This window comes from Burkholderia sp. 10_S31 (assembly GCF_056930375.1).
In genome coordinates, this window is sequence record NZ_JBXOWK010000001.1 from 2,563,990 (window position 1) to 2,793,322 (window position 229,333).

203 protein-coding genes and 9 pseudogenes (1 of these 212 cut by a window edge) are annotated in these 229,333 nt (G+C 63.2%); 58 read left to right on the forward strand and 154 right to left on the reverse strand.

Annotation, left to right across the window (positions count from 1 at the left end; translation table 11 throughout):
- Positions 1-663 carry the end of an efflux RND transporter permease subunit gene (locus tag AC1Z3W_RS11485; RefSeq protein ID WP_185734379.1) on the forward strand. 1,737 nt of this gene lie to the left of the window's left edge, so 663 of the gene's 2,400 nt are visible here — the last part of the coding sequence; its start codon lies beyond the left edge, outside the window; the stop codon is at positions 661-663.
- 13 nt (positions 664-676) lie between these two features.
- Complete coding sequence (locus AC1Z3W_RS11490) at positions 677-1,651, forward strand: WD40/YVTN/BNR-like repeat-containing protein (protein WP_483507611.1); 975 nt, start codon at positions 677-679, stop codon at positions 1,649-1,651.
- Positions 1,652-1,980: 329 nt separating this feature from the next.
- Here the strand turns inward: AC1Z3W_RS11490 and AC1Z3W_RS11495 are convergent, their stop codons facing one another.
- The 10 genes from AC1Z3W_RS11495 to AC1Z3W_RS11540 all read right to left on the reverse strand — a co-directional run bounded on the left by AC1Z3W_RS11495 (position 1,981) and on the right by AC1Z3W_RS11540 (position 15,123).
- Positions 1,981-2,670, reverse strand: coding sequence for a winged helix-turn-helix domain-containing protein (locus AC1Z3W_RS11495; protein ID WP_483507612.1), 690 nt, complete (start codon positions 2,668-2,670; stop codon positions 1,981-1,983).
- A gap of 8 nt (positions 2,671-2,678) precedes the next feature.
- Complete coding sequence (locus AC1Z3W_RS11500; protein WP_141661740.1) at positions 2,679-2,990, reverse strand: hypothetical protein; 312 nt, start codon at positions 2,988-2,990, stop codon at positions 2,679-2,681.
- Positions 2,991-3,250: 260 nt separating this feature from the next.
- On the reverse strand, positions 3,251-4,870 hold the full coding sequence (locus tag AC1Z3W_RS11505; protein ID WP_483507613.1) for a GMC family oxidoreductase: 1,620 nt from the start codon (positions 4,868-4,870) through the stop codon (positions 3,251-3,253).
- A 222-nt stretch (positions 4,871-5,092) separates the two neighbouring features.
- Positions 5,093-6,043: an alpha/beta hydrolase gene (locus tag AC1Z3W_RS11510; RefSeq protein WP_483507614.1), complete on the reverse strand. Its 951-nt coding sequence runs from the start codon at positions 6,041-6,043 to the stop codon at positions 5,093-5,095.
- Positions 6,044-6,076: 33 nt separating this feature from the next.
- The gene (locus AC1Z3W_RS11515; RefSeq protein WP_057923886.1) at positions 6,077-7,567 is read right to left on the reverse strand and encodes a flavin-containing monooxygenase; all 1,491 of its coding nucleotides are present in this window, start codon (positions 7,565-7,567) and stop codon (positions 6,077-6,079) included.
- Between the two features lie 578 nt (positions 7,568-8,145).
- Positions 8,146-9,768 carry a long-chain-fatty-acid--CoA ligase gene (locus tag AC1Z3W_RS11520; protein ID WP_483507615.1) on the reverse strand — a complete coding sequence of 541 codons (1,623 nt, stop codon included), beginning with the start codon at positions 9,766-9,768 and terminating at the stop codon, positions 8,146-8,148.
- Positions 9,769-9,934: 166 nt separating this feature from the next.
- Positions 9,935-10,918, reverse strand: a complete 984-nt coding sequence (locus AC1Z3W_RS11525) for an alpha/beta hydrolase (protein WP_483507616.1) — start codon at positions 10,916-10,918, stop codon at positions 9,935-9,937.
- 12 nt (positions 10,919-10,930) lie between these two features.
- Positions 10,931-12,394: a flavin-containing monooxygenase gene (locus AC1Z3W_RS11530; protein ID WP_483507617.1), complete on the reverse strand. Its 1,464-nt coding sequence runs from the start codon at positions 12,392-12,394 to the stop codon at positions 10,931-10,933.
- Between the two features lie 52 nt (positions 12,395-12,446).
- The gene (locus AC1Z3W_RS11535) at positions 12,447-13,613 is read right to left on the reverse strand and encodes an iron-containing alcohol dehydrogenase (RefSeq protein WP_082664535.1); all 1,167 of its coding nucleotides are present in this window, start codon (positions 13,611-13,613) and stop codon (positions 12,447-12,449) included.
- A gap of 28 nt (positions 13,614-13,641) precedes the next feature.
- Positions 13,642-15,123 (reverse strand): NAD-dependent succinate-semialdehyde dehydrogenase, encoded by a 1,482-nt coding sequence (locus AC1Z3W_RS11540; protein WP_483507618.1) that lies wholly within the window; start codon positions 15,121-15,123, stop codon positions 13,642-13,644.
- Positions 15,124-15,487: 364 nt separating this feature from the next.
- Between AC1Z3W_RS11540 and AC1Z3W_RS11545 the strand changes: the two genes are divergently transcribed.
- From AC1Z3W_RS11545 to AC1Z3W_RS11560, 4 genes and pseudogenes are all read left to right on the forward strand, one after another.
- Positions 15,488-16,645: an efflux RND transporter periplasmic adaptor subunit gene (locus AC1Z3W_RS11545; RefSeq protein WP_483507619.1), complete on the forward strand. Its 1,158-nt coding sequence runs from the start codon at positions 15,488-15,490 to the stop codon at positions 16,643-16,645.
- A 20-nt stretch (positions 16,646-16,665) separates the two neighbouring features.
- Positions 16,666-19,809, forward strand: coding sequence for a multidrug efflux RND transporter permease subunit (locus AC1Z3W_RS11550; protein WP_483507620.1), 3,144 nt, complete (start codon positions 16,666-16,668; stop codon positions 19,807-19,809).
- 4 nt (positions 19,810-19,813) lie between these two features.
- Positions 19,814-21,256: an efflux transporter outer membrane subunit gene (locus AC1Z3W_RS11555; RefSeq protein WP_483507621.1), complete on the forward strand. Its 1,443-nt coding sequence runs from the start codon at positions 19,814-19,816 to the stop codon at positions 21,254-21,256.
- Positions 21,257-21,369: 113 nt separating this feature from the next.
- Positions 21,370-21,667, forward strand: a pseudogene (locus AC1Z3W_RS11560) (response regulator); the annotation flags it as partial.
- On the opposite strand, the gene AC1Z3W_RS11565 reads toward AC1Z3W_RS11560, so the two are convergent.
- The 11 genes and pseudogenes from AC1Z3W_RS11565 to AC1Z3W_RS11615 all read right to left on the reverse strand — a co-directional run bounded on the left by AC1Z3W_RS11565 (position 21,666) and on the right by AC1Z3W_RS11615 (position 35,172).
- On the reverse strand, positions 21,666-22,847 hold the full coding sequence (locus AC1Z3W_RS11565; protein ID WP_057923891.1) for an adenylate/guanylate cyclase domain-containing protein: 1,182 nt from the start codon (positions 22,845-22,847) through the stop codon (positions 21,666-21,668). The pseudogene AC1Z3W_RS11560 and the gene AC1Z3W_RS11565 sit on opposite strands and share 2 nt — an antisense overlap.
- Before the next feature lie 27 nt (positions 22,848-22,874).
- Positions 22,875-24,467 (reverse strand): hybrid sensor histidine kinase/response regulator, encoded by a 1,593-nt coding sequence (locus AC1Z3W_RS11570; protein ID WP_483507622.1) that lies wholly within the window; start codon positions 24,465-24,467, stop codon positions 22,875-22,877.
- Between the two features lie 272 nt (positions 24,468-24,739).
- A pseudogene (locus AC1Z3W_RS11575) lies at positions 24,740-24,999 on the reverse strand (integrase core domain-containing protein); the annotation flags it as partial.
- Positions 25,000-25,060: 61 nt separating this feature from the next.
- On the reverse strand, positions 25,061-25,261 hold the full coding sequence (locus tag AC1Z3W_RS11580) for a copper chaperone (protein WP_124832807.1): 201 nt from the start codon (positions 25,259-25,261) through the stop codon (positions 25,061-25,063).
- 350 nt (positions 25,262-25,611) lie between these two features.
- Positions 25,612-26,907 (reverse strand): HlyD/EmrA/EmrK family protein, encoded by a 1,296-nt coding sequence (locus AC1Z3W_RS11585; protein ID WP_057923894.1) that lies wholly within the window; start codon positions 26,905-26,907, stop codon positions 25,612-25,614.
- Between the two features lie 34 nt (positions 26,908-26,941).
- A complete protein-coding gene (locus AC1Z3W_RS11590; protein ID WP_175825350.1) occupies positions 26,942-28,447 on the reverse strand; it encodes an efflux transporter outer membrane subunit in 1,506 nt (501 codons plus the stop codon).
- Between the two features lie 53 nt (positions 28,448-28,500).
- Complete coding sequence (locus AC1Z3W_RS11595) at positions 28,501-28,938, reverse strand: MarR family winged helix-turn-helix transcriptional regulator (RefSeq protein ID WP_057923896.1); 438 nt, start codon at positions 28,936-28,938, stop codon at positions 28,501-28,503.
- A gap of 109 nt (positions 28,939-29,047) precedes the next feature.
- The gene (locus AC1Z3W_RS11600; protein ID WP_057923897.1) at positions 29,048-30,610 is read right to left on the reverse strand and encodes a DHA2 family efflux MFS transporter permease subunit; all 1,563 of its coding nucleotides are present in this window, start codon (positions 30,608-30,610) and stop codon (positions 29,048-29,050) included.
- Between the two features lie 86 nt (positions 30,611-30,696).
- Positions 30,697-31,134, reverse strand: a complete 438-nt coding sequence (locus AC1Z3W_RS11605; RefSeq protein ID WP_063791525.1) for a MarR family winged helix-turn-helix transcriptional regulator — start codon at positions 31,132-31,134, stop codon at positions 30,697-30,699.
- Positions 31,135-31,285: 151 nt separating this feature from the next.
- Positions 31,286-32,227, reverse strand: coding sequence for a LysR family transcriptional regulator (locus tag AC1Z3W_RS11610; RefSeq protein ID WP_483507623.1), 942 nt, complete (start codon positions 32,225-32,227; stop codon positions 31,286-31,288).
- A gap of 119 nt (positions 32,228-32,346) precedes the next feature.
- Entirely contained in the window at positions 32,347-35,172 is a 2,826-nt protein-coding gene (locus AC1Z3W_RS11615) for a 2-oxoglutarate dehydrogenase E1 component (RefSeq protein WP_483507853.1), read from the reverse strand.
- A 516-nt stretch (positions 35,173-35,688) separates the two neighbouring features.
- Between AC1Z3W_RS11615 and AC1Z3W_RS11620 the strand changes: the two are divergent.
- Positions 35,689-36,003: pseudogene (locus tag AC1Z3W_RS11620) on the forward strand (xanthine dehydrogenase family protein molybdopterin-binding subunit); the annotation flags it as partial.
- 52 nt (positions 36,004-36,055) lie between these two features.
- On the forward strand, positions 36,056-36,973 hold the full coding sequence (locus AC1Z3W_RS11625; protein WP_057923901.1) for a LysR family transcriptional regulator: 918 nt from the start codon (positions 36,056-36,058) through the stop codon (positions 36,971-36,973).
- Positions 36,974-37,075: 102 nt separating this feature from the next.
- On the opposite strand, the pseudogene AC1Z3W_RS11630 reads toward AC1Z3W_RS11625, so the two are convergent.
- Together AC1Z3W_RS11630 and AC1Z3W_RS11635 are read right to left on the reverse strand one after the other, a co-directional pair.
- Positions 37,076-37,163 (reverse strand): annotated as a pseudogene (locus tag AC1Z3W_RS11630) (SDR family oxidoreductase); the annotation flags it as partial.
- A gap of 7 nt (positions 37,164-37,170) precedes the next feature.
- The gene (locus tag AC1Z3W_RS11635; RefSeq protein WP_057923902.1) at positions 37,171-38,715 is read right to left on the reverse strand and encodes an FGGY-family carbohydrate kinase; all 1,545 of its coding nucleotides are present in this window, start codon (positions 38,713-38,715) and stop codon (positions 37,171-37,173) included.
- Positions 38,716-38,952: 237 nt separating this feature from the next.
- Between AC1Z3W_RS11635 and AC1Z3W_RS11640 the strand changes: the two genes are divergently transcribed.
- Positions 38,953-39,684, forward strand: a complete 732-nt coding sequence (locus AC1Z3W_RS11640) for a DeoR family transcriptional regulator (RefSeq protein WP_057923903.1) — start codon at positions 38,953-38,955, stop codon at positions 39,682-39,684.
- Between the two features lie 31 nt (positions 39,685-39,715).
- Here AC1Z3W_RS11640 and AC1Z3W_RS11645 read toward each other — a convergent pair whose 3' ends face one another.
- The 8 genes from AC1Z3W_RS11645 to deoC form a co-directional block, all read right to left on the reverse strand.
- Entirely contained in the window at positions 39,716-40,771 is a 1,056-nt protein-coding gene (locus tag AC1Z3W_RS11645) for an ABC transporter permease (RefSeq protein WP_483507624.1), read from the reverse strand.
- Between the two features lie 20 nt (positions 40,772-40,791).
- Complete coding sequence (locus AC1Z3W_RS11650; RefSeq protein WP_483507625.1) at positions 40,792-42,318, reverse strand: sugar ABC transporter ATP-binding protein; 1,527 nt, start codon at positions 42,316-42,318, stop codon at positions 40,792-40,794.
- Between the two features lie 57 nt (positions 42,319-42,375).
- Complete coding sequence (locus tag AC1Z3W_RS11655) at positions 42,376-43,380, reverse strand: substrate-binding domain-containing protein (protein WP_057923904.1); 1,005 nt, start codon at positions 43,378-43,380, stop codon at positions 42,376-42,378.
- 52 nt (positions 43,381-43,432) lie between these two features.
- On the reverse strand, positions 43,433-44,485 hold the full coding sequence (locus AC1Z3W_RS11660) for an ABC transporter permease (RefSeq protein WP_173938471.1): 1,053 nt from the start codon (positions 44,483-44,485) through the stop codon (positions 43,433-43,435).
- Positions 44,482-45,420: a ribokinase gene (gene rbsK / locus AC1Z3W_RS11665; protein ID WP_057923906.1), complete on the reverse strand. Its 939-nt coding sequence runs from the start codon at positions 45,418-45,420 to the stop codon at positions 44,482-44,484. The genes AC1Z3W_RS11660 and rbsK overlap by 4 nt, the downstream gene beginning before the upstream one ends.
- Entirely contained in the window at positions 45,417-45,896 is a 480-nt protein-coding gene (locus AC1Z3W_RS11670) for an RbsD/FucU family protein (protein WP_483507626.1), read from the reverse strand. The genes rbsK and AC1Z3W_RS11670 overlap by 4 nt, the downstream gene beginning before the upstream one ends.
- Before the next feature lie 63 nt (positions 45,897-45,959).
- Positions 45,960-48,353: an aldehyde dehydrogenase family protein gene (locus AC1Z3W_RS11675; protein ID WP_483507627.1), complete on the reverse strand. Its 2,394-nt coding sequence runs from the start codon at positions 48,351-48,353 to the stop codon at positions 45,960-45,962.
- A gap of 22 nt (positions 48,354-48,375) precedes the next feature.
- Positions 48,376-49,386 carry a deoxyribose-phosphate aldolase gene (deoC, locus tag AC1Z3W_RS11680; protein WP_057923909.1) on the reverse strand — a complete coding sequence of 337 codons (1,011 nt, stop codon included), beginning with the start codon at positions 49,384-49,386 and terminating at the stop codon, positions 48,376-48,378.
- 149 nt (positions 49,387-49,535) lie between these two features.
- Between deoC and AC1Z3W_RS11685 the strand changes: the two are divergent.
- Positions 49,536-49,673 (forward strand): annotated as a pseudogene (locus AC1Z3W_RS11685) (IS6 family transposase); the annotation flags it as partial.
- A gap of 236 nt (positions 49,674-49,909) precedes the next feature.
- On the opposite strand, the gene AC1Z3W_RS11690 reads toward AC1Z3W_RS11685, so the two are convergent.
- The 4 genes from AC1Z3W_RS11690 to AC1Z3W_RS11705 all read right to left on the reverse strand — a co-directional run bounded on the left by AC1Z3W_RS11690 (position 49,910) and on the right by AC1Z3W_RS11705 (position 53,150).
- A complete protein-coding gene (locus AC1Z3W_RS11690) occupies positions 49,910-50,158 on the reverse strand; it encodes an Arm DNA-binding domain-containing protein (protein ID WP_242431724.1) in 249 nt (82 codons plus the stop codon).
- Between the two features lie 288 nt (positions 50,159-50,446).
- Positions 50,447-50,659, reverse strand: a complete 213-nt coding sequence (locus tag AC1Z3W_RS11695) for a hypothetical protein (protein ID WP_234745145.1) — start codon at positions 50,657-50,659, stop codon at positions 50,447-50,449.
- A gap of 58 nt (positions 50,660-50,717) precedes the next feature.
- Positions 50,718-51,956 (reverse strand): CaiB/BaiF CoA transferase family protein, encoded by a 1,239-nt coding sequence (locus AC1Z3W_RS11700; protein WP_483507628.1) that lies wholly within the window; start codon positions 51,954-51,956, stop codon positions 50,718-50,720.
- Between the two features lie 6 nt (positions 51,957-51,962).
- Positions 51,963-53,150 (reverse strand): acyl-CoA dehydrogenase, encoded by a 1,188-nt coding sequence (locus tag AC1Z3W_RS11705; protein WP_483507629.1) that lies wholly within the window; start codon positions 53,148-53,150, stop codon positions 51,963-51,965.
- Positions 53,151-53,280: 130 nt separating this feature from the next.
- On the opposite strand from AC1Z3W_RS11705, the gene AC1Z3W_RS11710 reads away from it, so the two are divergent.
- Positions 53,281-54,231, forward strand: a complete 951-nt coding sequence (locus tag AC1Z3W_RS11710) for a LysR substrate-binding domain-containing protein (protein WP_483507630.1) — start codon at positions 53,281-53,283, stop codon at positions 54,229-54,231.
- Positions 54,232-54,402: 171 nt separating this feature from the next.
- Here AC1Z3W_RS11710 and AC1Z3W_RS11715 read toward each other — a convergent pair whose 3' ends face one another.
- From AC1Z3W_RS11715 to AC1Z3W_RS11730, 4 genes are all read right to left on the reverse strand, one after another.
- The gene (locus AC1Z3W_RS11715) at positions 54,403-54,996 is read right to left on the reverse strand and encodes a malonic semialdehyde reductase (RefSeq protein WP_124494236.1); all 594 of its coding nucleotides are present in this window, start codon (positions 54,994-54,996) and stop codon (positions 54,403-54,405) included.
- A gap of 44 nt (positions 54,997-55,040) precedes the next feature.
- Entirely contained in the window at positions 55,041-55,430 is a 390-nt protein-coding gene (locus AC1Z3W_RS11720; protein ID WP_226148445.1) for a cupin domain-containing protein, read from the reverse strand.
- 227 nt (positions 55,431-55,657) lie between these two features.
- Positions 55,658-56,767: an alcohol dehydrogenase catalytic domain-containing protein gene (locus AC1Z3W_RS11725; RefSeq protein WP_483507631.1), complete on the reverse strand. Its 1,110-nt coding sequence runs from the start codon at positions 56,765-56,767 to the stop codon at positions 55,658-55,660.
- A 134-nt stretch (positions 56,768-56,901) separates the two neighbouring features.
- Positions 56,902-57,483: an amino acid synthesis family protein gene (locus AC1Z3W_RS11730; protein WP_483507632.1), complete on the reverse strand. Its 582-nt coding sequence runs from the start codon at positions 57,481-57,483 to the stop codon at positions 56,902-56,904.
- A gap of 120 nt (positions 57,484-57,603) precedes the next feature.
- Here AC1Z3W_RS11730 and AC1Z3W_RS11735 point away from each other — a divergent pair, with 120 nt between their 5' ends.
- The 5 genes from AC1Z3W_RS11735 to AC1Z3W_RS11755 all read left to right on the forward strand — a co-directional run bounded on the left by AC1Z3W_RS11735 (position 57,604) and on the right by AC1Z3W_RS11755 (position 63,108).
- Positions 57,604-58,458 carry a fumarylacetoacetate hydrolase family protein gene (locus tag AC1Z3W_RS11735; protein WP_483507633.1) on the forward strand — a complete coding sequence of 285 codons (855 nt, stop codon included), beginning with the start codon at positions 57,604-57,606 and terminating at the stop codon, positions 58,456-58,458.
- A gap of 28 nt (positions 58,459-58,486) precedes the next feature.
- A complete protein-coding gene (locus AC1Z3W_RS11740) occupies positions 58,487-59,050 on the forward strand; it encodes a VOC family protein (protein ID WP_483507634.1) in 564 nt (187 codons plus the stop codon).
- A gap of 77 nt (positions 59,051-59,127) precedes the next feature.
- Complete coding sequence (locus AC1Z3W_RS11745) at positions 59,128-60,561, forward strand: aldehyde dehydrogenase family protein (RefSeq protein ID WP_483507635.1); 1,434 nt, start codon at positions 59,128-59,130, stop codon at positions 60,559-60,561.
- A 90-nt stretch (positions 60,562-60,651) separates the two neighbouring features.
- A complete protein-coding gene (locus AC1Z3W_RS11750; RefSeq protein ID WP_483507636.1) occupies positions 60,652-62,265 on the forward strand; it encodes a bifunctional 3-(3-hydroxy-phenyl)propionate/3-hydroxycinnamic acid hydroxylase in 1,614 nt (537 codons plus the stop codon).
- Positions 62,266-62,412: 147 nt separating this feature from the next.
- Positions 62,413-63,108: a GntR family transcriptional regulator gene (locus tag AC1Z3W_RS11755; RefSeq protein WP_060067727.1), complete on the forward strand. Its 696-nt coding sequence runs from the start codon at positions 62,413-62,415 to the stop codon at positions 63,106-63,108.
- 80 nt (positions 63,109-63,188) lie between these two features.
- Here the strand turns inward: AC1Z3W_RS11755 and AC1Z3W_RS11760 are convergent, their stop codons facing one another.
- The 6 genes from AC1Z3W_RS11760 to AC1Z3W_RS11785 all read right to left on the reverse strand — a co-directional run bounded on the left by AC1Z3W_RS11760 (position 63,189) and on the right by AC1Z3W_RS11785 (position 70,819).
- The gene (locus AC1Z3W_RS11760; protein WP_483507637.1) at positions 63,189-64,319 is read right to left on the reverse strand and encodes a porin; all 1,131 of its coding nucleotides are present in this window, start codon (positions 64,317-64,319) and stop codon (positions 63,189-63,191) included.
- A 479-nt stretch (positions 64,320-64,798) separates the two neighbouring features.
- Positions 64,799-66,250: an MFS transporter gene (locus AC1Z3W_RS11765; RefSeq protein ID WP_483507638.1), complete on the reverse strand. Its 1,452-nt coding sequence runs from the start codon at positions 66,248-66,250 to the stop codon at positions 64,799-64,801.
- 25 nt (positions 66,251-66,275) lie between these two features.
- The gene (locus AC1Z3W_RS11770) at positions 66,276-67,472 is read right to left on the reverse strand and encodes a cytochrome P450 (protein WP_483507639.1); all 1,197 of its coding nucleotides are present in this window, start codon (positions 67,470-67,472) and stop codon (positions 66,276-66,278) included.
- A 10-nt stretch (positions 67,473-67,482) separates the two neighbouring features.
- Complete coding sequence (locus tag AC1Z3W_RS11775; protein WP_060067731.1) at positions 67,483-67,938, reverse strand: flavodoxin domain-containing protein; 456 nt, start codon at positions 67,936-67,938, stop codon at positions 67,483-67,485.
- Between the two features lie 23 nt (positions 67,939-67,961).
- Positions 67,962-69,215, reverse strand: coding sequence for a ferredoxin--NADP reductase domain-containing protein (locus AC1Z3W_RS11780; RefSeq protein WP_124832830.1), 1,254 nt, complete (start codon positions 69,213-69,215; stop codon positions 67,962-67,964).
- 104 nt (positions 69,216-69,319) lie between these two features.
- Positions 69,320-70,819, reverse strand: a complete 1,500-nt coding sequence (locus AC1Z3W_RS11785; protein ID WP_124832831.1) for an APC family permease — start codon at positions 70,817-70,819, stop codon at positions 69,320-69,322.
- 422 nt (positions 70,820-71,241) lie between these two features.
- Between AC1Z3W_RS11785 and AC1Z3W_RS11790 the strand changes: the two genes are divergently transcribed.
- Entirely contained in the window at positions 71,242-71,940 is a 699-nt protein-coding gene (locus AC1Z3W_RS11790; protein ID WP_483507640.1) for a response regulator transcription factor, read from the forward strand.
- 759 nt (positions 71,941-72,699) lie between these two features.
- On the opposite strand, the pseudogene AC1Z3W_RS11795 reads toward AC1Z3W_RS11790, so the two are convergent.
- The 25 genes and pseudogenes from AC1Z3W_RS11795 to AC1Z3W_RS11915 form a co-directional block, all read right to left on the reverse strand.
- A pseudogene (locus tag AC1Z3W_RS11795) lies at positions 72,700-72,918 on the reverse strand (transposase); the annotation flags it as partial.
- 84 nt (positions 72,919-73,002) lie between these two features.
- Positions 73,003-74,331: a purine-cytosine permease family protein gene (locus AC1Z3W_RS11800; RefSeq protein WP_483507641.1), complete on the reverse strand. Its 1,329-nt coding sequence runs from the start codon at positions 74,329-74,331 to the stop codon at positions 73,003-73,005.
- Between the two features lie 106 nt (positions 74,332-74,437).
- Positions 74,438-75,562 (reverse strand): porin, encoded by a 1,125-nt coding sequence (locus AC1Z3W_RS11805; RefSeq protein WP_175761017.1) that lies wholly within the window; start codon positions 75,560-75,562, stop codon positions 74,438-74,440.
- A gap of 248 nt (positions 75,563-75,810) precedes the next feature.
- The gene (locus tag AC1Z3W_RS11810; protein WP_124551276.1) at positions 75,811-76,695 is read right to left on the reverse strand and encodes an alpha/beta fold hydrolase; all 885 of its coding nucleotides are present in this window, start codon (positions 76,693-76,695) and stop codon (positions 75,811-75,813) included.
- 78 nt (positions 76,696-76,773) lie between these two features.
- Entirely contained in the window at positions 76,774-77,547 is a 774-nt protein-coding gene (locus tag AC1Z3W_RS11815; RefSeq protein ID WP_048985709.1) for an SDR family NAD(P)-dependent oxidoreductase, read from the reverse strand.
- A gap of 297 nt (positions 77,548-77,844) precedes the next feature.
- Positions 77,845-78,009 carry a hypothetical protein gene (locus AC1Z3W_RS11820; protein ID WP_154817319.1) on the reverse strand — a complete coding sequence of 55 codons (165 nt, stop codon included), beginning with the start codon at positions 78,007-78,009 and terminating at the stop codon, positions 77,845-77,847.
- Positions 78,010-78,057: 48 nt separating this feature from the next.
- Positions 78,058-78,762 (reverse strand): response regulator transcription factor, encoded by a 705-nt coding sequence (locus AC1Z3W_RS11825; RefSeq protein ID WP_060067741.1) that lies wholly within the window; start codon positions 78,760-78,762, stop codon positions 78,058-78,060.
- Positions 78,763-79,029: 267 nt separating this feature from the next.
- Complete coding sequence (locus AC1Z3W_RS11830; RefSeq protein WP_483507642.1) at positions 79,030-79,962, reverse strand: LysR family transcriptional regulator; 933 nt, start codon at positions 79,960-79,962, stop codon at positions 79,030-79,032.
- A 591-nt stretch (positions 79,963-80,553) separates the two neighbouring features.
- On the reverse strand, positions 80,554-81,627 hold the full coding sequence (locus AC1Z3W_RS11835; protein WP_124494173.1) for a Gfo/Idh/MocA family protein: 1,074 nt from the start codon (positions 81,625-81,627) through the stop codon (positions 80,554-80,556).
- Between the two features lie 19 nt (positions 81,628-81,646).
- Positions 81,647-82,612, reverse strand: a complete 966-nt coding sequence (locus AC1Z3W_RS11840; RefSeq protein WP_483507643.1) for a Gfo/Idh/MocA family protein — start codon at positions 82,610-82,612, stop codon at positions 81,647-81,649.
- A 60-nt stretch (positions 82,613-82,672) separates the two neighbouring features.
- On the reverse strand, positions 82,673-83,665 hold the full coding sequence (gene iolG, locus AC1Z3W_RS11845) for an inositol 2-dehydrogenase (RefSeq protein WP_483507644.1): 993 nt from the start codon (positions 83,663-83,665) through the stop codon (positions 82,673-82,675).
- Between the two features lie 49 nt (positions 83,666-83,714).
- Positions 83,715-84,695, reverse strand: a complete 981-nt coding sequence (locus AC1Z3W_RS11850; protein ID WP_124551283.1) for a Gfo/Idh/MocA family protein — start codon at positions 84,693-84,695, stop codon at positions 83,715-83,717.
- Between the two features lie 216 nt (positions 84,696-84,911).
- Positions 84,912-86,078: a Gfo/Idh/MocA family protein gene (locus AC1Z3W_RS11855; protein ID WP_048985716.1), complete on the reverse strand. Its 1,167-nt coding sequence runs from the start codon at positions 86,076-86,078 to the stop codon at positions 84,912-84,914.
- A gap of 165 nt (positions 86,079-86,243) precedes the next feature.
- A complete protein-coding gene (locus tag AC1Z3W_RS11860) occupies positions 86,244-87,956 on the reverse strand; it encodes an acetyl/propionyl/methylcrotonyl-CoA carboxylase subunit alpha (protein WP_124832841.1) in 1,713 nt (570 codons plus the stop codon).
- Positions 87,953-89,557 (reverse strand): 5-oxoprolinase subunit B/C family protein, encoded by a 1,605-nt coding sequence (locus tag AC1Z3W_RS11865; protein ID WP_124832894.1) that lies wholly within the window; start codon positions 89,555-89,557, stop codon positions 87,953-87,955. The genes AC1Z3W_RS11860 and AC1Z3W_RS11865 overlap by 4 nt, the downstream gene beginning before the upstream one ends.
- Positions 89,550-90,335, reverse strand: a complete 786-nt coding sequence (locus AC1Z3W_RS11870) for a LamB/YcsF family protein (protein ID WP_060067754.1) — start codon at positions 90,333-90,335, stop codon at positions 89,550-89,552. Before AC1Z3W_RS11870 ends, AC1Z3W_RS11865 begins: the two co-directional genes overlap by 8 nt.
- 65 nt (positions 90,336-90,400) lie before the next feature.
- The gene (locus tag AC1Z3W_RS11875; RefSeq protein ID WP_048985720.1) at positions 90,401-90,697 is read right to left on the reverse strand and encodes a putative quinol monooxygenase; all 297 of its coding nucleotides are present in this window, start codon (positions 90,695-90,697) and stop codon (positions 90,401-90,403) included.
- A 54-nt stretch (positions 90,698-90,751) separates the two neighbouring features.
- Positions 90,752-91,201, reverse strand: coding sequence for an OsmC family protein (locus tag AC1Z3W_RS11880; protein WP_109342654.1), 450 nt, complete (start codon positions 91,199-91,201; stop codon positions 90,752-90,754).
- 73 nt (positions 91,202-91,274) lie between these two features.
- Positions 91,275-91,592, reverse strand: coding sequence for a hypothetical protein (locus tag AC1Z3W_RS11885; protein WP_124494182.1), 318 nt, complete (start codon positions 91,590-91,592; stop codon positions 91,275-91,277).
- 16 nt (positions 91,593-91,608) lie between these two features.
- Entirely contained in the window at positions 91,609-92,403 is a 795-nt protein-coding gene (locus AC1Z3W_RS11890; RefSeq protein WP_483507645.1) for a putative hydro-lyase, read from the reverse strand.
- 25 nt (positions 92,404-92,428) lie between these two features.
- Positions 92,429-92,842: a GlcG/HbpS family heme-binding protein gene (locus tag AC1Z3W_RS11895; RefSeq protein WP_483507646.1), complete on the reverse strand. Its 414-nt coding sequence runs from the start codon at positions 92,840-92,842 to the stop codon at positions 92,429-92,431.
- A 27-nt stretch (positions 92,843-92,869) separates the two neighbouring features.
- Complete coding sequence (locus AC1Z3W_RS11900; protein WP_483507647.1) at positions 92,870-93,724, reverse strand: SDR family NAD(P)-dependent oxidoreductase; 855 nt, start codon at positions 93,722-93,724, stop codon at positions 92,870-92,872.
- Positions 93,725-93,748: 24 nt separating this feature from the next.
- On the reverse strand, positions 93,749-94,870 hold the full coding sequence (locus AC1Z3W_RS11905) for an acetoin dehydrogenase dihydrolipoyllysine-residue acetyltransferase subunit (protein ID WP_483507648.1): 1,122 nt from the start codon (positions 94,868-94,870) through the stop codon (positions 93,749-93,751).
- A 6-nt stretch (positions 94,871-94,876) separates the two neighbouring features.
- Entirely contained in the window at positions 94,877-95,884 is a 1,008-nt protein-coding gene (locus tag AC1Z3W_RS11910; protein ID WP_048985726.1) for an alpha-ketoacid dehydrogenase subunit beta, read from the reverse strand.
- Between the two features lie 12 nt (positions 95,885-95,896).
- Positions 95,897-96,874, reverse strand: a complete 978-nt coding sequence (locus AC1Z3W_RS11915) for a thiamine pyrophosphate-dependent dehydrogenase E1 component subunit alpha (protein ID WP_124494185.1) — start codon at positions 96,872-96,874, stop codon at positions 95,897-95,899.
- A 548-nt stretch (positions 96,875-97,422) separates the two neighbouring features.
- On the opposite strand from AC1Z3W_RS11915, the gene AC1Z3W_RS11920 reads away from it, so the two are divergent.
- Positions 97,423-98,316, forward strand: coding sequence for a LysR family transcriptional regulator (locus tag AC1Z3W_RS11920; protein WP_175761044.1), 894 nt, complete (start codon positions 97,423-97,425; stop codon positions 98,314-98,316).
- Positions 98,317-98,388: 72 nt separating this feature from the next.
- On the opposite strand, the gene AC1Z3W_RS11925 is transcribed toward AC1Z3W_RS11920, so the two are convergent.
- The 19 genes from AC1Z3W_RS11925 to AC1Z3W_RS12015 form a co-directional block, all read right to left on the reverse strand.
- Positions 98,389-99,846, reverse strand: coding sequence for an APC family permease (locus AC1Z3W_RS11925; RefSeq protein ID WP_483507649.1), 1,458 nt, complete (start codon positions 99,844-99,846; stop codon positions 98,389-98,391).
- Positions 99,847-100,083: 237 nt separating this feature from the next.
- On the reverse strand, positions 100,084-101,073 hold the full coding sequence (gene lipA / locus AC1Z3W_RS11930; RefSeq protein WP_226127291.1) for a lipoyl synthase: 990 nt from the start codon (positions 101,071-101,073) through the stop codon (positions 100,084-100,086).
- A gap of 299 nt (positions 101,074-101,372) precedes the next feature.
- Entirely contained in the window at positions 101,373-102,266 is an 894-nt protein-coding gene (locus AC1Z3W_RS11935) for a LysR family transcriptional regulator (protein ID WP_124551116.1), read from the reverse strand.
- Positions 102,267-102,329: 63 nt separating this feature from the next.
- On the reverse strand, positions 102,330-102,803 hold the full coding sequence (locus tag AC1Z3W_RS11940) for a RidA family protein (protein ID WP_124660020.1): 474 nt from the start codon (positions 102,801-102,803) through the stop codon (positions 102,330-102,332).
- On the reverse strand, positions 102,800-103,867 hold the full coding sequence (locus tag AC1Z3W_RS11945; RefSeq protein WP_124551118.1) for a DUF4392 domain-containing protein: 1,068 nt from the start codon (positions 103,865-103,867) through the stop codon (positions 102,800-102,802). The genes AC1Z3W_RS11940 and AC1Z3W_RS11945 overlap by 4 nt, the downstream gene beginning before the upstream one ends.
- 49 nt (positions 103,868-103,916) lie before the next feature.
- The gene (locus tag AC1Z3W_RS11950) at positions 103,917-104,903 is read right to left on the reverse strand and encodes a threonine ammonia-lyase (RefSeq protein WP_124551119.1); all 987 of its coding nucleotides are present in this window, start codon (positions 104,901-104,903) and stop codon (positions 103,917-103,919) included.
- A 160-nt stretch (positions 104,904-105,063) separates the two neighbouring features.
- On the reverse strand, positions 105,064-106,203 hold the full coding sequence (locus AC1Z3W_RS11955) for an MFS transporter (RefSeq protein ID WP_483507650.1): 1,140 nt from the start codon (positions 106,201-106,203) through the stop codon (positions 105,064-105,066).
- A 204-nt stretch (positions 106,204-106,407) separates the two neighbouring features.
- Positions 106,408-107,802, reverse strand: coding sequence for an APC family permease (locus tag AC1Z3W_RS11960; protein ID WP_176015409.1), 1,395 nt, complete (start codon positions 107,800-107,802; stop codon positions 106,408-106,410).
- A gap of 907 nt (positions 107,803-108,709) precedes the next feature.
- Positions 108,710-110,686 carry a phosphoenolpyruvate--protein phosphotransferase gene (gene ptsP / locus AC1Z3W_RS11965; protein ID WP_483507651.1) on the reverse strand — a complete coding sequence of 659 codons (1,977 nt, stop codon included), beginning with the start codon at positions 110,684-110,686 and terminating at the stop codon, positions 108,710-108,712.
- Between the two features lie 51 nt (positions 110,687-110,737).
- Positions 110,738-111,115 (reverse strand): PTS glucitol/sorbitol transporter subunit IIA, encoded by a 378-nt coding sequence (locus tag AC1Z3W_RS11970; protein ID WP_124832847.1) that lies wholly within the window; start codon positions 111,113-111,115, stop codon positions 110,738-110,740.
- Between the two features lie 19 nt (positions 111,116-111,134).
- On the reverse strand, positions 111,135-112,151 hold the full coding sequence (gene srlE / locus AC1Z3W_RS11975; RefSeq protein WP_124660015.1) for a PTS glucitol/sorbitol transporter subunit IIB: 1,017 nt from the start codon (positions 112,149-112,151) through the stop codon (positions 111,135-111,137).
- A gap of 44 nt (positions 112,152-112,195) precedes the next feature.
- The gene (gene srlA / locus AC1Z3W_RS11980; RefSeq protein WP_062885851.1) at positions 112,196-112,750 is read right to left on the reverse strand and encodes a PTS glucitol/sorbitol transporter subunit IIC; all 555 of its coding nucleotides are present in this window, start codon (positions 112,748-112,750) and stop codon (positions 112,196-112,198) included.
- A gap of 83 nt (positions 112,751-112,833) precedes the next feature.
- Entirely contained in the window at positions 112,834-113,250 is a 417-nt protein-coding gene (locus tag AC1Z3W_RS11985; RefSeq protein WP_124832848.1) for a transcriptional regulator GutM, read from the reverse strand.
- Positions 113,251-113,410: 160 nt separating this feature from the next.
- A complete protein-coding gene (locus AC1Z3W_RS11990; RefSeq protein WP_062885853.1) occupies positions 113,411-114,154 on the reverse strand; it encodes an SDR family NAD(P)-dependent oxidoreductase in 744 nt (247 codons plus the stop codon).
- Positions 114,155-114,166: 12 nt separating this feature from the next.
- Positions 114,167-115,477: an acetoin dehydrogenase dihydrolipoyllysine-residue acetyltransferase subunit gene (locus tag AC1Z3W_RS11995; protein WP_124474557.1), complete on the reverse strand. Its 1,311-nt coding sequence runs from the start codon at positions 115,475-115,477 to the stop codon at positions 114,167-114,169.
- Position 115,478: 1 nt separating this feature from the next.
- Positions 115,479-116,480 (reverse strand): alpha-ketoacid dehydrogenase subunit beta, encoded by a 1,002-nt coding sequence (locus AC1Z3W_RS12000; RefSeq protein ID WP_311771967.1) that lies wholly within the window; start codon positions 116,478-116,480, stop codon positions 115,479-115,481.
- Positions 116,467-117,495 carry a thiamine pyrophosphate-dependent dehydrogenase E1 component subunit alpha gene (locus AC1Z3W_RS12005; protein WP_226148438.1) on the reverse strand — a complete coding sequence of 343 codons (1,029 nt, stop codon included), beginning with the start codon at positions 117,493-117,495 and terminating at the stop codon, positions 116,467-116,469. Before AC1Z3W_RS12005 ends, AC1Z3W_RS12000 begins: the two co-directional genes overlap by 14 nt.
- A gap of 10 nt (positions 117,496-117,505) precedes the next feature.
- The gene (locus tag AC1Z3W_RS12010) at positions 117,506-118,834 is read right to left on the reverse strand and encodes an NAD(P)H-dependent oxidoreductase (RefSeq protein ID WP_050011230.1); all 1,329 of its coding nucleotides are present in this window, start codon (positions 118,832-118,834) and stop codon (positions 117,506-117,508) included.
- A gap of 388 nt (positions 118,835-119,222) precedes the next feature.
- Positions 119,223-120,104, reverse strand: coding sequence for a sugar-binding transcriptional regulator (locus AC1Z3W_RS12015; RefSeq protein WP_226238130.1), 882 nt, complete (start codon positions 120,102-120,104; stop codon positions 119,223-119,225).
- A 185-nt stretch (positions 120,105-120,289) separates the two neighbouring features.
- Between AC1Z3W_RS12015 and AC1Z3W_RS12020 the strand changes: the two genes are divergently transcribed.
- A complete protein-coding gene (locus AC1Z3W_RS12020; protein WP_124551124.1) occupies positions 120,290-121,135 on the forward strand; it encodes a hypothetical protein in 846 nt (281 codons plus the stop codon).
- A 23-nt stretch (positions 121,136-121,158) separates the two neighbouring features.
- Complete coding sequence (locus tag AC1Z3W_RS12025) at positions 121,159-121,746, forward strand: hypothetical protein (protein WP_124474559.1); 588 nt, start codon at positions 121,159-121,161, stop codon at positions 121,744-121,746.
- Positions 121,747-121,924: 178 nt separating this feature from the next.
- Here the strand turns inward: AC1Z3W_RS12025 and AC1Z3W_RS12030 are convergent, their stop codons facing one another.
- The 15 genes from AC1Z3W_RS12030 to AC1Z3W_RS12100 form a co-directional block, all read right to left on the reverse strand.
- On the reverse strand, positions 121,925-122,464 hold the full coding sequence (locus tag AC1Z3W_RS12030) for a gamma carbonic anhydrase family protein (protein WP_124474560.1): 540 nt from the start codon (positions 122,462-122,464) through the stop codon (positions 121,925-121,927).
- A gap of 34 nt (positions 122,465-122,498) precedes the next feature.
- A complete protein-coding gene (locus AC1Z3W_RS12035) occupies positions 122,499-124,154 on the reverse strand; it encodes an MFS transporter (protein WP_483507652.1) in 1,656 nt (551 codons plus the stop codon).
- Positions 124,155-124,294: 140 nt separating this feature from the next.
- A complete protein-coding gene (gene gabD / locus AC1Z3W_RS12040; protein WP_483507653.1) occupies positions 124,295-125,776 on the reverse strand; it encodes an NADP-dependent succinate-semialdehyde dehydrogenase in 1,482 nt (493 codons plus the stop codon).
- 35 nt (positions 125,777-125,811) lie between these two features.
- Entirely contained in the window at positions 125,812-127,377 is a 1,566-nt protein-coding gene (locus tag AC1Z3W_RS12045; protein WP_483507654.1) for a class I adenylate-forming enzyme family protein, read from the reverse strand.
- Between the two features lie 83 nt (positions 127,378-127,460).
- The gene (locus AC1Z3W_RS12050; RefSeq protein WP_124638255.1) at positions 127,461-128,213 is read right to left on the reverse strand and encodes an SDR family NAD(P)-dependent oxidoreductase; all 753 of its coding nucleotides are present in this window, start codon (positions 128,211-128,213) and stop codon (positions 127,461-127,463) included.
- Entirely contained in the window at positions 128,197-130,641 is a 2,445-nt protein-coding gene (locus AC1Z3W_RS12055; protein WP_483507655.1) for a xanthine dehydrogenase family protein molybdopterin-binding subunit, read from the reverse strand. Before AC1Z3W_RS12055 ends, AC1Z3W_RS12050 begins: the two co-directional genes overlap by 17 nt.
- Complete coding sequence (locus AC1Z3W_RS12060) at positions 130,634-131,395, reverse strand: N-acyl homoserine lactonase family protein (RefSeq protein WP_124551132.1); 762 nt, start codon at positions 131,393-131,395, stop codon at positions 130,634-130,636. Before AC1Z3W_RS12060 ends, AC1Z3W_RS12055 begins: the two co-directional genes overlap by 8 nt.
- Complete coding sequence (locus AC1Z3W_RS12065; protein WP_483507656.1) at positions 131,392-131,952, reverse strand: (2Fe-2S)-binding protein; 561 nt, start codon at positions 131,950-131,952, stop codon at positions 131,392-131,394. The genes AC1Z3W_RS12060 and AC1Z3W_RS12065 overlap by 4 nt, the downstream gene beginning before the upstream one ends.
- Positions 131,922-132,800, reverse strand: coding sequence for an FAD binding domain-containing protein (locus tag AC1Z3W_RS12070; protein WP_483507657.1), 879 nt, complete (start codon positions 132,798-132,800; stop codon positions 131,922-131,924). Before AC1Z3W_RS12070 ends, AC1Z3W_RS12065 begins: the two co-directional genes overlap by 31 nt.
- 11 nt (positions 132,801-132,811) lie before the next feature.
- A complete protein-coding gene (locus tag AC1Z3W_RS12075) occupies positions 132,812-134,392 on the reverse strand; it encodes an enoyl-CoA hydratase-related protein (protein ID WP_483507658.1) in 1,581 nt (526 codons plus the stop codon).
- A complete protein-coding gene (locus AC1Z3W_RS12080; protein WP_483507854.1) occupies positions 134,392-134,814 on the reverse strand; it encodes an acyl-CoA thioesterase in 423 nt (140 codons plus the stop codon). The genes AC1Z3W_RS12075 and AC1Z3W_RS12080 overlap by 1 nt, the downstream gene beginning before the upstream one ends.
- Before the next feature lie 11 nt (positions 134,815-134,825).
- Positions 134,826-135,977: an iron-containing alcohol dehydrogenase gene (locus AC1Z3W_RS12085; protein WP_124551135.1), complete on the reverse strand. Its 1,152-nt coding sequence runs from the start codon at positions 135,975-135,977 to the stop codon at positions 134,826-134,828.
- 586 nt (positions 135,978-136,563) lie between these two features.
- The gene (locus tag AC1Z3W_RS12090) at positions 136,564-137,571 is read right to left on the reverse strand and encodes a winged helix-turn-helix transcriptional regulator (protein WP_050011244.1); all 1,008 of its coding nucleotides are present in this window, start codon (positions 137,569-137,571) and stop codon (positions 136,564-136,566) included.
- Between the two features lie 58 nt (positions 137,572-137,629).
- On the reverse strand, positions 137,630-138,619 hold the full coding sequence (locus tag AC1Z3W_RS12095) for an XdhC family protein (RefSeq protein WP_483507659.1): 990 nt from the start codon (positions 138,617-138,619) through the stop codon (positions 137,630-137,632).
- Between the two features lie 701 nt (positions 138,620-139,320).
- Positions 139,321-139,740 carry a hypothetical protein gene (locus AC1Z3W_RS12100; RefSeq protein ID WP_483507660.1) on the reverse strand — a complete coding sequence of 140 codons (420 nt, stop codon included), beginning with the start codon at positions 139,738-139,740 and terminating at the stop codon, positions 139,321-139,323.
- Between the two features lie 13 nt (positions 139,741-139,753).
- Between AC1Z3W_RS12100 and AC1Z3W_RS12105 the strand changes: the two genes are divergently transcribed.
- Positions 139,754-140,773 carry an IS30 family transposase gene (locus AC1Z3W_RS12105; RefSeq protein ID WP_483507661.1) on the forward strand — a complete coding sequence of 340 codons (1,020 nt, stop codon included), beginning with the start codon at positions 139,754-139,756 and terminating at the stop codon, positions 140,771-140,773.
- 15 nt (positions 140,774-140,788) lie between these two features.
- Here AC1Z3W_RS12105 and AC1Z3W_RS12110 read toward each other — a convergent pair.
- Positions 140,789-141,220: pseudogene (locus AC1Z3W_RS12110) on the reverse strand (tyrosine-type recombinase/integrase); the annotation flags it as partial.
- Positions 141,221-141,442: 222 nt separating this feature from the next.
- A complete protein-coding gene (ribA, locus tag AC1Z3W_RS12115; protein ID WP_057929382.1) occupies positions 141,443-142,093 on the reverse strand; it encodes a GTP cyclohydrolase II in 651 nt (216 codons plus the stop codon).
- A 177-nt stretch (positions 142,094-142,270) separates the two neighbouring features.
- On the opposite strand from ribA, the gene AC1Z3W_RS12120 reads away from it, so the two are divergent.
- Positions 142,271-142,732 (forward strand): CBS domain-containing protein, encoded by a 462-nt coding sequence (locus tag AC1Z3W_RS12120; protein ID WP_057929383.1) that lies wholly within the window; start codon positions 142,271-142,273, stop codon positions 142,730-142,732.
- 153 nt (positions 142,733-142,885) lie between these two features.
- Here the strand turns inward: AC1Z3W_RS12120 and AC1Z3W_RS12125 are convergent, their stop codons facing one another.
- A complete protein-coding gene (locus AC1Z3W_RS12125; protein WP_057929384.1) occupies positions 142,886-143,215 on the reverse strand; it encodes a DUF4148 domain-containing protein in 330 nt (109 codons plus the stop codon).
- 511 nt (positions 143,216-143,726) lie between these two features.
- Here AC1Z3W_RS12125 and AC1Z3W_RS12130 point away from each other — a divergent pair.
- A complete protein-coding gene (locus tag AC1Z3W_RS12130) occupies positions 143,727-144,125 on the forward strand; it encodes a GreA/GreB family elongation factor (protein WP_057929385.1) in 399 nt (132 codons plus the stop codon).
- Between the two features lie 188 nt (positions 144,126-144,313).
- Here the strand turns inward: AC1Z3W_RS12130 and AC1Z3W_RS12135 are convergent, their stop codons facing one another.
- Positions 144,314-145,420: a porin gene (locus AC1Z3W_RS12135; protein WP_044846708.1), complete on the reverse strand. Its 1,107-nt coding sequence runs from the start codon at positions 145,418-145,420 to the stop codon at positions 144,314-144,316.
- A gap of 616 nt (positions 145,421-146,036) precedes the next feature.
- Between AC1Z3W_RS12135 and AC1Z3W_RS12140 the strand changes: the two genes are divergently transcribed.
- Positions 146,037-146,411 carry a YXWGXW repeat-containing protein gene (locus AC1Z3W_RS12140; protein WP_124832879.1) on the forward strand — a complete coding sequence of 125 codons (375 nt, stop codon included), beginning with the start codon at positions 146,037-146,039 and terminating at the stop codon, positions 146,409-146,411.
- Between the two features lie 325 nt (positions 146,412-146,736).
- Here AC1Z3W_RS12140 and AC1Z3W_RS12145 read toward each other — a convergent pair whose 3' ends face one another.
- Positions 146,737-147,123, reverse strand: coding sequence for a winged helix-turn-helix transcriptional regulator (locus AC1Z3W_RS12145; protein WP_057929386.1), 387 nt, complete (start codon positions 147,121-147,123; stop codon positions 146,737-146,739).
- A 244-nt stretch (positions 147,124-147,367) separates the two neighbouring features.
- Between AC1Z3W_RS12145 and AC1Z3W_RS12150 the strand changes: the two genes are divergently transcribed.
- Together AC1Z3W_RS12150 and AC1Z3W_RS12155 are read left to right on the forward strand one after the other, a co-directional pair.
- Positions 147,368-147,844 carry a nuclear transport factor 2 family protein gene (locus tag AC1Z3W_RS12150; RefSeq protein ID WP_124832880.1) on the forward strand — a complete coding sequence of 159 codons (477 nt, stop codon included), beginning with the start codon at positions 147,368-147,370 and terminating at the stop codon, positions 147,842-147,844.
- Positions 147,845-147,974: 130 nt separating this feature from the next.
- Positions 147,975-148,133: a hypothetical protein gene (locus AC1Z3W_RS12155; RefSeq protein WP_483507662.1), complete on the forward strand. Its 159-nt coding sequence runs from the start codon at positions 147,975-147,977 to the stop codon at positions 148,131-148,133.
- Positions 148,134-148,178: 45 nt separating this feature from the next.
- On the opposite strand, the gene AC1Z3W_RS12160 is transcribed toward AC1Z3W_RS12155, so the two are convergent.
- Genes AC1Z3W_RS12160 through AC1Z3W_RS12170 form a run of 3 tightly spaced genes read right to left on the reverse strand, consistent with a single transcriptional unit; the run spans position 148,179 to position 149,582 of the window.
- Entirely contained in the window at positions 148,179-148,790 is a 612-nt protein-coding gene (locus AC1Z3W_RS12160; protein ID WP_483507663.1) for a cysteine hydrolase family protein, read from the reverse strand.
- A gap of 10 nt (positions 148,791-148,800) precedes the next feature.
- On the reverse strand, positions 148,801-149,385 hold the full coding sequence (locus AC1Z3W_RS12165) for a hypothetical protein (protein ID WP_260428202.1): 585 nt from the start codon (positions 149,383-149,385) through the stop codon (positions 148,801-148,803).
- Complete coding sequence (locus tag AC1Z3W_RS12170; RefSeq protein WP_242431917.1) at positions 149,364-149,582, reverse strand: hypothetical protein; 219 nt, start codon at positions 149,580-149,582, stop codon at positions 149,364-149,366. Before AC1Z3W_RS12170 ends, AC1Z3W_RS12165 begins: the two co-directional genes overlap by 22 nt.
- A 205-nt stretch (positions 149,583-149,787) precedes the next feature.
- Here AC1Z3W_RS12170 and AC1Z3W_RS12175 point away from each other — a divergent pair, with 205 nt between their 5' ends.
- A complete protein-coding gene (locus AC1Z3W_RS12175; protein ID WP_483507664.1) occupies positions 149,788-150,321 on the forward strand; it encodes a VOC family protein in 534 nt (177 codons plus the stop codon).
- Positions 150,322-150,364: 43 nt separating this feature from the next.
- On the forward strand, positions 150,365-151,120 hold the full coding sequence (locus tag AC1Z3W_RS12180; RefSeq protein WP_057929389.1) for a glucose 1-dehydrogenase: 756 nt from the start codon (positions 150,365-150,367) through the stop codon (positions 151,118-151,120).
- A gap of 189 nt (positions 151,121-151,309) precedes the next feature.
- Here the strand turns inward: AC1Z3W_RS12180 and AC1Z3W_RS12185 are convergent, their stop codons facing one another.
- Both AC1Z3W_RS12185 and AC1Z3W_RS12190 read right to left on the reverse strand, forming a co-directional pair.
- Positions 151,310-152,827 (reverse strand): purine-cytosine permease family protein, encoded by a 1,518-nt coding sequence (locus AC1Z3W_RS12185; RefSeq protein ID WP_057929390.1) that lies wholly within the window; start codon positions 152,825-152,827, stop codon positions 151,310-151,312.
- Between the two features lie 320 nt (positions 152,828-153,147).
- Complete coding sequence (locus tag AC1Z3W_RS12190; protein WP_057929391.1) at positions 153,148-153,801, reverse strand: TetR/AcrR family transcriptional regulator; 654 nt, start codon at positions 153,799-153,801, stop codon at positions 153,148-153,150.
- Between the two features lie 148 nt (positions 153,802-153,949).
- Here AC1Z3W_RS12190 and AC1Z3W_RS12195 point away from each other — a divergent pair, with 148 nt between their 5' ends.
- Complete coding sequence (locus AC1Z3W_RS12195) at positions 153,950-155,242, forward strand: NAD(P)/FAD-dependent oxidoreductase (RefSeq protein ID WP_483507665.1); 1,293 nt, start codon at positions 153,950-153,952, stop codon at positions 155,240-155,242.
- A 44-nt stretch (positions 155,243-155,286) separates the two neighbouring features.
- On the forward strand, positions 155,287-155,676 hold the full coding sequence (locus tag AC1Z3W_RS12200) for a DUF3331 domain-containing protein (protein ID WP_057929393.1): 390 nt from the start codon (positions 155,287-155,289) through the stop codon (positions 155,674-155,676).
- Here the strand turns inward: AC1Z3W_RS12200 and AC1Z3W_RS12205 are convergent.
- On the reverse strand, positions 155,673-157,001 hold the full coding sequence (locus AC1Z3W_RS12205; protein WP_483507666.1) for a dicarboxylate/amino acid:cation symporter: 1,329 nt from the start codon (positions 156,999-157,001) through the stop codon (positions 155,673-155,675). The genes AC1Z3W_RS12200 and AC1Z3W_RS12205 overlap by 4 nt on opposite strands.
- A 226-nt stretch (positions 157,002-157,227) precedes the next feature.
- Positions 157,228-158,979 (reverse strand): gamma-glutamyltransferase, encoded by a 1,752-nt coding sequence (ggt, locus tag AC1Z3W_RS12210; protein WP_057930210.1) that lies wholly within the window; start codon positions 158,977-158,979, stop codon positions 157,228-157,230.
- 366 nt (positions 158,980-159,345) lie between these two features.
- On the opposite strand from ggt, the gene AC1Z3W_RS12215 reads away from it, so the two are divergent.
- On the forward strand, positions 159,346-160,224 hold the full coding sequence (locus tag AC1Z3W_RS12215) for a MurR/RpiR family transcriptional regulator (RefSeq protein ID WP_057930211.1): 879 nt from the start codon (positions 159,346-159,348) through the stop codon (positions 160,222-160,224).
- A 109-nt stretch (positions 160,225-160,333) separates the two neighbouring features.
- Here the strand turns inward: AC1Z3W_RS12215 and tssJ are convergent, their stop codons facing one another.
- The 11 genes from tssJ to AC1Z3W_RS12270 all read right to left on the reverse strand — a co-directional run bounded on the left by tssJ (position 160,334) and on the right by AC1Z3W_RS12270 (position 177,812).
- Positions 160,334-160,891: a type VI secretion system lipoprotein TssJ gene (gene tssJ / locus AC1Z3W_RS12220; protein ID WP_483507667.1), complete on the reverse strand. Its 558-nt coding sequence runs from the start codon at positions 160,889-160,891 to the stop codon at positions 160,334-160,336.
- Positions 160,861-162,711, reverse strand: coding sequence for a type VI secretion system baseplate subunit TssF (gene tssF / locus AC1Z3W_RS12225; RefSeq protein ID WP_483507668.1), 1,851 nt, complete (start codon positions 162,709-162,711; stop codon positions 160,861-160,863). Before tssF ends, tssJ begins: the two co-directional genes overlap by 31 nt.
- Positions 162,708-166,241 (reverse strand): ImcF-related family protein, encoded by a 3,534-nt coding sequence (locus AC1Z3W_RS12230; protein WP_483507669.1) that lies wholly within the window; start codon positions 166,239-166,241, stop codon positions 162,708-162,710. Before AC1Z3W_RS12230 ends, tssF begins: the two co-directional genes overlap by 4 nt.
- Entirely contained in the window at positions 166,207-167,529 is a 1,323-nt protein-coding gene (locus AC1Z3W_RS12235; RefSeq protein ID WP_124835815.1) for a hypothetical protein, read from the reverse strand. The genes AC1Z3W_RS12230 and AC1Z3W_RS12235 overlap by 35 nt, the downstream gene beginning before the upstream one ends.
- Positions 167,529-167,807, reverse strand: coding sequence for a PAAR domain-containing protein (locus AC1Z3W_RS12240; protein ID WP_409364332.1), 279 nt, complete (start codon positions 167,805-167,807; stop codon positions 167,529-167,531). Before AC1Z3W_RS12240 ends, AC1Z3W_RS12235 begins: the two co-directional genes overlap by 1 nt.
- Positions 167,808-168,079: 272 nt before the next feature.
- Positions 168,080-168,721 (reverse strand): hypothetical protein, encoded by a 642-nt coding sequence (locus AC1Z3W_RS12245; RefSeq protein WP_124835814.1) that lies wholly within the window; start codon positions 168,719-168,721, stop codon positions 168,080-168,082.
- A gap of 36 nt (positions 168,722-168,757) precedes the next feature.
- Positions 168,758-169,123, reverse strand: a complete 366-nt coding sequence (locus AC1Z3W_RS12250; RefSeq protein WP_124835813.1) for a hypothetical protein — start codon at positions 169,121-169,123, stop codon at positions 168,758-168,760.
- Positions 169,124-169,360: 237 nt separating this feature from the next.
- Complete coding sequence (locus AC1Z3W_RS12255; protein ID WP_483507670.1) at positions 169,361-171,595, reverse strand: peptidase M23; 2,235 nt, start codon at positions 171,593-171,595, stop codon at positions 169,361-169,363.
- A gap of 5 nt (positions 171,596-171,600) precedes the next feature.
- Positions 171,601-173,952: a type VI secretion system Vgr family protein gene (locus tag AC1Z3W_RS12260; RefSeq protein WP_483507671.1), complete on the reverse strand. Its 2,352-nt coding sequence runs from the start codon at positions 173,950-173,952 to the stop codon at positions 171,601-171,603.
- Positions 173,953-174,699: 747 nt separating this feature from the next.
- Positions 174,700-176,046 (reverse strand): ABC transporter ATP-binding protein, encoded by a 1,347-nt coding sequence (locus AC1Z3W_RS12265; RefSeq protein ID WP_483507672.1) that lies wholly within the window; start codon positions 176,044-176,046, stop codon positions 174,700-174,702.
- Between the two features lie 11 nt (positions 176,047-176,057).
- Positions 176,058-177,812 (reverse strand): ABC transporter permease, encoded by a 1,755-nt coding sequence (locus tag AC1Z3W_RS12270; RefSeq protein ID WP_483507673.1) that lies wholly within the window; start codon positions 177,810-177,812, stop codon positions 176,058-176,060.
- Positions 177,813-178,254: 442 nt separating this feature from the next.
- On the opposite strand from AC1Z3W_RS12270, the gene AC1Z3W_RS12275 reads away from it, so the two are divergent.
- The 3 genes from AC1Z3W_RS12275 to AC1Z3W_RS12285 all read left to right on the forward strand — a co-directional run bounded on the left by AC1Z3W_RS12275 (position 178,255) and on the right by AC1Z3W_RS12285 (position 180,836).
- Positions 178,255-179,199: a metallophosphoesterase family protein gene (locus AC1Z3W_RS12275; protein ID WP_057930110.1), complete on the forward strand. Its 945-nt coding sequence runs from the start codon at positions 178,255-178,257 to the stop codon at positions 179,197-179,199.
- A gap of 39 nt (positions 179,200-179,238) precedes the next feature.
- A complete protein-coding gene (locus AC1Z3W_RS12280) occupies positions 179,239-179,580 on the forward strand; it encodes a cupredoxin domain-containing protein (RefSeq protein WP_057930109.1) in 342 nt (113 codons plus the stop codon).
- Between the two features lie 116 nt (positions 179,581-179,696).
- Positions 179,697-180,836 (forward strand): patatin-like phospholipase family protein, encoded by a 1,140-nt coding sequence (locus AC1Z3W_RS12285; protein ID WP_057930108.1) that lies wholly within the window; start codon positions 179,697-179,699, stop codon positions 180,834-180,836.
- Positions 180,837-180,885: 49 nt separating this feature from the next.
- Here AC1Z3W_RS12285 and AC1Z3W_RS12290 read toward each other — a convergent pair whose 3' ends face one another.
- The gene (locus AC1Z3W_RS12290) at positions 180,886-181,590 is read right to left on the reverse strand and encodes an SDR family oxidoreductase (protein ID WP_057930107.1); all 705 of its coding nucleotides are present in this window, start codon (positions 181,588-181,590) and stop codon (positions 180,886-180,888) included.
- Between the two features lie 121 nt (positions 181,591-181,711).
- Here AC1Z3W_RS12290 and gcvA point away from each other — a divergent pair, with 121 nt between their 5' ends.
- Both gcvA and AC1Z3W_RS12300 read left to right on the forward strand, forming a co-directional pair.
- Positions 181,712-182,611 (forward strand): transcriptional regulator GcvA, encoded by a 900-nt coding sequence (gene gcvA, locus AC1Z3W_RS12295; protein ID WP_057930106.1) that lies wholly within the window; start codon positions 181,712-181,714, stop codon positions 182,609-182,611.
- A 220-nt stretch (positions 182,612-182,831) separates the two neighbouring features.
- Positions 182,832-184,034, forward strand: a complete 1,203-nt coding sequence (locus tag AC1Z3W_RS12300) for an ISL3 family transposase (protein ID WP_483507674.1) — start codon at positions 182,832-182,834, stop codon at positions 184,032-184,034.
- Positions 184,035-184,072: 38 nt separating this feature from the next.
- Here the strand turns inward: AC1Z3W_RS12300 and AC1Z3W_RS12305 are convergent.
- The 4 genes and pseudogenes from AC1Z3W_RS12305 to AC1Z3W_RS12320 all read right to left on the reverse strand — a co-directional run bounded on the left by AC1Z3W_RS12305 (position 184,073) and on the right by AC1Z3W_RS12320 (position 188,106).
- Positions 184,073-185,247, reverse strand: a pseudogene (locus AC1Z3W_RS12305) (IS3 family transposase).
- Positions 185,248-185,450: 203 nt separating this feature from the next.
- On the reverse strand, positions 185,451-187,094 hold the full coding sequence (locus AC1Z3W_RS12310) for a DUF2334 domain-containing protein (protein WP_057930105.1): 1,644 nt from the start codon (positions 187,092-187,094) through the stop codon (positions 185,451-185,453).
- Positions 187,095-187,111: 17 nt separating this feature from the next.
- Positions 187,112-187,378, reverse strand: coding sequence for a hypothetical protein (locus AC1Z3W_RS12315; protein WP_124834403.1), 267 nt, complete (start codon positions 187,376-187,378; stop codon positions 187,112-187,114).
- 599 nt (positions 187,379-187,977) lie between these two features.
- Positions 187,978-188,106: a hypothetical protein gene (locus tag AC1Z3W_RS12320; protein ID WP_282434927.1), complete on the reverse strand. Its 129-nt coding sequence runs from the start codon at positions 188,104-188,106 to the stop codon at positions 187,978-187,980.
- Between the two features lie 573 nt (positions 188,107-188,679).
- Here AC1Z3W_RS12320 and AC1Z3W_RS12325 point away from each other — a divergent pair.
- Both AC1Z3W_RS12325 and AC1Z3W_RS12330 read left to right on the forward strand, forming a co-directional pair.
- Positions 188,680-188,988 (forward strand): ArsR/SmtB family transcription factor, encoded by a 309-nt coding sequence (locus tag AC1Z3W_RS12325; protein WP_012366423.1) that lies wholly within the window; start codon positions 188,680-188,682, stop codon positions 188,986-188,988.
- Positions 188,989-189,060: 72 nt separating this feature from the next.
- On the forward strand, positions 189,061-190,122 hold the full coding sequence (locus AC1Z3W_RS12330) for an alkene reductase (RefSeq protein ID WP_483507675.1): 1,062 nt from the start codon (positions 189,061-189,063) through the stop codon (positions 190,120-190,122).
- 15 nt (positions 190,123-190,137) lie between these two features.
- On the opposite strand, the gene AC1Z3W_RS12335 is transcribed toward AC1Z3W_RS12330, so the two are convergent.
- A complete protein-coding gene (locus AC1Z3W_RS12335) occupies positions 190,138-190,665 on the reverse strand; it encodes a GNAT family N-acetyltransferase (RefSeq protein ID WP_124834401.1) in 528 nt (175 codons plus the stop codon).
- A gap of 84 nt (positions 190,666-190,749) precedes the next feature.
- Here AC1Z3W_RS12335 and AC1Z3W_RS12340 point away from each other — a divergent pair, with 84 nt between their 5' ends.
- Positions 190,750-191,361: a LysE family translocator gene (locus tag AC1Z3W_RS12340; RefSeq protein WP_483507676.1), complete on the forward strand. Its 612-nt coding sequence runs from the start codon at positions 190,750-190,752 to the stop codon at positions 191,359-191,361.
- 85 nt (positions 191,362-191,446) lie between these two features.
- Here the strand turns inward: AC1Z3W_RS12340 and AC1Z3W_RS12345 are convergent, their stop codons facing one another.
- Both AC1Z3W_RS12345 and AC1Z3W_RS12350 read right to left on the reverse strand, forming a co-directional pair.
- Positions 191,447-191,875: a hypothetical protein gene (locus AC1Z3W_RS12345; protein ID WP_057930099.1), complete on the reverse strand. Its 429-nt coding sequence runs from the start codon at positions 191,873-191,875 to the stop codon at positions 191,447-191,449.
- A 270-nt stretch (positions 191,876-192,145) separates the two neighbouring features.
- Positions 192,146-192,739 (reverse strand): annotated as a pseudogene (locus AC1Z3W_RS12350) (PI-PLC domain-containing protein); the annotation flags it as partial.
- On the opposite strand from AC1Z3W_RS12350, the gene AC1Z3W_RS12355 reads away from it, so the two are divergent.
- Complete coding sequence (locus tag AC1Z3W_RS12355; protein ID WP_483507865.1) at positions 192,674-192,895, forward strand: hypothetical protein; 222 nt, start codon at positions 192,674-192,676, stop codon at positions 192,893-192,895. The pseudogene AC1Z3W_RS12350 and the gene AC1Z3W_RS12355 overlap by 66 nt on opposite strands.
- Before the next feature lie 41 nt (positions 192,896-192,936).
- Here AC1Z3W_RS12355 and AC1Z3W_RS12360 read toward each other — a convergent pair whose 3' ends face one another.
- From AC1Z3W_RS12360 to ypfJ, 8 genes are all read right to left on the reverse strand, one after another.
- Positions 192,937-194,145, reverse strand: a complete 1,209-nt coding sequence (locus AC1Z3W_RS12360; protein WP_057930097.1) for a porin — start codon at positions 194,143-194,145, stop codon at positions 192,937-192,939.
- A gap of 170 nt (positions 194,146-194,315) precedes the next feature.
- Positions 194,316-195,254 carry a helix-turn-helix domain-containing protein gene (locus AC1Z3W_RS12365; protein ID WP_483507677.1) on the reverse strand — a complete coding sequence of 313 codons (939 nt, stop codon included), beginning with the start codon at positions 195,252-195,254 and terminating at the stop codon, positions 194,316-194,318.
- Positions 195,255-195,314: 60 nt separating this feature from the next.
- Positions 195,315-195,905, reverse strand: a complete 591-nt coding sequence (locus AC1Z3W_RS12370; protein ID WP_483507678.1) for a DUF3156 family protein — start codon at positions 195,903-195,905, stop codon at positions 195,315-195,317.
- Positions 195,902-197,404, reverse strand: a complete 1,503-nt coding sequence (locus tag AC1Z3W_RS12375) for an APC family permease (protein WP_057930095.1) — start codon at positions 197,402-197,404, stop codon at positions 195,902-195,904. The genes AC1Z3W_RS12370 and AC1Z3W_RS12375 overlap by 4 nt, the downstream gene beginning before the upstream one ends.
- A 263-nt stretch (positions 197,405-197,667) precedes the next feature.
- Positions 197,668-199,008 (reverse strand): aspartate aminotransferase family protein, encoded by a 1,341-nt coding sequence (locus tag AC1Z3W_RS12380; RefSeq protein WP_057930094.1) that lies wholly within the window; start codon positions 199,006-199,008, stop codon positions 197,668-197,670.
- A gap of 72 nt (positions 199,009-199,080) precedes the next feature.
- Entirely contained in the window at positions 199,081-200,583 is a 1,503-nt protein-coding gene (locus AC1Z3W_RS12385) for an aldehyde dehydrogenase family protein (RefSeq protein ID WP_483507679.1), read from the reverse strand.
- 333 nt (positions 200,584-200,916) lie between these two features.
- Entirely contained in the window at positions 200,917-201,648 is a 732-nt protein-coding gene (locus AC1Z3W_RS12390; RefSeq protein WP_483507680.1) for a response regulator transcription factor, read from the reverse strand.
- 352 nt (positions 201,649-202,000) lie between these two features.
- Positions 202,001-202,876 carry a KPN_02809 family neutral zinc metallopeptidase gene (ypfJ, locus tag AC1Z3W_RS12395; RefSeq protein WP_124834395.1) on the reverse strand — a complete coding sequence of 292 codons (876 nt, stop codon included), beginning with the start codon at positions 202,874-202,876 and terminating at the stop codon, positions 202,001-202,003.
- Between the two features lie 425 nt (positions 202,877-203,301).
- On the opposite strand from ypfJ, the gene AC1Z3W_RS12400 reads away from it, so the two are divergent.
- The 5 genes from AC1Z3W_RS12400 to AC1Z3W_RS12420 all read left to right on the forward strand — a co-directional run bounded on the left by AC1Z3W_RS12400 (position 203,302) and on the right by AC1Z3W_RS12420 (position 208,286).
- Complete coding sequence (locus AC1Z3W_RS12400) at positions 203,302-204,093, forward strand: SDR family NAD(P)-dependent oxidoreductase (RefSeq protein ID WP_124834394.1); 792 nt, start codon at positions 203,302-203,304, stop codon at positions 204,091-204,093.
- A gap of 191 nt (positions 204,094-204,284) precedes the next feature.
- Positions 204,285-205,337, forward strand: a complete 1,053-nt coding sequence (locus tag AC1Z3W_RS12405) for a LysR family transcriptional regulator (RefSeq protein WP_057930091.1) — start codon at positions 204,285-204,287, stop codon at positions 205,335-205,337.
- A gap of 99 nt (positions 205,338-205,436) precedes the next feature.
- Positions 205,437-206,126, forward strand: a complete 690-nt coding sequence (locus tag AC1Z3W_RS12410) for a DUF4286 family protein (protein WP_124834392.1) — start codon at positions 205,437-205,439, stop codon at positions 206,124-206,126.
- A gap of 89 nt (positions 206,127-206,215) precedes the next feature.
- Positions 206,216-207,535 carry an MFS transporter gene (locus AC1Z3W_RS12415; RefSeq protein WP_483507681.1) on the forward strand — a complete coding sequence of 440 codons (1,320 nt, stop codon included), beginning with the start codon at positions 206,216-206,218 and terminating at the stop codon, positions 207,533-207,535.
- A gap of 49 nt (positions 207,536-207,584) precedes the next feature.
- Positions 207,585-208,286, forward strand: coding sequence for a DUF2848 domain-containing protein (locus AC1Z3W_RS12420; RefSeq protein WP_124834390.1), 702 nt, complete (start codon positions 207,585-207,587; stop codon positions 208,284-208,286).
- A 118-nt stretch (positions 208,287-208,404) separates the two neighbouring features.
- Here AC1Z3W_RS12420 and AC1Z3W_RS12425 read toward each other — a convergent pair whose 3' ends face one another.
- On the reverse strand, positions 208,405-209,385 hold the full coding sequence (locus AC1Z3W_RS12425; protein ID WP_483507682.1) for an NAD-dependent epimerase/dehydratase family protein: 981 nt from the start codon (positions 209,383-209,385) through the stop codon (positions 208,405-208,407).
- Positions 209,386-209,484: 99 nt separating this feature from the next.
- Between AC1Z3W_RS12425 and AC1Z3W_RS12430 the strand changes: the two genes are divergently transcribed.
- Positions 209,485-210,384: a LysR family transcriptional regulator gene (locus tag AC1Z3W_RS12430; protein WP_057930293.1), complete on the forward strand. Its 900-nt coding sequence runs from the start codon at positions 209,485-209,487 to the stop codon at positions 210,382-210,384.
- Positions 210,385-210,598: 214 nt separating this feature from the next.
- Here AC1Z3W_RS12430 and AC1Z3W_RS12435 read toward each other — a convergent pair whose 3' ends face one another.
- Together AC1Z3W_RS12435 and AC1Z3W_RS12440 are read right to left on the reverse strand one after the other, a co-directional pair.
- The gene (locus AC1Z3W_RS12435; protein ID WP_057928811.1) at positions 210,599-210,919 is read right to left on the reverse strand and encodes a DUF7660 family protein; all 321 of its coding nucleotides are present in this window, start codon (positions 210,917-210,919) and stop codon (positions 210,599-210,601) included.
- A 48-nt stretch (positions 210,920-210,967) separates the two neighbouring features.
- Complete coding sequence (locus AC1Z3W_RS12440; protein ID WP_124834386.1) at positions 210,968-211,840, reverse strand: LysR family transcriptional regulator; 873 nt, start codon at positions 211,838-211,840, stop codon at positions 210,968-210,970.
- 155 nt (positions 211,841-211,995) lie between these two features.
- Here AC1Z3W_RS12440 and AC1Z3W_RS12445 point away from each other — a divergent pair, with 155 nt between their 5' ends.
- Entirely contained in the window at positions 211,996-213,456 is a 1,461-nt protein-coding gene (locus tag AC1Z3W_RS12445; protein WP_483507683.1) for an MFS transporter, read from the forward strand.
- 82 nt (positions 213,457-213,538) lie between these two features.
- On the opposite strand, the gene AC1Z3W_RS12450 is transcribed toward AC1Z3W_RS12445, so the two are convergent.
- Positions 213,539-213,748 (reverse strand): oxidoreductase-like domain-containing protein, encoded by a 210-nt coding sequence (locus AC1Z3W_RS12450; RefSeq protein ID WP_483507684.1) that lies wholly within the window; start codon positions 213,746-213,748, stop codon positions 213,539-213,541.
- A 109-nt stretch (positions 213,749-213,857) separates the two neighbouring features.
- On the opposite strand from AC1Z3W_RS12450, the gene AC1Z3W_RS12455 reads away from it, so the two are divergent.
- A complete protein-coding gene (locus AC1Z3W_RS12455) occupies positions 213,858-214,268 on the forward strand; it encodes a RidA family protein (RefSeq protein ID WP_483507685.1) in 411 nt (136 codons plus the stop codon).
- A 29-nt stretch (positions 214,269-214,297) separates the two neighbouring features.
- On the opposite strand, the gene AC1Z3W_RS12460 is transcribed toward AC1Z3W_RS12455, so the two are convergent.
- Together AC1Z3W_RS12460 and AC1Z3W_RS12465 are read right to left on the reverse strand one after the other, a co-directional pair.
- A complete protein-coding gene (locus AC1Z3W_RS12460; protein WP_057928816.1) occupies positions 214,298-215,011 on the reverse strand; it encodes an SDR family NAD(P)-dependent oxidoreductase in 714 nt (237 codons plus the stop codon).
- Positions 215,012-215,114: 103 nt separating this feature from the next.
- A complete protein-coding gene (locus tag AC1Z3W_RS12465; protein ID WP_483507686.1) occupies positions 215,115-216,023 on the reverse strand; it encodes a sterol desaturase family protein in 909 nt (302 codons plus the stop codon).
- A 525-nt stretch (positions 216,024-216,548) separates the two neighbouring features.
- Between AC1Z3W_RS12465 and AC1Z3W_RS12470 the strand changes: the two genes are divergently transcribed.
- From AC1Z3W_RS12470 to AC1Z3W_RS12495, 6 genes are all read left to right on the forward strand, one after another.
- The gene (locus AC1Z3W_RS12470; RefSeq protein WP_483507687.1) at positions 216,549-217,694 is read left to right on the forward strand and encodes a hypothetical protein; all 1,146 of its coding nucleotides are present in this window, start codon (positions 216,549-216,551) and stop codon (positions 217,692-217,694) included.
- 107 nt (positions 217,695-217,801) lie between these two features.
- Entirely contained in the window at positions 217,802-218,107 is a 306-nt protein-coding gene (locus AC1Z3W_RS12475) for an EF-hand domain-containing protein (RefSeq protein ID WP_082664856.1), read from the forward strand.
- A 44-nt stretch (positions 218,108-218,151) separates the two neighbouring features.
- Positions 218,152-218,865, forward strand: a complete 714-nt coding sequence (locus AC1Z3W_RS12480; protein ID WP_057928818.1) for a response regulator — start codon at positions 218,152-218,154, stop codon at positions 218,863-218,865.
- A complete protein-coding gene (locus AC1Z3W_RS12485) occupies positions 218,859-220,211 on the forward strand; it encodes an ATP-binding protein (RefSeq protein WP_483507855.1) in 1,353 nt (450 codons plus the stop codon). Before AC1Z3W_RS12480 ends, AC1Z3W_RS12485 begins: the two co-directional genes overlap by 7 nt.
- 201 nt (positions 220,212-220,412) lie before the next feature.
- On the forward strand, positions 220,413-221,189 hold the full coding sequence (locus AC1Z3W_RS12490; RefSeq protein ID WP_057928819.1) for a DUF4410 domain-containing protein: 777 nt from the start codon (positions 220,413-220,415) through the stop codon (positions 221,187-221,189).
- A 151-nt stretch (positions 221,190-221,340) separates the two neighbouring features.
- On the forward strand, positions 221,341-222,018 hold the full coding sequence (locus AC1Z3W_RS12495; RefSeq protein WP_057928820.1) for a dihydrodipicolinate reductase C-terminal domain-containing protein: 678 nt from the start codon (positions 221,341-221,343) through the stop codon (positions 222,016-222,018).
- 108 nt (positions 222,019-222,126) lie between these two features.
- On the opposite strand, the gene AC1Z3W_RS12500 is transcribed toward AC1Z3W_RS12495, so the two are convergent.
- Complete coding sequence (locus AC1Z3W_RS12500) at positions 222,127-222,936, reverse strand: SDR family oxidoreductase (protein ID WP_124834378.1); 810 nt, start codon at positions 222,934-222,936, stop codon at positions 222,127-222,129.
- Positions 222,933-223,766 carry a molybdenum cofactor biosynthesis F family protein gene (locus tag AC1Z3W_RS12505; protein ID WP_483507856.1) on the reverse strand — a complete coding sequence of 278 codons (834 nt, stop codon included), beginning with the start codon at positions 223,764-223,766 and terminating at the stop codon, positions 222,933-222,935. The genes AC1Z3W_RS12500 and AC1Z3W_RS12505 overlap by 4 nt, the downstream gene beginning before the upstream one ends.
- A gap of 170 nt (positions 223,767-223,936) precedes the next feature.
- Here AC1Z3W_RS12505 and AC1Z3W_RS12510 point away from each other — a divergent pair, with 170 nt between their 5' ends.
- From AC1Z3W_RS12510 to AC1Z3W_RS12520, 3 genes are all read left to right on the forward strand, one after another.
- Positions 223,937-224,731, forward strand: a complete 795-nt coding sequence (locus AC1Z3W_RS12510) for an AraC family transcriptional regulator (protein ID WP_124834377.1) — start codon at positions 223,937-223,939, stop codon at positions 224,729-224,731.
- A gap of 198 nt (positions 224,732-224,929) precedes the next feature.
- Complete coding sequence (locus AC1Z3W_RS12515) at positions 224,930-225,889, forward strand: DMT family transporter (RefSeq protein ID WP_483507688.1); 960 nt, start codon at positions 224,930-224,932, stop codon at positions 225,887-225,889.
- A 125-nt stretch (positions 225,890-226,014) separates the two neighbouring features.
- Positions 226,015-226,587 (forward strand): permease, encoded by a 573-nt coding sequence (locus AC1Z3W_RS12520; protein ID WP_483507689.1) that lies wholly within the window; start codon positions 226,015-226,017, stop codon positions 226,585-226,587.
- A 98-nt stretch (positions 226,588-226,685) separates the two neighbouring features.
- On the opposite strand, the gene AC1Z3W_RS12525 is transcribed toward AC1Z3W_RS12520, so the two are convergent.
- Positions 226,686-226,820: an entericidin A/B family lipoprotein gene (locus tag AC1Z3W_RS12525; protein WP_057928824.1), complete on the reverse strand. Its 135-nt coding sequence runs from the start codon at positions 226,818-226,820 to the stop codon at positions 226,686-226,688.
- 235 nt (positions 226,821-227,055) lie between these two features.
- Here AC1Z3W_RS12525 and AC1Z3W_RS12530 point away from each other — a divergent pair, with 235 nt between their 5' ends.
- Positions 227,056-228,351: an aspartate carbamoyltransferase gene (locus AC1Z3W_RS12530; protein WP_057928825.1), complete on the forward strand. Its 1,296-nt coding sequence runs from the start codon at positions 227,056-227,058 to the stop codon at positions 228,349-228,351.
- Between the two features lie 137 nt (positions 228,352-228,488).
- Here AC1Z3W_RS12530 and AC1Z3W_RS12535 read toward each other — a convergent pair whose 3' ends face one another.
- Positions 228,489-228,908 carry a PIN domain-containing protein gene (locus AC1Z3W_RS12535; RefSeq protein WP_483507690.1) on the reverse strand — a complete coding sequence of 140 codons (420 nt, stop codon included), beginning with the start codon at positions 228,906-228,908 and terminating at the stop codon, positions 228,489-228,491.
- The gene (locus AC1Z3W_RS12540; RefSeq protein WP_057928885.1) at positions 228,905-229,144 is read right to left on the reverse strand and encodes a FitA-like ribbon-helix-helix domain-containing protein; all 240 of its coding nucleotides are present in this window, start codon (positions 229,142-229,144) and stop codon (positions 228,905-228,907) included. Before AC1Z3W_RS12540 ends, AC1Z3W_RS12535 begins: the two co-directional genes overlap by 4 nt.
- Positions 229,145-229,333: the final 189 nt, after the last annotated feature.

The following is a 229,333-nucleotide window of genomic DNA, read 5'->3' on the forward strand; positions in this document are numbered from 1 at the left end:
GCAGACCACAAGGCGACCACGATCAATCAGGTCATCAATGCCGCGAAGCATTTTCGCGATACGAACACGCTGCCTGGCGTGAAGATCCGGCTTGCGTCCGGAAACGCCGGTGTCCTGGCCGCGGTCAACGACGAAATCGAGCGCAGCGAACTGCCGATGATGCTTTACGTCTATGCGACCATCGTCTTGCTCGTTCTCCTCACGTACCGCGACCTGCGCGCTGTCCTCGCATGCTGCCTGCCGCTGACGATCGGCACCTTCATCGGATACTGGTTCATGAAGGAGTTGCAGATCGGCCTGACCGTCGCCACGTTACCCGTGATGGTGCTGGCCGTTGGCATCGGCGTCGACTATGCGTTCTACATCTACAACCGCCTGCAGCTGCATCTCGCCAACGGCGTCGGAATCGTCAAGGCGCTCGAGCAATCGATCCTGGAGATCGGGACGGCAACCATCTTTACAGCGATCACGCTCGCGATCGGCGTCGCCACCTGGTCATTCTCCGAGCTGAAGTTTCAGGCGGATATGGGCAAGCTGCTGGCCTTCATGTTCATCGTCAATATGGTCATGGCCATGACTGTTCTGCCGGCCTTCGCCGTCTGGCTCGAGCGCATCTTCCCGAGACGGCGGCCCGCGCGCGCACCTGGCCTGCTGGCACATTGAAGAAGAGGATTCCATGACTATGTATCGTAAGGTTCTCTCCATTTCGGCAGGTATCGTCATCTTTGGAGCGCTGCTGGGCGGCATGCAAAGCGCGGTCTCCGCACCCGAACTCAGGCCCGTTCCGGCTGTCCTGTCCGGCATTGCGACCCAGTCGCCCGTGCTGGATGCAACGTGGGCAGGCCAGCGGGTGGTGAGTGTCGGCGCGAACGGCATCATTCTTCTGTCCGACAACCGCGGTGCGACGTACCGTCAGGCCAAGTCTGTCCCCGTGAGCTCGACGCTGACGTCTGTCAGTTTCATCGACGCCAACACAGGTTGGGCAGTCGGCCACTGGGGTGCCATTCTCAAGACCACCGACGGCGGCGAGACATGGAAGATACAGCGGCTCTCGACGACCGAGGATCGCCCCCTGTTCGGCGTTCACTTCCTTGATGCCAACCATGGCGTGGCCGTTGGACTCTGGTCGCTGATCCTTGTCACCGATGACGGCGGCAAGACCTGGACAAAAAAAGAAGCCGTTCTTCCGAATGGCAAGAAGTCGGACCTGAATCTGTTCGGCATTTTTTCAAACAGCAACGGCGACATTTTTGCTACGGCCGAGAAGGGGCGGCTCTTTATTTCCAAGGACAAGGGCAACACGTGGGATAGCACGGAGACCGGTTACAAGGGGTCGTTCTGGTGCGGTGTGGCACTCCCCAATGGTGTGCTTCTGGTCGGAGGGTTGCGCGGTACGTTGATGCGAAGCGAAGACAACGGCCATACCTGGTCACGCGCGACGCTCGACACCAAGAATTCCATTACCTCGCTTGCGTCCAGAGGCTCCACGGTATTGGCGGTCGGTGTCGACGGGTTACAGGCTCAAAGCGCCGACGATGGAAAGACGTTCCAGCAACTGCACACCGCGACCGGGACGACGTACACAGCGGCCCTCCCCTCGCCTGGCGACAAGTGGCTGATTTTTTCTCGTGACGGGGTCGTCGCACAGTAACTGACCGGTGTCCGACACGTGCAGCGGGCCGTGAATCTGAGAAACACGGCTCGCTGCCTCGAAGCCGTCCTGACCCAAGACGGATTGGGCAGCCGTAGAGCGATCGAGCTCCCCTGTCGTGGGGCGAGAAGAACGCGATGAAGAAGCGGCATACGGACGAAATGTCCATCCGCATCCCGCGGAAAACCGGGAACCCAGAGATCACATTCAATGACCTGTGCGAACGCCGCAACGCCTCGGAGCAGGCGATCTGCCGATAGCGCACCAGACTCGACGGCATGCCGACTCACCGAACAGCAGATTCGGACAACGAGCGCCGCCCGCTCCCGTCAGCCGGGTTTTCGAAGACGATAGCCGACGCCGTGCACGCTTTCCAGGATGCCCGACGCCCCTGAGGCCATCAGCTTTCTGCGCAGCCGGCTCATGTGACTGTCGACAGTGCGTGTAGATGCACCTACGTCCGTCATGCACGCGTTGAGCAATTCGATGCGTGTAAATGCACGATTCGGCAGCTTGGCCATGTGAGCCAGCAGGCGAAATTCGACGAGTGTGACGGAAACGGGCGCTTCACCGGTGGACGTTCTCACGCATGCCATATAGCTTTCCGTGTCGATCTCGAGCATTCCAACCCGGAGACGGCGCGCAGGGGCGAGCGCACCGGAGCGGCGAAGAATCGTGAGCAATCGCGCGACGAGCACTTCCTGGTTGAACGGCGTGACAATGTAATCGTCGGCGCCGGCATGCAGTGTCCGCAACCGCTCGCTGTCCAGATCACATTCCGACACGACAATGATGGGAGTATCGCTTTGCCGTCGAAGCGTGGCGAGCATTTCCACGGTATCCGCGCGCAGCTCACGCACGTCGAAAATGACCAGATCAGGCTTCAGGTTCAATTGCGTCGCAAGCAGGGCCTGAGAGGCATGGGTCCGAAATGTACGAAACCCGTTGCAAGTCAGGCAGATGTCGAGCATCGACGACATTTCCGGCGCGTCATCCGCGATGAGTATCAGCGCGTGCATGATTGAATTTACGGGTCATTGCCGTTTGTGCGCGTGAATACCTGCCGGACAGCGTTCAGGTGCCGGACAGGATTCAAGGTTCGCAGGCATGACTCGACGTGTTGAAGACGGCGCTCGGCATCGCGCGCGCTGAGGCCATTGCGATAGAGGCAGGGGAGGAAGATTTCCTGCGCCCGCACCGGCCCGATGTCGAACAAGGTCGATCGACTGACTGGTTCGTTTTTTGCTGCGGCTCGTCGCCGCGAAGCGAGCACCGGCCTTTCTCCGGTTGTTGGCGCGCGTAGGTCACCGCCCGACAGCTCGACCGCAGGTGGCGACATCTGTTGCCTCGTGCTCGCCTTGCCCTTCAAAGAGCAAGGATGCTTTCATGAACGGTGGTTGGCCGCGTCACCAGACCTCACGGCTCACGCGCTCGACGCCAGAAAGCTCGCGGTGCCCCGGAGAGCGTCCAGTGAGCCCCGGCCTTCCGGCAGCGGACATTGCGACGCATATCATGCTCGCAACGTCCGTGTACGATCGAGGCCTTTGCGCCGACGAATGCCGGCGCGGGAAAGGATCGGTCAAACCACGATTCCGGCTTTCACGCCGGCATCGCAGCCGGGAATCGCGAAATCCTCCGAATCAGATCCGAGGCTTTCTCTCCAATCATGATCGTTGGCGCGTTCGTGTTTGCACCAACCAACGTCGGCATGATCGAGGCGTCAACCACACGCAAGCCTTCCGTCCCCCGTACGCGCAATTGCGCGTCGACGACGGCGAGCTCGTCGTTCCCCATACGACACGTTCCTACCGGGTGATAAACGGTGTCGGTCCGCTCGCGCAACAACGCACGAATGTCTTCGTCGGATCGCGACCGAGACTCAAGCAGATCCTCCGTCACGAACGCCGAGATGGCCGGCGCCGCCATCAACCGCCGGGTCAACTTGTATCCCTCGACCAGGACATCAAGGTCATCCGCGTGCTCGAGGAATGCCGGGTCGATCAACGGCGCATCAAGCGGATCCGCGCTTCGCAGCTTGACCGAGCCACGGCTTTTCGGCCTCAACAGGCACACGTGACAGGAAATGCCATGTCCGAGCTGCAACTTTCTCCCGTGATCGTTGACGGGACCCACGACAAAGTGCATCTGCACGTCCGGCCGCTCCAGATCGGGACGCGTCTTCAGGAAGGCGCCGCCTTCGGCAAAGTTGGTTGTCATGGTACCGCGCCGTGACGCCCGATATTGCCTGATGTCGCGCAGCGTCTTGATCCCGCCGCGTACCGATACGCCGAGCGCATCCAGGCTATTCGTCTTGTAGCTGACGACGAAGTCCGGATGATCCTGCAAGTTCTCTCCAACGCCAGGGAGATCGGCTACGACCTCGATCCCGTGACGCTGGAGTTCGTCCCTCGGACCGACGCCGGACAACATCAGCAACTGAGGCGATTGAAGGGCACCCGCGGAAAGGATCACCTCTTTTTTTGCCCAAACCGTCTCGACAGTTCCCGCACGCGTGACTTCGACACCAACGGCCCTTTTACCGTCGAACACAATGCGCCTGACCTGCGCATGGGTCTCCACCGTCAGATTGTCGCGGGCTTTCATATGCGGAAAAAGATAGGCACGTGCAGCACTGCAGCGCTCGCCATCCTTCTGGGTCACCTGGTAGATGCCGACCCCTTCCTGCTCCGCACCGTTGAAATCGTCCGTGATGGGCAAGCCGCACTGTCGTCCGGCATCCAGCCACCGTGCCTGAAACGGATTGCCTGTCCTCAGATCACTGACCCAAAGCGGGCCGCCGCGCCCGTGCCATTCATTGCCAAGACGCTCGTTATGCTCGCTTCGCTTGAAATAGGGGAAGACGTCGCGCCAGGCCCAGCCTTCGTTGCCGAGCGCGGCCCAATCGTCGTAATCGGCATGATGGCCACGCGTGTACACCATCGCATTGATCGCAGACGATCCGCCCAACGTCTTACCACGCGGCTGGTAGCCGCGCCGTCCCAGCAGCCCCTTCTGGGGAACGGTCTCGAACGCCCAGTTGTTCAGCCGGGACGGGACCATCAGCACCAAGGCGGCCGGTACGTTGACTGGCCATCCATCGCCGGTGCCGCCGGCTTCGAAGAGGCACAGCGTCACATCAGGGTCTTCGGTCAAACGCGAAGCCAGCACACTGCCTGCCGAGCCGCCGCCTACAACAAGATAATCGAATGAATTCTTCACGGGTCTGTGTCCTGGATAGGTGCTTGAGCGCTTCACAAGCAACTACCTGATGCATCGATTCCGCCACTCGCGTCGCAGCCCCACCGAGCCGTCGCGCAATCGGCTTCATTCCGTCATGCATCAGAACTGTGTGGCCGCATCGGCAACGTTGGAGGTCATCCATCGAGCCGCATGCGGCCACGAAATGGCGGAAAGCAAGATCAAGTCGCTACCGCCAACGTATCAATGGTGCTGCGCGCTGCCGAGTACCTTTCGAAAAATCGCGAGCCCCTTCTCGATCGACGCCTGGGCGCCCGGCGAGATCGCCCCCATGTCGAAGAACCCGTGAAGCATGCCATCGCACCTGATCGTTTCGACCTTGACGCCGCTTGCGTGGAGCAAGCGTCCATAGGCCTCTCCCTCGTCGCGCAGCGGATCGAATTCCGCGGTAACGATGACCGCAGGCGGCAACCCGGCAAAGTCCTTCGCAAGGATCGGGGCCAGTCGGGCATCCTCCCGGTCGGTACCGTCAAGCACGTAATGTCGATCAAACCACGCGATCGTCTCGAGATCGAGCAGGTAGCCTTCACCGTTTTCCTTGAAGGAAGGAAAGCCGGAGCGGTCTTGTGCCACAGCGGGGTAGATCAGGAACTGGGCGGAAAGCGAAATTCCCTCGACGTGCAGTTGCTGGGTCACGACGGCCGCGAGATTGCCGCCGGCGCTATCTCCGGCCACCGCCACTACGTCGTTTCCGCCCAACTCACCCGCGTTCGCGATCACCCATTTGGTCGCGGCAATCGCGTCGTCGGCCGCGGCCGGATACGGATGCTCGGGAGCCAGCCGGTAATCCACCGAGACGACTACCGCATTCGCGCCACGAGCCAGCTCTCGACAAATGTTGTCGTGAGTATCCAGATCGCCAATGACAAACCCGCCGCCGTGAAGATAAACGACCGTCGGCAGATGACGCTCCCGGGTCGGACGATAGAGCCTCGCACGCAGCGATCCAGTCGCGCCGGGGACGGTCAGGTCTTCCACGCTGTGCATGGCGACAACTGCATCTGGTGCACGAACGGCGCGTGCCAGATGCTGCATCAATACGCGCGCCTCTTCCGGGGTTGACTGCGGCAATGGTTTCGCGCCGGACCCGGCAAAGGATTCGAGAAAACCAGCGAGGTGCAAATCGAGTGCCATAACATCACCTTGTAATCGAACGTTGCTCGGAGATCAGCGATACACGAGGACTTCGGAATCCGGGCTCAATTCCGGAATGCTCTTGCGCTCCTCCTCATACTCGAAGTGGTGCTGCCACGGCATACGATCACCACGCGAATGCATCTGGTGTTGCGACCGCATGACGTACCCGGCATTGAAGTTGGTCGGGTCCGTCCACGGCAGCCGCTGCATGTCGGCGTCTTCGGCTCGCAGGCACGGCTCCACCGTCTTCGCACCGACCTTTTCCATATGCGCAAGTACACGGCAAGTGAATTCGCAGACCAGATCGGCACGGAGCGTCCAGCTCGAACGGTAGTAGCCGTAGATGAACGCCATGTTCGGGATACCCTCGATCATCATTCCTCGATACGAGACCCGCTTGGTCATGTCGACCGGATCTCCATCGAGCTGAAATGCGATCTGGCCGAAAGCGCTCATGTCGAAGCCGGTCGCCGTCACGACGATGTCCGCCTGCAGGTGCTCGCCCGACGCCAACGTAATGCCGCTTTCGTCGAACGATTCGATGGTGTCCGTCACGACGGATGCTTTCCCGTCCCGGATGGCCGTGAAGAGGTCTCCCTCGGGGACTGCGGCCACTCTCTGCTGCCACGGGCGATAGCTGGGATTGAAGTGCTTGTCGACGTCAAAACCCTCCGGCAGCTGTTGCCGGGTCTCGTTGATCAGCCAGTCGCGAACCGCGTCCGGATTCGCTGCGGCAAGATTGATCAGGTCAAACGTCTGCTTCAGGTGCGCGCGCCGCAAAATCTCCGACCGCCATTCTTCGGGAAGGCTGAGTTCACGAAGCGTAGCGTCCAGCTGGTGGGTCCACGGAACCGCCGTGAAGAACGTCGGCGACCGTTGGAGCATCGTCACATGCGCCGCGGTTCCGGCCATTGCCGGAATCAGCGTTGCGGCGGTCGCGCCCGAGCCGATCACGATCACACGCTTTCCGGCATAGTCGAGCGCTTCGGGCCAGTGCTGCGGATGAACGACCGTTCCCTTGTAACGATCGAATCCGTTCCACTTGGGCGTAAAGCCTTGACGATGATCGTAGTACCCGGCTCCCAACCACAAGAAGTCGGTGGTCATCGTGAAGCGTTCACCGGTATCGTTGCGCGATACCTCGATCGTCCAGCGCTTTTGTTCACTCGACCAGTTCACCGTTTGAACACGATGCCCATAGCGGATCTTCGAACCGAGGTCATATTCCTCGATGACCTCGCCCAGATAGCTGTGGATCTCATCTGCCGTGGCGATCGATCGGCCCTGCCACGGGCGGAATCCGAACGCGTACGTGTACAGGTCGCTGTCGGAACGCGCGCCGGGGTAACGATGGGTCCACCACGTACCGCCGAATCCATCCATTGCTTCCAGAATGGCTAACGAGCGACCCGGCAAATGCATGCGGAGATGACAAGCGGCGTCGATTCCCGAGATTCCGGCCCCAATGATTAGTACGTCTACGTGCTCAGGAGAACACGAATCCGTTTGATTCTTAGCCATGAGATCCCTCCAATGACCAGTTATTGAAAATTCTCGTAACGCCGCACGACCAAATCATACGACTTGGTCATTTGACTTCGAATTAAAGTAGATGCCCACAGGTGCATGCCAGCATCAACGCTTCAACCCAATGCGGACAACCCCAGGTGAGACCTGCTACGCACCAAGCTGACATGCACGCGGGTCATTGACGTACGTATCCCGGTTTGACCTGTCATCTCGAACATGATCATTTGACCAAGTCCCACGGTTCCCAGTCTTATGCAGTCAAGGGACAATTTGAATAAGGGGTTTCCATTACACCCGCGGTTGTGAAGGTCGCGATGCTCTGCATCGGTCATGTAACGTGCCGAATGCTACGTCGAGCCCGGCGCTCTACCTCGCCCCGTTGCCCTCACACAGCCCTCGATCCTGGCTGACTGGTAGCCACCCCGGACCAAGGCGTGGAGGCAAGGTGCCTCTCGAAACCGCAAGCAAACCTCGCGACGGACGCGTCCCGCCGCATCATTCCCGTGCTCGTTCGGGGACGTGCGATGGGGGTGGCTCGATCCTGAAGGCATCGGACGTTGAGGATGATGTCAGTCGTTCGGCACCCGCAACTCTCGCCGAAGGATCTTCCCGACGTTGCTCTTTGGCAGGGTGTCGCGAAACTCGATGCTTTTCGGTCGTTTATAGCCAGTTAGCTGCCCTTTGCAGAACGCCATCAAATCTTCGTCCGTCAGTTCCGGGTCTTTCCTGACCACGAACAGCTTGACGGCCTCTCCGGAATGCTCGTCGGGTACGCCGATGGCAGCGACTTCGTATACGCCGGGGTGTTTGACAACGACCTCTTCGATCTCGTTCGGGTAGACGTTGAAACCGGACACGAGGATCATGTCCTTCTTGCGGTCGACGATTCGCACGAAGCCGTCCGCGGAAATCGACGCAATGTCGCCCGATCTGAAGAAGCCGTCCTCGGTCATCACCTTCGACGTCTCGTCGGGTCGCTGCCAGTAGCCCGCCATCACCTGGGGACCACGAATGCACAACTCCCCTGCTTCTCCAGGCGGCAGTTCCTTGCCGTCGTCGTCCCGGATCGACACTTCGGTAGAGGGCAACGGCAAGCCGATCGTGCCATTGAATTCACCGCGGGCAACGGGATTGATCGTGACGCATGGCGACGTCTCGGACAGCCCGTATCCTTCGATAATCGGCGCGCCGGTCATCTCCTTCCAGCGCTTTGCGACCGCCTCTTGAGTGGCCATTCCGCCGCCGTTGGCCAGCAGCAGATTGGAGAAATCGAGGCGCGAGAACGCGGGATGATGGAGCATCGCGTTATAGAGCGTGTTCACTCCCGGAAAGCTCGTGATCTTGTATCCGGCGAGCGACTCGATCATCCCGCCGATGTCACGCGGATTGGGAACCAGTACACAAAGCCCGCCCGTGTGCATCGTCAACAGACAGCAAACGTTGAGCGCAAAGATGTGATAGATCGGAAGTGCCGCTACCGTGATGAACTGCGTCACGTCAGGACGCCAACCTCGGGCTGGCTTGAGCCAGACGTCCGCCTGCAATACATTCGCGACAATGTTCCGATGCAACAGCGTCGCCCCTTTCGACACACCGGTTGTCCCCCCCGTATATTGGAGAAAGGCAACATCATCCGGTGACTGGCAAGCCGGCACGAATTTGCTCCGACGCCCCTCCGCAATCGCGTCGTCAAATGTCGTATATGCGCTCGGGATCTGCCCCACGGTAGAAGCGTTGTCCTGCGTGGCAACCAGAACATGCTTCACCTGCGTTTGCGTAATGATTCCGTCCAGCGTTGCAGCGCAACTGTCGAGTATGACGATCGCTTCCGCGCCGCTGTCGTTCAACTGATGTTTCAACTCGCGGGGGGTATAAAGCGGATTGACGTTGACGACAACGTAGCCGGCGCGCAGGACTGCACAGATCGAGATCGGGTAGTGCAACATATTCGGCATCATGATGGCGACGCGCGCACCACGCTCGAGCCCCCGTGATTGCAGCCACGCGGCCAGTGAGCGCGACATCATGTCGAGCTCACCATACGTCATCCGCGTTCCATTACACGCAAACGCGAGACTTTCCCGAAACTTGCCGAAGCTTGCGTCGATCAACTCGCTAACGGATCGATACGCGCTGGAATCAATCTCTGCTGGAACCTCTGGCGGATAGGAAGCAAGCCAAATCTTTTCCATACCCAATCTCCTCTGTCCTGTTTGAATAATCGCGCGACGCCAGTCCCCTCGTCACGCTCGTAGCGAGCCGGAGCGCCTTGAACTACGCGAGAATGATTTCTGGAAAACGCGTCGCAAGCATCGTCGTCCAAACGTCAATGCACCAGCCCGAGCAAAGGTCAAAGCGTCAAACACTGACGCGGTCTTTTTCGGCAAGTCGCCGAACAAAGGCAGCGGCGCGTTCCAGCAGATATCTCGCTGTCGCGATATTGCGGGCCGCGGTAACGATCCCGTGATGATGCCCCGGCAGATGGTGATGCTCGACTTCGCTCCCGGCGCGTGCCGCGCACGACGCGTAAGCAACGCCCTCGTCGCATAGCGGGTCGAGCCCCACCGTTGCAATGAACATCGGCGGCTGCGGCCGGCCCTCTGCATGCAACAGCGGGGACAGGCGCGGAAGATCGAGCGGCGTACCGGCAGGCACGTAGTGGTCGCGGAACCAGAGCATCGATTCGGCTACGAGCGGAAATCCACCTTGAACACGTTGATATGACGGGAGTGACGCAGTCAGGTCCGTCACCGGATAAAGCAGGATCTGTCCGACGATCGAGGATCCCGTCGTCGATGCTGCATTGGCGATGATGGTCGCCATATTGCCGCCGGCGCTGTCGCCCGCCAGAACCACGCGAGACGCGTTGATGGAGAGCGCTGGAGCGTTCGTGACCAGATAGTCCAATGCCCGCTCGCAGTCTTCGAGCGGGACCGGCCACCGGTGCTCCGGCGATCGCCGGTACTCCACCGATGCGACCGGGCACCCACTATGCCGTGCGAGATAACGGCAAATGCCGTCGTGCGTGTCCACGCTCCCGATCACCCACCCGCCTCCGTGAATGAAGACGACCAGCGGATTGTCCTCGGCGTGATCCCCGTTGTGTGAACGATAGAGCCGCACCCGAATGCTGCCGCCCGTTACGGGAACACCTATATCGTCATGATCAACAGCCTCGTCACCCGTGATGCCGTTCAGTTCGCAGGCACGCACGAAGTTCACACGAGACTGGTCCACGGAAAAGCTGCCGTAGTGCCGTCCACCCAGTTCGCGGAACGCCCGAACGGCGTCCCGCGCATCTTCAGCAACCTCCGTCAGCGGCAACCAGAGCACTGATGTCATGCGCATCCCCGCTCAGATCGTGCCGAACACGCTTTGATCCCATTGCGTCGCGGCGCGGTACTCGTCCACTGTGCCTGGCCAGTTGTTGATCACCTTGCCCTGCGCGTTCTTGTACCAACTCGAGCAGCCTGCGGAAAATGCCGAGCCGGCCATCGCTGACTGCAGCCCGCTGTTGTATTCGTCAAACACGGCCCTATCGACGTCGACTGCCTTGACGCCGGTCGCAGCCATGCCACCGATCGCGTCGATGATGTAGTTTTGCTGGATCTCGAGCATCGACACGATGGAGTTGTGGTTCAGGTTCGTGTTCGGCCCATACAACATGAACATGTTGGGAAAGCCTGGCACCGTGATGCCCAGATAGGCCTCCGGGCCATCTTTCCAGGCCTGCGCCAACGTGCAGTCCGCCCCGCGAACCTGCAAGCTGCCCTGGAATGCCTGACTCTCGAATCCCGTTCCGAACACGATCACGTCAAACGGGAGAACTCGGCCGTCCCTGGTCAGGATACCGTCCTCGACAACCGCCTCTACGCCCGCCGTTTCCAACGCGACGTTGTCGCGCACGAGCGCCGGATAGTAGTCGTCCGATCGCAGAATGCGTTTGCACGCGTATTCATAGTCCGGCGTCAGCTGCTGGCGCAGGGCCGGGTCGGACACCTGCCGATGAAGGTGTGCCAAAGCCAGACTCTTGCCTTCCATCTGTGCGTTGGAACCCATCCGTGTGCGCTCGAACCCGGATTCACGGAAAGCGTGCAGCGATTTCCGGCTTTCTTCGAACAGATGGGGCTCGCTCTCGTACGTATCGAGCTGCTCCATCGAGAAGATGATCTGGTTGCGCGGCATGATCCAGTTTGCGCTTCGCTGGAACACCGTAAGTTGCGCGACCTTCGGCGCGATGGCCGGCACATACTGCACGGCGCTAGCGGCATTTCCAACGCTCGCCACACGCTTGCCACTCAGATCCACATCGTGCCGCCATTCCGCGGAGTGGAAATAGTCTCCCTTGAAACCCTCCAAGCCGCGAACCGCGGGAATCATCGGACGGTTTAGTTGCCCCCACGCCGGCACGAAGAAGCGGGAGGTCAATCGCGAACCGTCGTCCAGCTCGAACCGCCAGAGGCTTGCGCCTGCATCCCATTCAGCGCTCCGAATCTCGCAGTTGAACCGCAGGTGTTCTGTCAAGCCGAACCGCATGGCAAGCGATTTCAGATAATTGAGCAGTTCGTTCCTGCCGGCATACATGGCGCTTACGCGCAAATGCGGATGGAAGCTGTAGCAATACAGGTGCGATTCGGTATCGCATGCTGCGCCGGGATACGAATTGTCAAGCCAAACGCCGCCGAGTCCGGGACGTTTCTCCAACACGACAAAGTCGTCGATGCCCGCGATCTTCATGCGAGCAGCCATTCCGAGGCCTCCAAAGCCTGCACCCAAAATGACGACCTCGTGGTGCTCAATCCTTTCTACATTGTTCACGGTGCACTCTCTATATTAACGTTACGGCGACTACGGATTTGCCTGTGTCGGTTCAATAGGCCTGTTCATACAAGCGCAATGCGTCGGAATCCGTGACAACGACCGGATTGTTCAACAGCAGGCGCTGCTGCTTCATGGCATCTGCCGCCAGGATCGGCAGGCTCGAACGCGTGACGCCCGCGTCGCGGAGACGACGCGGCGCGCCGGACCGGTCCATCAGGTCATCCATGAATCCGATGAACGCGGCCGTGCGTTCCGTGGCGTCGCCTTTTCCACCCGCGCCTACGAGATCTGCCAGTTCCGCATATTGCGAAGCTGCCGCCTGCGCGTTGAAACGCAGCACGGGCGCAAGCATCAATGCGTTGGACAAACCATGCGGGATATGAAAGTGGCCGCCCAATGGATAGGCCAGCGCATGAACGGCAGCCACCGGAGCATTGGCGAAGGCTTGTCCCGCCAGGGTTGCGCCCAGCAGCATTGCCTCTCGCGCGCGCCGGTCGTTGCCATCTTCGCAAGCCGGGACCAGGTTGTTCGCCAGCAATCGCAGTGCCTCACGCGCAAGGGCGTCGGAAATCGCATTCTTCTTGTGCTTGCTGGTATATGCCTCGATGGCGTGGACCATCGCGTCGATGCCGGTTGCAGCGGTATGACTGCGTGGCAGACCGACAGTGAGTTCAGCGTCCAGGATCACTCTGTCGGCATACAGTTGACGGGCGACGATTCCCATTTTGTTTGTTTCGTTAACCGAAACGATGGAAATATTGGTGACTTCCGACCCAGTGCCGGCCGTCGTCGGGATTTGCACCAATGGCAGGCGCTCGCCGTGAACGTTGCCAATTCCGTACATTTCCGCGAGAGATTGCTGCGAGACGGCAAGGACGGCGGCCAGCTTTGCAATGTCCATCGATGAGCCGCCGCCCAAGCCGATGACGACATCCACCTCTGCACTGCGTGCGACCTCAACGCACCGCGATACCACGATCTCCGGCGGATCGGCCACGACCTCGTCAAAAACCGCCGCACGAAATCCGGCGGCTGCCAACGATGCTTTCGCCGGCTCCAGCACGCCGGCCTCGTGCAACCCTGCGTCCGTGACGATCAGCACATTGCGGCGATCCGTCCATGCCGCCATCACTTGACCCAGGCGGCGCACACAGCCCCATTCCTGGAGAATCGACGGGACCGTTTCGAAGAGCATCGACTGCGGGGACATTTCCATTGACATTTCCTTGATGCCGACGTCGCCGTCAGACCTGGGTACACATGTATTTGATTTCCAGATATTCGTCGATTCCGTAACGGGAACCCTCTCGGCCAAGGCCGGATTGCTTTACCCCGCCGAACGGCGCGACCTCGTTGGAAATCACCCCGGTATTCAGGCCGACCATGCCGTACTCGAGTGCCTCGCCCACACGCCAGATGCGGCCGTGGTCGCGTGTATAGAGATAGGCCGCCAGCCCGTACTCGGTGTCATTGGCCATCGCAATCGCCTGAGCCTCATCCTCGAAGCGGAATACCGGACCGACGGGCCCGAAGAGTTCCTCACGCGCGACACGCATGGCCGGCGTCGCATCGGCAATAACGGTCGGCTCGAAGAACGTGCCTCCAAGCTGATGGCGTTTCCCGCCAGTGACGATTCGGGCGCCCTTGCCTACCGCATCGTCGATCAGCTGATCCAGATGGTCGCAGGCGGACGGCTGGATCAGCGGCCCCTGCTGCGCCCCCGGTTCCATGCCGTTTCCTACCTTGAGCGCCTGAACTCGCCGGGCGAGCGCGTCGACGAAGCGGTCATGAATTCCAGCCTGGACAAGAAAGCGATTGGCGCAAACGCAGGTCTGGCCGCTATTTCGGTACTTTGACGCCATCGCGCCTTCAATTGCCGCGTCGAGATCCGCATCGTCGAACACGATGAAAGGTGCGTTGCCGCCGAGTTCGAGAGAAAGCCGCTTGATCGTCCCGGACGACTGGCTCATGAGCACGCGACCGACTTCGGTCGAACCGGTAAACGAAAGCTTGCGCACGATCGGGCTGGCCGTGAGGACCGCTCCGATCTCGCGCGACGGGCCACACACCACTTGAAGTACACCGGCCGGAATACCCGCTCGCTCGGCCAGCACGGCTAGCGCAAGCGCCGTCAGCGGAGTCAGGTCCGCCGGGCGCACGATGATGGAACAGCCGGCAGCCAACGCTGGAGCCACCTTGCGCGTAATCATCGCGGCGGGAAAATTCCACGGCGTAATTGCTGCGCAAACGCCGATCGGCTGACGAATGACGAGGATGCGCTTGTCGGCTTGCGGGTGAGGCATGACGTCGCCGTATACGCGTTTCGCTTCTTCGGCGAACCACTCCACGAAGGAAGCGGCATACATGATCTCGCCGCGGGCCTCCGCGAGAGGCTTGCCCTGCTCCGACGTCATGATGAATGCGAGGTCGTCTGCATTCTCAATGATCAAGTCATACCATGCGCGCAGGATCCTCGCCCGCTCGTGGCTGGTCCTTTTACGCCAGGCTTCTTGTGCTGAAGCCGACGATGCAATTGCCTTCTCCACCTCTGCAGCGCCGAGGCTGGCCACGCGCGCCAGAATCTCGCCGGTGGCCGGATTCGTCACGGGAGACGAACGACCATCCGCGCCCCCCGTCCATCCCGACGCAAGCCAGGTGCGCGTCTCCAGCAAGGAGGCGTCTCGCAGTCGGGCGCTCAGCGCCGAAGATACAGTCGCTTGGTTCATTCTTTCGCACTCTGTGTAGTGAAATTCAATCGCGCCGGCGAAATACTGTTCCGACGCCAAATGCAAAACGACTTCTCTCGTTGAAGAAGCCTCGTGCGACGCCCCTGCAGGTGGCTCGCGCAATTTCGCCGCCGCCCCTCGGTTTCCGCTGAACATTGCGCAGCATGAAAACGTCCGCCTCTGAACGCGAGATATCCGAGTTTGAGATAGACTACGCGCCATTGGTCAATTGACATGGTCATTTGACCACAACAAGAAATTGGCGGCAACTTGGTAGTTGCACGGGGCTGCGACGCGAGAACCGTCGACGCCAGACTCGAACCAAAAATGCGGGCCGTTGGCGCCTTCATCTCAAGGAATCCACATGAAAATGCAGAAGCGATGCAGCTACAGTGCCGTGTGCGCGCTGGTGGCGGCTATGCTGGCGGGCTGCGGGCCCTCCGAACAGCGGGCTGCCGCGCCAGCCACCCCGGTGGCGGCAATGACGCTGGCAGCCTCCTCCCTCGACCTGACCGAAGACCTGCCCGGCCGCATCGCGGCCGTCCGGATCGCCGAGATCCGGCCGCAGGTCAGCGGCATCGTGCAGCGACGGCTGTTCGAACAGGGCACGGAAGTGCGTGCGGGCCAGCCACTGTTCCAGATCAACCCGGCCCCGTTCAAGGCCGATATGGACACGGCCGCGGCGGCCCTGCAACGCGCACAAGCCGCGCTCGAACGGGCCAGGGTGCAGACCACGCGGCTCAAGCCGCTGGTCGAGGCCGACGCAATCAGCCGGCAGGTCTACGACGATTCGGTGTCGCAACGCGACCAGGCCGCCGCCGACGTCGCGCAGGCGCGCGCGACGCTCGCACGACGCCAGCTCGACCTGAAGTTCGCGACCGTCGAGGCGCCGATCGCGGGCCGCATCGATCAGGCCCTCGTGACCGAGGGTGCGCTGGTTGCGAGCAGCGACAGCCAGCCGATGGCACGCATCCAGCAGATCGACCAGGTCTACGTGGACGTGCGCCAGCCGGCCGCGTCGCTCGAATCGCTGCGCGGCGCGCTCACGGCGCAGCCGGACACCGCGGGCAACGGGCTGCCGGTCGACGTGCTGCGCGACGACGACTCGCGCTATGACGTAAAGGGCCGCATGCTGTTCTCGGGTGTCAACGTCGACCCGGGTACCGGCGACGTGCTGCTGCGCGTGCTGGTCGACAACCCGAAGCGCGAGCTGCTGCCGGGCATGTACGTGCGAGCCCGCATCCCGCGTGGGCACTACGACAACGCGCTGACCGTGCCGCAACAGGCAATCGTCCGCGCGGGCGGCAAGCCGCAGGTCTGGGTGCTCGACGCGAAGAGCCAGGCGCATCTGAAGTCCGTGGAAGTGGGCGAGCTGACGAACCGCAGCTACCGCATCAAGTCGGGTCTGCAGGCGGGCCAGAAGGTCGTCGTCGAAGGCATGGAGCGCCTGAGCGACGGCGCGACCGTGACGGCGACCGCATGGAAGGCACCTGAAGCGGTCAAGACCGCTTCCTCGCACTGAGTCACGGGGAGCCTCCAGTCATGTCCCAATTCTTCATCCGGCGCCCGGTCTTCGCGTGGGTGATCGCCCTCTTCATCATCCTGCTGGGCCTGATCGCCATCCCCGAATTGCCGGTTGCGCGCTATCCGTCGGTCGCGCCGCCGACCGTCACCATTACCGCCACCTACCCGGGTGCCACGCCGCAGACGATGAGCGACAGCGTGCTGAGCCTCATCGAGCGCGAGCTGTCCGGCGTGCGAAACCTGCTGTACTTCGAATCGTCGGCGGATACTTCCGGCCAGGCACAGATCACCGCGACCTTCAAGCCCGGCACCGATTCGGCGATGGCCCAGGTCGAAGTGCAGAACAAGCTCAAGTCGGTCGAGCCGCGCCTGCCCCCCGTCGTGCGGCAAAACGGCGTGATCGTGGAGTCAGCCGCCACGGGCTTCCTGTTGTTCGTCGGCCTGAAGTCGGACAGCGGCCGCTACGATCAAAATGCGCTTGCCGACTACATGGCGCGCAACGTCGTCGAGGACCTGCGACGTGTCGAAGGCGTCGGCAAGGTGCAACTGTTCGGCTCCGAACAGGCCATGCGCATCTGGGTCGATCCGCAGAAGCTGATCACCTACGGCCTGTCGATGAACGACCTGACGACGGCCGTCAGCCAACAGAACGTGCAGATCGCCCCGGGCAGCCTCGGTGCGGCGCCCGCGCTGCCGGGCCAGCGCGTGACGGTGCCGCTCACCGCGCAAGGCCAGCTCACGACGCCGGAGCAGTTCGCGAAGATCGTGCTGCGCGCGAATGCGAACGGCTCGAAGGTCGTGCTCGGCGATGTCGCGCGGGTCGAACTCGGCCCGCAGGCGTTCACCTTCGTCAACAGCGAGAACGGCAAACCCGCCACCTTCGCGGGCGTGCAGCTGGCGCCGGGGGCCAACGCTGTGAAGACCGCCGAGGCTGTGCGCGAGCAACTGGACATGATCGCCAAGACGATGCCGGCCGGCATGACCTACTCGATTCCGTTCGATACTGCCCCGTTCGTGAAGATCTCAATCGAGAAGGTGATTCACACGCTGCTCGAGGCGATGGTGCTCGTGTTCCTGGTGATGTATCTGTTCCTGCAGAACGTGCGCTACACGCTGATCCCGGCAATCGTCGCGCCGGTGGCGATGCTCGGCACCTTCACGGTCATGCTGATGACAGGCTTCTCGATCAACGTGCTGACGATGTTCGGCATGGTGCTCGCGATCGGCATCATCGTCGACGATGCGATCGTCGTCGTGGAAAACGTCGAGCGCCTGATGGTGGAAGAAGGCCTGTCGCCGAAGGACGCGACGATCAAGGCCATGAAGGAAATCACCGGCGCGATCATCGGCATCACGCTGGTGCTGACGGCCGTGTTCCTGCCGATGGCGATGTCGAGCGGTTCGGTCGGCGTGATCTATCAGCAGTTCACGCTGTCGATGGCCGTGTCGATCATGTTCTCGGCCCTGCTCGCACTGACGCTGACGCCGGCCCTGTGCGCGACGATGCTCAAGCCGGTCGAGCACGGGCACCACGAGAAGCGCGGCTTCTTCGGCTGGTTCAACCGCCGCTTCGACCGCCTCACGCAATGGTATGAAACGCGCGTCGGCCGGCTGGTCGGCCGCACCGGGCGCGTGATGCTGCTGTTCGTCGCGATTTCCGCCGCGCTGGTGTTCGGCTTCCGGATGCTGCCGTCGTCGTTCCTGCCCGAGGAAGACCAGGGCTACTTCATGACCGGCTTCCTGCTCCCGGCGGATTCGACCGTCGAGCGCACGGGTGACGTGGTCAAGACCCTCGAGAAGCACCTCGCGTCGCGTCCGGCGATCCAGTCGAGCATCTCGATCATCGGCTACGGCTTCTCCGGCCTCGGCTCGAATGCCGCACTGAACTACTCGGTGCTCAAGGACTGGAACAAACGCGGCGGTGCATCCACGATGGACGAAGCCATGCGCGCGCAGGCAGCGATGAGCGGCGTGACCGAAGGCACGGTCATGAGCCTGTTGCCGCCGGCGATCGACGGGCTGGGCACCAGCTCGGGTTTCACGATGCGCCTGCAGGATCGCGCCAACCAGGGCTATGCGGCGCTCAAGGCGGCTGAAACCAGGCTGCTCGAACTGGCCGCGCAAAGCAAGGTGGTGACCGGCGTCTATCCGGACAGCCTGCCGGCCGGCACGAGCGTGAAGCTGGACATCGACCGCGACAAGGCCGAAGCGCTCGGCGTGTCGTTCACGACCATCAGCGACACGCTGTCGGCCGCGATGGGCTCGACCTACGTGAACGACTTCCCGAACGCAGGCCGCATGCAGCAGGTGATCATCCAGGCCGATGCCCCGGCACGCATGCAGATCGAGAACGTGATGAAGCTCTACGTGCGCAACGCGACCGGCGGCATGGTGCCGCTGTCTGAAGTGGTGCGTCCGGTCTGGTCGGAAGCCCCGCTCCAGATGGTGCGCTTCCAGGGTTATCCGTCCGCGCGTATCTCCGGCGGTTCGGCCCCCGGCTACTCCAGCGGCGCGGCGATGGCCGAGATGGAGCGTCTGGCGGCGCAGTTGCCGCCGGGCTTCACGGTGGCCTGGACCGGCCAGTCGCTGCAGGAGCGCGAGTCGGCATCGCAGGCGCCGATGCTGATGGCGCTGTCGATGATCGTCGTGTTCCTGGTGCTCGCGGCGCTCTACGAGAGCTGGGCGATTCCGTTGTCGGTGATGCTGGTGGTGCCGCTCGGCCTGATCGGCGCACTCGGCGCGGTGATGCTGCGCGGGCTGCCGAACGACGTCTTCTTCAAGGTCGGGATGATCACCGTGATCGGCCTGTCGGCGAAGAACGCGATCCTGATCGTGGAATTCGCGAAGCAGCTGCGCGAGGAAGGCATGGGGCTGATCGAGGCGGCCGTGCGGTCGTCCAAGCTGCGCCTGCGTCCGATCCTGATGACGTCGCTCGCATTCGGGCTCGGCGTGGTGCCGCTCGTCATCGCCTCCGGCGCCAGCTCCGAGACGCAGCACGCGATCGGCACCGGCGTGCTGGGCGGCATGATCACCGCCACCGTGCTGGCCATTTTCTTCGTTCCGGTTTTCTTCGTGTTCGTGATGAGCATCCAGGAACGCATCTCGGCATGGCTGGTGTCCCGCAAGAAGCCCGCCGCCGTGACCCACGAACAACAAGGTTAAGGCCATGCGATCACTTATTCTTACCGTCGCGGTTTCCGCCGCCGTCGCGCTGTCGGCGTGCTCGATGGCGCCGAAGCTGGTCAGGCCCGAGATGCCGGTGCCGGCCGCCTATACGACCGCTGCCGCGGCCGACCAGCACGCGAACGCGGCCGATCTCGGCTGGCGCACGATGTTCGGCGACCGCCGCCTGCAGCGCCTGATCGAACTCGCGCTCGACAACAACCGCGACCTGCGCCTGGCCGCGCTGAATGTGCAGGCTGCCGAAGCGCAGTACGGCATCCAGCGCTCCGCGCGCCTGCCGTCGATCGACGCAGGCGCAAGCTTCACGCGCCAGCGCACGGCCGCCGACACGCAATCCAACCCGCCGCTGCTCGAAAACACGCAGAACCAGTACGGCGTGAACGTCGGTGTCAGCGCGTTCGAGATCGACCTGTTCGGCCGCGTGAAGTCGCTGTCCGATGCGGCGTTCGCGCGCTACCTCGCGACCGATCACGGCCGCCGCGCGGTGCAGATCGCGCTCGTCGGCTCCGTGGCCAACGCGTACTTCGCCGAGCGCCTCGCACAGGAACAGCGCGCGCTGTCCGAACGCACGCTGAACGACTGGCGACAGTCGCTCGATCTCGCGCGCCGGCTCAAGCTCGCTGACCAGGCCAGCGGCGTGGACATCGCGCAGGCCGAAGGCCAGGTCGCGAGCGCCAGCGCCGATCTCGAGGCGCGTTCGCGCGCCGTCGAGCAGGCGAATAACGCGCTGCGGCTGCTGGTCGGCACCGACCTGCCGAAGAACCTGCCCGACCCGCTGTCGCTGGAACGCCAGCCGGTGATGACGCAACTGCCGGCCGGACTACCATCGGAATTGCTGTACCGCCGGCCGGACATCCAGCAGGCCGAGCAGAATCTCGTCGCCGCCAACGCCGATATCGGCGCGGCGCGCGCGGCATTCTTCCCGCGCCTGTCGCTGACCTCGTCGATCGGCTTCCTCAGCCCGGGGCTGGGCAGCCTGTTCGACGGCGGCCAGCGCGTGTGGAGCTTCGCGCCTCAGGTCACCGTCCCGATCTTCCAGGGCGGCCGGCTGCGCTCGGAGCTGAATCTAGCGGAAGTGCGCAAGTCCAGCGCGGTCGTCGAGTACGAACGCGCGATCCAGAACGCGTTTCGCGAGGTGGCCGACGGCCTCGCCGGGCGCGAGACCTTCAGCCGCCAGATCGACGCGCAAATCCGGGTCGTCAAAAGCGCCGAGCGCCGCACCGATCTCGTGAACCTGCGCTATCGCGCCGGCATCGAGGACCGTCTGGAACTGCTCGACTCGCAGCGACAGCTGTACGCCGCGCGTCAGGCCCTGCTGGATCTGCGCAACGCCGAACTGGGCAACGCGGTCGCGCTCTACAAGGCCCTCGGTGGCGGCTTGATCGACACCGACGTGCCTGCCGCCAGCAGCGTGGCCGACAACTGAGCCACGCATCGTCGCCGATCCGTCCGCGACGACCGGCAGCACGGCGAAGGCCGCCGGTGCCCGTACGGTGCCGGCGGTCCGCCGACGGATCACGCTCACTTCCGGCAAACCCGATGAATCCCTTGATACGCATTGCCGGACGATCCGGAGATCGCCGAAATACTCGACGCCTACCTCGCGCACGACGGTTTTCGCACTTGCCGCGTCGGGCACGGCCAGGCCGTACTCGACGTGGAGCCCGTGCTTGGGCCCGACCTGATCCTGCTCGACGTCAGGATGCCGCAGAAAGGCGGTTGGAAAGTCCTCGTCGAACTGCGCCGCCGGAGCGACACGCCGATCGCCATCATCACGGCGCTCGATCGCGAAATCGATCGTCTGCGGGGGCTGCGTTGCGGTGCGGACGACTCCATCACGACAAGCCGGTTCTCCCGACCAGGAACCACGTGCGGAACTCGCCCATGCCTTTCGCCGCGATCAAGCCACGCTCCTCGAAAACGAACGATTCATCCAGCATTGCACGCGTCGCATCCGTTACCTGCACGCGCCCGGCGACGCCCTGCGATTCCATCCTGCTCGCGAGATTGACGGCCGCACCCCACAGGTCGTAGATGAACTTGCGCTTGCCGATCACGCCGGCCACGACCTCGCCGCTGTTGATGCCGATTCGCAATTTCAGGTTGCAGCGTCTGACCTCGTTGAAACGGGCCAGCGCATCGATCATGTCGAGCGCCATGTGCGCGGCCCGCATCGCGTGGTCCGCGGCAGGAACGGGCAGGCCTGCGGCCGCCATGTACGCGTCGCCAATCGTCTTGATCTTCTCGAGACCGCGGTGGTCGGCGATCATGTCGAAGCCGGTAAAGATCTCATTGAGCATTTCAACGAGCTGCTCGGGACGCATGCCGGCCGAGAAGCCGGTGAAATCCACGATATCCGCGAACAGCACCGACACGTCGGCGAAGCGGTCCGCGATCACTTCCGGAAAACTCCCCGCGATGTCGTCGAGATGCGCCTTCAGCCGCTCGGCGATCGGAAAGGGCAGCATATTGAGCAGCAGCCGCTCGGACACCTTCTGCTCCGCCACGACCTTCGCATACAGGCTCTGCAGTTCGCCGCTCTGGCGGCGAATCAGCGCATGGCTCGCCTCCACTTCCCGCACCTTCTGCTCGAGCGCGTCACCGCGCTTGCGCAATTCCCGGTGCAGCAACCGCACCTCCAGCATGTTGTGAACCCGCATCAGCACTTCCGCCAGATCGAATGGTTTGCTGATGAAGTCTTTCGCGCCGACCTGCAGCGCGCGCAGCTTGTGAGCCGGCTGGGCAGTGATCACGATGACCGGGAGATAGCTGTCCGCCTCGAGCGACTTCAGGCTTTCCATGACCTGGAAACCGTCAGTGCCCGGCATCTGCAAATCCAGCAGGATCAGATCGTAACGATGCCTGCGATGAAGTTCATGGACTGCGGATGCATCCACCGTCGATTCGACGCGTGCATATCCTGCCCGGCGCAGGATCTGCTCGAGAAGCAGGATATTGGCCTCCAGATCGTCGACGACCAGAATCCGGGCGTCGAGAATCGTTGACGAATCGATCATGGTTCGGGCCCTGACGACCTGTCCACACTATTTGCGCGCTGTCGCGAGCGCAATGGCTTCAGCAAGCGCATGCATGAAGGGGGCGATCTTGATCGGCTTGATCAGATAGCGGAAGAAACCCGCCTCCAGGCCTTGCTCGACGTCGTGCGGCATCGCATTCGAACTGAGCGCGACGACGGGAATGTCCGCCGTCTCGGGATACTTGCGCAACAGCTCGAGCGCTTCGATCCCGCTGATGTCGGGAAGGTTGATGTCCATCACGATCACCCGCGGCTGCGCACGGCGCGCCAGTTCCACGCCGAGCTGGCCCGTCGCGGCACCGATCATGCGCAGGTCCGCGCGCCGCCCGATCAGTTGCTCGACAAGCTTCAGGTTGGCCGAATTGTCCTCGATATACAGCACGGTATGCACGGGCGCCCCGGCTACATCGCTGCCAGTCGCGCCCGCGGCCGGCGTGTCGGACTGTGCGGCAAGTGTCGTCGCCATGTCCGGCGCAAGTGCCGAATCCAGTTCGATCCAGAAGACACTGCCCTTTCCCGGCGTACTGTCGACACCAATGCCGCCACCCATCAACTCCATCAGCCGCTTTGCGACCACCAGGCCAATGCCCGTGCCCTCTTCGGCGCCGGCTTCCTGCCCCAGGCGGTTGAACGGCTGGAAGAGCCCACCCACCTGCTCCGGAGACAAACCCGGACCCGTGTCACTGACGCTCACGCGAACCCGACCCGGCACGGGCGCGCTGCAGGTGATGTCGACCGCGCCCGACGGACGGTTGTACTTGACCGCGTTCGACAACAGATTGATCAGGACTTGCTTGACGCGCGTGCGGTCGGCGCGAACATGGCATAGCGTCTCGACCTGCGGAAAGGTCACGCGAATACCCCGTTGCCGCGCCTGCGTCACAATCATCGAATCGCACTCTCGCAGGACGTCGCCCAGCGATACGGATTCGGGCGAGATTGCCACTTGCCCGGCGTCAATCTTCGCAAGATCGAGCACGTCGTTGATCAGTTCGAGCAGATGCCATCCTGCCCGCAGAATCTGGTCGATGCTCGCCTGTTGCGACGAGGTCGGCGGTGGAGAATCGGTCGCCATCAGTTGAGCGAACCCGAGGATCGCATTGAGCGGGCTGCGCAATTCGTGGCTCATGCTGGACAGGAAGTCCGATTTCGCGCGGTTAGCGCGCTCGGCCGCGGCCAGGGCTTGCTTGCGGTCCTCGATGTCGGTGACAGTGCCCACCCACTTCACGATATTGCCGTTCGCATCTTTCAACGGCGATGCACGTTCCAGGTGCCATCGATAGGTGCAATCGGACATTCGCCATATGCGCACTTCGTTTTCGTATTCAGTACCGCTCGCAATCGCGTTCTCCCAGTGCGCGATTGAGGATTCCACGTCATCCGGATGGATCGTCGACATCCAGTTCCACCCCTCCACTTGAGCAAACCCCAGCTCCGTATACATCTCGATCCGCCGGTTAACATAGTCGACTGAGCCATCTGGCCCGGCCGTCCATACGATATGGGGTATCGCATCTGCAAACGACCTGAAACGCCGCTCGATGTCGTCAACTTCGATTTCCGTACAAGAGCGATTCGCCGATACGGGCTGTTGTTTCATGATGCAACCCCAAATCAGACGCCGCAGCGACCGTGACGAAGCCACTGGAACCCGTGCGGACGGGTCTGGGCGTTTCCAAGGTCGGAAGCGGTCGTCTTACGACAATCGACAGCGAGTCCATCCGGGCACGATGTCGCATCGCGGCCCTCATCATCTCGCAAGCATCAACAATGCGCCGAATACGAGGCAGTGTGCAAGAGCGCGCGGCACCAGCCGCTGCTTCACTTCGTGTCGACGTCGGTGGAGTTAACCCTGTCGCTCCGGATACAGCGTCACACCAAGGTTGCTGAATCCATCGAGCGCCGGAGCCCGGCAAGCGAGCGGTATTTCAGCGCGCTACGGGGATGCTTCTCGTTGAAATGCGCGGACGCGATGGTCAAGTTGCGTGCCGCAATCGCGGCATCCGGCTTCGGCATGAAGGCGCCGTAGTCGCGCTTCATCGTCTTCACGCAGCTTTCGGCATCCCGTTACTTTGCGTGCTGTACACAGGCATGGCGATTGGCTTCAAGCCGACGGCCGCTGCGGACCGGCGCGGTGTGGACGGCATGACGCCGCAGTGCTTCGCGCTCAGGTGCGGCAAGATCCCATCCTGCCTACCATTCGGCAATGGTCACGTCGTATTCCTCGTCGTAGAAGGCGACAAGAAACTCCTCAGGCATCAGCCACGAGTCGACGCTCACCGTTTGCGCACCAATGTCAACATCGACTTTCGCGTCGGCATCGACGGTCTTCATCGCATGCTCGATCGTCGAACGATCGTCTGCGTGGATTTCAGTTTTCATCGAGAACTTCACTTTTCACCTCTCCAGTCAACAACGTTCCAACAAAGCAGTTCCTCTCGGCTCGTAGGCGCCATGCGACGATGTGCCTACCGTCCGGCTGCACACCCACCGCCGAATGAATCTGTCGGAAAAACTATAAGATCAAACCTCGGTGTCACCAACCTGGCTAGGCTCAATTCACTTTTTACAGCGCGTAACCAAGGCGCACCTTCGAATACAACGATGCCAACTTTCATGTCGTGATCTTCATGGGTGTAACCCTGCTTCCGTTCGTACAGCCAGCCCACGCCGGATCGATACAAACCGACTCGACACCATGTTCGGAACCGCCCCGCCATGGATCGGTTTGCTTCATTCCCTGCTCAACCCGCATGGCTCGCGCGATCACGCGACGCACCACGCGTCGCTGCCTGCTTTGCACCGATCGCGAGCGAATCCATTTCGTTCTGCTCGATGATCTTCGTGATCTCGGCATCGGCTTGTGCACCATACTGCTCGAACACGCCGGTGCGATAAGTCGTTTTCACGGCGGCACCAAGCTGCGTGCCGGAATCGTCGTGCGTATCGGCATCGACCACCATCGACAGCCCGATTCGCAGCGGATGCGCTGCGAGCTCGCGTGAATCCAGCTGGATGCGTACCGGAAGACGCTGCACGACCTTGATCCAGTTGCCCGTCGCGTTTTGCGCCGGCAACGTGGCAAACGCGCCGCCGGTGCCGGCAGAGAACCCCTCGATCCTGCCGTGATACTTGATGCTCGAACCGTACACATCGGCCGTCAGCGTGACCGGCTGGCCGATCCGCATCCGCGTGAGCTGCACTTCCTTGAAGTTCGCATCGACCCATACGCCGTCGAGCGGCACGATCGCCATCAGCGGCGTGCCGGGCGACACACGTTGGCCGACCTGGACCGACCGTTTCGCTACATAGCCCGTCACCGGTGCCGGCAACGTATTGCGCGCGTAAGCGAGATAGGCATCCCTGACTTTCGACGCCGCCGCCTGCACGTCAGGATGCTGTCCGACGGTCGTGCGGTCGGTCAGCGCGTGATTCGCGCCGGCTTGCTGGCGCGCCGCATCGCGTGCGGCCTGGGCAGCCTTGACGGCATCGCGAGCGTGGGCGATATCTTCAGCGGAAACGGCGCCCGTGCCCGCAACGGCCTCGCGCCGCCGCAGATCATCGTTGGCGCGAGCGAGATCCGACTCGCGTTGCGCCACATTCGCCGCATAGAAATCGTTGTTCACATACAGGCTGCTCACGCGGCGCACGGTCTGGCCAAGGGCCGCCTCGGCATTCACCAGCGCGATCTTCGCATCGGCCGGATCGAGCGTGACGACCGGGTCGCCTGCCTTCACGATCTGCGTGTCGTCCGCATTGACGGCGACCACCGTTCCGGTGACTTGCGGCGTCAGTTGCACCAGGTTGCCGCTCACGTACGCATCGTCGGTCGCCTGGTAATAGCGGCCGACGGTGAAATAGTAGGCCGCATACGCAGCCCCCGTTACCGTGACGACCGCCGCCAGGAGGGCAAGCAGGCGCTTGCGCTTGCCCGGAGGCGTCGCGCCGGCGTCCTGGCCGGCCGGATCGGCTTGCGCGCCGCGGTTGCTTGCGCCGCCGCGGTCAACCGTTTCGTGGTCGGGCGTGAGGGTATCGCTCATGTCAAATCTCCTTGCCGGTAAGTGAACGTGCCGTTCAACGCGCGGCGACGACGGGATGGGTGGATGCGGCAGCATCCGCACTGACGGTATCGGCCGACGTGTCGACGTAGCCGCCGCCGAGCGCCGACGCGAGTGCAATCTGCTGGTCGCGGCGGTTCATCTTCAGGTTCGCAACGGCTTCGTCAGCATTCAGCGCCGTGACATCGGCACTGAGCACGGTCAACTGGTTGGTCAGGCCGGCCTTGTACTGCGTGATCGCCAGCCGATCGGCGTCCTGCGCGGCCTGCCGTGCCGCGTTTGCATCGACGAGTTGCGCGTCGCTCGAGCGGATCTGCGCGAGCTGCGTCGCAACGTCGCTCAGCGCGCCAACCAGCGTTTGGTTGTAGGTGGCCACCGCGTAGTCGAACTCGGCATAGCGCCCTTTCAGTTGCGCGCGCAGTGCGCCTGCATCGAAGATCGGCAGGTGGATCGCCGGTCCAGCCGACGCCGTGCGGCTTGCTGCGCTCAGGAAACGGCCAAAGCCGAACGCGTCGAGGCCGATCGCGGCGCTCAGGTTGATGTCCGGATAGAACTCCGCCTTCGCCTCCTTGACCTGGTGCGTCATCGCGTCGACACGCCAGCGCGCGGCGACGAGGTCCGGACGACGGCTCACCAGGTCAGCCGGCAGGTTGTCCGGCAGCCGCACGTCGTTGCCAATGCCGAGCGCCGGCCGCTCGATCGCAAGGCCGCGATCCGGTCCTGCGCCGAGCAGCGCAGCCAACTGGTAGCGCGTGGTCAGAATGCTGCCGTCGAGTGCGGTGACACGGGCGCGGCTCGTTGCAAGATTCGCCTGCGCGGTCTTGCGCTCCACCTCCGTATCGAGGCCGGTCGCGATACGGCCGGCCGTGATGCGATCGATCTGCTCGCGGCGCGCGACTTCCTGTTGCGCGATGTCGCGCAGCACGTAAAGGCGGGCCAGCTGGTTGTAGGTACGCGCGATGGCGGTGTTCAACGTGAGCGTGACGAATTCAACGTCCGCCTTGCTCGCTTGCGCCTGCGACACGGCCGCCCTCAGGGCTTCGCGGTTCTTGCCCCACAGGTCGAGGTCGTACGACGCGCTCAGCAGGCCCTTGTTCTCGGTCCGCCAGGAACCGGCATACGGCGGCGGGACCATCGCCGTGCTGCTGTACTGCTGGCGCGTCAGCGAGTAGCTCGCATCGACGCGCGGCAGTGTGCTCGCGTTCGACGCTTCGGCGAAGGCCTGCGCCTGGGCCACCCGCGCACGAGCCTGTTCGATCGTCGGACTGCCACGCAGTGCCTCGGCGATCAGCGTCTTCAGTTGCGCATCGCCGAACTGGTCGGCCCAGTCGGCAGCCGGCCAGCGGCCTTGCTCGGCCGGCAGGCTGCGGGCCGTATCGAGCTGTTGCGGCGCCACGATCCGCTTGTCGCTATGGATGCCCGCATAGTTTGCACATGCCGACAGTACCGCCACGAAGATCGCCGACACGCCCAGTTTCAATGCGCGGGCGCCGAGGTTGGATCCATTTATCTGCGATTTCATTTTCTGACCTGTCAGATTAATGATTCAAAAAAAGGCGGGCACGCCCGCCGCGCTCACTCGCCGATGAACTTGTGAAGCAAACGAGACAGCTCTGCGAACTCGGCCTTCGTGAAGTTGCGCAGCCGGGCGTTCAACACATGCGGCGCGACTTCCGGAATCCGGGCCGCGACTTCCTCGCCCTTCTCCGTCAACGTGAGATTGACCACGCGGCGGTCGTCCGCGTCGCGGGAACGTTCCAGCAGTCCCTTCGCTTCCAGCTTGTCCAGCATGCGCGTCATCAGGCCCGTGTCGATCCCGAGCAGCTTCGACAGCTCGAACGGCGTGGCGGCCATGCCGCTGCGCATCGACAGCAGAATGCCCATTTGCTGGCTGGTGATGTCGAGGTCCTTGAGCGCCGCGTCCATTTCGGCAACGATCAGGTTGCGCGCCTTGCTCAGCATGAATCCGACACTATGCGTGAGCGTGAAGCTTTTGATCGTGTAATGGTCCATGGTGCCGTCCTATGTGATTGATATTGACAATAACTGCAATGTCAGAGTTTGTCAAGATGGATTTCCGAATGCCACGCCCGGTGTGTCGCGTTGCCCGGATTCGCGTCGGTCAGTGGCCGCCGGCACCCGCGGCGCCCGCGCCAGCGCCCTTGCCCGGCTTGGTCACCCAGATCAGCGGGACGATCACGACAAAGATCACGCCCGATATCCAGAAGATGTCGTTCAGGCCCAGCATGGTCGCTTGTGCGTTGAGCGACGCTTCGAAGAAGGCTGTCGCCTTGGCGGTACCGGCGCCGAGCACCGTCTGCAGATTGGCGATACCGGCAACGTAGGTCGGGTTGCCCACGTCCGTTTGCTCGGCGAGCCGCGCATGATGGAGGATCGTCCGGTCGTTCCAGCCGGTGCTCAACAGCGACGTCCCGACCGCGCCGGCGAAAATGCGCACGAAGTTGGACAGGCCGGCCGCCGCCGGAATCTTCTCGGGCGGAAGCCCCGACAGGATGATGCCCGTGAGCGGCGTGAAGAAGAGCGCGGTGGGAATGCCTTGCAGCAACGTCGGCAGCACCAGCGTCCACGCGTCGACGCCGGTCGTATAGTTCGAGCGCATGAAAAACACGCCCGCGAAGCCAACGAAGGCCAGCGTGGCGAGCACCCGCATATCGGAGCGCGGCATGATCTTGCCCATCACGGGAGCCAGGATCACCGCGAAGATGCCCAGCGGCGCCGTCACGAGCCCCGCATCCACCGCGCGGTAGCCGAGAAAGCCCTGGATCCACTGCGGCAGGATCACCAGGTTCGCGAAGAAGATCGCGTAAGCGACCGATATCGCGACCGTGCCGCCGAGAAAGTTGCGCCCGGCGAAAAGTCGCAGGTCGACGATCGGCTTTGCCTCGGTAAACTCCCAGATCAGGAAGAACACGAAGCTGATTGCCGCCATGATGGTCAGCGCCCAGATCACCGGCGAATTGAACCAGTCGAGGTCCTTGCCCTTGTCGAGCATGATCTGCAGCGACGCGACCCATGCGATCAGCGAGATCAGCCCCACCTTGTCGATCGGAAGCTTGCGCGCGGGCGTATCGCGATCACGGTAGATCGCCCAGACCGTGCCGGCGGCGAACAGGCCGACCGGCACGTTGATGTAGAAGATCCACGACCAGCTGTAGCTGTCGGTGATCCAGCCGCCCAGCGCCGGCCCGGCGATCGGCCCAACCGTCGCGGTCATCGCCCACAGCGACAGCGCGCTCGAGCTCTTGTCCTTTGGAAAGGACGCCAGCAGCAGCGCCTGCGACAGCGGCACCAGCGGCCCCGCCACCGCGCCTTGCACGATCCGCGCGGCGAGCAGCACGAACAGGTTCGGCGCAAGCCCGCACGCCGCGGACGACAGCACGAACAGCAGAATCGCCCAAACGAACAGCTTCACTTGCCCCACCCGCTGCGTGAGCCACCCGGTCAGCGGAATCGACACCGCGTTGGCCGCGGCGAACAGCGTAATGACCCACGTCCCTTCGTCGATCGACACGCCGAGGTTGCCGGAGAGCGTCGGAATCGCGACGTTCGCGATCGACGAATCCAGCACGTTCATGAAAGTGGCGAGCGCCACGGCGAACGTGCCGAGTGCGAACCTGACGCCGGTCAGCGGCGCCGGCACACGAGGTTGGGGCGACGAATTCATGTTGCATCCTTTAGTCTGAAATCGAACTGCCTGTCATGGGGCGGAAAATATCTGATATGTCAGATATTTGGATAAAAAATTTCGCGTCAGCCTTCGAGCAATTTGCAAACGAGCCTGCTCAATGCATCGAAGTCGGATTGCGTAAAGTGCGCGAGCCGCCGTCTCCGTATCTCGGGGATGACTTGCGCGCTTCGGGCGATGGTTTCCCACCCTTCTTGCGTCAACGAAACGTCGACCACGCGTCGATCCTTGTCGCTGCGGGCGCGTTCCACCAGGCCGCGACTTTTCAGCACGTCCAGCAACCGGGTCATGCGGCCGGGGTCGACGCCAACCAACTTCGCCAGCGCGGCCGGCGACCGCGCATTGTCGTACGCCAGCGTCAGCAGAATGCCCAGTTGCCGCGCATCGACTCCGACTTCCGCGAGCCCCGCGTCCAGTGCCGCAGTCACCCTGTTGCAGGCCTTGCCGAGGGCGATGAGGAAAGGCTGGGTTCGCTCGGATAGTTCGTTGACCAGCTCGGTCATCGGCCACCTCCATTTTCTGACATGTAACATATCTGACATTGCAGATATGTGCAAGAATTTTTTGAGGGGCGCGAAGCAGTCGTGCCGATGCTGCCCCGGAAGGAACGCCGACGGGATTTCCTTTCCGGTTTCGGCCTTTCCGAGGGCCGGGTCACGCCCGGCCGGACTCGCACAGCGCCGCCTTGTCGGCATCCAGCGCTTCCGGAACGTATTCCCGGAGGAAATCGACGAACGTCCTGATCTTCGCGTCGAGGTATTGGCGCGACGCGTACAGCACGTAGGCGGTCAGCGTCTGTAACTGATATTCGGGCAAGACGCGCACCAGCGCGCCGCTGCGAAGCGCCGGCAACGCCGTTGACAACGGGAGCGCACCGATGCCGATGCCATCCCGCAACGCAGCGCCGAGCGCATCCGGCACGTTGACCTGGAAGTCCGCCGGCGGCAGCTTGAACGTTTCCCGACCATTGGGGCCGTCCAGATGCCAGTGATCGCGCGGAAACACGGACGTGACGATCTGCAGGCACGCGTGCCCGTCGAGCTCCGGCACCGTGCTCGGCGTGCCGTGCGCGCTCAGGTAGGCCGGCGCCGCGCACAGCACGCTGTGTACGGTGCCGAGCCGATGCGACACGAGGCCCGAGTCGGGCAGATCCGACGAACTCAATTGAAATGACACGTCGTAACCCTCATCGAGCAGATCGGGCACATGATGCGACAACGTCAACTCGACGGATACCGAAGGATTGCGTTCCCGGTAGCGCACGACCGCCGGCACGACGTACGTCTGGCCGAAACCCGTCGTCGCGTGCACATGCAGCTTGCCGGACGGCCGGGCCTGCGCATCCGCGGCCTCCGCTTCGGCCTCGTCGATGTACGCGAGAATCCGCTCGCATCGCTCCAGATATCGCTGCCCCGCCTCGGTCAGCGCGATGCGACGTGTGCTGCGCTGGAGCAGGCGTGTGCGCAAGTGCGTCTCCAACTGCGCGATCGATCTCGATGCATAGGCGGTGGTGATGTCCTGGCGCCGAGCGGCGCCGGTGAAGCTGCCCTCTTCCGCAATGCCGACAAAGATCCGCATCATTTGCAGCGTGTCCATCGACGCTTCCCTCAAATGAAATCACCCTGCGCCCGATTTTATCCGGTCCTCGACAACGACCCGGCATGGGGAACAGTCGGTGGCGCGCACATCGCCTCCGACTCGCCCCGGCTGCGTCCTTACTCGTCAATCGCCGCGTGCAGGAACTTCTCCTGGCGCGCGATGTGCATCGACTTGTAACCGGGTGCGGTCGATGCCGTTGCCTCGGGTCCGATATAGCGCAACGTGACAGGCGCCTTCACGATGTCCAGCAGCTGTTCCAGCACAAAATTCCACGAACCCTGGTTTTTCGACTCTTCCTGACACCAGACAACACACTTCAGATTCGGATAGTGCTTCAGCACCGAACGGATCTGCGTGGCGGGGAACGGATACAACTGTTCAACGCGGATCAACGCGATATTGTCCTTTTGCGCCTTGCGCCGGCGCTCCAGAAGTTCGTAATAGACCTTGCCCGAACACAGGATGACCCGGTCGACCCTGGACGCCGCTTCGACCGTAGGCGATTCCGCCAGAATCTCGTTGAATCGGCCTTGGGCGAGATCGTCCAGGCTGCTGACGGCCTCCGGATGGCGCAGAAGCGACTTGGGCGTCATCACGACCAGCGGAACGCGATCGTGCAGCACGGCCTGCATCCGCAGCAGGTGGAAGATCTGGGCCGGTGTCGTAGGCTGAACCACCCGCATGTTGTTCTGTGCACACAGTTGCAAATAGCGCTCGAGACGCGCGGACGCGTGCTCCGGCCCCTCCCCCTCCTGACCGTGCGGAAGCAGCATCGTTAGGCCGCTATGTTGCCCCCACTTTGCAGCGCCCGCTGACAGAAAGTTGTCGATCACGACTTGCGCGCCGTTCGCGAAGTCGCCGAACTGTGCCTCCCACAATACGAGCGAGTTCTGTCGAACAATCGAGTATCCGTACTCGAAACCCAGAACCGCAGCCTCCGACAGAACCGAGTTGGTGACCGAAAATCGTCCTTGGTCTTCCGACACATGATGCAACGGGACGTACGTGCCTTCCGCCCGAATCGACCGCTTCTGATCATGGAGCACCGCGTGACGATGGCTGAACGTGCCACGTTCACTGTCCTGCCCACTCAAACGCACGTCAATGCCAGCGGCGAGAAGCGAGGCAAAGGCCAGATGCTCGGCCATCCCCCAATCCAGCAGACGCTTGCCTTCCGCCATCTCGCGACGCGCAGTCATCACTTTTCCCACCAGCGGATGCAGCGAGACCTGCTCGGGAATGCGCGTGATGTTGTGTGCGAGTCGATGAACGAGATCCGGCAAGGGCGGCGCGTAATAGATACGGCCGACGTTTCCATCGAGCAGTTGCGGCCAGCTCACTTCTTCATTCTTTTGATCGGCCGGCTTCCTCTCTTCAGCGGTTTGCGCGGCGTCGAGACGCTCACGGTAGTCATGGACATACTTCTCCACGTCTTCCGCCGTCAGAATCCGCTCGTCCACCAATTTCCTTGCATAGAGCGCGCGGGCACCCGGGTGGCTCGCGATGGAGCGATACATCAACGGTTGCGTGATGTTCGGCGTGTCCTGTTCCTGGTGGCCATGGCGGCGGAAGCAAACCAGCTCGATCACGACGCTCTTGCCGAACGTCGCACGAAAATCGATTGCCAGGCGTGTTGCGGCAACGACCGCCTCGGGGTCGTCGCCATTGACGTGCAGGATCGGCGCCTCGATCATCTTGGCAATGTCGGTGCAATAGAACGACGACCGGACATCTCGCGGGTCCGAAGTGGTAAAGCCAACCTGGTTGTTCACCACCACATGTATCGTGCCGCCCGTGCCGTAGCCCCGGGTATTCGACAGGTTCATCGTCTCCATGACGATGCCCTGCCCCGAAATCGCGGCGTCGCCGTGAATCTCCACCGGCAGGACCGCACTCGCACCTTGCCCCAATACTTCGGCGCGCGCACGCGCGATTCCCTGGACAACCGGGTTCACGATTTCCAGGTGCGACGGATTGAATGCGAGCGTGACCTCCGCCGGCCCGGTTGCCGTCGGGAGCAGGCCGGTAAAGCCCTTGTGATACTTGACGTCGCCCGCCGGAAGAAGATTCGCGGTTTTTCCCTCGAACTCGTCGAACAGCGCAGCTGGCGGCTTCCCGACGATATTGACGAGAACGTTCAGGCGTCCACGGTGCGCCATGCCGAGAATCGAGCTCTTGACGCCCCTCGTCGCGCCATATGCAACCAGTTCATCCAGCAGGACGATGAGCGACTCGCCCCCCTCGAGCGAAAAGCGCTTCTGACCGACATAGCGCGCATGCAGGTATTTCTCGAGGCCTTCGGCGGCCGTCAGCCGCTCGAGGATGTGCAGCTTGTCACCGTTATCCAGGCTCGCGCTCGAACGCGACGACTCGAGACGCATGGGCCACCAGTCGCGCTGCTCCGGATCGGCCAGATGCATGAACTCGGCGCCCAGCGTGCCGCAATATGTCTTCGTCAGCGCCTGCACCAGATCGCCGAGCGTCGCGTCTTCGTCCGGGAAATGCGTGCCCGACATGCTGAACGTCGTGTTCAGGTCCGCCTGGGACAGATCGTAGTAAGTCGGGTTCAATTCGGGCACGGGCACCGGCGCCGTCCAGCGCAGCGGGTCCAGATGCGCATTGCGGGTGCCTACCATGCGATAGGCCGAAATCAAGGCCTGCACGGCGACCTGCTTCCGGGCAAAACCGAGTACCTCGCTTTCCGAACGTCCGCCAGTGCGCGCCTTCTTGGCCAACTCGACGAAACGAGACACGACGGGTGCGTGCGCAACATCGCCGGCACCCGATCCGTCAGCCGCCGGGACGCCCTGCAACGCGTCGAAATAATCGCGCCACTCGGCCGACACCGTGTTTGGGTCTGCGAGGTACGCCTCGTATTGCTCCTCGACATAAGAAGCATTGCCTCCGAACAGGAAGGAGGTACTCCGGTTCCGCATCGTCATGATGACTTTGTCCTCAGTCAGGCTCACGCCCGATATCTGCCACGAATGTATCCAAGGCAGCACCCGCTCCCGCCTTGGCCGAGCCAATGCATTCACAGGCACACGAAGACAAAGATCCACATCCGAAAGGAGGCAAGAGCTCGTGCCACCCAGTTCGCGTCAATTCGTGCAAGACCCCGTGACTCAAGCCACCGGGTTCCCGTGCCCGCCAGGACCAGCCGTCTCCTGACCGCTGGTAAGGACAGTTTAGGTTCTGCGGGTTTTCACTGACGCGTTAGCTACGACAGTTTCGGGACATTCAGCATTCATTTCCGGACATCGCGCCAAGATCACCGGAAATTCACAAGCATTGCAGATGAACTCGTCGTTCGTTTAATCCCGTTTCTGCGAGAGATCAGGGACATGACCGCGAGCCCCGAGGTCGAGCAATGGCTGAACACGAAATATGGCGTTGAAAGCGCCTTGTACCAGCACCTGTCTTGACTGGTTATCAGCGGCGTGCAAGAGGGCTGCGCTATCATTCAGGCAGCGAGCTGGACGCTGTACGAGGCGCTGTAGTACGACACGCAGAGGATTCGCAGCTTCGACTGGAGCAGTTATCCGATCCTGCGCTTCTCGGTGCCGCCGCACGGCCCGAGAGTCCACCTGATCAATCGTCCCGGCGCGCCGTTCCTCGGCGCGGCCGGCGTATCGATGGGGCCGACTGCCGGCGCACTCGCCAACGCAATCTTCCGTGCGACTGGCCAGCACATGCGCGACATGCCGTTCGCCGGTGACGAACTCATGAAACACATCGACGCCAAGACGCCTCGATGCATGAAAACTCACTGACGCACCGGCGCGCTCCGGTGCCGACGATTCGCCGCGAGGGGATCCGCCACTCATGGACACACTGCTTTCGATGCGCATGTTTACACGCATCGTTGAAACGGGCAGCCTCACGCGCGCGGCGGACACATCAGGTCTGACGACACCGCGCGTGTCCGCGCTGCTGCGTACGCTGGAACAGCATCTCGGCTGTCGGCTGTTGAACCGCACGACCCGCAGGCTGTCGCTGACCGAGGATGGGCAGGCCTACTACGAACGCTGTGTCGCGGTGCTGCGCGAGATCGACGAGATGGAGGCGTCGATGTCTCACTCGCGCAATGCGCCACGCGGCCGCCTGAAGGTGAACCTGCCATCTGCGATGGCCAAGCGGATCGTGGTTCCCGCACTGCCCGCCTTTCTCGTCGCCCATCCGGACATCACGGTGGAGCTCGGCGTGACCGATCGCCAGATCGACCTCGTCGGCGAGGGTGTCGACTGTGTCGTGCGGGTCGGCGCGCTCGACGACTCCGGGATGATCGCGAAGCGCATCGGCAGTCTCACGACCTGCACGTGCGCGTCGCCGTCGTATCTCGAACGATTCGGCGTCCCGGAAACGATCGACGACCTGACCCAACACATCGCGGTCAGCCACGTGTCGGCCGACACCGGCCGGCCGCGGAGCTGGGATTTCGTCGTCGACGGCGACACGCACATCGTGCAGATGCGCGGCACGGTCGCGGTCAACGAGGCGGATACCTACATCGCATGCGGACTCGCGGGCCTCGGATTGATCAAGACCACGCTGTTTTTCGTCGAGCCGTATCTGAAATCCGGCGCGTTGCAGGAGGTACTGCCCAAGTTCAACCCGCCGCCGCGGCCGATCTCCGTGCTGTATCCGCCGAATCGGCACATACCGGCCAAGCTGAAGCTCTTCGTCGACTGGCTCGCCAGCGTATACGCGCAAATCCCGACACTTCAGGGCAAGCGATGCTGAGCGGCGGCGGACACGCACAGCACGTATCTTCATTTCGGGACAAAAAAGGTTCATCGCGGGAAACCGTGGCGCCTTGGAGAGTGATTGACCCGCTCCCCGCGTTTAGTACGGTGACGGTGGCCCGTCCAATCCCGCTCGATGCACCCGTGACAAGAATCGATCGGTCAGAAAAATCGAAAATAGTCTTCATCTCGCGCTCACGCCGGTTGTAACCGATGCATGATCGGCTTCAAAGCCGGATACAGATCGGTATAAACGCCAAAGCGCTGCTCATAGAGAACCATCCGCGCGGCGTCTGGTTGCGCGCGGGCGGTCAACGTCACCCATCCGTCCTGCGCCTCTTCACGCGAAATCAATCCGATCCCAACCGCTGCGAGCAACGCCGCCCCCATCGCCGCTTCCACCTCCTGCTCGATTGTATAAACCGGATAGCCCGTAATGTCGGCAATGATCTGCATCCACAAATCCGAATGCGCGGCGCCGCCGACCACAATCAATTTTTCGTCCAGCGATTGCGCGCCTTTGCGCCCCGCTTCGATGTTGTGCTTCAATGCAAACGACACGCCCTCGAGTACCGCTCGATACAAATGCGCACGCGTGTGAAACAGGCTCAAGCCGACAAACGCACCGCTCGCCCTGGCATCCCACACCGGACTGCGTTCGCCCATCAAATACGGCAAAAACATCACGCCGTCGGCACCTGGCGGAATCACCGAAGCGGCTTCTTCGAGCAAACGATGCGGATCACCATGCGGCGTCGCGCGTGCCGCTTCAGTCTCCGCCTGGCAAAACTGCTCGCGATACCACGTGACCGAAGCGCCCGCCGTAATCGCGCCGCCGAACACATAGATATCGCGCTCGCCGTTGAACACATGCGGCATGCTGATCAAGCCATGCCGCGCATCCACGCGCTGATTGATATACCCCCAGCACATGCTGGTGCCGATCATCGCGACGTGCTGCCCCGCGCGCGTAACGCCTGCGGCAAACGTCGCCACCGCCGCATCGACGCCACCGGCGACGATGGCCGTACCCGCTTCCAGTGCAAGCTGTTCTGTCCACTGCGATAGCAATCCGCCCACCACGTCCGACGACGCCACCAGTCGTTCCGGAAACATCGTGGCGGGAATGCCGAGCATATCGAGTGCTTCGTTGGACCAGTCGCGCCTGGCAATGTCGTAGATGCCGCCAATATTGCCCGCCGAACTGTGGTCGACAGCGACTTCGCCGGTCAGCATGTAGATCACGTACGCGTTGGGTGGCAGGAAGTAACGCGTATGCGCCCACACATCCGGCTCGTGTTCGCGCAGCCACAACATCTTCGTATAGCCGTAATAGCTGTCCACGCCGTTGCCGGTGATCATGTAGAGGCGTTCGAGATCGACGTGGTTGCGTACCCATTCGACCTGATCGGTCGCACGCCGGTCCATCCAGATCAGACACGGATAGAGCGGCCGCATGTCGCGATCGACTGGAATGCCGGAGCCTCCATAGAGACTACTCACACACACCGCCTTGATCGACTTTGCCGCGATGCCCGCCTCCTTTGCCTTCCCGACGCACGCAGCGATGCACTCCACCACCGCGTTCAACCAGACCGCCGGCCACTGCTCGGCCCATAGCGGCCTGGGCGTATCCGGCTGATAGCTCGACGCATGCTGCGCGACGATCGCGCCGTACTGATCGACCAGCAACGCTTTCGTGCTCTGCGTGCCGATATCGACGCCGATGACGTAGTCCATAGAGTCTCCATAAGGTGCCGCTTTTGGTGTCGGAACGCTCCGGCGCACGGCTTCATGAATACCAAACCGCCCCAGGAATCCTTAGGCCGTTTTACGACGGCTGTAATACTCGATCAGCGAAATATTTGAGCATCGAGATGCCTGCTATTGACACGCGTTGTTATAATTCTCTCATCTTATGACTCTATTCTAACGTTCGGGCGAGCCTTTCTCTGGCGGCCCGCACGCTCCCGCCAGATGGCCAAAATCGATCGCTTGCGCCTGCTTGCCGACACCTTGAAAACGCAAGGTGTCCTGCATCTACGCGACGCCGCCACGTTGCTTCAGGTATCCGAGATGACCGTGCGACGCGACATCGCCGCGACGCCAGGTCAGTTCACCTATCTGGGAGGCTATATCGTCAGCGCGAGTGACGTACCCAACGCCTCGGGCTACACCATCGAACACGAAAAAGACCACTTCGCGCAAGCGAAGGCCGAAGCGTCCGCTGTTGCCGCGAGCCTGCTCGCGAACGACGAAACCATCTTTATCGATTGTGGGACGACGCTTGTCGCACTCGCACGCCTGATCCCCGCAGATATGCGTCTAACGGTGGTGTGCTATTCGCTGAACGTCGCAGAAGTCTTACGGCGCAAACCGAACGTGCGAATGATTTTGCTGGGCGGAGAGTACATGCCGTCGTCGGACTCGTTTGCGAGCGACGAGAGCGTCGAGACGTTGCGGCGAATGGGGATCAACAAGGCGTTTCTATCGGCCGGCGGCGTCGACGAAGCACGCGGCGTGACTTGCTGGAATTTTCACGAGGTGGCGATCAAACAGGCGGCGATGGCGAGCGCCGTCGAACGTCACCTGGTGGTCGATCAGAGCAAGATCGGCAAGGTCAAGGCGGTACGATTTTCCCGGCTCGACGAGTTCGATTCGATCATGACCGAGTTCGGGCAAACGGTGCGCGAGCGGCAAGCAGGCTGACCTGAAGCCGCGCGCGGTTCGTCTCTGACTGTCAGTTCCGCCGCCCGAGCGCGAACAACGTCCCGGCAATGAGAATGAAGGCGCCGATAATGGCCTTCTGCCAAGTGCTCGGCACGCCGATCAGGATCAGCACGCTATTGATCAGCGTCACGAGCGCGACGCCGAGCAACGTGCCCATCACGGTCCCCGTGCCGCCGGTGATGCGCGCGCCGCCCAGAATCACGGCAGCAATCACATCGAGCTCGGTGCCCACCAGATCGAACGGATTCGCGAGCCGGTTCGTCGACACATGCAGAATGCCGGCCACGCCCGCGAGCATCCCGGTATAGCCGAACACGAACAGTTGGATCGCCCGCGCGTTGTAGCCGAGCCGTTCGGCGATTGGCAAACTGCCGCCGATCGCATACACACCGCGCCCCATCATCGTGCGATTGAGTAGCCACCACGTCAGCACCGCTGTCACGACCAATGCGACGACCGACACCGGCAGCACCGCGCGGAGCCCATCGGCGGTCGTGTAGAAGAACAGCGGCAACTGGCCGAAACGATCCATGCTATGCGGAATGTTCATGAAGAACTGCGTGCCGACGAATGTCAGCAACACGCCGCGAAACAGGTACTGGGTGCCGATCGTGACGATCAGTGAAGGTGCCTTCAGCCGATGCACCAGCATCCCGTTCACGACGCCGAGCAGCGTGCCGCCCACCGCACCGGCAAGCATGATCAGCATGAACGGCGCATCGGGCCACCACGCGAAAACGGCCTTCGTCAGCGAATACATAGTCAGCGCCGCAATCGCGGTGAACGACACATCGATGCCGCCCGACGCGAGCACCACGAGCGTGCCCATCGCGAAGATCGACATGGTGGTCGCCGAATGCAGCAGGTCGAAGAGCGTCGCGTACTGGAAGAAGCGCGGATTGATCGCTCCGACGATCAGACACGTCAGCACGATCAGCGCGACGGTGAACCATTCGGGGTTGCGCATCAGACTCGCGCGCATGTCGAGCTTGCGCAAGCCAGGCGCACTTGCCTCAACTGCGGCGGCCGTCTCGGGATGCGGAGCGGATTGCAAGGATTCGTTCATGAGATTGCTGTTCACGTGGGTCAGGCCGCCTCGGAAAGAAGTGCGTGATACAGACCGACCTCGTCGAGTTCATCGGCACGATATTCGGCCGCAACGCGACCTTTCTTCATCATCAGGATGCGGTCGCAGTTCTGTAGCAACTCGGGCAGGTCGTCGCTGATCAGAATGATGCCGATACCCTGCTCCGACAAGCGCTGCATGATCCGGTAAATGATGTCCTTCGACCCAACGTCGACGCCGACCGTCGGTCCGTGCAGAATCAGCACGCGCGGATCAATCGCGAGCCAGCGGCCAATCAGCACGCGCTGCTGGTTGCCGCCGGACAGCGACTGCACAGGCTTGTCAATGTCGGGCGTCGCGATCTGAAGATCCCTTACCGTCCGCTCAGCCAGTTCCCGCGCGCGGCGCCGGTCGATCTGCGCGAAGCGGTCGCGCAATGTCGAGATCATCGCGGTGATCACGTTATCGCGGATCGGCTTGTCGAGAAACAGACCTTCGTTGAGGCGATCCTCCGGTACATAGCCGATGCGCTGCACCTTTGCATCGGATGGCGTGCGCAGCCGGACGAGGTCGCCATCGAGCGTCACCGAGCCGGTGTCAGCAGGACTCACGCCTGCCAGCGCCCGTGCCAGTTCGTTGCGGCCCGAGTCGAGCAGGCCGGTCACGCCGAGGATCTCGCCGCGATACAGCGAGAACGACACATCGGCAAACTGGTTGCGGCGGCCGAGCGCCCTGACATCGAGTATCACGTCGTGCGCTTCGGCACCGGCGACCTGGCGATACCGCTCGGTCGACAGATGCTTGCCCGTCATCAGTTCGCTGATCTGTGCTTTCGTGAAGTTGGCGATCGGGCCTTGAGCCATCTTCTGGCCGTCGCGCAGCACGATCACCTCGCCGCCGATCGCAAAGCATTCGTCGAGCTTGTGGCTCACGAACAGCACGGCGACTCCCTCCGCGCGCAGCTTCGCGAGCACCGCGATCAGGTTATCGACTTCCTTTTGTGTCAACGACGTGGTCGGCTCGTCCATGATCACGAAGCGCGCTTCGCTTGCGATCGCGCGCGCGATCGCGACCAGCTGGCGTGTCGCGAGCGGCAACTGTTCGATCAATGTACGCTGGAACTCGGCGTCGCCCCGCAGACCGACCGCTGCGAGCGCGCGGGCTGCCGTCTTGGCGAGCACCTTGCGATCAAAGGTCCGCGCAAGCCGGCCGTTATGCTCGGCAAGTTCGACCGTCAAACCAACGTTCTCCGCGACGCTCATGTTGGGCAGCAGCGACAGGTCCTGATAGACCGTCTCGACGCCCGCTGCCAGCGCCTCCAAAGGCGACAGGCGCGCATGCCGCGTGCCTTCGATCACCAGTTCGCCCTGGTCGGGCGGCTGCGCGCCCGAGATGATCTTGATCAGCGTGCTCTTGCCGCAACCGTTCTCGCCGAGCAGATGGTAGATCTGCCCGCGCTCGAACTGCAGATTCACGCCGCGCAGCGCATACACGCCGGTGAAGCGCTTATGGATATCGACGACTTCGAGAAGCGGTGCCTGACTCATGTTCACCTGCAATGTTGAAGGCGGCGTGCGCCGGTGGTCGGCGCACGCCGCCGCACATCAGAACGGATACTGCTTGTAGTTCGTCTTGTCGACGTCGACCCAGCCCGCCCCGCGCACGATGATGCCCTTGCCCGGTCCCTTGCTGACGGTCACCTTGTTATAGCCGACGATGCCCAGGTCCGCGCCGTTCTCCACCGTTTTGCCGGCGACGAGCATCTGCGCGACCTTGTTCATTGCGATGCCGGCGAGCTTCGGATCCCAGAACGCGATGCCGTTGATTGCGCCGCTTTCAAGGAATTTTCCGGCCTCGGTCGGCAGGCCCGTGCCGTACACGCAGATCTTGCCGATCTTGCCCGCCTCTTCGACCGCACGGCCAATGCCGATCACATCCAGCGACGATGAGCCCTGGAAGCCGTTCAGGTCCGGATGCTTACGCAGGACTTCCTTCGCGACCTTGTACGCCTGTTCGCCGTCGTTATTGGTTTCGAGTTTCGGCTCGACGAGGTCCATCTTCGGGTACTTCTGCTTCGCATTGCCGATGCCGCCGTCGGCCCACTGCACCTGCGAACGGCTGCCGAGCGAACCCACCAGCACTGCCCACTTGCCCTTGCGCCCCATGCAGCTCGCCAGACGTTCGTTCAGACCCGCGCCGTACGCGGTATTGTCGAACGCTTCGATGTCAACCATCGTGTTCTTCTCGTTGTCCGCTTCATGCGTGACGACCTTGATGCCGCGATCCATCGCCTTCTTCAACGCGGGTTCGAGCGTCGGCGGATCGAACGGCACAACGGCGATCGCCGAGACCTTCTTGGCAATCAGGTCTTCGACGATCTTCAGTTGCTGAGCGGCGTCCGCGCGACCGGGCCCCGTCTGATACACGTTGACGGTCGGATTTTCCTTGCCGAACTCCTTCACGCCTTCGTTCATCCGGTTAAACCAGTTGATGCCGGTCACCTTGACGACCGTGACGATCGTCTCGTCAGTCGCGGCTTGCGCCGTAAGGATCGCGCCCGCCGCCACGGCGGCACCTGCGACGGCGATTACAAGTCGATTCAATTTCATGCGATGTCTCCTGTGTCGTTTGAATGTGCTGCACATGAAAGCAGGGTTGAACCTAACGTCCGGTCGATGCGGGTGGCCGCGGCACGTTGGGCGCCGCTCGTGCGCCGCCAATGCCGAAGATGGTGCGAACCCGTTCGCCACCCGCAAACGCCAGCGAAGCAAGCAGCAGGAAACCCCAGGCGCAATCGCCAAAAAACTGCGAAACGCCCAGCAGATTGAACAGGCTCGACAGGAATTGCAGTGCCGTCGCGGCGAGGAATACGCAGACGATGCGGCCATAGCCGCCCGATGGATTCACGCCGCCCATCACCGCGATCAGGATTGCGATCAACAGATACGAGTTGCCGTAGTCCCACTTTGCGCTCGACGTGTGCGTGGCGCTGATCAGGCCGGCAAGCGACGCCAGCACGCCGCACAGGCCATACGTGATGACCAGCATCCGGGTGCGAGGAATGCCCGCGTAGAACGCCGCCTTTGGATTGGTCCCCATCAGGTACAGACGCAGACCGAACGGCATGCGCTTCAGCACCCAGCCAAGCACGAGCACGGTCACCGCGAAAATCGCGAACGAGATCGGAATCTGGAGCCACGTACCGTTGCCGATCGCCGACAACGGATCGACGTACTCAACCCGTACCGACGCGCCGTTGCTCAGCACGACGGCAATACCGGTGAACAGTAGCGACGTACCGAGCGTGCACAGGATCGGCGTCAGGCGCAGGCGTGCGATGACAATCCCGTTCAGCATGCCGCCGAGCACGCCCATCGTCAGCACGATCGCGGTGAACACGGCAGTGTAGAGAGCGGGCGAATCGTCGGCGGAGACCATATGCGGCAACAGCATCGCTGCAACCATTCCCGACAGATTCGCGAGCCCGACGCCCGACAGGTCAATGCCGCCATTGCCCGACACCATCGACAGCATGATGCCGAGCGCGAGCAACCCCAGCTCAGGCAACTGACCACCCATCGATTGCAGGTTGTCAATGTCGACGAACTGCCCGTGCGACAGCACAGTCGCGACGATCACAATCAGCAGGTTCACGCCGACCAGGAAGTTCAGTTGTTTGTCCCTGAACCAGGACGTCATGTTCAGGCCATTCATGATTGAGCCGCGAGCGCTACGTGAGCGCCGAGTACCGCGTTGATCTCGTCGAGCGTCGGCATCGACGGCGCGGTGCCCGCTCGCGTGACCGACAGGCTTGCCAGCGCACAGCCGAAGCGCACCGCATCGAGCGGAGAATCGCCGCGCGACAGCGCCGCGGCCAATCCGCCTGCGAAGCCGTCGCCGGCACCCGCGGTTTCCACGACACGGCCGCAATCGAATGCGGGCACGTGCTCCGAAACCTCACGCGTGTGAAGCAACGCGCCCGCCTTGCCGAGCGTCACGATCACCGCACGCACGCCCTTCGACAGCAGGATATCGGCGGCACGACGGGCATCGTCGACCGTTTCGATCGGCACACCCGTGAGCGCCGTCGCTTCGGTTTCGTTCGGCGTGATGAAGTCGCACAACGGGAACATGTCGTCGTCGAACGGCACGGCCGGCGCGGGGTTGAACACCGTCGTCACGCCGTGGCGGCGCGCGAGTTCGAGACCGCGCTTCGCCGCCGGAACCGGTTGTTCCAGTTGCGTGACGAACACCTTCGCTTTTGCAATGTCCGCCTCCATTGCGTCGACGTCGGCAACGCCCAGTGTGCCCGCAGCGCCAGCAGCAACAATGATCGCGTTGCCGCCTGTGACGTCGTCGACGTAGATATGCGCGGCGCCGGTCGCCATGTCGTCGACGACCGTCGCACGCGCCGTGATGCCTTCGGCGGCCCACGTCGATTGCGCGATTGCACCGAATGCATCGCCGCCGATACGCGTGCAGAACACGACATCCGCGCCGGCTCGTGCGGCAGCCACGGCCTGATTCGATCCCTTGCCGCCCGGGCCCATCGCGAACGAGGTGCCGGCAATCGTTTCGCCGAGCGCCGGCATCCGGCTCGCGCGGAAGCTGAGGTCGGTCACATAGATACCGAGAATGACGACGCTCATTGACAGGCCTCCGCAACGGCAGGCGTATCGGGCGCAAGCTCGACGCCCTTCTTGAAAATGAAGCAGCCATAGCCGCGCGCTTCGCCGGTGGCGATCACGCAGTACGCCTTTTTTGCGCGCTCGTAGAACGCGAAGCGCTCGATCGACACGAACGGCGTCGACCGTCCTTCCGCGCGATCGACTTCCCGCTGCGCTTCACGCTGCACTGCAGGCAACGCATCGGCATCGCCGACCACTTCCATGCGCTCCGCCGGATGCTCGACGAACGAGTCGAGCGGCAACACCGACAGCACCGCGCGAATGGCGCGTGGCGCGTTCGCGCCGTCGAGCCGCAGCACCTTGCCCAGCACGGTTTGACGGGCGACGGAATCCGCCGGGAAGTTCGCATCGCAGACGACTACTTCGTCGCCGTGGCCCATCGAGCAGAGCGCATACAGCACGTCAGCGTTGAGCAACGGATCGATATTTTTCAGCATGTATCTCCTCCATCTTGCGGGCGCCCGTTGAAGGTCTGATCCCGCGGCCATCAGCGGCGACGATCAGTCGCCGTACGGAATCCAGATGTTCTTGACCTGCACCGCCTGCCGCAGGAACGGCAAGCCTTCCGCGGACGCGTCGTACCAGTCGAACACGCGCCCATGATCGACGAACGTACGCTTCAGATTGCCGACCGATTCACGCTCGACAAGCGTCGAGAGCGCTGCGCCGCCGAAACTCCAGAGCGCGTCGACGTCATCGTGCTGCGCAAGCGTCTTCGCAAGCGCGGCATGTTCGCCGGTGACAATGTTCAATGCCCCCGCCGTCACGTCCGACGTCTCGACGACCTGATAGAAATCCGTCGCCATCAACGGGCAGCGTTCACTCGGCACGACGACTACCCGATTGCCCATCGCAAGCGCCGGTGCAATCAACGACACGAAACCCAGCAACGGTGCTTCGTCCGGACTGATCACGGCGACCACGCCAAGCGGCTCGTTCATGGCGAGTGCGACGCCGCGCAACGGCGGCGAATGGACCGCGCCGTCAAACTTGTCGGCCCATGCGGCATACGTGAACAGCCGCGTGATCGACACCTCGACTTCGCGTTCGGCGGCGGCGGCGTCCAATCCCGCGCGAATCACGAGTTGCCGCCCGAATTCGTCCCCGCGCGCAGACAGGTTTTCAGCGAGGTAATACAGTATCTGAGCGCGGTTGTGCGTGCTGGCCTGCGACCACTTCGTCGCGCCGCGCGCCGCTGCGACCGCATTGCGAATGTCCTTGCGGCTACCGTCTGCCACCTCTCCGACGACTAACCCGGACGGTGCACGCACGACGCGCGAGCTGCCGTTGTCCGCACGCACCTGCTTGCCGCCGATAAACAGCTTCGCGGTCCGATCCATCGTACTAAGATAGACATCGGCTTGCGCGACGGGCTTCACCTCGTGACGTTCGTTCGAGCGCAGCGGCAGATCAGTCCACGCCTGCGGCTCAAGGTACTCGTAAATCCCTTCGCGGCCGCCTTCCCGTCCAAAGCCCGACTCGCGATAACCACCGAAGCCGACACCCGCATCGAACAGGTTCGTCGCGTTGACCCACACGACACCGCATTCAAGACGCGGCGCGATATCGAGCGCGCGGCCAATCGTCTCGCTCCACACACTCGCGGCCAGACCGTAACGTGTATGGTTCGCGAGCGCGACTGCTTCGTCGGGCGTGCGAAAGCTCATCGCGACCAGCACCGGTCCGAATATTTCTTCCTGCGCAAGTGTCGACGCGGGCGCGACTTTGGTGACCAGCGTCGGCGGGAAAAACACGCCGTTGTCAGGCATCCGCAGATTCGCAGGCTGGTAGACCTCGCACCCCTCCATCTCGCCTTGTGCGACGAGCGACCTGATACGCTCCAGCTGCACCTCGTCAACGATGGCACCCATGTCGATGCTCTTGTCCAGCGAATGGCCGACCCGCAGCGTCTCCATCCGGCGCTTCAGTTTTTCGATGAAGCGCGCTTCGACACCTTCCTGCACCAGGAGACGCGAACCCGCGCAGCAGACTTGCCCCTGATTGAACCAGATCGCGTCGACCACGCCTTCGACCGCGCCATCCAGATCGGCATCATCGAAGACGATGAACGGCGACTTGCCGCCGAGTTCGAGCGTGAGCGACTTTCCCGAGCCTGCGGTCGCGGCGCGGATCTGCCGGCCGACACTGGTCGATCCAGTGAATGCAATCTTCGCCACCTGCGGATGTTCGACCAGCGCCGCGCCGGTACGGCCGTCTCCCGTGACGACGTTGAGCACGCCCGCAGGCAGCCCCGCGCGATGGGCGAGTTCCGCGAACAGGAGTGCCGTCAGCGGCGTAAATTCAGCGGGCTTCAGCACCACGCAATTGCCGGTTGCCAGTGCTGGCGCGATCTTCCACGCCAGCATCAGCAGCGGAAAATTCCAAGGCACGATCTGCCCGATGACGCCTAGCGGTTGCCAACCCGATAGTTCGCTTTCCTGGAGTTGTGCCCACCCTGCGTGATGCAGAAAGTGCCGCGCGACAAGCGGAATGTCGATGTCGCGCGTCTCGCGGATCGGCTTGCCGTTGTCCAGCGATTCGAGCACGGCGAAGAGCCGGCTATGCCGCTGCACCATCCGGGCAAGTGCATACAGATGCCGCGCACGGCCCGCGCCGCCCAATGCCTGCCAGCCAGGCTGCGCATTGCGTGCGGCGACGACCGCTGCATTCACATCGGCCTTGTCGCCTTGCGCGATGTTTGCGAGCACCCGGCCCGTCGCCGGCTCGCGGGATTCGAATGTTTCGGCACCGTCGCCGGACGTCGGCACGCGAAAAGCACCATCGATAAAATGGCCAAAGACGTTCTCATGCTCAGCGAGCCACGCGCGCGCGGCTTTGTCGTCTTCCGGGGCGGGTCCGTATTCCATCGAAGAAAAGTATTCAGCTACGCTCATGTGGGGTCTTCGTTGTGCGAGATCACGCGAGAGCGTGACGATGGAAGGCGGAATAGCGGCCGGTCACGTGATGCTCGAGTTGCCGCTCGATATCGGCCAGCAGACTCGATGCACCGATGCGAAACAGATCGGGTTCGAGCCACTGCCTTCCTAGTTCTTCTTTCATCAGGATCTGGTATTCCAGCACCGACTTCGCGGTCGACACGCCGCCGGCCGGCTTGAAGCCGATTTCAATGCCGGTGCGCTCGAAGTATTCGCGGATCATGCGCACCATCACGAGCGACACGGCGAGCGTCGCGTTGACACCTTCCTTGCCAGTCGACGTCTTGATGAAATCGGCGCCAGCCATCATGCAGACCATCGACGCCTTCGCGATGTTCGACAGCGTGTTGATGTCGCCAGTGGCGAGAATCGCCTTTACGTGAGCGTCGCCACACGCAGCGCGGAAGTCGCGCATCTCGTTGTACAGCGCTTGCCAATTGCCGGTCAGCACGTGTTCGCGCGTCACCACGATATCGATCTCGGCGGCGCCATCCGCCACGGACGCTTCGATCTCTTTCAGCTTCAGCGGATGCGGAATCAGTCCGGCAGGAAAACCGGTGGACACTGCCGCGACCGGAATGCTGCTGCCCGCCAGCGCCGCGACCGCAGTGCCAACAAAGCGGTGATACACGCAGACCGCGCCGGTTGTGATGGACTGCGCCGGCATGCCAAGCGCTTCGAGCAGATCGTCACGCACCGGGCGGCGAGCCTTTGCACACAAACGTTCGACGCGACCCGCGGTGTCGTCCCCAGAGAGCGTGGTCAGATCGATGCACGTAATGGCTTTGAGTAGCCACGCGGCCTGTGCATCTTTTTTGACCGAACGGCGCGTGCCGAGCGTCGCGACACGCTGCTCGACCGCCGACCTGTTCACACGCAGCGAATCGAGCCACGCCAGATCGAAGGGAACGCCAGGATTGCGGGCGCGGGCGCTTGACGCATGCGCGTAACCCGGCCAGGCGATGACGGAATGAGATGCTTCATCGAACATAGGTAGGCTCGTTGTTGTGTGATGCACAACATCATCCGATAACTTGAGATCATCGTATCACGCCGATGTTACGATCATGACATAGGGAAAACCTCCATTGGTCGGCTGGGTGCTGTCACGTTGAGGAAGTGGCCGGGTAAGACGTGGTGATGAATAAGACCAAATCGCTTTATCACGACCGCCGGCTTCCGGCGGCGGTCATCAGCCACGCGGTTCGGTGGTATTTCCGGTTCCACCTGAGCCTGCGCGACATTGAGGAGTTGCTGTTCGAGCGCGGTGTGGTCGTGAACGATGAATCCGTCGCTGGTGCGACAAATTCGGCGCGGGCTTTGCCCGTCGTGTCAAAGCGGTGCGGCGCAAGCCGGGTAGCACCTGGCGTCTCGATGAGAGGTTTGTGACGCTGCGCGGCGCGAAGATCGTCGGAGAGAATCCGGTGTCGAGTTGATGATTGCCGTGCAGATCGCAATCCGACGAGATGTCGAGCAACTGCCGGCGCTGCCGTTCACGCCGCGCGAGGATGGGATCAATCAGATCCCCTGACCATGTCACGGGAAGTCGAGGCCAGCCGCCGTGCCTCGCCGAGCGAAACGCGCGATACAGGTCCGAGGCCCATTTCCCGTGCACATCCGTTGAGCCTGAAGCGGAACACCCGGGAATGCGCGCCACTGTCCGCGATCTGCATGTAGAGACCACCACCGTCGGCGTAATGGCCCGGAGTCACCTCCTTGGCAACCCGCAACGCACCGAGCCAGTGTAATTGTCGTCCTGACATGACTCCCTCCTACCCGCTTACCCATCTTCCTGCCCATACATCGGGCAGAAATTGTGCGGAAATCTGGCGGAAGCAGCAAGCACGTCGCCACCCATAAACCGATTTGAAATCAGCGACTTAAAGGACGCCTTCGGAAGCTGCTGGAATGCCCGGGAAGCCTTGCCGGGCGGAAGGCAGCCGATTCCAACCACCGCTGCCTCAGGGCCGCCAGGTAAGACTCCCTCCATCGCAGCAGGCTTCTTATCCACGATCCTACCCACATTTGCCGCAGCGGCAATCCAACTCATACTAAAGTGCGCCAAGGCCAAGTTCTTCCGATTCGTACTTGGCGGATCGGATCGCCTCATAGAAGCTCGATTCGATCGCGACTTCCTTCCGGTCGACATGAACGACCCACGCGTTGAACATGAAGCGCCAGCGGATGCGCCGCTCTTCGAGCATCGCCGCAAACCATCTCCATACCGAAGCATCGTCCGCGTTCGCGGTAGCAGCGGCAACCATCCGTGCCTCGCAGATTGCCTCCCAGCCCAGTGAAGGATCGCATCTCGAAATCATGATGTCAGATGATTTTTCTCTCGTGCAATGCGTCGATCTCTTCTTCGCTCAGTCCCAGCCATGCGCCCAGGATCTCATCGGTCTGTTCGCCGAGCCGCGGCGGCGGACGAAGATACTGGACCGGCGAATCGGACATTCGGATCGGATTTGCCACGAGCGGCACGCTGCCGGCCGATGCATGCGGCATCTCGATACGAATGCCGCGCGCCTTGACCTGTTCGTCCGCGAATACCCGGTCGAGCCCATTGATCGGCCCGCACGGCACGCCCGCCGCCTCCATCGCGATGACCCACTCGTCGGTCGACCGGCACGTGGTCACTGCGCCAATCAGCGCGACCAGTTCGTCACGATGCTGTACGCGTAAAGGATTCGTCGAGAAACGTGCATCGCTCGCCCATTGCGGCTGACCGAGCACCGCACAGAGGCTGGTGAACTGGCTGTCATTGCCGACCGCGATGATCATGTGGCCATCGGCCGTCGGAAAGTCCTGGTATGGCACGATGTTCGGATGTGCGTTTCCCATCCGCCGCGGCACGATGCCGCCGACCAGGTAATTGGCGGCCTGGTTCGCGAGCGCGGCGATCTGCACGTCGAGCAGCGCCAGATCGATGTGTTGTCCGCGCCCCGTGCGCTCACGATGGGCAACGGCGGCCAGCACGGCAACCGTCGCATACAGCCCCGTCATCACGTCGGTCAGCGCGACGCCGACCTTCACCGGGCCGGCACCTTCCGTGCCGTCGGCGCGCCCCGTCACGCTCATCAGGCCGCCCATCCCTTGTATCAGGAAGTCGTAACCGGCACGTGACGCATACGGGCCCGTCTGCCCGAACCCGGTAATCGAGCAGTAGATCAGGCGCGGGTTCTCGGCGCTGAGCGTCGCGTAATCCAGCCCGTACTGCGCAAGGCCACCGGCCTTGAAATTCTCGAGCACGATATCGGCCTGCTGCGCGAGTTGCCGAACCAGCGACTGACCGTCCGGCCGGCTCAGATCGACCGCGATCGAGCGTTTGTTGCGATTGGCGCTCAGGTAGTACGCCGATTCGCCCGTCGACTGTCCGTCTTCATCGAGGAGCCACGGCGGGCCCCACGCCCGCGTGTCGTCGCCCGTCCGCGGCCGCTCGACCTTGACGACATCGGCGCCGAGATCGGCGAGAAGCTGGCCGGCCCACGGCCCGGCCAGCACCCGCGACAGATCGAGTACGCGGAGGCCGGCCAATGCGCCTTGCTGTGCGATCGTTTCCATGGCGGCTCAGAATGCGGCAATGCCGGTGATCGCCCGGCCGAGGATCAGCGCGTGGATGTCGTGCGTACCCTCATACGTGTTCACGACTTCAAGATTCACGAGGTGCCGTGCGATGCCGAATTCGTCGCTGATCCCGTTTCCGCCCAGCATGTCCCGCGCGACCCGCGCAATGTCGAGCGCCTTGCCGCATGAGTTGCGCTTCATGATCGACGTGATCTCGACGGCCGCCGTGCCTTCGTCCTTCATCCGGCCGAGCCTCAGGCAACCTTGCAGACCGAGCGCGATCTCGGTCTGCATGTCGGCAAGCTTCTTCTGGATCAGTTGATTCGCGGCAAGCGGCCGGCCGAACTGCTTGCGATCGAGCACGTACTGCCGAGCGCGATGCCAGCAATCCTCGGCAGCGCCGAGCGCGCCCCACGCGATACCGTAGCGCGCGCTGTTCAGGCAGGTGAACGGCCCCTTGAGGCCGCGGACGTCCGGAAACGCGTTCTCCTCCGGACAGAACACATCGTCCATCACGATCTCGCCGGTGATCGACGCACGCAGCCCGACCTTGCCGTGAATCGCCGGCGCCGACAAACCCTTCCAGCCCTTCTCCAGCACGAAACCGCGAATCGCGCCCTCGTCGTCCTTCGCCCAGACGACGAAGACGTCCGCGATCGGGCTGTTCGTGATCCACATCTTGCTGCCCGTCAGGCGATAGCCGCCGTCGACCTTTCGCCCGCGCGCCGCCATGCCGCCCGGATCGGAACCGTGATTCGGCTCGGTCAGGCCGAAGCAGCCGACCAGTTCCCCCGATGCCAGCTTGGGCAAGTATTTCTGGCGAGTCGCTTCGTTGCCGAATGCATGGATCGGCACCATCACGAGGGACGATTGCACGCTCATCATCGAGCGATAGCCGGAATCCACACGTTCGACCTCGCGCGCGACAAGGCCATAGCTGACGTAGTTGCTCCCCACGCCGCCATAGGTGTCCGGAATCGTGATGCCGAGCAGGCCCAGCTCGCCCAATTCGCGAAAGATCGCCCGATCGGTCTGCTCGCGACGAAACGCATCCAGAACGCGCGGTGCCAGCCGCTCCTGACAGTACGCGTGCGCGGAATCGCGCACCATGCGCTCCTCCTCGCCAAGCTGCTGGTCCATCAGCAGCGGGTCGTCCCATTGAAACGAATTCGATTTGTGTGCATTGGTCATTTGTTGATCGCCTGCGTGAAGGTGTTACGCCAACTTTATTCGCCATGTATCGTCAAAACAAACGATTTGTTTGCACCGACATGTGCAAAAATCTCACTCGTTAATTTCATTACTCACCTGGACACGCATCATGCGCCGCACGATCCCCTCCACAACGGCTTTGTCCGCATTCGAGTCCGCCGCTCGCCACCAGAGCTTCACGAAAGCGGCGGACGAGCTCGCCGTCACGCAAAGTGCGATCTGTCGTCAGATCGGTGTGCTCGAGGAATTTCTTGGCGTGAAGCTGTTTCGGCGCACCCGACGCGGCGTGACACTGACCGAAGCCGGTGCGGCGTATAGCCGCCGTGTGGCATCGAGACTCGATCAGATCGAATACGACGCGCTGGAGATGATGGCGACGGGCGGCAAAGGCGGTACCCTGGAGCTCGCGGCCGTGCCGACCTTCGCAACCCGTTGGCTGCTGCCGCGCATGCCGGCGTTCATCGATACGCATCCGGACATCACCGTCAATCTGACCGCCATGCCGCGTCCGTTCATGTTCGATGCGACAGGGTTCGACGCGTCGCTCCACGCAGGCCCCGCGCCGTGGCCCGGTACGGCCGGCGATTTGCTGATGCAGGAAAGCGTGATCGCGGTCGCCAGCCCGAAGCTGGTCGCGTCGCGCATCCAGCCGACTCGGGCGGACTGGCGGCGCTATCGGTTGCTGCAGCAAAGTACGCGACCGTACGCATGGCGCGAATGGTTCGCGGCGCAAGGACGCGAAATGGAAGGCGACCTGTCCGGACCGCGTTATGAACTGTTCTCGATGCTGGCCGAAGCGGCGTCGAGCGGAATCGGAATCGCATTGATTCCTCGCCTGCTCGTCGAGGACGAACTATCGCGCGGGACGCTGGTTCAGGTCGGTCGCTACGAACATCCGACCGGGAATGCGTACTTCCTGATCTACCCGGAAGCCAAGGCGGAAAGCTCGACGCTGTCGGCGTTTCGGGAATGGCTGTGCGGCGAAGCGCGACGATACAACGAGAACATTGCGCACATGGCTCAATCACGCGGCGCGCGACATCACCGGCCCGCACCGTGACTGCATCTGATCGAAACGGCGTTTCGCGAGTGTGCGCGTCAACTGAAGCGCATGGGTGACTGACGGCCTCGCCGCCGCGCCCGGCACGATATGCGCTGCACGCTACTACCGCGATGGTGTCGATCGCATGAGCAAACGCGGCGCCGGATAACCGGTCGCCGCGCCGACTACCTATAGAATCTCGCACGCCTCGTCGAAATCGAGCCGCGGGCTGCGGGGAAAAAGTCCGCCCGAATCGCCATACCCGAGGCAGCAAAGAAAGTTCACGCGCAGTGCCGTGCCTTCGAAGAACAGCTGATCGACTCTGGCCGCGTCGAATCCCGACAGCGGCCCGCAGTCGAGACCGAGCGTGCGCGCCGCCATGATGAAATAGCCACCCTGCAGCGAGCTGTTGCGAAAGCATGTGTCGCGTGCCAGCTCCGGTTGCTCGATGAATATCTTCGCTGCGCCCGGCCGATGCGGAAACAGCTTGTCGAGCTGCGTGTAGAACGCCACATCCTGCGCAATGATCGCAACGACCGGCGCGGTACGCACTTTCTCGACGTTCCCTGGAGAAACCGCCGACAACAGCCTTTCGCGCGCCGGCGGCGACCGCACGAACACGACGCGCATCGGCGAGCAGTTCATGCTCGTCGGACCCCACCGGGTCAGTTCGTACAGGTCACGCAGCACCGCATCGGGCACCGCCTGGTCCAGCCACGCGTTCTGGCTGCGTGCGTCGGTAAATAACTGCTGGCGCGCGCGGGTATCGAGCGGCTCGTTCATACCGTTTTCCTCCAGATCGACCATCGAAAGACCATGCGTGCGCGTCATGTGCGCGTCGCACCGACCATGAAGAACGCCACGGTCGCCGGGCTGTTCCCCTTGTTGCGCCATGCGTGGCGCGTGCCGTTCTGCACGACGACATCCATTGGCCCGAGCCGCGTCGCCCGCCCGTCATCGAGCTCCAGCCAGATCTCGCCCGACAGCACGAGCGCATAGTCGACCGTTTCGGTCATATGCATGCCTGGATGATCAGGCTCGAACGTCGCCGCGAGATCCGGCATGCGCGCGGCACATTCGTTTGCCGCCGCTGCCGGATCGAACTGCGGAGCCGCCATGACCTGATCCGGCGGAAAGGTGACGACCAGGAGACTGGTCGCGCCGGCCGGCGGAATCAGGGTGTCTTTTCCGACCGTCGGATCGGCCGTCGTCGCCATCGACGGAGATGCCGCGGTCGTCCACACCTGTGCGAATGCATGTCCGGGAATGGTGCCGAACAGGACAGTTCGGGGTGTCGGGCCATCGGAAATCACGACGGACCGGCCGTGCGGATCACGGCCGGTCACCACGCGTCGAATGTGCATGAGTTGCCTCGCTGTAAGGAAACGCTTTCGGCCGACGACACCCCGGCGCCGATGTGACGCGGAAGTGTCGCCGATGTGCTTTACGGACAGATCACGTAGTTGCTGAAGCCGCCATTGCGATTCTCGATCCCGCCCAGCGCGACATTGATGTCCTCCAGCTTGAACGTGCAGTGTTCGAAGACCGACAGGTCGACGACGCCGGATTCGACCATGTCCGCCATTTCCTGTCCTTGCCCAGCCGTGAACCACGCGGAGCCGCTCAGGCGCTGGTCGTTGTCCATCATGTAGTGAAGATTGACCGGCACGTCGCCGGCGACCGCGCCGACATTGACGAGATGACCGCCACGTCGCAGCGTCTTCAGCGACTCCTGCAGCGTCGTATGCGGTGCGCCCGGCCCGAGCGCATCGATCACCGCATCGACGCCTTCCCCGCGCGTGATGCGCGCCGCCCATGCGTCGACCGGCTCGTCATCGAGCGCCAGGACCTCGATGCGATCCGGCGCAATCGCCTTCACGCGCTGCAGCAATTCCTTGTTGCGTGCGGTGCCGAGAATCTTCCGCGCCCCCATTGCGAGCCCGAACAGTGCAACCCCGATGCCGAGCGTCCCGCTGATGCCGTTGACCAGGATCGTGCTGCTCGGCCCGACTTCCGCCTTCTTCAGCGCACGATAGGCGGTGCCGAGATAGCCGAACCGCGCCGCGGTCTCATGGCTCAGGTTGTCGGGTATCTTGACCAGGCTGTATTGCGGCGCGGTCATGAACTCGCACAGCCCGCCGTACGGATAGTCGTCGAAGATGGCCTGCGATCGCTGGCCGAACCCGAAATAGCCGTTGAATGTGTAGTACGGACAGGCCGTGGTATCACCCGAGCGGCACGCGCGGCAACCGCCGCAATAGCGCGCCGGATTCACGTAGACGCGGTCCCCCACGTTGAACGCATGGACCTGACTGCCAACCTCCTCGATCACGCCCGTCGCGTCGAGACCGAAAATCGCCGGCAGTCGGGGCAGCGGCAGGTGGGGAAACCATTTCTGCCAGTTGCTCAGCACGTTGCCGAGGTTGGGCACGATGCCACATGCCTTGACTCTCACCAGCACGTCGGTCGGCCGCGGCGACGGCACCGGAATATCCTCCACCACCATCGGTGCGCCGACATCGTGCATCCGTGCTGCTCGCATCATCTTCGTCATGTCTGTCTCCTGTCTGTCACTCTTCGTGTATTCGCAACACACATTCACCGGCCCGGTCATCTGTCTGCGACTCAAGCCAAGCTAAATGCATGATATCAATTTTTATGCATAAAAACTCAGATTCCGCCTGAACTTCATCGCAGGCCGTCGAGACCCTTGACGTCCGACGCCGCGAGGCCGCCCAGTCGCGCATGCACGCGCCCGCCCGTCGCCATCGCGAGTGCGAACGCGATCTCGTTGCGGCGCGGGCCATCCCAGACGGTCACCTCGCACGTGCCATAGTGACTGCGGACATAAGACGCCTGAATATGGCCCAGCGGCACCATCAGGCGCGCACCAACGCCGCCGATCGTCTTGGCCGACGGCACCATGGCTTTCGGCTGGCCCAGCGATTCCCGCATCGCCCAGCCGCCGGCTTCGTGCCATACGGCACCATGCTCGAGTTCGCCATCCTCGCCGACGATCGCGCCCTTTCCGTACGCCTGGACGTTCTCCGCGCCGCCGAGCAGCGCCACGAGGCGTGACGAGAGGTCATGCCCGAGTTCGCGCAGCGCCTGCATGAACGGCAGCAGGTCGGGCTCGTACCGCCCCGCATACGGATTCGCGACGACGGCAGTCGCGACCGCAACCCGCAGCGGCTCGCTCACGCGCTCTCCCCCTTCGTGCCAGACCTCCTCCACATCGAGCTTGATCTTTCTGACATTGACCAGCGGCATCTTTCTGCTCCACGAAAATTGTTCGGATCGCCGGGAGCCAGTTTGTGCTCCCGTGCTTGCATTATATCCATTCCGATGTAATATGCATAAAAACATGTTTTATGCCCAAACGGAGGAGCAATGAAACTCGTGTCGTATCGCCGGGCCGGCAAGGCCGCTTTCGGTGCAATCAAGGAACAAGGGATCGTCGATCTCGCGTCGCGCATGCCGGCGCTGGCCGATCTCGCTTCACTGCTCGCGGATGACGCGGCACTGGACGAAGCACGCCGGCTCGTCGCCGCGGCCGCGGCCGCGGATTTCCCGTTGACCGATGTCGAACTCGAGCCGGTCATTCCACGCCCGAACAAGATCATCTGCGTCGGCATCAACTATGTCGCGCACGCAGCGGAAGCCGGGCGCACGGTCGGCAAGTACCCTGTCATCTTCCATCGTTACGCGGAAACCCTGTTGCCGCACGGTGCACCGCTGATTCGTCCGACCATTTCGGACAGTTTCGATTTCGAGGCCGAACTCGCGGTCGTCATCGGCCGCGGCGGTTCGCATATCGCACCGGAAGACGCGATGAGCCATGTTGCCGGCTATACGTGCTTCAACGACGCCAGCGTCCGTGATTGGCAGTTCCATACGCACCAATACGGGATGGGCAAGAATTTCCGCGGTACCGGCGCGCTCGGCCCGTGGCTCGTCACGACCGACGAAATTCCGGACTACCGTGAACTCTCGGTACACGGTCTGTTGAATGGCGAACAGATGCAGATCGGCAAGCTGTCCGAACTCGCCTTCGACATTCCGGCCCTGATCGCATACGTATCGCAGGCGCTCGACTGGCAGCCGGGCGACATCCTCGCGACCGGCACCCCGAGCGGGATCGGCTTCAAGCGCCAGCCGCCGGTGTTCCTGAAGCCTGGCGACACCTTCGACGTGGTGATCCCGGGGGTCGGCACGCTGTCGAACCCCGTGGCCGAGGAAGCGTGAGCGATACTCGAACAATCAGGAGACGATCATGGCAGCATTGCCGAAAATTCAGTTCACCCACTGCGGAATCTTCTGCAGCGACCTCGACCGGATGGTCGACTATTACCGCAAGGCACTCGGGTTCGTGATCAGCGACAAGGGTGTCGCGTCGACCGGACACAATCTGTACTTCATGACGCAGGATCCGGAAATCCATCATCAGCTCGTGTTGTTCGATGGAAAGCCCACCGACCTCCCCTTCAACCCGGTCAACCAGCTTTCCTTCCTGCTCGATTCGCTGGACGATCTGCGCACGTATTACCAACGCGCGAAACGCGCGGGCGTCGCCGGTATCGAGCAAGTCGATCACGGTAACGCGTGGTCGATCTATTTCAAGGATCCGGAAGGCAATCCGATCGAACTCTACGTCGACAGCCCATTCTTCACCGCGCAGCCTTGTCGCGAGCCGCTCGATCTCGATCTCCCGAGCTCTGAAGTCCTGAGACGGACGGAAGCGATGTGCCAGCGCCGCCCGGGCTTCCTGACGCGCGACGCATGGATCGCGGCAATGCGCGAACGCATCGCCGCCCAGCGCACCGCGTTCGACGAATAGACATACCAATCCGCAGCGTCCGCCGCGTTCGACGGCAGGCGGACGCCACCCTGCAAAAATGGGGGAGATCACTGGTCATGAAGTGCAATCTGATTGGCGGGTCGTGGCGCACCGGCGCCACTTCACGCCGCAACATCAATCCGTCCGATCTCGACGACGCGATCGGCGACTATGCGCACGCGGATGTCGAGCAGGCACACGAGGCAATCGACGCCGCTAGCGACGCTCAACGCGGCTGGCGGGACAGCGGCATCCAGGCCAGAGCGAATGCACTCGACGCGATCGGCAGCGAATTGCTCTCGCGACAGACGGAACTCGGTACGCTGCTGTCGCGTGAAGAAGGCAAGACGCTTGCCGAGGGCATTGCCGAAGTCGCGCGTGCCGGGCAGATATTCAAGTTCCACGCCGCCGAAGCGGTGCGCTCGGGCGGCGAGTCCCTGCCGTCGGTCAGGCCGCTCGTCGATGTCAGTATCACGCGCGAGCCGGTCGGTGTCGTCGGCATCATCACGCCGTGGAACTTCCCGATGGCCATTCCGGCCTGGAAGATCGCGCCGGCACTGGCGCACGGCAACAGCGTCGTCTTCAAGCCGGCGGACCTCGTCCCGGGATCCGCATGGGCGCTCGCGGACATCATCCACCGCAGCGGCATTCCGCCCGGCACATTCAATCTCGTGATGGGGCGCGGCAGTGTCGTCGGCAACGCGATGGTCGCCTCGCCGAACATCCACGCGATCTCGTTTACCGGATCGGTCGATACCGGGCGGAACCTGCTGCTGCAGGGCGCGCGCCAGTTCAAGCGGATGCAGCTCGAGATGGGCGGCAAGAATCCGCTCGTCGTCCTGAACGACGCGGACCTCGACGTCGCCGTCGACTGTGCGATACAGGGCGCCTATTACTCGACCGGGCAGCGCTGCACCGCATCATCCCGTTTCATCGTGCAGAAAGGCATTTACACGCGCTTCGTCAACCGTGTTGCGGAGGCACTCGGGCAGCTCCGAGTCGGGCATGCGCTCGACGCCGACACGCAAATCGGGCCCGTTGTCGACAGCGAGCAACTGCGACTGGACGAAGCGTACGTGGAAATCGGCCGGAATGAAGGGGCGACGCTGATCTGCGGCGGAACGACCGTCGTCCGCAGCACTCGAGGCCATTTTCTGACGCCGGCGCTGTTCTCCGACGCGGCACCGACGATGCGCATCGCGCGCGAGGAGATCTTCGGCCCGATCGCGTGCGCTATCCCGGCGAAGGATTACGACGAGGCGCTGGAGATGGCGAACGACAGCGAGTTCGGATTGTCAGCCGGCATCTGTACGACGTCTCTGAAACATGCGGCGCATTTCAGGCAACACATGCGCAGCGGGATGGTGATGGTCAACGTGCCCACCGCGGGGGTCGACTATCACGTGCCGTTCGGTGGCACGAAGTCGTCGAGCTACGGCCCGCGCGAGCAAGGCCGATACGCCGCCGAATTCTTCACGACCGTCAAGACCGCCTACACGAAGGCATACTGAGATCAGTCGGGCGACGGTCCGGTGGACCCGCCCGCACCGCCGGGCGAACGTGGTCGGCTCTGGCGGAACGAATATGAACATGGAGGAGATGTGGACTTCGATTTGATCATTGTCGGTCTCGGCCCGGTCGGTGCAGTCGCCGCCAACCTGGCCGGTCAGGCCGGCCTGCGTACGCTGGTCGTCGACAAGTCGCCTACTGTCTACGACAAGCCGCGGGCAATGGGATTCGACCAGGAAATCATGCGAATCCTGGCCAACCTCGGGATCGCAGACAGGATCGCGCAATACGTGATGCCGTACCGCCCGTCCGAATACCGGACGACCGACACGCGGGTGATCCGCCGCATCGACGCGGCAGCCCCGCCGTACCAGCTCGGCTGGGCACCGAACTACGTGTTCATGCAGCCGCAAATCGAAGGAATCCTGCGCGACAATCTCGCCGGCTACCCGTCGGTCAGGGTCGAGCTCGGTGCGGAAGCGACCGCGGCCGAATCGCACGACGATGCCGCATCCGTGACGATCTCGCTGGCGTCGGGCGAGCAACGCACGTTCACCGCGGGCCATGTGCTGGCCTGCGATGGAGGAACGAGCCCGATCCGTACGCGGCTCGGCTTGGACATGGAGGATCTCGACTTCGACGAGCCATGGCTCGTCGTCGATGTGATGCTCAAAGACGGTGCCGGCGAGAGCCTGCCGGCAACCAACGTGCAGTATTGCGAGGTCGCGCGCCCTTCGACGTTCGTCGTCGGACCCGGCCGCTGCCGCCGTTGGGAGTTCATGATCAACGCGGACGAGACGCCTGCCGAGGCCTGCCGGCCCGAATTCGTGAAAAAGCTGATTTCGCGCTGGCTCGCCGACGACGAATACGAAATCTGGCGTGCATCCGCCTACCGGTTTCACGCGCTCGTGCTGCGCCGCTGGCAAGCCGGACGGATATTCTTCCTCGGTGACGCGGCGCACATGACGCCGCCGTTCCTCGCGCAGGGAATGTGTCAAGGCATCCGGGATGCGTCCAATCTCGTCTGGAAGATCGCGATGGTTTCGCGCGGCAAGGCCGGTACGGCACTGCTCGACAGCTACCAGGCTGAACGGTTGCCGCACGTCAAGCGCACGACACTCGTGACGAAGGAACTGGGCAAGCTGATCTGTGAACGCGATCCGGTCGCGGCCAGCGCGCGCGACGAGCGCTTGCATGCGGAGATGGCCGCCAATCCGCAGGGAATGGTCCGGCAATCGTTGATCCCGGGGTTGAGCGACGGCTTTCTGTCCGCTTCGAGCGACGGGCCACGCGGGCTGCTGTTTCCGCAACCACGCGTGCGGACGTCCACCGGCGACGAGCGCCTGCTCGACGACGTGACCGGCGCGACCTTCCGGCTCGCGGTGGACGCACGTACTGATGTCGCGACCGTCGCGCAACTTCGGCAGGCATGCGATCGCCTGCAGTATCCGGCGATCCGGTTCGTCTCGATCGGGCCCGACGCGCTCGCGCCCGATGCCTCGCCGGATACGTATCAGGACGTCAGTGGCGTGCTGACCGGCTGGATGGCTCAACACGATTGCCGTGTGGTTCTCGCCCGCCCCGATCACTATGTGTACGGTGGTTGCCGCGAGCCGCATGAGGCGCTTGCGCTGCTCGACGAGCTCGTGGGCGCGCTGGCCACCAACGGCTCGCAAGCACTTGAGGCGCCGGCAACGAGCCTTTGATCCGGAACGCGCATCATGTAACAGCCTTCAGCGCTCGGTGCTTTGCCCGAGCGCTTTTTTTTGTTCGACGAGCCTTTCGAGTCAATCTTGCATAGAAGCGAGCTTTGCGCATAAAATTACCGCATTGACAATCCGGAATGCCACGCCATGGATTCGACACCTGCCTCCAATGGTGCCCCGCTCATCGATGTTGCTTTCGCACGGATGAAAACCTCGATCATCCGGTGTGAACTGGAGCCAGGCACGCGCCTGAAAGTCGAGAGTCTGTCGAAGACCTACGGTCTTAGCAGTTCACCGATTCGCGAAGCACTGAACCGCCTCGCGCAGGACGGAATCGTGCAGGCGACCGAGAATCGCGGCTTCTGGGTCGCACCGATCAGTATCGACGACTTCAAGGACATCACGCGCCTGCGCATCCTGCTTGAACACGAAGCGCTGATGGATTCCATCGAGCATGGCGACGACGACTGGGAAGTTGCCGTGCTGACGGCGTTCCATCGGCTGAGCCTCGCCGAAAAACGGATGGGTACCGGCCCTGTGGCCCTCGACGACGACTGGTCGGAGCGCCATCGCGCCTATCATATGGCGTTGCTGTCCGCGACGCCAAGCCCGCTGCTGCTGAACATGGTCGGATCGCTGTTCGACCGCGCCGAACGCTATCGGCGCTACTCGGCACTCCATCGGACGGAGGAACGCCACAAGGGCGCGGAACACGAAGCGCTGATGAAAGCGGCGATCGGACGGGAAAAAGACAAGGCAGCGAAATTGCTGCGCAAGCATATAGAAGGAACGTTGACTCGTGTTGCCGCCGCACTGGAACGGCAATTGGCATCGGTGCAGTAAGTCGCGCGCAGTGCCCCGATACTGCGTCTGCGAATGCACCCCATTGCGACGACGACTCCCGCCGCCGTCGCACGGATCAATCAGAACATCGTTTGCATGCCGATCCGGCCGATGAACTGCGAGCGACTGCTCGACGGGCCGAACGTCCCGTTGATCGCCGCATTCGCCCCCCCGTTCGTCAGCTGATACACCGATTGCAGATAGACGGCCGTCCGCTTCGACAGATGGTACTTCGCAACGGCCCCCCATTGATGGGCGTGATTGCGGTCGACAACCTCGTTCCCCCACATGTAGGTGTAGGCGAGGCTCGTCGAGAACGCCGGCGTGAACTGATACAGTGCGCCGACCTCCGCTGCGTTGACAACCGCGCCGTTGTGGGTATTGCGCGTGTCAGTGAACAGCGCCGTCAGCAGCAGCTTGTCGCCGCGATATTTCGCGCCGAGCCCGTAGTTCCTGATGCTGTCGCCGAGCAATGACGCATAACGCACGTCGGTATAGGCCGCGCCGAATGCAAACGCGCCGGCACCGTAGCTGGCACCGAAGCTTTCCGCGCTGTTTTGGCGGAAATCCCCGGCCACGCCGCCGAATGCGTACATTCCGCCGAACCGGAATCCTCCCAGCAACGGACTCGTGTACTTGACCGCGTTGCCAAGAGGCGTGTCGCCGTTCATGCGGTCGAAGTCGAACGCCTCGTTCGGCGGAGAATCAGGAACGCCGAGCTTCGCAAACGGACCATCCCGGAAGCCGTAAAATCCGCCGCCATACATCGCCATATCGGCCCCGACATCGGCGAACAGCGTGTCGACCATGAAGTCGTACTGGCGTCCGAGCGTGAGCTTGCCGAAGCGCGCGTTGTCGAGGCCGACCCATGCATTGCGCGCGAAAAGCCCGGTTCCGGTACCGCTCCCGTTGCTCTTCTGAGCGACGAGATTGCCCTGCAGCGTGAACTGCGTCACCAGCTGGAACACCGCGCGGGTGCCGCCACCGAGATCCTCGGTCCCGCGAAATCCCAGCAGGTTGGGCAACGCGATGCCGTCGTCGAGCCGCCATGCAGGGTGGCCCGACGTATTGCTGATGTATGACACACCTGCATCGAGCAAGCCCCAGAGCGTCACGCTGCTTTGCCCATAGGCACACGATACCGGGCCCAGACCCACTGTCGCGCAGGCAATTGACGTAATGACCCACCTTTTCACCGTCGTCTCCTCCATATCGTTTACGAAGTCGCCAATGTGCACAAGAAATGCCTAAGATAATTTTTTGTGCATATTTATATTCTTTGCGCACACTCTACACGGCTTTGCAAGACGCAAAACTCCGTGTTTACGCGTGAGTGCGCTGCAGCATGAAGACGCAAGCCGACGTCGAAGCTGCAGCTACTCCACGCGCTGCGGCGGACGCTACGTGGCACGTCAATGAAGTTGCAAAGGGTCAGCGACCAGCATCCGGGGGAGAAGGCCGAGAAGCGAGGCTTCGCTTCGAACCGTGATGGTCTTTCAACGCTGCACGTGTTCGTGACTCAATGACTTTCATAACGATCACGACGGCGGCGAGTTCGTATTCCCCGATCGCGGCAAGTACGTCCTGCCCGGTTGCGGTGTGGCCGCCGGGTCGCACGATCCCATCAACTCCAGACTGCGATCTGAAGCGGGAAAAGGTTAGGCGAATCGTTGGATTAGATGGCGGTCATTCAGAGACTGGGGGGACTATCTCGATGTGACGAGCCAGGATGTTGGCCGACAAGGGGTCTACCCGTAGCAGGCAAAATCGCCAGATGCCCGCACGATGGGGCTTTCAGTGTGCATAGGGTCACCAACCCGAGCACGGAGGAAATACACCCGATAGAGAAATCTGCTCGTATGCCCTTATGATCGACGATCAGCCCACCCACGGCGGACCCAATCGCGATGGCGACTTGAACAACGCAAATGAAGAGTGCCGAACCGACTTCGGGGCAGTCAGCGGCATCGTGCTGAGTCCAGATGCTGAAGCACAACGGGATTGCACCGAACGCTACGCCCCAGAGCGACAATGCTGCGGCCTCGCCGATTCGCGCGTGATCCAGTACCACCATCAGCAACAATGCGAAGAACAGCAGAGCCGTCGCGATCGCGGTGGCGACTTTCACGTGGCCATCCATCACCGCCGAAAGCGTCACGTTCGACATGAAGCCGACAATACCAAACACCATCAGCAGGCTTGAAATCTCCGATACCGAAAAGTCCTCTCCGAGACGAGGTTCCAGGTACGTATAGGTGGAAAAATGCGCGCCGAATACGAACGCCACCATCATCAGGCTCAGACGCACGTGCGGCCGGCGCAGCAGCGAAATGAAGTCCTGAACGCCCACGGTGGTTTCAGCTGTCAGCTTCGGCACGAAGGCGACCTGCGCAAAAAGCGCTACCGTTGCGAGGACACCGGTCGCAACGAACGATTCCCGCCAGGACGCGAGCGTAGCGATCAGTGTCCCGAGCGGCACACCAATGACAGTAGCCGATGCAACCCCGCCCAGGATGCATGCGATCGCACGCGCCGTATCCCGGGCTTGCACCATGCGCCCCGCCGCTGCGGTCGCGAGCGTCCAGAACCCTCCCAATGCGATCCCCAACAGTGCCCTGCCGGCAAGCATCGTCGTGAAGTTCGTCGAGTACGCACTGACGAAGCTTGAGCACGTCAGCAATCCGGTTAATATCAAAAGTATGTACCTGCGATCCCATTTTCCAGCAACAACCACCGAGGTCGGCGCGGCCAAGGCAGCCATCACACCGGGCAAAGTCATCATCAAGCCTGCCGTCCCGGACGTGACATGCAGATCCAGAGCGATGTGCGCCAGAAGGCCGACCGGTAGAAATTCGCAAGTGACGAACGCAAATGCGCTGACCGCGACGGCAAATACGGCGAACCATTGATGTCGTGAAGTTGGGACATCGCCGGGAAACTTCCCGGACGAGCGGCTTTTGGAAGGCATGCTATCGGAGCGCGGATGTGGAATGATGGAAGCAACGGACGATACGGTCGACAGCGTGCGCATGACGACACCGGGCGGGTCGCCGATAGCGGAATGAAGGGAGCGCCCCGAGCAGTTGTTGCTCGCGAGACGCTCCTTGAGCGCTAATCCGGAATACCCCCGATCAGCGCGCATCCCCCGTTTCCCGTCCTCGGTCGCTTCAGGAAAAGCGCAACGGCAAAGTCAAATAGTTGCGAATGCGATCGTCGTGCTGAACCGCGGGAGAGCCGGCGAGCTCCACGCGTGAATAGCGTTCCGCTATGGCTGACAAGATCACCTCGATCTCGACACGGCTGATCAATTGCCCCGCGCAGCTGTGTGTTCCGATGCCGAACGACAGCATCTGGCTTTCACGCATCGAACGAGTATGGTCGAATGTGTTCGGATCCTCGAACACATCAGGATCCCGATTGACTGCCGCAGTCATGAAGCGAATGACGCTATTTTCAGGGATCACCGTGCCTCTGATCGTAACCGCGGCTTTGTTGTACCGAGTGAAGGACATCTCTGGCGGATACAGACGCAAGAATTCGTTGATCATCGCCTGGCGGTTTTCGCGATCGGCTTTGTAGAGGTCGAAGAGTTCAGGCTCGCGCGTGAAATGCTCCAACGTCGACGCGAGCACGTAAGCCGGATTAGGTGCACCGGAGAAGAAAAAATTGACCATGGCCTGGACGACTTCAGCCTCGGATAGTTCGCCTCGCGCTTGTGCCTCGATTAGTGCGTCCGCAAGACCGTTTCCAGGATTTCGGCGCTTCTCGGCAACAAACGCGTTGCACCGGTCGAACAGATACTTGAACCCCTCTACCGCATCGTCCAGCTGCGCCTTCGTTGAAGCCGGAGACTGAGCCATGACAATACGCAACCCGTTCTCCATCACACCTTCGATGTCGTCTTCCGGTATGTCGAAGATGCGGCACATCGTGACGTGGGTGGGTACGACACAAATAGTGTGATGAGCCTCGACAATGCCATCTTGCGGGATATTGTCCAGTGCGCCGCTCACAAGCGCCTTTGTATGCTTCGCCCACTCCGCGACCATCTTCGGCGTGAACCACTTGTTGAAGTGCCGCCGCAATAGCGTCTGCCGTGGCGGATCATAGAACAGCACACTTTCCTTGAACACGTGCCACGGATGGGGTTTCACCCAGTTCGGCTCCTCCATGCTCATCGCCGGATGCTTGGCAAACTCCACATAGTCAGAATACTTCGAGACGACGAACTCACGTTCGCTAATCCGATACACCGGTGCCTCGCGTTGCAATCGCTCATACCACGGATACGGGTTGTCGCGAAATGCGAGGTCCGCCCACGGAAGGTAAGGATCGCTCATGAAATCGCCCGTTTGATTTTTCATCGAAACCACCTTATTCGCCCAAAATCGAAAGGATGCCTTGTGACCATGCCACCGCCACCTGGTTTGCAGGCATGCCTTTCGATGCATTGTGCCGTCCCGTTTCGCCAATTTGCGTTGCACCGCACGAAGCGAGCATCTCAGTCAATAGATCGATTGCACGGTTGTAATTCTCGTAGCTGGAATCCCCGAGCCCAAACGCGGCAAATCTCATCGAAGCCAGATCGGGACGCTTCGCGACGAGCGCGCGATAGAACGGCTCGGTCGTCTCCGGCATATCGCCCTCACCGTACGTAGAAGTAACAAAGATCGCGAATCTGACCGCCTCTAGTTCGTCCACTGCTTGATCCGCCATCGATTTGACGACGCTCGGCATATCCTTCTCGGCGAAGCACATCGCAATATCGTCGGCAACCATCTCTGCGTTACCGCTCTCCGTGCCAAACAGAATCAGAATTGATGCATTCATTTCTTTTGCTCATATTTAGACGATTACCCCACGCTCACGACCTGCCTTGCAACTTCCAGCAGGCGCCTGCGATCTGCAATTTTCTTGCGGAGCCTGTTCGGCCCCGCCGCATCCCGTTCATACCGGTCCACCTCCAGCCAGCCGGCGTAATTCACGAAATCGGTTGGAAACTGGTCTCCGAGCGCGGCCAGTCCAGGTCGGCCGATCGGCAGCGCTCCGTCTTGCACCATCGCAACGATCTGCGCGGCCACGGCTTGTGCGTCTCTGCGATTCGCGGCAACCCCGCCCTTTCCGCCGTTCTTCGCCCAACCGACCTCGAATACATTCAACGCACGCCACGGCCCGCATCGAGCGCCGATATCGCCGACCTCGTTCGTAAAACCAATGGCAGTAACGATCGTGTCAACGTGAAAGCTCACGATACCTTCCGCTTTCGAGTGTCCGCGCAAAACACTTTTCGTCAGCAGTGCGTCGACCTGCACCGGCGTACATTCGAAGTGGAAAACAATTTCCACCAGCGGTTTGGCAGATACGATGCGTCTCGCGGCATTCCGCAGCACTTGTGCCTTTTCGCTCTGATCGTCGTTCGAAAGACCCGATGCAGATACCTTTACATGCCCCAGATCACAGAGTTCACGCAGCATGGCAAGGTCAAATTTCGCGTCGCCTGCGCTGGATCTTCCGACGAGGTGAATCCGCTCGAGACGATTCGAGCGAAGCATCGATAGCCGCTCGTCGTCGATATCGGAGTTATCGAATTGCTCGATGCGTTTGGCCAGCAACCGGGCAACGTCTATGGCGACGTTCCCGTGCCCGACGATCGCCAACGATTCACCCAAGGAGCAAAATCGCCCTCTGTCATGGGGCAACCGAGGCTCGGGATAGCCGTTCAGCGCCCGCAGTATTTCGCCCGCCCCAACGACGTTTGCTTTCGGGTGTTGTGGAACCGGAAGAACCGAATCCGTTGCCAAACCAGTCGCGAGCGCCACAATGTCGAAACTCTCTGTCAATCGCTCAAACGACAGGTCTTTTCCGATAGTTACATTCCCGAAAAAATTGACCCCATCGCGTCTAAACAACCGATCGAACTGCATCGCCACGGATTTCGAACCCTGATGATCGGCCGCGATGCCGTAACGCAACAGACCGAATGGTACCGGCTCCGATTCAAACACCGACACTGCGGAATCCGGCCAAACCTTTATCAACGACTGAGCCAGGTAGCACCCGGACGGTCCGCTTCCCACGACAGCAATGGATGGATTAATGATGCGCATGAACGTACCTGGACTGGTCTCTTGAAACGGAGATGAATCGGATGCCGAGTTGCTTCGCGACTGAAGCCGAAGCTATCGAGATTCACATCCGAAGCATGGATATGTCATTGGGTGACGGCGAGAACGGCCTCGTCGTCCGTGCCGCCATCTCGCGGCTCGACGTCAGGATTGCGCCCCAACCGCCGGAACACTTCCGGCTTGGCCTTCCTGAAATAAACAGCCAATGCCATCCCGAAAATCTGCACTGCGCACAGGCTATAGAGCATCCACGTGCTTTGGCCCGGTTCGCCGCCAACGAGAAGCTCGAAGTGCTTGCCAACGAGGACGACGAGCGCAACAAACAGGACTGCGGAGATGCCGGGCGCAACACACGCTTTGAAAACGCCTGCACCGATGAACCGCCCCTCGCGGAAATACCAGACGAGACATGAAACATTCACGACGGTCATAAGGATCAGTCCTCCTGCGGTACCGACGCCAGACAGTCGACCGTAAAGCAATTCCGGTTGGGCCCCGGTCACGATGAACGGCAGAAGAACAAGCAGCGTCAGCGTCGAAACCGTAACGGACGAGCGGTGCGGTGACAAATGCTTCGGATGGATCGCACTCAGGTACTGCGGAAATGCGCCGTCGATGCCGAGGTTGTGAAGATAACGCGTCAGCACGTTATGAATGGACAAGCTGGACGCAAACGCCGAGGTCAAAACCAGGATCGCGACCGGCGTGCGCATCCGCGCACTGACGAACTTGTCGAAGGCATTCTGAAACATGGTGGCGGGCGATTGCGTTGCGACGGAGATCACGTCGTGTCCATACACGCGAATCAGTGCATATGCGCAGAACGTATACAACAGACCGATGAAGATAACCGCACCATAAGTTGCTCGCGGAATGGTTCTATCCGGGTCGCGCACCTCATCACGGAACAATGCTGTCGCCTCGAACCCCATAAAGAAAGAGACGGCAAACAGCATGGCAAACGGGCTGTTCGCGTTGAACAATCCGGATGGGGAAAAAATGGCGTTCGGCGGCAAGTCGCTCAGGGGATTGCTGCCAATAACTCCAGTGCAGAACGCGATGCAAACGATGACTTCGGCGACCATTACCCAAGTCAGGAACTTCGCGGATACTTCGATGTGCAGATATCCGAAAATCGCGATGGCAAGCCAGCATGCGAGCGTAAAGTAGTACCAGGGGAATGCCCATCCCGTGAGCGTCCGCTGCAGATCAGCGGACGCAACGCCAAAATACGCCGGAACACCGGCAAGGATGATGAAGTACGTAATCGTGGCGAGCATTCCGGCTCCAAGCCCGGCACTCTTGCCCAATCCATGCGTGATGAATGCGTAGAAGTCGCCTGGTCGCTTCGCAGCATGGTTGAGTGTCAGATATCCCAGCGAGAACAGCATCAGCAGAACCATCGTCGCGATGAAGATGGTAGGGCTGGCTGCACCGCCATACATCAACGCGACCGGCACATATCCCGATACGGTCGTGAGAGGGGCCGAAAAAGCCAGAACACTCAGCGCAAGACCAAAGGCGCCCATATTCCCGGTAAGTTTATTTCCCTTCTCAGCAATCGCCCAGTAACCGCTTGTCTTCATTCGAGCCACCTCTTTTCTGTGCGCGGTTCTCTCGGTATCGCACTGTGATGCGCGTACCGCAGAACCCGTTGACTTGGTAGCCGAACTATATTCAGCGAATTTCTGGCCAACATCCTCCGAAAGTATCTATGCGTCGCTTCAAGATGGAGCGCCGATCGCGCGTGGTGCGCCATGCACGACCAACGTGCAATGACGCGCTTCCAGATCGTGCGTCTACCTCTACGGCACCCTGGCACTTGGCCGGATTCGTCGCCACCGTCGCCATATACGGGAGCGTGTGACCCGCCAGTCGCCTTGGCTCGGTTCTTGCATCCAATCGTTGAACATCGCGCTAGCAGCCTTTTCGCGTAGGCCGCCAGCGTTCCAGCCTCCGTCAGACAGGTTCGGAAAAGGATCCTTTGTCTATTCCACTTGGATAAACCATGCGATATCACCTGAACGACGATTGCAAGGACTTCGCCAAGCGGACCATTGCGTTTTCCCAAACCCTTCTGGAATCGTCTGCCGCAATCTTTACCTGGTTTGACGCTACCCAGAAGATCCCACCGTGCACGGAACACGGCCTCGGCGACGTGATGATTCGCGACTATTACCGAGACTTCAGAGAGTTCGATCCGATCTCCCCCGACTTCCTTTTATCAAACAGATCTTCGGTCGTTACTCTAAGAAAGATCGCAGACAATAGATTTAGAGATTGCCACATCCCGTACGCACAGTTTATGGCGCGGTACGGGTTCGTGGACGAGGCCGCCTTTGTCTTTTGGCAGGACAACCGAGCCATCGCTTTTCTCAATGTTCTAAAAGGCAGACACGACAAGACGCTCGACAATGAATCCGTACTCCAGGAAATGCATAGCTATATCCAGTACAACCTGCTCGGATTGAATTCAATAAAAACCCATCGACTCAATCGGAAACTCACCGAGCACCATCTATTGACAGCCCGCGAGCTAGCGATCGCCAACTTGATTGCGAGTGGACTTTCCAACAAGGAGATTTGCCACGAATGCCAGATCGAGCTGGTGACGGTCAAAACGCACGTGGGAAGAGTTCTGGCAAAGCTCGGATTGAATACACGGTCACAAGTCGCGTCATTTCTGCACTCGATAACTGCGGATTGACCGTTGCAGTTCCGCCTCGTGGCAGCGAAGTCTGATGCGTGCGGTCCATTGCAGTTCAGTTGCAGGCGGGGCGAACCGACGCCGCCCTCAACCAGGCCGTCGAAACGACTTGCGCCCCGCTCCAGGCACCATACGAACGCACGCGGCCCGCTGAGCCTGCAAGCTTTCGCAATACCATCAGCTTGACACGCCATGGTTTCGACAGCTTCGTCAAAGGTACAGACGAGAGATCGGGGCCGAATTGGCATGTTCTGTGGCGTTTCCACCGCGTACTCTCGCGGTGGCCGCTTCCATGCCGTGATCTGAAGTTGGACCGGTTTTTTTACTTTCGGCTACGCTCGGCCGGACTCTGCTCTCCATTCCGCGCGTCGAAACGCAGGTGCGCAACCACTTGTCCGAGGCTGTAGTACGTAACCAAGCTGTTTCGGTCTGACTCAATGTTACGGATTCCAGCATCGGAATCCGTCTGACAAGCAGAGACCTCCGCTGAGTCAATCGGATGACGGCTATGCAGCGATCGCAGGAATATCTTTCGCATGACTCGGTTCCCTGTTGAGTCCACTACTGAGGTCTGCGCGCCAACCCGACGTTGAAGCGCAGAGGTGGTTACAATCGACAAAGCGCGAAGCATCATGATCTGTTCAAGTCGAACGCCGGATCGCTCGACGCCAATCACAACGACATCGGAACGACGACGACCCAGGCGACGTGGACGATCTACACATCGTCTCTAGCGATACCCGATGCCCCTTGCTTGGCCAAGGCTTCCGCCAATAGCTTCCTTAGTCGATCATTCTCGCCCTCAAGGTACTTCAACCTTTGCGATTCAACGCCGTCGTTGCCACCAAACTTCGCCCGCCAAGAGTAGAAGGAGGTATCGCTGAAACCGTACGTCCTGCACAGATACTGGACCGCCTCGCCAGCTTCGGCCTCTCTCAAGAAGCCGATGATCTGCTCGTCCGTAAAGCGCTTCCGCATTCTCAAACCTTCCTCGAAAGTGACCTTTGCTGGCGTCAGGTAGCCTAGCGCTCCAGAGAACAGGTCGTTTCTCACATGGCCCCTCTAACTCGAGGCAGCATGTGACGACAGTTCCCTTCGTCGATTGCAGTACGATTCGATACCAACAAAGAGGATCACCTGGACAAACACCAACACCGGTGTCGCCCACTGGTACAACGATGGGAAGAGCGATGCGTTACCGATGCACACTCCACATAGGGTTGCGATCAGGCATGAACTCAATCCCGTCCATCGCCAGTTCTTGATCACTTGAGGCATGACATCGGGCACATCTCGGGATCGTCCAACCCAGAACTGATCGACGAGAAGCAACGTGACGAAGCAAGCCATGGACATACCGATATAGTTCAGGGCACTCGCGAGCAAGTGCGTACCATCTGAAATCAGCACAGCGGCCGCAACCGCGCAGAAAGCAACGATGACGACTCTTCTGCTGACGGAAACGCCAAATAGATGCTCGAGTGCGTTGACGAAGGCAACGGTGCCTGAGTAGATGTTCCCGAGATTGATTCTGAGCTGCGTCGTACACGCGAAAATGATCCCCCCCGCACCCAGCAACGAAACGAAATAGACGCCAGGATTGCTTTCCCGCATCTGGACAGCGAACCAGATCCCCAAGATCCCGGTGATCCCATAACAGAACGCTGGAAACAACGCGCCAACAAACACCGTCCCTGCTCGGAGTTCTCGTTTGCGCACAAATCTTGCATAGTCGGCAGTCACAAGACCAATGATGAAGGCGAGACCGTTAACGATGCCCAATACTTCAAGCAGGCTGGTGAAGGGGGCTGCCGCAAGCCGAATCTCCGGGAGCGGAGCGCCAGCCACGGGAACATCAAGCGCGTTTCTTATCGCCCACACAACAAACACAACGAACAGCACCAGACTCATCGTCTGGAATCTTGCAAGGACCTTCATGCCCGACCACACGAGCGGCAACATGACGAAGACAAGGCAGATGTATATCAACGCATGAGGAGCTTGCGGAAAGAGAGCCTGCAGCGAAGCCCCCATGATGCTGGCTTCTGCGACGAAGTAAGTGAGGCAGGCCACTCCGTAGGCCAGGCTGAATAATCCCGCTCCACGATACCCGAGCACGGTTCTGGCCCAGATATTGATGCCAAACCCTGTCTGGATGGATCGACGAACGAGCAGCACACCGACGAATGTCGAAACGCAGTATCCGTAGGCCAGTCCGATCAGCGCTGCTGCTACGCCAAACCTCACGGTAATGATCGACGCAATCTGAGCAAAGAAAAGCGCGGTCGCAATACCTAACGTAGCGAAGAATATGCCCTTCCAACCGGTCCTTGCATCTTCAGGAACCGGACTGGACGCGTAATCATCATCGGAGTGAGTTGATGCCGGCATACAGAAATCCCAATACCTTCGTGTCAGGAAAATGAGCAACGCGGCGCCGCGGAACTCACGAAGGAATCACCCTCGTATCGGTCCGCGGCGCCTCATACAGATTGCTTCAGAACTTGTGCCGCAGGCCGACGGCTACAACTTCCTGAGTACCTTTGCCCGCCGCAATTCCGTACGACCCGATGGAAGCCTCGGCGGCGCCTTGCCCGTTCTGCCCGCTTGCATGCTGATACCCTGCGAGCGCATAGACGTCGGTGCGCTTGCTCAAGCTGTAGTCGGCCCCGATATTCACCTGGTGGTACTTGGCAGACGAATCCCCCAGTGCGCGCGTGTAGTTGTAGCCGGCGATGAGCAGGAACGCAGGCGTCACCTGATACTGGGCAAAGACCGAACCGTTGTGATACTTCTCCGACCCCGTGAACGTCGATGCCGAATCGGCCGAATACTGGGCATAGCCATACGCCGCGCCCACCGTGAACGGGCCCGCAACGTAATTGGCACCGATCCGGGCGATATTGATCGACCGGGCTGACGCATAAGCCGCATTTACCGGCGAATTGAACAGCGAGTCGGACGAGGAGGTGCCGCGATTGCGCAACGTTGCGTTGCCGTTGTCGATGTGGAGAACGCCGCCGCCGACGCTGAACGACGTGCTTTGATAGCCAACTGCTGCGCTCCACGTCTGCCCCGACCCCGTGGATCCAGCGACGCCACCGAGCGCATACATGACCTCGGCCGAAACACCGCCCCACGACGGACTCACCCATTTCACGGCGTTGTTGAATCGAGCACTCGAATCGTAATTGTCGACGTCACCCGGCGTAGCGAACCAGCCGCTGTAGACATCAGCGGTCAACTGCTGTTCGAGATCGGTCAGCGGATCGTACTGACGACCGAGCGTCAGGGTGCCGTACTGGCTCGAAATGCCCACGAACGCTTGTCGGCTGAACAACTTTCCCGGTGTCGCAAGCGCGCCGTTCGTGCCGTCAAAGCCGCTCTCTACTGTAAAGATGGCCGAGAGCCCGCCACCCAGATCCTCCGTTCCCTTCAATCCCCACAGGGAAGCCGAAAGATTGCTGGGCAACATCCTCACTTGCGAACTCTGCCCGCCGCTGTTGTGTACATAGCCCACACCCGTGTCGACGATCCCATAGAGCGTTACGGAACTTTGAGCCTTTGCTTGCGAGTAAGCTACGATGCTCAGTGCGGCGACTGCAATGATTTTCTTGTTCATTCCCCCCCCAAAATCACCAAAGTTAATTTCACTAGGAATACTGATTAAACGAACCATCGAATTTCTTCGATGCCTTCCGTTTCCATCTCAAGATCGACAATCTCTCATCGGGCAGAGTGCAGCGCCCGCGACGCACTGACATCGCTCGGCAGCATGCGGCGCGCGCTCCATACCCGTTCGAACTGGGCGCCGGATTTCTCCAGACGCTGGCCAGATCGTCAGAAGCGGCGCCGGCTTGTCCGCTCGTACTAGCCGAAGAAACTCTCGAGTTCCTTTGCAAGCGCCTCGGGCGCCTCTTCCGGGATATAGTGTCCGGAAAAGACCATCGTGCCGCGAACGTCCGCCGCGACCTGCTGCAGCTGCGGAACCAGGTCGGGCATTGATCCCTGATCTGCACGGACCGCAAGAACTGGCATCTTGAGCTTGCCCTTCGCGCTCAATTCGCGATTCTGCTCCGCAGACACCGAGATAGCACGGTAGTAAGCGAGACCGCCTTTCAGGCCATTCGTCAGGAACACGCGATGGTATTCCTCGAAGTCCGCTTGGGAGAACACCTGCGGGTTTGCCGCCTTCCGTTGCAAATACCACTCGAGATAGATGTGTTCGCGGCCGGCCAAGAGCGCTTCGGGAAGATCCGGGATGTTGTGGAATGCGACGTGCCACGTCCGCCACGCAACGTCGGAAGCCCACGGCAGCGTATCCGGAAGACTGATGCCCGGGATACCCGTGTCGAGGATCGCGAGGGCCGTGACCTTGTCGCCATTCATCGCCGCATAGGGATAACCGACCCATCCACCGATGTCGTGTACGACAAGTGCATGTCGATCGACACCGAGTTTCTCGACCAGGCCACGAAGGAGCCTGGCGGCCTTAGCCGTGTCGAGCGTACCCGCGGGACGATCCGAGTCACCTTGCCCGGGAAGATCCGGGGCAATAACACGGTACCGATGCCCAAGCAGAGGCAAAACCTTGCGCCATGCATACCAGCTTTGAGGGAAACCGCAAATCAGAACCAGCACGTCGCCGTCCGCCTTGCCGCCGCTCACATAATGCATCCGCACGCCATCAACCGTCTGAAAGCCTCGCTTGAAACCTTCGATGCCGGTCTCCGGCCATTCACGATTCGAAAACATTCACAAGCTCCTGTTGTTCCACCGACATGTGCAGGCGCGGGTACCTGCGCCGCGCCACGCGTGTAGCCAAACACCCGCTCAGAAGGGATCCCGGGCAGCAGCAAGCCAGCCGCCGTCCATCACGTACTCGCTGCCATGCACGAAGTCGGCATCGTCGCCGCCCAGATACGCGGCGAGCTTGGCAATTTCTTCCGGCTGACACCAGCGGCGGGCCGGGAATTTCTGAAGGGCCGCCTCCATATCAGGCGAATTCGCCGTCGTGTGCTCCGACATCGCCAGCGGGGTTGCGGTTGCGCCCGGACAAATCGTATTGACGCGAATGCCGCGCGCGCCGTATTCGAACGTGAGTTGTCGAGTCAGACCGATCACACCGTGTTTGGACGCCGTGTAGGCAGTCCCGCCGCCCGCAGCACTGAAGCCCGAGGTGGACGACGTGTTCACGATCGCCCCTTTGCCTTGCTTCAACATCTGCGGAATGACCGCTCGGGCCATCAGGAACGGTCCCGTGAGGTTAACGGCGATGACGCGGTCCCACTCTTCGACGCTCACCTCGTGAGCCGTCGCGTGTCCATCCAGAATGCCGGCGTTATTGCACAGAAGATCGATGTGCCCCCAACGCTCGATCACCGCCTTGACAGCGGCCTCGACGCTGCGCGGGTCGCTGACGTCCACTTGATGTGCGTACGCCATCGACGGATTCGCCAACGCTTCGACAGTGGCAACGGCATTCTTGAGATTGATGTCGAGTGCGGCTACGTTCGCCCCTCTCGAAACGAACTCGCGAACCATTGCTCGCCCCATGCCGGAACCAGCACCGGTTACGACAACCACGCGCCCGGAATAATCATTCACTGAAACGTCTCCTTGACTTCACTTTAACCAGCACGTGCGCTGCTCACTGAGCCGGCGAATCGTGCGCTTTCTGTTTCCAGGATTCGCGTGCATGCATCGTCTTGCGCCAATTAGACGAGGTCCAATTGTGATTCTCGATGCATGCAGATCACGAATTTCTATCAATTCGGCGAACTGGACCGAATACGGTCCACAATCAACCGGCACTCGGCAAACATCCGTCACGCATCGGAAGTTAATTCGTTATGCGAATTGACAGCCGGACGCCGCTCAAGCCATGTGTAACACGCACCATCCTCAAGGTTGAAGATCGTGATCGATGAAGTGAGCTGTCAGGCCACGCAACAGGCGTGAACCAATGCGAGCGTTACGACCGTCTGGATGATGTCCGGCGGCCTTGAAACCATTGTATGTATGGCCAAGACGCCGTTCGTCCATCCAAAGGATGAGAAAAATTTCCATTGATGCAACCGGCGGCGAAGACGAACGCACCGCCCCGGTGCACCCAGGCTATTTCGTTGTCGGTGTGCCCAGGTCGGCGGAGAATGCCGCAAGCTGGGTTCGGCTCTCGATGCCCAGCTTGCCCAGGATTCGAATAACATGTGACTTGACCGTGGCAAGCTCGATGCCCAGTGTCTCGGCGATATCCTTGTTGGACAGGCCGGCGGTCATCAGGGACGCGACTGCGAGCTCCCGCTCCGTCAGGAAATACTCGTTTCTCAGCGCGTGGTCTGCCTGGACCTTCTTGACGGATGCAAGCATCGAGAAGCTGTGCTGCATATAGTCGTACATCTGTCCGAAGGGTTCGGGAGTCGAGAACGGACTATCGCCTTGCTTCTTGATGACGGAGAGGCACGCTAGTGGCGTATCTCCCGCCCAGAACAGGAACCCGACTTCGTCCACGAGCCCGTACTTCCGCTGGTAATCCGACCAACTGGAGTGCTGGTCGTCGCGCTTTGCCCCTTTGAGGGTCACTACGGTCGCACGCTGTTTGATCAGACGATAGACGTTCAGCGGATCGGCCGAGGCGAATACCGTGTAATAGTCCTTGATGGTCTCTTCGGGCCATCCCATCTGGGTGTGCGGCAATAGCTGGTCGTGCGAATCGAGCCATGTGAACACGGCTGCCGAACAGTTGAGCATCGACCGCGCAAAGTTAACGGTCTGAAGAGCGAACTCCTGGGATTCTCTGAATTTGCTGACTTCGACTAACATCGCCAATTCTCTTTGCCGGTAGGGATGAGCGCGAGCGCTGATCGCCCGAAATCAGCGGCCCGACAGGTGCGCCAGCACCGAAACCGCAAGCCTCACGAGCGGAGAGCATGAAATTCGCACCAGACTAACATCTGATACCTAATGCGACAGGCTACCGTAACGCGCCGCCGGATCATATTAGGGAAGTCATATACCCGCCGGCGACCATATTCCGAAAGTCAATCGGTACACCCCCACTGCCCGAACGACCGCAATCGGGATGATCAGTCACGCGGCCCGGATCAGCGTCTCGGGTTTTCCTCGGCAGTATGTAGCGCACACATCCCGGGCCGCGTCGGCTGCCGCTACGACGGCCGGTGATGCATTGACCGGCATGCACAACGACACGTCGATCGACGGCGGCTGCGGCTCCAGCGCGAGCTCGGCGATTCGCCCGTTCTCCAGTTCGTCATGCACGAACAGGTGCGGGACTGCCCCGACACCGTATCCATCACGCACCAATTGCACGATCGCAGCGACCGAAGAGGCACAGGTTATGTGTATCGCCTCGTCCGGGATGCCGGCTCCACCGGCCAGTGTTCGGACGATGCGTTCCACCGCCAGGTGCGACGTCGTGCCCCTTCCGAATGTCAGTATCGGCCGCGCCAGGGCGAGGCGAACCGGATCCACGTCCGAACCGGAAAGCAGCTCCCGGCTGACAATCCATCGAACCGGATAGCTTGCAATCCTGCTCGACGTGACCTTATCGCTCCCAACAACCTCTGCGCAGACAGCCATGTCGAGCTCGCCCTGCAAGATTTTCTTGTTCAGCGCCGGGCTCGAATCTACGGTCAGCTCGACCACCAAGCCCGGGACGCGCTCCCTCAACTGCGTCACATACAAGGAAAGCCAGCTGTGAACGATCGTGTCTATCACGCCGAAACGTATCGGTCCGCGTAACGCGAGATCGAGACCGGCTGCCTTCTTGAGCGCAAGGGTCGCGTCTACCACGTTCATCGCCAGCGTCAACAAGCTCTGCCCAGACAGGGTGAGACGAAAATCCGCCGCCGTTCGATCGACGAGCTCGGTCCTCAACTCGTCTTCCAAAGCCTTGATACGTGTCGATATCGTCGCGGGCGAAGTATGAAGAAGACGCGCCGTAGCCCGGAAGCTGCCTTGTTGCGCGAGCATCACGAACGTCTCCAGGAAGCGTGTATTCATTGCCTCACCATCGAGGATGCAGGTTTCCGTCCCGTCATACGCCACAGAACACCTGCCTGCGTCCGTCGATCTTCTCGAGTCAACACGGCGAAGACAGCACATTGGCGTCGAACATCGCTACGTTGGTCTCTGCTTGTCAGGAAAATGTTGACAGCCGTGTGCGGAATTTCTCGTTGGCTCAAGATCATCTCCGATCCTATTATTTATTCGCATTCCTTCTTTATGACGTAGAGTGCGAAAGCCATTCGGCAAACCGCGAATCTCGAAACGACGGATATATCTGGACCCTCGCCCCATGACGCCACGGAAAGTTCTCGGCACCGCCCTTCACAACGCTGCCCCGGTAACCCGCACGAACCATCGAAACGTACCCGCCACGGACCAGCGAAACGTCTCTCCGTACACCGCCCTTCTGCGTGAACCGATGTCTTCCATCGTGGCGAATGTTCCCGATCGGCCCGATCTCCGGTCGGTATCGATCCTCGGCTACAACTAAGTCTCGCGCCACGGATCTGCATCCGCGACAGGAATTCGAGGCACGCCGAGCGAGCCTCGGATAGTGTGTCGCGCAAGTTCTCTCGACTTGAACGCCTACAACAGCAGCCGCTTCTCCGTTCTCGGTACTGCGCGCACATCATCGAGCGTCAGGTTTCGGCGGACGAAACGCGTCGGTTCGACGGAAACCACCGTTCCCGTGCGAGCAGACGCCTCGATCGCCAACAAGGCCCTCAGGTCAGCCAGGCCCTCTTCGACACTCGACGCAGGCTTGCTGCGTTTCTGAATGCATTCGGAAAACTGCTGAATCAACCCGCCGAAGTGATCGCAGTGCCGGAAATGCATCGTCTCCGAAGCATCCTTCGTGTTCAGTACCATTCGGGTCGGCGTTTCGAACCTGAAACCAGGTTCCATGGTCAGGTCCCCTTCGGTTCCCAGCACCCTGTACATATCGATCGACGCCGTGCCAAAACTGCAATAGAACTGCGCGATTCGATCGCGAGGGAAGCGCAACGTGACCGCAATGGCGTCGTCGATGTCCGAGAAGCGGGGATCTCCGGGCCGGCGCGTCGTGATCGCCGACGCATCAACGGGTTCGTCAGAAAAGACGTGCCGCGCCGCGTTGACGCAGTAAATCCCGATGTCTTGAAGCGGGCTGCCCCAGTTCTTGCTGTCCAGCCGATGGTTGCCCGTCGCGGACTGAAATCCGAACACCCCGCTGAAGTACTTCGGATCGCCGATACGGCCTTCCCGGATCGCTTCCAGTGCCGCGATCGTCCCTGCCTCGTGATGCAAGCGGTAACAGGTGCTCAACAACACACCGGCCTCGGCTGCTGCCCCAATCATCGCCTCCGCATCCGCGACGTTGGTCGCCATTGGCTTCTCGACCAATACGTGCTTTCCGGCTCGTGCCGCGCGAATCGCATAATCGGCGTGGAGCGGATTGGGCACGGCGATATAGACCGCGTCGACGAGATTGCCGTTCAGCATCCGGTCGTAGTCGTCGTACCCGACGATCGTGTCGACACCATGGAATCTCGCGAGCTGCCGCGCCCCGTCAGGATTTCCAGAAACCAACGCGCCGATCGTCGAATTTCCGGTCTGAGCAACAGCCGGCATGAACGCCTCTTGCGATATCCATCCAGCGCCTACAACAGCGTATCTGATCATGTTTTCCTCTATGCCTGGCTCAGGAACCGTAGACGATCGGCACAACACTCCGCTCGCGCAGAGACCGACGCGCCGCGTCCAGCACGACGGCTGCGTCATATGCGTCGTCGAGCGTCGACAACGGCGTCGTACCTTTCGCGACGCACTCATTCACGAAAAAGCTTTCGACCTGAAGAAAGCTGTCCCAGTAGGTCGCGTCATCCCAGAACGGAAGTCTCGCGTCGCCAAACTTCGTGATATCCCAAGGGATCACGCCGCTTCCGTCGGAGCCGATGATCTTGAAATAGACGGACCATGGGTCCCGACTGCGATCGTCGGCGGAAAAGCTTCCCCACAGATTCGCAATCCTGCCGTTCGGATATTCCGCGGTGATCATCAGTTGATCGTCGGCATGCGGATCATCGAAGTGCACGTTGGAACCGGTCGCGAACACCGACGACGGGCGGCCGACGAAGTACAGCATGCAGTACGCGTGATGCACCATCAGTTCGCGCATCGTCATATCCGGCGCACCGATCGAAGCGTCATGTCGCTTGTTGTAGATCGCCCAGAAATTGACAATCCTGCCCAGTTTCCCGGAAGCAACATGCGCATGCAGTCGCCGCATGCTCTCTGCATAGACATAATTGTGGGAAGGCATGCAGATCCTCGATTGCGAACGTGCAATCTCCGCAAGCTCGCGAATCTGCGTCGCCTGCTCGCACAACGGTTTCTCGAGCAATACGTGCTTGCCTGCCAGTAGCGCACGCCTGGCCATGTCGAAGTGCGACGCGGTATTCGTGCACACGACAACCGCGTCGACCGCTTTGTCGCCCAGCAGTTCGTCGACAGTTTCGTACGCACGTCCACCGAACCTGTCGACGAATTCTTGCGCCTTCCTGTAAGTCCGGCTCCAGCCGCCGCAAAACAACTGCGGATCCAATTCGGCGAGAGCCGTCACGTGCAGCTCTGCTACGTTGCCGAGGCCGGCGATACCGATCTTCATGAGCGCACCCGATATGTGAGAAATGGCGACCGGCTGGCCTGCTCATGCCGGTCATGTCGATCAGCCGGCGATGTCCACCGGCTGCCCGCGCTGCCACGAAAGCGTGGCGGCGTCGGCGATCAACTGGGCCTTCAAGCCATCGCCGGCATCCGGCCGCGGCATTTTTCCCGCCGACAGGGTGTCGACGAAGTAGCGCATTTCGGCGAGATAGGCGGCGCCGAAGCGCTCGAGAAAGAACGGCTGCGCGACCGGCATGGCGAACCCGACTTCCGTGGCACGCTCCACCTGAGACTCGTGAACGTTCTTGACACGCAGCATGCCGCGCGATCCGTGGACCTCGATTCGCTGGTCATAGCCGTAGGTCGAGCGGCGCGAATTCGAGATCTGGCAGATGCGCCCCGACTTCGTCGTCAGGATCACTGCCGCCGTGTCCACGTCGCCCACCTCCGCAATGGACGGCTCGACCAGCACCGATCCGGCGGCGAACACACGCACCGGATCTTCGCGCAACAGGAATCGCGCGAGGTCGAAATCGTGAATCATCATGTCGCGAAAGAGGCCACCGGACGTCTCCAGATACGACAGCGGCGGCGGTGCCGGATCGCGCGATGTGATCGTGACGGTCTCGACGTCGCCGATCTCGCCCTCGCGTACGCGGCGCGCCAACTCGCCGAAGTGCGGGTCGAACCGCTGGTTGAACGCCGTCATGAAGGGCACCCCCACATTCTCGACGGCCTCCATGCATGCCTTTACCCGGGCCGACGACAGGTCGATCGGCTTCTCGCAAAAAATGGCCTTTCGCGCGACCACCGCCGCGTGAACGAGATCGAAATGCGTCGATGACGGTGTCGCAATCACGACCGCATCGATGTCCTTCCCTTCGAGAATTTCCGATGCATTGCGTGCGTCAACCCCAAATCGGTCAGCGCAGGCTTCCGCGGCGCTTTCGTTGACGTCTGCAACCGCGACCAGCGTTGCCGATGGAATCTGCTTGATACCGAGTGCATGAACTTGACCAATGCGCCCACATCCGAGAATTCCGATTCTGATCATTTTTCCTCCTGAGTGGCACAAACCTCTGCATTTCCGTGGATTGGCATGACTACGCGTACATCGTCGGACGGTAACGCTCGGCCGCGAACGTCACTGATGTTCCGCGCCCCATCTCAGCGACGATCTGCTCTGCGACTGACGTCGTGACATAGCCGTCCCAAGCATTCGCGCCACCGCTTGACGTACCGGCGCCGATCGAGCGGACCCACTCATTGAGTTGCTTCACATAGGCCGACCTGAATCGGTCGATCCAGTTACCTGCATAGGCCGTCATGCCGTAGCCGCCGGCATTCCTGCCAACACATCCGGGCGGAGCAGTCTCGATCGTTCCGTTTCGCCCGACGACCTGTACGTGCACGTGATAGCCATACTGGCAATTCATGAACACCTCCGACGACACGATTACGCCGCCGGTCATTTCCATCACGACGACCAGCGGATCGCCGTTTCCAGCACTGTAGACACGTGCGCCAACAGGTTCGGAATCGAGCAACCATCGGCTTGCATCGATTTCATGAACGAACGCATTGGTGATGGACATCGGGCCGTTGAACCAGTCCGGCGCGATGGGATTTCGGTGGACGTTGTGCACGACAACCGGTGCGCCGATGTCGCCCTCCCGGACAGCACGCTTCATCTCGATGTACGGTTGGTCGAAACGACGCATATAACCGACCTGGACCAGCCTTCGGCCCTTCGCAATTTCCGCGTCGACGACCTTGAGTGCCTCGGCCGCCGTACCGGCCAGCGGCTTCTCGCACAGAACCGGCTTGTCGGCCTCGATGCACTGCAGTACGAGGTCGCCGTGCAGCGTGTCCGGTGCGGCAACGAGAACGGCGTCGACATGCTCGGAGCGAATCAGCTCCCGCGGGTCCGTATAGACTCTCGCGCCGCCCGCCACGGTCCGCGCGCGCCCTTCATCGGCATCGCAGACCGCGACCAACTCCGCACCCGACGTCTCTTCACGCAGAATGCGCGCGTGCTCCGATCCCATTACGCCGACACCGATCACCCCAATTGCCAAGGTCATCCCCTGCCTCCGATCTATTGACACGCTATCGTTCGAACGCGGCCGTAGTGGAGGCCGCATCCGGATCTATCGCAGTTCGCCGCCCCGACGGTGATGCTTCGACGTTGGCCGCAGATGAGGAGGCGCTCGCCGGATCCATTACCGACGAGCCGCGTTACCGATTCGCCACTCACCGAGGAGCTCACCGCCTTCGCACGACTTCAGGCGGCGGCCGTGTTATCCGCGAGCCGGCTGCTGGATGTGTTCCCACACGCCGCTTTGCCCCGACACGAGGATCGCATCCGCGATGCGCTCGATCTGGACGCCGTCCTCGAAGTTCGGCGCGGCAGGCTGGTTCCCGGCGATGGCCTGCAGGAAGTTGTACCACTCGATCGACTTGATATCGATGTAGCCCTGCCCCATCCCGGCAACCGGCCACAGCTTGTCGCCGAACGGTTGATGCGGGCCGGAGTAGATCGTGCGGAAGCCGAACGCGTCCGACGGATCGTCCGCGAACGCCACACGCAGTTCGTTCAGGCGCTGATAGTCGAACGCAATCGAGCCACGGGTACCGTGGATTTCGAAGCCGAGCTGGTTGTGGTGGCCCCACGCATTGCGCGTCACTTCGATCGTTCCGCACACGCCGTTGCTGAACTTGATCATCGTCATGGCCATGTCGTCGACGTCGACCTTGCCCTTTTCCGACGATGCCTGACCTGCCGGGCCGAAGAAACGGCCAGCCGGCAGCGGCCGCTCGGCGATGAAGGTCTTGACGATCGAGTTCACCGATTCGAACTCGCCGACGAGCAGGCGCGCCGCATCGATGACGTGCGTGCCGATATCGCCAAGCGTGCCCGAACCGGCCTTCTCCTTGTTGAAGCGCCACGACAGCGGCGTGCTCGGATCCGCGCCCCAGTCCTGCAGGTAGTAGCCGCGGAACGTCAGGATCTCGCCGATACGCCCTTCGTCGATCAACCGCTTGGCCATCTGCAGCGCCGGCGTGTGGCGATAGTTGTACGAAATCATCGTGACCACGCCCGTTTCCTTCGCGGCCGCATGCATGGCTTCCGCGTCGGCTACCGTCATGGCCATCGGCTTCTCGCACATCACGTGCTTACCCGCCTTCGCGGCGGCGATCGCGATCGCCGCGTGCGTGTCGTTCGGCGTGCAGATGTCGACGATATCGATATCCGGGCGCGACACGACTTCTCGCCAGTCCGTCGCGTGCTCGGCGAACCCATATTGCGCAGCTGCATTGCGTGCGAGTTCGTCGTCGATGTCGACCACGACCTTGCGTTCGATTTCCACCGGCGAGCCGAACAGGATCGGCACCACGGCAGTAGCGATGGAGTGGGCCTTGCCCATGAAGCCAGTGCCCACCAGAGCGACATTCAGTTTTTTCACGGTTTTCCTCCAATAAGGCTGTCGTACTCGTGACGCACTCAGCCGATTCCTTGACTCTTCCGACATCAATTTGATTGTTCGCCAGTCACTCAGGATTCCGAATCACATGACGTACACCTTCTACATCTCGACAACTCAAATTCGATTCAATGTCTCCTTCGCTCCTTACTCGATAACCGCGATCTTTTCGCCCGCCGTGACCGGACGTCCGGCTTCCCCATGGATGCGGATTCGACCACCTTTCGGTGCGACGACACGCATTTCCATCTTCATCGCTTCCATGATGGCGACGGCATCGCCCTCGGCCACCGTCGCACCCTCCCCCACCAGCCACTTCTGCAGCGTTCCAGGAACCGGCGCCGTCACGATGTCGGCGCCCGCTTCCGCCTTCGCCGAATCGTCGAATGCTCGCGGGACGCCGACATTCGCAAACAGCGACGCAGGCAGACCGATCGTGTGACGCTTTCCATCGATCTCGATGAAGCTTTTCAGCAGCCCGCCCTCAGCCGGCGTGACGCGTCCGGAAGGTTCGACCCCGCCAAACTCCGTTTCGATCCAGTTGGTATGAACCTTGAATCCATCTTCGCCGCTGAAGCTCTTTTCCTCGAGCACCGCCCGATGGAATGGCAGCACCGAACCCACTCCCTCGATATCGAATTCGGCAAGCGCACGACGGGCGCGAGCGAGCGCTTGTTGGCGCGTATCGCCGGTAATGATCAGCTTGGCCATCAGCGAGTCGTACAGTCCCGGAATCTGCGAGCCGGATTCGACACCGGAGTCGAGCCGCACACCGGGACCTGCGGGCGGACGAAAGCGCGTGATCGCGCCAGGTGTCGGCAAGAAACCACGACCCGGATCTTCCGCATTAATACGGAATTCGATCGCATGACCGCGGGGCTCCGGCGTCGCCGTAATCGACACAGGAAGGCCATCCGCGATGCGCAGTTGTTCGATCACGATGTCGACACCGGTGGTTTCCTCCGTCACCGGATGCTCGACCTGCAACCGCGTGTTCACCTCGAGAAACGAGATGACCCCGTCTTGAGAAAGCAGAAACTCGACCGTGCCCGCCCCCGTATAGCCGGCCTCTGCACATATCCTGCGCGCGGCGTCGTGAATGCGCGCGCGCTGCTCGTCGGTGATGAAAGGCGCGGGAGCCTCTTCCACGAGCTTCTGGTTTCGGCGCTGCAGCGAACAGTCGCGCGTGCCGAGCACGACGGTGTTGCCGTGATGGTCGGCCATGATCTGCGCCTCGATATGGCGCGGACGGTCGAGAAACTGCTCGGCGTAGCAGTCGCCCCGGCCGAACGCCTCCGTCGCCTCACGGACGGCCGAATCGAACATCTCCGCGACGTCTTCGATACGTCGGACGATCTTCATGCCGCGCCCGCCGCCCCCGAACGCGGCCTTGATCGCCAGCGGCAAGCCCACTTCCCGCGCGAAGGCCACCGCGTCCGACGCACTGTTCAACGGCCCGTCGGATCCCCTGACCAGCGGCGCGCCGACCTTCGATGCGATACGCCGGGCCTGCACCTTGTCGCCGAGCGCGGTGATGACCTCCGGCGACGGGCCGACCCAGATCAGTCCGGCATCGATGACCGCCTGGGCGAACTCCGCGCGCTCGGACAGGAAGCCGTAGCCCGGGTGGACCGCATCGGCACCGGCGCGACGGGCGATCGCCAGAATCTTCGAGATGTCGAGATAGGTCTCCGCCGGGCGGCCAGCACCCAGCCCGTACGCTTCGTCGGCCAGTTCGGCATGCAGCGAACCGGCGTCCGCGTCCGAGTAGATTGCGACCGATGTCACGTTGTAGTCGCGCGCGGCGCGAATGACGCGAATGGCGATTTCGCCGCGATTGGCGATGAGCAGCTTCTTCATCGAACGAGTTCCTTCACTTGCGGATCGAATGCGGATATCGGGTTGAAGCGGATGCGGGCGCCGATCGGAATCTGCCCGAGCATGCCGAGATGATGGGCCGCGACGACGGCAATCACCGGGTACCCGCCGGTGACGGGGTGATCGGTCAGGAACACCACCGGCTGGCCGCTGTGCGGCACCTGAATCGATCCGAACAACGTGCCTTCCGACGGTAGCTCCGCGTCGTCGCGCCGCGCCAGCGCCAGGTCGCCCGACAGCCGCATGCCGACGCGGCTCGACTCGGGCGTGACGCGCCATTCCTGCGACAGAAACCGTGCAACACCTTCGTCGGTGAACCAGTCGGTGCGCGGCCCCGGGACGACGTCGACATCGACTACGTCGCCTTCGCGCGGAAGCGTCCGCGCGGCCGGCAGCTCCGGCTCGACGAACGTAGCGGCCTCGTCGGCCGGGACCAGGACATCGCCGCGAACGATCGGCGCCGGGCCGATCCTCGAAAGCGTATCGGTCGACGCAGACCCCAGCGTGCGCTCGACGACGAACCCGCCGCGCAGTGCGACGTAGCTCCGCATGCCGCGGCCGGGCATATCGAGCGTGACTTCCTCGCCTGCATCGACGGCAAAAGGACGCGAGTGAGGGATCACCGTCACGCGGCCATTCGCGTCGCGAATCGAAATCGGGCACGGCGCCCCCGTCACTGCGAGGGTCACCGGGCGATCGGGCACCAGCGAAAGGCCGCCGAACATCACTTCGAGCGCGGCGCGACTGCCCGGATTGCCGACACAGGCGTTCGCGAGTCGCAGCGCGGCGCTGTCGACGGCGCCGCACACGGAGACACCCTGGTCAGCCTGTCGGGGCCGTCCGAGGTCCTGATACAGCACAGGGCGGTCCGCACGCGTCACCAAAATGCCGGCGCCCGAAACCTGGCGCGCCGGCGTCGGCGCCGGCTCCGGCCACCCCGATACCGGAACGGCCGAACCTTTGCCCGCATCGCGGAAACGAACCCGATCGCCGGGTGCGAGCAAAGCCGCACGCGGACGCGTCGTGTCCCACATGGGCACCTGCGTCGTACCGAGAAGCTGCCATCCTCCGGGGCTATCCGACGGATAGATCCCGCTGAATTTCCCCGCGATCGCGACCGAGCCCGCCGGGATGCGCACGCGAGGCGTCTTGCGTCGGGGAACGTCGAATCCCGGATCGTCGGTGGTCATATACGCGAACCCCGGTGCAAATCCGGTAAACGCGACCGAGTGGACCGCATCCAGATGTCGCTGGACGAGCTCGGCCACGGACCATCCCAGCAGTTCGGCGACCTCGCCCAGATCCTCTCCGTCGTAGGAAACCGGGATATCGAACATGCTCCCGCCGCGCTCCCGACGAACGGACACGTCCAGTTGCCCGAGCCGCTCGATCAGCGCCGCGCGATCGATGACGGCCGGGTCGAAGCGAACCAGCACGGTACGCGCGCCCGGAACGACTTCGTCGACGCCGTCCACTTCGCTCGCGAGCAGCCGGTCGAGAAGCGCCAGCGTCGTTTCGAGACTCTCGAGCTCGACCAGCATGCCGGCAGAGCCGGCCGAAAGGATGCGCATCTGCTCAGACACGGTTCTCTCCCCTGCAAGCCCCGGCAAATGGCCGAAGCGCGACGCCGCGCGCGGCGAGTTGCGTTTGCAGCAAACGAGCAGTTGCAACGGCCGACGGGTTGTCTCCGTGGATGCAGATCGACTGTGCGTCGATCGTGATGTCCGTGCCGTCGATCGCGGTCACGACACCCTCCTGCACGAACCGCAGCATGCGACGCGCAACGGTGTCTGGATCGTGAATGACAGCCCCTTCCGCGCGGCGATTCACGAGGCTTCCATCCACGTTGTACGCGCGGTCGGCAAATGCCTCGCCGACGACGGCAAGGCCGGCTTCACGCGCCTGATCCGCAACAGGTGCGCCGGCGAGCACCATCAGCACGAGCGTCGGATCGATCGCCAGAATCGCATCGATGACAGCCGCCGCCTGGTAGGTATCGTGCGCGATCGTGTTGTACAGCGCGCCGTGAGGCTTCACGTAGCGAATCGACGTGCCCGCGGCCTTTGCAAGCCCCTGCAGCGCACCGATCTGGTAGATCACGTCGCCCGTCAGTTCTGCATGAGATGGCTGCATGTTGCGACGTCCGAAGCCCACCAGATCGCGATAGCCGACGTGCGCGCCGACGGCGACACCGCGCCGTGCCGCTTCATGCAGCACGGTATAGATCCCCGCCGGATCGCCGGCATGAAAACCGCAGGCAACATTCGCGCTCGTCACGATGTCGAGCATCGCCGCATCGTCGCCCATCCGCCAGGCGCCGAAGCTCTCACCGAGATCGCAGTTCAAATCAATGCTTACCATGACGCTGCCCACAGGATTTCTTCAGTGCACGAACACGCGATGCCGCTCGGGCGTTCGTGCGCGGTTCACGCGATTTTCCGGAACTTGCTGAGCGAGACGGATTCGATCCATTGCCCCGCCCGTGCGCCGAACGCCTTCGCGAACTCGGTATTCGAATGGGTCTCGAGGGCGGCTTCGTCTTCCCAGATTTCGTAGAAGACGAACTGCCCCGGCGTGTCGGCCGATTCGTGAAGATCGTATTGAATGAACCCCGGCTCCGTCCTTGCGTACGGCACCAGTTCCTTCAACGCTTCGCGCAGCACGTCTTCGCTACCGGATCGGGCAACGACGGTTGCGACCACGACCAGACCTTCCTTCTTCATCTCACTTTCCTCATTACGTTTGTTGATCGGCTGGCAACCGATCCCGGTCCAAACTCAGCCGAGATCGATTTCCACTTTCGACTTGATCGAATTGGCGATGAAGCACCCTTTGTGGGCACGGTGATGCAGCCGCTCGAGTTGCGCCTGGTTCGGCTGCTTTTCGGACGCGAAGGTCACGCGGGGCCTGAGCACGATCTCGGATACCCAGTGAAACCCGTCCGCGCTTTTCTCGACTTTCCCGACTGCATCGTCGGAGTACGATGCGACCGCATACCCGCTTCCTTCGCAGAGCGCGAGGAAGTACAGCATGTGGCAACTCGCGAGCGCGTTGACGAGCAACTGCTCCGGGTCGGCCAGACGTTCGTTCCCGAGATAGTCGGGAGCCGCGGATACAGGGATCGTCACCGTCGGGCTGATGATCGCCCGGTGGTCCCGGCTATAGGTCCCTTCCCGCTCGTGGTGCTGCTCGATAGTCCATTCCAGTCGGACGCCATGCTCGGACATCGGTGTCTCCCGGCGAGCTTCCCCGCCAAACGGTCAATTTCCATTGCGGGCAAGCTGCGACAGCCTCGCCGTATCATTGCGCCACAATATATTTATTCGCACTCTTTATCGATCCGACGCCGCCGGATTTCGCAATCGAAACCCATTCGCTCCAGCCCGTTTGCGCATCGTCGGTACGAATGCGCAACGCGCGGGAGCCGTCGCCGAATGTCAGCCATTCGATTTCGCGAGGAACCTCGGAACCGGCGCCCTCTACGGCCAGACGCTCGATCCGATGAGAAAAATCGAGCTGTCCCTCGCGCAACACGTCAAGGTATTGCCTGCCACATTGGTCCGACGCCTGCGATGTGCCGCGATTGAGCAGCTTCGCGGCGATTTCCGCATCGAACATTGCAACGACTCCTGGCTCACACGGCCGCCGCGTTCGCCGGCAAATCCGTGACGAGCATGTACCCCGGTTCATGCGTGATCGCAAAGTCCGGTTTCGCCGCCTGAAGTGCCATCTGCGGCGTGACCCCGCAGGCCCAGAACCCGAGGATGTCACCGGCCTCGATCACTGGCGGATCGCCGAACTCCGGCCGCGTGACGTCGCGAATCCCGATGGTCGCCGGGTCGCCGATATGAACCGGTGCGCCGTGCGCGAGCGGAAACCGTTCCGACAGCACGATCGCCTGGATCGCATCGGCGGGCTTGAACGCACGCATCGACACGACCATCGGGCCGCGAAACGGCCCCGCGGCCGTCGTCTGGATATTCGTCACGTACATCGGCACGTTCCGGTTCGCACTGATGTGGCGTATGTCGATTCCCGCCTGCAGAATCGCGCTCTCGAACGAGAACGAGCAACCGAGCGCGAACGTCACGAGATCGTCACGCCACAGATCGACTAGATCGTCGACCGTATCGGTGTGAACCCCGTTCCGGTACACGCGGTAGCGGGGCACGTCGGTTCGAATGTCGATCGCGCCCAGTCCGTCCAGCCCCGGGTTGCCGGGCTGCCCGACTCCCACCAGCGGACAGCTCTTCGGGTTGATTCGGCAAAACTCGCGAAAATCATCTGCGTACGTCTTCGGCAGAATTGCCAGATTTGCCTGCATGAAGCCGTCGGCGTATCCCGTCGTCGGCGCACGCAGCTTGCCGTCGCGAATCAGCAGCCGAACCTGGTCGGCCGACATCGTCCGCGTACCTGCAGTCGATTCCATTGAAAGTACCCTTGCAGGAAGATGTTCAGTTCTCGCCGAGCGCAGCAACCATCGCACGCGCAATCGCCACGTCCGCTTCCTCCGGACCACCCGACACGCCGACGCCGCCAATGACCTCGTCGCCGTGCTTCACCGGCAGGCCGCCGCCGAACACGACCAGCGGGCGGGACGCTGCGCGCTCGAGCCCGTAGAGCGAGGCTCCGGGCTGGACGAGTTTCATCCAGTAATCGGTAGGGAACCGCAGTGCTGCGGCGGTATACGCCTTGTTGTGCGCAATTTCGATCGTGCCGAACGCCGCGTCGTTCACGCGTGTGAACGCAACAAGGTGGCCGCCCGCATCCACGATCGACAACGACGAGCGCTGCGCCAGTTCGTTCGCCTTCGCGACGCCCGCTTCGATCGCCCGCCGTGCGGCTTCATATGTGATCTGCTTGCTCATTGGTTTCTTCCCGATTCTGTCCGGCAGTCAGTTGTACGCGCCGCCATCGACATTGATTGCCTGCGCGGTGACGTAAGACGACTCGTCCGATGCAAGGTAGACAAACAGCGGCGCGACCTCGTCCGGCGTCGCCTGTCGGCCCAGGGGAATGGCCGTCCGAACCACCGACTCCTGCTTGTCGCGGCCGCCCATGAAATCGATCACCGGTTGATTGAACGGCGTATCGATCCAGCCGGGGCACACGGCATTGACACGCACGCCGTCCGGCGCGAGCTCGATTGCAAGCGTGGTCGTCAGACCGATGATGGCCGCCTTGGACGCCGAGTAGCATGCGAGGCCGGTGCCGCCGCGCTTGCCCGCGAGCGACGACATCATCACGATCGACGACTGCTTCGCGGCTCTCAGGTGACGGAGCGACTCACGCGCGAAAATGAAGTTGGCGCGCACGTTGATCCCGAAGACCTTGTCCCAGCTCTCGGTGCTGAACTGCTCGATCCGCCCGGAGAGCTGGACGCCGGCATTCAGACACAACGTGTCGATGCCGCGCATCCATTCGGACGACTTTTCGATGACGCCCTTGATCTCGTCTTCGCTCGAGATGTCGGTTCGGAAAAACCGCACCTTGTCGCCGAACCGGGATTCGAGCGCGCGGCCCTTGACCTCATCGATATCGACGACCGACACGGTCGCACCTTCGGCAACGAACGACTCCAGAATGGCGAGACCGATATTGGCAACGCCGCCGGTCAGAAGTACCCGCTTGCCTGTCAAACGTCCTGACATCACAATTTCCTCAAGATCACTGCGTCGATAACCACCCAACCCCACCGGGTTCCGCTCATGACGCGAAGCAAAGCGAACCGCCGGGCGCAGCTGAATCATTGCTGCGCCGCTCGGCAGAAACGGTCATCGGGCGCGATTGATGTTTTCCAGCAGCGCGTCGTTCACGACCGACGCTGCCTCCATTTGCGGCATGTGGCCGACATCCGGAATCACGCGCAGCTGCACCGTGGACGGCAGACCGTCGGCCTGCGGGACCGGAATGATGGCGTCGCGCTCGCCCCAGAGCAGCATCACGGGGCAGGTGAGTCCCGCCAGCGTCGCACCGATCGTCTGAACCTGGCCGTTTTCGTCGGCGATGGTGTCGGCGATGGCAGACAGCGCCTCCTGGACGCCTTCCAGCCGCTTGAACTGAAGCGTGCCCTCGACCATTTCGCTCGTGATCTTTGACGGATCGGCAAACAGCTTCTCCAGCGCGGCCTGAAGCGGACGGCGGCGCTCCGCAGCAACGAATTCGGTCACGAAAGAGCGGTTGATCTCCTTGCCCAGGCCGATCGGCGCGATGAGCGTCACCGATGCGACACGCGACGGGTTGGCGGCCGCGAAGGCCGCGGCGATCGCGCCACCGAACGAGTGACCGACCAGGTGCAGTTTCCCGGACGTGATCGCGCTCGCCGCTTCCTCGACCGCCACAGTGATCTTTTTGATCACACCACCACCGGTAATCGGCGTCGACGCGCCGTGCCCGGGAAGGTCCACCGCAATCGTCCGGAACTGCTCGGCGAGCGTGCCCTGGTTGAACAGCCAGGTCGACAGGTCCCCGCCGAAGCCGTGAATGAACAGCACAGCCTCGTTGCTTTCGGGGCCGAGATCCAGCACGTTCACGCTGCCGCCGGACACGGCGACCGCCTTCGGCGCGACCACACCGCCCGCGTCGCCGTCGTCCGCATTCAGGCGATGCGCGTAGCTTGCGACGAGCGCGTCGATTTCCTCCTCGGTCGCCGCCTCATCGGCGATGACGCCGATCAGCGCGCCGACCGGCGCGATTTCGCCCTCGTTGATGACGATGCGCCGCAGGATCCCGGACACGGTCGCCTCCACCACGTTGTTGACCTTCGTGGATTCGACCTCGAGGAGTTCCTGGCCGCGTTCGACCTTGTCTCCCTCCTTCGCGTGCCATTCGAGCACGGTGCCTTCGGTCATCGTCATCCCCCACTTGGGGATGGTGACGGCTTCAATGAACGACATGATTGATTACCCCTTCAGAATCGACTTGACGGCATTCACGACGGCTTCCGGCGACGGCACGTACGCGTCTTCCAGGTTCGGTGCATACGGCACCGGCGTGTGCGGCGCCGTCACGAGCCGGATCGGCCCCTTCAGCGAGTCGAAGCACTTGTCGGCCAGTAGCGCGGAGATGTCCGTCGCGACGCTGCAGCGTGGATTCGCCTCATCGACGATCACGACCCGTCCGATGTCCTCGGTGTATTCGAGCAGCGTGTCCTCGTCGAGCGGCGACGTCGTGCGCGGATCGATGATGCATGCCGACACGCCGTCCGCCGCGAGAAGGCGAGCGGCCGTCTCCGCCACGCCGACCATGCGGCCGAGCGCAACGATCAGCACGTCTTTCCCGTCCCGCACCACCCGCGCCTCGCCGAACGGAATCGTGTATGCGCCGTCGGGCACTTCGCCCACGGTGTCGTACAGCATCTTGTTTTCGAGGAAGATCACCGGATCGTCGTCGCGGATCGCCTGGAGCAGCAGGCCTTTCGCGTCGTACGGATTTGACGGGATCACAACCTTGAGGCCGGGAATGTGCGTGAAGATCGGATAGAACGCCTGCGTGTGCTGCGCGGCCGAGCGCGTGCCGGCCCCGTACGTCGCGCGAATCACGAGCGGCGTCTTGGCGCGGCCGCCGAACATGTACCGGAACTTCGCGATCTGATTCATGATCTGGTCGAGACATACGCCGGCGAAGTCGACGAACATCAGTTCGGCGATCGGACGCAAACCCGTGAGGGCCGCGCCGGCGGCCGCGCCGACGAATGCGGCCTCGCTGATCGGCGTATCGCGAATGCGCTCGGGGCCGTAGGCGTCGAGCAGCCCGCGCGTCACGCCGAAAGCACCGCCCCACGCATCCTTGACGCCGTTGGCGCCCGCGCCGCCGGTCAAATCCTCACCCATCATGATCACGCGCGGATCACGCGCCATCTCCGAGTGCAGCGCGTCATTCAGCGCTTGACGGAACGATTTCTTTGCCATTGCTGTGGGTCCTTACAGATACTTCACGTAGACGTCGGCGGTCAGTGCCGAAAGCGGCGGGAACGGGGCTGCGCGCGCAGCACTCACGGCGGCGTCGATCTCGGCCTCGATCTGCGCATCGATCGCGTCCAGCTCGCCGTTGGCCACTTGCGATCCTTCCTGCACCTGCCTGCGGAAATTGGCGACGCAATCGCGCTCCTGGCGCATGGCCTTCTTTTCTTCCGGCGTGCGATAGTTGTCGGGGTCTCCGCTGTAGTGACCGTAGTAGCGCGGCACGTGAATCTGCAGAAGGCTCGGGCCGCCGCCATTGCGGGCACGATCGATCGCCTGGCCGGCGGCATCGTAGACCGCGAACAAGTCGGTACCGTCCACCTCCGCAGCGGGAATGTCGTAGCTCTGCGCGCGCCGCGTGAAGCTGCCGGCCGAGACGAACGCGTTCGCCGTCGCTTCGCCGAAGCCGTTGTCCTCGATCACGAAGACGATTGGAAGCATCCAGATCTTCGCGAGGTTGAAGCTCTCCGACATCACGCCTTCGTTCATCGCACCGTCACCCGCGAACGCCACCGCCACGCCACCGGTGCCGAGCAACTTCGCCGTGAGTGCGGCGCCGCACGTGATCGGCGCACCGCCGGCCACGATGCCGTTCGCGCCCAGCATCCCCTTGCGCAGGTCGGCGATGTGCTGCGAGCCGCCTTTGCCACCGCACGTTCCCGTCGCACGCCCGAACAGCTCGGCCATCATTGCGCCGATATCGCATCCCTTGGCAATGCTGTGACCATGCCCGCGATGGGTCGACGAAATGTAGTCCTTGTCCGTCAGGTGCAGGCACACGCCGACGGCGCTCGCCTCCTGCCCGGCACAAAGATGGGTATTGCCCGGAATGTCGCCGGTCGCCATCTCGTCCATCACGCGCTCCTCGAAGCGGCGAATCGTTCGCATGGCGCGATAAGCGTCCACGAGCCGCTCACTGGGAAACTTCAAGGCGGACATTCCAATCTCCTTAATTTAAATGGTGTGCGTGGCTGTGCGCCTCGACGCGACACACTCGACCGTGTTGCAAATCCGGCTCGCCCCACGAATATCGCGACAGCAGTGCCGACATGCCATTTCAATCGTCACCGTTCAATTTCGTCCGGTCCAATTGTGATTGGCGATTTCGCGCGATCACCGATTCTTATCAGTGCGTGAGCGCCAGTCCGCATCCCGATCATGAATTCACGTCGACACCAGAACCGTGCGAGCGCGATCGATCGTCGACTGCTCGCTTCAACCGCCACGAACGCACTGTTCGTTTCAGCGTTGTTAAAATTCTAGTGATGCGCCTGATGAGGTTCGTCCACCTAAAGGTGGAGAAAGAAATCGCAGCGCGTCCGCTTTCCCCGGAATCGGGTGTTCTGTGTTGAGCACCCCACCCTTCGTCGCTATGATCGATCGAACCTTCCCCGCGCCGGGGATATGTGTCGCCTCGTCCGATCGCCGGTCGACATTCGGATGCGCGCGATCGAATCGCTTTTCCCCACGCGGGTGGAGTTCGCCACATGATCGATCTTCGAAACCTGGAGACCTTTTACGCCGTCGCCCAGCTGGGGGGATTTCACCGTGCCGCGGAAAGGTTGCACACGACACAGCCCGCTGTATCCGCGCGCATCGCGCAACTCGAACAGCAACTGAAGGGACGTCTGTTCGAGCGAGACAAGCGGGGTTGCTTCCTGACCATCAAGGGCAGGCAACTGCTCGTCTACGCGGAACAAATGATTTCGCTGAGCGCCGAAATGGTCGAGGCCGTCGCTGGCCGGACGGCCCTGAGCGGGACGGTTCAGCTCGGCGCGTCGGACACGATCGTGCACACATGGCTGTCCGCGCTGCTCAAGCGGCTCAGCGTCGAATACCCGCAGATCACGCTCGAGGTCAATGTCGACGCCACGCCGAACCTGACCGCTGGGCTCGCCGACGGCACGATCGACGTCGCGCTCCTGATGGGCCCCGTGAACGCGAGCAACGCGGAGAATCTGCCGTTGTGCAGCTATCCGATCAGCTGGATCGTCTCGTCGGATTTTGAATGCGACACGGCCCACCTCACGCTGAGCGATCTTGCGCGGCAGCCGATCATCACGTTCTCCAGATCGACACGTCCGTACATGCAGCTAAAGGAGATGTTCGATCGGTCGCATCTGCATCACGTGAGAATCTTCGGCAACTCGTCGCTGTCGTCGATCGTCCGGATGACGCTCGACGGCATCGGCATCGCGGCAATTCCACACCACGTCGTGGCCGAACATCTGGCCAGCGGCCGCCTGCTCCGAATCGACACCGGCCACGAGATGCCGGTGATGCCGTTCACCGCCAGTTTCGTTCGCCGCGTCGACATGCCGCTGAGTGCGATCGTTGCCGGGCTGGCGCAAAACGTCGCCGCGCATTACGAAGGGCGCTAGGCGCCACGCCGCGCTTGCTTGGCGCAAGCGCAAAAAAGCCAGGACTCGGCGAGTCCTGGCTTGTCGTCATCGTCAACCGTTCTGGCTGCGCCCCAGGCATTCGAAGACTTCGGGGCGCCGGTGCTTGAAGTATTGGGCAAGTGCCATGCCCGCGACCTGCACACCGATCAGGCAGTAGAACATCCACACGTACTGCCCGGGGTCACCGCCCGCAAGCACGTCGAAATGTGCGGCCACGAGATAAACCAGCGCGATGAAGAATACTGACGAAATCGCCGGTGCCAGAAACGACTTGGCGAAACTCACGCCCTGTTGCCTGCCTCGGCGAACGTACCAGACCAGCGACGAGATGTTGACGATGGTCATCAGAATGATGATGCCCGACGTTCCGACTCCGGAGAGCTGCCCGTAAAGCAGATCGGGCTTGGCGCCCATCAGAATGAACGGCAACAGCACGCACAGCACCATGACCGAGACGGTCATCGAGGCAAGATACGGAGACTCGTGCTTCGCGTGCACCTTTCCGAGGAAGCGGGGCAGCGCGCCGTCCGTGCCCAGGTTGTGCATATAGCGCGAAAGCACGTTCTGCGTGGACAGGCTCGCCGCGAACGCCGACGTCATCACCAGCACCGAAACGATCAGGTGCAGGCCAGGGCTCACGAATTTCGCGAAGGCGTCAGGGAACATCGCCGCGGGCGTCTTGGCCGCGATCGACTGAACCTGCGGCCCGTAAGCCATGATCATCGCATACGCACACAGCGTGTAGATCACGCCGATGAAGATGACGGCACCATAGGTCGCACGCGGAATCGTCCGGTCCGGCATCTTCACCTCGTCGCGAAACAAGGCGGTCGCCTCGAACCCCATGAAGAACGACACGGTGAACAGCATGCAGAACGGCACGTTGGTACTGTTCGCCAGTTGGCTCGGCATGAACGGAGCGGATGCGGAAACACCCGGCACGCCGCCTTTTGCCAGCACACCGAACGAAAATACCAGACAGACGACGATCTCGAGAATCATCACCCACGTCAGCACCTTCGCGGACAGCTCGACATGAAGATATCCCAGCATCGAGACCACCAGCCAGCACGCGAGCGTCGGCCAGTACCATGGAATCGCCAGGCCGGTCATGTCGTGCACGAGATCCGAGCACGAGACGCCGAAGAACGACGTGACGCCGGCGAGGAGCAGGAAGTACGAAACCGCCGCGAGTATGCCAGAGCCGAGGCCGGTCGACTTTCCGATGCCATAGCTGATGAACGCATAGAAGTCGCCCGGGCGCTTCACGATATTGTTGAGCGTCACATAGCCGACGGAAAACAGCAGCAATACCAGCGTCGTCAGTACGAATATCACGGGGCTGCCGACTCCGCCGAACATCAGCGCGAACGGGATGTAACCCGACACGGTCGTCAACGGCGCCGAGAACGCCAGCACGGTGAGCGCCAGGCCGACGGCCCCCATGCTGCCCGACAGCTTCTTCTGCGGAGACGCTTCTATCTGCACGTCTTCCACATTCAGTTTCATCTCCATCTCCATTTCCATCTCCTTACGCCTCCAACATATCGTCAGCATGATCGAACGATCGCTGCATCGCGCCGCGATCGTTCATGTGTCCGGGCACCCTTCATCGGTTTCGGGCCGGTACGGTACTCAGTCCGGTTCGTATCGCGGCCATCTTCGGCCGCCAAATTGATCGGGTCCAATTGCCGTTGGCGATGTTTTTCGATAACCGCGCTTTATCACGCGCACCGGCTTCGCCCCTCACGCAACGCCGGCCCCATGCGCCTGCAGATCCGCGTGATAGCTCGACCGCACCATCGCGCCGACCGCCGCGTGCGTGAAGCCCATCTTGTACGCCTCTTCCTCGTACATCTTGAACGTATCCGGATGCACGTACGCTCGCACCGGCAGGTGATGCTCGGACGGCTGCAGATACTGGCCGATCGTCAGCATGTCGACGTCGTGCGCGCGCAGGTCGCGCATCACCTGCAGGATTTCCTCTTCGGTTTCACCGAGGCCGACCATCAGCCCCGACTTCGTCGCGACATCCGGATGCTGCGCCTTGAAGTCCTTCAAGAGCTTCAGCGAGTGCGCGTAGTCCGAACCCGGGCGCGCTTCCTTGTACAGGCGCGGCACCGTTTCGAGGTTGTGGTTCATCACGTCGGGCGGTGCGGCGTTCAGGATCGAGATCGCGCGGTCGAGACGGCCGCGGAAGTCCGGCGTCAGGATCTCGATGCGCGTTTCCGGCGACTGCTCGCGCACTTCGCGGATGCACTCGACGAAGTGGGCCGCGCCGCCGTCGCGCAGGTCGTCGCGGTCCACGCTCGTGATCACCACGTACTTGAGCTTGAGCGCGGCGATCGTGCGCGCGAGGTTCTTCGGTTCGTCCGCGTCGAGCGGATCGGGACGGCCGTGACCGACGTCGCAGAACGGGCATCGGCGCGTGCACTTGTCGCCCATGATCATGAACGTCGCGGTGCCCTTGCCGAAGCATTCGCCGATGTTCGGGCAGCTCGCTTCCTCGCACACGGTGTGAAGGTTGTGCTCGCGCAGGATCGTCTTGATCTCGAAAAAGCGCGTGTTGGGCGTCGCGACTTTGGCTCGGATCCATCGTGGCTTGCGAAGCGGCTCGATCGGGACGATCTTGATCGGAATGCGCGCCGTCTTCGCGTACGCCTTCTGCTTTTCCGATGCGTCGTAGCGCACCGCCGGGTTTGTCGAGGCCACCCGCTTCTCGCTCGCATCGGTCATTTGCGCCCTCCTGTCCGGCGCTCTTGCGAAAACCGGTGGTCAACAGCCTGTTTGTCGGTCGAAATGATCGCCATGCCGCGCTTCCCTGAAACCCTGTCGAAAGGCGCGCAACGTGCGCATCGCGTCAAGCCGGACGGTGATATCGCGTGTGCCGGCAATTGATTTCATTCTAGAAATGACACGTGCATCCCTCGTCCACCCAAAGGATGATAAAAATCTCCAAACCTCGTCAGGCAACGGGTTGCGCGTTGATATAACCCCATTAATCGCGACGCGTTGTCGCACGTCGGAACATGCGTCTAGCGACGCGTCGACGCGGCCGCGTCGTGGGCCAATCCGGTCAGGATTTCGTGGATGCGTACGTCGAGCCCGCGTGCGTACGCCGCGCTGAATACGAAATCGTCCAGCGCGAGTGTCGATTCCTTGACGACGAGTACTCCCGTCTCGATTTCGCGCCGCGCGACCGCACCCGGCATCACGGCGATGCCGATCCTGTCGATCGCCATCTTCACGATCGTCGACAGCGACCCGTTCGAGAAGATGCGCGGAGACGGCTTGTCCCGCGTCGCAATGGCGTCTCTCAGCCTGATGTACGGATGGGTCCGCTTCGGCAGCGTGATGATCGGGAAGCGCGCCAGGGTGTCCGGCGTCAACGGGCTGTCGCCGACATCGAGATCAGGGGAAACGAGGAAGTCGACCGGATATCGGCACAGCTGCACTTCGACGAAATCGGGATCCACCACGGGCCCGGCCAGCAGAAACGCCATGTCGATCTCGCCGGACTTTAGCGCGTCGCGAAGCGTCGGCGTGATGTCGACCACGATGTCAATGACGATCCCCGGATGTTCGCGATGCGCACGCTCGATGAACTCGGTGAGCCACATATGGACGATCGTTTCGGCGACACCCAGCCGAACCACGCCGCACAGCGTCCGAGGGCTCGCGATCGCCGCGATCAGTTCGGACTCAAGCGCGAGGAACCGCTCTGCGTACTCCAGCAGCGTCCGGCCGCGCGGTGTCAATCGGATGGTACGCGCCGCGCGCTCGAACAGCAGCACGCCCAGATCGTCCTCCAGGCCGGAAATCCGGTGCGACACCGCGGACTGCGTCGTGTGCAGTTTGGTCGCCGCCTTGTGAAAGCTGTTGAGCGTTGCGACCCAGTAGAAGGTTTCCAGGCTTCTCAGATTGATCATCGATTCCTTCAGGTTTCGTGCCGCGGTGATTCCGTCGCGCCCGGCAATCCGCGCATGCGGGCATCAAGCGACTTCGACGGTCGCCTCCACCTCCACCGCCATGCCGGACGGCAGGGAATTGGCGCCGGTCGCGATGCGGGCATGCCGCCCCGCTTCGCCCAGCACGGCGTAGAACAGATCGGAAGCGCCATTCAGCACCTGCGCATGCTCGGTAAAGTCGGCATCGCACTGCACGACGCCGGCCACGCGAACGATGCGGACGACGCGCGAAAAATCGCCGCCCAGCATGCGCCCGATGTGGCTCAGGATATTCAGTGCACAGAGCCGAGCGGCACGCTGCCCGTCTTCCACGCTGAGGTCGGTGCCGACCTTTCCCGCATACAGCAGCTCACCGCCCAGACGCGGGCCCTGCCCGGCTATCTGAAGGTAGTTCCCCGACCGCACCGCGGGCAGATAACTGCCGCGCGGCACGCTCGCCGGCGGCAGTTCGAGGCCCAGTTCGGCGAGGCGCGCATCGATCGTGGTTTTCTCCGTCATTTCAGTTGCCTCCAGTCGCCGCGTTCGCCCTGCCAGTTGATCGAGTCCCCAAGCGTGCGTCGAACACTTGCGCGAAGTGTACGAAGCAATCCCTCCCATTCGAGCGCACTGATGCCGTCCACGGCAGGCTCGGGCGCCATGAACATGCCGTCCACGCCTCCCGAATTGACACAGCATTCGATGCAGCGGATCTCGAGTTCGGGATCGTGAAACACGACAGGGTTCTCCAGCAGCGCCGAAAGCGCCGCGATGATGCCCGTCGCGCCCCAGTTCGATACGTTCGCGACGACCAGGTGATCGGCCGCATTGACCGCCGCCACGCCGCCACGCCCCGCAACGCCGGTCGACGCAGCCTTCGGCGAAAACGCGGGCAGATCGGCCGCAATGACACCCATGCCGAGTTCGTTCCCGCCGTCGCCCACGCCGATATGCAGGATGCCGCGCGCCTTGCCCTGATAAAACAGGTAGTCGAGATCGGCGACGAGCCCGTCGAGCGGACGACCGCCCAAGCCGTGGTAGAGCCCCAGCGCATTGCAACCAGGGCGCTCGATCGAAATCATCACGCTGGGCCGGGTGCGCTCGAGCAGGTCGTCCGACACGCGATGACTGCCTTCCTTGTCCTTGGGGACGGTCCGGATGTAGACGGGCCGCAGGTACTCGATTCCTTTGACCACGCCATTGTCCGGGAACGGCATCGGCGCCAGCCCCGCGCCTCGGCAGGTCTGCACCATCATCTCCTCCCAGTCCTCGTCGATCACGATGACGGTCGGCACCCCCAGGCCCAGGAAGAATGCGCGTGCCATCAGCGCGGCGCCCACCGGTCCATCGGTTTCGGGCGCACCGCCGCCCTCCGGGAATCCCGTGGCGATGAGCACCGGCCCCCCTTGTCGCCTTACCGCCTCGACGATTCGTTCGGCCGCGCCCATGCATGCGAAGCCGGGTTGCCGCTTCTGCAGCGCCGCGTAGATGTTGCCGATCAGTCCGACGCCCGTGTAGTCGAGCGTCATGAATGCGTCGATCGTGTGCGCGACGCGTCGATACTGTTTGCTGTCTGGCTGCAGCATGGCAATTGCCTCCTGGCAGGAATGCGCTCTGGGTAGACGTGCGGGATGATCAAACCAGCGCACTGACGAACACGTCGTGGTCCACGTTACCGCCGCTCAGCACCAGCACGACGGTCTTTCCGGCTACGTCGAGCTTGCCGGCAAGGACCGCCGCGAGCGGCACCGCGCCACCGGGTTCCACGACGAGCTTCAGCGTCTCGAACGCCGCTCGCATCGCCCGACGCACCTCGTCATCGTCGACGACGAGACTCCCGGCCAGAAGCCGCTTGTTGACCGGAAACGTCAGCTTGCCGGGAGACGCGACCTGCAGCGAATCACAGATGGATCTGGTGCCCGCGGCATTGGCGACCTGCTCGCCCTTCGCCAGCGATCGTGCGTGATCGTCGAACCCCTTCGGCTCGACAGCGTAGATGCGCGCTTGCCGGCAGTACGCGTTGATCGCTGTCGCGACCCCGGCGACCAGCCCGCCGCCGCTGGCTGCCGCAAGCACCACATCCGGGACCACGGAGATGGCTTGCGTCTGCTGCACGATCTCGAGACCGACGGTGCCCTGGCCGGCCATCACCTGGCGATCGTCGTAGGGGGGAACGGTCACCGCGCCGGTGCGCTCCGCGATATCCCGGCCGATTGCTTCCCGGTCGTCCGTTTGTCGGTCATAGAGACGCACGGTCGCACCGTAGGCCCGCGCGCCTTCGATTTTTGCCTTTGGTGCGTCCGCCGGCATGATGATCGTGGCCGGCATGCCGAACCGCGCGCAAACCGCCGAGATCGCCAGCGCGTGATTTCCCGACGAGAAGGCGACAACGCCGCGCGGCCGCAGGGCTGCCGGAATTTGCAGCACGCGATTGCATGCGCCCCGGAACTTGAAGGACCCCGTCTTCTGAAGGCTTTCCGCCTTGACGAGTACACGGGCGCCCGCCGCACGGTTGAGCGCCTCGCTCTCGAGCAGAGGCGTTCGCACGACGAACGGCAGGATGCGCACGGAGGCGGCTTCGATGTCGGCGACCGAGAAATCGCCGGATGAGAGATCGGTCATGGCATTCGCTCACGATGAAAGACGTCAGCGCATTACATCAACCTGGACCGATTCAATCCAATGAAGAACAAAAATGCTCGCTGATCGAAATTCGTAATCAATCGACAACGCATGCCTGACGTTCGATCGCGTGCCGCGACTCATTCGCGGCGCGCATACGTCACGACTCGATCTTCCGGCCGCCGAACGCGGCGAGCAGCAGCAACCCGGCGAGCAACGCAAATGCTAGATGCAGACCGATCGCATGCGCGAAGAAGCCGACAATCGCCGGTCCGACCAGATTGCCGCCATAGCCCAATGTCGTGATCGATGAAATCGCGGCGGATGGATCCATGGCCGTTTGCCGCCCGGCAGCGGCAAACAGGATAGGTACGATGTTCGCGCACCCGGCTCCGCATACGGCAAACCCGACGATCGCGCCCATGCCCGACGGCGAAGCAATCGCGATGCACATCCCGACTGCGCCGAGGGTCCCGCCCGAGACGATCACCGTGCGCGAGCCGAACCGGGTAATCAACATGTCGCCGAAGAGTCGACCGATCGCCATCGTCATCGCGAACGCGGTATAGCCGAAGCCTGCGCGATCCTGCGCGTAAGACTTCACGGATGTCAGAAACAATGCGCTCCAGTCGAGCATCGCGCCTTCGACGAGAAAGCATCCGATTGCAATGGCGCCCATCAGGACCACGATCCCCTGCGGCAGGATCAACGCCGACGCCGTGCGCTCGCCGGGCCCTGCCGACTCCAGGTATCGCGCGTAGCGAAACATGAGCACGGCGATGACGGCGACCATCGCACCCGCTACCCCAAGCGGATTCGCGCCGGCCGACAGCAGTGATCCGCCGACCAGCGAGCCCGCGATTCCGCCGACGCTGAACAGGGCGTGGAAGCCGGACATGAGTTGCTCGCCGCTTTGCCGCTCGATGAGCGTGGCCTGGATATTCATCGCGACGTCGACGAATCCCAGGCCGGCGCCGAAGATCAACAGCGTGATCGCCATCGCTGGCATGCCGGACAGCGTCGCCAGGAGCGGAAGCGATGCGCAGATCATCGCGGCGCCCGCGCCGATGACCTTGCGGCAACCGAATCGCTCGACCGCGCGCTGACAGAGCGGCATGCATCCGACGGCGCCGATTCCCAGGAACAGCAGCAGGAAGCCGAATTTCGCTTCGTCGACGTCAAGCCGCGCCTTCGCATACGGCACCAGCGGCGCCCACGTCGCGACGCTTATTCCAGCGAGAAAGAATGATGCGCGTGTTGCAGCCCGTTTGTTGTTTTCGCTTGCAGTCTCGACGACCATGGTTTGGGATGCGTCCGACAAATCGGACATCTTCTGGATGAACGGATGATCCGGTCGTGACGTTTCCGCACCGGCCGTGACTGGCAGCCGGGCGCATCTGATGCAACGAGCCGGAAAATAAAAAAAGATCCCGAAATTGCTCGGGATCAAAGGAGAAACGACCCGGGATGAGGCAGAACGTGTCCGCCCCGGTCGTTCAACGATTCAGTCCTTGTGGCTGCGGCCGAGTCTTTCGAAAATTTCCGGGCGCAGGTACTTGAAGTATTGCGCCAGTGCGATGCCGACGAGCAGCACACCAATCAGGCAATAGAACATCCACACGTACTGCCCCGGATCGCCACCTGCCAGAACATCGAAGTGCTGCGCGATCAGCACGACGAGCGCGATGAAGAACACCGACGAAATGGCGGGCGCGACCGCCGACTTGAAGAAGCTGACGCCCTGGTGCCTGCCGCTCCGGCCGTACCATACCAGCGACGAGATGCTGACGATGGCCATCAGAACGACGATCCCCGACGTACCGACTCCGGAGAGTTGCCCGTACAGCAGATCGGGCTTGGCGCCCATCGCGATGAAGGGGATCAGCACGCAGAGCACCATCACCGACACCGTGATCGACGCGAGATAGGGCGACTCGTGCTTCGGATGAACCTTGCCGAGGAATCGCGGCAGCGCGCCGTCGGTGCCGAGGTTGTGCATGTAGCGGGCCAGCACGTTCTGCGTGGACAGCGCCGATGCGAACGCCGACGTCAGCACCAGCAGCGAGATCACGACATGGAGACGGCCGCTGACGAACTTCGAGAATGCGTCGGGAAACATTGCGGCAGGGGTCTTGGTAGCGATGTCCTGGACATGCGACCCATAGGCCATGATCAGCGCATACGCACAAATGGTATAGACGACGCCGATGAAGATGACCGCACCATACGTGGCTACCGGAATCGTCCGGTCGGGCATCCGGACTTCATCCCGGAACAGCGCGGTCGCCTCGAATCCCATGAAGAAACCGACGATGAACAGCACCGAGAACGGCACGCTCGCGCTCTTCGACAGCTGGCTCGGCGCAAACGGCGCGGTTGCCGAGATGTCCGCCGCCCCGCCCTTCGCCAGCACGAAGAACGAGAAGATGAGACATACCGCGATCTCGAGCAGCATGATCCACGTCAGCACCTTCGCCGACAACTCGACATGCAGGTAGCTGAGGATCCCGCACGCCATCCAGCATGCGATCGTCGGGATGTACCACGGGAGCACGGCACCAGTCGTTTCATGAAGGAGATCGGAACAGGACACGCCGAAGAACGACGTCACCCCGGCGAGCAGCAGAAAATACGACACCGCCGCGAGGATGCCTGAACCGAGGCCAGTCGACTTCCCGATGCCGAAACTGACGAACGCGTAGAAGTCGCCCGGGCGCTTGACGATGTTGTTGAGCGTCACGTAGCCGACGGAAAAGAACAGCAGAACGATCGTGACGACGACGAACAGGATCGGACTGCTGACGCCTCCGAACATCAGCGCGAACGGGATGTAACCGGATACCGTTGTCAAAGGTGCCGAGAACGCGAGCACCATCAGCGCCAGGCCGATCGGCCCCATGTTTCCGGACAACTTTTTGGGTGCAGATTCGCTTATGCGAATCTCTTGCATGTTCATCTCCATCTCCGTCCCACCTCCGTCATTATGTGAATCTTCGCCGTACGAAAACACCTGGAAATGCAGCAACGACTGGTATTTGTCGGTTTATTTCGCTACATTTGTCTCACGATTTCGCCTCTAGAAGCTTTTTGTTCACGGCAAGTGAAACGATCGTCCACCTCCAAATTGAAGCGGTCCAATTGCGATTCGCGATTTGCACTGATCGCCAAAATTTATCAGTGCGACAGTAGGCCTGCCCTGCGTCCGAAACTTGGCCACGCCGTTCGTCGCAATCGCCGCGAATCTGTTACGCATGCCGTCACCCAATGTCAGACAGGGCTGTAGCGATAGCAGCCGTCCGGCAGGTAATACAAGGCAAATGATGATCAGGGATCACGCGGACATCGCCCGGTATGCCTGGGTGAAACGCAGCTGGGGTGAGACCGCACGCGCCGGACGCTGCAAAACCGATTCAGCGCGACGAGCAGCCTCGCTGCAGGTGGGTGCGGCCTGACGTTTCACCTCGCGGTTCATCACGCGTACTTGATGCAGACGCCCGACTGGACGAGCCGTGGAAGGAAACCAAGCAATTTTGGGGAAAGCTCGAACGGCTTTCGGGTGTGAAGGCTGCGCGTGTTCGAGAAGACCGGACGGCAGTTCCATCCGGCAAAATCGCCTCCTCGAATCGCGCGATGTCGGCCGGTAAGCAGCTCGGGAGGCATAGTGAAATAGCCCGACAAGACCGGATACCTGCGCGGCGAGACAGGTCGCCCGCCCCTCCGTGTATCAAACCGGGCCCGCGAAGCAGTGGCAAATACGAATCTTGTGGATCGTCGATGCCACGCCTCTGTCGTTTCCCGATCGGAAATCAGATTTCCGTCACGAGTTTCTTTGCGCGCAGTACCGAGTTGGGGCTCATACTGAGTTCGTCGACCCCGAGGTTCACGAACACCGGAATCATGTTTGGCCGTGACGCAGCTTCACCGCACACGCCGACACTGATGTGCGCCCGCTTCGCCGCGTCGCATACCATCTTGATCGCCTGAATGACAGCCGGGTGCTCGGTCCTGTAGAGCGAGGCAAGGCTGGGATTCATGCGATCGACGGCCATGATGTATTGCGTGAGGTCGTTGGTGCCGATCGAGAAGAATTCGACTTCCTGCGCCAGCAGATCGGCCGTGAGAACCGCAGCCGGCGTCTCGATCATGATGCCGAGCTTCGGAACCGCAAACGGCACCCCCGCTTCGGTCAGTTCCACAGCGATGCGCTCGATGATCGCCTTCGTGCGGCGAACCTCGTCGACATCGTCGACCATTGGCAGCATCACGCAGATGTTTCCGTGGGCAGCGGCACGCAGTAGCGCCCGCAGTTGCGGCTCGAACACTTCGGGGCAGTCGAGACACATCCGGATGCCTCGCCACCCCAGAAATGGATTCTCCTCCTTCGGGAAGCGAATGCCCGGCAGCGGCTTGTCGCCGCCAGCATCGAGCGTCCGAATGATGACAGGCCACGGGTGAAAGCGCTGTGCGAGCGTGGCATAAACTTCGTATTGCTCGTCCTCCGTAGGCACGCGCTGATGGTCCATGAACAAAAGCTCGGTACGGAATAGTCCCACGCCCATCGCGCCGGCTTGCAGGGCCGAGTCGAGTTCCGACAGAGAACCCATGTTCGCGGCGATCAGTATCTTGCGTCCGTCGCGCGTGGAGGGCTCGACGTCCCGGTAAGCAAGGAGCGCCGATTGCTGTTCGCGCTGCGCGTCGATACGGCGCGACAGTTCCTTTTCATGCGCGTCGGAATGGTCGAGCCAGACCTCCCCGGTCGTACCGTCAATCGATACACGTGCGACCGATCGCAGTCTGTCCTTGTCGATCGGCAGACCCAGAACTGCCGGAATGCCATGCGAGCGTGCGATGATCGCAACATGAGACGTCGCGCTGCCGGATGTGCAGACGATTCCGAGGATATTGGCGAGGTTCGCGCGCGCGAGATCCGGCGCGGACAGTTCTTCGGCAAGGATAATGCTCGGCACCTCCAGTTCCCGCAGCGACTTCTGCTGCTTGCCAAGAAGCACGGCCACGATCTCGCGTGTCAGGCCGCGAATGTCGTCGGCGCGGCTGCGAAGGTACTCGTCCGTCATCGATTCGAACGCGAACGCCAGATCCTGCCCGCATTTCAGCGTAGCCGCCGCCGCGCTCCACCGCGTTGCGATGAGCTCGCGAATCGTGCCCGCATAGTCGTCGCTCCTTGCGACATCGGCGATCGCCTCGATGATCTCGTTTCCCATCGTCCCGTCGCCCGGCTCGAGCATCGCAGCCAAAGTGGACTCGAGCGTCGCGGTGAATCGCGCGGCCTCGTCTGTTACCTCGTGTTCCGACACGAACTGGCGATCGACCACGAGCTCGTCACGAACATACGCGAGCGCACTGCCGAACGCCAGGCCTTCACTCGCCGGAACACCTATCAATGCGCCCGAAGAATCGGCATCGTCAGCGGATCGCGCCGCGCCCGTGTGCTCGAACGCTCGCGGAGCCGTCGCTGAGCCGTCGGACCCTTGATGGCCGTCCGGCGCGGTGGCGCCCTGCACGATTGCGCTGACATTCGACAGAAATTGCGTCAACCTGTCGAGCGCCTCGCATTCATCTTCGCCGTCCGCTCGGAGAAGTATCTGCTCGTCCTGCTTCACACCTAGCAACATGAGCTTCACAGCGCTCTTCGCGTCCGCCCATGCATCACCTCTCCCGATTTTCAGCGCGCTATTGAACTCCTTCGCAAGCTTGGCGAATTGAGTCGCGGGGCGTGCGTGCAGACCCTCGTGTACCTTGACAACAACCTGAGTTTCCAACATGACGATGCCTTTTCGTATTCCGTGGGTGACGACGATTGACGTCGGCGCGATTCAGGCGTCAACGATCTCGATGACGGTCCCTTTCTGCATGCTCTTGAAGAGCCGTTCACAATCGACCGTCGATGCGCAGATCTCGCCGGGGCGCTCTGCCGAATGGGCTCCATTGAACGTGATGACGACATGGCCCAGTTCGCTCACCTTGTTCCAGGCCGTCGGTCCCACGGCGGTCACGACCGCGGAAATTTCGCCGATGCGCAGCACGGAACCGATACGCGGCGCCTGGCTGTGCGCCTGCTCTACGCGGTGAAGGACCGATACCTCTGCCAGTTCGGGAGGCGCTCCATCCGAATACAAAATCAGCACGCCACCTTCGAGAAGGGACTCCACCTCTTCGCCGATACTGGAAATGATTGTCTTGTAGTAATGCATGCGTGACCTCAAGATGTTTTTATAGAGCAAAACTGACCACCCAGGCGATCAACACCGAGATCGGCCCCATGATCTGTCGACTGATCAGTACGGCCGGCACGCCGACGCGAATCGTCTCCGGTTTCGCTTCGCCGAGTGCCATCCCGACTGGCACGAAATCACAACCGACCTGGGTGTCATACGCGAATAGCGCCGGCAGCGCCATATGCGGCGGAATCGTGCCATTGCCGATGGCCGGCCCGATGATTGCCGCGCCGATGACCTGCGCGATCACGGCACCCGGTCCGAGTACGGGCGACAGGAACGGAAGACCGCAGATCGCCGACAGGATCACGAGCCCGACAATATTACCGGCCAGCGGCGAAAGCAGATGAGCGAGCCCGGTCCCCACCCCGGTCGAATTGATCACGCCGATCAGCATCGTCACGAACGCCATGAAAGGCAGCACGTTGCGAATGACAGTATCGATCGACTTGCGCCCACTCGTGAACAGCACATTCACGACGCCGCCCATGCCGCGGCCAACCGACGTGATCATCCCAACGAAGCCGCCGTGGCTTGCCCCGGTTCGCGGTTGCGCCGGCGACGGCGTTGCGGCGGGTGATGTGTCGCCGTTCGTCAAGGCGGCGCGATGCGCGTCGACGTTCGACGCGTCGTCGTCGACGGACCGCAAGCTGTTCAATTCGACGCCGGACACGTAGATATCCTCGGTAATGAACTGCGCAAGCGGGCCCGACTGCCCGACCGGACTCAGATTGATGGTCGGGATGCGCTTTCGCGGATATACGCCGCACCGTGCGGTTCCCCCACAATCGATGACGACAGCCGCGATTTCCGATTCGAGCGGCGGATTGCGAAAGCCGTCCACAACCGTTGCTCCGGTCAGATCGGCCAACCGCTGTGCCACCTTCGGAATATCTCCCCCGGTCACGGCTACGATCTTGTTGCGCTCCACCGTCGGTGCGATGACGAGTGGACCGCCCCAGCCGTTGGCCCCCTTTCGAACCTCAACCGCCTTGTACGTACGCGCATCCATTTCCTTCTCCTCCAGATGATTTCTCGTGTTTTATCGTGTCGAGTTCAGAGCGTCAGACCTTCGCGCTTCGCGATCATGCGGGTGATCGCTTCGGTCAGCACCCCTTTCAGGAGATTGACGAAAAGGCCGACGCCCAGGTAGAAGAGCGCGAGTTTCGGCAATGAAAACGGTGCGGCATGGGTTTCAGCGAGCTTCGTGATACCTGCTGCCACACCAAGCCAGACGAAAAGCTCGCCCGGATTGCAGTGCGGAAACAAGCCCGTAATCGGGTGACACAAGGACACTGCGGAATCGTAGAACGCGGGTTTGTGACGCTCTTCAAGGAAGACGCCGAACGTGTAGGCCATCGGATTGGTCAGAAAGAACATCGCGAGCAACGGCAACAGCGAATATCGCGTCACGATGTTCTTCGAAAGGAAACGAGCCAATCCCTGAATCCGCTGCTCGCCCACCAGCGCGATGATCGTGTAGACCGCGGTGAGCAGCACGATCAGTGTCGGCAAAATACCTGTAACAAAGCCGACGAACGTCTTTCCGCCTGCGTTGAATACACCGATAAATGCCTCGGCGGCATGAGTAAGAAAATCCAGCGGATTCATGGTTGTCTCCTGATGAAGTTGTGATGTGCGACAGATGCGTCAATCAAAACAGTGCTGCGACCTGCGTGCCGTACGGTGTTCGTCTACTCAATCACGACACCGATAGGACGGTTAGCGTTCGCGGTTCTGCAAGCCATGTCGAGTGCGTTGTGAAGCGCGTGCCTAAGACGAGGTGCAAGCGACAAGGACTCCAAATTGTGTTGAAACTCGCCGATCGACCCGCCATTGAATCCGGAAAGCGCCTCGAAACGAGCGAACACCGTCAGTCCAGACATGGCCAATACTTGTCTGACAATGCAATCGTCACCGATGACAACGATCGCAACTGCGCCGCGCCCGATCCGCGGCTTGAACGTCCCCACGCCGAGAAAGCCGTCGCCCCACGTTCGCGCAGTCTTTCTGAGCGTGTCCCGGTAGTAGCGCATATGGGCCCACCCGGCGATGAGCTGCAGCGCCCACGTAACAGCCAATGCCAGTAAACCGAACCGAACGAGTTCCATTGCATGTCTCCTGCCTCGCACGAACTGCTTTAACAAACGAGACGAATCCGGCGGTTATTTCGCGCCGCCATTTTGAACAAATGTTTATCGCAATAATACAATTGTTCATTTTCAGGTAAATACGGGAAAACGCGACACGAAGCCCGCAGCAACGATTCTTCTAACAAAAACCCGAATTGACCTCAATCGGGAACACGAGACCCGAAATGTAGTGTGACGCCTCCGAAGCCAGGAATAGAGCGGCACGCACTGCGGCGGACATGCCGTCATCTCGCCTCGGGATCGACGGCAGCGGGGTCGGCTGCAGCGTCACACCATGTGAGGCGCGGCGAAACTCGTCATATGAGGGTACCGTTGGACAGACGGCATTGACACGGATCCCGTCACCTTTCAATCGTTGCCCCATTGCTTGGGACAGCTGACAGAGCGCCGCGGCACAGGCGCTCTGCCACGGCACGCACCAGGAATCCGCTTCGGCAGTTGGCGCGATATTGACGATCACGCCTCGCTTGACTCGCCGATACTGCAAAGCTGCGGCATGGGCGATGTAAAACGCAGCCTTGACGCACTCGGCGTACGCGTGATCGATCTCTCGTTCGTGAATCTCGAGATCGTTTCCCGCATCCAGGCGCGCGCAGCCGTTATGGACGACGATATCGAGTCTCCCGAATTCAAGCACGGTCCGTTCAACCAGTTCAACCGCACGTCGCGCCGTGAAGATTTCCGCCGGCGTACTGTCGACATTGGCTTGACCGTCTCCCGTTTCACCCACCAGTTCGAGAACGCGTGCCCGCTGCGTAAGCACCGTTGCGCCGGCGGTACGCAACGCACGGACCACCTCGTCGCCGACGGGGGACGATAGCCCCGTAACCAGCGCGATCTTGCCGTCAAGCTCCAGGTTCATGAATGGCTCCGCCTACCGTGACAGTTGCTCGCCGACGATACCGACCACATCAGCCAGCGCTTCGACGTGCGGCAAATGACCGACGTCTGCGAAGCGGTGCTGCGCAATCCGGCCAGGCAGGCCGTTCGCGTGCGTAATCGGAATGATCTTATCCGACGCCCCCCAGACGACGCGAACAGGCATCGTCAGCGACGCGATGGCTTCTCGCAGATCGATCTTCTGCCGGCCGCCCGGAAAGAACGTCTCCGCGATTGACGCAAGCGTCACACGTTTTGCCTCACTCGACAATTGCTGCTCCGCCGTCGCGATGAACGCTTCGTCGATCACACCGGGACGCGCGACCAATTCCCGCAGCCATGGCGTAAGACTGGTTCGATCAGCAGCTTGCGTCAGCCCGCGCAAGAACGCACCGTTGCATTCGGTACCCAGCCCGGCCGGTGCGGCCAGCGTCAACGACGACACACGCACCTGGCGCGACGCGCTCAACGCGATCGCGACAGCCGCGCCGAAAGAATGCCCGACGAGATGGCAGTTTGCGACATCTTCGGCCGCCAGCGTAGCGCCGATCGCGTCGACGATTTTCTCCAGTGATGCGGCAGCGTCAGCCGGCGATTTTCCATGTCCGGGCAAATCGATCGACAGGACACCGAGATTCTTGGCAAGGCCGGCGTCGCGCAATGCATTGAAGAACGGGCGCCAGCTGTTCGCCTCGGCCCCGAATCCATGCAGAAGCACCAGCGTCGCCGGACCGCCGCGCTGCAGCCAGACCCGATTGAGCGCGCCTTGCCGGCTCGCGCCGGCCGGCACTTCACGTGAACCACCGTTGCCGACGGCGACGGCGCGCACGTCATTCTCGACGATCCGGCCATGCGGACCGGATCCTTGCAGGCTGCCCAGGTCGATTTCGCTTTCGCGAGCAGCCCGACGAGCGGCGGGCGTTGCACGAATCCGGCTATCGCCGATATGGCCCGACGATGCCGCGGCTGCGACGTCCGCGCGACGATGGACCGAGGGTTCAGCCTCGGCGTCAAGCTCGGCAACGCCTGATGCGGTTGTGCCGGCGTCCTGCTCGATGACGGTCTCGCCATTGGCATAGATCCATGCGATCACGGTTCCGACGGGGACCGTATCGCCGACGCTGGCGGTAATCTGCCGGACCGTGCCACTCGCCGGGGCCTCCACTTCCATCGTGGCCTTGCTGGTCTCGATGTCGAAGATCGGCTCGCCCTGCCTGATCGTGTCGCCGTCCTTGACATACCAGGCGGTAATCGTGCCCTCGGTCATGTCCATGTCGACGCGGGGAAGGATCACTTCGGTCGCCATCTCAGCCCCTCCGACCGACAATATGCCGAACCGCCTCGACAATGTCGGGCACCTGCGGCACGGCAGCCTTCTCGAGCTGCGGGTTGTAAGGCAGCGGACAATCCGAGCCGCCCAGCCGGACGATCGGTGCGTCCAGATAATCGAAGGCGTCGCTTTCGCATACGATCGACGCGATCTCGGCGCCTATGCCCAGTTGCTGAACACCTTCGTACACACATACCAGACGCGAAGTCTTGCGTACGCTGGCGATGATCGCCTCGCGGTCGATCGGCCGGATGCTGCGCAGATCGATCACTTCGACGTCGATGCCTTCCTGCTGCAGCGCGTCTGCCGCTTCCAGCGAACGCACGGTCATGATCGAAGTCGCGACGATCGTGACATCTCGCCCCTCGCGGCGAACGACGGCCTTGCCGATCGGCTCGACATAGTAGCCCTCCGGCACGATGCCCTTGCTCTTGTACAGGAGCTTGTGTTCGAAGATCATCACCGGATCGGGATCCTCGAGCGCAGCAAGCAGTAATCCCTTCGCGTCATGGGGCGTACTGGGTTGCACCACCTTCAACCCAGGAACGTGCGCGAACCAAGCCTCGAGGCTCTGGCTGTGCTGGGCTGCAGCACCTGTCCCCGAACCGGCCGGAAAGCGCATCACAACCGGCACCGAGACTTCTCCGCCCAGCATGTAACGCATCTTCGCGGCCTGGTTCACGATTTGTTCCATCGCAAGCGTTGCGAAGTCCGAAAACTGGAATTCGTAGATCGGCCGGCAGCCGGTCATGGCCGCGCCGACCGCAATGCCGGCGCCTGCCAGCTCCGCGATGGGCGTGTCCATGATACGTTCCGCACCAAAGCGCTGAAACAGGTCACCGGTCACCTGGAACGCACCGCCGTAGACTCCGATATCCTCGCCCATCAGGAACACGCGCTCGTCTCGCTCCATTGCGATGCCCATTGCCTCATGAATCGCCTGAGCGTAAGTCAGTTCGCGCTGGTCACTCATGGTCATTCCCCCCGTTCTCCGTATATACATAGCGCGTCAACTCGGCGATGTCCGGTGCCGGGCTGTTCTGCGCGTAGTCCAGACCTGCCTTGATTTCTTCCTCGACTTCCGCGTGGATTACTTGCACCGCTGCGGCGTCGATCAGTCCAAGCTCCACCAACTGCCGCTCGAATTTCGCAATGGGATCCCTTGCGCCCCAGGACTCGATCTCTTCGCGGGTGCGATAGCGGTTTCGGTCGCTCTTGGAGTGGCCGCGAATGCGGTATGTCTCGCACTCGATGAGTGTCGGCCCCTCGCCTTTTCGCGCACGCTCGATCGCGCCTTCAGCCGCCGTCAGCACGTCGCCGAAGCTGTTGCCGTCGACAGTTACGCCGGGCATGTCATACGCAGCCGCGCGCTGCGAGATCCGACTGACGGCCGTCGAACGTTCGACCGACATCGACATGCCGTACCGGTTATTTTCACAGACGAAAATCACCGGCAGCTTCCAGATCGCGGCGAAATTCAGCGATTCATGGAACGCACCTTCATTGTTCGCGCCATCGCCGAAAAAACACACGACAACCGAGTCCTTGCGCCGCTTCTTGATCGACAGCGCCGCGCCAACCGCGATAGGCAAGCCTCCGCCCACGATACCGTTGGCGCCGAGATTTCCGCGGCTCACATCCGCGATGTGCATCGAACCGCCCCGCCCCCGGCAATACCCCGTCTCCTTACCGAAGAATTCGGCGAACATGCGTTTCGGATCCGCACCTTTGCCGATACAGTGGCCGTGTCCCCGATGCGTCGACGTGATGTAGTCCTCATCGGTGAGGAGCATCGTCATCGCGATCGCGGAGGCTTCCTGCCCGATGGACAGGTGCATCGTGCCGTGAATCAGGCCGCGCATGTACGCCTGTTCCGCACTCTCCTCGAATCGACGCACGAGTTGCATCTTCTTCAGCGCGTCACGCAACGCTTGCGCGGAGACGTGCCGATAGACTTCGGGCATTCCTTCGATCTTCTCTGCAACGAATCCCATCATCCTCTCCTCAAGCGGCGGCACGCGCGCCACGGACCATCTCGTCCTGACGCTGGCGCAGTTTGACAATCGGTGCGTTCGCGTCGACCGCGGCGTTCTGGTACGTCAGCAATTCGCCCTTTCGGATTGCTTGGGTGACGATGCCGCCTTCCAGCAAGCCGCATGGAACCGCGCGCTCCGCAAGCGCGTCATCCGCCGCGATGGCCCACGCGCGGTACGTAAATTCGCCGATCGCGTCGAGGCGGTCACCGACTTTCAGGTCTCGCTTCGCCACCGCGCAAACCTCGACCACCGGAACGGGAAGCGGCCGCATGTCGGCTTTGCCGTACAGGACAGCGCGCGCGCAGCTGAGCGGTACTTCGAGGCTCGTCAGGTGATACGGGCGATAGAACGTGTAATACGGCCCCTTGCCGAGCTTGAGGTCTGCCATGCGCTCGCGCAGGCGAGGATGTGCAAGTTCGGCAACGACGAACACCCCGGGCGCGACGCCCTTTCCGATGGTGTAATCGACTACGCCCTTTTGGGTGAGGATCCCGCCGTCCGCCACCGGACAAAGCACCTCATGCAGTTGGTCGAGCGTGGCCGCGGGACCGTGCATGCCTGCCACATCCGGAATCAGCCCGGTCGCATTTCCGATCGCCGCCATTTCGACCGCGGTCTTCGAACCGTCGACAAACTCCACCAGCATGCGCGGATTCATGTTGCGCGCCTTGGCTTCCGCCATGTAGTCGTCCGGTGTCGCGTCGATATTCAGCGGGTTGTTCTTGCCCTTACCCGCGGCGACGATCGGATAACCGAGCGCGCTGACGAAATCGATCAACTCGATCGTCGAGCTCGGCTCGTCGCCGGCGCCGAGCGTGTACACCACGCCCAGCCGCTCCGCTTCACGACGCAGGTATGCGCCAATGGTCACATCGGCTTCGACGTTCATCATCACGAGATGCTTGCCATGCTCCATGGCCAGCAGCCCGATCTGCGCGCCCACCGCCGGTTTGCCGGTCGCATCGATAACCACGTCGATTTGATCGTTGGTACAGATCGCATTCGAGTCTTGCGTGATGGCGATCGATCCGGCCTCGATCGCCTGCGAAATTCCCGAGCCAGTCTCGACGACGCGATAACCGTCGTCCGCCTGATTGGCGACTCGAACCGCTTCGCATGCGGCGTCGACACGGAGGTCCGCGATCGCGCCGATCTCGAGACCTTCCATTTGCCGGACCTGGGTCACGATGTCCGTGCCCATTTCGCCGGAGCCGATCAAGCCGATTCGGATAGGTCTGCCCGATTGGGCGCGGGCTTTGAGGTCGGCCGCCAGGCCGCTGGGAATGATGTTGAGCATCGACGATGTCTCCTGGGTAGTGACGCGCGCTTGCGCAGGCATGTGCCCTTAACCCGCGTCTGCAACCTGGATCGCCGCGACGTTCAGTGCACATTTGTTTTTTACAATATCACTTTGTTCACTAAAGGTACAAGCAACCGAGCGGCAAAAAGAGCGCATCTAGGGTTATTCCTAGCGCATGGAAATTTGGGGACGGAAAAAGGAGGAGCCGCGCCAAGGGCTCGTTGACGCGAGCGACAACCCAGCGGCGGGCACTGATACAGAAATTGATGCGGCGCAGCATCACTGCCGTCGCTGCGAATGGGGGGAGGTGCGAGAGCGCGCTTCTCTCGGCAGTGGGGACGAGCGCGGAGTACGGAAAGGTGACGGGGACCTTTCCGCGCGAAGGTCAGTCCGCTAGTTTCAGCAAGTCCGCTGCGGCGTATTGATCGGTGATCAATACGGACGGTCGCAATAACCTCAGAGCGCCCCCAAGCGCCGGCACCTTGCTAACGCCGCCCGCTGCAAGCACGCGCACCGGTACTTGCTTGACGATGTCGAGCGGCACGGACATCACACGCTCGTTGATGGGATGGTCAACCAGTTGTCCGTTGGCGTCGAAAAAGTTGAAGAGCAGATCGCCCACGGCACCCGCCTTGATCACTGATTCGCGATCAGCATCGCTGATGAACCGCGATCGGTGCGCCGTTGCCTCCGGGCCAGTGCCCGCAGCGCCGAGCACGACCGCATCCAGGGATCTCGCCAGATCGAAAATATCCCGGAGGCCGCAGCGCTCGATGAGCGTGCGCCGGGTCTCCGGGCTGTCGACCACCAGCGGCGCGGTCATCAGGTAGCAGTCCGCCTGATACAACGTCGCGAAACGCCAAGCGAACTCCGCCGGGTTGAAATGTCGGGCTTTCATGATGCCGCCCAGCAGTGAAACCACCGAGACGTTTTCGACGGGACGCTCACCCATGTACGACAGCGAACTGACAAGGGTGCGCCCCCAACCGACGCCGATTTTCATGTTCGACCGCACCATCGACGACACATATTCGCCAGCAGCCGCGCTCACTGGCGCGGTGGCATCCGCGTCTCGCGCTGACAGCGGTACGACGATCGCTTCCGCGATCCCGAATCGCTCCTCGAGTTGCCGTTCGAGATCCACGCATTCGACCAGGCGATCCCCAATCGAAATTTTTACCTCGTTTCTCTCGCGCGCAGCGGCCAGCAGGCGCACGACCGTCACCCGACCGATGCCGAGTTTCTGTGCGATCTCGTGTTGCGTCATCTCCTCCACGAAGTACATCCACGCCGCGCGCAGCCGCAGTCTGCGCGCTGGGCTTTGTTCGTCGATGGCCTCTTCTCGGTGCTTGGTTCGGGCTCTCGGCACGCTTCCTCCCCTAAATTAACGTGATCAATGACACTGAACAAATGTGCTATCTTAACTTCAAATGTTTCAGCCTCGAGGCAGCCATGGAACCCAAGTCATTGACGCCATCGCACATCGTCCAGGATCTCAGTCAGGTTCGCCTTGCATTGATGGATTGTGCGCGGCAACTTCGATACGCGGCGCGAAACGTCCCCGGCTCTGGGTCCGATTCTCAGCGAACCGCTGCCCGCCGCGCGAACTTGCCGCCGTTGCCGCAATTTCTTGGCTCCGTCGGCCATATCGCGGACACACTGCTCGAAACGGCCGAAACGTATGCAGGTCATGCGATTCCCCCACTGCAGGATCATTGGAAAGCGCCTGTCAGCTTCGACGGCGGCCTGGAACGCATCATTCGCGAATCCGCGGATACAAAGCTGATCCGCCACTGCTCGACACTTTATTACGCAGCCGCGAAGCGATTCATCCTGCACGCGGGTGCGACGGACGTCCTTATATTTGAACACCGCATCAATGACGCATTCAGCAGCCTGCGCGGCGCGCACAACATGTTGAAAGGCATATCGGAAATCCAGGCCGAGGCGTCGCTGGATGAATTTTCCGACGATATCTGTCGCGCGTATTCCCGGCTTACGTTATCGCTCATCGACCGCCATCCGATTCGAAGCGCACGATTCGATGAATTGCCTGATGTCGTCGCGCCGTGGTGGCTGGTATCCGAGCCGAACGTATATGTTTTTCTATTACTCGGTATCACCGGGTGCGCAAGAATTGTTCAGCCTGCAGCGCTTCCGTCCAATCCCGACACGCTGCTTCGCTTCGCGGCCGATCTCGTAGGCGCGTCCGAGTCGCGAATTCGAGCGGCATTGCGATCGAAAAATCCGGACGACGCGATGCAGCGCGAGTTTTCCAGAATTGTCAGCTACCTGTGAAGTCAATGCGCCGGAGAAGCATCTTGGTAGACGAACACGAACCGATCGCAAGGTCCATACATCGCGTATGGCCGGCTCTCACCAAACTGTCATCTTGCAGACTGCTTCTTCAGCAGTATTGCAACGACTACTCAAAAAATTCCGGCGTGTTGCTCGAGCTCGATGATCGACAGTTCACACAAGCGTTCGTCGCGTGGACTCAAATCCTCGATGATAGCGAGTTTTACCTACACAAGAACGCGGCTGACTATTTCCAGTTCTGCATCGGCGCGCTGCTCGCCGAACTATTGAAACTCAAAGCCGTCCGAGACACATCGGTGACCGTCATTCCACATAAGAAACCGAGCAGCGAAATTGCAGACTGGTGGCCGACCGGATTCGCACTGACTCATTTTTGCGTTGAGCTCGTCAAAAAAGTATCACGGCAGGAATGTGGAAAAGTCGTCGAGTCGTCCGAAAAAATCGGACAGCTCAAGATCTGGCAATCGTATCGCGAGAATTTGCTCGAAGAGCCGATGCTGGCCATTGCATATTTCGACGACTTCATGGGCATAACGCCAAACTGGCGCACCCCGTACTATGCTGGTCACCGCACGGCAGGGATCGATTGATTCGTATGTGAATCGTGCAGTGCGCGCACGTCTACGGCGCACTGCACGGCTACGTCGGTAGTGCCGACAACGAATGATTGCGGCGCTCCGCCGCAAAAGCCGATCGCGACAATCGTCGATCGCCGTATTCCATTCGCGACGGTCGGGGGTCTGTCGAATTCCGGCAATATCACTCGGCTCAGCCACCGATCGACATATCGATCCGGCGTATCGTTGCCAAACTCGCTGCCGCGAGTTCGCAGTATCGGTTCGTCGCTTCGACCTTCTCACGCAGTTCCGCGTCGGTCAGTACGCGGACGATACGGGCCGGCACGCCCATGACCAGCGTTTGTGCCGGCACCTGCATCCCAGACTTGACGAACGCGCACGCCGCCACGATGGCGGAACCTCCGACTACCGCGTCGTCCATCACGATGGCGTTCATCCCGATCAGCGCGTTACGCTCCAGACGTGCGCCGTGTACCACGGCGCCGTGGCCGACATGAGACCGTTCGCCAAGCAAACATGTCATTCCGTGCCCGACATGCAACGTACAGTTGTCCTGTACGTTGCTGCCCTCGCCGACACGAATAGCGCCAAAATCCCCACGTAGCGAGGCTCCGGGCCCAATATAGCAACCGGCGCCGACGATCACGTCACCGATGATGCTCGCACTCGGGTGTACGTAAGCGGTCGCATGAACGCGCGGGGCCACGCCTCGATATTCGTATAACGCCATGATCCGCTCGACTCCGTATCGATATGTTGTCTGGTCAATTTGCGCAGATATCGGTGCCGCGCGTCTCGCGCACGCACAAGATCCCGACGATCAGCGAAGCGGTCGCAATGACGATCGGATACCAGAGGCCGGAATAGATGTTCCCGTTTGCCGCGACGATCGCGAATGCGGAAGCCGGCAGGAATCCACCGAACCATCCGTTGCCGATGTGATATGGCAACGACATCGACGTGTAGCGGATCCGTGTCGGAAAATACTCGACGAGCATGGCCGCTATCGGACCGTAGACCATCGTGCCGTAGATCATTAGGATCGCCAGCAGAAGGATCGCCATCGGCCAATTGATCTTGCCCGGATCGGCCGTCGCCGGATAGCCGTTATCATGCAGCGCACGCTGCAGCGCCCGATCGAAATCACGCCCTTGCATGGCTGCGTCGGCGGATTTTCCATCGTATGACGAAATGACGCTGCCGCCGACGACGATCGCTGCCCTCTCGCCCGGCGCCGCCGGTTCGTTACGGTAGCTCAGCCCAGCTTTCGAGAGCGCACTCTTGGCGATATCGCATGAACTGGTAAAGGTCGCCGTACCGACGGGATTAAACTGGAACGAACACTCGCGAGGAAATGCCTTCACCACAATCGGCGCATTCCGTTGTGCCGTCTCCAGCGCGGGATTGATAAAGTGCGTGAGCCCCTTGAACAGCGGAAAATACGTGGCGGCCGCCAGCGCGAAACCGATCAGGATGATCGGCTTGCGTCCGATTCGGTCGGACAATGAACCGAACACGACATAGAACGGCGCCGAGATCACGAGTGCGATGGCAAGGATCACATTCGACGTCGAACCCTCGAGCTTGAGCGTCTGCGTCAGAAAGAACAGCGTGTAGAACTGCCCCGTGTACCAGACCACTGCCTGCCCCGCCGTCAGCCCGAACAACACGACCAACACCAGTTTGAGGTTCTTCCATTGCCCGAATGCCTCGGCTACGGGTGCCTTCGAGCGACTGCCCTCCGCCTTCATGCGCTCGAATGCCGGCGACTCGTGCAACTGAAGGCGGATCCACACCGATATCCCGAGCAGGACGATGGACATCAGGAATGGCACTCGCCATCCCCACGATGCGAACGGACCTTCGCCTGTCGTGGTTCGCACACCCAGAATGACCACCAGCGACAGGAACAGCCCGAGCGTCGCGGTCATCTGAATCCAGGCGGTCCATGCACCGCGCCGGTCATTCGGCGCATGCTCCGCGACATAGGTCGCCGCGCCGCCATATTCGCCGCCAAGCGCGAGCCCTTGAATCATCCGCATCGCGACAAACAGGATCGGCGAAGCGATCCCGATAGTGGCAAAGCCCGGCAGCAACCCGATGAGAAACGTCGAGCCGCCCATCAGGACGATCGTCACGAGAAACGTGTACTTGCGGCCTACCAGGTCGCCCAGACGTCCAAATACGATCGCCCCGAGAGGTCGCACCGCGAAACCCGCAGCAAAGCTCAGCAGCGTAAAGATGAATCCCGCGGTCGGGTTGACACCGGAGAAAATGTGCCTGCCAATGAACGTCGCCAGCGAGCCAGCGAGAAAGAAGTCGTACCACTCGAACACCGTACCTAATGAAGATGCGAAAACCACCCGTTTTTCGTCACGGGACATCCGCGACGCAGGCACTGCCACATTGACCGTTGACATGTCTAGCTCCTCCAAACCAATGGATTCATCGTTGTTGTTTAACCTTCATTACTGGACTTTGTTGCGCGAGATACCTCCATCGAAGAATTCACGATAACCCGGCACCGAAGCGTCGATGCACCCAGGTGCCGCCCCGAGTGTCAGGCGATTCCGCCCACGCACAGATACTTGAGCTCGAGGTAGTCCTCGATGCCGTACTTCGATCCCTCGCGTCCGAGCCCGCTCTCCTTGACACCGCCGAACGGTGCGACTTCGGTCGAGATCAGGCCTTCGTTGATGCCTACGATGCCGTACTCGAGCGCCTCGGCCACTTTGAGCACGCGGCCGATATCTCGGCTGTAGAAATAAGAAGCGAGACCAAATTCGGTGTCGTTCGCGAGCGCGATTGCCTCGTCATCGGTACTGAACCGGAAAATGGGGGCGACGGGACCGAATGTCTCCTCGCGAAAGATCCCCATCGACGGAGTCACATCGGCAAGAATCGTCGGCTCGTAGTAGTTGCCGCCCTTCTGATGCCGCTTTCCGCCTACTACGACACGCGCGCCCTTCGATATCGCGTCGTCGACGTGCTCCACAACCTTCGCGACGGCATGCTCATCGATCAGAGGACCGATCGCGACACCTTCCTCGAATCCGTCGCCGACACGCATGGATTGCACGGCCACCGACAGTTTTTCGATGAACGTGTCATACACGCTGTCCTGAACCAGCAGCCGGTTCGCACATACGCAGGTCTGTCCGGCATTGCGATACTTCGATGCGATGGCACCTTTCACCGCCGCGTCGAGATCGGCATCGTCGAATACGATGAACGGCGCGTTGCCGCCCAGTTCCATCGATGCCTTCTTGACGCTCGACGCGCATTGCGCCAGCAGAACCTTGCCGATTTCCGTCGATCCGGTGAACGAGACCTTGCGGACGATCGGGCTGGCCGTCAACGTTTCGCCGATCTCCGCCGCCGCGCCAGTCACGCACGAGATCACCCCCTTTGGTACGCCGGCACGCTCCGCCAGCACGCAGAGCGCAAGCGCGGAGAATGGCGTCTGGCTCGCCGGTTTCAATACTATCGTGCAACCAGCGGCGAGCGCCGGCCCGATCTTGCGCGTCAACATCGCCGCCGGGAAATTCCACGGCGTGATCGCAGCGCACACGCCGATGGGTTGCTTCAGCACGACGATGCGCTTGTCGCGCGCATGCCCCGGAATCGTATCGCCATAGACGCGCTTGGCTTCCTCGCCGAACCATTCCAGAAACGACGCGGCATAGCCGATCTCCGCGCGGCTTTCCGCAAGCGGCTTGCCCTGCTCAGCCGTCATGATCGCCGCCAGATCATCCTGATTCTCGATCATCAATTCATAACAGCGACGCAAAACCACCGCACGTTCCTTCCCGGTACGCGAGCGCCATTCGGCCAGCGCGGCATTCGCGCCGTCGATCGCGCGCAACGTTTCATCTCGCCCCATGCGCGGCACGGTCCCAAGCGACTGCCCCGTCGACGGATTGCGCACGTCGATAGTGCCCCCTTGGTCAGCGTGAATCCATTCACCTGCGATGAGGCACACATGCCTTAGCAGTTCAGGATTCCGAATCGTTACCTGCCCGTTCAATGAAATTGTCGACATCAATACTTCTCCAGTCAGAGGATAGGCGTAACGTGTCAGACGTCGCCGTGCTCGGCCAGTTGTACGGCTTCGCGCAATTTGAACCGCATGACCTTCCCAGATCCGGTCCGCGGAATTTCCGTCGTCACATGAATCGCGGACGGCACCTTGTAAGCCGACAGATGGAGACTGCAGTGCGCGAGCAGCGCCGCGACATCCACAGCGCCCTCGGCTCGCTCGACGACGAACACCACCGGCACCTCGCCGAGATGCGCATGCGGCATGCCGACGACCGCGCAATCGTGAACGCCGTCGTACTCGCAGACCACCTCTTCGATCTCGGCCGGTGAGATGTTCTGGCCGCCCCGAATGATTACTTCCTTGAGGCGCCCCGTGATGGTGATATAGCCGTTCGCATCAAAGCGTGCCAAGTCGCCCGTGCGATACCAGCCGTTGCTCAATGCCGCATCGGTTTCCGTTGGCTTGTTCAGGTATCCCTTCATCACATTGGGGCCGCGGACGAGTAACTCGCCTTCTTCCCCGACACGGACATCGCGCAACGCAACAGGATCGACGACGCGCGCCGCTACGCCCGGCAGCGGCAGGCCGCACGAGCCGAATACGCGCGCACCGGTCGGCCAGTTCATCGTGACCATCGTCGAGGTTTCGGTAATGCCGTAGCCATCGAGTAGCTTCAGGCCGAACATGTTTTCGAATTCGCGATTCGTCGTGCCCGGCAGTATCGCGCCGGCCGACACGCACAATCGCAGCCCGGGCAGCGAGCCGCGCCCGTTCGCCCGCGCGGATTCGAGCAGGTAGTGGAACATCGTCGGCACGCCCGGCATGACCGTGAAGCGCCCGTCCGACAGCAGCCGCGGGATTTCGCTCGACGAATACTTCTCCATCAGATACGCGGTCGCACCGACTGCGAGCACGCTCAGCACGGAGAAGTTCAGCGCATACGAGTGATACAGCGGAAGTGCGCTCAGCACGCGATCGCTGCCCGTCAGGCCGGCAATCGGGGCCCAGCATGCGGCGGCGACCCACAGCATGCCGTGCGTCGACAGTAGCACGCCTTTGGGCTTGCCGGTCGTTCCCGACGTGTAGATCACGAATGCGGGATCGTCGATCGCGTTCGGATCCAACGGCTCGCTCGGGGCACCGCGCGCCGTCGCGACCGCAAACGGCGTCCCGACAACGGGCTGCGACGACCACGACACGGTCACGTATTCCCTGACCGTGCCGACAGAAGCACCGACCGCATGCAATTCCCGCTCGCGCGCGGCGCTCGTCACGAGTGCCGTGCAGCTTGCATCGTCCAGCCGATACTCGATCTCCGGTGAGGTCGCCTCGTGGCTGATCGGCACGGCGATCGCGCCCGCGCGAACACAGGCTAGGCAGCTCACGGCCCACTCGATCGAATTCGGCAGCACGACGGCGACGCGATCGCCGACTTGTACGCCAGCCCGCTGGAAGTGCGTCGCCAGGCGCGCCGTCATCGCCTCCAGTTCCGCATAGGTGATGGACGTCCGTGCGTCCTCGAATGCCGCCTTGTCCGGATTGCACTCCTTATGGCGCTTGAGCAATTCGTGGACAGGCACAATAAGCTCGGTATGAATCACGTTTGTCTCCTGGAGCGCTGCCGTCGGATTCGGTCGGCGGCGCTGATATGTCAGTTGTCGGAAGGAAGCCGTGGGTTGCGCCGTCAGACCATACTGAAGCCGCCGCTGATGCTGATCACCTGACCGGTAATCCAGCTTCCCTTTTCCGATGCAAGCAGGACCGCCATGGGCGCAACATCATGCGGCTGACCGAGGCGTCGAAGCGGATAGAGCTTGACCAGCCGTTCCAGATTCGCCTCGAGAAATTCCGGATCGTGTGCAGTCTCGATCAGCCCGAGCGCGAGCGCATTTGCTGTCGTGCCCGAGCGGGTTTCCCGTGCGATCGACTTCATCAGCGCAATATTGGCCGCGCGCGCGGCCGCGCCGATCGCCAGGCCGGATTCACCTACCCGCGACGAATCTCCTGTGATCGTGATGATTCGGCCGCTGCCTTTCTGTCGTTCGAGATGAGGCAGCGCCGCATGTGTGCAGTTCAGCGTGCCGTAGAGGCAGACGTCGATCTGCTTGCGCCATTCGTCCGGCTGGGAATCGAGAAAGCGCTTGCGGATGACGAGCCCGGCGTTGTTGACAAGGATGTTGAGACCGCCAAAGACCTCGACGGTCTCGTCAATCATCTGATCCACGGCCCGACGGTCCGAGATGTCACAGCCGATCGCCATCCCTCGCCCGCCTTGCGCGCGGATCTCGTCCACGACAGCTTCGGCCGCGGCCTTCGATCCGTGATAGTTGACGACGACGCTCGCGCCCTCGGCAGCCAGGCCCAGTGCGATTTCACGCCCGACGTCCCGGGCGCCGCCGGTGACGAGCGCGACCTTTCCGTCAAGTCTGAATTCCATCTTGTTGCTCCTTGATTGATTCAATGAGGGATGACTGAATGAGGCGATACAGACGTTCGGGCGTCACCGGCAGCTCCGATATGTCGACGTTCAACGGCGACAGGGCATCGGCAATCGCATTCGCGATGGCCGCGGGCGAGCCGATCGTCCCGCCCTCGCCCATGCCGCGAAAGCCGCCCAGCGTGTTGGGTGCCAGTTTCTCGAGGTGCACGAGATCCAACGTCGGGACTTCCGGTGCCGAAGGCAGCAGGTAATCGACCAGGCTCGCGGTCAGCAGTTGGCCGTCGGTGTCGTACACGACTTCTTCGAGCAGTGCCGCACCGATGCCCTGCGCCACGGCGCCACGCGTCTGCCCCGCGACGATCAACGGATTGATCACCCGTCCGCAGTCCTCCGCGATCACGTATCGCTGAACGTGAACGCCATACGTGTCGGGATCGATTTCCACCTTAACGAGATGCGTCGACGAACTGGTCGTGCCTACCACCGGGTCGTACACCCGACTGACGCAAAGGTCCTCCCGGAACTCCGGCGGCACGCGTCCCATCTGCGAATAGAGCGCCTTTGCCAGATCGGCGAATGACAGACACGCATCGCGCCAGCGCACGCGAATGACGCTCTCGACCACGTCGAGATCCTCCGGCGACACGTCGAGCAGGTGGCCTGCGACGCGCAGCATCCGTGCACGAAGCTCGCGCGCTGCCAGCATTCCCGCCCCGCTGCTGATGACGGCCGTGCGGCTGGCATAACTTCCGGTACCGTGCGGTACTGCGGCACTATTGCCAGTGATCACGCGCAGATCTTCGATGCGCGCGCCGAGTTCGTCGGCCAGCACCTGAGCGAGTGTCGTCTCGTGCCCCTGACCATGCGATGCGCAGCCGAACGATGCCGTGACCGCTCCGGTCGAATCGAGCTGGATCACGCACGTATCGGTGCCGGTGTTGATCGGCATGCCTGGTGATGCCGAAATGCGCGAACCGATGCCGGACAGTTCCGCATAGCAGGCGACGCCGATACCGACCCAGCGCCCTTCGGCACGCGCCTGCGCCTGTGCCTGCCTCGCGGCGGAGTAGTCGAACCGCTCCTTGGCTGCCTCGAGTCCCTCGATGAACGCCGATTGATCCCACACGATGCCGACTGGCGTCCGATACGGGAACTCCTCGGGACGCACAAGGTTGCGCAACCGCAACTCCGTCGGGTCCACTCCGAGACGCTTTGCCGCCAGATCCATCAGGCGCTCCATCGCGAATGTCGAGGTCGGGCGTCCGACGCCGCGATAGGGTCCGGTCGGCGCCTTGGGTGTCGTCACCCCGCGAACGTGTCCTTGATACGCGGGGACCCGGTACGGCCCGGGCAGAAAACTGATGACCTGTACCGGCTCGATGCCGGCGGTCCATGGATAGATCGAATACGCGCCCACGTCGCCGATCACTTCGGCACGCAGCCCCAGAATCCGGCCATCGCTATCCAGTGCGAGTTCGGCATCGACCCGTTCGTCGAAGGCCTGGCTCGTCGACAGCATGTCCTCGAGCCGATCACCGCTCCAGCGCACCGGGCGCCCGACCTTTCGCGCGAGCACGCATACGAGCATCTCCTCCTGATAGACCGAGGTCTTGCCGCCGAATCCGCCCCCGACATCGGGCGCGATGACCGTCAGCCGGTTGCCCGGCATGTCGAGCAGATCCGCCATCGCGTCGCGCACGATGCCCGGTATCTGGCTCGACGTGTAGAGCGTCAGGGCGTCCCGGCCCGGATCCACTTCCGCGATATAGGTGCGCGGCTCCATCGCGGTCGGCATCTTCCGGTGAAACCGGAACCGGCCGCCAACGGTGACGGGCGCGTTCGCGAATGCTTCGTCGATCTCACCGCGCACGAACCGTCGTTCGACCAGCACGTTGCTCGTCAACCCGTCGTGCAGCAGTGGCGCGCCGGGCTGTGCCGCCGCCTCGGCATCGGTCTCGACCGGCAGCGGTTCGTATTCGATCTCGATCGCATCCCGCGCATCCTCGGCGAGATAGCGGCTCTCAGCGAGCACCGCGATGACCGGTTCGCCAACGAAGTGCACGACACCGTCCGCCAGCGCATGAATCGGCGTGGGTTGATAATCCGCCATGCGCGATACCGCGACAGCCGGCTTGACGAGGCCAGCCAGATCGGCCCACGCATAGATGCCGAATACACCTTCCATGCCGCGTGCAGCGTCGGCACGCACGGCGCGGATGCGCGCATGCGCCTGGTCGCTGCGCACGATCGCGAGATGAAGTGCATTTCCGGCCGGCCGATCGTCGACATAACGTCCGAGTCCGGTGAGCAGTCTCGCGTCCTCGAATCGGCGCACCGGCCGCCCGACAAAACCGCCGCGCGGCTGTTCGTCGATGCCGACATCGGCGTCCGGCGGCGCGCCAGGATCACGACGCGGCTTACTCATACGCGTGAGCCCCCTTGCGAAGCGTCTCCCACTGTTGCGGATCGTGGCCGAAGATCACGCTCGCGCCATCTCGTTCGAGCCTCCGGACTTCGTTGAGAGATGACAACGCGGCATCCGAGTCCCACGTGTTGCGCGGCATCACTTCGCGCGTCAGATTCTCGCGCAGCGCAACGGCGTCGGCAGCAAGCAGGAAGGCGCCGTCACGCTCCAGCGTCGCGAGCATGCCCATGCTCCCTGGCGTATGCCCCGGCAACGGGACCAGCAGCATCTTTCCATCGCCGAAGACGTCGCGCTCCCCGTCGATGAGTTCGGTCGGCATCGGATGCTGCCAGTCGGCGGGAATATAGCCGCGTTGCAGTGCCTCCTCTCCCTGGGCGGCCGCCAGCTCCTTTGCATGACAGAAGAACGTCGCTCTCTTGAAGAACGCATTGCAGCCGCAATGATCGGAGTGCAGATGGGAGTTGACGACTACATCGACATCGTCCGGCCCGAGCCCGAGCGTTTTCAACTCCGAGATGACGTTGTCTTCCGGTCCGGCGATCGGCGTCATGGCCTTCGCCATCGCCCCCCAGCGAGCGGCGGCATCGTCGACGACCTGCGGATGGCATCCGGTGTCGAACAATACGTTTCCCTGACCATGCCGAAACAGCATGCATGCCACCGGCAGATCGATCGTTTCGCTTCGCTCGGCTTGCGGCAGATAGACACTCTTGCGCATCCGGAGCCGGCCGCCATTCAGAACATGCATTTTCATCGTTGGTTATCCTCGGTTGGCTCGGATCCGGCGGCCTGCCGCAATGCGTCGCGCGCCGTTACGCAAACACGGACGGCTTCGACGATGCCCTGGTAGCCGGTACAGCGGCAAAGATTTCCGGACAGCGCGTCGCGAATCTCGTCATCGCTGTCGAGCGGGTATTTCTGCAACGCATCGGTGCAGGTCGCCAGCATGCCGGGCGTACAGAACCCGCACTGAAGGCCATGATGTTCACGGAACGCCTCTTGCAGCGGGCTCAGCGAATCGGGCGTGCCCATGCTCTCCACGGTACGCACGTCGCAACCGTCGGCCGAGATCGCCAGCATCAGGCAGGACCGCACGCTATCGCCGTCGACGATCACCGTGCAAGCCCCGCATACGCCGTGCTCGCATCCGACGTGCGTGCCGGTCAGCGACAGGTCGTGTCGCAAGAAATCGGACAGAAGCAGGCGCGGTTCGACGCTGCACTCGACGACCGTGCCATTGACGATCATCCAGACGGGCTTGCGGGCAATGTCACGTTCGGTCATTGCGCGACTCCTGAAGCACGGCACCATGCGCTGCGTATCGCGCGCCGCGCCAGCACGCCCGCGAGATGGCGGCGGTACGCCGGCGAAGCATGCAGATCCATGGCGGGAGACAGTCCGTCACACGCGATTTCCGCCGCCTCCTCCACGAGCGCGTCGGACAACGGCTTGCCGCGCAGGATCGCTTCCGAGTCACTGCGCCGCAACGGCGTGTCGCCTACTCCCATCATCGCGACGCGCGCATCGTGAATGACGCCGTCGCGGACATCTAGCAGCACGCCCACGGCGGCCAGCGCAAAGTCGCCTGCGCGACGCGAGAATTCCTCGAAACACCAGCCGGTCCCGGGCTTCACGCCCGGAAAATCGACGCGAACGACCATCTCGTCATCGTCGAGCCTCGTCGAGAGTGGCGCGATGAAGAAATCGGCCGCCGCAATCCTGCGCTCGCCGCGGGGCGAACGCGTGACGATCGTCGCATCCAGCAATCGCGCCAGCATCGGCAACTCCGCAGCCGGATCGGCATGCGACAGGCTTCCGCCGATCGTGCCGCGATTCCGGATCGCGAGGTGGGCGACATGGCGCATCGTGTCAGGAATGATCGGAAAACGTCGGGCGACCTGGCGCGACGTCTCGAGCACGCGGTGACGCGTCAGCGCACCCACCGCGAGTCCGCCGTCATCACGCTCGCGCACGTAGTCGAGTTCAACCAGTTTGCGGATGTCGACGATCATCGCGGGACGAACGACCCGAAAATTCAGCATCGGCATCAGGCTTTGGCCGCCGGCCATCAATTTCGCATCGCCGCGGCAGGCCACCAGCACGGCGATCGCCTCGTCGACGGAGTCCGGGCAACAATAGTCAAACGGTGCCGGTTTCATCGTTTCCTCCGTCAACGTCCCTGGAATTTCGCCGAGCGCTTTTCCGCGAATGCGGCCCGGCCTTCCCGATAGTCGTCGCTACTGGCTGCCGCCGCGATCATCGCCTCGGCTCGATCGAGATCGAGCGCGCCGGTGCCCATCGCCATCCCGTTCAGCTGGTATTTCGCACCCGCCAGGCTCAGCGGCGCGTTCGCCGCCATCGTTCTCGCGAACGCGCGCGCATCGGCCATCGGATCGCTCGTCCTTGCGCGCGGCTTGGCGCCGCTCACACGCTGCCACCATGAGAGCGGGGCGACCTGCGCGTCGTTTCCGGCGATCCGGTCCACGAATCCGATGTCGCGCGCCGCACGCGCATCGAATCGCTCTGCGCCGTAGAGGATCTTCTTCGCTTGCGACAGCCCCACCAGCGACAACAGCTTGCGCGTCCCACGCACGCCGTAGATGATGGAAAGGCGCGCCGCAGGAATGCCGAACGTGGCGTCGGGCGCCGCGAAGCGGAAGTCGCACGACATCGCCAGATGCGCGCCTCCGCCCAGGCAGTAGCCCCGCAATACGGCAATGGTCGGCTTCGAGATGTTCGCGATCGCATCGCAGCACGCATCAACCGCAATCTCGTACGCGTTCGCCTGGCCAGCGTCGGCGCGCACTTTCTCGAACTCGGAAATGTCGGCGCCGGCACAGAAGTCGTCGCCCGCGCCTGTCAGCAACACAGCCCGCACCTCGGGATTTCGTTCGAGCGCGGCCATAATCGACGGCATCGCAAGCCACATCCCGTATGTCATCGCGTTGCGACTGCGCGGCCGGTTCAAGATGACGACCGCAATCTGATCGGAGATCCACACCTTGATCTTCTCGGTCATCAACGCATCCGTCACCTCCGCCTGAAGATCGGCCAACGAGACCGCGGGTGCGCCGTCCGACCCAGAGGAGCGAGCCTGCGGCGCAGCGCTGCCGACGGATTCCACGCGTTGCCGCGCCGCCGCGGGTTCGGCGGCGACGGCCAATTCCGCGTGAGCCGGCGCAACGAGCGGACGCTCGATCGACACAGCCGCCATCAGTGCATCGACGCTCATGGTTGATGACGACGTCTCCTGTTCGCCATTGGCCATTTTCGTGCCGACCTGCCTCGCGAACAGATCGAAGAAATCGTCCGCCGACTTGCGCGCCGCCGCATCGATCATTCGCGAGCCCAACTGCGCCAGCTTGCCGCCGACGTTTGCCTTGACGCCGTATCGAAGCAGCGTGACATCCTGCTCCAGCGCTTCGAGCGCCACGTCGATGTCCGCACGCGCGAAGCCTGCCGCGCCGCCAGACCCTTCACCCGTCAGCGTGTAACTGACGGGCGCAGTGATATTCGACAACGTCACCTTGCCGGCGAACCGCGCCTTGATCGGCCCGACCTTCGACACCACCGTCGCGGTAAATTCGTTGTCGGCGCTCTTCTCGAGCACTTCGCACCCTGGGATGCTGGCCTGCAGCACCGCCGGATCGTTGAGCGCGTTCCACACGGTCTCGCGGGATGCCTGCAACCGTGCCTCTCCTGCCATTTCCATTTGTTCTCTCCTCCAGGACACCTGTCGTGACCGGCGCATCAGGCCATCAACGACCGCAAGACTTGCCGGACATCGTGCGGAATCGACACCGGACCGTTCGTTGCCCGATCGACATAGACGTGTACGAACTCGCCGATCGCCGAAGCCGTATCAGCATCGTTGCGAAACAGCGCGACCTCGTAGCGCACGCTACTGTTGCCGAGATGCACGACCTTCATGCCGACGTGGACGACGTCGGGAAAGCCGATCGACGAGAAGTACGTGCAACGCGTGTCGACCACGAGCCCGATGACGGGACTGGTTGCAATATCGAGCACGCCACGTTCGATCAAATGCCGATTGACCGCCGTATCGAAGTACGCGTAGTAGACGACGTTGTTCACGTGCCCGTAGGAATCGTTGTCTGACCAGCGCGTCTGGATAGCGCTGAAGTGCGGATATTGGGCGCGACGCGACGGCATTTTTTTCTGGGTCACAGAACCTCCTCGTAGAGCGCAGCCGCATCCTGAAGGGAAATCTCGCGCGGGTTGTTCACGAGCAGACGGGTTTGACGCATCGCGTCTTCCGCCAGTGTCGCGATATCGCCGCGGCTGATACCGACGTCCGACAGCCGCGTCGGCAAGCCGAGCGCCTTCGGCAGTGCAGTCAATCGCTCGACCAGTGCGTTCGCACGCGCACCGGTATTTCCCGTGACGTCGGGCATCAGAACGGCAGAAAGCTCCGCATACCGGTCGGCCGCAGCATCGAGATTGAAACGCATGACCGCCGGCAGAACGAGCGAGTTCGACAGCCCGTGCGGAACATGAAAACGTGCGCCCACCGGATAGGCCAGCGCGTGCACCCCTGCTACGGGCGCATTGGCGAACGCCAGGCCGGCCAGCATTGCGCCGAGCAGCATTGCCTGGCGTGCGTCGCGATTGGTGCCGTTGGCACAAGCCTCGCCGATGTTGGCGCCGAGCAAGCGAAGCGCTTCCTTCGCGAGGCAATCGGAGACCGGATTCTTCAGGCGCTTGCTGGTATACGCCTCGATCGCATGAACCATCGCGTCGATGCCCGTCGCCGCTGTGACGGCGGGCGGCAGGCTCAACGTCAGATCCGCATCGAGCACGGCGATGTCCGGCAGCAGAACGGGCGAGACAACGCCCTTCTTTTCTCCGTCTCCGGTCGTCACGATAGAAATCGGCGTGACCTCGGATCCCGTTCCCGCAGTCGTGGGCAGCAATACCAGCGGGAGCCGCGGCCCCTTCGCGACGCCCACGCCGTAGACGGCGTCGAGCTTTTCCGTCCGGTGCGCGAGAAGCGCCACCAGTTTCGCGACGTCGAGTGAGCTGCCGCCGCCGATACCGACCACGCAGTCAGCCCGGGCGGACACCGCCGCATCGGCCGCACTGTTCACAACGTCAGCCGGCGGATCGGCCTGCACGTCCGCATACACCGTAACGGCCGTGCCGGCTGCCTCGAGGCTATCAAGAGCCGGTTTCAGCAGACCGTTATCGACGATACCGCGATCGGTCACGAGAAAGACCGCGCGACAGCCCAGCCGGCCGACGATTTCCCCAAGGCGGGCCGAGGCGCCGGCCTCGACGATCGTAGACCTGTTCGACTGAAACTCAAATGCGTTCAATTTTGCTCCTCCACCCGATCACGGAATCACGGAATCGACGACGATGTCGTGACGACAAACTAACTTGCATAAGTGGACTATAGTGAGCGAAATTCTGATTTGCAAGTCCCTTGTTCGACAACTTGTCATGTAGACGCCGCGCGGCTATCCAGCCGCGATTTACCGATTTATTGAAGCATTCCGCGCGGATGCGGCCGTCGCTTTCGTGGGGAGCGCAGCCGTTCCAATATGAAATCGCGAACGTAGAGATCGCTTGCATTTCCGATACGTTCCTGGTTGTTGTGTACCGGACATGCCTACACGGTTAACGTCCGCTGCGAGGTCGAATCGGGACGCGGCAGTCCGCGCGGGCGACTTGATGCACGTGGCGACACGTGCAGTCGATCCGGCGCACCAAACCATGAGGAAGGGGAAAAAAGGAGATGACGAGGCAAATCGTCACGCGCGCGGTCCGCCTGCGCGATTTGAACGAGACGCCCAGCCGGCCGCCAGGCCCACCGGACGAGAAGACAGCCGCCGCCATCCTGATGAATCGATCTGCCGCCGTACGCGCGCTCGGGCGCCACGCGGCACCAAGAAGCGCGAGTCAGGCGACGTCGAGCTCTACCGGCAACGCATACCGCAGCACGTATGACATTTCACGCGGATCGAGTTCGGTGCCGCATTTGTCGCATACGACGATTGCATGAAAATCGTGGTCACACTCTCGGTGCCGGAGTTTCAACGGTGCTTTTCCCCCAGACAGCCACTTGTCACCCCAGGCCATCATCACCAGCAGCGGCCCATACAAGTCGCGGCCCATTTCGGTCAGCCGGTACTCGTAACGCTTCGGCTTCTCCTGATACAGCCGCTTCTCCGCGATACCCTGCTCGACGAGTCGCTGCAGTCGGTCCGACAGGATGTTGGTAGCGATACCCAGGCGCGACTGAAACTCGTCGAAGCGTCGAACACCGTAAAAGAATTCCCGGATCACGAGGAAACTCCAGCGGTCACCGATGATCTGCAACGTTCGCGCGACCGAGCATGGGCGAATGCGCTCGAGAACGCTCACGTCCGAATTCCGGCGCGAGCGCTTGCGTTCGACGCTACGCTCCTCGCCACCCGCCCCCGGCCCGTCGCGATAGTGGACGGACCTCGGGTCAATGCCGGCGTGGCAGTGTGAGCATGCGACGCGGGGCGTGCAATCGCATTTGCAGGTCTTGTGAATCAGTTTCAACGGAGGCTGCGCGCCGCCCGCAAGCCAACGGTCGCCAAAGGCGAGCAACGCAATCATCGTCGCGTATAAGTCGCGACCCTGCTCCGTGAAACGGTACTCGTAGCGGGCACCGCCCGTCGACGGAAGCTGTTTCCTCAGTATGCCCAGAGTCGTGAATTTCTTGAGCCGCTCCACCAGCGTGGTACGCGGCACCTGCAGGATGCTCTGGAACTGCTCGAATCGCCGGACGCCAAAAAAGCACTCTCGCAGCACCAAAAATCCCCACGCATCCGACAGTATCTCGACTGTTCTCGCAACTGATGAATAGCGCTCGATCGATGCAAAACGTGCATCCGACGCACTGTGGCTCGACGATTCGAGCATGGTGGGTTTAGCCATAAGTTCATCGAAAAATTTTATCTGCCATTCACACAACGCCACACAGGTACGCGCGTGCCTATTCGCTCCGTTGCGGCACCGACGGCGCATCGCGCAGCGCGTGCGACTGCACGACCGGCACACCGTACCGGTGCGAAGTCATCTCCGCCATGATAGCCACCGCGATCTCCGGCGGCGTTCTGGCACCGACGTGAAGCCCGATCGGACCATGAAGCGCTGCAACCTGTGTGTCGGTCAAGTCAAACAGCTTGAGCCGTTCCCGACGCTTCGCGTTATTCGCACGCGAGCCGACCGCTCCCACATAGAATGCCGGGGATTTGAGCGCCTCTATCAACGCCAGGTCGTCGATCTTCGGATCATGCGTCAGCGCAACCACGGCCGTGTTCGGATCCAGGCCGACTCGCTCGATCAGGTCGTCGGGCATTTCGCGAAATACTTCGGTATGAGCCACAGACCATTCCCCGAGGTACTCTTCACGCGGTTCGCAAACGATGACGCGATAGCCCAGCGCCACCGCTATCCGCGCAACATATTCGGACAGTTGCCCCGCACCGATGATCAGCAGGCGATGGCTCGGTCCGTAACATGCGCGCAACGACACGCCGTCGAACGAGGTCGGGGCCGCCGAATCGGTCGGCCTCACGTCGGCTTCGCCGGTATTGGCATTCACGTTGCGGATCACTACCCGGCCACGCCTGACCCATTCCAGCGCCTCGTCAAGGCGCGACGATACCCGGACCGGTTCCACGAGAATCATCAGCGTGCCGCCGCACGGAAGGCCGAAGCGATGCGCGTCGTCCGCCGAGAGGCCGTAGGTTACGACAGTCGGCGTCGAGCCCGAAAATCCGACGCGCCACACGCGCTCGATCAGATCGTCCTCGAGACACCCGCCCGATACGGAACCCTTCACTGCACCGTCGTCACGCAGCGCGACCATCGCGCCGATCGGGCGAGGCGCCGAGCCCCACGTCTTCAGAACCGTGCCGAGCATCACCGCGCGCCCGGCGCGATGCCACATGACGGCAGTTTCCAGTACGTCTCGATCCATGCTATCCAACGCAGTTTCCCTCCACGGCCCTTCCACAGTACGCCAATTAGTTCATTTATGCAAGTAACTCACGCCTGACACACGTGAGAAGGTTTGCCGCTGGTTTCGACTTTGATAGCCCTTGGCACGGAGGGACAGGCTTCGAGTTGCTGCGACAGTTCGGGCAACCGTAGGCCAAAATAAAGTCGTCACCGTTTATGAAGTAAAGATGTCACTTCGCCAGTCTCGGTCGACCGAAAGATGCGAAATCCTTGTGAATCAAGGGATCGCACGCCGCGAACTAAAGTTCTAACCGAGCCCGGCGTCGCGAAGACCAATGTCAATCCCTCTGGAGCGGTGACAGCCGCCGGCCACGCGTTGCGCGGAACCTCCGTTTGAACGGACGATCGTGGCGTAGTGGTAAGGTTCCATATCGAAATAATCGGCTTTGTCACGACGACACGATTGCTCGCTCAAACTCAGGTGTCGCACGACGCGCGACGGGGACTGCTGGTACTGGAGGGGAGTTGACACCGGTCTTCGCAAGGCCGCGGCCAGTGAATCATAGGAACGCCCCCCGCCATCGCTGCGTGTAGCGTCGGCGGTAGTCCTCGCCAGCGAGTACGCGACAAGCCGAACGGCGTGTCCGAAGTCGATTGTAGACAGCGGAGCCAGCCACCATTTCTAGGGCCGGATGGGCGTTAGTTGGTTTGGCCCAATGGTCAGTGTCTGCAAAAACAGCTTGCTAAATCGCGGCGTTCATAAGGTGCACATCGTGGTTTCCTCTGCCAGGTGTCATGGCCGGTACTGCTAGTACTTAGGATGCCGTCAGACTGACGCCACGATTCTTGCAGACGCGAGTATTCGGAAATCCACTTAAAAAATTGTTTCGCAGTCGATGCGTCGAACTCCGATGTCAGAAACTCTTCCTCTTTCTCGATCGCCTCAGAGAGTTGAACTTCCAATTTCGCGTACTGTTCTTTGAATCGAAGCAAAACTCCATTTAAAATTTTTTCCGCTCGCGCCAGATCAAATCCGCCGCCCTGTACGGTTCCCAGAAGTACGGAAAATTGCTGCGCATCAGATGCGTATGTTTTCCACTTTCGAGCGAAGGCACCCGACGCCGCGCCGGAGCCACACATTAGGTCGATTGCAATGACGAAATACCAGCATCTGAGCGCCGAAGAGCGCGCGGCGATCATGATCGAGAGGACCAGAAACACGAGCGTCAGGGCGATTGCAAGGCTGCTTGGTCGCAGCGCGTCGACGATCACGCGAGAACTGGCACGCAATCGTACGGAATCGTCTCGCTGTTATGACGCCACGAGCGCGGCTAGAGCCTACCGGGCGCGCCGCGAGCGAAGTCGGCGTCCGGCGAAGCTGGCAACAGGAAGCGCGCTGTACTGGCAAGTGCATCACGACCTGGTTTATCGGCGCTGGTCGCCGCAGCAAATTGCTGCCAAACTTCGCGAGATGCATCCAGATAATCCCGAGCAACGCGTCAGTCATGAAACGATCTACGCGGCGATTTATACCCATCCCCGCGGCGGCTTGAAGCAGGCGATGATCGAGGCCCTGCGCCAGAACAAGCCGGTGCGCGGCAACGCGCGCAAGACGTTGGCCCGCAAGAGCTTTGTACCGGAAGAACTGCGCATCATCCATCGACCCGAGGCAATCGAAACGCGCCAATGGCCCGGTCATTGGGAAGGCGATCTCATCAAAGGCGCCTTCAATCGCTCCTGCGTCGGTACCTTGGTCGAGCGCAAGACCCGGTTCGTCGTGCTGTGCCGCATGGATGGGTGTACGGCCCAGGACGCACTGGAGGGGTTCACGCGCCAGATGAAGAAGCTCCCGGCCTTTCTGCGTGAGAGCCTGACGTACGATCGTGGATCGGAAATGACTTGTCATGTCGAGCTGGCTGAACGACTGAATCTGGACATCTGGTTCGCAGATCCCTACGCCCCTTGGCAACGGGGCAGCAACGAAAATACCAACGGCCTGCTGCGCCAGTTTCTGCCCAAGGGGGCCGACCTGTCAGGCGTCACCCAGATGCAATTGAACGACATTGCCAAACTGATGAACGGCCGCCCTCGCCAAACCCTCAACTGGAAAACCCCTGAAGAGGCTATGGCGATGGAATTGACTGCCGCCGGATTGGCTAAACGTTGCACTTGATTCTTGAGACCACCCAGTCGCCGCGCTAGCGTCCGCGATAGGCCCCAACATTGCCTTGAATATTCGGGCGACCTCGACCGCGCCCTTCGTCTTCCGATTTATTTCTACATGCCCTTCCAGGTAGTCACAGCACAGCTCCCTGACGGTGTAGGCAGTTGGTGATGGACTGGGAGTCGTCGCTTCTCTGTTTCGACGGAGTGAAGAAAGCTCAGCGCCAGAATCACGCTCAACGCGGCTCCTTTCCCAAGCGGAGATCGCAGCAGCAAATGCCATCGCGGGCCACTCGCCGAGCTTCACTTGCCGCATACGGCCATCAACCGGCGACTTGTAGCGATATGTCCATGACTTGCGACTCATCGAAGCCTGGAGACGAAGTCCCGGAAACCCCTCAAAGGTCATGTGTTCGCCGCTCGGCAGCCCGGCCGCGACGCGTGCATCAAAGCGCATGCTTCCCTCGGCGTAGGTTTTTCCTGAGAGAAGCATACGCGGCGTAGGTTTTCTGCACAACACCACAGAAACCTACGCCAACGCAGCAAGTTTAGCTAAGCAGAGGCAAACGTTGATGCCACGACGGAGGGGACGAGAAGTCTTGAATTTTCATTTAATTTCAATGACTTAAACACATCCCCGGAACATCTCGGACCACCTCGGACAAAGCCGAAACTTCGGCTATTCGTTTTCTTCGAAGTAATGCCCGAACTTCACCTGCTTGGTTCGGATATAACGCTCGTTTTCCTCGCGCACGGGCACCGCGAGCGCCACGCGTTCGCAGACGGGAATGCCGTGCTTCACGAGCGTGTCGAACTTCTTCGGGTTGTTGCTCATCAGTCGTACCGACGTCACGCCGAGGATCCGCAGGATCGCGGCGGCCGAGTCGTATTCGCGGGCGTCGTCGGGCAGGCCGAGGTCGAGATTGGCCTCGACGGTATCGCGCCCCTGCTCCTGCAGCGCGTAGGCGCGGATCTTGTTGCTCAGGCCGATGCCGCGCCCTTCGTGGCCGCGCAGATACAGCAGCACGCCGCGGTCTTCCGCCGCGATGTAACGCAGCGCGAGATCGAGCTGCTCGCCGCAATCGCATCGGTAGGAGCCGAACACGTCGCCGGTCAGGCATTCGGAATGCAGCCGCGTCAGCACGGACTGCTCGCCGGTGACGTCACCCATCACGAGCGCGAGATGTTCGGCATCGCTGCCCGATACGCGAAAGGCGTAAGACGTGAACGTACCGTAGCGCGTGGGCAGCGACGCGGTGGCGACGAGCGTCACGCACTCGTCGACCTGGCCATTGCCCGGCGTGGGCGATTGGGGACGCGAAGACATCATGAATTCAGTCGAAACGATCAGGAATGTAGGAGTTGTGTGGATAGTGCGTGACCGGAGTTTACCGCTAATCTGGAAACGTCACGCGACTGCCGCAGCCGGCCCGGCTATACTGGGCCCGTCGGGTGCCGCGCATCACGCCCTGCCTTCCCTGCATCGTCCTGCACACGGAGAAAGCAAATGAGCACGACTGTCGCGCAAATTCTCAAAGCCAAGCCGGAATCCGGCCGCACGATCTACACGGTCACGAAAGCCGATTTCGTCTACGACGCCATCAAGCTGATGGCCGAAAAAGGCATCGGCGCACTGCTGGTCATGGACGGCGACGACATCGCCGGCATCGTTACCGAGCGCGACTACGCGCGCAAGGTGGTGCTGCAGGATCGTTCGTCGAAAGCCACCCGCGTCGAGGAAATCATGACGGCCAAGGTGCGCTACGTCGAACCGTCTCAATCCACCGACGAGTGCATGGCACTGATGACCGAGCACCGGATGCGCCACCTGCCCGTCCTCGACGGCGGCAAGCTGATCGGCCTGATCTCGATCGGCGACCTCGTGAAAAGCGTGATTGCCGACCAGCAATTCACGATCAGTCAGCTCGAACACTATATCCACGGCACGCCGACGGTCACGTCCGCCTGACCCATCCCAGCAAAAAAGGCCCAAACGCGCGAGCGTCTGGGCGGAAAAGCCGCCGGAATGCGGCGACGGAGGTTCTGCTCTGCTGACGCAGACGCGCGCTAGTGGCGCGCGTCCCGTCGGTCACATGCTGTGCTCGGGCAGACCCGGGAATGTTCAGTTGCCGAAGTAGACGGAGTTCACGGGATTCGGGGCTTCACGCGTCATGCGGCGACCCGACTGGCCTGCGCCCATCGCCACCGCACCGTAGCCGCTCGTATCGGCTTGGGCGAGCATCGGCTGGCTCGGCTGCATCCGTTGTTCCGCGGCCTGGATGTTCTGCGGATATTGCGAATCGCTCGCGAGCGGCCTGTAGCCGTTCTGTTCCAGTTGCACGAGGTCGGCCCGGACCTGGTCGCGGGTCAAGCCCTGCTCGGACTGCGCGAACGATGCGATCGGGGCGGCAAGAACGGATGCAGCGATCGCTGCGTAGATGATCGACTTCATGATGGACCTCCGAAATATGTTCTCTTTTGACGTCGCTCCCGGCTGGACTGTCTGAAGCGATGGATCAAGTGTAGTGCGCGCGACACCAAGGGGAAACCCTCGGTTTGAACATACAGCGTTGCATTTTTGGAAAAAATTGACCGCTTTCGCCGCATGATATCCCTATCACTTAAATCATTTTGACAACAATACCTGACGAAAGGCCGACAGCCGAATCACCGATCCGGAAGGTTGTGTTGTAGAATTGTAAGGTTTTATTCGCCTGTCGATTCCCTATTCATCATGTACGCGCCCACGCCTTTCCTGGTTTCGCCGTCCGGCCCCGCCGGCGTGCGCGCACGCGCCGGCCATCCGGCGCGCCCCTGCGTTCGACACACGGCTCAGACGCCGCTCGCCCCTGCCCGGCGCCTGATCTGACAGCGCGGCCTCCCCCGGAGCCACGTCAGACAGGCTCCGGGCGATCCCATAGGCACGCCACGCCTGCCCCATGCCGATCATTTGGAGAACTGCCATGAAACAACGCCTTTACCAGCTGACCGAACTCGACGTTGCTCGCCTCGAGAAGCACGCCGAACACAACCCGCGATTCCAGGCAATGCTCGACACGCTGCTCGAGCGCGCGGACATCGTGCAGCCCGACGCCATCAAGGCGAACGTCGTTACGATGAACTCGCAGATCACGCTGCTCGACGAAGCGTCCCAGGAACAGGCCACGTGGACGATTGTTTATCCGGATGCCGCCAATCTCGAGCTCGGACGCCTGAACGTGTTCTCGCCGGTCGGGATGGCCCTGCTGGGTACGCAACGCGGTCAACTGGTGAAGGTGCTGCAGCCGAGCGGCGCCGAAAAGCTGATGAAGGTCGCGGCGATCGTGTTCCAGCCGGAAGCCAACGGCGAATACACGCGCTGACGCCACTGCGAGCCGGCAGCGTACCTCGGCCATACGAACACGAAAAGCGAGGCCCTGAGCCTCGTTTTTTGCGTCCGGACGATATGCACCGTCGCCACCGCTTTGGTTGCTGCATTCCGCGCGCGCAAAAAAAGGCGCCCGAAGGCGCCTTTTTCGATACTGCGAAGCTGGTTACCCAGCCGTCACGCTTAGAAGCGGTGACGCAGACCAACCGTTGCTGCGGTTTGGTTGATCGACGAGCTCGGCAGCGTGTTGACGTCGCCGTTGTAGATCGATGCGCCAACGCCGTTCTTCGCAGCGCGCTGGTACACAGCTTGTGCGTAGACGTCGGTGCGCTTCGACAGCGAGTAGTCAGCTTGCAGGCCGAACTGGTTCCAGTGCGTGCTTTCGCCAGCAACCTTCGCGTTCGTGTACGTGTACGCTGCGCCCAGGCCCAGAGCCGGCGTCAGGTTGTACTTCGCGTTGACTTCGTAGTTGTCAGCGTGGAACGTTGCCGCGCCGTTAGCTTGGTTGTCGACACGCGATTGCGTCCATGCTGCGCCAACTTGCGCCGGGCCGAATGCGTATGCAGCAGCCGCGCCGTACGTGCGCAGGCGGCCTTGGCCGTTGAACAGAGCCGACGACGAGTCAACTGCGCCCGTGCCGTTGTTGTTCGGGTTGTTCGCTTGCGAGTAAGCTGCACCCAGCTTCAGGCCTTGGTACTGGTACGACACACCGCCGCTGTAAGCACGGTTGTTGCCGAAGTTCGTGCTGTTCGAGAACGAGTACGTGCCGCCGAATTGCAGGCCAGCGTAGTTCGCGCTTGCGAACTTGATCGTGTTGTTAGCCGAGTAGCCGCCGTTCGTGCTCAGGTTGTCGTTGTTGAACGGGTGAGCGAAGTACGTACCGCCCCACGAGCCCGTTGCGGTCAGCGGTGCCAGGTAGTCCTGGACGGAGTCGTACTGCTTACCCAGCGTAACCGTGCCGTACTGGCTCGACAGGCCAACGAAAGCCTGGCGGTTGAACATGCCGTTGTTGTTCGCGAACTTGCCGTTACCGATGTTGAAGCCGCTCTCCAACGTGAAGATCGCCTTCAGGCCGCCACCGAGGTCTTCCGAACCACGCAGGCCGAAGCGGCTCTGGTCAATGCCCGAACCCATCGACCACAGCGACTTGCCTTGGCCTGCTGCGTTCTGGACGTTGCTTTGGTACGTGATGCCTGCGTCCAGCACGCCGTACAGCGTGACGCTGCTTTGCGCGTGAGCGACGGTAGCGAACGATGCTGCAGCTGCTGCAACGATCAGAGTCTTGTTCATATTCGTGGAGCTCCCTTCTAAAAAGAGGCAGGTCTCGCGACCTTGTTCATAAACGGTCTGCAACCGTCCGGGAGCGCCATCGATCCTTCTGGCCGCGCCCGGATAGTTGCCCGTTTGGGAACCGTGAGTTTAGGGGTGTACCCTAGGGGCGCGATCTGCAAATAAAGAAATAAGCTTTTCCAGAACTAGAAATAATGAAAGTGGGGACGAGTTATAAGTATTTGTTTTAACGCCTTTTTTTGGCTTCTTGACGGCCGCTTTTTGGAAGCCTTCATCCCACCATTCTTTCATGTCATCGTCTTGACGGTTGCATAGAAACAACAAGCGGAATCGGTGGAACCACCATAAAACGGTAATTTTTACCCAATTTTATCTCAAATACCGGTCCAGCCGCCTAAAACACGGCGGTGGAACGGTAAACATATGGCGGCGCGCTGTCGTAGCCGGACCATTCGCTGTCGGCGCCTGCTACGACGCGAGACTCGGCCGGCCAGCCAGCCGGCAATCGGCAGAACCCTCGTGACATGCGGTAACAGCCTTAACGGGCCCCGTAACCCGGCCACGGGAGTGGCAGGCTAATGTAAGGCAGCCCCGATTACTTATAAGAGGATCCGCCATGAATCGACGCTCGTTGTTGCGCGCCATCGGACTAACCGCCGCCCTCGTCGGCACCGGCGGCTGGCTGCGTACCGCCGCGGCCCAGCCCGTACCACCCGGGTACCGGCCGCCCGGACCGAACCACGGGCCCGGCAGGCCGCCTTATCCCGATCGCCCGGGCTTCGCGCCGCCGGCACCGCGGCACGACCGCCGGCCGCCGCCGCCGCGCCCCCATGGTTATGTCTGGACCGACGGTTACTGGCGCTGGCAGCGCGGCCACTATATATGGGTGTCCGGCCGCTGGATCGCGCGGCGCCAGGGGCGTCGGTGGGTGCCCGGCTACTGGCGGCGCCAGGGGCCGGTGTGGGTCTACGTCGACGGCACCTGGCGATAGGCGGTTGCCCGCGCCGGCCCCCGGGTCGGCGCAAGGTCGTACGGAGGACGCCCCGGTGCCGTTCGGCAGCAGGACGACGAGGCGGCGTGCGAGGCGGCCAATCGGCATCGCCCGATACCGGACCCGGACGGCAGCCGATCACGCCTGTCCCGGTCACGGTGAATCGCGTGCCGCCGCCCCCGATCACCGCGCATACGTTGCGCCCTTCGCAACGACGCGCGCGCAAGCAACGCCCTCGAAACGTTCGGATTACGAAATCACTCGATGTCGCCGCGGCAAACGCATACAGCCGCCGGTCGTCACGCGACCGCACGACGCACCACGCTCAACGCCCGCCACCCTCCAGCTCCCGCGCGCGCCGACGTGCAGCGCAAATCGCACGATGATGCTCGTCGGCCCAACGGATCATCGCGTGCATCGGTGTCAGGAACGAACGCCCGAGATCCGTCAGTGCATATTCGACGCGCGGCGGCACTTCGGCGTACAGCGTGCGGCTCACGAACCCGTCCTGCTCGAGTCGCTTGAGCGTGCGCGACAGCATCTGCTTCGACACGTCGCCGATCGCACGGGCGAGCTCGTTGAAGCGCATCGTGCCGCCGGACAGCGCCTCGAGCACGAGCAGGCTCCACTGGTCGCCGATGCGGTCGAGCACATCGCGGATCGGGCAAGGCTGATCGAGTTCAACGGATTCGTCGGTGGACGGAAACGGCATGACGGGATTCTCTTTCACGGGCAATGCACGGTCACCGCGGTGTGACCTGCTCACACCGCGGCGACTTCTTGTGACGGGTTCGCGGCAACTGTACCATTCGAGCGGCCCGACGGCCGCACGGGTTTGCCAGTTCTGCGAAGCATGTGGATGCACCGCCGCCAGCCTATACGACGATCGGCTTCATCCGCACTCGCGCGCCACGTACCGCGGCCGTCCACGAATCTCCTGACAAGGAACCCGCCATATGTCATCGCTCCGCTCCCCCGTCCGCGCCATTGCCGCGTTCGTCCTGCTTGCCGCATCGACAGCCGCGCTGGCCGCCGGCACGGCCGCGCGCGACCTGGCCGCCGAGGAAGCCAACCGCCAGCTCGTGCTGACGTTCTACGACCGCTTCTTCAACAAGCACGAAGCACTCGAGGCTGCAGCCATCGTCGCGGAGGATTACAAGCAGCACAACCCGCACGTGCCCGACGGCAAGAAGCCGTTCGTGTCGTACTTCGTCGACGCATTCAAGAAGAATCCGGAATCGCGCGCGCAGATCGTCCGCAGCGCGACCGACGGCGACCTCGTCTATCTGCACGTGCATGCGACCGAACGTCCGGGCGATCGCGGCGAAGCTGTGGTCGACATCTTCCGCGTGAAGGACAGCCAGATCGTCGAGCACTGGGACGTGATCCAGCCGGTACCCGAAAAGGCCGCGAACGCGCACACGATGTTCTGATCGGGCGGGCCGCGCGCCGATGCGCAGTCGACACCACACGACCGCGCAGCACCCGCGCCCCCGGCCCGCCTGCCCCGACCGAGGGCCGTCGTCCGCCTGCGCGCCGCCGCGCGTGCGGAACAACCGGATCGTGCCTGACCTGCCGCTGCTCGTGGTCGGCTTCGATGTATACAGCGGCTGTCTCAACACAAAAGGGCTGGAAGCAGCCGGCATCGCGGCCGACTCGCCCGACCCAATCGGCTGCTTCCGCGGCGAAGTCCTGTACGCCGCACCAGGCTGGGCCGATTGAGCACCTCGAGCACTCGGGCGTGCGTTGGATGCCGGCGCACGTGCGTCAGGCGACGCCGAGCGCGAGCACCTGCTCGGTCGTCAGCACGTCGCCGAACGTGTCCGTCAGCGCGGCCAGCGTCGCGCGGTGGAAATCGCGGTGCGGCACCGTGCCGCCGTCCGCGACGTCGAGGTCGCGCGTCGCGCACGCGTCGTCGACGACGATCACCGCATAGCCGAGCGGCACCGCATCGCGCGCCGCGCCGGCGACGCATGCATGCGTCATCAGTCCGGTGACGATCAGCGTGTCGATGCCGGCGGCCTTCAGGCGCGCGTCGAGGTCCGTCGTCGGAAACACGCTCACCGACGTCTTCTTCACGACCGCGTGATGCGGCGCCGGCTGCAGGTCCGCATGAAAGCGGAAGCCGTCGCTGCCGTCGGCGAACAGCGGGCCGTCGGCCGCGCCGACGTGCTGAATGTGGAACACGGAGATGCCCGCGCGATCGGCGAACGCGATCACGCGTTGCGCATTGCTCAGCGCCCGCGGCCCTTCCGGAATCGGCAGGCGGCCACTGAAATATTCGTTCTGGAAATCGATCACCAGCAGCGCGGTGCGGGCGGCGTCGATCGACGTCGGCGCGCTCGCGCCGGCCAGGGTACGGATGGTCGGATGTTGCATGGGTCGCTCTCTACTCCAGGTTGGCACATCGAACGGAACGACGGCCCGGCAACGCCGTTGCCGCCGCATGCGGTACGGAGGCGGTTGCCGCCGGTAGCGGGCCTGCCATGACCGCGAGGCGCCAGTGTCGGGCCGCGCGGCTGCGCGCGACAGCGGCCCGCAGGACAACGTCCGACAGGATCGGGCCAACCTGCGCGCAACCGGCTACGACAGCTCGGCCGCGTGCGCTTCGGCCTGCCTGTGCCCGTAGCACAACCATCATCACGAAGCTGAGCAGGAAGCCTGCGCGGCCGATCAGCCGCCGCCGCATAACGAACAACGGGCCCAGCACGGCCATACGAGCGCGCGGCTCGGGCTGTTCAGCGGCGTTCTCCGGCGTGCTCAAGGCGGTGATGGCCACCTGCGCGATGTCCAGGCAGCCAACCATCAGGCCGGTGAGTCCACGGCCGGTCAGCTGCAGCGCAACGCTCACATGCCGCACGCCGGGGGCCATCGGCACAGAGCCTGCCGCGAGGCCGAGCACGCACTGCAGCACGATCCGGAGGTGGTCGTAGCGGTCCGACAGCTCGCCCATCAGCAACGCCGCGAAGAACATGCAGAGCGGATGGATCCGTAGCCGAAGCCGAGGTAGAAATTGCGCGCGTGCTCGCTGGCATCGGCCGGCAGGATGCCCGCGCGAGGATCGCTGAAGAGCGCGAACGTCATCGGGCAGACGTGGCAGAACCCCATCGTGTCGATCGCGATGGCGAGCTGGCAGGCGCCGAACGCGGGATAACACGCGGATCGCTCCACCCTTCCCCTCCCGCTGTCCGGTCTTCACCTCGCGCTCGCCCATCGCGACGGCGTGCGGCATCCGGCGCAATCGCGCCCCCGCAGCTCGTCTGTTTGGATGGCACGCAGCGCCGACTTTGTTGCCATCATGGCCGTCATTCATCGCGCGCCGCATGCCACACCGAACGGCGCCGCGCACACTCGCGCGCCCCGCCACGGAGCCCCCATGAACGACCGCGTCCTCGGCCCCATCGACCAGCTCGGCTATGTCGCCGCCGACCTCGACCGCAGCATCGCGCGCTGGCGCGCCCGCCACGATGCGGGTCCGTGGACCGTGTTCCGCAACGTGCGCCTCGACGGCCGCTACCTTGGTGAAGCAGTGACGGTCACGATGGATGTCGCGCTCGCGTATCGCGGCGATCTGCAGATCGAACTGATCCACGTGACGAACGACGCGCCGTCGCCGTACCGCGACGCGCACGGGCAACCGCTCGCAGGCCTGCATCACGTCGCCTGGGTAGTCGACGACCTCGATGCCGCCGTGATGCGGCTCACCGAACGCGGCCTGCGCGTCGTGTTCGAAGCGCGCAACCCGGCCACGCGCGTCGCCTACCTCGACGATGCCGACGACCCCGGCGTGCGCGTCGAAGTGATCGAAGGCGCCGGCATGCGCGCCATGATCGCGCACGGCATCGCCGAAGCACGCGCATGGGACGGCACCGATCCGGTTCGCATCATCGATGCGTCGGGCACCGCATGAGCGGGCCCGAACGCGTCCCTCTTCACTCACAGGAGCAAACACGATGAAACGACTCGAAGGCAAAGTGGCGTTGATCACGGGCGGCGCCCGCGGCCAGGGCGAAGCGGAGGCGCGCCGGTTCGTCGCCGAAGGCGCACGCGTGGTGATCGCCGACGTGCTCGACGACGCCGGCCGGCGCGTCGCGGCCGAACTCGGCGACGCCGCGCGCTACCAGCATCTCGACGTGACGAATGAAGACGACTGGCACACCGCCGTCCATGCGACGCTCGCGCATTTCGGCCGGCTGGACATCCTCGTGAACAACGCGGCGATCCTGAAGCTCGTGCCGATCGAGACGTGTTCGCTCGACGACTATCGCAAGGTGATCGACGTGAATCAGGTCGGCTGCTGGCTCGGCATGAAATCGGCGCTGGCCGCGCTGAAGGATGCGGGCGGCGGCTCGATCGTCAACGTGTCGTCGACGGCCGGGATGGAAGGCGTGGCCGGCGGCAGCGCGTATGTGTCGAGCAAGTTCGCGGTGCGCGGGATGACCAAGGCCGCCGCGCTCGAGTTCGGCCGCTACGGGATTCGCGTGAATTCGGTCCATCCGGGCGGCATCGACACCGTGATGGCACGGCCGCCGGAGTATGCTGATTTCGATCCTTCGTCGATCTATAGCGGGCTGCCGATCGCACGTATCGGCAAACCCGACGAAGTTGCGAGCCTCGTGCTGTTCCTCGCATCCGACGAATCCGCGTATTGCACGGGTTCGGAATTCATCGTCGACGGCGGAATGCTCGCGGGCAGCACATTCCACTGATCCGCACCGCAATCGACACGCGCCCGCCTGCCCGGCGGTCGCTTTCGTTGGCAGCCGGACAACGTGGCAGTCGCGGCCGACTCGCTACACGCACAAAAAACCACGCCTCCGTAAACGACCATGCCGCCGACGGTTCTCCCGCGCGACGGCACTGCGGCTTCCGAAGCGAAGCGACGCACGATGCGGCACTCAGTAGCCCTTAGGCTGGATCGCCGGGGCACCGACACCGCGCACCGCCTGCTTGCCGCCGCGCACGAGGAAGCGCCCGTGCGGGCCGTACACGCCTTCCGCTTCCGGATACACCGCCAGCAGCACGAAATACAGCAGCCCACCGACCGCGAGCGACACCGGCACGCTGAGATCGAGCCCGCCGGCGAGATTGCCGAGCGGCCCGACGAACTGACCCGGCAGGTTCACGAACGCCAGCCCGACGAACGCAGCCGGCAGCCACGCCCCCATGGCGCGCAGGTTCCAGCCGTGCGTGAACCAGTAGTGGCCGCCGCGCAGCCCGCGGTTGAACACCTGCAGGTCGTCCGCGAGATAGAAGCCGCGGCGCGTCACGTAGCCGATCACCATGATCGCCATCCACGGGCAGCTGAACGTGTCGATCAGCGTCGAGAACGTCGCGACGCTTTCGACGAGGTTGAACCAGAAACGGCCGACGAAGATGAATGCGATCGCGATCGTGCCGATCAGCAGCGTCGCACGCACGCGATTCAGGAGGCGCGGAAACATGCTCGACACGTCGAGGCCCGTGCCGTACAGCGCGGTCGTGCCGGTCGACATCCCGCCGATGATTGCGATCAGGCACATCGGCAGCAGGAACCAGCGCGGCGAAACGGCGAGGAGCCCGCCGACGTAGTCGTTCGACGCGATGAACGCGGGCGCCTTCGACGCGATGATCGTCGCGGTCGCGAGACCGAAGAAGAACGGCACGAAGGTTGCGATCTGCGCGGCGAACACGGCGCCCATCACGCGCCGCTTCGGCGTCTGCTGCGGAATGTAGCGCGCCCAGTCGCCGAGCGTCGACGCGAACGACACGGGGTTGCTCAACGCGACCAGCACCGCGCCGACGAACGCGGCCCAGAAGCCTGCACTGCCCTGGCTCAGCGTGCCCGCGTAGTTCATGTCGAACATCCCCGCGAACGCGAACAGGCCGGCAACGAACAGCAGGCTCGCGGCCCACACGGCGATCTTGTTGACCCACAGCATGAAGCGAAAGCCGTAGATGCAGACGATCAGCACGAGCACCGCGAACACCATGTACGCGGCGCCGAGCGTGAAGCCGTTCACCGGCACGCCGACCATGTTGTGCGCACCGCCGACGAGTGCGTCACCGGAGCTCCACACCGCGAGAGAGAAGAACGCGATCGACGTGAGCAGCGCGAGAAACGAACCGACGATCCGGCCGTGAATACCGAAATGCGCGCCGGACGACACGGGGTCGCTCGTACCGTTGCGCGGGCCGAACAGGCTCATCGGCGCGAGGATGCAGGTGCCGGCGAGCACGCCGAGCACGATCGCGCACATGCCCGCCTTGAACGACAGCCCGACCAGCACCGGAAAGCTGCCGAGCACCGACGTGGAAAACGTATTGCAGCCGCCGAACAGCAAGCGGAACAGATCGATCGGACGCGCATAGCGCGATATGTCGGGAATGCGCTCGAAACCGAACGATTCGACTTGCGTAATCCTGCCTTCAGCCATTTGTCTCCAGCTCCTCTAGTGCGTCGGTATGGCCCGCGACTGCGGCCATACGACACATCGTCATCGATTCGCGGCCACTCTAAACCGGATCGGGCGGCGCAAATATCACGCATTCGAGACGTTTACGACGATGGAGAACAATGTTTTGCGGCGAGGAACCGGCCGGATGCCGCGCCGCGCCTTCGGCGCGGACGATGCGACTCAGGTCGCGACGGCGATGCGCGGCTCGCGCGCCAGCGCGACGGTGAACCCTTCGACACACGGTACGCGAACCGGGACGGGTGCCGTCGGCGTAACCGCACGCATGGCGCGCGCGGCACTCAGTCGCCGAGGAGGTTGAGCGCGACCGTGAGCACGGCCTGCTTGAATTCGTGCTGCCGCATGGGCAGCGGCGTGAACTCCCGCATCATGTGGCTGTACGACACGGTCGTGCCAATCGCGCTCGCGACCATGAAGAACAGCACGTCGGGGTCCGCCGCGCGAATCTCGCCGGCCTCCACCGCTTCCGCCAGCAGCGGGAACATCACTTCGTGGTACGGGCGCACGAGCCGCTCCTGCAGCCGGTCAAGCCGCATGCCCTCCTCGGTCGCCGCCGTCGAGAAGAACATGCCCATGTCGGGCTCGTCGAACTCGTGATCGACGCACAGCTCGATCGCACGCCGCACGCGCTCGCGATGCGGCAATGACGCCGTGCGCAGCGCGCGCAACGCGTCGAACATCGGCTCGGCCAGATCGGCGATCTGCTCGACGACGGCCAGCCACAACGTTTCCTTCGTGCCGAAATGATGGGCAATCAGCGCCGCGTCGATGCCCAGCTCGCGCGCGACCTCGCGCACGCTCGTCGCATCGTAGCCGCGCTTCGCGAACGTGCGGCGCGCGGCCCGCAATATCACGTCCGGACCGACGGACGCCTCCGCCAGCGGCCGCCCGCGCGTACGCCGCTTCGATGGCGCGCACTCAGTGACTTCAGCCACGTTTTCCTGCTCCCGTTGAATGAATCGAATACCCGCGTTCGGGCCCCGGTTTTGCGTCGCCGCAACCGGGCCGCCTGCCCCGCTCCGTTGACACGCGAAGCCGGGAAGCGCTAGGATCATACATTATTCATCACGTGATGATTTATTCATGACAACCCCTACTCGCATCGTGATCGTCGGCGGCGGGATCGCCGGATTGCAGCTCGCGACCCGCTTCGGCGAGCAACTCGGCCGCGCCGGGCGCGCGCAGGTTACCGTCGTCGACCGCAGCCCGACCCATGTGTGGAAGCCGATGCTGCACACGATCGCGGCCGGCACGCGCGACGTGCAGCAACAGCAGGTGATCTTCCTCGCCCACGCGCGCGATCACGGCTACACGTACCAGCCCGGCGAACTGAAGGGGCTCGATCGTGCACGGCGCCGCGTGCAGCTCAGCGAAATCCGCTCGCAGGACGGCGAGCTCGTGATCGACGCGCGCGAACTCGAATACGACGTGCTGATCCTCGCGCTCGGCAGCCAGGCGAACGATTTCGGCGTGCCGGGCGTGCGCGAGCACTGCTACTTCATCGACAGCCAGCAGCAGGCCGAAACCTTCAACGAAGCGCTGCGGATGCGCGTGTTCCGCAGCATCGCGCGCGACGAGCCGTTCCGCGTTGCGATCGTCGGTGCGGGGGCGACAGGCGTGGAACTGGCGGCGGAACTGAGCCGGCTGCTGGAAGTGGCGCAGGCGTATGGCGACGCGACGGTGCGCGAGCGGCTGCAGCTGACGCTGCTCGAAAGCGGCCCGCGCATTCTCGCCGCGTTTCCGCCGAGGATTTCCGCGTCGGCACAGCGGCGGCTCGAGCAGATCGGCTTTCATGTGCTGACGTCGACGCGCGTAACGGCGGCCGATGCGAACGGTTTCCACTATGGCGACGGTTCGTTCGCCGAAGCGGATCTGATGGTGTGGGCGGCCGGCGTGAAGGCACCCGATTTCATGCAGGCGCTGGGCGGACTCGCCACGAACCGCGCGAACCAGATCCTGGTCGGGCCCGCGCTGCAGGCCACGGCCGACGAGCACGTGTTCGCGATCGGCGATTGCGCGAGCCTTCAGCCCGACGGCCATGAACGGCCACTGCCGCCCACCGCGCAGGTGGCGACCCAGCAGGCCGAGTATCTCGCGAAGCACCTGCCGACATGGCTCGACGGCAAGCCGTTGCCTCCGTTCGCGTTCCACGATTTCGGCGCACTCGTATCGATCAGCGACTACGACGCGTTCGGCACGCTCGGGCAATTCGGATTCTTCCGCGGCGGCTTCATCCAGGGGCGGTTCGCGCAGTTCAGCCACCTGATGCTGTACCGGCGGCACCAGCAGGCGCTGCACGGGTTCTCCAAGGCGACGCTGCTGTGGATCGCCGAACGGATCAACGGCTGCGTGCAGCCGCGCATCCGCCTGTCGTGATACCGCGCATCGCAACATTGCGTAACATTTCGAGGAAAGCAGAAATGAGGAACAGTGCAGTAGCCTGGCTCAGGACCGTCGCCGCGATCGGCAGCTTCGACATGCCGTCCGTCTCATGGGCCGCACCGCGACGGCGCAGCATCACGCGCGATCGCTTGCCGTCGTGGGACGCGACGAGCCAGCCGACGATCAGCGTGCTCGAGCGGCCCACGGCCGACACCGTGATGATTTCGTGGTGCGACGCGTGCACGGGCCACTACGGCTACCAGAAGTGGCGGCTGTTCACGACGCGCAAGCGCGGCGTCTGCGCGCTGTCGGGGCGGCCGATCGCGCCCGGCGACAGCGTCTATGCGCCGCAACTGCTCGGCTCGACGCCGGGCAACGCCGCCGCGATGGTGCTGGCGGCATCCATCGACGAGGCGTGTGCCGCTTAAACGGACGTCGCCCGACCGGCGCCATACGCCGGCTCGCGGTTCTGCCGTTCCAGTTCCGCGTCGAGATGCGCGGCATGCGCCTTCGCTTCGGACTCCGACATCAGCTCGCCTTCCCACTTCGCGACCACCGCGCTCGCGATCGAGTTGCCGACCGCGTTGGTTGCCGAGCGCCCCATGTCGAGGAACGTGTCGACGCCGAGAATCAGCAGTAGCCCCGCTTCCGGGATGTCGAACTGGTGCAGCGTGGCGGCGATCACGACGAGCGATGCGCGCGGCACGCCGGCCATTCCCTTCGACGTCAGCATCAGGATCAGCAGCATCGTGATCTGCGTGCCGAGCGACAGGTGGATGTTGTACGCCTGCGCGATAAACAGCGATGCGAACGTGCAGTACATCATCGAGCCGTCGAGGTTGAACGAATAACCCATCGGCATCACGAAGCTCGAGATCTTGCGGCGCACGCCGAACCGGTCGAGCGCATCGAGGATTTTCGGGTACGCGGCTTCGGAGCTTGCCGTCGCGAACGACAGCATGAACGCTTCCTTGATCAGCACGAGCAGCTTGAACACGCGACGGCCGAGGAACAGCAGGCCGGCGATCACGAGCGTGCTCCACAGCAGGAACAGGCTCACGTAGAAGTCGCCCATGAACACCGCGAACTTCAGCAGGATCGACAGCCCGTTGATCGCGACGGTCGACGCCATCGCCGCCAGCACCGCGAGCGGTGCGAGCTTCATCACGTAGCCGGTGATCTTCAGCATCACGTGCGACAGCTGGTCGATCGCGGCCACGAGGATCTTGCCGCGCTCGCCGAGCGCCGCCAGCGCCACGCCGAAGAACATCGAGAACACGACGATCTGCAGGATCTCGTTGTTCGCCATCGCCTCCGCGAACGACTTCGGCACCATGTGGCCGACGAAATCCTTCAGCGTGAACTTGGAGGTCGCGAGGTTCGCCGAGGCGCCGATGTCCGGCAGCGGCAAGCCGAGGTTCTCGCCGGGCCGCAGCAGGTTCGCCATGAACAGCCCGAGCAGCAGCGAGATCAACGACGCGGTGATGAACCAGCCGAGCGCCTTCACGAACACGCGCCCCACCGACGACGCGTCGCCCATGTGCGCGATGCCGACGACGAGCGTCGAGAACACCAGCGGCCCGATCACCATCTTGATCAGCCGCAGGAACACGTCGGACACGAGGGAGATGTAGCCGGCAATTTCCGTCGCGGACTGCTTGTCGGGAAACTGCGTGTAGATCAGGTAGCCGATCAGGATGCCGGCCGCCATTGCGAGCAGGATCCAGACTGCCGCGGACATTCGTTTGTTCATAACGGAACTCGACGCACGGTGCAGGAATGGAAGAAGGAATGGCGCGCGCCGGTGCCGTGCCACGGTACGCGCTGCGAGCCGATCGTGCCCGGCATTCCGGGCAACCGCCACGCTCGATACTGCGGAAGTCCGCGAACGGACGCGCTGTCGCTGCCCCGGCGTTCGCGCGATGGCGAACGCGGGGACGGCCGTTCAGCGTGATGCGATCAAATCAGAGCCGATCGGGTCAGTAACCGATCGCCGAACCGGCCGGACGGCGCGGATCGTTGACACCGTAGATGTAGCCGACGCGCACATTGCCGGACACCGACGAGTCGTTGCCGGAACTCTGGCGGCTCGCCGCCTCGGTGCCGGGCAGGCCGACCATGATCAATTCGGCGGCACCCCACGGCGTCTGCTCGACCATCTTGTAGCCCATCTTGCCCAGGATCGCGAGGGTATCGGGCGACAGGCCGCGGGTTTCGTAATAGACCTCGTCGGGCAGCCACTGATGATGGACGCGCGGCGCGTCGACCGCATCCTGCGGCGTCATCCCGTAGTCGATCACGTTCAGCACGGTCTGCAGCGTGATCGTGATGATGCGCGAGCCGCCGGGCGAGCCGACCACCATGAACACCTTGCCGTCCTTCTTCACGATCGTCGGCGCCATCGACGACAGCGGACGCTTGCCCGGCGCGATCGAGTTGCGCGTGCCCTGCACGAGGCCGAACAGGTTCTGCGCGCCGACCTTGACCGTGAAGTCGTCCATCTCGTCGTTCAGGAAGAAGCCCGTGCCCGGCGCGATCACCACGGCGCCGAAGCGGCCGTTGACGGTGTACGTGGTCGACACCGCGTTGCCGTCGTGGTCGATGATCGAATAGTGGGTCGTCTCCGGCTTCTCGTGCACGCCGACACCCGGCTGCACGTCGACCGATGCCGTCGCCGTGTCGCCGCTGATCTGCTTGCGGATCTCGGCCGCATACTGCTTGCTCGTCAGCTTGGCGACCGGATTGTCGATGAAGTTCGGGTCGCCGAGCAGCGTGTTGCGATCCTCGTATGCGTGGCGCATCGCCTCGGTCATGTAGTGGACCACCGAAGCCGACTGGTAGCCCATCTTGCGCAGGTCATAGCCTTCGAGGACATTCAGCGTCTCGCACATCGTCACGCCGCCAGAACTCGGCGGCGGCGCCGACACGAACTCGTAGCCGCGATACGTACAGGTCAACGGCGCGATGTCCTGCGCACGATACGACGCGAAATCGGCCGCCGTGATCAGCCCGCCGCCACGCTTCGCGGCCGCTTCGACGATCTTCGGGATCTCGCCATGGTAGAACGCCTCGGGGCCCTGCTGCGCGATGCGCTCGAGCGTGCGCGCCAGGTCCTTCTGCACCAGGCGGTCGCCCGGCTGCAGCGGCGTGCCGTCCGGGCGCAGGAAGATGCGCGCGGCTTCCGGATCCTTCTTGAAACGGTCGATCGTCGTGTCGAGGATGTCCGTATCGGCGCGCGTCAGCACGAAGCCGTCGCGCGCGAGCCGGATCGCCGGCGCCATCACCTGCTTGCGCGTCAGCTTGCCGTATCTGCGCTGCGCGAGGTCAAGACCCGCGACCGTGCCCGGCACGCCAACCGCGCGATAGCCGTACAGGCTGTCGTCCGGAATGACGTTGCCCTTCGCATCGAGATACATGTTCGCCGAAGCCGCGGCCGGTGCCGTCTCGCGGAAGTTGATGAAGCGGTCGCGGCCGTCGGCCAGGTGCACGGTCATGAAGCCGCCGCCGCCGATGTTGCCGCAGCACGGATTGGTCACGGCCTGCGCGTAGCCGACCGCCACGGCGGCGTCCACCGCGTTGCCGCCTTCCTTCAGGATATCCACGCCGATCTGCGACGCGAAATGCTGCGAGGAAACGACCATGCCGTTCTTCGCTTCCACCGCGGGTTCCGAAGCGGCGAGCGCGCATGCGCTCATGGCCGACAACAGGGTGAGTACTACGAGCCGCCTCATGACGGAATCCTCCAGACGAATAACCGGGCCATGCCGGGATGCGCGAGCCGCCCAACGGGCCGGCCAACGTTGATGATCCGGCATGTAATGAACAATACATTCCGGCAAGGCCGCGATCATAGCACCGGCATTTTTATCCAAAAACCTAGGGTAATTACTAGAATTTCCCGCCAAACCGCGCACTCGGCAGTCATTCGCGATGTTTGTTTTATTACACATATGAATGATCGGGGTCCGAGACGATGCGTCCCTCTAATCTGTGGCCGCATACGGCCTGCGGGCCGTCGATCGGCTAACATGCATGGAGTCGCCGGCAGACGTACGTCTGCCGTTTGTCATTCAGATACGAGCAAGCCGGAGTGCCCGATGGGGACAAGCATCAGGGCGTTGCTGCTATCCCAGATGGATAGCTTCACGCCGTCGGAACAGAAGGTCGCGCATGCGCTGCTGGATCGCTACCCGAGCCTCGGGCTCGGGCCGATCGCGAGCTTCGCGAAGCAAGCCGAAGTCAGCGACCCGACCGTGTTTCGCTTCGTCGTGCGAATCGGCTTTCCGAACTACTCGTCGTTCCAGCAGGCGTTGCACGACGAGATCGACACCGCGATGAATTCGCCGCTCGCGCGGATGGATGCGTTCCACTCGGAATCGGGGATGCGCGATAACCATGCGGCGATTTTCCAGCGGCTTTCGCAATCGCTCGCTACCACGATCGAAGGACTTGACGCGACGGCGTTCGACGAAGCCGTGACGCTGCTGGCCGCGCCTGATATCCGCGTGTTCTGCGGCGGCGGGCGTTATACCGCGCCGCTCGCGTCGCTGTTTTCCTTCACGCTCGCTTATGCGCGCCCGCATGTGCAGTACGTCGAGCCGAACGTGAATCTCGCGTCGGTGTCGTTGACGGACATGGGGCCCGGCGACGTGCTGGTGATTTTCGACTTTCGCCGCTATCAGAAGGACAGCGTCCGGTTCGCGCAGGCCGCGCACCAGCTGGGCGTGCGCGTGCTGCTGATCACCGACGAATGGCGCTCGCCGATCAGCGCGTTCGCCGAGATCGTGCTGCGGATCCAGGGACGCCCGTTCGCGATGCTGCAGACCAACGTCCCCGCGCTCGCGCTCGCCGAAGCGCTGGTGATCGGCGTGACGAACCGGCTTCCCGAACTGGCGCGGCAGCGGATGGAAAAGATCGAGCGGCTCAGTACGGGCGGGATCGAGTGGGATACGAATCAGCGGGATTTGCCGGAGTGACGCCTCATCGCTATTCAGGCACGGGCTTCAGCGCTCGACGCAGTGGAGTTTGCAACTTTCATCCAAAACTACTCAATGAGGTACGCCAACAATCGTCGTCATACCTCGTTCATGGCACCAGCTCCATCCGGTTGCCCGTCACGATCAACTTGACGGGATCCGTCTTTTTCCACTGCGACTTCGGAATCGTCAGTTGCCACTCGGCACCGCCCTGATCGCGAAAGAACCCGGCAACGCCCACGACTTGCACATCATCCGCCATTGGCGCAGACAGCTTCACCGTGGCATCAGGCGCAAGCGTGGTCTCCATACTGCCGAGCAGATCGACCCTCAGTAACGCGCTGTCGTCATCGAGCAATTGGACGTACGCTGCCTTGCCGAACATCTCCGCATCCTTCAATTGGTAGACGCGCATCACAACCGGTAGAGATTGTCCTTGCTCGTTCTCGTTGAGTGCGGCGCGGCCTTCTATGACGAGACTCATCTGCTTGACCTTCGTGACGAAAATTGCGCGCGTCATGTCGGCAGTCGTCTTCGTCACCGATTGCCACATACCGCAGCCAGACAACAACATTAGCGTCACCGCGGCGGTACTCGCCCATCGAATGCTTCGCATCATCCAACTTGTTCGCAGTGTCACAACCAGCCTCCCGTCTTGATCGTGCATGGATAGCGTCGGATCGGGCCGCCCACGCCCTCATACAAAACGAGCCGCACCGCAAAATGGAAACATGCGTAGCGGCCTACAAAGCGGCTGAGTACGTCGCCGAACAGGGCGATGTCACCCGGTCCGGCAAAACCAACCGGCTCGATACCCACGTTTACATTCACGATGCGATCGACACGCGCACCTGTCAGTTCCGTTTCCTCGTCGAGCCAAACGTAATGAATCGCCTCGATACGGCGCCGGTTATCGTCCTGTCGCGTCCAGTCGTACAACGATAGCGCGCCGCGCAGCACATTCGCGTCCATCATGTTCAGCTCGGTTGTGCCGGCCCCATTGAAGTGAGAAATCATCCGCCAGTCATAATCGCCACCACGCGGGGGGTACAGCGGCATCGTGGGCGCTGTCAGGTTGCGCATGCGTTCGACACCGTTACAGGTCGAAGCAGGCGCAGCAATCATCGATTCACGCAGCGCCATACGCGGCAAGCGTCCATTGTTTGCCAATACCCGAACCGTCACGTGCCCGTCCGGCAAGCTGCCGCGTTTATCCCATGCATGCCCGCCCAACGTCACGACCATCTCGCGCTGGCCCGTCACGCCCTGCCGAATCGACGAGTGGTAGTACCGATCCGGCAACTCATGCCGGGTCATCCCGCCGCGGTGCCGGAATTCCTTAATCGACTGATAGGCGTATTGCCTTGCAGTGCGCAGATCGGTCGCCACGACCGACAGTACGTCATAGGGTTCGACATACTCGCCAGCAGACGGCGGGGCAAGTACCGGATAGTCGTGGTGGTGTACATCGGGTCGGATTGCCTGCGCGTCCAGTTCGAACAGATTGATCACCGGTGTACAGAACAAACGGATGTTGTCTGCGTCGAACGTGGCGTCCCCCGGTATCCGATCTCGGATCACGATATCGAATTCAACACGCGTTTCGCCCGCGGGCACACTTACCACGTCGAAACCGCACAAGTCGACAAAGTGGAATTTCTCAGGGAACGAGAAATATTCGAGCATCGTCTGCTCACGGTCGAGATCGGCATCGCGTGTATCGAAATCGATCGGCCACAGTCGCGCTTGCGCGCCAAAGCCAGCCGCCTCGACAGTCATTGCCGGCCGTGGTTGTAGCTGGCCATCGAGTGCGCGCGGCATGCGCACGCCGATCGACTCGACCTGGCGCGTGAAAGCTGAATACAGCGCCGATGCAGTCGGCCGGTCGCCATGCAGGTATAGCCGGATGCGCGACAGATCGTCCAGCAACCGCTGTTCGCGGTGCAGCAGGTCGAACGCCAGCCGGATCACCGTGCGACCGTCCTCGCGTACGCGCGCCCCCGCCTCGCACACGCTGAGCGGCAGCAAGCGTATCGCTTGAGTGGTTCGATAAACACATATCGTCCCGCCCGGTCCGACCGGTGTTGAACGTACCTGCAATCCCGGCTGCAGCGTATCGAGAATCCTCGCCTCGCCCGTGCGCGGCATACACTCGAGGATTGCCAGCGACGGAATCGTGCGACCTGCATGTGGCCACAGGTGATCGAGCAGTGGATCGGTGATTTCCGGCAGCGCGTCGTCGAGCTTCATTCGCAGCCGGCTCGTGAGGAACGCGAAACCCTCGTAGGTCTGCTCGACACTGTCGTGGCGTGCTCCGGGCATCGTCATCCCCACACGGCGGGCGGCTTGCGGCTGGGACTTCGCAAATTCACGCCCCGCGTCGCGCAGGTAACGCATCTCCGCATCGAAGTAACGCAGGTACGGATCGTTCTCCGCGCCGAGACCGCCCCCTTCAGGCATCGTCGGTTTGCTTTTGTCTTCATTCATGGCTGGAGATCCGGTGGCAGTGGCGGCAGGAGCGGCATCGCCGATGCGACGCCCGCCTTGCCGACGACGAAAATACGATCAGGCATGCGGAACCCGCGTAGTTTCAACAAGTCGATCGGCCCGGCACCGACCTGCGTACGCAACACGTATGACAGCGGTTCGTCGTTCCCGGCATTCCATGTGAGCCGATAGCGCGTGCTATCAAGCTGCTCGATGTCAGCCTTGCTCAGCAGGCGCAGGAACGCCCAGTCGCCAGTCGAATCGAACGCCTGCCGCAGGCCCGCGTCGAGCGTTTGCCATGTCAGCCCCGCATGCCCGTTCAGGCCATTGCCGGGCCATGCCAGCGGCGTCCAGCGCTCCTGCTGATTGAAATAGACGATCTGCTTGCCGTCGACCGACAGTTCCGAGCGCGTCACCTTCGGCGTCGGTAGTGCCATGATTTCGAATTTCCCCCCCACGTCGCCCTGCACGTAGAACTGCGCGCCAACCGTCGACAACTGCCGGACGGCGCTCAGGAACTTCGGGTCGAACTGCAACGCCTGCGGTGCAAGCTCGCTTGGCGCCCAATGGTCGCCCTCGGGTTTCATCACACCGGCCAGCTGCGTCGTGACGAAACGCGAAATCAATCCTGTATCGGGCCGCACATAGCGTCCAAGTTCTGCGAAAGACGCATCGGCCTGCGTATCGAAGAACGGATAGCGACCGCTCATTGCCGCATTAAATGGCGCGGCAATACTGGCTCGCCATGCATCATTCAAACTCGCTGCGGCCGGTTGCAGGATTGTCTGCCATGCTGCCTCGAGCGGCTGCGCAAACACCGCATCGCCGAACCCCGCCCACGCCGTACCCAGGCTCGCGGCCGTGAGCGCCGCGTCATCGCGCGCCTGGGACAATTCCGACAACTTGCCTTGAAACACCGCCTGCGCGAGCGAGCGCGCCATTGCCTGGGCGTCAGGACTGCTCGCGATCTGTTGCAGCTTCAGCCGCATCATCGTGACCGCCGTCAGGTAACGCGACAGGCTCACGCCGTTCAGCGCAATGTTGGCCGGCGCGGTGCTCTTGCCATTTGCAGCGGGAGCTGACGCGCTCGTGTCCCCCGTCAGCACCAGCAGTGGACCAAACGGCCTGTCGAGCGGGTGGACGACGGTCGCCACCTGCTCGTCCGTCCCGATCAGGTTTTGCGCCTTTCTCACCAGCGTGTCAGCCAGCGCCTGCGACGGCCGCCCCGCCTGCGCCTGATATTGCACGGAGTTCATCAGCGCGACCAACGGCGAAGTCTGTGCATCCGCCAGTCGAGAAAGCTGTTCGACTGCGCCACTGAGATTGGACGTCGGCTGCCACTGCATGCTGTTGAGCATGCGCTGCCATGCAGCCGTGTACTCGCCAAAATAACGTGCCTTCAAGCGCTGCTTCAGTGCCTCGGCTGCGTGTTTCTCGTCAATGATTGCGTTGGTTTGGATCGTGCCACGCACGAGCGTGTTACCGATTGTTTGCTGCGGCTGCGCGCCGGTCAGCACCCAATCGCTGCTGAGGTGGCGCTCACTGGAAGCCTTGTCGATCGCGGCTGCGATCATGCCGTCCCACGCCGCGCGCGTATAAATCCCCGGTACGGTCTGCGATGTCATGAACATCCCGCGCGCATCGGCACCATTGAGGAGCGTTTCGAGTGATGCGTCGGCATATTTGTTTTTAACATCGTCGAGGATGCGTTGATACACGGTATCGTCAGCCGACGCGAGTCCCATCTGGGTGACCAGCATGTTCCGCGTCGCTGTCACGACGCGGTCGTCCGTCGCAATTCGCCATTCGGGATGCGCTTTCAGGTGATCGGCGTAAAACCCCGCGAGCCGTCGACCGGTATCGTCACGCTCGCCCAGCGGCATCTCCACCGGGCGCGACCAGAAGGTGACGAGCATGCGTTTCAAAAACATCGAATCGGCGCGCGATGGCTCGCCGAGCATCAGGTAGGTCTTGAGCGCATTGTAGGTCCTGCCACGCGTGTCCTGCGTTTGAAGGCTATCGGCACGCGCCTGGCCTGCGCTCTTCAGCAGTTCCCCGATCGTTTGCACGACCGGCGTCTGCAAGTTGCGAGTCGCAGCGATCCGGTACGGTTGCCAGAGACCGCCAAGGATTGCGTCATTGCGCGACAGGCCCGCCCGCAGGTGCCACGGTGCGCCATGCTGCTGCCGGTATTCGAGCTTTTCCATCAACTGTTGTAACGCCAGTTGCGCGCGCCATGCGGCGGCCGTCTGCGGCCGCGCCTCGACCGCTGCACTCGCCGCCACCTGCGCTTCGCGCATGAGTCGCTGGTTGCCGATGAACGACGCGGTCATCCATGCGCACCACGCCATCGTTGCAACGATCAAGCATATCGCCAGTGCGTTCGGCCAGTAGAGTCCCACGCGCCGGCCAATGCGTTGCCGGCCGGCGATGGCGCGCCATGCGGGCAGCAGTGCGGCGGGTTGCGGCGGGAACTCGATCGGGACGTTCGGAACAGTCGCGCTCCCGTTCGCGGCGATCGGCACCGGCGTCGCAGCCGCTGTCGCAAATACAGGTGCGAACATCACGCCCGCCAGCGGTGCGCGCAGCCAGGGTGAAGCAAGGAGCGCTTGCCAGCCGGTGACGATGTGTTCGTGCTGTTTCCCGATGTATTGCGAGATTTCGGCTAGATAGGTGACGCGCGTGGATGCTGTACAAAGCCGCACGCCCGCATCCGCCGTACCACGCTCGATCGCGGCGAGCTGATCGCGCAAGGACAGCGCCGGCTGCCCGCCCTGGTACGCCGGCCCTGGAAATGCACCGATCGCCTCGAACGTTTCAGGTCGGTCGCCTTGCGCGGGCACGGTATGCAGGAACGTGACAGGCGCGGCCCAACCGATGTCGGTCGCTAGCACCGCGAGTGCGCGCGGCAGTTCGGTATCGCACTCGTCCACGTGCGTGATCTGCACAACACAGTCGACCGGCCGCCTGCGCCGGAGCTTACGGATTTGTCGGCGCCATGCGTCCGCCTCGATGCCGTCCGGTGCCGCGTGCACAAGGATCACATTGCCGACAGGCATCGCGCCCTCGCGCTTCAGGCCCGGTGCGACCTGGTCGATCAATATGTCCGCACCGCTCACCATCAGCCACGGTGATCGGTATCGCCACCGCCGGCCCTGCGTCACACGCAGTTCCTCGACCATGCGTTGCAGACGGGCATCGCGTTTCAGCGGCTCCTGAGCCTTCGTCGCGTCATCGATATCCCCGCGAAACAGCTGTCCGGCAATGGCGTATGCGCCGATAAAAAACAAACAGAGATGTATGGCGACGAATACGATCAGGGCGATGATGATGGCGATCACGACTTGCATACGCGCCACACCGGGCGCGAGATCGAACAGGTCGCCGCGGCGCCACACGAAGCCAATCGCGAACGCTGCGACGATCAGCGCCGCGACAATTACGCCCCAGAGCGCGAGGCGTCCAGAGGACGCAGACTCTATGGCGGGAGCCGAGTCAAGCGGCCGCAAGGTCAGTTTCGGATCGGTCATGCTTAGCGTGTCCAGGCAACGAAGATTCCTTCCCTTGTGGACCGGGAAGCACGTGAATGACGGCGGACTGCACGCCATCGATGATCAGTTGCGACGCGTTCCCCGCACCACATTCGATAGCGGCTGCGACGGACAACCAGCCGCTGGCACTGCCAAAATCGCCCACGATGTAGGCGAGGTCGCACTGGGCGTCGCTGTTCGCAAGCGCATCCAGGTTCGCGATGCGCAGTCCCTGATTGCAACGCTTGACGGCACGCGTGACCCAGGCTCGCGTCACGGCATCGAAATCTGCCCTACCCCAGATCACGGCATTCGCGAAACCGTATTCGATCTCATCGGCGTTGCCCTCGACGGGTCGATGCAGGGTCGCCATCCCGTGTACACCTTCGGGTAGAGCGTAAAAGCCGGCGTCGAGCAGCATCGCGACGCATCCCTCCGTGCTGCCGGTCGGTGACCGCTCCTCGTGCCATGCCGTTGCGATCACGAGCAGCGGGCATGCCTCGCGGGCATCGAGCCACGCGTCCGCCAACAGCAATCCGTCCGAAGCGGGTATGGGCAGCACGGTGAGAGGCGGCAGACCAACCAATTGCAGCGCGTCGCACACCTCCTGCTCGCGCAATGCTTCTTCGCCGGGCTCGGCCAGAAGGCGTACTTTTGGCCAGTAGGCCGCTTCGTAGTGCGTGAGCGCGTGGAGACTCGCAGCAAGCGGTTCAAGCGCGTCGGCGATCCTGAGTGTGAGCTGGGTGACGGGTCGCTTTGGAGGCGCATCCGCTACGGCATCGCTCTCCTCGGTCGGGCCTGCCACGTCGGTTTCGTCGGATAGTTCCAACGGGTCAGCAAAGCGACAATGCTCAACGACACCCGCGCCCAAACGGGGCTGCTGCTGTCGCGGCAAACGAACCCGCGCATGGATTGCCTGTGCAAGCGTCTGGTCGTTCAAGGGCAAGCAATAGCCGACGCCCAGCACCCGAAGCGGCTGCTGCGCGACACGGATGCGCTCCGCCAGCCATCGATCGCGATGGAGGTTGCGGTGGTACGCGCGGTACCACATGGCCTCATAGCGAGCGCGCTCGATCGCGAACAGAAATCCGAAAAGCCCGTTCGGGATACCAACAACGCAGAACCAGAACCATGGGCCGCCCGCCCGCTCATCCTTTGGCGAAATCAGCAGAGTGGTCGCCGCTCCGAGCACCGCGCAGGCCAACCAGACGCAGAACCACCACGGCCAGAAGCGCGGGCGGCTCGGATAGGCGTTCGGGAGCCCCGCCTGAGAGAGGTCGACGGGCATTATTCGACGTGGACGTTCGGCAGCAACGAGATCAACCGACAGCCGCATGCGCAGCGATGGCCGTCCAGCGCGAATGGCTTGTTGTCGTGATCGGGAAACTTGTCGGCGCCTTCGTCGATGAAGGTCGGACCATGCAGAGTGCAAGTCGCCTCATCGCCCTTGCGGGCAAGCGGCATGCCCATGAATGTCGTCCATGGTGAGCCGCCGGTGACTTCGCCGCCGTGTTCGAGTTTGTCGCCTTGGCGGACGGGTGATTTTTTATTCATATTGTCGCTCAAATTAGGTTATCCATCATTTTTCAACTGACAATCTTGTGATAAATCTTTTCGGGATATTTTTATCACAATCCTTAACCAAGATAAATACATCATCCTTGCTGACGTATTTACCAAACACCTTCGGATTCCCTGATTGAGAAATATCCGACACTATTCTCTCTAGACGTATGAACTCGGCGTCCTCGATGGCCACAGAACTTATCACCAACAACTTGGCAACTAAATTTGACGGCAGGCCTGCAAAGTGAAATCCAAAAAACAATAACCCCTACTTATTTTTTAAAAAGTGCCACACAGGCATCATCCACCGTTACGACACGCCGGTTATTTTTTATGTCCCATACCCCAGGGTAGGATGTTGGTGAACAATCCACTTCCCTAGTTGGCGTTACATAGCGTCCATCAGGAGAAATTATCGATGCTCCTGCCTTGCCATCACTGCCAAATGCTCCCTTCCTCAGTTCACTGATTTTTCTACCAACAACATATGCACCCTTCACAGACACAAGATTTTTTGAAGTTCCGACACGAGCAACAGTAGCCAAATATAGAAATGGTCGCACACTAACAAAATCAAGTGCAACGTAAACCCCCTTCGATACATTTATATCCGATAGCACACCAACACCCGCCGGAATCGAAAGAACGCGAACCACCTCTCCAGCTCGACAATGATCCAACTGACGCTTACCAACGTAAGTTGTCTCGGAAAGCATGACCGCCGATTTGTCAAAACTCTCAATCGCGTAACGCGACTCCTTGTCAAGTGAGCATACTTTTGAATCACCGACCCTTAGTGACTTCCCAACCACATCATAACTCTCCGCACATACACTTCCCGCGACAAAGAGCAGTGCCACCGAAAATAGATCTCGCCGCAATTCATCAATCCTCACACCACCAACAAATGCCATTAAAAACTTTCATTCAATCCCCTCTCACACGAGAAATCAAAAGAATCGAAATGACGAGAACAGATACTTTAAAGCACGCCCCCTCTCCTTACCGACCCTCGACGTTCTGTCTCCGTAGTACAAACGAAAAACAGTCGAGCGAACACCGTTACCAGCAACAAAAACCCATTGTTGTTTTTGATAACCAATAATGGTTCCCGTCGGTTTAATTGCTGAGTAGCTTATGATATAGAGGTCACCCCCTGACAACTGAACATGCTCCTTTGAGACCACCCTAAATTGACCGTTTTGAGCCGCTCCGCCTGCCGACTCAACTTGCGCCAGACTATCCGCTACCGGAATCGCCTCGACAGTCAGGGCGAAATCTGTCAGAGCACGCCAGTCGTCGGGCGTGCGTGGCATAGGCCCAGTTCGTTTAAGCCGCAGTCTCCCCGTATATAGAAACGGTATGTAGCACTCATCTTTCCCTAACGTAATGGTATGCCCCACGTCGACATACTCAAGGCCATTGGGAATCGCAAACGACAAATGACAATCATCCCTCAATACCCTCTCCGGCTCCTTGCCACTCGCCGAACACACAAAGCCCACAAATCCACAAATACTCAATCCGAGCAAAATGATTCGCCTCATGACTCCTCACATTACGGGCTTGTAATCAGCATTCGGCACAACCTCATCATTGAGCTCGTACCAGGCGTTATTAAATCCTTGCTTTCGCCAATCAGCAGCCACGCCAGCCGGATTGATACACTTCGTAACCTGAAGTGTCGCGGCATCGCTCGCCCCTTGATCTGCCCAGTAATTGATGCTGAGCTTGCCAAATGGGACCATGTCGTCTTTACGTGTTATCGGATTTTTAACAAACCGCTGTCGTTGCTTCGACGCCCAGTACCAACCCGAAGCATCACATGTATTATAAGAGTCAGTTACAAGCAAGGAGCTTGTTGAATCCGTATCAAATACCGCACCTCGATATTTTCCATAGGATTTGTAATTATATCTCCCAGTAACCTGAATCAACCCACGCCCCTTAAATCGAATTCCGTCACCTCTCTCCGTGTTACCTAGATTATCGCCCTCCAGGCGACCAGGTTCATATTTATCGAAGTATGAAGGCTCACCACCTTCAAGCATGAATTCCAGGCGTCCTGTTTCCGGCGTCAACTGACCGAACAAATGTGCGAGGCGCAAACGGCTGGACGATATTCCATATTTCCTAGCAACGACATAAAAACTTGCATGTAAATTTGCGGGGCGCCGTTCCGTCGCATAACTAAGCCGTTTAATAATGACAGATTTTGAGAGCGGAGCGACTTCACGCCCTTTTTCTCTGATTGTGCTACGAACGCAGTGAGCAGTTTCGTCCTTGCTTAACCATCCGCATCTCCTGAAATGTCGGATAAACGTCAATGGATGGAAGAACCACAACTTCTGCCCCGCCGGAAGCCCCGTTTTGTCCCAAAACTGAACTTCCTTCAGGTACTTCATGAAATCGTTGTAGCCCTTCTCGTTACCGTGGTAGAAGCCTCCCTCATCGAGCAGCCTCGCATAGCGTCCCTCGTTGTTCGTGCTATCCCACTCACTCGGCGCGTGACAGACAAGGCCGCGCAACTGCCGCCGTACCGGGGCAGTCGACAGCACTCTGATCTTGTGAGCTTCCGGCGCCTCCCCCGTCACCGCTGGCACTTCGTGCGAAGCAGCATCGTTCAGCATTTTCTTCAGCGCATCCACATCGCACAGTCCGTCACTGCTGAACGGCGTATTGCCCTCACTGACTTTCTGCCAACCCACAGAAGACAGGAAGTCCGCGTCGGAGAACTTGTGGATGCTTGAATCATTGATATCGATGTAGCCAACCTTGTCTGCCGCCCAGTTGACCTGCATCCACGTCGCGCGCGCATTTGCCGCCAGAGTCTGGGACGGCGACAGGATGCGGCCAAAGCGCAGCAGCTCGTAGCCATCGCTTGGACAAGGCGGATAAAGCGCCGTCGCACGCTTGTACAGATCGTATTCGTAGTCCTTTTCCTCGACGGGTTGCGGCGTGAGCAGCGTGCGAGTGCCGTCTTGCGCCAGACTCCAGACATTGGTGTATTTCGAGCCGACGCTGAAGTAGGTCTCAACGAGCAACGGCAGGGAGTTTGAGCCCTCTTGACCGGGCTTGAATTCAATCCCATGCAACTTGTTGCGGGCATCGGCCTTCTCAGGCAAACGGCGAAACCTGCTGCCTGCCGGAATGACGAAATACGCATGCCCCCACCAGTCCGTTCCGGTTGGCGGGTTGGGCGTGCCGTTACCCAGCTGCGTACGCCCGAAATACGCGTCGAAATCCTTCGGCAACATGAAGATCTCGAAATGCAAATGCGGCATACCCTCATATTCGCCACGCCACCCCAACACATCCTTGCGCCGAACCTTCTTGCCCTCCCCGGAGACCGCCGGCGTCACCTCCCCCTTGTTCACCGAACCGGTCGGCATGCGCAGGAACTCGGGCATATCCTTGGCGTTCGCACTGTGCTGCTGATACTCGGCCAGCGGCAGCAGATGCATGTACAGCGAATAGAACGTCAGCGTGCGGCCTTCTCCAGTCTCGGTCGTATGCTTGAGCAACACAAATCCCGTATGGCTCACGCCGTCGTCAACCCCATGCTGACAAACGCGATAGGCAACGACCTCGCCGTCGGCAATCGCGTGCACCTTGCCCTTCGTATCGGGCTGAAGATGCACGCCGCAATGCCAGCGCCGATCAAACGCAATCGGATAGACGCCGTGGTCACATTCGAACTTTTCTACCGCATCCATCATCGGATCGGGGTTCGTCCCGGTCGGGACCGCGAGACCGGCTTTGGGCAGAAACGGCGGGCTGATAATCATGATCGTTATTGTGTGTGGCTGTATTTGGAGCTGGACTGGTAGTCGCTCACCGGCAGTTGCGGCAGGCTGATGGACGTATTGCCGGGCCCTTCGAACGTGAACGAGGCCGCCCTGATACGGAATTCACCCGGACAGTTGAAGACGACATTGCCGTTCTCGATGGTCATCGACGCGCCGCCGCTGGCCACCATCGCCCTTGTCTTTGCATTCACGAGCACATTCGCGTTGGCGCTCGACACGTGCAATTGCTCGTCGGAGAAGAGATCCATCGGAGCGCGTTGTGCCTGCAACTCGATTTTCCCTTTCGAAAAAATCTTGATGCCGAGTGTGTGCGCGCACAGCGAGATCAGGTCACCGGCCACCATGCGCAGGCGCCTGACGACGCTCACGTCCATATCCCGGCCCGCGGTGACGATTACGTTCTCGCCCGCCGAGTGCTGCGCCGATTTCGGTGTCACGAACGCCATGCCGCCGGGGGCACTGGCAAGCAGCCCCGCGTCGCGAAGCTGATTCAGGCTGTCGAGCAGCGCCGCCTGCGTCGCGCGGTCCGCAGGCTCGGCCTTGACCTGCGTCGTCGCGGCCGCAAGGTCCGTTACGCGCTGCAATGCAGCCTTGAGTTGCGCAACAGCGGCGGGCATATCGAGGTGCGGCGTCGCGGATCCACCTGCTGCATCTGCCGAGACGAACAGCCCCTTCGGCGCCCGCACCGTGCCCCAGTTCTGCGTGGTCAGTTCGAAGCCCTCGCCGCGCTTGTTCTTCCCACCGTCGACCAGATGGCCCATGTTGAGCGACGATTGCCCGAACACCGTCGCCAATCGGATGCCCTCGTGCTCTTTCAGATCCTCGAAGCGCAGCTTGTTGCCGAGCAACGGCGAACGGAACACGGCGCGGCTGTACCAGCCCTCCTTGCCATGCACGAGGTCCCGACGCGCATGGTCATGCAGGGCTCCTGCGATCAATAAGCGATCGCAATTTCCTTGAGTCGCGACAATGCGTACTTCCGACCGCGGCAGCAAAGGAATGTGCAGGCCGCCCTGATACGACGCCGACGTACGCAGCAGGCGCAATGGCATGCTGTTCGTGCCGCGCTTGCCGCTGTGCCGGGTGAACAGAAGCCTGACGCGATAGCGGCCGTACTCGTCCATCCATGCGTACGGCTCGTCATCACCGGACTCGACCACACCGATCAGCATGCCGGTGACCCATCGCCAGTGCTTTTCAGGAACATATTCCGGCCGGTAGGTCCTGTGCGCGGGAATCGCTTCGAAGGTGTTGGTCACGGACTGGCTGCGACTGCCGGTCGTGACAAGTCGCGTGATCACCATCCCGTGCGGCGCCTCCGGCACCACGTCATGGGTGATCCGCACCACCATGCCGGGCGTCATGCCGATTACGTTACTCGTGCCCGCGAGCCGCATCTGCCGCGTGAGCAGTTCGTCACGACGCGCGTCAGCCAGCGCCTGCCCTTCGTCGACCGAATGGAAATGCTCGACGCTGCGGTTCATGCTTCCGTACACCGAACGGTCGTCATTGGCCACGACCGATTCAACCTGCAGTGGATCGTCGGGTACACGATAGTTGCGATCCCATTCGCGCACCTTCTGCGGCACCAGCGCGCGCGTGACTTCCAGCGTCAGAATCGCCTCGTGCCAGCTCGCCAGACCAGAATGCGGTAGCAACGGCACCTCGATCGCTCGCATATAGCCGCGCGGCGTATTGCCGAACACCAACGTGTCGCGTTGCGGGCCGTCCTCCTTCTTCGCCTGCTTGAAGTAGTAATAGACTCCCGCGCGCCGGCAATGTCGTTCGATAAAGTTCGCGACCGTCTCTTCGTACATCACCGTTTGTTCCAGCTTCCCATCGAACCCGTCCAGCTCGAACTCGACATCGAAGGACTGGAACAGATTGCGATCGACGATCACGTCGGTCAGCAGCTCACGAAACGACTTGTCCAGAAATACGGCCGAATCGTGCACCTCTTCGAGCAGCGAGAGACGCGGCTTCAGGTGCAGTTGATAGGTCGCCTCGTCGCGAGACGTTTTGACGCGAGTCCATTGCGTTACGACGCCGTGCACGGTACGCGCAGCATGCCGAACCGGATCGATCACACCGGCCATCGACGGCACGGACGCGTATTCCTCGATCGTGAAGATCGCAGGCCGACCGACGATCGTCGCACCGTCGATCCGTTTGTCCTGCGACGTCACGGTGATGTCCGCGAGGAATCGCGTATTCATTTCCTCGGTCAGGACAAACGACAGAACGGAGATCGGCTCGTCCAGCGTCGCGATCTCCAGATGCAGCGGTTGGGTAACGACCGAACCGGGGTGTTTCAGCACATCCTGAATGGTTGGCATGGCTGCTGTTGAACGAGAGGTTGGACACCGGCACGTTCGCCCACGCATGCATTCGGGGACGCAGTGCCACTACGCTCTCGCCAGTGAAGCATATGCTCACGAAAATGAACACACGCTGCCCCAGACCCGATAAGCCGTCATCTTTTACGATATGCTCACAGCCCCGAGCCGCATTTGAGTGATTTTTTTATTTCTCTGGCCCTGGACTATTTCAATATCTCTTCTCTCGAGACACCGATAGAGCCGAATCCCTGGATGGAGCAACAGGCCGGCAAGCCTCATACTTTTGGGGTGCGCGGCAGCTACCCCCCAGTGCCATTCCCCGTCACGAAAAATCAATTCTTCTAAAAATTGAATTAATTAACGCTCGAGAAGCGTTCGACATAGCATCCTCGAAATCCGCCCACTTTCGCACAACATCGACCCATTACCTCTGCAAACAATCGAATCGAACAATGTAGAAAATTGTCACACGATAGTTGCGATTCGATCTCGCTATTCTTGAGATGACTCATCGGGGCTGTTAGACCGGCATTATGATCGGACGGCGGTATGGTGCGGTGTTGCGCGGAAACCGGAATGACGCTCGGGGTCGTTTCCGGTCTGATCGGATAGCTCTTCGGTTGGCCTGGCCGGCACCTTCACGGCCGCACAGCCGGCAGCGCTGCCGGCTGTGCGGCAAGCTCCGGCGTCGGCGCGACATCGATGACGGATGGATGTCGCGCCCTATGTATCGACTTCCAGACTTTACGACTCCACATCCTCGAGACTGAACACTTCCGTCTTGTCGTTGTACGAGAACACTTCTCCGTAACGCCCCCAGTCGATCACCGCGTCGAGCGTTTCCTCAGCCGCTTCGTCCGACAGGAAATCCTCCAGCTCCTGCTCGAAGCGCACGCGCGGCGCGCGATGGCCCGGGCGCTCGTTCAGCACCTTCCGGATTCGCGCAGCGAGCGGCACGTGCTTCAGCAGGTGATCCGCGAACATCAGCTTGCGTTCCTGCGTGCCGAATTCAGCAAACACGCGCGCGGGCGGCGTCAGGAACACGTCGCCTTCCCGCACATCGGCGAAACCGAGGTACTGCAGCACTTCGGCGATCGGGAACAGTTCGTCCACCTCCAGATGCAGCGTGCGCGCGATTTCAGGCATGTCCGCGCGGCCGTGGTACGGCGCCATCGCGAGCGTCTCGATCAGGCCGGCCATCAGGTTGGTCGACACCTGCGGCAGCCAACTGCCGAGCTCGAGCCCCTTCTTCGTCGCCTCGCCCGTCTGGCGGGCGGTCATCTTCGCGTAGATGTCGTCGACCAGCTTGCGGAAATCCGGGTCGAGCCGGTTGCGCGGATGCTTGAACGGCACCTTGATCTCGGCGATCACGCGGCCCGGATTCGACGACAGCACGAGAATGCGGTCGCACATGAACACCGCTTCCTCGATGTTGTGCGTGACGATCAGCACCGACTTGATCGGCATCCGGCCTTGCGTCCACAGGTCGAGCAGGTCGGTACGCAGCGTTTCGGCCGTCAGCACGTCGAGTGCCGAGAACGGCTCGTCCATCAGCAGGATCGTCGGGTCGACGACGAGCGCGCGCGCAAAGCCCACGCGCTGGCGCATCCCGCCCGACAGCTCGCGCGGGTACGCGTTCTCGAAGCCGTCGAGACCGATCAGGTCGATCGCGGCAAGCGCACGCTCGCGCCGCTCGCGCGCACCGACGCCGAGCGCTTCCAGCCCGGCTTCCACGTTCTGCAGCACGGTCAGCCACGGGAACAGCGCGAAGGTCTGGAACACCATCGCGACGCCTTCGGCCGGACCGCGCAGCGGCTTGCCGAGATAGGTCACTTCACCGCCGGTCGGCTCGATCAGGCCGGCGATGATCCGCAACAGCGTGGACTTGCCCGAGCCCGAACGGCCGAGCAGCCCGACGATCTCGCCTTCGCGCAGCGACAGGTTCGCGTCGTCGAGCACGAGCAGTTCGCCCTGCGTCTTGTTGAAGCCGCGGTTCACGTGCTCGACGCGCAGGATTTCTTCGCCGAGGCGCGGCGGCTGCGGCGGCTGGGACGTCTTGACGGGGGCGTTGATAACGGTCGAATTTTGCATCGCGCTTACTCTCAATCGAGACGGAGCCGGGATTCCGCATAGGCGTACATCGGACGCCACAGCAGACGGTTGAACAAGGTAACGAACAGGGACATCACGGCGATGCCCAGGATGATCTTCGGGAAGTCGCCGGCGGCAGTCGTTTGCGCGATATACGAGCCAAGGCCATGCGCGACGACCCTGGTATCGCCCCACTGCACGAACTCGGACACGATGCTCGCGTTCCACGCGCCGCCCGACGCGGTAATCGCGCCGGTCACGTAGTACGGGAAAATGCCGGGCAGGATCGCCTGGCGCCACCATTGCCAGCCGCGAATGCGGAAATTCTTCGTCGCCTCCTTGTAGTCGTTCGGATAGGACATCGCGCCGGCGATCACGTTGAACAGGATGTACCACTGCGTGCCGAGCACGATCAGCGGCGACAGCCAGATATCGGCGTTCAGATGGAAGTGGACGATCACGATCACGAACACCGGGAACAGCAGGTTGGCCGGGAACGCGGCGAGGAACTGCGCGAGCGGCTGGATCTTCTCGGCGAGCTTCGGGCGCAGCCCGATCAGCACGCCGAGCGGCACCCAGACCACCGACGCGATCGCGATCAGCACCAGCACGCGCAGCAGCGTGATCAGCCCGAGCATCAGCACGTGACCGACCTCGCCGATCGTCACGCCGGTCGCGACGAAGCTGACGACGCGCCATGCGACGTACACGGTCAGCAGGACCACGAACGCGCCCCACACGACGTCGCCGACGCGCGACGAACGACCGTTCGACGCGACGCGTGCGCCGACACCCTTGAACGACGGCACGCGCAACGGAATCCGCGCGGCCTGCGACAGCAGCCAGCCGGCCGGCACCAGCAGCTGGTGGATCAGGTGCGTGCGGCGCATCATGTCGAGCAGCCAGGATTGCGGCGCATCGCCCGATGCGGTGTTCTCCATCCGGAACTTGTCGGCCCATGCGACGAGTGGACGGAACAGGAACTGATCGTACGCGAGGATCACGACCGACATCGCGACGATCACCCAGCCCACCGCGCCGAGGTTCTTGTTCGAGATCGCCTGTGCGAGATACGCGCCGATGCCCGGCAACGTGATGGTCTGGTTGCCGACGGTGATGGCCTCCGATGCGACGACGAAGAACCAGCCGCCCGACATCGACATCATCATGTTCCAGATCAGCCCGGGCATCGAGAACGGCACCTCGAGCTTCCAGAAGCGCTGCCACGGCGTCAGGTGAAAGCCGCGCGACACTTCGCTCAGGTCGCGCGGCACCGTGCGCAGCGACTGGTAGAAGCTGAACGTCATGTTCCACGCCTGGCTCGTGAAGATCGCGAAGATCGCGGCGAGCTCGGCGCCGAGCACGCGGCCCGGGAACAGCGCGAGGAAGAACGTGACCGTAAACGAGATGAAGCCGAGCACCGGCACCGACTGCAGGATGTCGAGGATCGGGATCAGCACCATGCCGGCGCGGCGGCTTTTCGCGGCGAGCGTGCCGTAGACCAGCGTGAACGCGAGCGACGCGACCATCGCGGCGAGCATCCGCAACGTCGTGCGCAGCGCGTATTCGGGCAGGTTCGACGGATCGAGCGAGATCTTCTGCGTCTGCAGGGTCGCGATCGGCGCCATCGTTTGATGGAAGCCGACGATCGCCATCGCGAGTATGCCGATGATCAGCGGAAACGCAACCGCGTCCCAGCGATTGGGGAGCACACGCCACGCGGACGCGTTGGCGGTGCGATTCGGATCGAAGAAACTGATATCCATCGGTAGCGTGTTGGTCGAATTGAAAATCGATGGGAGCGGCAAGCGCCGCGTCAGCGAGTACGGCTCGGAACAGGTTCCCGGGAGTCGGGCGAACGATCGCCGGCAGTCGGAAAAGGCAGCGTGAGGCTGATGGTGTGTGTGCGATGACTGGCCGCACCGCGGGTTTCCGTTGCCGCGAGATTCGGCATGAGGGGCTCCGGAGAATTGATTCGGTGTCGCAGGCTATCGGGCGGGCATGACGCAAATGTGTCGTGTCACTTACAGGACATTGACAGGCCATCCGCCGGCGCTCCGTCATCACGCCGCAAACGGCGGGCAGCCGAATTCCGCCTCGCAACACGCGGGAATAAATCCGTCGCGGCACCGGTATGGCATGCGAAGGCGCCGGCTTATTCCAGGACGATCCGGCCGTCCGGTTCCGTCATACGATTGCGAGGCTCACATGTCTTCATCGACTCCTACCCGCCCGTCGCGCCGCAAGGCCCTGCAATGCATGGCCTTCGGCGGCCTCGGCACGTTGTTTACGCTGTCGGGCGGCATCCTGACGCCGTTCGATCTCGCGCTCGCGCAAAGCGGCGCCGCCCTCCCAGCGAATACGGGCCGGCCGCTGTTCGTGCAGATCAGCGACACGCACATCGGCTTCAACAAGGACGCGAATCCCGACGTCGCGGCCACGCTGCGGCAGACCATCGACCTCGTCAACGGGATGTCCGCCGCGCCCGCGCTCACGATCCATACCGGCGACATCACGCACCTGTCCAAAGCGGAGGAATTCGACCATGCGTCGCAGTTGCTGTCCGCGCTGCGCGTGCCCGAGCTGCACACGGTGCCCGGCGAACACGACGTGACGGACGGTTCGGGCGCCGAATACTTCAGCCGGTTCGGCAAGGCATCGGACAACCGCGGCTATTACAGCTTCGATCACGCGGGCGTGCACTTCGTCGCGCTCGTCAACGTGATGCACTTCAAGCCGAACGGGCTCGGCAGCTTCGGCGACGACCAGCTCGCCTGGCTCGCGCAGGACCTGAAGGGGCAATCGTCGAGCACGCCGATCGTCGTGTTCTCGCACATGCCGATGTGGACCATCTACGAGCCGTGGGGCTGGGGCACCGGCGACGCACCGCAGACGATGGCACTGCTGCGCCGCTTCGGCTCGGTCACCGTGCTGAACGGGCACATCCACCAGATCGTGTCGAAGGTCGAGGGCAACGTGACGTTCCATACCGCGCGCTCCACCGCGTTCCCGCAGCCGACCGCCGGCAACGGCCCCGGCCCGGTGCCGCTCACGGTGCCGCACGACCGGCTGCCCGCGATGCTCGGCGTGACGACCGTCGACTTCGCGGGCCATCCCGTCGCCGCGTCGCTGCACGACACGACGCTCGCCTGATCGCCCGATTCCCCGATCCAGATACGCAAGGAAACCGACATGACCTTCCTCAAGCCCTCGATGCTGCCGGCCGCGCTGATCCTGTGCGCGGCCGCCGCGGGCACGCCGCTCGCCGCGTTCGCGCAAACCCCGGCCGGCCCGCTCGTGACGATCCGCAATTTCATGTTTTCGCCGATGTCGACGACGATCAAGGCGGGCACGACGATCACCTGGAAGAACCTCGACGCGGAACCGCATACCGTCGTCAACGACGCGGGCATCTTCCACTCGAAGGCGCTCGACCAGGACGAGACCTACTCGTTCCGCTTCGACAAGCCGGGCGTGTACAAGGTGTTCTGCGGGATTCATCCGTATATGAAGGAGACCATCACCGTCGAATGACGCGCCGCGCCGCAGGCCGCACGCCGAGCCGGCGCCGCGGAGTGAAGCGCGCCGATCGCCTACACTGGTTCCAACCGGCCGGAACCCGCCGGCCGTCACCGACCACGAGGAAAGCGATGACGGCAAGTCAACCCGCACATCCGAAACTGCCGGGCCAGGTGGTGCTCGTCCTCCAGGGCGGCGGCGCACTGGGCGCATACCAGCTCGGCGTATTCGAGGCGATGGACGCGGCGGGCATCCAGCCCGACTGGGTCATCGGCACGTCGATCGGCGCGATCAACGCGGCGCTGATCGCCGGCAACGCGCCCGGCCGCCGCGCGCAACGGATGGCCGAATTCTGGCGCCATGTGACCGAACGGCCCGCCTTCGACGTGCCGGGCTTCCCGACCGGCTGGGACAAGATCGGCGCCGAGCTCGCGGTCATCGGCGCCGGCATCCCGGGATTCTTCCGGCCGAATCCCGCCGCGTGGCTCGGGCCGCTCGCGCGCGTCGGCGTCGAGCACGCGTCGTACTACGTGGTCGAGCCGCTGCGCGACACGCTCGCGTCGCTGATCGACCTCGACCTGCTGAACGCGCGCCGGCCGCGGCTCACCGTCGGTGCGGTCAACGCGTGTACCGGCACGATGCGCTATTTCGATTCGCGCGACCGGCCGCTCGGCCTCGACCACGTGATGAGCTCGGGCGCGCTGCCGCCCGCGTTCCCGGCCGTGCGGATCGACGGCGCGCCCTACTGGGACGGCGGCATCTATTCGAATACGCCGGTCGAGGTCGTGCTGGACGACGCGCCGCGCCGCAGCTCGATCATCTTCTCGGTGCAGATGTGGAATCCGGTCGGACCCGAGCCGCAGAGCATCTGGCAGGTGTCGGAGCGGCAGAAGGACATCCAGTACGCGAGCCGCACGGACAGCAACATCGCGCGGCAACAGCAGATTCACCGGCTGCGCCACGTGATCCGGGAACTGGTCACGCGGCTGCCGGAGGCGGAACGCACGTCGGTCGACGTGCAGGCGCTCGCCGCGTGGGGCTGCCAGACCACGATGCGCGTGATCAAGCTCGCGGCGCCGCGGCTCGACGGCGACGATCAGTGGAAGGACATCGATTTCACGCCGGACGGCATCGCGGCGCGCCGCCAGGCCGGGTTCGACGCGGCGATGCAGGCGATCGCCGCGCGGCCGTGGGATCTGCCGATGGACCCGACGGAGGGGCTCAGCGTCTGGAGCCCGGAAGAGAACAGGATCGGCGAGCGGCACAACTGATGCCGCCGGGGGAACGCCTGCGCGCGCATCGTCCTGCCGCGGACCTGACTTACAGCGCGCGCACGATACCACCGTCGACGCGAATGTTCTGCCCGGTGATGTAGCCCGCGCCGTCCGACAGCAGGAACCGCACGGTCTGCGCGATCTCCTGCGTCTTGCCGAAACGGCCGACCGGGATGCGGGCCACGATCTCGGGCGTCTCCGGCCAGCTGTCGATGAAGCCGGGCAGCACCGAATTGATGCGAATGTTGTCCTTCGCATACCGATCGGCATACAGGCGCGTAACGGAACTCAGCGCCGCGCGCAGCGCGGACGACACCGGCATCGCCTGCTCGGGCGCGTCGGCCGCGAAGCTCGAAATATTGACCACCGCGCCGCCGCCCTGCTTCAGGAAGACGGGCGTCACCCGGCGCAGCACGCGAACGACGTTGAGCACGATCAGGTCGAGCCCTTCGTGCCACTTGTCGTCCTCGATGGCGAGCAAGTCGCCTTTCGGCGGATGCCCGGTATTGTTGACGACCGCATCGATACGGCCGTACTTCGCGAGCGTCTCGTTCACGAAGCGCTCGATGTCGGCGTCTTCGGTGACGGACCCCGCAATACCGAACCCGCCCAGTTCCTTCGCGAGTTCGACGGCGCTGCCGGATGGCGACATCAGCGCGACGCGATAACCGTTGTTCGCGAGGTCTCGCGCGATCGCGGCACCCATGCCCTTGCCCGCCGCCGTCACCAAAGCTACTTTCTCTACAGTCATGCTGCTCTCCCGGATAGGTCGGCTCAGCGCCGCGATCGTCGTTCCAAAGCGCCACTCTAGGACCCTATAATCGAATTGTCGAACGATGATTTCTCCACTCAGCCTGTAGAATTTCTACTGCATGAAGGCTCTTCTGCATGCCCGCCGGTTCCCGCCGCTCAATGCGCTTCGCGCGTTCGAGGCCGCCGCGCGCCATCTCAATTTCCGGCTGGCTGCCGACGAACTCGGCGTGACCCAGGGCGCGGTGGCGCAGCAGGTCAGGCATCTGGAAGACGTCGTGGAGGTCCAGCTGTTTCGGCGATTGCCGAGGGGGCTCGCGCTGACGCGCGAAGGGCTCGAGTATTTTTCGTCGGTCCAGCGTGCGCTACAGATCATCTCCGACGCCACGGATGCCCTGGGCCAGCGCCCCACGGTTCTGGCCGTCAGCACGACGCCGTCGTTCGCGTCGAAGTGGCTGATTCCGCGCCTGGCGGACTTCGGCCGGCTGCACCCCGACATCGAGGTTCGCGTCATTGCCGACGAAAGGCTGGCGTCGTTTCGGGCTGACGGTGTCGACATCGCGATTCGATTGAGCAAACCGCCATTTCCGGCAGGCCTCGTCGCGGAGCGGCTGTCACCGCTCGACATCTTCGCCGTCGCCAGCCCGAAGCTGCTCGACGGCGACCCGCCGATCCGCACGCCCGCAGACTTGTCGAAGCATGTGCTGCTGCACGACGCGCACGACCTGTGGCCCGAGTTCATCGACAAGCTCGGTGAAAAGGGGCGGGCCGATCCGACGAAAGGGCCGCGGTTCAGCCAGTCGCTGCTTGCCATCGACGCGGCCGTTGCAGGCCAGGGCATCGCGCTGACCAGCGAACCGCTCGTCGAGCGCGACATCGCGGAAGGCCGGCTGCGCCGCGTGTTCGATTTTTCGTTTCCGATGTCGCTCGGCTTCTACGTCGTCTTTCCGCAGGCCAGTGCGCATTCGGAAGCGCTCGGGGCCATGCGCCAGTGGCTCTTTGCGCAGTACGGGAAAGCGTGATCCGCTGAAATCGCGACCAATCTGCAGGCGTACATGAATGTCCGCGCCCGAATTGCCGGCCAATACGGAGGACAGCCATTCCCTGACCACCACCCTATGTCACGGAAATAAAAAGGTTCTTCACGGATTAGCGTGAAGGCGGGGCCCAAAAGGAAAGCGGTGGCCGAAGGAATAGACTGGTTGTGCGACCAATCAGACGATTCCAACGACCACCGCTTTCATGGCCGATCATAAACTCGACCTCCCGTTCTGGGAAGGTTTTACCGTTTCCGAACTCGAGCGCACGCCCGGTGTGACGCGCATCACCTTGTTGCCCGAAGTCGGCCATTGCGCTCGTTGCTCGGGCTGCGGCCAGCGCAGCGAGCGCGTGCATGAACAAGGCTGGCGGACGATTCGCGACCTACCGATGCTGGGCGACGCGGTCTGGCTGCGCGTGCGTCTACGTCGGGTGCGGTGCGCCGGATGTGGCCCTCGCACCGAGCGCGTGAGCTGGCTGGATCGCCACGCCCGAATCACCCGGCGTCTGGCGGAATTTGTTGGGCGCTGGTGCGAGAAGTTGCCGATCGCCCACGTCTGCCAGTTGTCAGGGCTGCATTGGGAAACCGTCCGGCGCATCGATACGCGACGCTTGCAGGCGCGTCTTGAGGCGTTGCCCGAGGCGCAACCGCGCCGGCTGGTGATGGACGAATTTGCGCTATACAAGGGCCACCGCTACGCCACCGTGGTGATGGACGCCGATACGCGCCGTGTGTTGTGGGTCGGCGAAGGACGCAGCCGGGAGGCGATTCGCCCGTTCTTCGACTGGCTCGGCATCGAGCGGTGCAAAGCGATCGAAGCCGTGGCGATGGACATGAACACCGCATTCGATCTGGAGGTACGGCAGCATTGCCCGAAGGCGCGCATCGTGTACGACCTGTATCACGTGGTCGCCAAATACGGACGGGAAGTGATCGATCGGGTACGCGTCGATGAGGCCAACCGGCTCAAGCACAAGCGTCCGCTGCGACGCGTCGTCAAACGCTCGCGCTGGTTGTTGCTGCGCAATCGCGAGAATCTGTCGGCCGACCAGCAGATCAAGTTACATGAGCTGCTGGAAGCCAATCAGGCTCTGATGACCGTCTACGTGCTCAAATCGGTGCTCAAGGAACTCTGGCGGCCGCTGAGCGCGTGGCAATGGCGTCGCGCCTGGCGGGCCTGGCTGGCGCAGGCCCGCGCGAGCGGCATCGAACCGCTGCGACGCTTCGCCAACAAGCTGGCTGCGTACTGGCGAGGCATCCTTGCTCGCGTGCGCTGGCCCATGCACACGGGCCAACTTGAAGGCATCAACAACCGCATCAAGGTCATGAAGCGCATGGCCTACGGCTACCGCGACAGTGCCTACTTCTTCCTCAAGATCAAGGCCGCCTATCCCGGTAATCCGTGAAGAACTGAGGTCGGACGGAATTCGTGGAGGCCAACGGGTTAAGCAGCGATCTGATTCAGATAGAAACGCTGCGTGAACGCGACAGGCGATTGGTAGTTCAGACGCGCCTGCGTGCGCTGCCGGTTGTAGAAGATTTCGATGTATTCGCTGATCGCCCGGCGTGCCTGCTCGCGCGTGGCGAAGCGTTGATGATAGACCAGTTCATTCTTCAGCGTTCCCCAGAAGGATTCGATCGGGGCGTTGTCGTAACAGTTGCCACGGCGGCTCATCGACGCTCGCATGTCAAATTGGCTGATGAGTGCTTGATAGGCCAGCGCACAATATTGCGACCCGCGATCGCTATGGTGAATCAGGCCCGCCGGAGGCCGTCGGGTCACGGCAGCGCGAAACAGCGCCTGCATCACCAGATTTTTCGTCATCCGTTCGCTCATCGCATAGCCAACGATTTCGCCACTGTACAGATCCTTCAGGCCAGCGAGGTACAGCCAGCCCTCGTCGGTCGCGATATAGGTGATGTCACCGCACCAGGCTTGATTGGGTGCCGTCACCGAGAAATCCTGGTTCAGCAGATTCGGCGCGACAGGCAGGTCGTGCTTCGAATTCGTCGTCGCCTTGAACCGACGTTTCTGCTTGCAGCGCAGTCCCAGTTTTCTGCGCAGCCGTCTGATCCGGTGCACGCCGATTCGCACGCCACGTTCCTCGAGATGTTGCTGCAGGCGCTCGGGTCCGAAACTTTCCCGGGTTCACTGATGGGCCGCGAGCACCTCCGCTTCCAGGCGAGGTTCCTGCCGAGTTCTTGCGGACGGCTTGCGCTTGCGCCACGCATAGTAGCCACTTACCGATACGCTCAGCACGCGGCACATCGGCGGCACAGGGTAGTCCTGTCGCATTTGTTCAATCATGCCGTACTTCACCGCGACTCCTTCGCGAAGTACGTCGCGAACTTTTTTAGGAGATCGCGCTCCATTTTGACCTCGGCCAGCTCCCGTTTGACCTGCGCCAGCTCGGCCTCCATCTCCGGCAGTGGCTTCTGGTGCCGACCGACATCTTGCAGCTTGCCGGCCCTCGCCGCACGCACCCAGTTTGCCAGCGTCTTCATCGGGATCGATAACCGCCGCGAAGCTTCCGATACCCCGACACCTTCCGTCAACGCAAGCTTGACCGCTTCGTCGCGAAGCTCCTTCGTATAGACCGCCCTTGGAATTCGATTCATTCATGCCTCCGTTTCTCGATTTTACGAAACGTTGGCTTCCATTTTTTCCGACCGGCCTCAAACCAATAAAAAACCCGCCTCGATGGGCGGATCAGAAATGCAAAAGGCCGCTCGACGCGGCCTTTTGTGCCCGGCATGTTGACATCCACCGAATCTTGACGACCCGAGGTGGGTCAATTCTCGGTGGACATCAACTATCAGCACTACTTGGCGTCATATGCAGAAACCCACTGGAAGCCGAGACCGGTTATCCCGGTCACGAGCTTCTGGAAATCCTGCAAGCCGGGCGTGCCGAGGTCGGGCTCAAGCCAGAACGGATGGAAGAAGAAGGATGCAAAACCATCCCGGACCGTCAGCGCGTACTGTGCATTCGTGTAGAGATCCTGCCACGTGTATGACAGACACGAGTACGGATCGATATTGCATATGTTGTATTCGATGTTCCCAAGGTTCTCAGGCAGCACCCGTTGCCCGTAATAGTCGGTATTGATGATATACGGGAAGAACTGGCCAACCGAATAGTCGTGATTCGGCGCGGTCGAATTCAGGTTCGGCTGATCTGACGTGTAGTAGACAACCCGCTGGTAGGTCGTCTTGAACAGCGGCGGAACGGCCTTGATCGAAAGGGGTGAAGACTGGTAGTGCGGCGCCTCCCACGCGAAGGGAACATAGCCATTCGACGAAAATTCCTGCAGGCCCGCTTTCAGACGAGCCGATGCCCACTGTGTTGAATCTTCGTCCACAGGGCGGTTCTGCGTGGCAAGCCAGAACTCGAAGTCATTGCCGCTCACCGCGTTGTCGATATTCGGCGTCGAATTGTACTGATGCGTGTAGCCGTGCATCAGGATCTTGCCGCCCCGGGCCAGTGCGTAATTGAGTGCCTGCTTCAGACCGCTCGCCTGCGCGAGATGTACTGTCAGCGGCACGCCGTTGTTATAGGCGCCGAGCGGGTCTTCGTACCGCGGAATGGTGGCAATGGAAAACGGAATGCGCTTTGAATACATGTAATCGGTCAACGTCTTCATCGACGACGTGGTCGTGAACGCGTTGACGTCTTCAAGACGCACCATCGCGCGATGCAGCACCGGCTGGTTGGTCCCGAGAATGTCATGCAGCAGATCACAAATCACCAGGTACCGGTCGCGTGGCCCGATGTACGAGAACGGCATGTCGGCGAAGTACCAGAAATTGCCCGCGCGCATGACGTACGGCGCCTGCGCACCCGTCTGACTGTCCTTGATGGTGACAAGTACACTGGCCTTCGTCGCGTCGGACACCGCAGTGACGCCAATGTCGGGATCCGCGCTAATCACGCCGGTGCTGGCGTTGAACGCATAGTACTTGACCATGCTCGTGTTCTTGTAGGTCACCGTGTCGAAGAAGTTCGGGTTCGGGTTGCTGCTCGTTGGCGCGTAGGCCAGTCCACTCATCCCGGTGAAGGTAAATCCATAGCGGGCCGTGAAGTTGTACGACGGATCCCATGCGACTTCCCACAGGTTGTTCTTGAACCAGACCACCGTCTTTGACGTCGTGACGACGTCCGCGAGAAATGCGGACGGAATGGTGTTGTTGTAATAGTCCCCCAGATAGAAAGTCGCCTGATACTGTTCGACAGTTCCGGCCGTATAGCTGTCGACGGGCGCAAGCGTGACACTGGTGTTGAAATGGCCAAGCAGGTTGCGCAGCATGATCGCGTAAGCCATACCTAGCTTCGAGTACGGGTCGTTCGGTGGGGCATCATAGAGCACCAGGACCTTCGCCGTGGTGGTCTGCGCGAGCACGGAGGACGGCATCTGGGCAAATGCGAACCCGAGAGCCAGCACCCATGCGAGAATGAGCTTTTTCATCGTGATCTCCTTCGCGCCTAGTCGCGCTGAAAGTTGCCGTTGCCCAGACGATGTCTGCCTTCGTTGAAGTTCGGCCCCCTGCCGTGCTCGCGCTCGGCATGGCGTTTCCCCTCTTCCGACATGCCAGGCACAATCTCGGTCGCAACGGCCGTGCGCGGTGGAGGCTCGACGCGCTTGTGTGGGACGGAAGCACTCGGGACTCCGGCGCCCCAAGCGGTACCCATCAATACAATCGCGGACGAAATCGCGGCACACGCCGCAGCAATCTTGAGCGGGGCTTTCATTGGAGAACTCCTTTCACTGACCTCTGACTGAAAACTGGGGTGTGCGATTAGGACGAACGCCTCGCGTGCGCCTTGAGTGTCAGGCAGACGCGAACCGAAGGGGCATGCCTGAATTGCTCCAGGCATCGTCACTTGCCCGACGACGGAACCATCCGTGGCGTCGGTCATGATCGCCCCGACTGTCAAGACCACCACTGCACCGGGAAACAACCGACAACAGATACGCTGTCGAAAGTGCAGCCGCGGCCTCGCCTGATCACTACATCAGCCACCCACGCATTAACAGTGCCAGGCTCTGTTCCACCGAAGCGGGCCGGTAACAGCCGAAACAGAAGAGCACGGCAAGGCAAAAAAACGTAACGTCGAAGAAACGCAGGGTGACGGTGCGCCGTGGCACCGGCTCCAAGATTCATCAGTGCCAGTAGCGGAACGAGGCAATGCATTGCGACCCAGCGTTCGTTGTCGGGCAGGCGAAGTGAAAAATGCTATGGATCACGAATTTTCATTTCCGGACCAACTGAATGCCGGAACGTTTCGAGCCTGAGACGCCGTGCTGCTGGACAACGACGGCCCTATCAAGCACATTTCGGCCGTCTTGTTCAGATCCAAGTCGACATAGGCCCGCAGGCAGGCTTATCCGAAAGGGCGATAATTTCGTCGAAGAATGTCGTCGCACGACCAAAGACGATCTTCTTGTTGTCGTTATCGGGTACCAGGATGGCTTTCATCTGAACAAGCCAATGCAGGTCAGCCACTCGCTGCTGGCGTGGCGCCCTGAGATCCGAGCGAGACCAGTTCAAGCCCCTCTCCCTCTATAAACGCATCGATGATCCGTCGCCTTCCTCGACGTCAGGCCGGATGGCGAACCTCGAGAAATCCTGCTCGGGCCGCTGGTAAGCTCGGGCTGCCGAACCGCGCGTGCGCGGTTCGTTGATTGCCCTCTACTTCACCGTTTGGCAGCGAGCCGAGATTCGCTTTTTGAAGTCGTGGCATTTCTTACCTTATCGTGCAAACGTCTGCTCACCGCGACGCGCAGCACGATCAGGAGTGGCCGACGGAGGTCGACGGCGACGTTTCCGGCGTCGTGACGCACCCGACCGGCGAACTGAAGATTCATACGACAGCTACGACTTCGAACCCTTCGAACCGCGTGAAGCGCGATCTTTTTTGTATGTCGACACGATCAACAACCCCACTCCCGACAGTGCCTTCATGCATATCGTCTTTTTCCGATATATGATTCGCTCATCGACGATACCCGTTTGCACCGGTTTTCCGACCCGAACACCACACCCCTTTCCATGCCGACCGAACTCGACATCGACGCGATCCTGAAAGCGCTTTCGAACCCCCTGCGCCGGGAAATCCTCGTCTGGCTGAAAACGCCGGGCGCGCATTTCCCGGAGCAGACGCTGCCGTATGACCACGGCGTCTGCGCCGGGCAGATCGATGCGCGCTGCGGGCTGTCGCAGTCGACCGTCTCCGCGCACCTCGCGACGCTGCAGCGCGCGGGGCTCGTGACGTCGACGCGGATCGGCCAGTGGGCGTTCTTCCGGCGCAACGAGGCCGTCATCGACGCATTTCTCGACGCCCTGCGCCGCGAACTCTGACCCAGGCCATGCGGGCCGCACGCCGCGCACGACGCGACGGCCATCCCGCCTTTCGTGAAAAGGTTATCTGCCATGCCTACCCTGTTCGACCCCGTTACCCTCGGCGACCTGCCCCTGCCGAACCGCATCGTGATGGCGCCGCTCACCCGCTCCCGCGCGGGCGCGACGCGCGTACCGAACGACCTGATGGCGCGCTATTACGCCGAGCGCGCATCGGCCGGCCTGATCATCAGCGAAGCGACCTCGGTCACGCCGCAGGGCGTCGGCTACGCGGACACGCCCGGCATCTGGTCCGACGAGCAGGTCGAAGGCTGGAAGCGCGTGACGCAGGCCGTGCACGCGGCCGGCGGCCGCATCGTGCTGCAGCTCTGGCACGTCGGCCGGGTCTCCGATCCGGTGTTCCTGAACGGCGACCTGCCGGTCGCGCCGAGCGCGATCGCCGCGGGCGGCCACGTGAGCCTCGTGCGCCCGCAGCGTCCGTACGTGACGCCGCGCGCGCTCGAACTCGATGAAATTCCGGGCATCGTCGCCGCATACCGCAAGGGCGCGGAGAACGCGAAGAAGGCCGGCTTCGACGGCGTCGAGATCCACGGCGCGAACGGCTACCTGCTCGACCAGTTCCTGCAGGACAGTACCAACCACCGCACCGATGCATACGGCGGCCCGGTCGAGAACCGCGCGCGGCTGCTGCTCGAAGTGGTCGACGCGGCAATCGACGTGTGGGGCGCGGGCCGTGTCGGCGTGCATCTCGCACCGCGCGGCGATGCGCACACCATGGGCGATTCCGATCCGGCCGCGACGTTCGGCTACGTCGCACGCGAGCTCGGCCGCCGCAAGATCGCGTTCATCTTCACGCGCGAATCGTATTCGGGCGACCACCTGAGCCCGCGCCTGAAGGAAGCGTTCGGCGGCCCGCTGATCGCGAACGAGCAGTTCACGCTCGAATCCGCGCAGGACACGCTCGCGAGCGGCAGCGCCGACGCGATCGCGTGGGGCAAGCTGTTCATCGCGAATCCGGACCTGCCGCGCCGCCTCGAACTCGACGCACCGCTGAACAAGCCGGTGCCGGAGACGTTCTACGCGGAAGGCGAAACGGGCTACACCGACTACCCGGCGCTCAGCGACGCGGCCTGACGGCCGGCAACAGGTTCATGCGCGCACCTCCGCGCGCATGAATACGCGCTGCGTCTCGTCCAGCCCGCGCTCGACGTGATGCGCACGGATGGCGTGCAGCGTGTCGTCGAGCGATGCATCGTCGATCACGTGGAAGCCGAGACGCGCGTAGTACGGCGCATTCCACGGCGCGTCGCGGAACGTCGACAGCACGACCTGGGCGATGCCGTCTTGCGCGGCGCGCGTCATGATCCTCGCGATCAGGCGCGCGCCGATCCGCAGCCCCGCGTGCGAAGGCGCGACATCCAGTTCCTCCAGATACAGCCGCTGCGCATCGAGCAACCGGTAGAACGCGAAGCCCACGCACGTCCCCGCATCGTCCGTCGCGACATACGCGCGACCGTCGTCGATGCGCACGAGCACGTCGGCCGCATCGGTCGGCTCACCTTCGGCGATGTCGGGCATGCCGATATCGCGAAAGCGCCCGGCGGCGGCCACTTCCACGGCGGCCATCGCGGCCGCGTCTTCCCGCGTGGCGGGACGAATCCGGATCGATACTGTCATCACGACAAGGCAGGCAGTCGGGAACGGCGGTCACTATAATCGAAACTTCAGACCTTTCGAACATCCCTGCCCACGAGGTTCGTCATGACGCTGTCCGCGCTCGCCGTGTTCGCCATCGCCCTGCTCGTCACCGCCGGCACGCCCGGCCCGAGCGTCGCCGCGCTCGTTGCGCGCGTACTGACGAACGGCGTGCGAGACGTGCTGCCGTTCCTCGCCGCGATGTGGATCGGCGAGGCGCTGTGGCTCACGCTGGCCGTCGCCGGGCTGTCCGCGTTCGCGCGCACGTTCGAGACGGGCCTGCTCGTGCTGAAGCTGCTCGGCGTCGCGTACCTGCTGTTCCTCGCATGGAAGATGTGGACCGCGCCGACCGACACGAAGGCCGACGACCTGCCGCGCGGCCAGTCGCCGTGGCGCATGTTCGTCGCGGGCACGCTGGTCACGCTCGGCAATCCGAAGATCATGCTGTTCTATCTCGCGCTGCTGCCGACGATCGTCGACCTGACGCATGTCGGCGTGCTCGCGTGGGCCGAGCTCGTCGGCACGATGCTCGCGATCCTGATTCTCGCCGACTGCTTCTGGTCGCTGCTCGCGTCACGTGCGCGGGCATTCCTCACTTCGGCACGCGCGAAGCGGATCGCGAACCGCACGAGCGCGACGGCGATGGCCGGAGCGGCGGTGGCGATCGCGACGCGTTGAACGGCTCATTCGCACGGCATCTCGTCGTTGCAGAGCGGGCCGGGCGGCGGGCCGCCACGCCCGCCCGCCGCCGCACCCCAGCACGCTACGGCGTCCCGGCACTGCAGCAATAGGCCAGCAGGAACGTCGCGGTGCCCGCGTCGCCCTGCACGATCGCGCGCATGTCGCCGTTCAGCTTCGTCATCGCCGCGGTCACGTAATCCGGCGCGGGCAGCCTGGCCGTATTGAAGTCGTGCACCGCAACCGCGACCGGCCGGTTGTCCTTCGTCTTCGGCGAAGCCAGCGCCCGGTCTTCCGCGGCGAATCGCTGATCGCGCGTGGCGACCGCGCCGACCTGCCCCGCGCAATAGCCGTGCGTTCCCGACATGATGTGAATCGTGTGCCCATCGCCGCTCATCCCGGCCGCGATGGTATTGAGTGCCGCTGCGACGTCCCTGACGGTGCAGGGGCCGTGAAAGCCCCAGATCTGCACCGCGTTCGGGGTGTCCTTCATGATGTTGACGAGCGTTGCCATGACCTCTCTCCTTGCAGTCTGCGTGGCGGAAGGTTCGCGTAGCTGCCGGCGCTGCTTTCCACGACGCCATTCCCTGGCCGGCGCGATGCCGGGCACGCGGTGCCCGTTGCTCCCCGCCGAGTTGAAAAACATGCGGATATCCGCCGACGGGCTCGATCGAACCGTGCACGCCCACGAACGGTTCAACCTTATCCGTCGGCATCGGTTCGCAACATGGACCGCGCGTCACACATTCGGCAACGGGCCGATCTTCACGGGAGCCAGCCGGTACTAGCAGCCCACCGACCTGCACCGCTCGCCCGACGCGGGCGCGTGATCGTTGCACCCAACCAGCGCCCGCACCAACGCCCAGTCATCGTCGTCGCAGAAATCGAGCAGCATTTCGCCACACGTTCCACGCGGCTCGCGCAACCGCTCGGCGAGCCGCGCCTGAATCCCCCGCACCCGGCCGTCGCCGTGCGCGACCACCGACGGATTCGCGCCCATCCCCGTCCCGCTGCAGAAGTTGATCGCCCAGCGCCCGCTTTCCGGCGCGGGCATGCCGGTCAGCAGCGCATCGATCACGCGCCACTTGTAATGGATCGACCCGGCAACGGGCACACGGTATTCATCCTGGATCACGAACGCCGCATCGGGATGATCGATCGTGAAGGTCGCGTTGTCGGGCCACGCGGTCAGGTCGATGCCGAACGGTCGGCTGCTGCGAAACCGCCGCAGCAGCACCACCGCGCCGCGCACGTCGCCGAGCGCAGGCAGCGCGCCGCCCGCATGCCAGCGCAGCCGCGGATGCCGCGCGCAATGCGCATCGAACATCGCATCGAACATCGCATCGAAGCTGCGCGTGCAGGCGTGCGCGGGCGGCTCAGCAAGGTCATGTGGTCTCTCTCGATCGGCGTGGTGGAGGGACGGCCTGGCGTTGCACACGTGTGGAACGCGGGCGCCGCTTCCGGCGGCCTGAAGCGAACGCCATTGTTCAGATCGCTCGCCAAGAATTTGTCGCACGCGGCGGACCGGCTGTGATCGCTGCCGGCCGGCCCGCTCGTGTCAGCGCGCGTGCGCCGTCAGAAGTTCACGCGAATCCCGGCCATCACCGCGAGTTGCCGGCTCGAATTGCTGTTCGCGAGCACCGGGATCTGCGCGTAGTTCGCCGCGTTGCCGTTCGCGTCGGTGCCGAGCCCCGTGCCGCTCGCGATCTGGCCGATCGCGACCGCATACAGGGCGGTGCGCTTCGACAGGCTGTAGTTCGTGCCGACGTTGACCTGGTGGAAGCGCGTCGTGCCGCGCCCGTCGGTATGCGCCGCGTTGAAGATGTACGCGACGCCGCCCTGCAGCGCGGGCGTGAACATGTACGTGACGTTCAGCTCGCCGATGTCGAACGTGAACGCCTGCGTGCGCGGCTGCGCGTCGGTCGAGAAATAGCGGCTGTCGCCGAGGCGCGTGTGTGTATAGGTCAGCGCGACCGTCGCCGCGCCGAACGTCACCGAGCCGCCCGCGCCGAACGCGCGCATCGAGCCGGCGTCCTGCAGCAGGCAGTACATCGCGCCCGGGTTGCTGCACGCGAAGTCGCCGATATAGCCGCTCGCGCCGCCGAGCGCCGCATCGAGCGGCTGGTGCAGGTCGAGATAGCCGACCGAGAACGCGACCGGCGCGCGGGTATAGGTCGCCGCGACCGAATAGCCGCGCTTCGCGGAAAAGTCGCCGGCCTGCCCGCCGAAGCTGAACGTGCCGCCGAACGTGAGGCCGTTGAAGTCCGCGCTGGTGAACTTCACCGCGTTGTTGAAGTTGAACGCGGCATTCAGGTTGTCGACGTCGCCGAGATGCGAACCGTACGGGGTCGCCCAGTTGTTGCTCGACACATAGGCACCGAGCATGTCCGTGTACGAATCGTATTGCCGGCCGAGGCCGAGCGTGCCGATCGCATCCTGGCGCAGCCCGACCCACGCCTGCCGGCTGAACGCGGTGCCGCCCTGCAGCGCCTGCCCGTTCGCGGACAGGAACTGCTGCTCGAGCGAAAACACCGCGCTGAGCCCGCCGCCGAGCGGCTCGGCGCCCTGAAACCCGAAGCGGGACGGCACGAGGTTGCCGCCGCCCATCTGCCACGCATGGCCGCCGCCCGTGCTGCCGTCGGCGCGCGTGAACTGCTGGTTCGTCGAATAAATGATGCCGGTGTCCACGGTGCCGTACAGCGTCACGCTGCCGGAGGTCTGTGCGTGCGCGTGCATGCAACCCAGCGTGGCCGCCGCTGCGGCCAGTCTTCGTCCGATCTTCATGTCCCGCCCCTCTGTTGTCATCGATTCGCAGTGCAAACCGATGGAGTTGTCGATATGGGTGACAGGACTCTATCCAGCGAAAATTCGGGACCCCTATCCCAAATCAGCAAACGGTGAAGCGGACGGGCGCCACACGACGGCACCTGGCGGCACCGTCAGGCGCGAGGGCATCATTCGGGGCGCAAGGTTTGCGACGGCAGTTCGCCGAACAGGTCGCGATACTCGCGCGCGAAATAGCCGAGATGCGTGAACCCCCAGCTCGCGGCGGCCTCGCCCACGCCGAGCTGGTGCGCGGAAGTGGTGCGCAGCAGGCGCCGCACCGCGTTCAGCCGGATCGTGCGCAGATAGCCGACGGGCGTGACGTCGGCGACGCGCTGGAAGCTCGTCTGCAGCGTGCGGCGGCTGCAGCGCAGCGCGCGGCACAGCTCGAGCACGGTGACGGGTTCCTCGGGCCGGTCGCGCAGGTGCTTCTCGCACCGGCTGACGATATCGCTGTAGGTGGCGTGCGTGATGTCGCGGCGCTCGACGCCGATGCCCTGCTCGAGCGCATCGAGGAACATGCCGAGCATCGCATCGCGGAACATCTTGCGGGTGGCCGCATATTCGAGGCAGCCTGGATTGCGCTGCGCATCGTCGATCAGCGACGACAGCCGCGCGCCGAGCGCGACGCCCTGCTCGTCGGACAGCCGCGTGACGTGCCGCAGCTTACGCGCGCCGGCTGCGCCGAACTCGACTTCGCACAGCTCGTCGACCATGTCCGACGCGGCGCTGATCCCGACCAGCCCCATCCCTTCCGGCGTATGGAATTCGAAATCCTCGCCGGCGCGCAGCGCGAGCAGCGCATAGCCGTCGATCGGCTGGCACTGGAACGTGCCGGCGAGCGGCACCGACAACGGGACGGCGAGCGACGTGCGCCCCGCCGGCGCGAGACCGGTTTGCGCGACACGCCGGTTGGTCGTCTCGCGAAAGAAATGGAAGTCGTCGTACAGCACCTGCGTGACGGTGCCCTTGAACCGGCCCGGTGTCATCTGGCGGTAGACCTGATGCCAACCCGCGATCGCGAGCCCGTGGTCATGCACGTCTTCGTGTGAGCGTGACTGGAACAGCATCGGCATCTCCGGTGAAACCCTGAACCCGCGTTGCGGCCGCACGGCCCGCAGCGCCACAGCTTACCCCCGCAAAATTCCGCGCAGTGCGGTTTCGAATGCAAGACAGGCCGCCGACAGCGCGGCGGCCTGCTCGCCGGCGAGGCGGACATAGCGGCGAAACGACGGCATCCGGTTCACGACCTCGCTGCCGCCGAACGGCACGACGACAAGCGTCCAGCACCCGTCGCACGCGACGATCGTGCAGTCGGTCAGGTGCAGCGGGCGCAGCGCATCGGCGAGCGACGGCTGCGCGACGAGTGCGGCCACGGTTCGTGCGAATCCGGGGTCGCATCCCGGCTCGGCTTCGGCCGCGACGCCGGTGCGCCGCAGCCAGCCGGTCTGCAGCACGCGGGCGCGGCCCGGCCCGGCCGGGCCGGGCGCGGCAACCGTCACCCGCACGCCGACCGTATGCATCAGGAACTGCCGATCGACGCGTTCGTCGACACGCACGCGCACGCCGTTCGGCAAGCGGGCCGTCGCGTCGCCGGCCCCACCGTCCGCGTCGCGCACCGCACCGAGATCGGCGAGCACGCGCGCGGCGATCGCGCCGGGCCGGTGGCCGGGCGGCGGCGTATCGGGCGCCGTGCGCCACCGGGCGAATGCGACCCTCACGACGCGACGTGCTCTTGGCGCAGCACTTCCTCGACCGGCACCGGCTTGAACGGATGCCGGCGCTGCACGACGACCGTCCAGAACAGCGCGTACAGCGCGGTGAGCCCGAGCATCGCGCCGAACGGCACGTAGATGTCGCGCGCGTTCATGCCGGGCGGCGTGATGTACCAGATCGCGAGCACGATGCCGACGCTCGACACGATCTGCGGCAGCGGGAACAACGGCGAACGGTACGGGCGCGGCAGGTCCGGACGGCGAATCCGCAACATCACGACCGACGCGGTGACGAGCAGGTACGCGGTGCCCCACGCGCAAGTCGCGGCGAGCACGAGGTGCAGGATGCTGTCGAGATTGCCGTTGATCAGCCATGCATGGAAGATCGGCACGATCGCCGCAGCAACGATGCCGACCACCGGCGTCTTGAAGCGCGGATGCAGATACGCGAAGCAGCGCGGCAGCGCGCCGTCGATCGCCATCCCGTACAGGATGCGCGGCAGCCCGGCCATCAGCGTGTTGATCGTCGCGGCGCCCGCGCACAGGAACGCGATGCCGAACCATACGCGGCCGAAGGGCCCAAGCACCTGCAGCGCGAACGCGGGAATCGCCCCCGGCGTGTCGAGCAGGTGCGTGAGGCCGTCGGGGCTGACCGGCACGTTCGCGACCTGGCGGCGGATCGCCGCGCCGTACAGGAACATGCAGATCGCGACGCCGACGAGGCCGAGCGTCATCGCGCGCGGAATCGTGCGGCCCGGCGCCTTCATTTCCGGCGCGAGCGGCGTGACGAACTCGCAGCCGACGAACATGAACATCGCCATCCCGACCAGCGACAGCACGGCCGGCACCGACGTGCCGACTGCCGAGCCGCCGAACCAGCCGTCGAGATGCACGGCCGGCGCCGCCGCGAGCCCGAGGATCCCGAAGATCATCAGCGACAGCCACATGCCGGCCGTCAGTACGATCTCGAGCTTGCTGAACACCTTGATGCCGATGATGTTGGTGATCGCGAACGTGACGACGAGGCCGACGCCGACGAGCCACGAGCTGTTGTGCTTCTCGAACGCTGCGTTCAGCGACTCGAAGTTGACGAGCGCCATGATGCCGCTCAGGATCGTCTCCGCCGTGCCGGCGAACACGTGCACGAGGAAGTACGCGGAAATCGTGCCGGTGATCGCCCAGAAGCGGCCGAGCCCGCACGACAGGTAATCGTAAACCGAGCCGGCCGTCGGCAGCATCGCGGCGGCTTCGGAGAACGTCGTCGCCTGCGCCTGCATCATCACGAACGCGATGATCATCGCGACCGCGAACGCCCAGCCGCCCATCCCGAAGCCCGACGTCGCGGTGAGAATCACCGGGCTCGCCATGATGAGGCCGACGGCACTCGCCAGCGCGGTCGGAAAGCCGACCGCACCCGCCTTCAGCACCGTGCCGCCACCCGCTTCAGCCGGCGCACCGGCGGGCGTATCGCCCGCGGCGCCGGTCACTCCAGACCATCCCGACATCCTTGTCTCCTTCCTGTGTCGACCCGGGCCGCCGCTTCGTCGGCGGCCGGGGTCCCATGCTGTGCGGTCGGCCCGGGGCGGCGCTGCTGCGCTTCGATCCCCGGGCCCCCTGTCGATCACACCTTGATCCGATGTCGAAAAAATACGCAGGCAAAATAATCCGGTCATAGCGCAAATCGGCAAACCGGCGGCGGCGCACGGGTTATCCCGCCCTCCGCCGCCGGTTCGTCGTCACGCGATCACGGCATCACGGCGTCTCGGCCTCACGCGAACGGCACGGCCTCGAAGCCCGCCGCGAGCGCGTCGACGATCCGGTCGAGTTGCTCGCGCTCGATCACGAGCGGCGGCGACAGGATGATCTTCGTGCCGACCGGGCGCACCAGCACACCGTGCTCGCGCGCCACTTCGGCGACCGCGTTCGCATAGCCGGACAGCGGGTCGATCGGCTCGCGGGTCTGCTTGTTCGCGACGAGGTCGAGCGCGAGCATCAGCCCCTTGCCGCGCACCTCGCCGACCGCCGCGAAGCGCTGCGGGAACGACTGCAGCGCTTCGAGCAGATACGCGCCCTGTTTCGCGGCATTGCCCGGCAGGTCTTCCTTCACGACGATGTCGAGGCTCGCGATCGCGGCCGCGCATGCGACCGGGTGCCCGGCGTACGTGTAGCCGTGCATGATCGCGCCGCCGAAGTCCGCGTTCGCGGCGAACGCGTCCTCGATCCGCGCGTTCACGGCCGTCGCGCCGAGCGGCACGTAGCCGGACGAGATCCCCTTCGCGAGGCACATGATGTCGGGGCGCACGCCCCAGCCGCGACTGCCGAACAGGCTGCCGCTGCGGCCGAAGCCCGTCACGACTTCGTCGGCGATCAGCAGCACGCCGTAGCGGTCGCACACCTCGCGCACAAGCGGCCAGTAGTTGGCCGGCGGCACGATCACGCCGCCCGCGCCCTGCACCGGCTCGGCGATGAACGCGGCGACCGTGTCGGGGCTCTGGAACTGGATTTCGCGCTCCAGCATTTCCGCGCAGATCCGGCCGAGCTCTTCCGGATCCTGCGTGAACGGGTTGCGGTACAGCCACGGCGTCTCGACGTGAAAGCAGCCGGGCAGGTTCGGTTCGTAGTTGCGGCGGAACACCGTATTGCCGTTCACCGATGCGCCACCAAAGTGCGTGCCGTGATAGCCCTGCTTCAGCGAGATGAACTTCGTGCGGTCGGCCTGGCCGCGCACCTTCCAGTACTGGCGCGCGATCTTCAGCGCGGTCTCGATCGAGTCGGAGCCGCCCGAGCTGTACAGCACGCGGCGCATCCCTTCCGGTTCGAGCATGTCGATCAGCTTCTTCGACAGCTCTTCCGCGCGCGGATGCGAAATGCCGTCGAACAGCTGGAAGTACTCGAGCTCGTCGAGCTGGCGCACGATCGCGTCCTTCACTTCCTGGCGGTTGTGCCCGACGTTCACGTTCCACAGGCCCGCGACGCCGTCGACCAGCTGCCTGCCGGTTTCGTCGAACACGTAGCAGCCGTCGCCGCGCACGATGCGGATCGGCTTGCGCTGTTTCATTTCGTTCGGGTGCAGCATCGGGTGCCAGAACTTCGCTTCGTTGTAGCTCATTGCAGTCTCCACTTTCGGATCGGTTGAACCTCGATCGCCGAGATTCGGGGGTTTGGCAGTTGGCGTCGCGCGTCAGTGCGCGATGCAGACGGATTTGGTTTCGGTGAAGCCCTCGATCGCGTACTGGCCGAACTCGCGGCCGATGCCCGACTGCTTGTAGCCGCCGAACGGCATCGACGGGTCGAGCGGGATATGGCAGTTCACCCACACGGTGCCGGCCTCGATCTGCGGCACGAGGTTCATCACGCGCTTCAGGTCGTTGCTCCAGATGCTCGCGGCGAGGCCGTACGGCGACGCGTTCGCGAGCCGCACCGCATCGGCCGCGTCGTCGAACGGCACGACGACGATCACCGGACCGAACACTTCGTCGCGCACGATCGCGCTGTCCGGATGCGGATCGGCGATCACGGCCGGCTTCACGTAGTAGCCGGGCAAGTCGTCGGCCGGCGTGCCGCCCGCTAGGAACGTGAGGCCCGCGCGACGCGCGCCTTCGATGTGCTGGACCACCTTGTCGCGATGGTGCGCGGAGACGAGCGGGTTGATCTGCGCGGTCGTGTCGAGGCCCGCGCCGAGCTTCATCGACTGCGCGACGCCCGCGAGGCCGTCCGCGAGTTGCGCGAACTTGCTGCGGTGCACGTAGATGCGCGATGCGGCCGCGCACACCTGCCCCTGGTTGAAGAACGCGCCGGCCGCGACGCCGTCGAGCGCCTGCGCGACGTCGATGTCGTCGAGCATCACGATCGGATTCTTGCCGCCGAGTTCGAGCGAGAAGCGCGCCATGTTCTGCACGGCCGCCGCGCCGACCAGCTTGCCGGTCGCGGTCGAGCCGGTGAACGAGATCTTCGCGATCGACGGGTGGCTCGACAGCGCGGCGCCGCACGTGCGGCCGCCGGTGACGACGTTGAACACGCCGGGCGGCACGCCGGCGTCGCGTGCGAGTTCGGCGAGGCGCAGTGCGGTGAGCGGCGTTTCCGGCGACGGCTTCAGCACGATCGTGCAGCCGGCCGCGAGCGCGGGGATCAGCTTCCACACCGCGATCATCAGCGGGAAGTTCCACGGCACGATCGCGGCGACCACGCCGACCGGCTCCTTGCGCGTATAGGCCGTATAGCGCGCGCCGGGCGGGAACGGAATCGACACGTCGAGCGTCTGGCCGGTGATCTTGGTGGCCCAGCCGGCCATGTAGCGCACGTATTCGACACTCGCGCCGACCTCGATCGCGCGCGACACGTGGATCGACTTGCCCTGGTTCAGCGTTTCGAGTTGCGCGAGCGTTTCGGCATTGGCTTCGATCAGGTCGGCGAGCTTCAGCAGGATGCGTTCACGGTCGGCCGGGCGCAGGCCGCTCCACACGCGAGTGTCGAACGCGTGCTTCGCGCTCGCGACGGCGCGGTCGACGTCGCGTTCGTCGGCGTCCGCGACCGTCGCGAGCCGCTCGCCCGTTGCGGGGTCGTACACGTCGAGCCGCGCGGCCGCGTGTGAAGGCTGCATTTCACCGTCGATGAAGAGGCCGAAATCGCGCGCAACGAAGGTGCGCACGGTGTCGCTGACGGCGACGAAGTTCGTGGTGCTCATGGGCGTCTCGATGTTTGTCATGGCTGGGCCGCGTGCGTTGGGGCATGCGGGCGTCGAACCACTGTATCGACGGGGGATCGCGCCCGGTGAGCGCAAATTGGCAGCGCGTGGGGGATCGAAACGCGGGTGACTCGGGAACGTGGGATGACGGTGTGCGAACGTCGGGTTATCGTCAGACTAATGGCGTGGCGTGGCGTGGTGCGTGGTGCGTGGTGCGTGGTGCGTGGTGCGTGGTGCGTGGTGCGTGGTGCGTGGTGCGTGGTGCGTGGTGCAGGTGCGGGTGCGGGTGCGGGTGCGGGTGCGGGTGCGGGTGCGGGTGCGGGTGCGGAAAAATTACAGGAACAACGCCCCCACCAGTTCCGTGCGATTCGACACGCCGAGCTTCCTGTACATGCGCATCAGATGCGTCTTGATAGTCGGCTGCCCGAGCGCGAGATCGCGTGCGATCTCCTTGTTCGAGCGGCCATCGCGCACGAGGCGCGCGATCTGTTCCTCGCGGTACGTCAGCCGCGCCTCGCAGCCGATCCGGTGAATCCCGCGCCGCATGCGCAGCAGCGGGGCCAGCGCCGCTTCGGCAACCGGCTGCAGCCGTGCCAGCGCGTCGATCTCGCCCGAAGCGAACCGTCCCGCCGTGCGGTTGCCGTCCGCGTCGCCTCGCCCGAAGCGCAGCAGCGAAAATGCGCCGACCGTGCGGCCCGCATCGTCGCGCAGCCAGATCTCGACGACGTCGGCGACATCGTGCCGCCGCAGGAAACGGGTCCAGTACGCGGATGCGTCGCGTCGTTCGTCGGGCAATTGGGAAGCGAGCGTGACGACCGCGCGTTCGCCCGCGGCGCAACGCGACGGGTGTAGCGGATCGAGCATCCGGTAGCGCGCGATGTAGGTGCGATGCATCGACTCCGGCATCCCGAACAGCTCGAAATCGGCCGGCTCGCCGCTCAGGTCGAGCCGGTAGAACACGATCGCGGACGGGCTCGCGAATGCGTCGAACGCATCCACGCACGCACGCAGCGCGCGCTGCCAGTCGGCGGCTTCGTGGTCGGCGGTAACGGATGAGGTCGGCATGGCGGGAGCGGCCTGCGGGCGAACGTATCGAAGATCGAAGTTCGGGCCAGCCTACCGGCGCCGAAATGGGCCGGTGAGCACAAATCGGCAAATCATCGGTGGGGGGGTGGATGGCGGGCGCGCCGGCCGTGTCGCGGCAACAGATCGCGGCAACAGAATCTGCGTCAGGAAATCATGTGTCGCGTATGCGCCGCGAGCCGTGCGACCGAAAATGGACATCGAAGGTAGCGCGAAACATCGCATGCGCCGATCAAGCGCGATCGGAACGATCCGCGAAGTTTCCGGGATGGCCGTGCGTGCGGCCGCGAAACGCAGGCGCGGCAGCGTGCGCGCCCCGCCGTGTCAGCCAGTATCAGCGTGCGTTCGCGGCGAACGTATCGCAGGCGCTCAGTTCGCCCGACTCCATCCCGCGCCGCAGCCAGTACACGCGCTGCTCGCTGGTGCCGTGCGTGAAGCTCTCCGGCACGACGTAGCCCTGGCCTTGCTGCTGCAGCCGATCGTCGCCGATCGCGGCCGCCGCCTTCAGCCCCTGCTCGAAATCGCCGGGTTCCATCAGCCGCTGGTTCGCGCGCTGCGCGTTGTTCGCCCACACGCCGGCGAAGCAGTCGGCCTGCAGTTCCATGCGCACCGACAGCGCGTTCGAGCGCGCCTGGCTCGAACGGCGGCGCGCGGCATCGACCTTGTCGGAAATGCCGAGCAAGTTCTGCACGTGATGGCCGACTTCGTGCGCGACCACGTAGGCCTGCGCGAAGTCGCCGCCCGCGCCGAACCGCTTGCGCAGCTCGTCGTAGAAACCGAGATCGATATACACGTTGCGGTCGCCCGGGCAGTAAAACGGCCCCATCGCGGTCTGGCCGGTGCCGCACGCGGTCGGCGTCGAGTTCGTGAACATCACGAGCTTCGGCGGCTCGTACTGCGCATGCAGTTGGGTGTTGAAGACGCCCGTCCACGTGCGCTCGATATTGCCGAGCACCTTGCGCGTAAACACCGCGCCGGGATCGTTCGCCGGTGCGCCCTGGCGCTGCGCGGGCGCGGGCTGCGCCTGCTGGCGGCCCTGCAGCGCCGATGCGCCTTCGAGCACGACGCGCGGGTCGATCCCGAAGAAATACGATGCGGCCAGCGCGACCACGATCGTGCCGATGCCGATCGTCGCGCGCCCGCCGCCGAACCCGCCGCCGCCGCGTCGATCCTCGACGTTCACGCTTTCTCTTTCGTCGTCCAGCCTCATTGCCGGCCCCTCCCTGCTCTTGTCGATGGTCCGGCCGCGCGATGCGCAGCCGGGCGGTCCGCCACCGCGACGTGCGCGATCGGCAAACGCGATGCATTCGTATCGGGCGCACGCTCACGCCGATCGTGCCGCCTGCCGCTCCGCTTGCACGACGGAATCAGCACGGCACGGCGCGCCGTGCACCGGTGCACGGGCCCGCCCGCTATTTTGCCGGGCTTTTGCGACTTATCACAAAATATGGAGGATAGAGCGATTCGGCGCCGAACATCGTCAGCCTTTGCAAAATGGCGCGCTGGTGCCGGTCGGCCCGGTGCCGTGCACCGCTCTCTATCGTCCGGCCGGGTCGCGTTCATCCTTTCGGCGGATACCGGCGTGCGTCGACCCCGCCTAAAGTGGCCGGAAACGACACCCTTCCGGAGAACGACATGACGCACCCGCAACCCCGTACGATCGCCATCACCGGCGCGGGCACCGGCATCGGCGCTGCCTGCGCGCGCCGCTTCGCCGCCCGCGGCGATCGCGTCGTGCTGATCGGGCGGCGTCGGGCGCCGCTCGACGCGCTCGCCGCCGAGACAGGCGGCCTCGCACTCGCAGGCGACGCCGCAAGCACGGCCGACTGGGCGCGCTTGCTGCCGGAGATCGCCGAACGGTTCGGCCCGGTCGACGCACTCATCGCGTGCGCGGGCGGCCACGGCCTCGGCCGCGCGGACGAAACCAACGACGTGCGGTGGCGCAACGCGATGCATGCAAATCTCGACACCGCGTTCGTCAGCGCACGCGCGTGCCTGCCCGACCTGATCGCGCAGCGCGGCAGCATCGTGCTGGTTGCGTCGATCGCCGCGCTCGCGGCCGGGCCGGGCGTATGCGGCTATACGGTCGGCAAGCATGCGCTGCTCGGGCTCGTGCGATCGCTGGCACGCGACTACGGGCCGCACGGCGTGCGGGCGAACGCGGTGTGCCCGGGCTGGGTCCGCACGCCGATGGCCGATGCGGAAATGGAACCGCTGATGTCCGCGTACGGCGACACGCTCGACGGTGCATATGCGCGCGTGAGCGCCGACGTACCGCTGCGGCGCGCGGCCGATCCGGACGAAATCGCGGCCGTGTGCGCCTTCCTCGCATCGCCCGACGCGTCGTTCGTGACCGGCGCGACGCTCGTCGCCGACGGCGGCGCGATGGTCGTCGATGTGCCCACGCTCGCGTTCGACACGCTTTGACGTGCGGGGGCGACACGGCCGCACGATGCGTCGTCGAAGGCCGCCGCACGACGTGCCGCGCGCGTCGTCCGGCATGCCGTCGCATACACCCGGCCCTGCACGCGCTCCGCTCGTCCCCCGCCCCGGAAATCCGCTAACATCGACCGATCCCGTCGCCCACCGCGCGACACCGCCTCACCGTTCGGAATGCGATGAACATCCGGTTTCTTGAAACTTTCGTCTGGCTCGCGAAGCTGGAAAACTTCCGGCTCACGGCCGAGAAACTGCACACGACGCAGGCCGCCGTGTCGAGCCGCATCGCGTCGCTGGAAGAAGCATTCGACGTGCGGCTGTTCGACCGCAACACGCGCTCGGCCACGCTCACGCCCGCTGGCCGGCGCATGCTCGCATACGCTGAGCGGATCGTGCGGCTCGACGGCGAGATGCGGCGCGACATCGACGCGGCGAGCGATGCGGGCCTGATCCGGATCGGCGTGATCGAGTCGATCGTCCACAGCTGGTTTCCGGCGCTGATGGCGCAATTGCGCGAGCGCTATCCGCGCCTCGACGTCGAGATCACGAGCGACACGACGCTGCACCTGATCCGCCTGATGAGCACCGACGGCGTCGACCTGATCCTGCAGACCGACCCGGTGCCGGGCCCCGACTTCACGAACCTGCCGCTGTGCGAATTCCCGGTACGCTGGGCGGCGAGCCCGCGTCTCGGGCTCGGTGGCGAACGGCTCGACGTCGCACGGCTTGCCGCATACCCGATCATCAGCTTCTCGCGCCACTCGGGGCCGCACGCGACGATCGAGCGGCTGTTCGCGGCCGTCGAGCGGCCGGCCAGCATCAACTGCATCACGTCGGTCGCCGCGATGATCCGGCTCGTCGCCGACGGCTTCGGCGTGGCCGCGCTGCCGCCCGCGATCATTGGGCGCGAACTGCAGGAAGGCGCGCTCGAACTGCTCGACGTCGAACCCGAATTCCCCGCACTGCCGCTCGTCGCGTCGTACCGCACGCAGGGCCTGCCGGTTGCCGCGCGCATCGCGGAACTGGCGAGCGAAGTCGCGCGTGCGATGCCGACCGCGTCGGGTCATGCGAAGCCGAATGCATCGGCAAAGCCCGAGGCCGATGCCGATGTCAATGCCGTCGGCAAGGCCCCCGCCCGCACGGCGACAAAAACCAAAACCGCGCCGGCAAAACGCACGCCGAAATCCACATCGCCCGCCGCCCCGGCGAAACGCCGTCCGCGCCGCTCATAAGAAAACCTGTTCACCGCGAATTTGTTTTCTTGTTGGACGGGCGCAGCCCGTCTTCGGGACACTGCGGTTCCTGACACACCCCGTCACAAGGAACCCGCAATGACCCGCCTTTCCCTTCCGCACGGCCAGCTCTGCGTCTGGACGGATATCGATCCCGCGCACGAAGCCGACTTCAACGCGTGGTACGACCGCGAGCACATGCAGGAGCGTGTCGCGCTTCCCGGCTTCACGCATGCGCGACGGTTTCGCGCGACCGATAGCGGCCCGCGCAAATACCTCGCGCTGTACGTGACGGACACGCTCGACGTATTCCGCAGCGACGCGTACCGGCGCGCGTTCACGCAGCAGACCGCGTGGTCGCTCGCGAACTTCGAACGCATGACGGGCACGCAGCGGCGCGTCGGCGACCTGACGATCGAGGCCGGCGACGGCGAAGGCATGCATCTCGTGCTGTTCGTGCTGCCGCCCGAACACATCGACGTGCCGCACCTGCGCGAGCGCTTCGACGCGGCGCTGCGCGAACCGGGCATCCATGCCGCACGGCTGTTCCGCACCGCGCCGGACCTGTCCGCGCCGATCGGCGCCGATGCGGCGGCACGTCCGGCCGCCGACGCGCTCGTCCTGATCGAAGGCAGCGACGCCGCGGCCACGCGCCGCGTCGCCGCCGCCATCGCCGGTCACGACGACGTGCGCACCTTCGACCTGCTGTGGCGTGCGGCCGCGCCGCTGCCGGCTGCGCGCCGCAACACGGAAGCGAATCCGGCAACAGCAGCCACGCTGCTCGCCTGAACCCGAATCGCGACACCGGCCGTGCCGCGCGTCCACCGCTCGCGGCCGGCGCGCCAGCCGCCGCGCGTCACCCCGTCATCCTTCACGACATGCCCGACATCATGAGCACTCTCGCCCAGCCCGCCGCCCACGCGCCTCGCCGCGTCCGCAACAGCCGACTCGCGACCGCGAGCATGATCGGCACGTCGCTCGAGTGGTACGACTTCACGATCTACAACACGCTCGCCGCGCTCGTCTTCAACCATCTGTTCTTCCCGTCGGTCGATCCGCTGGCCGGCACGATACTCGCGTTCTCGACCTATGCGGTCGGCTACGTGTCGCGTCCGCTCGGCGGCTTCGTGTTCGGCAACTTCGGCGATCGCATCGGCCGCCGCGCGGTGCTGATGCTCACGCTCGTGCTGATGGGCGTGACGACCGCGCTGATGGGCGCGCTGCCGACCTATGCGCAGGCGGGCATCCTGAGCCCGATCCTGCTCGTCGCGCTGCGCTTCGTGCAGGGCGTCGCGCTCGGCGGCGAATGGGCCGGCGCGGTGCTGCTGTCGGTCGAGCACGGCGACCAGAAGCGGCGCGGGCTGTCCGCGTCGTGGACACAGATCGGCCCGTCGTTCGGCACGCTGCTCGGCACCGGCTGCATCGCGCTCGTGACGCTGGCCACCACGTCCGACTCCTTCCTGTCGTGGGGCTGGCGCGTGCCGTTCGCGGCCAGCGCGCTGCTTGTGGTGTTTGGCTTCTGGCTGCGCCGCGGCGTCGACGAGACGCCGCAGTTCGAGCAGCTCGCCGAATCGCACGCGACCGTCGACGTGCCCGTCGCCGAAGTGCTGAAATGCCACTGGCGGCGCCTGCTGATCGCCGGCGGTTCGCGGATCGGCTCCGACGTGCTGTACGCGCTGATCGTCGTGTTCACGCTGACCTACGTGACGACCGCGCTGCACCTGTCGCGCCCCGTTGCGCTGACGGCCGTGATGGTCGGCACGGCCTGCAACGCGCTCGCGGTGCCGTTCTTCGGTGCGCTGTCGGACCGCTTCGGGCGCCGTCCGGTGTACCTCGCCGGCGCGATCGCCGGGATCGTGTGGGCGTTCGTGTTCTTCACGATGCTCGACACGGCGCGGCCGGGTGCGATCGTCGCGGCCGTCGCGATCGGCCTCGTGATCCATGCGGTGATGTACGGCCCGCAAGGCGCGTTCGTCACCGAGCAGTTCCCGACGCGCGTGCGTTATGCGGGCTCGTCGCTGGCCTACACGCTCGCAGGCATCGTCGGCGGCGGCTTCGCGCCACTCGTGATCGCCACGCTGTTCCGCCAGACGGGAACGACGACGGCCGTGTCGCTGTACGTCACCGCCGCGCTGGTCGTCACGTCGATCGCGCTCCTCGCCGCGCGCGAAACCGCGCACCGGCCGCTCGCGGATTGATTGTCGCAGCCAGCCGTTGCATTCCTTCGCACTTCAAACGGATACCCGCATGCAAACCCTGTCGTTCAACGTGATTTCCCGGCAACACGCACCGGACACCGTCGACGTCGAGATCGCGAGCGTCGTGATCGCCGGCTGGGCCGGCCGCGACCCGGACGCGATCCGCGCTCACATCGACGAACTCGCGGCACTCGGCGTCGCGCCGCCGTCCACCACGCCGTGTTTCTATCGCGTGTCGTCCGCGCTGCTCACGCAGGCGCCGTCGATCGGCGTGCTCGGCGCGCGCTCGGGCGGCGAGATCGAGTGCGTGTTGATCGACAGCCCGGTCGGCACGCTGGTGACGGTCGGCTCCGATCATACGGATCGGGAAGTCGAGGCCTACGGCGTCGCGGTGTCGAAACAGGTGTGCGCGAAGCCGCTCGGCCGCGATGCATGGCGCCATGCGGAGGTCGCCGATCACTGGGATGCGATCGAGATGCGTTCGTGGCTGGTTCGGCCCGACGGTGAACGCATCGCGTATCAGCACGGCGCGGTAAGCGGACTGCTCGCGCCGGATGCGCTGTGGCAGCGCTTCGACGACCGGCGCACGATGCCGGCTCGTTGCGCGATGTTCGGCGGCACCGTCGCCGTGCACGGCGCGATCGCGGCAATGGGCGACGGTGACGCGTTCGAGATGGAACTGCACGATCCGGTGCTCGGGCGCAGCCTGCGGCATCGATACGCGCTCGAGGTGTTGCCGGTCGTGGCGTGACGGCGTGACGGCGGGTGGCGGGTGGCGGGTGGCGGGTGGCGGGTGTGCAGGCATTGAAGGACATGAACCGCATGCGGGCTGGCCACCCGCCTGCGCCACCCGCCTTCGCCGCCCGGCGTCATCGCAAGCACCCCAGCCCCATCAGCGCTGCCTCCACCGCCGTATCGAGCGGCGTGACCGGCTCGCGGCCCAGCACCGCCGTCACCCGTGCGTTGTCCATCCGGAGCGGTTCGCGCCACAGATAACGCATCTCGATCATCTCGCGCATCGTCGTGACGAACGGCGCGGCGGCCCATACGAGCCACCACGGGAACTTGCGCACCGTCGGCCGCAGCCCATGCCGCTGCGCGACGCGGCGCACGGCCTGCGCCATCTGCGTGCCGTCCGCGTCCCAGTGACCGCCGAGATGGAAGCGCGCGAACGGCTCCAGCGTGTCGCGCCGCTCGATCAGCTCGACCATCGTGCGCGCGGCGTCCGGCAGGTACGCCCATTGATGGCCGACGCCCGGCCGGCCCGGCACGCTGATGGCGGCAACAGGTCGCCCGGCCTTGACGAGCCCCTGCCCGAACCAGTTGTTGCCCGCGTGCGCGCCGAAGAAATCGCCGGCCCGCACGACGATCGTGCGGACGCCCTGCGCGGTCGCCGCCTGCAGCCGCCGCTCCAGCTCGACACGGATCGCGCCCTTGCGCGTCACCGGATGCTGCGGCGCCTCCTCGCGCAACACCGGAAACGCGTCGGGGCCGTAGTTGTAGACCGTCCCCGGCAGCACGACGGTTGCCTGCGCCACCGTCGCCGCGGCGATCGTGTTGTCGATCATCGGCAGCACCTGCTCACTCCAGTTCCGGTAGCCGGGCGGGTTCACCGCATGCACGATCACGCTGCAGCCGTGCGCCGCGCGGACCACCGCTTCGCGGTCGAGCGCGTCGCCGCGCATCCAGACAATCCCCTCGCGCTCGACCGTCTCGGCGTCGAGCCCGCGCTTGAGCGCGCGCACCTGCCAGCCGGCGTCGCGCAACTGACGCGCGACCTCGCCGCCGATACCTCCGCTCGCGCCGAGCACGAGTGCCTGTCGTTGTGTCCCGCCCGCGTTCGCCGTCATTGCCGTTCTCCGTGAATGAACCGTTGTCAGCACGCATTCTGGGCTTTGTCGGCTTCGCAAGGAATTGCCTAACCTGATGGATCGACTATACATTTATGCATGACCATCGATCTGAACTGGGAACGCTACCGCACCTTTCTGGCCGTGCTGACGGAAGGCTCGCTGTCGGGCGCGGCGCGCGCGCTGGGCATCACGCAACCGACGGCCGGCCGCCACGTCGCGGCGCTCGAGGCCGCGTTCGGCCAGACGCTGTTCACGCGCTCGCCGTCGGGCCTGCTGCCGACCGAGGCGGCGCTCGCGCTGCGCGGCCACGCCGAGGCGCTGCGCAGCGCGGCGGCCGCGTTCGAGCGGGCGGCCGCGAGCCACGGCGCGGGCGTGCGCGGCACCGTGCGGATCTCGGCGAGCGACGTGATCGCGGTCGAGGTGTTGCCGCCGCTGCTCGCGCAGTTGCGGCGCGACCACCCGGGGCTCGTGATCGAACTGGTGCCGACCGACCGCATCCAGGACGTGCTCAAGCGCGAGGCCGACATCGCGGTCCGGATGGCGCCGCCTGCGCAGGAAGCGCTCGTCGCGCGGCGCGTCGGCGAGATCGACATCGGGCTGTATGCGCGCGACGACTATCTGGCGCACAACGGCACGCCGTCGACGGTCGGCGAACTCGCGCATCACGCGCTGATCGGTTTCGATACGGTCACGCCGTTCATCCGCTCGGCCGGGCGCGGGATGCCGTTGTGGAAGCGCGATGCGTTCGCGCTGCGCACCGACAGCAATCTCGCGCAACTCGCGATGATCCGCGCGGGCTACGGGATCGGCTTCTGCCAGAACGGGCTTGCGAAACGCGATGCGCGGCTCGTGCGCGTGCTGCCGGACGGGCCCGCGATGAAACTGGAAACCTGGGTGGTCATGCACGAAGATCTGCGAACGAGCCCGCGTTGCCGCGCCGTGTTCGATGCGCTGGCGAACGGGTTGCGTGCATATGCCGACGGGACGGCCGACTAGAAGGGCCTGTTCACGCTAATAACGGGCTTGCGCTGGCCCCCGGAAGGGCCGAGCGCAAGGAATGAATGCGACGAAGCGAATACTCGACGTATTCGCGACGCGCATGACGCGGCGATCGGCCCTTCCGGAGGCCAGCCCCACGAATGATTTTTCCAAACAGGGGAACGTGCCTTTCCGCTCGAACCCGCCGCGCAGCGGATCGCCGCGGCGCGCGCTACTCATAGATCTTGCCGGCGAACAGGATGTCCGCGATGCGCCGCCACGGGTTGTCGGGCAGGTCGTAGCAGCGCAGCCCTTCCTCGGACGCTTCGGCCCAGTCGACCATCGCCTCCAGGTACTCGCCGATCGAGCGGTTTTCCCAGCCGAGCGCGGCGGCCGCGTATGGCGCCGGCGGCACGTCGGCCTCGAGCTGGCGCTCCGTGTGCCAGTCATGGCCGAGCACGCGCAGGAAATGGATCAGCGAGCGCTCGTCGACCACCCGCTCCAGCGCATGCTGCAACCGCGCGGCCATCTGGCTTCTCAGTTCGTCGTTCATGCGTATCGTCCCCTGCCGGTTCGCCGGATACGTGCCGACGGCTCGACTTCACATCAGCAACTGCCGCGACAGCACCTCGCGCGCCTGCGTGACCGTCTCGCGTTCGCCCGGCATCGGCGGCGTCAGCGAGAACACCGCGTCGGGCAGCGCCGGCAGCCGGTATTTCGCGCCGAGCCGCACGAGGCCATCGCCGATCGCCGACGCGCACAGGCAGCCGACGCCGAGCCCCGCCGCGAGCATCGATTGCAGCCCCGCGACGCCCGACGCGCTGTGCACCAGTACGTACGGCGCGTGCTGCTCGTCGAGCGAGCGCACCGCGATCTGATGCATCATGCAGTCGTCCGGCAGCAGCACGAGCGGCAGCGGCTCGGGCAACTGCTCGGCGAGCGCGGGCGACGTGACCCACGACAGCGGCTCGCGCCGCAGCACCCAGCGCGTATCGGCCGACGCGGGCCGGAACGGGCCGCTCGACAGGTTCATCACGACACCGAGGTCGATCTGACCGCGCGCATGGGCGGCTTCGATCTCCGTGCTCTTCATCGCGCTCACATGCAGACTCAGTTGCGGGTAGCACTCCCGCAGCCGCGCGAGCAGGCCCGCGACTTCATGCGTCCGGTAGTAGTCGGTGATCGCGACGCGCAATTCGCCCTTGATCGCCTGTCCGCGCAGGTCGTCGAACGCGGCCTCGTTCAGCGCGACGATGCGCCGCGCATGCTGCAGCAGGCGCGCGCCGGCGGGTGTCGGCTCGACGCCGCGCTTGCTGCGCACGAACAGCGGCACGCCGGCGCGTGATTCGAGCTTGCGCACCTGCTCGCTGACCGTCGACTGCGACAGGTGCAGCTGCGGCGCCGCGGCCGTCAGGCTGCCGGCATCCGCCACCGCCGCGAACGTGCGTAACTGATCCAGGTCGAAACCGCGCATTGCCCTCTCCATCCATCGAATAACCCGATGGATGCTACCACCAATTCCCGCTTTTCCGAATCATCGACGGTCCCCAGAATATCGGTTCAACGGCCCGCCTGAACCCGTTTCGACCGGATTCAGCATACGGCCCTCATTCTTCCGGACCTTCGTTCATGACCGACAACACCCTCGTCCCTTGCGCGCCGGCCGGCGCGGCCGGCGCGGCTCCACCGCGCAGCCATCACGGCTGGGCGCTCGTGGTCCTGCTGGTCGGCGCCATTCTGCCGCCGCTCGACTACTTCATCGTGAATCTCGCGCTGCCGGCCATCCGCGACGGCATCGGCGCGCGGCCGGCCGAGTTGCAGCTCGTCGTGTCGGCCTACGCGTGCGCGAACGCGGTCGTGCAGATCACCGGCGGCCGTCTGGGCGACCTGTACGGCCGCAAGTGGATGTTCATGGTCGGAATGGCCGGCTTCGTCGTCGCGTCGGCGCTGTGCGGGCTCGCCGGCAGCGGCGCGGTGCTGGTCGGCGGCCGCGTGCTGCAGGGCCTGTTCGCTGCGATCCTCGCGCCGCAGGTGCTCGCGACGATCCGCAGCGTGTTCAGCCCGCAGGAGCAGGTGCGCGTGATGGGCTTCTACGGTTTCGTGTTCGGCCTCGCGGCCGTGATCGGCCAGCTCGGTGGCGGCGCGCTGATCAGCCTGCATCCGTTCGGGCTCGGCTGGCGCGCGATCTTCCTGGTCAATGTGCCGATCGGCATCCTCGCGCTGCTCGGCAGCTGGCGCTTCATCCCGGAAAGCCGGCCGCCGCGCGGCCAGCGCATCGACCTGCCCGGCACGGTGCTGCTGTCGCTGTTCCTGCTGATGCTCGTCTATCCGCTCACGCACGGACGCGAGGCCGGCTGGCCGCTGTGGATGGTCGCGTGCGTCGCCGGTGCGCTGCCGGTGCTTGGCGCGTTGCTGGCGGTCGAAGCGCGCCGCCTCGCCGGCGGCCGCGATCCGCTGCTCGACGTGCGGCTGCTGCGCAACCCGGTCGTCGCGCTCGGGCTCACGCTCGCCTTCCTGTTCTACATGCTGAGCGTGTTTTTCCTGAGCTACGGGATCTATCTGCAGGGCTGCCTGAACTGGTCGCCGCTCGCGTCGGGGCTCGCGATCCTGCCGCTCGGCATCGGCTTCCTCGCGAGCCCGCTGCTGATGCCGCGGCTCGTCGGCCGGTTCGGCGGCTATCGCGTGCTCACGCTCGGCTTCGCGATGCTGACAGCCGGCGTCGCGACCGCGGCCGCGCTGGCCGGCGAACAAGCGCCGGGCCCGGGCTTCTATGCGGGCATCGCGGCAATCGGGATCGGGCAAGGCCTCGTGCTGCCGTCGGTCGTGCGGATCGTGCTCGCGGAAGTCGACGCGGCCCGTGCTGGGGTCGCGTCGGGCATGGTCACCGCGATGTTGCAGATCGGCGCGGCGGTTGGTGCGGCGACGCTCGGCGGGCTGTTCTTCGCGCGGCTCGGCGCACATCCGGCCGCAGCCGACTACGTCGCGGGCTTCCGGACGGCGATGTGGGCGCTGACGGCCCTGCTGCTCGCGTGCATCGCGCTGTCGGCCGCGTTGGGGCCGATGCATCGGCGGGCGCGTGCCGCCGCGTGACGCTGCGCGGCCGGGAACGCACCCCGGCTACAGCGAAACGGGAACGATGCCGGCACGGCCGCTCGCCGGCATCGGCATCATTTCACTGCGGCTTCTGTTGCGGATGCCGCGCTTCCCATTCGGCCAGTTCGACGCGATAACGCGCCAGCGCGTCGTCGTACAGGTCGAAAACGCACGGCGAGCAACCGCTGTTGCAGCAGTCTTCCAGTTCGGGTTGTTCGGGCGGGATCGGACGCGGATCGTCGTCAGGTGTATCCGCAGGGGAGGCAGGCTTGGTCACGGCTTCAGTCACACGATGTCGGACGAACAGTATACGGTGATGGTCAGCACCATGCGGGTACGCGCGCCCGCCGGGCCATGCATGCGCATCTGCCGCCGACCCTACGGTAAGGAGCCGCGTCATGGCTGAAGCAGTGAATCCGACGGAAGTCTGGGCGCCGTTCGGCGCGTTCTCGACGGCCGTGATCCAGGGCGACGGCCGGATCGTTCACCTGAAGGGGCAAGTGGCGCTCGACCGAGACGGCCAGGTGGTCGGCCACGGCGACATGCGCACGCAGGTGCGGCAGACGCTCGACAACATCCGCGACATGCTCGCCTCGATGAGCGGGCAGATGCAGGACGTGATCTCGCTCGTGCATTACGCGACCGACATCGACGCGTTCATGCAGGCCGGCGACATCCGCAAGACGTACTTCGCCGAGCCCTATCCGGTGACGACGACCGTCCAGGTCCAGCGTCTCTACCATCCCGATCTGCTGATCGAGATCACTGCGGTCGCCGAGATTCCGCGTACGAGATTTCGCATGCCTTGACGATGCCGTGCCGCGTGCGGCCCGCCCCGTTACGCCACGCGCCCGCTCACCGGAATCGATGCGCCGGTGATCGCCTGCGCGTCGGCCGACAGCAGGAACCCGATCGTCGCCGCGAGCTGGTCGGGCCGGACCCAGCGCGAGAAGTCCGCGTCGGGCATGTCCTTGCGGTTCGGCGGCGTGTCGATGATGCTCGGCAACAGCGCGTTCACTGTCACGCCGCGATCGAGCAGCTCCGCCGCCAGCGCCTCGGTGAGCCGCGCGACGCCCGCCTTCGCGGCCGCGTACGCGCCCATCCCCGCGCCGGCCTTGAACGCCGCGCCCGCGCCGATGTTGACGATGCGGCCGGCCGGGCTTGCCACCAGATACGGCAGCGCGGCCTTCGACGCGTTCAGCGCCGTCTTCACGTTCAGTTCGTACATGCGGTCCCACGTGGCTGCATCGCCGTCGGCGATCGTCTGCCACACGAACGCGCCCGCGATGTTCAGCAGCGCGTCGACGCGGCCGAATTCGCGATTCACGGTGTCGAGCGCGCGCACGGCCGCCTGCGGATCGACGAGGTCGATGCCGCCGATGCGCAGCGCATCGGCCGGCACGCCGGGCAACGCCTGCGCGTCCGGCGCCGCGCCGCGGCCGATCAGCGCGACGCGGGCACCGCGCTGGCCGAGCCAGGCAGCCGTGGCGGCGCCGAGATGGCCGAATCCGCCGGTGATCGCGACTGCCTTGCCTTTCAGGTCGTGTTCCATCGATGAGCTCTCCTGGGTCGAGGATGGGTTGATGCGTGTTTCAGGGTCGATGCCGGCCGCGACGCGGGTGGGTCCGGCCGGCGTTTCGACAGCGTAGCGCCGTTCACGCTTCCGTGCGCACGGCGACGAGTTTGCGGCGGCGCAGTTCCTCCGTCGTTTCGCCCTGGTTGTCCGGACGCCAGCCCGGCGGCAGCATCACGAAACGCAGCGCGGTCCACACGTCGCGGGCCGTCGCGACGTCGCGGGCCAGGCTCGCCCAGTGCTCGAGCTCGACGACGAGCGGATTGCGCGAACGGGTCGGCGTGACGAGGCCGTAACGGCACGGTTCGTCGGCACGTTCGGCGACATAGGTGCCGAACAGCCGGTCGAACACGATCAGCACGCCGCCGTAGTTCGCGTCGAGGTAGTCGAGGTTCGACGCATGGTGGACGCGATGCGCGGACGGCGTGTTGAACACGTATTCGAGCCAGCCGAGCTTCGGCATCCACGTGTTGTGCAGCCAGAACTGGTACATCAGGTTGAACGACAGGATCGCGAGCACGGCTTCCGGACGCACGCCGAGCCAGACGAGCGGCGTGAAGAACATTGCCGCGCCGGCGATCTTGCCGGTCCAGCCGAGACGGAACGCGGACGACAAGGTGAGTTGGTTCGGCGAATGATGCACCGCATGGGTCGACCAGAAGAAGCGAACCCGGTGCGACGCGCGGTGATACCAGTAGTAGCAGAACTCCTGGCCGACGAACACGAGCAGCGCGAGCGCGACGCTGTGCAACGGGATCGTGAACAGCCGGTGCGCCCATGCAAAATCGAAGATCGGTGTCGCGAGCGACAGCGGCACCAGTGCAAGCAGCTTGCGGCCCGCGAGATCGGCAAGCGACAGCCAGACCTCGTTCCAGTCGAACGGCTCGGACTGGCGGCTGCGGCGCCAGGTGAGCACGGCCGCCTCGACGAGCGAAACGGCGATGATGAACAGGGTGACGTAGTACGCGAGCTTGCCGGTGGAGGTGAGCATGATGGGTCGTTCCTTCGGTTGAGTCGGACGCGTCATGTGCGGCACGTGCCGCGGTCGCGTCGAATGGAACGCACTGTAGTGGGCGGGGCGCGGTAAAGCCACGGAGGAAATGTGTCGCCGTATGTCGCCATACGTCGCCGTACGTCGCCGCGGCAGCGGGCCGGGCAGGATTGCGGCCGTGGGCCTGCGTGAGCGGGGCCGGGAGGGTTTGCAGGCGCGTGTCGCGTTCGGCCAGCGGGAAATATGTCGCCGTATGTCGCCGTGACATGAATGCGGACCGCGCGTGACACACCTTCCCGAATCGCGCCGCGGTTCGAATGCTCACGACCGTCGCCGTCTGAACCGCGCCAGGCCTGGAGCGCCGGCTCCCCACCGCGCCCGGCATCCGATTCGTCGTACCGAAAAAACTGCGCCACGTGTAACACCGCGACATCTTTTATGACGCGACGGGCGCACGTCGCCGTCCTAAAGTTCGTCCCGTCGCCACGCCACCGCGTGCATCGAAACGAACCGCAAGGACACCCGATGAAAACCCGCCTCCTCGTCACCGCCACCCTCGTCACGCTCGCCAGCGCACCGGCCTTCGCCGGCTGGTCCGGCCACGGCACCGCCTACACGCCGCACGGCACCTACAGCGGCGCGCACGCCGGCTTCTGCGGCGGCGGCAGCTGCTCGCATGCGGGCGGCGTGATCGGCCCCGGCGGCGGTATCGCGACCAACACGGGCACCGTCACGCGTACTGCGCCCGGCCAGTTCTCCAACAGCGGCACGGCGGTCGGCCCCAACGGCCGCTCGGTCCAGCACAGCGGCGACACGAGCTGCGCGGACGGCACCTGCTCGCATACCGGTTCGCTGACGGGCTCGGACGGCCGCAGTGCGTCGACGTCGGGCAACGTGACGCGCAACGGCCCCGGCCAGTATTCGTCGAGCGGCACGATCACCGGGGCGAACGGCAACACGGCCAGCCACAGCGCAGCGACGAATTGCGCGGGCTCGACCTGCTCGCGCTCGGGCACCGTGACCGGTGCGGACGGCCAGAGCGTCACGCATTCCGGCAGCGCGACGCGCGTGGCGCCGGGCGTCGTGACGACGTCGGGCGGCTCGACCGTCGTGCATGGCGGCACGGTGTCGACCGGCGGCACGGCCGTGATCCACGGCAGCACGACGGCAGGCGGCACGGTTGTCGTCGCCGCCGGTGCGGTGCCGGTGCCTGTCCCGGTGCCTGTCCCGGTGCCTGTCCCGGTGCCTGTCCCGGTGCCGGCCCCGGTCGTCGTTCCGGTCGCACCGCCCCCGCCGGCGGCCGTGGTCGTGACTGCACCACCGCCGGCAACCACGGCGGTCGCTGTCGCGTCGCCGGCGCCTGCAGCCGTCGTCACCACGCCGCCGCCCGCCCCCGTCGTCATTGCACCGGTGCCGCCCAGAACCATCGTCGTCACGCCGCCGCCGAAGGTCGTGCGCGTCGCCGCGCCGAAGGCCGTCGTGGTCGCTCCCGCACCGCGCGTCGTCTATGTCGCACCGCCGCCGCCGAAGGTCCTGTACCTCGCGCCGCCGCTGCCGCGTTCCGTGTACGTCGCACCGCGCGCCGTGTATGTCGCCCACCCGCCGCGGGCGGTCGTCTGGGTACCCGCCCACTGGGCCGGCCGCGTGTGGGTGCCCGCGCACTGGGCGTGACGCGGCGCCGGCACCGCCGCTCGACCGAGCCGTTTCGTTTCGTTTTCCATCCGTTTCATCAACCATCCGGCCGGCGCAGACCGCCGGCCACGCAAGGAGAAACCCCCATGAAGTCCATCAAGAAGATGATTGCCGTCGTCGTTTTGTGTATCGTCTCAGCAGCAGCATCGGCGCAGCAGATGCCGCCTGGCGCCGCGAACGGCGGCGCTCGCGTCGAACGTGCGCTCATGCAGTTGCAGACCCGCTTCGCGAACGCGAACACGACGCACGACGGCAAGCTCACCCGCGAGCAGGCCGCCGCCGGCATGCCGATGGTTGCGCAGCATTTCGACGAGATCGACACGCAGCGCAACGGCTACGTCACGCTCGAACAGCTCGCCGGCTTCATGCGTCAGCGCATGGCGGCCCGCTGACCGCGGACGGCAACCCGGTCGCACGCCACGCATGGAGGCAGCCGATGGAACAGTCCTGCAGGATCATCGTGCTCGACGACGAAGCGGAGTTGCGCAACATGCTGCAACGCTTCCTCACCGGCCACGGCTTCCAGGTCCGCGCGGTCGCCGACGGCAAGCGGCTCGACCGCCTGCTGCAGCGCGAACCGCACGACCTGCTGGTGCTCGACCTGATGATGGAGCCGGAGGACGGCCTGAGCATCTGCCGGCGCCTGCGCGCGGAAGGCCAGACGCTGCCGATCCTGATGCTCACCGCCAAGGGCGACGCAGCGGACAAGGTCGTCGGCCTCGAGACGGGTGCCGACGATTACCTCGCGAAGCCGTTTCTCCCCGACGAACTCGTCGCCCGCGTGCGTGCGCTGCTGCGACGCCAGAAGATGGCGGCCGGCGAGCCGACGGTGACGTCGCAGCGGCTGCGCTTCGGCGCGTTCACGTTCGACGTCGGCCAGCAGACGCTGCTGCGCGACGGCGTGCCGGTCGAGATGCATTCCGCGCAGATGCTGCTGTTGCACGCGCTGGGTTCGTCGCCGAACCGCGCGGTGAGCCGCGAAAACCTGCTCGCCCGCGCCCGCGGGCGCGATCACGCCGCGCTCGATCGCAGCGTCGACGTGCAGATCCTGCGGCTGCGCCAGATCGTCGAGGACGATCCCGCGAAGCCGCGCTTCATCAAGACCGTCTGGGGCATCGGCTACATGCTGGTGGCCGGCATCGAATCGTGAAGCGCCTTCCGCTGCCGCGCTCGCTGCTCGCGCGCAACATCGCGCTGCTGGTCGCGCTCGTCGCGCTGTCGCTCGCCTGCTCGCTCGTCGTGCTGCTGCACTACGTGCAGCGGCCGCGCATCGAGCGCGCGTCGATCATTTTCTCCGACTACGTGCAGTTGCTCGACCGCACGCTCACAAGCCTGCCGCCCGACAAGGGCCGCACGGTGGTCGCACAGCTCGGCGGCCAGGCGCTGCCGCCGCCCGCCGAGCCGCCGCAGGCACCGAGCCTGTCGGCGTTCTTCCGAACCTGGCAGCGCGACGTGTTCGTGCAGGCGCTCGGGCGTCATCTGCCGGCCGAGCTGCCGGCGCGCTGGCAGTCGAGCGACGACGAACGGCTGTGGATCCGCCTGCACGCGGCCGGCTCGCCGGTCTGGGTTCCGCTGCCGATGGCCGCCGACGCGCAGGCGAGCGGGATCACGACCGCCCTCGTGCTGTCGGTCGGGCTCGCACTGCTCGCCGCGCTGACCGGCTACCTGATCCAGCTGCACCTGAACCGGCCGCTCGATGCGCTGGCGCGCGCCGCGCAACGCGTCAGCGCGGGCGAGCGGCCGCCGCCGCTGCCCACCGACGGGCCGACCGAAATCGCCGACGTGAGCCGCGCGTTCAACCGGATGGCCGATGCGCTGCAACAGGCGGAGACGACCCGTTCGCTGATGCTCGCCGGTGTGTCGCACGACATTCGCACGCCGCTCACCAAGCTCCGGCTTGCGATCGCGATGGCCTTGCCGCGCGGCACGCACGATGCGCTCACCGAATCGGCCGAGCACTACCTGGACCAGATCGACACGATCCTGCAGCAGTTCATGGACTATGCGGGCAGCGGCGAGCGCGAAACGCCGCAAACCGGCGACCTGAATGCGCTGATCGGCCAGCTCGTCGCGGATTTCGCGGGGCTCGGCCATGAATTCGACTTCGACGAAGGCGACGTGCCCGCGTTCGCGTTCCGTCCGATCAGCCTGATGCGGCTGCTGATGAACCTGATGCAGAACGCGGTCGTCTACGGCCGGACAGGGCTCGGCGTGCGCACGTGGACCGAACGCGGCATCGCGTATGCGGTGGTCAGCGATCGTGGCAACGGCATCGGCGCAGCCGAACTCGAACGGCTCAAGGCGCCGTTCAGTCGGGGCGCGAACGCGCGCGGCCACTCGGGCGGCACCGGGCTCGGCCTCGCGATCGTCGACCGGATCGCGCGGCTACACGGCGGATCGCTGACGTTCCGTGACCGCGACGGCGGCGGCCTCGAGGCCGTCGTCGCGCTGCCGCTCGACGCGCCCCACCCGGCCGCCGCACCGCTTTCGTCCTGACCGCCGCGCGCGTCGGCACATGACATACGCCGACATAATTCCTGCGTGGCGTGTTGCACCCGATCTCCGCATACTTCGCCTGCGTGTTGCGCAACGGCATCGACCTCCCGCTCCGCCCGCGTCCACGCCCCGCTTCCGATCGTTCGCGTTCCTGAATACCGCGACAGTATCGGCACCCTCACCCAGGCCACGGAGATCGACATGTCCCTTTCCCTTCACGCACTCGCCGCCCACGCCAAACGTCTGACCAGCGCCGCGCTGATCGCCGGCACCCTCGCCATGACCGGTTGCGCATCGACCGCCGCGACGACGAGCGCTGCCGCGGCACCCGCCGCGCGCACGCTGCCGCAGGTTCATGCGGGCGTCGTCTACGTATCGACGTTCGACGTGGACGCGACCGACGTGAAGATCGACGGCGGGATGATCGGCAAGCTCGCGACGCTCGCGAGCGGTTCGTCCGCCGACGTGCAGCGGCAGCAGACCGCGCTGAAGGCGCGCCAGCAACTCGCCGACGCGCTCGTGCGCGAACTCCGCTCGCAGGGCATTCCGGCGCTGCGCGCGGACGGCCCGGTGCCGAACGAACGCGACGCGCTGGTCGTCCGGGGCCGCTTCGACACGATCGACGCCGGCAATCGCCGCCGCCGCATCCTGATCGGGCTCGGCGCGGGCAAGAGCGAAGTGGGCGCATCGGTCGCCGTGCTGTTCCAGCCCGCCTACGGCGCACCGCAGCCGCTCGCCACGTTCTCCGCCAGCGCGAACAGCGGCCACATGCCCGGCATGGTGGAAACCGCGGGTGTCGGCGCGGTGGCCGGACACGTCGCGACGTCGGCGGCGGTCGGTGCCGGCCTGCACGGCGCATCGGAAGCGAAGCACGACACGGTGGCATCGGATACGGACCGTCTCGCACGCTCGATCGCGAAACAGTTCGCGGCAAGGAACACGACGAACGCGTGGGTTGCGACCTCGGCGGCGAGCTGATCCGCCTGCGCGGCACGATTGCGCGCACTCGCGGGCGGACGGGCATAATGCGCGATCACGTTGCGCCGCGCGGTGCGCCGTGATCGCGCCGGGCCCTTGAAAGGCCTGTGCCGCTTCCGTATCGAAACCCGAATCTCAACCCGTCTATCCCATGCAAGTACTCGTCGTTGGCACCGGCAAGCTGGCAACCGAACTGCTCGGCTCGCACCGGCTCGACCCGGCAACCTGTCGCGTGATGGCCTGGTCGGACCCTGCACGCATCGACGCCCGTTCGATCGTCGTGCACGCCGGATCCGGCCGCGAGCTGCCCGCCGCGATCGCATTCTGCCGCGCAACGGGTTCGCCGCTCGTCGAGCTGTCCACCGGTTCCGACGTCGAGACCGGATCGCACGACTTCCCCGTCGTGCTCTGTCCGAATACGAATATCCTGATGCTCAAGTTCATGAGCATGCTGGAAACCAGCGGCCATCTGTTTCGCGACTGCCAGATCAGCGTGACGGAGTCGCACCAGGCCAGCAAAACTTCCGTGCCCGGCACCGCGGTCGGCATCGGCCAGTCGCTCGGCGTGCCGGCGCAGGACATCCGCTCCGTGCGCGACCCCGACGAGCAGCGCGACGCACTGCAGATTCCCGACGACCAGCTCGGCCGCCATGCGTTCCACCGGATCCGCATCGAGGATGGCGCCTGCAGCCTGCAGTTCGAGTCCCGCGTGTACGGCGGGTCGCCCTACGCGGACGGCGTATCGCGAATCGTCGAGGCCGTCCGGCAGCACGAGCTCGAACCTCGCCGGTACTCGATCGTCGAGTTCATCCACAACGGCTGGCTGTAGACGCTGTAAACGCTGCAGGCCGTAGGTGCGACGGTGCGCGGGCCGGCCGCCGCGACGCGCCTGCCGGCACACCCGACAGCCGCGGTCGCGCCATCGGCGACGCTCGCGTCACCCGCCATCCAGCACGGCCCCGCTCTCCGGCAACGTCGCGCCGCCGTCGACGACGATCGTCTGCCCGGTGATATACGCCGCATCGGCCGACGCGAGAAACAGCATCGCGTTCGCGATGTCGTCCGGCTCACCCATCCGTGCGAGCGGAATGTCGCGCGCGATCTGCGCGGCAACCGACGCGTCGCCGAGATTGCCGGCCGCCGGCGTGCGGATCATCCCCGGCTCGACGCCGTTGACCGTCACGTTGCGGCGCGCGAGTTCGAGCGCCGCCGCGCGGATGAAGCCGTTCACGCCCGCCTTCGACGCCGCGTAGTGCGCGAGCCCCGGATAGACGACGCGCGGCCCGGTGACCGACGACGTGACGAGCAGCCGCCCGCCCCCCGCGCGCTCGAATGCCGGCAGCGCAGCCTGGGCAAGCCAGAACAGCGCCGACAGGTTGACCGACAACGTGCGCTCGAGCGTCGGCTCGTCGATCTGCGCAAACGGGGTCAGCGGAAAATACGCGGCGTTGTGAACGACCACGTCGAGCCGGCCGCCGTCGCGCTCGACCGCCGCGACGAGCGCGCCGAGTTCGTCGCGGCTCGCGGCGTCGACGCGATATGCGCGCGCATCGCCGCCCGCGCTGGCGAGTGCGTCGGCCTGCGCGGCAGCCGCGTCGCCGTTGAGATCGGCGAGCGCGACGAATGCATCGGATTCCGCGAAACGGCGCGCGATCGCCGCGCCGATTCCCTGCGCGGCGCCCGTGACCAGCACGACGCGTCCGCCGAAATCCGCACGCAGGCGGCCGCTGCCGAGCACGGCGTTCATCGCTGCGCCTCGCCGCCGAGCGGATGCTCGGTCTCATTCAGCACCTGCGCATGCGCGCCGATCGGGAAATTCGACAGCGTGCCGAAATCGCCGCCCTGATAACCGAAGATCTTGCCGTCGGTCTTGCGTTGCGCGAGGTCGATCAGCACGACGCCGAGCGTCGGCACCACCTTCTCGCGCCACACGAACAGATACAGTTGCTCGGCTATCCTGAAGTAATGGCAGCGGTCGACGTCGGCCAGCCCGCCTTCGACGCCCTGCAGACACTGCCATGCGTAGAAGTTTTCGTTCAGGTAGATGTGCTCGTAGCATTCGGTGGGGCTGTAGCGGTACATCGTCCGCTTGCCGATCAGTTCGCGCGTGGGCCCATGCAGCGGGCCCGGCTGCGTGTGGCCGCCGAGCGTGCCGTGCCGGAACGCCGCATCGACGCCCGTGAGCGGCAGCCCGCGCGCGACGCGCGTGAACGCGTCGACACGCGTGTCGGCCTCGGTCGGCAGCGTGCCGGCCACCGACGTCCACACGCCGCTGCCGACATCGATCACGAGGCTGACGGACGTCGCGCGTGCTGCCGGGTCGATATAGTCGACGAAGTACAGGTCGTCGCGAAGCCGTGTGACGCGGCACGGCGCACGGCCGCTTGCGTCGGTCGCCGCGTCGCGCCATTGCAGCGCGCCCGCGTCGAACGTGTAGACGCGCCATGCGCCCGATGCGTCGCCGAGGGCCAGCGAGCGCCCGACGAGCGCGTTCACGGGCGCGAGGATGTTCGCGTCCGGCGCGAAGCCGTCCGCAAGCGCGCCTACCTGGATGAATACCGGACCCTGTCGTTCCACCTGCCGTCTCCCGCGCAGCTTCAGGCCCGGCGGGCCGTGTACGCTGCTCATGTGCACATGGTGCGGGCTGCGCGCGCCGCGCGGTATCGGCCAAAAGGATGAAGGGCGCGCGGCGCCGGAACGCGCTAAAGTGCACGTGATCCGCGCCGCTGCCGGCGCGAGGAGCACCCATGCACCGTGTCACCCATTACCGACGGAACGATGAAGGGATCGAGGCGATCAGCCTCGAGTCCGATCGCACGTTTCCGCGGCATGCGCACGACGAATTCGGAATCGGCGTGATCGTCAGCGGCGCGCATCGGTCCTGGAGCGGCCGCGGGCAGGTCGATGCGCTGGCCGGCGACGCGATCATGGTCAATCCCGGCGAAATGCACGACGGCATGCCGCTCGATGCGGGCACGGGCCGGCGCTGGCGGATGCTGTACCTCGCGCCCGCGCTGGTCGCGGGCGTCGCGGCGGAAGAAGGTCTCGGCGGCGTCGAGCTCGCGCATCCGGCCGTGCGCGATACGCAACTCGCCGCCGCCTTCGGCCGCTTGCATGCACGAATCGTCGCGGCAGACACGCTGCCGCTCGCCCGCGACGAGGCGCTCGTCACGCTGGTCGCGGCGCTGCTTGCGCGGCACTCGAACCGCACGCTGCCGGCCGCCGGTATCGCGCCGGCGATCCGCGTGGCACGCGAGCGGCTCGATGCAGCACCCGCCGCACCCGTTTCGCTGGCCGAACTCGCCGGCCTGAGCGGCGTGAGCCGCTTCCAGCTGCTGCGCGGGTTCGCTCGCGAACTCGGCATCACGCCGCACGCGTATCTTTTGCAGTCACGTACTCGCCTGGCGCGTGCACTGCTCGCGAGCGGCCAACCGATCGCGGATGCCGCGGCCGAAGCCGGATTTGCCGATCAGAGCCACCTGACGCGCGCATTCGCACGCCAGTTCGGGATCACGCCGGGGCGGTTCACGCAGGCCGGCTGACAGGTTTCCCTGCCCCGGCACGGTTACCACGGGCGCAACGACGTCGATCGCTGCCGCTCGGTATCAGCCGCTCTTGCTGGCGATGCTCCCCGCCATCCGGAAACAGCGGCCGCCGCGCCCGGCCCCCTCGCTCCGCTCGCCATCACCGCTGCAATTTCGTTCAAGACGCATACACCGCCCCACGCGATGATGCGGCGCATGAAGACACGACTGATTGGCTATCTCTATCTCGCCGCCGCGATGGCGGGCGTCGGCAGCACCGTCATCGCGAGCCGCCTCGCGGCCGACGGCCTGCCGCCGTTCGCGGCCACCGCGCTGCGCTTCCTGATCGCAACCCCGTTGCTGTACGCACTGATGCGTGCACAACGAATGCGATGGCCGCGCATCTCCGCACGCGATGCCGTGCTGCTGGTCGTCCAGGCCGCGGCGGGTGGGGTCGGCTATACGGTGCTGCTGATCAGCGGCACGGGGCTGTCGTCGCCGCTCGATGCCGGCGTGATGCTCGGCACGCTGCCGGCGATGTCGACGCTGATCGCAGCGGTCGTGCTGCGTGAGCGGCAGACGCCGCGCGACTGGGGCGCGGCCGCGCTTGCCACCGCCGGCGTGCTGTTCGTCACGTTCGCGCCCGGCCAGGCCATGCCGTCGCTCCGGACACTCGCCGGCGACGCGCTGGTGCTGGCCGCCGTCGCCTGCGAAGCCGTGTTCATCCTGCTCAACCGGCGGCTGTCGGCGCCATTGCCGCCGCTCGCGCTATCGACGGCGATGTCGGGCCTCGGCTTCATGCTCGCGCTGGTGCCGGCCGCATTCGAATGGCACGCGCTGGCGACCGGATGGGCCGTCGGCGCGGTGTCGGCGATCGCGTACTACGCACTGGTGCCGACCGTGCTCGGCTACCTGTGCTGGTATGCGGGTTCGGCACGCACGAGCGGCACCGAGGCCGCGCTGTTCACGGCCGTCGCGCCGGTCTCGGCCGTGCTGTTCGCTGTCGCGCTGTTCGGCGAGCCGCTGGGCGGCACGCGGCTGCTCGGCATCGCGCTCGTCGTCGCGGGAATGCTGGTGAGCGCGACGCGGCGACGTGAACCACCCACACGCGAAACGGCCGCTCCGCCGAGGTTGCCGACGGGGCCGGCAGCCTCCACGTCGAGCGCTGCCGATTGATTCGTGCGAGCGATGACTGTAGGAATGTGTCCGCGCACGGCAAAACCGTTGCGTACCGTCGTGCAAGATGCAATATTCGCGTGGCCGGGCCATTCGACAACCATCGAACAATCATTCGCATCGCCATGAACAAGAAGGAAGCCAGAACAAGAATCGCGGCGCTGCTGTCCGCGGGCGCGAGGAAGGCCGACGTGCTGGCCGAGCTGGCCGGACAGGGCCTCAAGGATCGCGTGCTCGCACGCCTGATCGCGTCGCGCCCCGACCCCGCGCTGTGCAGAAAGAACAAGGTGCATACCTGGATCCTCATCGGGCTCGGCATCGCGCAACTGCTGATCAGCCTCGTGCTCGCCTATCTCTTCTCGGCCGCCGCCAACGAACTCGGTGGCGCAGGTACGCTCGGCAAAGGACTTGCGGTGCTGTTCCTCGTGCTGACCGTGCCGCTGTCGCTGCTGTTCATCTGGGGCTTCGCGACCCATCGCGTCGGCGCGTATCACGCGTTCATCATCCTGTCGCTGCTGCAACTGCCGAAGATCCTCGCCGATCTCGGGCACGATCCGTCGTCGGCGCTGCCGAGCCTCGGGGTGACGGCCATCCTGGTGGGCTACGTCTGGTTCGTCCGCAACCGGCTGTTCCCCGACTTCGGCTGGTTCACGCCGCGCAAGGTCGACGGGCGTTACGCATTCGTGGAAAGCGCCTGACACCGCCGCCGCCTTCACCGCGAACCATAAAAAAGGCGCCGGGCCAGCCCGCACTCGCGAACTGGCCCGGCGCCTTCTGCGTTCCGGAACCCGGCGGCTTACTTGGCCTTTTCAGCCGAGTCGCTGATCGCCTGGCCCCCCTTCGAAATGTCCTGCCCCATGCCTGCAACGGTATTGCAACCGGCGAGCGCGGCGGTCACCACCAGCAGCACTGCAGCAATCGTACGCGTCATTCTCACTCTCCTTCGAGTCAACAAGCCCGACCGGGCGAATCGGATGCGGCGGGGTGCCCTGCAATTCGCAGGGCACGGGGCCTGACCTGATTATACGGAGACGGCCGCCGCGCGCCAGTGCCGGCCGAACCGGTGTCACGCGGACCATGCAGCCGGCCGCGCGAGATTTTTCTTGACTTCGGCGCACCGCGAACTAATATACGCACCGCGTATATTTTTTCATCAGGTGCCGCCGATGACCGTTCCCCAGCAAGCCTTCCTGCGCGACGCGATGCGCCGCCTCAACATGACCCGCGAAGTGTTCGCGAGTCGCATCGGCGTGAGCCGCCGCGCGCTGGATACATGGTTGTTGCCCGACGACTCGCAGGAATCGCGCGGCATGCCCGAGATTGTCGAGCGCTTCGTGTCGGAAATCGTCGACCGCTCGGCACCGGATGGCGGGGACTATACGCAAAGCGTAGACAAACAAGGGCTCGCGAAGCAGTTCCTGTTCGAAGGCAAGCCGCAATTGATCTCGGTGGATCAGTTCTCGCGCGACTCGGTTGAGGCGCTGTTCCGCGTCGCCGACGTGATGCAGCCGATCGCGCGCCGCCACAAGATCTCGCGCGTGCTCGAAGGCGCCGTGCTCGGCAACCTGTTCTTCGAGGCCAGCACGCGTACCCGCGTGTCGTTCGGCGCGGCCTTCTGCCGGCTCGGCGGCTCGGTGTGCGACACAACCGGCTTCACGTTCTCGTCGATGGCCAAGGGCGAATCGATTTACGACACGAGCCGCGTGATGGCCGGCTATGTCGACGCGCTCGTGATCCGCCACCCGGAGAAAGGCTCGGTTGCCGAATTCGCGCGCGCGACCAACCTGCCGGTGATCAACGGCGGCGACGGCCCCGGCGAACACCCGAGCCAGGCCCTGCTCGATCTCTATACGATCCAGCGCGAATTCTCGCGGCTCGGCAAGATCGTCGACGGCGCGCATATCGCGCTCGTCGGCGACCTGAAATACGGCCGCACCGTGCACTCGCTCGTCAAGCTGCTCGCGCTGTACCGCGGATTGAAGTTCACGCTCGTGTCGCCGCCGACGCTCGAAATGCCGGCGTACATCATCGACCAGATCGCGACGAACGGCCACGTGATCGAGCAGACGAACGACCTCGCGGCCGGGCTGCGCGGCGCGGACGTCGTCTATGCGACGCGGATCCAGAAGGAACGCTTCACCGACGAGTCGTTCGAAGGCTACACGCCGGATTTCCAGATCAACCAGGCGCTCGTCGATTCCGCCTGCAAGCCCGACACGCTGATCATGCACCCGCTGCCGCGCGACAGCCGGCCCGGCGCGAACGACCTGTCGGTCGACCTGAACCGCGACCCGCGTCTCGCGATCTTCCGGCAGACCGACAACGGCATTCCGGTGCGAATGGCGATCTTCGCGGTGCTGCTCGGGGTCGAGAATCTCGTCCAGCATTCGATGCGCGACGCGACGTGGCGCCCGCCGGCATACCTCGGGCCGGAGGATGCGGTGTTTCACGGAATCGATTGACCCGCCTCCCGCGTCGCGCGGCTACCCTTGAATGATTCAGTTCAGGGGCCGCGCACGCTGACGTCACGCACAACGCGCCGCCTCGCACGGCGCGTTTGCATTTTCGGCGCGGATGATGCTGGGCAATCCGACAGGTATTACCGGGCCCACGGATCGATGACGCGCAGGCCAGCTGCTTCGAACGGCGCGACGTCGCGTGTGGCCACGATCAAGCCATTTGCTGCGGCGGTTGCAGCGATGAAGCCCTCGGCAGACGCCATCGCATTGCCCGCTGCGCGAGCCTTCGCGCGAAGGCTCGCATACGCGTTGCTGGCCGCATCGTCGAACGGCAGGATGCGGCCGCGAAACAGCGGCACGACGCGCTGCTCGATGCTTTGCTCGAGCCAGTCACGTCGTCGCCCTTCCGGCAGAGCGGCCACGCCGAATCGCATTTCAGCGAGACTGATCGCTGCAAGAAACAGCGTCTCGACGTTCTGCGCATCGAGCCATTCGATCACGGCCGGGCTCGGCTCGCGCCGCAGCGGCTCGGAAATGACGTTGGTATCGACCAGGATCATTCGAAGCTCATCGGATCGGTTTGCGACCTGTCGCGCGGATCCTCGAAATCGAAACCACCCGCCTCTCGCCCGATTTCAGCCAGCAACGTTCCCAGCCGGGGCCGCCCGCCGGGCCGAACGGCCTGCTCGAGGATGTCGCGCACCTCCGCTTCGGTGCTGCGACCATGTTGCGCCGCGCGGATTCGAAGCGCGCGATGTACCTCGTCGGGCAAATTTCGAACGGTAATCACAGGCATGATGCACCCCGCCACAGTTGCTTTCAATGCATGCATTTTATCGCCTTGCTGTCACCATGGACGAATGAAGATGCAGCCACTGTAGCTCGCTCGATCAGGTCTTCATACTCGGCCATTCGGTCATCCTCGCCCGCCCCGCAAGCCCCGGAGGCCTCCGCAACATTCGTCAACATTCTTCCCACCAACAAA

Bases quoted from the DNA above. Each gene is read 5' to 3' on its own strand.
- AC1Z3W_RS12265 (WP_483507672.1), bottom strand. From the start codon at position 176,046: ATGCAAAATTCGACCGTTATCAACGCCCCCGTCAAGACGTCCCAGCCG.
- AC1Z3W_RS12425 (WP_483507682.1), bottom strand. From the start codon at position 209,385: ATGACGGCGAACGCGGGCGGGACACAACGACAGGCACTCGTGCTCGGC.
- AC1Z3W_RS12100 (WP_483507660.1), bottom strand. From the start codon at position 139,740: ATGTGTGGCTCCGGCGCGGCGTCGGGTGCCTTCGCTCGAAAGTGGAAA.
- AC1Z3W_RS11820 (WP_154817319.1), bottom strand. From the start codon at position 78,009: ATGGAAATTTTTCTCATCCTTTGGATGGACGAACGGCGTCTTGGCCAT.
- AC1Z3W_RS12410 (WP_124834392.1), top strand. From the start codon at position 205,437: ATGACCCGCCTTTCCCTTCCGCACGGCCAGCTCTGCGTCTGGACGGAT.
- AC1Z3W_RS12490 (WP_057928819.1), top strand. From the start codon at position 220,413: ATGTCCCTTTCCCTTCACGCACTCGCCGCCCACGCCAAACGTCTGACC.
- AC1Z3W_RS12495 (WP_057928820.1), top strand. From the start codon at position 221,341: ATGCAAGTACTCGTCGTTGGCACCGGCAAGCTGGCAACCGAACTGCTC.
- AC1Z3W_RS11710 (WP_483507630.1), top strand. From the start codon at position 53,281: ATGCGCCGCACGATCCCCTCCACAACGGCTTTGTCCGCATTCGAGTCC.
- AC1Z3W_RS11495 (WP_483507612.1), bottom strand. From the start codon at position 2,670: ATGCACGCGCTGATACTCATCGCGGATGACGCGCCGGAAATGTCGTCG.
- AC1Z3W_RS12360 (WP_057930097.1), bottom strand. From the start codon at position 194,145: ATGAAGATCGGACGAAGACTGGCCGCAGCGGCGGCCACGCTGGGTTGC.
- AC1Z3W_RS12335 (WP_124834401.1), bottom strand. From the start codon at position 190,665: ATGACAGTATCGATCCGGATTCGTCCCGCCACGCGGGAAGACGCGGCC.
- AC1Z3W_RS11840 (WP_483507643.1), bottom strand. From the start codon at position 82,612: ATGAAGATCGGTATCGCCGGCCTCGGCAACGTAGCAGAGCTGCACGTG.
- AC1Z3W_RS11995 (WP_124474557.1), bottom strand. From the start codon at position 115,477: ATGGCGACCGAAGTGATCCTTCCCCGCGTCGACATGGACATGACCGAG.
- deoC (WP_057923909.1), bottom strand. From the start codon at position 49,386: ATGTTCGATGAAGCATCTCATTCCGTCATCGCCTGGCCGGGTTACGCG.
- AC1Z3W_RS11760 (WP_483507637.1), bottom strand. From the start codon at position 64,319: ATGGAGGAGACGACGGTGAAAAGGTGGGTCATTACGTCAATTGCCTGC.
- AC1Z3W_RS12510 (WP_124834377.1), top strand. From the start codon at position 223,937: ATGCACCGTGTCACCCATTACCGACGGAACGATGAAGGGATCGAGGCG.
- AC1Z3W_RS11810 (WP_124551276.1), bottom strand. From the start codon at position 76,695: ATGTTTTCGAATCGTGAATGGCCGGAGACCGGCATCGAAGGTTTCAAG.
- AC1Z3W_RS12195 (WP_483507665.1), top strand. From the start codon at position 153,950: ATGACAACCCCTACTCGCATCGTGATCGTCGGCGGCGGGATCGCCGGA.
- AC1Z3W_RS12455 (WP_483507685.1), top strand. From the start codon at position 213,858: ATGGCTGAAGCAGTGAATCCGACGGAAGTCTGGGCGCCGTTCGGCGCG.
- tssF (WP_483507668.1), bottom strand. From the start codon at position 162,711: ATGAATGAAGACAAAAGCAAACCGACGATGCCTGAAGGGGGCGGTCTC.
- tssJ (WP_483507667.1), bottom strand. From the start codon at position 160,891: ATGCACGATCAAGACGGGAGGCTGGTTGTGACACTGCGAACAAGTTGG.
- AC1Z3W_RS11770 (WP_483507639.1), bottom strand. From the start codon at position 67,472: ATGAAAAATCAAACGGGCGATTTCATGAGCGATCCTTACCTTCCGTGG.
- AC1Z3W_RS11790 (WP_483507640.1), top strand. From the start codon at position 71,242: ATGCGATATCACCTGAACGACGATTGCAAGGACTTCGCCAAGCGGACC.
- AC1Z3W_RS12275 (WP_057930110.1), top strand. From the start codon at position 178,255: ATGTCTTCATCGACTCCTACCCGCCCGTCGCGCCGCAAGGCCCTGCAA.
- AC1Z3W_RS11835 (WP_124494173.1), bottom strand. From the start codon at position 81,627: ATGATCAGATACGCTGTTGTAGGCGCTGGATGGATATCGCAAGAGGCG.
- ribA (WP_057929382.1), bottom strand. From the start codon at position 142,093: ATGATGTCTTCGCGTCCCCAATCGCCCACGCCGGGCAATGGCCAGGTC.
- AC1Z3W_RS11775 (WP_060067731.1), bottom strand. From the start codon at position 67,938: ATGAATGCATCAATTCTGATTCTGTTTGGCACGGAGAGCGGTAACGCA.
- AC1Z3W_RS12270 (WP_483507673.1), bottom strand. From the start codon at position 177,812: ATGGATATCAGTTTCTTCGATCCGAATCGCACCGCCAACGCGTCCGCG.
- AC1Z3W_RS12030 (WP_124474560.1), bottom strand. From the start codon at position 122,464: ATGGCGTTATACGAATATCGAGGCGTGGCCCCGCGCGTTCATGCGACC.
- AC1Z3W_RS11645 (WP_483507624.1), bottom strand. From the start codon at position 40,771: ATGAACGAATCCTTGCAATCCGCTCCGCATCCCGAGACGGCCGCCGCA.
- AC1Z3W_RS11880 (WP_109342654.1), bottom strand. From the start codon at position 91,201: ATGTCCGAGCATGGCGTCCGACTGGAATGGACTATCGAGCAGCACCAC.
- AC1Z3W_RS12010 (WP_050011230.1), bottom strand. From the start codon at position 118,834: ATGCTCAACATCATTCCCAGCGGCCTGGCGGCCGACCTCAAAGCCCGC.
- srlE (WP_124660015.1), bottom strand. From the start codon at position 112,151: ATGGATGCGCGTACGTACAAGGCGGTTGAGGTTCGAAAGGGGGCCAAC.
- AC1Z3W_RS11755 (WP_060067727.1), top strand. From the start codon at position 62,413: ATGGATTCGACACCTGCCTCCAATGGTGCCCCGCTCATCGATGTTGCT.
- AC1Z3W_RS12430 (WP_057930293.1), top strand. From the start codon at position 209,485: ATGACCATCGATCTGAACTGGGAACGCTACCGCACCTTTCTGGCCGTG.
- AC1Z3W_RS11545 (WP_483507619.1), top strand. From the start codon at position 15,488: ATGAAAATGCAGAAGCGATGCAGCTACAGTGCCGTGTGCGCGCTGGTG.
- AC1Z3W_RS12390 (WP_483507680.1), bottom strand. From the start codon at position 201,648: ATGCCGACCTCATCCGTTACCGCCGACCACGAAGCCGCCGACTGGCAG.
- AC1Z3W_RS12095 (WP_483507659.1), bottom strand. From the start codon at position 138,619: ATGGATCGAGACGTACTGGAAACTGCCGTCATGTGGCATCGCGCCGGG.
- AC1Z3W_RS11720 (WP_226148445.1), bottom strand. From the start codon at position 55,430: ATGGCGACGACGGCCGATCCGACGGTCGGAAAAGACACCCTGATTCCG.
- AC1Z3W_RS11920 (WP_175761044.1), top strand. From the start codon at position 97,423: ATGATCGATCTTCGAAACCTGGAGACCTTTTACGCCGTCGCCCAGCTG.
- AC1Z3W_RS12215 (WP_057930211.1), top strand. From the start codon at position 159,346: ATGGGGACAAGCATCAGGGCGTTGCTGCTATCCCAGATGGATAGCTTC.
- AC1Z3W_RS12050 (WP_124638255.1), bottom strand. From the start codon at position 128,213: ATGGAATTCAGACTTGACGGAAAGGTCGCGCTCGTCACCGGCGGCGCC.
- AC1Z3W_RS12005 (WP_226148438.1), bottom strand. From the start codon at position 117,495: ATGGGATTCGTTGCAGAGAAGATCGAAGGAATGCCCGAAGTCTATCGG.
- AC1Z3W_RS11805 (WP_175761017.1), bottom strand. From the start codon at position 75,562: ATGAACAAGAAAATCATTGCAGTCGCCGCACTGAGCATCGTAGCTTAC.
- AC1Z3W_RS11595 (WP_057923896.1), bottom strand. From the start codon at position 28,938: ATGGACCATTACACGATCAAAAGCTTCACGCTCACGCATAGTGTCGGA.
- AC1Z3W_RS11695 (WP_234745145.1), bottom strand. From the start codon at position 50,659: ATGGTTGCCGCTGCTACCGCGAACGCGGACGATGCTTCGGTATGGAGA.
- AC1Z3W_RS11510 (WP_483507614.1), bottom strand. From the start codon at position 6,043: ATGGCACTCGATTTGCACCTCGCTGGTTTTCTCGAATCCTTTGCCGGG.
- AC1Z3W_RS12255 (WP_483507670.1), bottom strand. From the start codon at position 171,595: ATGATTATCAGCCCGCCGTTTCTGCCCAAAGCCGGTCTCGCGGTCCCG.
- AC1Z3W_RS11800 (WP_483507641.1), bottom strand. From the start codon at position 74,331: ATGCCGGCATCAACTCACTCCGATGATGATTACGCGTCCAGTCCGGTT.
- AC1Z3W_RS12520 (WP_483507689.1), top strand. From the start codon at position 226,015: ATGAACAAGAAGGAAGCCAGAACAAGAATCGCGGCGCTGCTGTCCGCG.
- AC1Z3W_RS11700 (WP_483507628.1), bottom strand. From the start codon at position 51,956: ATGGAAACGATCGCACAGCAAGGCGCATTGGCCGGCCTCCGCGTACTC.
- AC1Z3W_RS12150 (WP_124832880.1), top strand. From the start codon at position 147,368: ATGTCATCGCTCCGCTCCCCCGTCCGCGCCATTGCCGCGTTCGTCCTG.
- AC1Z3W_RS12440 (WP_124834386.1), bottom strand. From the start codon at position 211,840: ATGCGCGGTTTCGACCTGGATCAGTTACGCACGTTCGCGGCGGTGGCG.
- AC1Z3W_RS11725 (WP_483507631.1), bottom strand. From the start codon at position 56,767: ATGACGAAGATGATGCGAGCAGCACGGATGCACGATGTCGGCGCACCG.
- AC1Z3W_RS11860 (WP_124832841.1), bottom strand. From the start codon at position 87,956: ATGAAGAAGCTGCTCATCGCCAATCGCGGCGAAATCGCCATTCGCGTC.
- rbsK (WP_057923906.1), bottom strand. From the start codon at position 45,420: ATGAGCGTCGTCATTCTCGGTATCTATGTGACCGACCTCAGCTTCCGC.
- AC1Z3W_RS11640 (WP_057923903.1), top strand. From the start codon at position 38,953: ATGGCCAAAATCGATCGCTTGCGCCTGCTTGCCGACACCTTGAAAACG.
- AC1Z3W_RS12535 (WP_483507690.1), bottom strand. From the start codon at position 228,908: ATGATCCTGGTCGATACCAACGTCATTTCCGAGCCGCTGCGGCGCGAG.
- AC1Z3W_RS12300 (WP_483507674.1), top strand. From the start codon at position 182,832: ATGGCCGATCATAAACTCGACCTCCCGTTCTGGGAAGGTTTTACCGTT.
- AC1Z3W_RS12470 (WP_483507687.1), top strand. From the start codon at position 216,549: ATGAAAACCCGCCTCCTCGTCACCGCCACCCTCGTCACGCTCGCCAGC.
- AC1Z3W_RS12480 (WP_057928818.1), top strand. From the start codon at position 218,152: ATGGAACAGTCCTGCAGGATCATCGTGCTCGACGACGAAGCGGAGTTG.
- AC1Z3W_RS12130 (WP_057929385.1), top strand. From the start codon at position 143,727: ATGAAACAACGCCTTTACCAGCTGACCGAACTCGACGTTGCTCGCCTC.
- AC1Z3W_RS11540 (WP_483507618.1), bottom strand. From the start codon at position 15,123: ATGAACCAAGCGACTGTATCTTCGGCGCTGAGCGCCCGACTGCGAGAC.
- AC1Z3W_RS12135 (WP_044846708.1), bottom strand. From the start codon at position 145,420: ATGAACAAGACTCTGATCGTTGCAGCAGCTGCAGCATCGTTCGCTACC.
- AC1Z3W_RS11535 (WP_082664535.1), bottom strand. From the start codon at position 13,613: ATGGAAATGTCCCCGCAGTCGATGCTCTTCGAAACGGTCCCGTCGATT.
- AC1Z3W_RS12530 (WP_057928825.1), top strand. From the start codon at position 227,056: ATGACCGTTCCCCAGCAAGCCTTCCTGCGCGACGCGATGCGCCGCCTC.
- AC1Z3W_RS11905 (WP_483507648.1), bottom strand. From the start codon at position 94,870: ATGTCGTTCATTGAAGCCGTCACCATCCCCAAGTGGGGGATGACGATG.
- AC1Z3W_RS12235 (WP_124835815.1), bottom strand. From the start codon at position 167,529: ATGCCCGTCGACCTCTCTCAGGCGGGGCTCCCGAACGCCTATCCGAGC.
- AC1Z3W_RS12375 (WP_057930095.1), bottom strand. From the start codon at position 197,404: ATGTCGGGATGGTCTGGAGTGACCGGCGCCGCGGGCGATACGCCCGCC.
- AC1Z3W_RS12260 (WP_483507671.1), bottom strand. From the start codon at position 173,952: ATGCCAACCATTCAGGATGTGCTGAAACACCCCGGTTCGGTCGTTACC.
- AC1Z3W_RS12090 (WP_050011244.1), bottom strand. From the start codon at position 137,571: ATGGCTAAACCCACCATGCTCGAATCGTCGAGCCACAGTGCGTCGGAT.
- AC1Z3W_RS12355 (WP_483507865.1), top strand. From the start codon at position 192,674: ATGCGCATCGAACATCGCATCGAACATCGCATCGAAGCTGCGCGTGCA.
- AC1Z3W_RS12000 (WP_311771967.1), bottom strand. From the start codon at position 116,480: ATGACCATGAGTGACCAGCGCGAACTGACTTACGCTCAGGCGATTCAT.
- AC1Z3W_RS11565 (WP_057923891.1), bottom strand. From the start codon at position 22,847: ATGATCGATTCGTCAACGATTCTCGACGCCCGGATTCTGGTCGTCGAC.
- AC1Z3W_RS11550 (WP_483507620.1), top strand. From the start codon at position 16,666: ATGTCCCAATTCTTCATCCGGCGCCCGGTCTTCGCGTGGGTGATCGCC.
- AC1Z3W_RS12330 (WP_483507675.1), top strand. From the start codon at position 189,061: ATGCCTACCCTGTTCGACCCCGTTACCCTCGGCGACCTGCCCCTGCCG.
- AC1Z3W_RS11730 (WP_483507632.1), bottom strand. From the start codon at position 57,483: ATGCCGCTGGTCAATGTCAGAAAGATCAAGCTCGATGTGGAGGAGGTC.
- AC1Z3W_RS11950 (WP_124551119.1), bottom strand. From the start codon at position 104,903: ATGACCGATCTCTCATCCGGCGATTTCTCGGTCGCCGACATCGAAGCC.
- AC1Z3W_RS12145 (WP_057929386.1), bottom strand. From the start codon at position 147,123: ATGCCGTTTCCGTCCACCGACGAATCCGTTGAACTCGATCAGCCTTGC.
- AC1Z3W_RS11705 (WP_483507629.1), bottom strand. From the start codon at position 53,150: ATGACCAATGCACACAAATCGAATTCGTTTCAATGGGACGACCCGCTG.
- AC1Z3W_RS12460 (WP_057928816.1), bottom strand. From the start codon at position 215,011: ATGGAACACGACCTGAAAGGCAAGGCAGTCGCGATCACCGGCGGATTC.
- AC1Z3W_RS11520 (WP_483507615.1), bottom strand. From the start codon at position 9,768: ATGGAAAAGATTTGGCTTGCTTCCTATCCGCCAGAGGTTCCAGCAGAG.
- ptsP (WP_483507651.1), bottom strand. From the start codon at position 110,686: ATGTTGGAAACTCAGGTTGTTGTCAAGGTACACGAGGGTCTGCACGCA.
- AC1Z3W_RS12120 (WP_057929383.1), top strand. From the start codon at position 142,271: ATGAGCACGACTGTCGCGCAAATTCTCAAAGCCAAGCCGGAATCCGGC.
- AC1Z3W_RS11660 (WP_173938471.1), bottom strand. From the start codon at position 44,485: ATGAATGGCCTGAACATGACGTCCTGGTTCAGGGACAAACAACTGAAC.
- AC1Z3W_RS11970 (WP_124832847.1), bottom strand. From the start codon at position 111,115: ATGCATTACTACAAGACAATCATTTCCAGTATCGGCGAAGAGGTGGAG.
- AC1Z3W_RS12035 (WP_483507652.1), bottom strand. From the start codon at position 124,154: ATGTCAACGGTCAATGTGGCAGTGCCTGCGTCGCGGATGTCCCGTGAC.
- AC1Z3W_RS12345 (WP_057930099.1), bottom strand. From the start codon at position 191,875: ATGGCAACGCTCGTCAACATCATGAAGGACACCCCGAACGCGGTGCAG.
- gcvA (WP_057930106.1), top strand. From the start codon at position 181,712: ATGAAGGCTCTTCTGCATGCCCGCCGGTTCCCGCCGCTCAATGCGCTT.
- AC1Z3W_RS11925 (WP_483507649.1), bottom strand. From the start codon at position 99,846: ATGAAACTGAATGTGGAAGACGTGCAGATAGAAGCGTCTCCGCAGAAG.
- AC1Z3W_RS12465 (WP_483507686.1), bottom strand. From the start codon at position 216,023: ATGCTCACCTCCACCGGCAAGCTCGCGTACTACGTCACCCTGTTCATC.
- AC1Z3W_RS12320 (WP_282434927.1), bottom strand. From the start codon at position 188,106: ATGAAAGCCATCCTGGTACCCGATAACGACAACAAGAAGATCGTCTTT.
- AC1Z3W_RS12075 (WP_483507658.1), bottom strand. From the start codon at position 134,392: ATGCGCCGGTCACGACAGGTGTCCTGGAGGAGAGAACAAATGGAAATG.
- AC1Z3W_RS11945 (WP_124551118.1), bottom strand. From the start codon at position 103,867: ATGCTGCAGCCAGACAGCAAACAGTATCGACGCGTCGCGCACACGATC.
- AC1Z3W_RS12165 (WP_260428202.1), bottom strand. From the start codon at position 149,385: ATGTTCTTCGCGGCGTTGCTGATGGGCGAGCTGTCGGACCGCTACGAC.
- AC1Z3W_RS12065 (WP_483507656.1), bottom strand. From the start codon at position 131,952: ATGGTGCCGTGCTTCAGGAGTCGCGCAATGACCGAACGTGACATTGCC.
- AC1Z3W_RS11650 (WP_483507625.1), bottom strand. From the start codon at position 42,318: ATGAGTCAGGCACCGCTTCTCGAAGTCGTCGATATCCATAAGCGCTTC.
- AC1Z3W_RS12385 (WP_483507679.1), bottom strand. From the start codon at position 200,583: ATGAGCACCACGAACTTCGTCGCCGTCAGCGACACCGTGCGCACCTTC.
- AC1Z3W_RS11500 (WP_141661740.1), bottom strand. From the start codon at position 2,990: ATGTCGCCACCTGCGGTCGAGCTGTCGGGCGGTGACCTACGCGCGCCA.
- AC1Z3W_RS12070 (WP_483507657.1), bottom strand. From the start codon at position 132,800: ATGAAACCGGCACCGTTTGACTATTGTTGCCCGGACTCCGTCGACGAG.
- AC1Z3W_RS12315 (WP_124834403.1), bottom strand. From the start codon at position 187,378: ATGAAAGCCCCGCTCAAGATTGCTGCGGCGTGTGCCGCGATTTCGTCC.
- AC1Z3W_RS12015 (WP_226238130.1), bottom strand. From the start codon at position 120,104: ATGACGCAACACGAGATCGCACAGAAACTCGGCATCGGTCGGGTGACG.
- AC1Z3W_RS11915 (WP_124494185.1), bottom strand. From the start codon at position 96,874: ATGTCCGCCTTGAAGTTTCCCAGTGAGCGGCTCGTGGACGCTTATCGC.
- AC1Z3W_RS11625 (WP_057923901.1), top strand. From the start codon at position 36,056: ATGGACACACTGCTTTCGATGCGCATGTTTACACGCATCGTTGAAACG.
- AC1Z3W_RS12340 (WP_483507676.1), top strand. From the start codon at position 190,750: ATGACGCTGTCCGCGCTCGCCGTGTTCGCCATCGCCCTGCTCGTCACC.
- AC1Z3W_RS11955 (WP_483507650.1), bottom strand. From the start codon at position 106,203: ATGGTCGTCGAGACTGCAAGCGAAAACAACAAACGGGCTGCAACACGC.
- AC1Z3W_RS12445 (WP_483507683.1), top strand. From the start codon at position 211,996: ATGACCGACAACACCCTCGTCCCTTGCGCGCCGGCCGGCGCGGCCGGC.
- AC1Z3W_RS12290 (WP_057930107.1), bottom strand. From the start codon at position 181,590: ATGACTGTAGAGAAAGTAGCTTTGGTGACGGCGGCGGGCAAGGGCATG.
- AC1Z3W_RS11570 (WP_483507622.1), bottom strand. From the start codon at position 24,467: ATGAAACAACAGCCCGTATCGGCGAATCGCTCTTGTACGGAAATCGAA.
- AC1Z3W_RS11655 (WP_057923904.1), bottom strand. From the start codon at position 43,380: ATGAAATTGAATCGACTTGTAATCGCCGTCGCAGGTGCCGCCGTGGCG.
- AC1Z3W_RS11735 (WP_483507633.1), top strand. From the start codon at position 57,604: ATGAAACTCGTGTCGTATCGCCGGGCCGGCAAGGCCGCTTTCGGTGCA.
- AC1Z3W_RS11585 (WP_057923894.1), bottom strand. From the start codon at position 26,907: ATGAGCGATACCCTCACGCCCGACCACGAAACGGTTGACCGCGGCGGC.
- AC1Z3W_RS12405 (WP_057930091.1), top strand. From the start codon at position 204,285: ATGAACATCCGGTTTCTTGAAACTTTCGTCTGGCTCGCGAAGCTGGAA.
- AC1Z3W_RS11670 (WP_483507626.1), bottom strand. From the start codon at position 45,896: ATGCTGAAAAATATCGATCCGTTGCTCAACGCTGACGTGCTGTATGCG.
- AC1Z3W_RS11605 (WP_063791525.1), bottom strand. From the start codon at position 31,134: ATGACCGAGCTGGTCAACGAACTATCCGAGCGAACCCAGCCTTTCCTC.
- AC1Z3W_RS11740 (WP_483507634.1), top strand. From the start codon at position 58,487: ATGGCAGCATTGCCGAAAATTCAGTTCACCCACTGCGGAATCTTCTGC.
- AC1Z3W_RS11690 (WP_242431724.1), bottom strand. From the start codon at position 50,158: ATGTCAGGACGACAATTACACTGGCTCGGTGCGTTGCGGGTTGCCAAG.
- AC1Z3W_RS11515 (WP_057923886.1), bottom strand. From the start codon at position 7,567: ATGGCTAAGAATCAAACGGATTCGTGTTCTCCTGAGCACGTAGACGTA.
- AC1Z3W_RS11900 (WP_483507647.1), bottom strand. From the start codon at position 93,724: ATGATTCAGCTGCGCCCGGCGGTTCGCTTTGCTTCGCGTCATGAGCGG.
- AC1Z3W_RS11745 (WP_483507635.1), top strand. From the start codon at position 59,128: ATGAAGTGCAATCTGATTGGCGGGTCGTGGCGCACCGGCGCCACTTCA.
- AC1Z3W_RS11490 (WP_483507611.1), top strand. From the start codon at position 677: ATGACTATGTATCGTAAGGTTCTCTCCATTTCGGCAGGTATCGTCATC.
- AC1Z3W_RS12020 (WP_124551124.1), top strand. From the start codon at position 120,290: ATGGAACCCAAGTCATTGACGCCATCGCACATCGTCCAGGATCTCAGT.
- AC1Z3W_RS12245 (WP_124835814.1), bottom strand. From the start codon at position 168,721: ATGGCATTTGTTGGTGGTGTGAGGATTGATGAATTGCGGCGAGATCTA.
- AC1Z3W_RS11825 (WP_060067741.1), bottom strand. From the start codon at position 78,762: ATGTTAGTCGAAGTCAGCAAATTCAGAGAATCCCAGGAGTTCGCTCTT.
- AC1Z3W_RS12285 (WP_057930108.1), top strand. From the start codon at position 179,697: ATGACGGCAAGTCAACCCGCACATCCGAAACTGCCGGGCCAGGTGGTG.
- AC1Z3W_RS11895 (WP_483507646.1), bottom strand. From the start codon at position 92,842: ATGAGCAAGCAGATCACATATGAAGCCGCACGGCGGGCGATCGAAGCG.
- AC1Z3W_RS12105 (WP_483507661.1), top strand. From the start codon at position 139,754: ATGACGAAATACCAGCATCTGAGCGCCGAAGAGCGCGCGGCGATCATG.
- AC1Z3W_RS11935 (WP_124551116.1), bottom strand. From the start codon at position 102,266: ATGATCAATCTGAGAAGCCTGGAAACCTTCTACTGGGTCGCAACGCTC.
- AC1Z3W_RS12125 (WP_057929384.1), bottom strand. From the start codon at position 143,215: ATGAAGTCGATCATCTACGCAGCGATCGCTGCATCCGTTCTTGCCGCC.
- AC1Z3W_RS11525 (WP_483507616.1), bottom strand. From the start codon at position 10,918: ATGACATCAGTGCTCTGGTTGCCGCTGACGGAGGTTGCTGAAGATGCG.
- AC1Z3W_RS11635 (WP_057923902.1), bottom strand. From the start codon at position 38,715: ATGGACTACGTCATCGGCGTCGATATCGGCACGCAGAGCACGAAAGCG.
- AC1Z3W_RS12205 (WP_483507666.1), bottom strand. From the start codon at position 157,001: ATGAACAAACGAATGTCCGCGGCAGTCTGGATCCTGCTCGCAATGGCG.
- AC1Z3W_RS12060 (WP_124551132.1), bottom strand. From the start codon at position 131,395: ATGAAAATGCATGTTCTGAATGGCGGCCGGCTCCGGATGCGCAAGAGT.
- AC1Z3W_RS11850 (WP_124551283.1), bottom strand. From the start codon at position 84,695: ATGACCTTGGCAATTGGGGTGATCGGTGTCGGCGTAATGGGATCGGAG.
- AC1Z3W_RS11885 (WP_124494182.1), bottom strand. From the start codon at position 91,592: ATGTTCGATGCGGAAATCGCCGCGAAGCTGCTCAATCGCGGCACATCG.
- AC1Z3W_RS11610 (WP_483507623.1), bottom strand. From the start codon at position 32,227: ATGGACACGCTGCAAATGATGCGGATCTTTGTCGGCATTGCGGAAGAG.
- AC1Z3W_RS12475 (WP_082664856.1), top strand. From the start codon at position 217,802: ATGAAGTCCATCAAGAAGATGATTGCCGTCGTCGTTTTGTGTATCGTC.
- AC1Z3W_RS12380 (WP_057930094.1), bottom strand. From the start codon at position 199,008: ATGAGCTACAACGAAGCGAAGTTCTGGCACCCGATGCTGCACCCGAAC.
- AC1Z3W_RS12055 (WP_483507655.1), bottom strand. From the start codon at position 130,641: ATGAGTAAGCCGCGTCGTGATCCTGGCGCGCCGCCGGACGCCGATGTC.
- gabD (WP_483507653.1), bottom strand. From the start codon at position 125,776: ATGTCGACAATTTCATTGAACGGGCAGGTAACGATTCGGAATCCTGAA.
- AC1Z3W_RS12365 (WP_483507677.1), bottom strand. From the start codon at position 195,254: ATGCTGTTCCAGTCACGCTCACACGAAGACGTGCATGACCACGGGCTC.
- AC1Z3W_RS12325 (WP_012366423.1), top strand. From the start codon at position 188,680: ATGCCGACCGAACTCGACATCGACGCGATCCTGAAAGCGCTTTCGAAC.
- AC1Z3W_RS11960 (WP_176015409.1), bottom strand. From the start codon at position 107,802: ATGGGGCCGATCGGCCTGGCGCTGATGGTGCTCGCGTTCTCGGCACCT.
- AC1Z3W_RS12400 (WP_124834394.1), top strand. From the start codon at position 203,302: ATGACGCACCCGCAACCCCGTACGATCGCCATCACCGGCGCGGGCACC.
- AC1Z3W_RS12180 (WP_057929389.1), top strand. From the start codon at position 150,365: ATGAAACGACTCGAAGGCAAAGTGGCGTTGATCACGGGCGGCGCCCGC.
- AC1Z3W_RS11985 (WP_124832848.1), bottom strand. From the start codon at position 113,250: ATGGAACTCGTTCGGTTCGGTTTACTGGCATTGGCTGTTACGTGGGCG.
- AC1Z3W_RS11600 (WP_057923897.1), bottom strand. From the start codon at position 30,610: ATGAATTCGTCGCCCCAACCTCGTGTGCCGGCGCCGCTGACCGGCGTC.
- srlA (WP_062885851.1), bottom strand. From the start codon at position 112,750: ATGAATCCGCTGGATTTTCTTACTCATGCCGCCGAGGCATTTATCGGT.
- AC1Z3W_RS12500 (WP_124834378.1), bottom strand. From the start codon at position 222,936: ATGAACGCCGTGCTCGGCAGCGGCCGCCTGCGTGCGGATTTCGGCGGA.
- AC1Z3W_RS12175 (WP_483507664.1), top strand. From the start codon at position 149,788: ATGAACGACCGCGTCCTCGGCCCCATCGACCAGCTCGGCTATGTCGCC.
- AC1Z3W_RS12140 (WP_124832879.1), top strand. From the start codon at position 146,037: ATGAATCGACGCTCGTTGTTGCGCGCCATCGGACTAACCGCCGCCCTC.
- AC1Z3W_RS12525 (WP_057928824.1), bottom strand. From the start codon at position 226,820: ATGACGCGTACGATTGCTGCAGTGCTGCTGGTGGTGACCGCCGCGCTC.
- AC1Z3W_RS11590 (WP_175825350.1), bottom strand. From the start codon at position 28,447: ATGAAATCGCAGATAAATGGATCCAACCTCGGCGCCCGCGCATTGAAA.
- AC1Z3W_RS12435 (WP_057928811.1), bottom strand. From the start codon at position 210,919: ATGAACGACGAACTGAGAAGCCAGATGGCCGCGCGGTTGCAGCATGCG.
- ggt (WP_057930210.1), bottom strand. From the start codon at position 158,979: ATGAGGCGGCTCGTAGTACTCACCCTGTTGTCGGCCATGAGCGCATGC.
- AC1Z3W_RS12515 (WP_483507688.1), top strand. From the start codon at position 224,930: ATGAAGACACGACTGATTGGCTATCTCTATCTCGCCGCCGCGATGGCG.
- AC1Z3W_RS12310 (WP_057930105.1), bottom strand. From the start codon at position 187,094: ATGAAAAAGCTCATTCTCGCATGGGTGCTGGCTCTCGGGTTCGCATTT.
- AC1Z3W_RS11940 (WP_124660020.1), bottom strand. From the start codon at position 102,803: ATGACGGAGAAAACCACGATCGATGCGCGCCTCGCCGAACTGGGCCTC.
- AC1Z3W_RS11910 (WP_048985726.1), bottom strand. From the start codon at position 95,884: ATGGCAAAGAAATCGTTCCGTCAAGCGCTGAATGACGCGCTGCACTCG.
- AC1Z3W_RS11780 (WP_124832830.1), bottom strand. From the start codon at position 69,215: ATGCGCATCATTAATCCATCCATTGCTGTCGTGGGAAGCGGACCGTCC.
- AC1Z3W_RS11875 (WP_048985720.1), bottom strand. From the start codon at position 90,697: ATGAAGAAGGAAGGTCTGGTCGTGGTCGCAACCGTCGTTGCCCGATCC.
- AC1Z3W_RS11785 (WP_124832831.1), bottom strand. From the start codon at position 70,819: ATGAAGACAAGCGGTTACTGGGCGATTGCTGAGAAGGGAAATAAACTT.
- AC1Z3W_RS11870 (WP_060067754.1), bottom strand. From the start codon at position 90,335: ATGGTAAGCATTGATTTGAACTGCGATCTCGGTGAGAGCTTCGGCGCC.
- AC1Z3W_RS12415 (WP_483507681.1), top strand. From the start codon at position 206,216: ATGCCCGACATCATGAGCACTCTCGCCCAGCCCGCCGCCCACGCGCCT.
- AC1Z3W_RS12540 (WP_057928885.1), bottom strand. From the start codon at position 229,144: ATGCCTGTGATTACCGTTCGAAATTTGCCCGACGAGGTACATCGCGCG.
- AC1Z3W_RS12420 (WP_124834390.1), top strand. From the start codon at position 207,585: ATGCAAACCCTGTCGTTCAACGTGATTTCCCGGCAACACGCACCGGAC.
- AC1Z3W_RS12230 (WP_483507669.1), bottom strand. From the start codon at position 166,241: ATGACCGATCCGAAACTGACCTTGCGGCCGCTTGACTCGGCTCCCGCC.
- ypfJ (WP_124834395.1), bottom strand. From the start codon at position 202,876: ATGAGGCTGGACGACGAAAGAGAAAGCGTGAACGTCGAGGATCGACGC.
- AC1Z3W_RS11675 (WP_483507627.1), bottom strand. From the start codon at position 48,353: ATGAGCGTAGCTGAATACTTTTCTTCGATGGAATACGGACCCGCCCCG.
- AC1Z3W_RS11990 (WP_062885853.1), bottom strand. From the start codon at position 114,154: ATGAACCTGGAGCTTGACGGCAAGATCGCGCTGGTTACGGGGCTATCG.
- AC1Z3W_RS12280 (WP_057930109.1), top strand. From the start codon at position 179,239: ATGACCTTCCTCAAGCCCTCGATGCTGCCGGCCGCGCTGATCCTGTGC.
- lipA (WP_226127291.1), bottom strand. From the start codon at position 101,073: ATGACCGATGCGAGCGAGAAGCGGGTGGCCTCGACAAACCCGGCGGTG.
- AC1Z3W_RS11890 (WP_483507645.1), bottom strand. From the start codon at position 92,403: ATGGAATCGACTGCAGGTACGCGGACGATGTCGGCCGACCAGGTTCGG.
- AC1Z3W_RS11765 (WP_483507638.1), bottom strand. From the start codon at position 66,250: ATGCGCGCTGATCGGGGGTATTCCGGATTAGCGCTCAAGGAGCGTCTC.
- iolG (WP_483507644.1), bottom strand. From the start codon at position 83,665: ATGATCAGAATCGGAATTCTCGGATGTGGGCGCATTGGTCAAGTTCAT.
- AC1Z3W_RS11715 (WP_124494236.1), bottom strand. From the start codon at position 54,996: ATGAACGAGCCGCTCGATACCCGCGCGCGCCAGCAGTTATTTACCGAC.
- AC1Z3W_RS11830 (WP_483507642.1), bottom strand. From the start codon at position 79,962: ATGAATACACGCTTCCTGGAGACGTTCGTGATGCTCGCGCAACAAGGC.
- AC1Z3W_RS11555 (WP_483507621.1), top strand. From the start codon at position 19,814: ATGCGATCACTTATTCTTACCGTCGCGGTTTCCGCCGCCGTCGCGCTG.
- AC1Z3W_RS11615 (WP_483507853.1), bottom strand. From the start codon at position 35,172: ATGACGATGCGGAACCGGAGTACCTCCTTCCTGTTCGGAGGCAATGCT.
- AC1Z3W_RS12200 (WP_057929393.1), top strand. From the start codon at position 155,287: ATGAGGAACAGTGCAGTAGCCTGGCTCAGGACCGTCGCCGCGATCGGC.
- AC1Z3W_RS12160 (WP_483507663.1), bottom strand. From the start codon at position 148,790: ATGCAACATCCGACCATCCGTACCCTGGCCGGCGCGAGCGCGCCGACG.
- AC1Z3W_RS12250 (WP_124835813.1), bottom strand. From the start codon at position 169,123: ATGCCACGCACGCCCGACGACTGGCGTGCTCTGACAGATTTCGCCCTG.
- AC1Z3W_RS12080 (WP_483507854.1), bottom strand. From the start codon at position 134,814: ATGCCGTCGCGTCGCGCCCAATATCCGCACTTCAGCGCTATCCAGACG.
- AC1Z3W_RS12185 (WP_057929390.1), bottom strand. From the start codon at position 152,827: ATGGCTGAAGGCAGGATTACGCAAGTCGAATCGTTCGGTTTCGAGCGC.